Here is a 230,686-nt window from a genome sequence, read left to right as displayed (position 1 = left end):
CGATCACTGAACATAAAAACAAAGTACAACAAATTGAAACGATTCATTACGCAGTAAAAAATGTTCAAGAAACAGTACGGAAATGGAAAGCAGTCATGGAGCTAACTGCAAGTCCAGTCATGAAAAATGAAGAATGGAATGCCGAGTGTCAAAGTGTATCATTTGGTGACATTCAAGTCCAGTTTTGTGAACCGGTTGGAGAAGGTCTAGTGCAAGAATACATAAAGAATCATGGCGAATATCCATTTGCAGTGGAGTTTAAAGGAGAAGATAAACGAGAGCATGAAGTGTTAGGTAGTTTGTACATATATTGATAGAGGTGAACGTTGTGAAGGAAATGCTTAGAGAGATAGAGAAAAAGCTTGAATGGCCTCGTATTGTAAAGTGTACATCTATTTCAAAAGGTTTTTCACATGAAGAGAAATATAAAATAGAATTAGAAAGCAGAGAAACATATTTTATAAAAGTATGTGATGCTGTTCATTTTAAACGAAAACAAGAAGAATATACGTATATGAAACAATTAGAGTTATTACATATTCCAACCCCGAAATTAATTCATTTTATAAAACTTGAGGAATTAAATAAATGTATTCAGGTATTTGAATGGATCCAAGGTGTAAATGGTGAAGAAGGTTTAGGGAAGCTATCGGTGAAAGAACAGTATTATGCGGGAAGAAAAGCAGGGGAAGTATTAAAGAGGATTCATTCAATTAAAAAAGAAAGTGCAAGTAATAAATGGGAAACGGTTCGATGGAATAAATACGAAAGATACGTAGAAGCGTTAGCAAACTATAAAATAGACTTCCTTGATTTGAAGCCAGTTTTAAGATTTGTAGAGGAGCATAAACAATTATTGAAAAATCGTCCAATCACCTTTTTACACGATGATTTCCATCCAGCAAATAGTATGATTCATAATAAGGAATTTATCGTTATCGATTTTAGTGGATATGATTTTGGCGATTCAGTACATGATTTTTATAACGTAGCGATTTTTACTACAAGAATAAGCAAACCATTTGCAGTTGGACAAGTTCATGGTTATTGCGGGGGAGAACCGTCACTTCATTTTTGGCAACTGTACTCCTTATATGCAGCAATGACATTCCCAGCGGATATTGTATGGACAAACCGAAGCACGCCCCATTTAGTAGAGGATATGAAAGAAAGATTGAACGGAATTTTAGAAGATCATAATCATTTTTCATCTTATATTCCAAAATGGTATCAATCACAACATAAGGATATAATAAACTGTAAGTAATGGAGGGATTCATATGGATAAAATAGCAGTAATTTCGGATATTCACGGTAATATTCCGGCATTAGATTCTGTACTGAAAGACATTAAAGTAAGAGGAATTAAACGCATTATTTGTCTTGGAGATTTAGTTGGAAAAGGCCCTCATTCTAGCGAAGTAATTGAAATCATTCGTAAAGAATGTGAAGTAGTTGTAATGGGGAACTGGGATGATTTTATTACAAAACCGACTGAATTTGAGGCGTTAAAATGGCATCAAAAACAACTATCGGAAGAACAAAATGACTATTTAAGAAGCTTACCATTCTCAATCGAATTTTATATGAGTGGCAAACTGATTCGTATGTTCCACGCTTCACCAAGGAGTTTATATGAAAGAATTCAACCGCACGCTTCAAGAGAAGAGCGTGTTAGTATGTTCGAAAATAGTGATTTGACGGAAAATATAGAAGGGGAAAGAAAACCAGATGTCGTTTGCTACGGTGACGTTCACCAAGCATTCGTTCAAAACTTCAGAGGGAAAACGTTATGTAATGCTGGTAGCGTAGGCAATCCACTTGAAATTACACAAGCTTCCTATTTAATATTTGAAGGAACGTACAATGAAAAAGAAGCAGCGAGCTTTTCCATTCAACTCGTACGTGTACCGTATGATATTGAATTAGCTATCAGACTAGCAGAAGAACTCGATATGCCAGAAATTGAAGAATACAAACAAGAATTACGGACTGCTTTATATCGAGGGTTTAAGGGAAAGTAAGCCAATCATAACATATCAACGATTTTTCAAATATATCTATCGTAACTTAAAATATATCAACGATTTTTTCGATATATCGACGATTCGACAAGGGATATCGACTTACCGACAAATAGTGATATAAAATATTACTCATAATAATGTTATGTAAACTAATTGTGAGGAGGAATACCATGAACCGAAAACAACGAATCAAAGAAATTGCAGATCACATTTTAAAATTAAACTTAACTCATCCAAAAAGAGTTGGAGTAAGTGGTATTATAGCTTCGGGAAAAACAACATTTGCAAATGAACTAGCGGAAGAAATAAAAAAACGAGGATTACGAGTAACACGTGCCAGTATTGATGATTTTCATCATCCGAGAGCGATTCGCTATGCACAGGGCAAAGAATCAGCAAGAGGGTATTACGAAGATGCACACGATTATACAGCTTTCAAAGAAAGGTTATTAAAGCCTTTAGCACCTAACGGGAATTTACAATATGAAACGATTTCTCATAACTTAATAACGGATATGCCTGTACATAATGAGCTGTTATTGGCTCAACCTAATATGGTGCTAATAGTAGATGGAACGTTTCTATTGAAAAAAGACATTGAGTATTTATTTGATTACAAGATCTTTGTAGATACAGATTTTGAGATTGCGAGAAAACGTGGTGCAAAGCGCGAGACTGAGGCTTTTGGAAGTTATGAAGAAGCTGCGAAAATGTTTTTAAACAGATATCATGCGGCTTGTAAGATGTATATAGAAGAGCATAATCCGAAAGAGTGTGCGGATGTTGTATTTCGGAATAGTGATTTAGCAAATCCAGAAGTTATATTTCAAGAGCGAAAGTAATACATAATCAAAATTATATGTATAGCCTTTTATTTATAGTTATAATTCTCGTATAATTAAATTAACTTTAGAAAGTAAAAACGGGGGATAAGGCAATAAAAAAACGTAAAAAGGGGACAGGAATAGAATGAATGAAGTACTAGAGCTAAAAGAAGAACTACTACAAATTAAAAATAATAATTATGCTGTACCAGAAGACGTAGATGCATATCCATATGCGCAGTGGATGCTAGATTATATCGGATCACCTGATGCTGAATTACGTGATGATTTAATTTATAGTACGCTTTATAAATGGATTACAAATGATGTGTTTAGACAAAAAGAATTACGAGGATTAATGCTACAAGCAATTAGCCCTGATTATTTATTTTATAAAATTGGTGAAAAGGGAACAGATTCTGTATTTAAACGTGCGTTCTCTGTATTAATCCCGCCACTTATTTTATCTGTTCATGAAAGAGAGCCGTTGTTATCGGAAGAACAGCTGTACAGTGTGGCAGAACAAGTACTGGAATATGTATATTTAGAAGAAGATGTAAGGGGTTACGTAGAAGGGAAAGGCTGGGCACACTCTACTGCACATGCAGCAGATGCGCTCGATGCTTTAGCACGTACAATACAAAATCGTGAGTTTTCATATGCAATATTAGCTGCTGTTCGTCAGAAGGTTCGATTAAGTGATTACGTGTATGTGCACTTTGAAGATGAGAGATTAGTAAAGCCGATTATGTCTTTACGTAACCAAAATCTTTTAACTGAAGAAGAGTGGAGCAACTGGTTACATAGTATAGCAACTGTTGAAGACATCCGACATCCGCAGCATGCTATTTTAGTACAAAATATTAGAACTTTCTTAAGAAGTTTTTATTTCAGAGTTTTAGAGACAGAAGGTAGTACAGCCTTTACAGATGATATATTGGAGACTTTGAAGGGTTTGCGTAGGTATTAAAAAATCACTAGATGCCATTATGAATAAGTATGTAAGAAAAGAATAAGATTAAAAAACCGATTATACCTGTAGGCTCTCTACAAAAATAATCGGTTTTTTAGTTGTTTTGGGCAATTGATAAGAAATCTTTAGGGATTCTAGTAACATAAAATCTAGATTGCTGAAACTCTAAACAAATATCAGTTAAACGATTAATATTTATATTCACCTGAATCATTCTCCCTTTTATATTTCGTCTCGATATAATAAATTATAAAGTTTTCAGGGAAATATTAACACTTAAATTTAGCTTAAATTAAGAAGTAAAGTCTTGTTAAGTTAATAAAAAATTACATAAAACCTACATCTCCCAACCATACTAAAAAATGTGTTGGAGGTGAATGTTATGGACAATAAAGACTTTGAAAAAGTTTATAATGATTACTTACATCAAGGAGAAGAGCAAGCTCAATTTGAAGTAGACAATGAAGTCTATTCAGGAGCAGAACAAATTGTTGCTGTTCGTAAAAATGATGATGGTGATTTAATTGCGTTTAAAACAAGTAGCGGGAGAGAGTTAGATTATATGACTGCTCTTAGTGAAGCGAAATCTGGGAAGTTAGCTCATGTAGACGTATTTCATAAGTATGGTAGAGATATTATACGTAGTGAACCTGATGGAATAAAAGAAAATAACTTAGATAATTTACCTTCATTTTAAAAGGGTAAACCTCAAGAAGAGAATGTTCATTTGGATATTCTCTTCTTTGTGTTGTGAAGTTTTCCTTGCGAAAAAAAGGTTCATCTTTAATGAGCGATCATACTTTTAAAGAGCGCTCTAAATTTCTCTTTATCTTCTGCTGTAAATGGTTTCGGTCCCTTTGTACGTTTACCACTTTTTCGAACCATTGCACTTAAATATCGTGTTTGTAACAATTGTTCAATGTTATCATTCGTATACTTATAGCCTTTATGATGTAGAACGATACAGCCTTTTGCTAATGCAAGCGAAGCAAGACCGTAATCTTGCGTTACGATTAAATCTTCTTTTTTTGCTAACTGCATAATGCGGTAATCTGCGGCATCTGCTCCGGAATCAACATAAATTGTTTCCACACCTTTAGGCTGCTCTGCATTAGAATAATGAGAAAAGCTAGTAACGAGGGTTACAGGGATTTCTGCATTCGTAGCCTCAAAAATAATTACATCTTTTACAGGACAAGCATCTGCATCAACGTAAATTTTCATTTTTATCACTCCTATAAAGTGAAACTTTAATCAGTGGAGGGGTTCATCCTCCACTGATTATTAGTTGAACCAATCGGGCATTTACGGGCAGTTAATCTCCTACCTAACTTCTTTGTTACAGCTGAATTTTGAGGTGGGAGTTTTATTGCCCGTTAATGCGGGATAACTAGGTTCGTGTTGATAATAATGGTAGATTTTTCTTTTGTCAAACGATAGAGCTTTATGTAAAGTTATTTTTCACAAACTAAAATAGCCTCACGCAAACGAGAAATACCTTCCTCAATTTGATCAATATTTACTTTTCCATAAGATAAACGAATATAACCATCTTTGGCACCGAAAATACTACCCGGCATAAATGCGATTTCTTGTTTTAAACTTTGCATAATAAGTTGTTTTTCGTTTATCGGTTCTTTTAATTTTCCCCATATGTATATACCACCAGTAGGATTAGAAAAAGAGATTTTATCGTGAAGTTGCTCGTTTAGGGCGCGAACGATAACGTCTCTTTTTTCTGCTAGTTGTTTTCGTAACGGTACGATATGAGATTGAAATGGTACAGTTTCGAAAAATTGCTGCATAAGCCACTGCGGGAAAATGCTCATACCTAATTCCATTTGGTGCCTTGCGTCGGATAACCGTTCTACTACAGACTGCGGGGCGACAAGCCAGCCGACTCGTAAGCCTGGTGCAATCATTTTTGATAAGGAATGTACATAAATGACAGTTCCATTTTCATCAATTGATTTTAAAGTAGGACAAGGTTGTTTCTTTTCTAGCGTAAGTAAACTAGACGGATCATCTTCCACAATTGCAATTCGTAAGTCTGCGCAAAGTGATAACAGTTTTTTTCTCCGGTTTGGATGCAGCATTGTTCCCGTAGGATTTTGGAAGTTTGGATTTAAAAAGATCATTTTAATCCGATGCTTTCTATATAATTCTTGCACATCATCTGGATTAATACCATTTTCATCGACAGGTAACGGGAAAATACGAATACCTGCTGATTGGAATAGCGGTAAGGAATAACAGTGTGAAGGACTTTCGAAAGCGACTGCATCACCTGGATTTAATAAACATTGCACGATAAGGTGAAGTGCTTGCTGTGCGCCAGAAGTAATCATAATAGACTGCTCAGTCGCTTCCACTTTTAAATATTCCTTCATATATTTTACGACCGCTTGTCTTAGCGGGAGATAGCCTTGTGGATGATCGTAACTTAATGAGTGTGTTAACGGTTGTTCTCGTAAAATCGTTTGTAGTTGATCGTGAGGATAGAGGTTACAACCGAGTTCTCCATTTGCGAAATCAATAATATTTTCATTTTGTTGTACTTCCGCACGAATATGGCGAAGTAACGGTAAGTTTGGTAAGAAAGTTCCACCTTCTACGAAATTTCTCCAGTTCGGCGTTAATGTTGGAGAAACACCCCACATATGTGTACTTACACGTGTCCCTTTACCAGTCGTACTTTCTACAATTCCCATAGCACGTAACTCATTATAAGCAGTCGTTACTGTACTACGGTTTACATTTAACTGCGTAGCTAATTTCCGTTCGGAAGGTAGGAAGCTTCCTGGAGGTAGTTCTCCGTATGTAATACGTTTCTCAATAAAGTCAACAACTTGCTGATAAATGGGGATTTTACTGTCGTTATCTAGCTTCCATTCCATACAAACGCCTCCGCATCTCTTATATACATTCAGTATAACAAATTGGCTGGGTAAAAAAACAGCCAATTGGACGGTGTTATATCCAGCCAATTTTACTATGCTAAATATGGAAGGGGAGATTCGGATGAAAAGATGGCAAATGGAATGGCTCCTAGTATCAGTAGCATTAGTATGGGGAGCAAATTATACAATAGGAAAGTATGGTGTGGCATATATGTCATCCATTCAATTTAATAGTTTACGATTTTTAGTAGCATCTCCGGTATTATTACTTATTACATTTTTAATGGAACGCTCATTACGTATTGAAAGAAAAGATTGGTTACGATTAGTAGCAGTCGGTATCGTTGGTACGGCAATGTATCAAACGATGTTTATGCTATCTGTGAAATATACTTCAGCAACGAACGCCTCATTATTAATTGCGATGTCACCTATTTTTACAGGGATATTAGCAGTATTGCACAAACAAGAACGTTTTTCGATGAAAGTACAAATTGGTTCAATAGTAGCGTTTATTGGTGCAGCATTCGTTTTATTGACAGGGCATACAGGAGGAGCTACTTACGAATATGCTTGGCTCGGAAATGTAATTGGATTAGTCGCAGCAATTGCGTGGGGATGGTATCCAATATTAGCGCAACCTCTTATTACAAAATACTCCGCAATGAGAGTCACATCATGGTCTACTTTAATTGGAATTGTACCTCTCGTAATATACTGTTTATTCAACGTAAATTCTTTAACGTGGCCAGTAGATACGCCAAGCTGGGGATCATTAGCATATTCAATCATTTTTGCGACCATCTTCGGACTAGCAATGTGGTATGTCGGTATTAGTAGAATAGGCTCAACGAAAGTAATGGTTTATATGTATCTCGTACCATTATTCGCAGTTATCTTTGCGGCAGTAACAATTGGGGAGCAAATTAATATGATGCAGCTCGTTGGCGGGCTTATAATCTTTATCGGCTTATATGTTGTAAAAAAAGGTGGAATCAAAAAGCCAGCTCTCAATTTGAAAAAAGTAAGTTAAGGGTAAAAATGATCTCTTTCATATAGAAGGAGATCATTTTTGTTTTCGTAATAAAAGGGCTTGTTCAACAGCCCATTTTTGATGATCGTGAATGAAAAGTTCTATAGCAAGTAGGGGAGGCATCCATCGTAAAACATGATCCTCCTCACAGTTTGTAGTTTGTTTCTGCACCATGTTTGCAATATAAAAGAACCCATCGTTTAAATAATATGTATCTTCCTTCTCCGCATAAAAATATCGTGCCGCATTACCGATATACTGACCAATTTCAATTTCCCATCCTAATTCCTCTAGTAGTTCACGGTGCAAACATTCTTCTTTTGTTTCATTACCTTCCATACCGCCACCAGGTAAAAAATAACGGTCTCCTTTTTGGATAACAGCAATCTTTGAAGAAGAGGAATGAAAAATAATCGCATAACAACTAGGTCTTAATACATAATGAACGGTACGTTTTTTCGAGCCAAACGTGAGTTTTGAAATCATAAAACACGACCTTTCTCTATAAAATACATAAAAGGGGTATTAAGGTAAAAATAGAATTATATAAATATAATCTTAATAGATTGGAGTGGTAACAACATGATAAATCGAAAATGTTCAAGATGTAAAGAAATAACAGGTACGATGCACGGTGGTAAAAAAATTAAGGAAGAATTTCTATGTGAAGATTGTTTACAAAAAGGAATTGAGAACGGAGAAATCGAATTATCACAAGTGGAGCAAGAACAAACTTCGTATCTTTCTATAAAAATATTAAAAATAATGAGTGTGATTTATTTAATAGGATCAATTTTAATGGCTTTTTCAACCGGTCCATTTATACATAATATGGGGTTTGATGAAATATCAAATTCAGGATCAGAATTAGGTTTAATAAGTATAGTTATGCTAGGTTCTATATTCCAGTCTGTACTTGTATTTTGCGGGATATGGGTATTCATTCTATTAGTAGAAACCGTCATTAAAATTTATGAAAAAATGAAGTGAGTGAGAGGGAGAAACATATGCGAGTAAGAAACATCCAAGGGGAAGATTATGTAAAGATTCATTCAGTTTTAAATGATTGGTGGGGCGGGAGAGACATGGCTGACATGTTACCAAAACTGTTTTTCGTTCATTTTCAACAAACAAGTTTTATCATTGAAGAAGATGGAGAAACGTTAGGTTTCTTATGTGGATTTTTTCACAAACATATAAAGATGAAGCATACGTTCACTTTATCGGTGTAAATCCGAAGTATAGAAGAAGAGGAATCGCATCGACATTGTATTCTTACTTCTTTGATGTTGCGCGTGCAAATAATCGTAAGATTGTAAAAGCAATTACTTCACCAATTAACAAAAAGTCGATACAGTTTCATCAAGAAATTGGTTTTCGAATTGAGGCTGGGGATGATGAGGTAGAGGGTGTATCGGTACATACAAATTATGATGGGAACGGCGGTAGTAGAGTATTATTTTTGAAAAATGTGTAAAATTAGGCTAGCTTAACGTTAGCCTTTTTATTGTGAGGAGATAAAAATATGGAGAGTAAACAAAGTAGAAATGAATACTTACGCCGCATTTATAAAGTGCAAGATTATATAGAATTACACATAGATGATCCACTTTCAATTGAAAAGCTAGCGGATGTAGCAGGATTTTCAAAGTTTCATTTTCATCGTATTTTTAAAGGTATAGTAGACGAGCCATTATCACGGTATGTAAACCGATTAAAATTAGAAAGAGCAACAAATTTACTTACATACCGTTTGGATATGACAATTACAGATATTGCGTACCACTTCGGATTCACAGATTCAGCAGTTTTCTCCCGTACATTTAAAAATTATTACGGTGTAAGTCCGTCGCAATATCGAAACGATAATAGCAAGAATTGCAAAGACGTAGGTGAACCTTCTCAATACAATGAATGTAAGAAGGTTCGAGGAAATGTTGAAATTGTAACAGCGGATAATATAAACGTCGCATACATAAGACATATCGGTACATATGAAGAATTAACGATAGCTTTTCCAAAAATGATAGAGAAATTATTTCATTACGCAGCGGAGGAAAACTATTATGTATTTGAGGATACGAAAGTATTAACCATTTACCACGATCATCATGAATTTACTGAGGACAATCATTTAAGAACTAGTTTGTGCATAACAATTCCGAATGAGTCCGCAGTAGAAACGAACGACATTGGAATAATGGTAATACCTTCTGGAAAGTATGCGGTAGGTCATTTTGAATTATTCCAAGATGAATATAAAGGAGCATGGGATTTCTTATACGGTGAATGGCTTCCAAATAGCGGATATAAGCCGAGAGATTCATATCCTTTTGAAATGTATAAAAATGACCCAAAGCAGCACCCGGAAAATAAACATATAGTTGATATATATGTACCTATCGAACCTTTTTAATCATGGATTAAAGGGGAATGAATAATGAAAATCGCTGAAAAGTTAGATCAGATTATAAAAGAAGAATACAAAAATATTAATGGTATGTTAGTAGTGCAGAGAGGTAATGTTATTTTTGAAAAATATTATAACGGTCACGGTCCAGATGATGCATTTCATATAGCATCAGTCACAAAAACGATTATTTCTGCCTTAATTGGACTATGTGTAGATAAAGGGTATATAAAAAGTGTTGATCAAAAAGTAATAGAATTTTTCCCGGAATATAACGTTCATTCACCTGAAATAACAGTAGGGCATCTTCTTACGATGACAGCTCCACATCCTTTCGTAGACTGGCAGGAACCGTTAGAAGAATTATGTACGCAAGAGGACTGGGTACAGTATACACTTAATAGAATGGGGAATGGTGGAGAAATCGGATCTTTTAAATACTCATCTGCAGGAGCTCATGTACTACCAGCAATCATAACGAGCGCAACAGGAAAAAGCGTGCGTGAATTTGCGAATGAATACTTATTTCAGCCACTTAGCATGAGAGAAATTCCAAACTACAATATGAAAGCATTTGGATTTGATGACTTATTTGGAAAAGATGTAAAGGGATGGGTTCATGATCCAAATGGTATTTCGACGGGCGGCTGGGGACTAACGTTAACCGTTAAAGATATGGCTAAGTTTGGACAGCTGTATTTGAATGAAGGTATTTATAAGGGAAAACAAATATTAGCAAAATCATGGATAAAAGAATCGACAACAATGAACCAAAATCAATATGGTTACTTATGGTGGTTACGAGAAGAGGATGGAATCTTTTCATACTGTGCAATGGGCGATGGTGGGAATGTGATTTGCTGCATACCAGAGAAGGAACTGGTGGTGGCGATTGCTTCTGAAGTCATACCGAATGCAGGGGATAGATGGAAGTTAATTAAAGAATCCATATTTCCTTATTTAAACGATTAATATGGTTATTTTTATAAAAATAAGAATAAAAGGTTTAGTTAAACTTGTTTTATTCTCTATGATAGAAAAAAGTGTTGTATTAACCAAGTTGTGCAACTAAAATTATAAAACTTCAACCCCTATACGATTATCGAATAGGGGTTGAAGTACTTAATGAGCTAATTATTAAGATACATAAAAATGAAATGTTTTTTATTGTTAACTATTTTTTAACTTTTTGCTGTATAAGATACATCATGCCAAACACAATTACCAGCAAGATAAATTTAATTAATTCCATTAGGCTAATATCCCATCTTGTTTCTACTCCATCTGTTAAATAAAATACATTAAACATGCCATGTAAAATTGCAGGTGTTATCACAGAATGGCTATACTCTCTCGTATACGTCAAAATTATAGATAATATAAATAATAACGAGAGATAGCTTAATATACCTACAAACCATAATTCATAGTTTTTATAAAAGATTGATACTGGTAAATGCCATAAAGACCAAAGCGATGCAGTAATGATTGCTGTTTGTTTTAATGAATATTTTTTTCGTAAATGGTAATGAAAATTTCCACGCCATATGATTTCTTCTAAAAATGCAGACAAAGCAGCAATTGTAAGACCAATGAGTAGGAGAAATCCTAATTCATTACAATGATTAAATAAGAATTTTATATTATAAATATAAAAAAAGAAATGCAGACATAGCCCTAGAAGTATTGGGAATAAAATGGAGAAAATCAAAGTTCTTATTTTTGGACGTGAAATTCCAAATGTATGAACTATTTTTTGTTTCTTATATAATTTCTGATATAAAATAACAGCAAAAAGCGGAACAACCATCGTAAACCCTAAATAATTGCGACCATTTTCTATGTTCAGTAAGATGATATATACAAGCGATGTGAGGCAATACATACATAATGTTGAATGATAAACTATGTTTCTATTCATATTGTTCACCTACTTACATGTATAAGTGATTAATCAAATATCCGATATTTTAATTATATATGAAATGGAAATTACATATGTTGAACTTGTAGAAAAAGTTAGACTAACCCCGTAACTTTTCACAACAAAAAATCGTTTAACAAAAGAAAGGATTTTCAATCACGAATGGGGGAGAACCATGAAAATTTTAATTCTAGGTGGTACGCGATTTTTAGGAAGAGCTTTTGTAGAAGAGGCTTTAAAAAGAGGGAATGAAGTTACATTATTTAATCGTGGAACAAATAAAGAAATTTTTCCTGAAGTAGAGCAGTTAATCGGTGACAGAAATGATGATGTTTCAAGTTTAGTAAATCGCAAATGGGATGCGGTAGTCGACACGTGTGGATTTTCTCCGCATCACATTAGAAATGTTGGAGAAGTGTTACGGGATAATATAAAGCATTATATATTCATTTCAAGTCTTTCCGTATACAAAGATTGGATTCCGCATCATATAAAAGAAAATTATATATTACAACCCGAACCAACGGGTGATCAAATAAAGGATGTGGAGAATGGTGAAGTTTCTCCTTATGAGTATTATGGTGCGTTGAAAGTATTGTGTGAAAAAGAAGTAGAGAAGTATTGGCCGGGGCGTGCTCTACACGTAAGAGCAGGACTTCTTTCAGGTATGTATGATTATACAGACCGGCTTCCATACTGGATTGGGCGTGTAGCAAAGGGAGGAGAAGTGTTAGTTCCAGGAAGAAAAGACCGCCCAGTGCAGGTAGTGGATATAAAAGACGTCGCCAACTGGGGACTAAACATGGCAGAAAACAATAAAGCAGGTATATTCAATGTAACAGGTCCAAGTTATGAATTGACGATGGAAGAGCTATTAAATACGTGTAAAAAGGTTACAAATAGTGATGCCGCATTCGTTTGGGTAGATGAATCATTTATGAATGAACATAAAGTACAGCCTTGGACAGAGATGCCACTATGGCTTCCAGAAACTTTTTCATTAGAAGGTGAGACGAAGCCGTGGAAAGGTGGTTTTTCTATTAGTATAGATAGTGCTGTGAAAGAAGGGCTTACTTTTAGAAGGTTGGAACATACAGTTACAGATGTGTATGAGTGGGTAAAGAGTGTGGACGAATGGGAATTAAAAGCAGGTATTTCAGGCGAGAGAGAGAAAGATTTGTTAGAAAAGTGGTATCAATAAATTTATATGAGCCCTTTGAATATACTTGATTGCACATAAGATGGAATCATGAAAATGATAGTAGAACTTGGGTTGCTCCTTCGTTAGAAACTTTCATGAAGTGGTGGGAAAGTGGGAAGATAACAATTTAAACATAGTATCATGAAAAACGCCTTGTTACGAAAGAAACAAGGCGTTTTTGGCAATTAACAAATCTATCACACTATCGATTCTTCCCCATACATGTCCCATAACTTAGGAAACATCTTTTTTATCCTTCTTCGTCATCTTCATTCCAGTCTAACTTGATATCAACTTCCTCAGATTGTTCTTCTGTTTCAAACTCTTTTTCTTTCACATTACCAGCTGTGCCAATTTCTCCGTAAAACACAACGTAGTCTTTATAGCGTATTAGATAGCAGTAAGACCTCCACCTCAAAATCGAGCAAATACGAGGAAGCCCCGTATAAATAAGTTGTATGAATTACATTTATTATTAGATTATGTTTGTGACTATATTTTGGAAATTTTCTGTTGATTTACAATGTGCGATAGTATATATTGTATATAAAGTATATATACAATATTTTTAAAAAGAGGTATTTGCATGCAAATCGTTATTACGAACACTTCAAAGGAACCTATTTATGAACAAATTGGCGTCCAAATAAAAAAACTTATTTTACTAGGTGATTTAAAGCAAGGAGATGCTCTTCCTTCAATGCGTCAGTTAGCAAAAGATTTAAGAGTAAGTATTATTACAACGAAAAGAGCATATGAAGAACTGGAAAAAGACGGTTTTATTTATTCAATTGTCGGAAGGGGGTCCTTTGTAGCAGAACAAAATATTGAAACTATGAAAGAAAAAAAATTAAAGACAGTTGAAGAAAAGTTGTGTGAAGCGATTCAAAATGCTAAACAAATGGATGTTTCTTTAAATGATCTAAAAGAAATGCTTACAATTTTATACGAGGAGGAAAACTCTTGGAAAACGTAATAGAACTTCAAAATGTCAGTAAATCTTTTAAAGGATTTCAAATTAAAAATTTTTCGATGGAAGTAAAAAAAGGATTTGTTACGGGTTTTATTGGGGGAAATGGATCAGGTAAATCTACAACGATTAAAATGATTATGAATTTAATGAACCCGGATAGTGGAAATGTCTCCTTATTTGGCATGAACTATTCAACTGATGCGAAGCGAATTAAAGAAAGAATTGGTTTCGTTTATGACGATAATGTGTTTTATGATGAACTCACATTAAAGGAAATTACTAAAATTATTGCGCCTGCTTATAAAAAATGGGATTTTAACCAATTTACATATTATAAAGATCTGTTCGAATTACCATTAAATAAAAAAATGAAAACATTCTCCAAAGGAATGAAAATGAAAGCCTCTCTTGCAATTGCCCTTTCACATCATGCTGAACTAATTATTATGGATGAGCCTACTTCCGGACTCGATCCGGTATTTAGAAGAGAATTATTGGATGTTTTACAAAATATTATGCAGGATGGTGAGAAAACTATCTTTTTCTCATCTCATATTACAACGGATTTAGACCGCATTGCCGATTATATTACATTTATTCAAAATGGGAAGCATATTTTTACAAAAGATATTTATGCCATTGCAGAAGATTATATTTTGGTCAAAGGACCGCTAGATATGTTAGATTTTGAAACTGAGCGTGAATTTATATCTGTATGTAAGGCAAATACAGGTTTCGAGGGATTGATTGAAAATGTAAATTCTATCGAAACTTTATTTAATAAAGAAGTGGTGATTGAAAAACCAAGTTTAGAGGATATTATGTATTTCATGAAAAAGGGGGAGTCAAGATGCTTAATTTAATTAAAAAGGATTTGATTTTACAAAAAAACTTTTTACCTGCTTATCTCTTATTTTTAGTTACCTATTTGTGGGCCGGCATGGATGTAGCATATGTCATAATCATTTGTAGTGCCGTTTTTGTAATTAACACATATCAATCTGATGATAAAGATAATGCTAATATTTTAGTAAACTCATTACCATATACTAGGAAGGAAATTATTAGTTCAAAATACGTTGGAACCTTATTTTTTACAATAGTAATCATTCCATTTTGTTTGATTGGAAAATATTTCATTTTAGACAGCATGGAATTTCAGCTTTCCTTAGAAAGTTACATCCTAGGCTTCTTGGCAGTCATGTTGATTACTGCATTTTACATCCCATTTTTTGTTGCATTTAAAGTGAAAACACTTGTACCAGTTTTTATATTTTTATCTATTGGAGTTATATATTTAATGCGAAATACTCCATATTTGTTAAATAAATATGCTAATGGCGTACTGACCTTTTTAAAAGAGATTTCAGATTTGAAATTATTTCTTATATTTGCTGTCATTGCAGTAGGGTGCTATGGGGTTTCTTGGATATTATCTATTCGTATCTATCAGAACAAGGCTCTTTAATAGCAAGTTCTAAAAGGAGGATCATTTAAATGACATCAAAAAAATGGCGTCCTATTCGAATACGAAATTGGCTGAAAACTCTTGGAGCATTTTTCGTTATGCAACTAATTTTTATCATCCTTGATATGAATTCGTGGATACCGAATTTCAAGGAAGGAGGAGTTGGGGAGCGTCTCGTTAATTCAGAGTTCTTTACGGAATGGTTCGCTCCTTATAAAACAAAGCAATTTAACGTATTAACGGTAGTTATGGCTATTTTACTATTCCTAAATATATTAACAAGTGTAATAAAAGACGCTTTTTCTAGAAAAAAAATTAATTAGCACATAAGTTGACCTTGCATCTTTTTTAATAATGTCTTAACGATATTTAAAAACAACAGGGGAAAGAGAAAAACACCACTTATTGGAGTTTTACTCTATCTTTCACAACGATTTTCCAACACTTATTTGATTTCTCAGTTTGCTGGATTAATAACGTTTCCATTCGTACCCCCATAATGTTTTTCTAGTGTGCCCTGTGATTGTATCATATGTATATACCTGTAATGATAAAGGGTAAGTCTAATTATCGGAAAGTTCGAAACTTATTGAATAGAATAGGAAAATTTAGTAATCTTATTTGTACAGCACATACATAATAGTTTTATAGCGATTTTTAAATGAAATATAGGGGGAAATGGTGTGGATCTAACGTTTAAAGTAGAGAAAACATGTTTTAACTACCGCGTCGGAGCAATTTGTAAACATAATAATAACATACTCATTCTGCAAGGTGACGGTGAAGATTTTTGGTATGTACCAGGCGGAAGAGTAAAAATGTTAGAAAATAGTGAAGATGCGTTAAAACGAGAGCTTGCTGAAGAGTTAGCCGTTCCTATTGAGGTGAAGAGATTAATATGGTCGGTAGAAAATTTCTTTACACTTTCTGAACGAAAGTTTCATGAAATTAGTTTTTATTATGAAGTAGAACTAAAGGAATTACCCGCGAATGGAGCGGATCAATATATTTTGAATGAAGAGGATAGAACATACAAGTTTAAGTGGGTGTCTGTAGATGAGTTACATGCATATAACTTACAACCAGTATTTATAAAAGAGAAAGTAAAGGATGTATTCGTTCATACAGAGCATATCGTTTTACAAAAGTAAATGTACGCGGAGGGGAAAACGGTGAAGGGAACAAAAAAAGAGATTCATATAGACGGAAAAGTAATTCCATATACACATATTGAAAAAGGTTCCAGTATGGTTTGCTTTATGTTCTCAGGCTCAGGATACAATTACGATAAGCCGTTATTTTATTACGCGACGATGCTTATGCTCGAAAATAAAATAGATGTAGTACACATTCATTATTCTTATGACGAACAAGTAATGAATAAACCAATGAAGGAATTAACAAAAATAATGATGGATGATATTAATCCTATAATGAAAGAAGTATTAAAAGGTAAGCAATATAACGATACTATGTTTTTAGGGAAATCACTCGGAACCATTCCGATTGCAAATGATTTAATGAAGAGAGAAGATTTTTTACAGTCAAAAATGATACTACTTACACCTTTACTAACTTTTGATTCCATTTTTGAGTGGATTTTACATAGTCGTCATGAAGGGTTATTAGTAATTGGAGATAAAGATCACCATTATAATGCAGATCAAATCAATCAGTTATATAAAACGAATTTACAAATTGAAGTTGTCAAAAATGCAAATCATTCTGTAAATGTTGGAGAATTTGAAACAGAGAATTCAATTGGGGCGATAGCAAATATAATAGAAAAACTTAAAGAAGTTATTAGGACAAACTAACCTATCAATACATACAAAAAAGAGGTGCAATTTGCACCTCTTTTACTTTAATAAGCCCTAAGCACATGAAGTAAATAATCCTTACGATTCAGCGGATTATAATCGACACGTTTTCGAGTAGGGAAGGGAGCCTTTAGTTTTTTGTAACCAGAAGGCTTCGTTGTAAAAATGCCTTCTCCTTCAGTGAATGCATGGAGCATTCGCTTAAAGTTCTCCGTTTTCGCAACAGGTAGCGATCCTGTTAAATGGTAGGAGTCATTATTGAATATAGGCTCGCTAAAATTTGCTGGAATAGCAGCTAGTTTATACATTGCAGTACTAATTGCATGTTCCGGTACAGTCAATTCAAACTCGTTTACTGGTTCATATACACATGTTTCAGCCTGCTTTAAAGCATTCATTAAAACGAGTGGTGTTAAGTTTCTAAAGTCACTCGCTGTTGTAACAGGACTAGCATAACCAGTATGGGTTAACGTGACGATAATGTCCGTAACTTCCCATCCGTACAAACCTTGTTTTAATGTTTGAAATACTGTATCTTCAATTGCTTTATGAAATGCTAATGGAAGTGATCCAAGTTCAACACCTAGCTTATATGTTATTCCAGAATTAAGTTCACCACGTTCGGTTTTAAAGCCAATTGTTGCGTAAAATGGATTCGCTTTTTCGCCCATTACTTCAACGCTATTACCTATGCCAATTGGTTTCTCGATACATACAACCCGCGTATTTGAGAAAGTAACTTGCAAATTATATTTCTCAAAAAGTGTTACTTCAATTACTTCTTTTTGTACTTCACCGAAAAGGCGAATATATAGTTCATTATGAACATTATCTTTCCACACTGTAATGAGTGGATCTTCTTCGCATAGTTCCATAAGTGCAGCGTATAAATCATGAATTCGTTCTTTTGGTAATGCTTCAATAGCAGCTTCCATTTGTGGTTCGGCAAAGTGAATGTCTTTTATATAATCAGTCCGTTCACCGATAATATCACCAATTTTAACATCATTCAGTCCCCATATTTTGCAAAATTCTCCGCTAGGAACGATAGAAGATTGAACAACATTTCCGTTATCAAATAGGCATATTTTCTTAATCTTTTCTTTATGTGCTAGAGTTTCCCCACGCTGTATATCAACATATTTTCTAACGTGTAAACAGCCAGAAAAAACTCTCACATATGCAATCTTTTCCCCAGAAGATTCCCGTTCAATTTTAAACACAACACCGGATAATGTTTCATCTTGTGTTGATTTATGAGCAGGAATTAGGGCCGGAAGTTTTTCAAGTAGTTCAGTTACTCCTATACCTGTCATAGCTGAACCGAAAAAGATTGGGTACACACTTGCTTGCTGTATTTGTTTTTCAAGTTCTTCTCTTAATAATACGTTCGGTACGATTTCATCATTTACATATGACGCAAGTAACGATTCATTATATGGTGCTAACAGTTCCATACAATCGTCATATGATTTGTATGCAATAATATGGGCATCTTTCGTTCCTTCGTTTAGAGCAGAGTGGAAGGGGAACGTTTCATTTGAAAGAATCTTTTTTATTTGCTTTACAACTTTTTCAGTATTTGCACCACTACGATCAATTTTATTTACGAATATTATTGTTGGTATGTTTAATTTCTGTAATGTGCGCATTAAAATTTTTGTTTGTGCTTGCACACCTTCAACAGCAGAAATAACTAAAATTGCACCGTCTAAAACGCGGAATGAACGCTCCACTTCAGCGATAAAATCAGCGTGTCCAGGTGTGTCAATAACATTTACTTTTAAGTCATTGATACAAAAAGAAACGACAGATGCTTTAATCGTAATTCCGCGCTTCCTTTCTAATTCCATTGAGTCAGTTTGCGTACTTCCGCTATCAACTCGGCCAACTTCTTGAATCACATTCGTTTCATAAAGAATACGCTCAGTCAAACTCGTCTTGCCAGCGTCTACGTGCGCGACAATCCCTATATTTATTGTTGTCATTTATGAATATCCTCATTTCATTTTTCATTTTTATTTCCTCATTTCTATTTGTGTATTGCCGCATTACAATCACTCTCCAGTTCTTTAAATTAGTATTATTATAGTGCAATTAACATTATTTGTAACGCGACAAAGCGCCTTAATTTGGAAAAAATAAATTAAAAACAAAATGCTTGCATTCTAAATCGATATAGATTATATTAATTGACATATCAAATATTGATACATCAAACGTTTTTTGTTTTGTATGTAAAGGAGGGATAGTTTGACAAGTTCATGCTCAAAAGAAGCGATTATTTTATATAAATTACACTTTCTAAATAAAGAAGTAAGTTCGAAGTTTGAAGGGTGTACGGGTATGAGCCAGTCTCGATTAGAGCTTATACTTCAGTTATATGAAGTAGGTGAAATTAGTCAAAAAGCACTTCAACAAGAAGTGAATATTGATAATGCCGCAATTACAAGGCATTTAAAACAGCTAGAAGCAAATGAAATGATAGTAAGACGTAAAAATCCAGACGATAACAGAATTACGTTAGTTTCTCTTACTGAAGAGGGACGAAATAAAATTCAGGCGTTTCAAGAGGAAAAAGAACGTTTTGCAGCTTCAGCATTTAAAGGATTAAATGAAGAAGAACGCGATAATCTTTTAAATATGTTAAATCACATTCAAGAAAATATAAAAGAATTATAAAAAAGGGAGAATACAACTATGACTAACTCAGTAAAAACAAATGATTTTAACGAAATTTTAACAGGACGTCGTTCAATTCGTAAATACGACACATCAGTGAAAATTAGCAAAGAAGAAATGACAGAAATTCTTACAGAAGCAACACTTGCACCATCATCTGTAAACATGCAACCATGGAGATTTTTAGTGATTGAAAGTGACGAAGCGAAAGCAACACTAGCGCCACTTGCAAAATTCAATCAATCTCAAGTAGAAACATCTTCAGCAATGATCGCTTTATTCGGTGATTTAAACAACTTTGATAACGCAGAAGAAATTTACGGTACAGCAGTAGAGCGCGGTTTAATGCCAGCAGAAGTAAAAGAAGATCAAATGAAACAACTTTCAGCTTACTTCTCAATGGTTACACCAGAAGTCATGAAAGATACAGTATTAATTGACGGTGGCCTTGTAGCAATGCAATTTATGCTAGCAGCTCGTGCTCACGGTTATGACACTTGCCCAATTGGCGGATTTGAAAAAGACCAAATCGCAGAAGCTTTCGGATTAGATAAAGAACGTCACGTACCAGTTATGTTAATCTCAATCGGAAAAGCTGCTGACAGTGGTTACCAATCAGTTCGTCTTCCAATTGAAAAAGTTGCAGAGTGGAAGTAATTTCAAAGAAAAAAGTGGAATATGAGAGGGGAAACACCATGATTATTATTCACGCAATATTTCAAGTAGACCCAGCAAAACAACAATCATTTTTAGAAGAAATTCGTCCGCTCATTCATAGTTCAAGAGGAGAAAGTGGAAATATTTCGTATGACCTTTATAAAGATACAGAAAATGAAAATGTATATACGATGGTAGAAGTATGGAAAGATGAAGCAGCAGTTGCGAGTCATAATACGAGTGAACACTTCACATCTTTCGTTAGCAAAGCAAAACAATTTTTAACTGCTCCACTTGATATAAAAGTTTATAATGGAGAGTTAGTAAAATAATATGGTAAAAAGATATCCTTAGCTTGTTGCTAGGGGTATTTTTTTATTTTGATAGGAATATATTTACTTTTACTGTGATGTGTTATAATTTGGAAAAAATCTTAATTTTCTGAACAAACAAAAACAGGAGGTAAATATATGAGCACACTAAAGAAGATTACTAACAATATTTCGAAAGTTATTATAGGAAAAGATGAATCAATTGAACTGGCAGTTATAGCTCTTATAGCAAGAGGGCATATTTTATTAGAAGATGTACCTGGGACGGGGAAAACAACATTAGCGAAAAGTTTGGCTAAAAGTGTAGACGTTAAATTTCAAAGAATTCAATTCACAGCGGATACTTTGCCTGGAGATGTTATTGGTCTCGAATATTTTGATGTGAAGGAATCGGAATTTAAAACGAGGTTAGGTCCTATTTTTGCAAATATAGTATTAGTGGATGAAATTAATCGAGCTGTACCGAGAACACAATCCTCGCTACTGGAAGTGATGGAAGAACGTACGGTTACGATTGCGAAACAAACACATTCATTACCAGAACCTTTTTTAGTAATTGCAACGCAAAATCCACTCGAATCAGCGGGAACATTTCCGTTACCAGATGCTCAATTAGACCGATTTTTACTTACAATTCGTCAAGGTTATCCTACGAGAGAAGCAGAAAAGGAAATGATGAATCGTTTTCAAACGAATGATCCATTAGAAACGTTACATTCTATTATTTCAAGTGAAGAAATTATTATGATGCGAAAGCGCGCAAGAGAAGTGTTAGTAGGAAATGATGTACAAGATTATCTTCTTGAAATCATTGAAGCAACGCGAAAGCATGAGCTAATTGAAATTGGTGTAAGCCCGCGGGGGACGTTGGCGTTTATGAGAGCAATGCAAGCTCGGGCAATATTAAATGAAAGAGATTACTGTACGCCAGATGATATTAAGACGCTTGCTGCATCCGTTTGTGCTCATCGTTTAACGTTAACGATTGAAGGGGAGATGAAAACGACGAAAGAACAAATCATGAAAGAAATTCTTCATACGATTAATGTGCCGGTGGAGAATGTACGATGAATCAACAACTTGTGTATACACCTTTAGCGGAGCCTCTCGTAATGGGAGTTATGTCAGTTGTAGCCGTTATTTTATGTGTATTTTCAAGTAATTTACTTATATTATCACTCGTATTTTTGTATGTAATTTTAATAGGTGCGATGCATGTGTACATACGTAAAGTATCTCGTGTTGAATGGGAATACAGTCAAGGGAATTCAAACGTTTTTATAGGTGAAACGAATGAGTGCAAAATGAAAATTTCAAACAAGTCGATATTTCCTATTTTCAATATCGTATTTCGATTTAAATGTGAAAATAAGCTAACTTGGAATCATCGTGAAATAAACAAAAATACGAATACAGGTTCAAATTATTATATGAATTTACATTTAAAAGGAAGAGAGTCAGTTTCATTTGATTTGCAAGCTGTAGCTGTAAAAAGAGGAATTGCGAAATGGGAAGAAGTTGAAATTGTCATTACTGATTCCTTTGGATTCATAACGAACCATATAACATATTATAAACAAGTTGAAACGCCATCCTATTTAGTTTTACCAGCTGTTCCGGAAATGCAAGTTCCTGAATTACAAGAATGGTCACGAGGATTTCGAAAAGCGATGTCATCACCCTTATATGATGAAACGAAAGTAATGGGAGTGAAGTCGTATGAAAATGAAGATTTTCGTTCTATCCACTGGAGTGCAACAGCGAAAACAGGGACGATAACCGCGAAAAAGTACGAGCGAACACAATCAGATAAATATGCGATATATCTCAACTTGCAAAATAAAAGCGGTATTTCTTTGCGAAAAGATACAGAGGAACTCATTGAATTAACGGCAGGCATATGTAAACAATTGCTCATACAAAACTGTTCATTTGAAGTATGGATCAATAGCGTAAAAGACAATGGATTATTGCATATTAAGAACGGTCATAACCGGAAACATTTGCAAAATGTATTAAAAGTACTTGCCTCAATATCGGATCAAGATACCCCTGTATCTTCTACTTATTTTTACACAGCAGGCTTTCGTCGAAAAGAATTGGATGCAGTTCCTTTAATTCTTGGTACTTCCCCAAGGAAATACAGCAGAACAAATAAATGGGTTGTAATTAAAGAATAAGAAGGGGTTTATGTCATGGCTAATAAAGAGAGACATATGAAAGTGAAATTGTGGGGTGTAAGAGCTTTAATCCTACTTTTTTTTACAATTAGTGCAATAACTTTATCACAAGGTGTGGTGTATGTACAAGACATAGTAAAAGGGCTTTTTTCTAGTAAGACGGAGACAATATCGGAAAGAAATTATGATTTTACTACTGTAGACGCACAGTTTGATGAACCTGAAAGAATTATAGATGAAGAAACAGGAGTTGTAGATACAAGAACAAAAATAGATAGGGAAATTCCACTTTTTGTACGAAAAAATTCATGGACTGATGTGTTTTCTGTTCTTTCAAATTCATGGATTAGTGTCGTTTTTTATGTAGTTATTGCAGTGGTCATTTTATATGCTTTTTATAAATTAAGGAGGAAAAAGGCAAAGAAATCAGAAATAAAACAGGATAAACAATCGATAACAAAAGAAAATACGGATAGAACCGAAAAGAACAAGAAAGTGAAGCAGCAGTTTGAACAGCCGTTACCTAAAGACACGATAAGGAAAACGTTAGTTGAATGGGAAAGAACTTTACCATTTCACGAACAGCGAAGATCCTATGAAACGATGCAGCAATGGTTAAGCAGAATTTGTAGAACGCGAGATATTATTCCGATATATGAATCTGTCCGTTATGGAGAGAAGACGTATACGGAGTTAGACGTAGAGAAGGCTGTACGATGGATAGAGCAGGACGGGAAAGGATGACATTAATATAAGTAAACAAAATTAACTGTAAATTAATTTTGTTTACTTATATTTAATTATATGGTAATGTATACTTGCTTTTTTATATTGATACCAATGGAAAAAGGTTGCCTTAGTAGAATATTGCTCGTTGAATTTTTTGTGGGGTTATCTTCACTACATCAATATAGAATGAAAAAGAGATAAAACAATTACGAGTAGCATGTAAATAAAAAATTATTATTTATCCCGCTTTAATGGGCAGTAAGACCCCACCTCAAAATTCAGCGAAAGCAAAGAAGTTAGGTGGGGTCGGGCTGCCCATTAAAGTCCGATTGGTGAAGGCTAATAATCAGTGGGGGATGAAAAACCCCCACACTGATTAAAGTTTCACTTTATGTTTAAATTTTTGTAAGGGTGTGAAAATAGAATGAAACCGGTATTGAAAAACATACTCCTTTCCTTTATTTTTTCTGCAGCAGGGATGTGTTGGTTTCTGTTTATGATAGTTAGAGAAGGCGGAGACTGGTTATTGTCTTGGGTAGGTGTATTAATGGCATTTTTATCTTTATACGCGTTAATAGATTTATATTGTAAGTATGCATACGATAAAAAATTAAGTATATTGTTTATCAAAGCAACAGTTACTACCTTTAGTTTTGCAGTATTGGGAATCACCTTTGGTATTGTACACGAGCTATTACAGCCATGGAGTCTCAGTTTAATGGTTTGGTATTGGTTGTTAGTGTTACTTTTGTTTGTAACGACCATAATATTGTTAGTTTTTGTATTATTTGTTAATCGTAAAAATTATAATATTCCTGGGAGATATAGAATACTTATACTGCTAAATTTATTTCTTACGTTAGCACCAGTGCTGTGGCCATTACTACTTACTATTATTGGAAATGGAATGAACGCTAGTGCAGGATGGTAAAAGTGAATGAACTAAAAAGTTGATATAGGGTTTTAAATATGTAAAAGAACGAGTTTTCATAAATAGAGAACACGTTCTTTTTTTATTCTCATACATTTCTTTTTCCCATCTAGTCGTCTAATTTTGAAAGTAAGTATTTCGTAAGGAATGGATAAGAAAAAAGAGAGTTTTATCATTTAGGATGAAAGTATAGCTTGAATCAATACGATATGGATAGGGGAGAGAACCTTATGAAAAAATGTACTTCAATAAAGTTAGGAAGTTTGGCAGTTTTAATAGCGAGTACTACTTTATTCACACCAGGTTTTACTGTGAAAGCAGAATCTACTCAAAATATTTCTAATTCGTCACAAGCACATGATCAAAAGAATCGGAATGGGTGGAAACGAGTCATGCAGGAAACCATCCAAATTGGAGCACCCGGGGTACTAGCTAAGACGTATAATAACGGAAAAATTAGTAGTTATAATGCTGGCTTCGCGGATTTAAGTACAAAGAAATCGATGAAATCGGACTATCGCTTTCGGATTGCTAGTGTGACGAAGACTTTTACTGCTACGACTGTTCTTCAATTAGTAGGAGAAAATCGCCTGCAACTTGATGATCCAATTGAAAAATGGTTACCGGGTCTCGTACAAGGGAATGGGTATGATGGCAATCAAATTACGATACGTCAACTTTTGAACCATACAAGTGGTATAGCTGAATATTTAAAGTCAAAAGATGCGGACTTTACGAATACAAGAAAATCGTATACAGCTGAAGAATTAGTGAAAATTGGACTTTCTTATCCGCAAGATTTTTCACCAGGTAAGGGATGGTCATATTCAAACACAGGATACGTAATACTAGGAATGCTTATTGAAAAAATAACCGGAAATAGTTATGCGGAAGAAATAGAAAAGAGAATTATTGAACCTCTAGACTTGGCAAATACATTTTTACCAGGGAATTCAACCGTAATTCCAGGAAATAATCATGCTAGAGGGTATTTGAAAATTGACGGAACGAGTGAACTGAAAGACGTAACGTATTATAATCCGAGTATAGGTAGTTCAGCTGGGGATATGATTTCTAATGCGGACGATTTAAATAAGTTCTTTTCATCTTTACTCGGTGGTAAGTTACTGAAAGAACGTGAGCTAAAAGAAATGCTCACTACAGTTCCTACAGAAGGAGAAGGTGTTGGTGATGCATATGGGCTTGGAATATATGAGACGAAACTTCCAAACGGTGTTTCAGTTTGGGGTCACGGAGGAGCAATTCCTGGGTATATGACTTTTGCAGGCGGAGTAATGGGAGGCAAGCATACATTTGCTGTCAATGTAAACTCTTTAGGTCCGGTTGATATTCTTACACAGTTTAATAAAATGATGCAAATTGAATTTAAGAAATAGATGAATAGAATGCGAATAGGCTCCTGCTTTAAAGGACAGTATTAGCATTCTAGTATGACATCAAGTGTAATTCAATTGTATAGTTTAGTATAAAAAGGATGTCAGTTACACGACATCCTTTTTATTGTTAATCAAAGAGGTGTGTTTTAAATTCTGAAAATTGTTATTTTTATAATCATTCCATATAATGAAGGGGATAGGGGGTATACAGGGGAGTTATGAATGGATAATACTTTAGTTTGTTAATTATTTTTATTTTAATAAATAATAGTAACTAGATGTGGAGTGAAATTCAATGGGAGAAAATCAGTTTAGATGGGATGACAAGCAATTAAGAGAACATGTTGAAGTAATAGATGGCAAAAGAAGTCCCCACATTTTATTGAGGAATACAACATATTTAAATTCCTATATGCGCGAGTGGATGCAAGCAAATATTTGGATTTATGATGATCGTATTATATATGTAGGAGAAAAACTGCCAGCGCAACTACAAGAGTGTGAAGTTATTGATTGTGATGGGAAGTATGTAGTTCCTGGCTACATAGAACCGCATGCACATCCGTATCAATTATATAATCCAGAAACGTTAGCGGATTATGCGATGAAATTTGGGACGACGACGTTTATTAATGATAATTTAACTTTATTTTTCACATTACAACGTGAAGAAGCATTTCGTTTATTAGATGAATTTGAAAAGATTCCAGCAAGTATGTATTGGTGGTGTCGTTTTGATGGACAAACTGAATTGCAAAACGGGGAATCTTTATTTAATCGTGAAGAAATAATAGAATGGCTAAAGCATAAAGCAGTTCTTCAAGGTGGTGAGCTAACAGCGTGGCCAAAGTTATTACATGGTGATGATGAAATGTTACACTGGGTGCAGGAAACGAAACGATTACATAAAAAAGTAGAAGGACATTTTCCAGGTGCATCTGAAACGACTTTAGCAAAATTAAAACTGCTAGGTACAGATTGTGATCATGAGGCAATGACAGGGCAAGAAGCTTTCGCTCGTCTTATGCAAGGTTATACAGTTTCCCTAAGAAATTCTTCAATCCGCCCAGATTTAGAAGTTTTACTGAAAGAATTGCTGGAACTAGGAGTAAATCAGTTTGATAGATTTATTCTTACGACAGACGGCTCACATCCTTCGTTCTATGAAAATGGAATGACAAACGTAATGATAGCTACCGCGATAAAACAAGGAGTGCCAATAATAGATGCTTATCATATGGCAAGCTATAATATTGCTCGCTATTATAATATCGAACATGTACATGGTTCAATTGCGACAGGTAGAATTGCTAATATAAATATTTTGGAAAGTAAAGAAAATCCGGTTCCAATAAGCGTAATTGCAAAAGGGACATGGGTGAAGCGTGACGGAATAAATAAAAATGAATCAGTACAAATAGACTGGAATCAATTCAAAGTAACGCCATTACTATTAGACTGGTCGATAGAAAAAGAGGATATGATTTTTTCTCATAAAATGGGTATACAATTATTAAATAACGTTATAACAAAACCATACACAACTGAAATTGATTTAAACCGTGTTGAACTTTCTCAAAATCATGATGAGTGTTTCCTAATGATGATTGCTCGTGACGGTGCGTGGCGAGTGAATACAGTTGTGAAAGGCTTTGCAAATAAATTAGGAGGTCTTGCTAGCTCTTATTCTGGTACCGGTGACATCATTCTTATTGGGAAGAATAAAGAAGATATGCTTACAGCTTTTCATAGAGTAAAAGAGCTTGGCGGGGGAATAGTAATAGCTGAAAAGAATGAAATATTACACGAAATCGCATTACCATTACTCGGGATTATGTCTAATTTAAAAATGAGTGATTTAATACAGGAAGAGAAACAGGTGGTGAAACTACTCCAAGAGCGTGGTTACGCGTATGACGATCCGGCATTTACCATTTTATTCTTTTCTGCGACGCACTTGCCTTTTATAAGGGTAACGCCTATAGGACTATATGATGTGAAAAGTAGTAAGGTACTGGCTTCACCAGTGAATTTGATAAAGCAGTTTTAATATGAAAGGCTCTATAAAAGTCCAATCTATAGGGCCTTTTACATTGTTAGCATAAGAATATTGTGAGCCTCAAATAATATAGTATCTAAATTACTTGAGGTGAAACGTAAGTATGAAAAAAATATTGTATATTTTAAGTGTATTTATATTATGTGTATCTATTCAACAAGTGGTACATTCTCAAACAGATGCACCAGAGCTATCTTCTGATTGTCTTGAAAAAAGGAAAATTCGAGATGACAAGCATGTGAAGAATATAATAAGTGATATTAAATCCACATTTAATTTAAATATTGATGAACATAGTTTTTTGGAAGTTAGTAAAAGAAATTTGGAGGCTGCTCATTTGATGTATGGTGGAAGGGAAAATGATTCTTATTATAATTCGCTAACTAAAATTTATGATAGTGGTGGATTTAGTGAGCAGCCTAGCTTATTTGTGAGTGCGCAAGAAGCATTTTTACTTTATAAAGAAAAAGATAATATCAATGTAATGAAACGCCTAAAACTAGACAGTGAAAAAGGGGAATGGATCGTTATAGAAACAAAAAAGAAGAAAGGGAAAAAAGTGAAATTCAAGCCGTTGCAATGTGAAAAAGATTATTTGAAAAAGAGAAATGAGTACCATAATGTAAAATGAAATAAAGAAAATCTTACAGGAGAATCTATCTTTAATAATTTATAAACGAGACAATAGATTTTATTAGTAATTTTTCTATAAAAAACGTCATTTTAAACATTAAAATGACGTTTTTTATATGCTTAAATCTTTTGCAACGCACTCTCAATCTTTGCAGCTAAATCAGCAGACACTTTATGAAAATACCCTAAAACGACCTTTCTAATATCATCGGAGATAACTTTCATATCACTAGCTAAGTTTTTAGCAAGATGCTCTTTTTCTATCGGTTTTAACTTCGCATAAAATTCACTAGGCTGCGTAAAGTCATCCTGTTTCGTTATAGAGGTTCTTTCGAGTTTACCTTCAACATATCTTCCATCACCACTTGTTATTTGCTTAGCAGGTGTCCAATTTTGCTGTTGGTTAATCGTTAATTTGCGGAACTCAGGTCCAATTCTTCTTCTTTGAGAATCACTATAAATGTTAGCCCGCCCTTGCAACATTTTATCATCTGATAGTTCTGCGCCGTCTAGTAAATTAGAAGGGGAGAAGGCGACTTTTTCTACTTGCTCCATATAATTTTCAGGATTTTTGTTTAATACCATTTTGCCGACTGGTATAAGAGGATACACCTTTTCATCCCATACTTTTGTATCATCTAAAGGGTCATAAGAAAGATGTTCTTCATCTTTTGGGTCCATGAGCTGGACGTATAATCCGTATTCCACTGGTTTACCATTTGCGATTGCATCATATAAATCTTTCCCGCTATAATCAGGGTTTTCAGCACCCAGTTTAATTGCTTCCTCACTAGTAATGAATTGTACACCTTCAAATGGGTACCAATGATACTTTACATATTTTCGGTTACCTTCTGCATTTCTCCAAACATATGTATTAACACTATGTCCCGGAATGTGGCGAAGACTTTTGGCCGTACCAGTATCAGAATATAAATGAATAACGAAATGAATGGATTCAGGTGCTTTAGCGACAAAGCTCCAAAAACTATTAGGGTCTATTAAGTTATTTTTAGGTGAAGGTAATAACGCGTGAATCGTTTCTGGGAAGCGCATCGGATCACGAACGGAAAAGACAGGAATGTGGTTACATAAAAGGTCGAAAATGCCTTCCTTTGTATAAAACTTTGTAGAAAAACCGCGTACATTTCTAGAAGTATCAGGTGTGCCTTTCGTACTAACAGCTAATGAAAATCGTACCATAACGGGAACTTTCTCATTAGACTGTTGTAAAAAATTTAGTTTCGTATGTTCAGACATTGGATAAATCGTTTGAAAATAACCGAACGCACCAAATCCTTTTACATGAACAGGTCTTTCTAAAATTTTTTCGTGAATAAATTCTTGTAAAGTCTCGTGAAGTACACTATCTTGCTCTAGAACAGGTCCACGTGAACCAACTGTTTGTGAGTGAAGTGTAGCTTGTTCATTACGTTCTCTATCTTCATTAAAGTCATTCCCTAGTAAAGATTGCCCTTGTTTATCATAGTTTTCATTCATCGATATAGCCTCCAAATCTTTTTTATCCATTGTTACTAAATATGATTTTATAATCTTGATTATGTATGACATGCAAAGTAGTAACAGACCGCTAGATGAAAAAAATGCACATGTAGTGGACCTGTTGAAATAGAAGAAATTATGGAAAAATGAATATCGTGAAGAAAATTACTATTAAAATTTTAATCTGAAAAATGAATTTATAGAGAATAAACATAAATAAACAGGGAAAATAACTAGGAGGAATTTAACATGTCGGATTGGTTTCAATTAGATAAGGAATATATGATGTCTACGTATTGTCGTACGAAGGTTGCGATAGAAAGAGGAGAAGGGTGCAAGCTTTATGATGTGGATGGTAAAGAGTATGTAGACTTATTTTCTGGTGTCGGAGTGAACGTATTAGGGTATAATCATCCGAAAATTGTACAAACGACAATGGAACAAGTTACAAAATCGTTGCATCTGCCGTTTCATTTTTTAAATCCAGTTGCGATTGAATATGCAAAGAAATTAGTGGATTGCTCATTAAAAAATGGAAAGGTCTTTTTTACAAACTCTGGTACGGAAGCGACAGAAACAACGTTGAAATTAATTGATAAATATAGAGCTAATACGAATGAAGAACGTGAAGGAATCGTAGTGATGAAGAATAGTTTTCATGGGCGTACATTAGGAGCACTTCATTTTACGAGACAAGAAAGTGTATATCAAAATTTCCCTAAAACATCGATTCCTGTATATGAAGTAGAGCGCGAGAATATAGAGCAATTAGAAGAAACAATTGTTAAAGAAAATCCAATTGCGATTATGTTAGAACCTGTATTAGGCAGCGGGGGTATCTATCCTTTATCGCGTGAATATTTACATGGTGTTCAACACTTATGTGAGAAATACAATGTACTACTTATTGTTGATGAAGTACAAAGTGGTATGGGGAGAACGGGGAAACTATTTGCTTATCAAAATTTCAATATTACACCAGATATTATTCAAATTGGTAAAGGAGCAGGAGGCGGAATCCCGCTTGGAGGAATTATTGTAGGTGAAAAGTTATGTGATGTATTTGCACCAGGAGATCACGGCACAACGTTTGCTCATTCATCTATGGGAACAGCTTTAGGGTTAACGGTATTAAACACATTGATTGAAGATGGTTTAATGCAAGAAGCGTATGAAACGTCACTATATTTAAATGATAAGTTGCAAGAAATCCAGAAAGAAAATTCTTATTATATTCAGGAAATACGTCATGCTGGTATGATGTTTGGAATTAGTTTGAATGATACGAATGAAAATGTGAAGAAATTACAGGTAGAGCTAATGGAGAAAGGAATGTTAGTTGACGTTACACAAGGGAACATCATTCGTTTACTCCCTCCGTATATAATTACGAAAGAAGAAATTGATGCATTTATTATTCAATTTATTTCTTGTATGGATAAAGTTGCTGCTGTAGTAAGTGCTTAAAAGTTAAAAGCCATATTCTATATAAAGTGCACTCTAATTGTTAGAAATAGTTTTACAATTGGGGTGTATTTTTTATAATTGAATTTTGTAAAATACAGTCGTTGGTAAATGATAACGGAAAAAATAGAAGGAATTTTACTATATTTGATACATTATTGAATGATATTTGAGTGGTGAAGAGAAGGGAAAGTAAGTATAAAGATAGTAGATAAAGCGGGTGGTATAAGTAACTAATGATAGAACGTTTTGAAAATAATAGCATACGAATATATAAATAATAAGAATGAGGTGATATATTGGAAAATAATGATATTCAATTTACTTCTTTACAAATGAGAACGGATAAATATGGTTGGGCTGGAATTCAATATACAAATAAAAAGCAAGCCATCTTATATACTCGAAACGGAGGAGTAGAATGGGATGTTGTCAATCCTCTTAATTCAATTGTATTATTTGCATATCCAATAAACGGTCAAAGCTCTTGGGCATATGGTTTAACGAAAACGAATGACGATTTATTGCCAGCTATATTTTATACAGTTAATAGAGGCGAAAGATGGAGTGAGTTTATTTTACCTGTTGAAGAAGAGTGGGAGAAATCGACTGATGTTCAAGTGCAATTGCATGCTACGAATATGGATAGTATATGGATTGTATTATCTAGAAAGCTTGCATCAAATAAATTTGAACATAATTTATACTATTTGAAAACAAAAGGGAAAGCTTGGAAAGTAATAAAAAATATAAGTATTCGTGATAGTATTTCAGGGATAACATTTATAAACGATTTAGTCGGATTTATTTCATTACAAAAACATTATGAAACATCGACGGTATTTAAAACAATAAATGGTGGGGAAAGTTGGCAAGCTATAAAAGCTATTCCAAGTCTTGAAGGAATTAATAATGGGACTGCTATGGCTTATAAAGCAATCTATAAAAATAACCTATTAGTAATACCAACTAAAATGAATGATGATGTATTTTTAATGAATTACTCATTTGATAAAGGGAATTCATGGCATATTTCAAATAAAACAATAAATACGAGTAAAGTGGCTGTTTCGTTTTTTAGTTCCGATTATGGCTGGGTTATAAATAGTGAAAATGGAAGTGTATACCAAATAATAAAAAAAGGATCAAAATGGATTAAAGTATCAAGTAATCCATTATTAAAAAATGTATTTTGTTTACATTTTTTTAATCGGCGTAAAGGTTGGGCGTGTAATAAAAAAGAAATATTTACTACAAAAGATCGCGGTATAACATGGAAAAAGGTAGTATATAAAATTAATAATATTGATAAATTTATTTAAAAGAGTCCTAAAGAAATTAGGGCTTTTTTTGTTTTAAAATGGGGATTGTTGTAACACACAATGATAAGAGGAAGGAAGCGAGTGTAGAACTTATATTTTCAAAAATAGACGGTTGTTTTTACACAGTATAATTCACTTTTGAATATGTTAATAAAGTAGCAAATTCATAGGAAATGGTAATACTTAATATTTTATGTCACATGATGTGTAAAGGGGGCGTGTAATGAAATCGTTAACGGTTATTATTTTGTATAGTGAAAGAGAGCAAATATTAGAAGAGTCAATTCAATCTATATGGAAGTTAAATCCTCTTGAAATTATAATTTTCGTTCCTAACGATAGAAGTAATTTGTATGAAATAGCAAAGAAACATAAATGCCATATTGTTTTGATGGATAAATATAGTACGTATTATGATGGGTATGAAGCTTCTGTAAAGGCAGCAAAAGGAGATGTATTGTTATTTGTAGATAGTAATTTTTTATTATCTTTAAATGAAATGAAGAATTTTATTGAGCCAGTCGTTACAAATCAGACTGATGTAGTATTAAACAAAATAGATAAATTTATAGAAGTTGGTAAATGTCCAAATATGGATATTGTTTTGAGAAAAATGTTAAATGAAATTTTAAGTCGACCAGATTTAAAAAGCAATTCAATACTTTCATTACCATATGCACTTACGAAAGAAGTAGTGGTAAATATCGGCTTTGATTATATGAAAAATATCGTTCTAGCTCATATGAACATAGTGAATCAAGGCTGGCGTATTAACGATCAATATGCAATAAAAACATTATCTGAAGATGAAATGTTAGAAGAAGAAGGGTATTTATTTAAAAAAGAATTATCAGAAAATGAAAAAGAGAAAGTGAAAAAATATTTAATTGGTATATCCAAATGGATAGAGAAAAAGGGAAGAAGAGTAGGGTTTACTGATGCAGGAAAAAGAAGGGATATTATTCAAAGATTAGGTGAAAGCAAGCAGTATCCTTCGTATCATCGAGGCTGGGGAATGCATTCTTCAATTTATAACGGGAAACAACTTTCTGTCATTATACCAGTGCAAAATGAAGAAGAGACTATAGAACAAGTAATACTTGAGACAAGAAAAATAGAACCGCTAGAAATAATTGTCGTTGTAAATGGTTCGACAGATCAAACGGCCAGTATCGCTAAAAGACTTGGTGCTACTATTATTGAATATAACGAACGACTTGGTCATAATGTTGGACGTGCTATTGGAGCGCTTGAAGCTACAGGAGATATTCTTTTATTTATTGATGGTGATTTTAGCGTTTCAGGAAGTAATTTACATCACTTTACAAAAGCAGTTTCAGCTGGTGTAGACATAGCATTAAATGATTTGAATCCGATGTTACATCCTCCGTTTTATGTTGTAGACGTCGTAAAATATATGCTTAATTTAGCATATAATCGACCAGAATTAAGTAATGGCTCATTAGTAGCCATTCCACATGCTATGAGTAGATCATGCTTAGATGCAATAGGGTGGGAAAGTTTACTATGCCCTAGTCTTGCACAAGTAAAAGCTATATTACAAGGGTATAGAGTAGAATGTGTACATTACGTTGATGTTGTAAAACCGAATAGAATTCGTTTAATGGAGAATGTAAGTCATAATGGACATCCTCCAGCAGTATTAAGAATAATTGGAGATCACGTTGAAGCTCTCTCTTACTTAATAGAACATCTCAAAATAGATGGAAAGGGTGATTAAACTGTTAGACCAGTACAAAAAAATTAACATTTCATATGAAGAATTATGGCAAATGGATTTTCAAACTACAGAACCGTTTATACTCAAGGTTGATTGGGATAAAGTAACGTATGAATTTTTAATTCGTATTAAGCCTAATGCTTCTAACACTATTGTTTTTGGATCCGGAGCAGGTGGATTTCAAGAACAGCCAATTGGCCCACCTATTTTTCATCGACATTCATGGATGGATGAATTTGAAGATACTGTTATATATTATAATGATCCTACATTATATCTTGGAAAATTATCTTTAGGTTGGGGACAAGGGGAGTTAGATAGATTTTATCTACAAGATATAGCAAATATTTTAGAAATATTATTTACAAAGTTAAAAATTGATTCGAAAAATGTGTTGTTTTATGGTAGTTCCGGGGGAGGGTTTATGTCTTTAATTTTAGCTGGATTCGTTAAGGGCTCCACAGCTTTAATTAATAATCCTCAAACAAATTTATTAAAATGGATACCTGTACCAATAAATCTAGTTTTCGATTTGTCTTATCCAGGTTTATCAAGAGAAGAAGTTGAGGAGAAATTTGGGGAAAGAATTAATGTTGTGAAATTTTTTAATCACATTAAATATGTACCGAATATTTATTTCTTACAAAATTTTGCATGTGAATTTGATGTGCAAAATCATTTACTACCATTCATTTCTGAATTAGAACAACTGGATAAAGATACGGAAATAAATCAAATTGTAATAGACTTATATTTCGATAAAAAAGCAGGGCATGCAGCTGTAGGTAAGAGCGAAACAATTGAATATATAAAAAAAGTAAAACCTAACCAAATTATAAAAGAAGAACAAAAAGAAGTGGGGCTGTCAGTCGTTATAGTTTTAGGAAAAGAAAAATCGAAATTGAATCAAATTTTAAACAAAGTGCAGCATATAAAACCACTAGAAATTATTATTGTGACTGATGATAGAATGAGTGCAATACAAGCTATACCTACATTTGTTGAAAGTAACGTTATTGTTATAGAAGAGAAAAATAAACGGAAAGCACCTGTTCATGGAGCGAAAATCGCCAATGGAGATGTAGTCTTATTTTTAGATGGGGAAGATGTTATTTTTTCGGTAGAATTAGAGCGATTTATAGAACCGATACTGAAAAAGGAACAGGATGTAATCTTAAATAACATAGACTCCGTATGTTTTGAAAAGATGAGAGTAGAATGGCCAAGTATTGCTATGGTGTATAGAAAAATAGTAAACGATGTATTGGGGCGTATGGATTTAAAATATGAGTCGATGTTATCTATGCCATATGCTATTGCTAAAAAAACAATTGAAGACATTGGATATGACACTTTGCAAAATCCCGTTCTATCTCAAATAACTCTTATTGAGAAAGGGTGGCGACTACATTCCTCGTCAGCCATCACTAACACCTCTTTAAATAATATAGCCCCAAACAACACCTCTTTCTATAAAAATGAATTAACTAAATTAGAAGTATGTGAGATTAAAGAGAATGTAAAAGCTTTAGAAAGTTGGTTACAACGAAAAGATGCTAGAGGGAACTATACAGATGGAGGAAGAAAAAGAGACATTATAGAGCAACTAAAAAAACAAAAGAGTTATTCACGTTTCCATAAAGGATGGGGTATGAATTCATCAATTTATAATGGAAAACAGTTATCAATTGTTATACCAGCACAAAATGAAGAAGCGACAATTAAAGAAGTTATCCTTGAGGCAAGAAAAATTGAACCGAAAGAAATAATTGTTGTCATTAATGGGTCAACAGATCAGACAGAAGTAATCGCTAAGCAATCAGGGGCAACGGTAATTGTTTATGAAGAAAGATTAGGGCATGATGTAGGACGGGCAATTGGTGCACAAGAAGCCACCGGGGATATACTTCTCTTTATTGATGCTGATTTTGCTATTCCAGCAAAAGATCTTCATCCGTTAACGCAGGCTGTTGCGGATGGTGTTGATATGGTTTTAAATGATTTAAATTTAAATCTTAGATTTCCTCTATATATTGTAAGTTTATATAAATATATGTTGAATATTGCTTGTAACCGTAAAGATTTAGGGGTAGGATCTACAATTGCTGTTCCCCATGCTATTAGTAGAAAATGTTTAGAGGGGATCGGCTGGGACACTCTTCACACAGCGTGTGTTGCACAAGTAAAGGCAATATTAGAAGGGTATAAAGTCGAATGTGTCCATTTTGTAGATGTAATGAAACCAAATCGTATTCGTCCAAATGAACACTTTGCAAAAGTAGGACATCCACCAGCTGTATTGAGAATTACCGGTGATCATATAGAAGGGCTTTCTTATTTACTAAAGAATAGGGATTTTAAAGATTTATTTTAATTTGGAATTTCCTTTACTAATAAGCGTGAAATAGCAACGGATAAAGTGTAAGTTGAGCGTTGTTATGAAAACAAAATTTTAAAAAAGTTACTCTTTTGGTTCAGGTGTAAGTGAAAAGTAAAAACTTCTTCAAATATATGAAGAGGTTTTTTACTTTTTTATTTCAATTTATCGCATTTATTTCTATTTCAGTAAAAGATGATATGAGTTTTTTTGATTTAGATAGTTTAAGCAAACGTTAATTACCTATAAAACGAATAGTAAAATAGCATCTATTTTATAAAATTTAGTAGGAGAGTCGTGTCCGAATTCAATAAATTGCATATATTGTTAAAAGAAAGGAGGGAGAGTTATGGCATGTATTACGAATAATGTTTGTTTAGATGTGTGTCTTAAAATTACAATTACCCCTGGTAGTGGAATTTATGCAGTAGTAGATTGTGGGGGCGAATGTGGGACAAGTCCTACAATTGTAATTACTCCTAGTGGATCAATTGTAATTACTTTACCATTAGTTGCATGTTTCTCAATTGCACTAAAAGATGATTTAAGTGTTGACTCTTCATTAACAAGCCTCTCTTTTCAAACTTCTTAAGAAAGATACAGAAATGAAAAGCCTGCCTGCTACTTTTCTTTTGATCTAATGTAAAAATAAAAAAGATGGTTACAACCCATCTTTTTTATTCTGTCATATATTAAAAATGAGATAATATATTATTTAGTAGACAGGATGTATAATTAAAAGCACTCTTTACCTCTTTTTTGTTCGATGAGGTAAGAAATTGCTTCTATATGATCGCCAATGATTTGTTGTGTTGCTAATGAAAGGGAACCTTCCTCAGAGAAGTGTTTTTCAGGTCGAACACGATTCAATTTATCAACATCGACAGAATGGACATTTTGTACATGAAAGCCTGCTAAAATTGTTTTCACTTGACTTAAGGTTGGTGAAAGAAGTGAATCAAACCCAATTGTATGAATGCATTTTCGACTAAAAGCATGAGGGACAGCAATTGTGGATCCCATACCTAAATCTTTCCGATTACACGCTAAGTTGATAGCATATTTACATGCAGTGACGATAGAATACGGTAGACGATACATATAGTAGTGCTCTAGTTTATTTAAAGCTAAGTCCGTGCCGTTTTGGATAGATTGTACAAACGGTAATAAATCATAACTAGAAATTAAGAAATCACCATCTATAAATAATAGTATGTCACCTTTTGCAAAAAAGGCACCAACAGCACGTCCTGTATCATTTCCAAGCGCTTCTTCGTAACTTATAACTGTTGCACCGCACCCCTTCGCCAATTCTTCTGTTTTATCTGTTGATCCATTAACAATAACGATAATTTCAAAAGGTTTTAATTTCTGTACCTCAAAAATGACAGATTCTATCGTTTTTTCTTCATTTTGAACAGGGATGATAACTGATAATTGTTTATCTCCATAAGTATTCGAATAAAACTCTTTACCTGTACTTATTTTTGGGATGTATTTTTGTTCCCCGTTTTGAAGTCCTAAAATAATATCACGCTTTCGATTATTATCGGTATAGTTTCCTCTTAGATTTTGCATTTTACTTATCCAATTTGCAATGGCTTCAAGATGATAATAAATGAGTTGAGTTGAAGGAAAAGAGGGGAATTGAGGGATAGAAATGTTGAATTGATCGCAAATACGAAATTTATGTTCAATAATTTTCATTTGTGCCAATATTGGATTTGATAAACTATCTGGAGTAATTACCCCAAGCAATTCTTTTGTCATTGCATAGGGAGGAAATAATAAGGAGTTAACATGTAAATCTGGACGATGAAAAAAATGATTTGTAACTTGTTGCCAAATCATTGCTATATTTGGCTGTTGTTTTTGATAAAAAAATTCATCTAAATTATTTAATACGACGTCAGCCGATCCATTTCGTAATGGTTGAAGAAATAGTATAAGTGAGGAGGATTCAATAATGTAATTTTCATCTAAAAATAAGAGGTACTGCCCCTTTGCTTTTTTTGCGCCAATTACATAAAGATTAGTAGATTCTATCGGTTCTTCTAGTGTAATAATTTCACAATTGTAGGAATCTGCACTCTCAATTGAATCCTGAGTATATCCGTTAATAGTAAGGATAATTTCTAAAGGCTGTAGTTGTTTACATGCTTCCAAAATTCTAGGTAAATTTTTTATTTTATGTTGTATGGGGATAATAATAGAAATTGAATTTTTACACATAAGCAGTCTCCTTTTTAATCAGAGGTAGTTGTTAATAAGATTAGATAAAATAGGAGATATATTTTCTTTTTGGCATAAGCATAACAATCATTTGTTTTTATCAAACTCACAATTTTCATTACTTGAATTAGAGTTTTTATTTATTCCAGAAGCGAGTAAATTATTGAGAACACTAAGGTCTAATTGCAAAGGGATGGAGTTTTCGGGGGAAGTTTTCTCATTTTCTTTTTTTGTAGTTAATATAGTCTTTATATTTTTAATTTCTTTATATTGTTTTAAGATAATGAAAAATCCAGAAATAATTAAGAGAAAAGAAACAGTAGCAACTACAAGTATTATTTCCAACATAAAATAGCCTCCTTTAAAACTATAATAATATTATGGTTGAATGTAATAAAACAGAAGTCGAGCCAGTGAGTTCACTTTTTAAATATATGCAAATCTTAAGTAAAAGTTACTGATTTCTAAGTTAGAGGAAACAATTATAGGAACGTTATACATATAAATAAATGAAAGGTTCATTTGTAGTGTAAAGGTATATATTATATAGCCTAAACTTCATTTTATGAAAAGTTAAATAGGGTGTAAATTTATACAAAAAGAGCATTTAATTGGACAAATAATTAATTATGTGAAATAATAATAACAGAAAAGGAGACGTTGCTTTTCCTTAAGTGCTTCGAATTAATTTTATTCAATAAGAGAAGGTGTGCTTAAAGAAGTTAAATTAAAAAAGGAGCTGTTTTATTATATGCAACAAAATAATGATTTAAATTTTGAACCTCAAGACGTTAATATTGTCAATCCTAAACAAGCCAGGAAAGCAGTAGTTGCTACTGGTATAGGGAATGCAATGGAGTGGTTTGACTTCGGATTATACGCGTATTTAGCGGTTATCTTAAGTCAATTATTCTTCTCAGGTGTTGATAATAGTGGATTGCAACTTGTACTTACATTCGGTACATTTGCAGCAGCCTTTCTCGTTCGACCAATCGGAGGTGTATTCTTTGGTAGAATAGGAGATAAGTACGGCCGAAAAATCGTGTTAAGTACTACTATTATTTTAATGGCACTTTCTACATTATTCATCGCATTACTACCAACCTATGAACAAATTGGTGTATGGGCACCAATACTACTTTTAGTTGCCCGAATGATTCAAGGCTTCTCTACAGGCGGCGAATATTCAGGTGCAATGGTTTATATCGCAGAATCTTCTCCAGATAAAAAGCGTGGTATACTCGGTAGTGGTCTTGAAATTGGAACACTCTCAGGTTACATTGCTGCATCGGTAATTGTTACCATTTTGACGTTATTGTTAACAGATGAACAAATGCTCAGCTGGGGCTGGCGTATTCCTTTCTTAATAGCTGCACCAATTGGCTTGGTCGGTTTATATTTACGCCGTCATTTAGATGAATCTCCTATCTTTGAAGAGATGGAAAAAGCACAAGAGGAATCTGAAGACAATGAACAATTTTCATTTATGGATATTATGAAATATCACAAAAAAGACTTCTTATTAAGCACAGTAATTGTCGCCTTCTTTAATATTACAAATTATATGATTCTTTCGTATATTCCTTCTTATCTAACTCAAGTACTTAAAGTCAAAGAAACAACTGGCTTATTAATTATTTCTATTACGATGGCACTTATGATTCCACTAGCACTATATTTCGGTAAATTAAGTGATAAAATTGGTAATAAACGCGTCGTGCAAATCGGCTTACTCGGTTTAACTGTATTTGCAATTCCAGCATTTTTACTAATAGGTAACGGGCATATTGCAGCTATATTTGCAGGTATTTTCGTATTAGGTTTCTTCTTAAGTGTATATGAAGGAACATTACCTTCCTTATTACCATCACTCTTTTTCACCGATGTACGTTATCGAGCACTTTCGATCTCATTTAATATTTCTGTATCGATATTCGGTGGAACAACACCGCTCGTATGTTCATACTTAGTTCATGCAACCGGTAACCCGCTGGCACCAGCATTTTATTTAGCAGGTGTAAGTGTTATTGGATTAGTCGTATTTAGCGTTTTATTCGTTACAACTTCAGGACGTGCACTAAAAGGTTCATATCCTACAGTAGAAACGAAAAAAGAAGCACATCAAATTGCTAAAGAAGATCCTGAAGAAACACTTTGGTGGCATGAAGAGTCATTAGAAATTGAAGCAGGGAAAAACGCTTCAATTTAAAAAGTAACGTAGAAGTACAAAAAGACTCCTATGAAAATAGGAGTCTTTTTGTTGTGTTATTTCTTTTTTTTCTTCAAACTCTTTTGATACACATAAAGCTTATGAATCTCTTCCTTAAATTCCTGAAGTAGCATCATATTCTCATCATTTGAATAACGCACTATATTATAAGCATCTATAACAATATGACTCACAATATTTATATCTTCTTCACTATTGATTCGTCCTAACCATGCTTCAACAGTTTCTCCTCTTTTTCTATTTAAAGGGGGAGTTAACTTACTTTCAAGTTTGAAAATTTCTTTTCGAATTTCATTATGTGGTGGTTTGTTTTGTTTCAAACGTTTTTGGCTCATACCTTCTTTATCAGTAATGATAGTAGATTTAAAGGTGGATATATTTGGTAAACTGAATTGTTTTCGTTTTTTTATTATTTTCCAAACGACGTAAATAGCAATGGTTGTACAGACTATTATTGTAATGCTATTTATAAGTGTTGGATCAAAAGCACGCTGCCCAAATTCATCTTTAATTTGAGGATCCTTTAAATTCCCTTTATTCGACCAAAAGTCGTCAGTTTCTTTTAATTCAGCTGCTGAAAATAACGGATTAATGGCGTATCCAAATCCTAAAGCAACTACTTGTACGACATAAGAAAAAAGAAGCCGAATGTATGGGGAAATAGGAATAAGGAAAGCGCTAATTATTCCAATCGTAATAAGAGAAGCGAAACGTAATAACTGTTGATTACGATTTGCCCCGGTTAACCAAAAGGTAATCATAATGTGTAAAACTAATAGTAACAGTTTCCACAAAGGTGGAAAGGGCGCATAAAGTATAGCTGAAATACTAAACCAAACTATGCCGCCTAACGATTTTTGAACTGGATATCCAGGCCCGACTACATGTACGATAAAGAAGAAAAGCGGTAACATAATTGTGCCAAATAGCGAGAAAGGGAGAAAGATAGAACAACCGATTATTTGAGTCATTAACAGTATGACAAAACCTGTTGTTTTTTTCTTCATTAGTTTATAGATAAGCAATACTCCCATATAGCCTGTTGCTAAAAATATAGTAATAGCAACAAATTCATCCCTTTCTGTTACTAACGAAAGGAGGAGCAGCAGAATAAAGTCATTAACGTGATAGAGCCAAGTTTTCAACCTTTTCCACCATCCCTTCGTTAGTAATGAGAAACGTAGGCTGAGAGGGAAGAGGGAGTTCATTTCTCTGTAAACCAATGTATATCATTGTGGATGATCGTTCCCTTTTTCTCTCTACATAATGAAGGAACCCTGGTTTCGGAAGTAACGTACTATCATCTGAAATACGCGCTAATTCCTCTAAAGATATTCCGTAATGTGTTTGTCCTTCGTTTAATGGTAAGTGCAGAGGACCACCTTCAGCTAATACACTTATAAATAATTCAAAAGGTATTTGATGCTTCGTTGCATATTGGCAAATGTATGTTGCAAATGAAATAAGGTCTTCTATATTATCTTTCCAACCAAATCCACGATTAGCCGCTAAAGAAAGACAAATTGTCCAACTATAATTTTTTACAGGTTCATATTGCTTTGCCTGTAATTCCTGCATTTTAGCGGATGCTTTCCAATGAATAGAACGGAAAGATTCACGTTCATATCGTTTAACACCGATAATAGATGTTTCATCATTGTAAAAAGAAAAATTCGTTCGATAAGATCCTGTTAAAAGTTGCTGAAGTTCTTGCAGTCCTGCTACTTCTTTAGGAGAAGGGTACACAATAATTTCAGTCCGTAATTTATCAAGAATGGGCAAATGTACAGTTAAAAGATGAAAAGGATCCTTTAAGACACATTCGAACTGTTCAATTTGAAACACACCACGCTTTGTTGCGGTTAATGTTAAATCCCATTTTTGCGCTGAATGTGCAGGCTGGGAAAACGGGAAAGAAAATAGCGTTTTGGATATTTGTTCAATACCTTGATCTCTTTGTGGTAGTAGGGACGGATTTAAATGAAAATAACAAACACCGTTAACGAGTGGTATATTTGCTCCATTTTTTAAATGAATGAAAAACTGTCCAGATTCATTAGGGAATAACCGAGTTGTTTGTTTCTCGTTTATCACTTGAAATTTTTTCTCTATATAAGCGACATATTTATAAATGAAAATCGCAAATAAATAGTAGAAGAAAAAGAAAAACATAATAATTCGTTGTGGCATGAAAAATGTAAATAGTATAGCGCATGGAACAGAAAGTTGAATAATATGAAGTTGAAAAAATAAAGGTACAGTTACAACGCGCTGTCCATTCATGTTTGTTCAATCTCCACTGGTACGTCAACTTCTTTTAAAATCCTTTGCATCATTTCATTCTTTGTCGTACGTAATGCACCTTCCATTGATAAGACGATGCGGTGATTCCAAATAGAGGGAACTAACAATTGTATATCTTCTGGCGTGCAATATTCTCTCTCTCGTAAAAATGCTAATGCCTGTACTGCGCGCACTAAAGCAAGTGTGGCACGTGGACTTACACCGTTAGCAATGTAATCATGATTTCTTGTAGCATGAGCAAGTTTAATAATGTAATGTTCTAACGGTTCAGATACAAAAATTTCTTTTACACGCTTCTGTGCTTCTAAAATGTCTCCTAAAGAAATAACAGATTTAACGCTTTCTAATGGCGTATCGTTGCGGAAACGACGCATCATTTTTAACTCATCTTCGGGATCAGGATAACCAATTGAAATGGTCATTAAAAAACGATCAAGCTGTGCATCTGGAAGAGGAAACGTTCCTTGTGATTCAATTGGATTTTGCGTCGCAATAACAAAGAAAGGTTTCGGAAGAGGTGTAGATTGCTTTTCAAGTGTTACTTGTCGTTCTTCCATCGATTCTAATAAACTAGATTGTGTTCTAGGCATAGCGCGGTTAATTTCATCCGCAAGCAAAATATTCGTCATAACTGGTCCAAGTCTTAACTCAAATTCACTCGTTTTCGGATTGAAATATTCAATACCTGTTACATCACTCGGAAGTACATCCGGTGTAAATTGGACGCGAGAAAAATTACCACCAATACTTTTTGAAAGTGCTTTCGCTAGTAACGTTTTCCCCGTACCAGGCACATCCTCAAGCAGTACATGTCCATCTGCAAGTAAAGAAACAAGTAATAAATCAATTACATTTTCTTTACCGACAAAAACTGATCCTATATTTTCTTTCAATTTATTTATCATATGTACCATTCCTTTCAAAAAATAAACGGATATTTCTATATTTTAACAAATAATTCAGAAAATTTATATAATTTTCAGTTCAAAGAAGTGGCTATCAGATTATTAAATTATACTTGCATATCTTGGAATGTGAATATATAATATCGATATACGATATATCGCTAGTCGATATATCACCAAACGATGTATCGGAGGTAGTTATAATGAATGTGAAAGCGCAAAAATACATTCCGTTAACAGAAGCGACATATTACATACTGTTGTCATTAGTGAAACCAATGCACGGATATGGAATTATGCAAATGGTAGAAGAGATGACAAATGGGGAAGTAAAACTCGGTCCTGGTACTTTATACGGGAATACAACGAAGTTATTAAAAGAAAAATTAATTGTTGAAGTTACCTCTACAGATAGAAAGAAATGCTATGAGTTAACGTCACTTGGTAGAGAAGTATTAGAACTAGAGTATAACAGGTTACAGAGATCTGTAAGAAATGGAAATAGTATATTAGGGGAGTGAATAGAAGATGAAGACAAAGAAGGTATTGAAATTTTTCGCGGCATGGAGTTTAGAAAAAGAAGAAGTTTTTTTACGGAAAATGCATCAAAAAGGATGGGCACTACAAAATTATAATATGATGTATACGTTTAAGAAAACTGAGCCGAAAGATATAATCTATAAAGCTGATTTTAGAATGGATTATAGAGATTCAAAGGAAAAACAAAAAGAATATATTGAATTATATGAAATGTGTGGTTGGAAACATGTAACTAGTTTCACCAAATGGCACTACTTTTGCAAGGACGTAGCTGATGATGATGAGTTGCCAGATATATATTCAGAAAAAGAGACTAAAATTGAAAAGTTTAAAGACTTATTTAAATTTCTTGTATTTGTTTTTTCATTTGCAATGCTATGCATGACTCCTAGTTTCCTAAGTTCTTCGGAAGTTAGGATTCCAATTTTGATAAAAGGTGTAATTGGATTTTTAGGTTGTATGTATGTGTATATATTTGTAAGGTTATTTTGGAAGATAAAAAAGTTAAAAAAAGAAATCCTGTAAAAATATAGAAAGGGGAATTAACATGATTATTTTGACTATGTTATTTATATATTTGACGTTAGGTGAAGGGGTTCTTGGCAAATGGTTGTACAATAAGTTGAAAGAAGATATACAAACAAATAAAAATGCAAGAGTTTCTTTTTATATAAGAACAATGAGTTTACTGTGGGCGTTAACCATCATTATGTTAATAACATCATACTCAATCAATATCCCATTTGAGGAGTATGGACTTAAACTACCATCTGCTAATTATATGGTGAGTAAGTATTTTGAAGATATGAACATATCATGGTGGATAGGTGTATGTATTGGGTTAATAGTGCCGTTGATTATTTTAAAGAAAAATAAACTTTTTCAAAGGTATACAGAAAGACAAATGAGTGATGCTTCAGAAATGCTCCCTAATAATTATCGAGAAACAATACTATGGATTTTTATTTGCATTACAGCAGGTGTAACAGAAGAGCTATTATTTCGTTCTTTCATGATGAATTACTTATCACAGATTTTCCCAGTGCTATCAATAATATGGGTACTAGTTATCTCGTCAATCATTTTTGGTTTAGCGCATTTTTATCAAGGTTGGAAAGGTATAGTGGGGACAACGATTTTAGGTTTCATGTTAGGAAGAGTATATGTTGCAACTGGATCAATTTATCCGTCTATAATTATACATATGCTTATAGATTTACTTGTACTTGTCCGCTTATTTATATTGAAAGGAAAAGTAATATTACAGAGAGTCTAAAGTAAATGTAAAATGAGATTAAAAAAGTTGCTTGAAACACAAGCAACTTTTTTTATTAGAAAGATTGATTTTGCGCAGGTTTAATAAATTGCTCTGGGTTTTCAACGAGTCCGCATACAGCGCATTGGACTCTGTATGTTGGTCCTTGATAGGCCATATGAAAAGCATTCATATTTTCATTTGTGTATTCTTCTTCTACTTGACCAGTTTGTGGATTTAACTTGACTGGTTTTACTTGTTGTTCAAGAATATTAAAGCGAGTACGGTTTGTTTTACAGCTTGGACATAGCATTGGTTCCATATGTATACACCTCCATTTGTAGCATTTCTTAAATTCTTTAATTTTATGCAACAAAAAAAACTTTCTCAATATAAATAGGTGTTTAATGCATTTAAAATTCAGAAAAAATAAAATATAATAAAGGTACGAACTGGTTATGTCCAAACCAAATCTCCTGTTTTATGCCAATAAGCTGGGGGCCGAGAAATCGGCCCCATTTTTTTGTGCTCGTTACTATAAGGAACAAGGTTTTTAAGAGACTTTTGTCGAATTTTTAGGGATGGATATAAAGGGGGATGTAAAATGGATTTACAAATGAAGTACATTATTTTATATGTAGAAAAGTTTGAAGAATGTGTAAGGTTTTATAAAGATATTTTACAGTTACCTATAAAAGCAGAGCATGGTACATATATTGAATTTAATACTGGTTCTACTATTTTAGCGATGAACACGAGGCAAGATGTGAAAGAATTAACAGGACTACCACTTACAGAAGGCGAGTTACAATCTTCTCATTTTGAATTGGGATTCGTTGTTGAAAATGTACAAGAAACGATTGAGCAATTTAGAGAGCAAGGAATTAAGATTTTAGTTGAACCAATTGTAAAACCGTGGGGGCAAACAATTGCATACATTGCCGATCCAGATGGGAATTATATTGAAATTTGCAGTTCATTAGAATAGAAGGAGAAAAAGAGATGGGGTTTCCGAAACTAGAAACAGAACGTTTAGTATTAAGAGAACTAACACTGTTAGATGCAGAAACGATGTTCCGTTATTTTTCAAAAGAATCTGTTATACGTTATTTCGGAATGGATTCTTTCAAAAATATTGAGCAAGCGAAAACAGCGATTCAAACGTTTAAAAATCGTTATGAAGAGGGAAGTGTATTTCGCTGGGGAATTGAGAAAAAGGGCACGGGCCAATTAATTGGAACTTGTGGATTTCATTTAATAAACAAGCATCATAAGCGAGCTGAAATTGGTTATGAATTAGACGATACATATTGGGGACAAGGATACGCAACAGAAGCATTACAGGCGATTTTAGCTTACGGGTTTGAAACATTGCAACTTACGAGAATTGCCGCTGTTGTATACGTGGAGAATAAAGCTTCTCAAAAATTATTAAGTAAAGCAGGTTTTCAAGAAGAAGGATTACTTCGAAAACATATGATTCAAAATGGAGTTGCCCATGATACGATTTTATACTCGTTATTAAAAGAAGAGTGGAAGAAATAATGAGTACAAATGAGCTTATAAATATAATAAAGAAACATAAAGAAAATCGATTTATTTTAGGTATTGATGGCTTAAGTCGATCAGGAAAAACAACGTTTGTAACAAACTTAAAGGAAAATATGAAACAAGAAAGTATTCCGTTTCATATTTTTCATATTGATGATCATATAGTAGAGCGTAATAAACGATATGATACTGGATATGAAGAATGGTATGAGTATTATTATTTACAATGGGATATTGAGTGGCTTCAGCAGAAGTTTTTTCAGAAATTACAAAATGAAACAAAACTGAATTTACCGTTCTATCATGATGTGACAGATTCATGCGAAATGAAAAAAGTACAGATTCCCATAGTAGGTGTAATTGTAATTGAAGGTGTTTTTTTACAACGAAAAGAATGGAGAGATTTCTTTCATTATATGGTGTATTTAGATTGTCCAAGAGAGACACGGTTTCTGCGGGAAAGCGAAGAGACACAAAAGAAACTTTCGAAGTTTCAAAATAGGTATTGGAAAGCAGAGGATTATTACTTAGAAATGGAATTACCGAAGGAGCGGACGGATTTAATTATAGAATGATTTTAAGAAAACCTCAACTTTGTGTTTGAATAGTTGAGGTTTCTCTATGTAATAGCAAATTAATTATTTTAATTCTTAGGAAGGAGATTAGTATAACAATTTGAATTATATAGATATAGATAAATTTATAGATAAAAAGATTTCAATAAAGCGAGTGATCACATGAGTATTTTCATTTTAGAAGATGATGTCATACAGGCGCAGCAAATGAAGCGGTTAGTTGAAGAGATTTGTGAGAAATATATGTTGCCTTTTGACTTTATTGAGGTAACTAGTAAAAGTGAAAACATTATTACTAACATTCCAAAGGCGAAGTATGTCCCAATCTATTTTTTAGATATAGAGATAAAAAGAGAAGAGCGTAAAGGGTTACAAGTGGCGCAAGAAATACGAAAGTATGATACGCAAGGAATTATTGTGTTTGTAACGACGCATTCTGAATTTGCACCTATTTCATATCAATACATGGTATCAGCTTTAACTTTTATTGATAAAGGGTTGCCATATGAGGAGAGGTGTAACATTTTTGAACAATGTTTACTTCAATATGAAGCGCGTAATAAGCATTTCATTCCATCTGATGATTTTATCGTTGAAAATAGTAATGCGACTGTACGGGTTCCGTTTCATGAAGTTGAATACGTTATGACCGATGAACCACACCGTGTAGCATTAGTGACATTAGATCGAATCGTTTATTTTTATGGAACTTTAAAGGAAATTGAAATAATCGATGAACGTTTATTTCGATGTCATCAATCATATATCGTGAATACGAAGCAAATGTCTTCTTATGATGCGAAGCAGAAAATGATAGTTTTAAAAAGCGGGAAACGCATTCCAGTATCACGTCGTTTAGTGAGTAAAGTACGTAACATATTAAAGGGTGAGATGTAATGTATATTTATGATTTATTTGCAATACTGCTTACTAGTATGAGCCATACGTTTTTGTACATTCAATTAATCCGGTATAATAGATTGTCATATAGAATGTTAATAGCTTTAAGTGCGGTATTCATTATTTTACTTGCGATTGTCGTAACAGTAACGAGATATCCAGAATTGAATAGTACGATTGTGTTATTTTTAATAAGTTTAGGACTAATGCAAAATGAACTAAAACTTAAGCATAATGTATATTTTGCACTAGTGAGCATGGTGATTATAACGTTAGTAAAAATGTTACTTTTGGATTTAGGAATGAAAATCTTTATGTTAACGCCATTCAATTTATATTTATGGACAGGAAGCGTGATTCATCTTACCGTATCGACACTTACTTTTATCGGTATTTTTGTAGCTCGCAAAAGAGTCCGAAAAATTGCTCAATATATAGTCGGTAGTCCGCTATACTATGTAACTTATATATTATTAATTGCCGGATTTATTATTGAACTAATTTTAACTCAGCCATCAACTGAGTTTTTAGCACAATTAAATCAACAATACAGTGAAGTAAGTTATATTTCAGCGATTATTATATTTTTATTATTACTAATCATTGTGCTAATAAGCTCACACTTATCAAAAGAAAAGTTACGAGAAGAGCATGAAAAACGTTTAGATAAAGAGTTATTAGATTATGTAGAGAAATTAGAAGATATGCACGATGAGCTCGCTAGTTTCCGTCATGATTATATGAACGTATTACTATCGTTAGAAGAGGGCATACGTACAAAAAATGTGAAAAAAATTGAGCAAGTGTACTATGACGTTATAGCTCCTACATTAAAAACAATAAATGATCATGAACTTGATATTGCGAAATTATCTCGCATACATATTCCTGAAGTGAGAAGTGTATTAAGGGCGAAAGTAGGCACTGCCCAGCAGCAACAAATAAAAGTAATGCTCGATATACCAGAGAACATTGAAAGTGTTTCAATGAAAATCATTTCATTTATTCGCATCATTTCAGTTTTAGTAGATAATGCAATTGAAGAAGCGGTACATAGTGAGGAAAAGATATTGCAAATTGCATTTTTTGAAATGGATTCACGACAATATTTTATCGTGCGCAATAGTTCAAAGGGTGAAGCAATTGATTTGCAAAAAATTTATGAGAGAAACTATTCAAGTAAAAAAGCAGCTAGAGGATACGGGTTATTCTCGTTAAAACGGATCATGAATAAAACAAATAATGCGACGTTAGAAACAACTTATGTAAGTCCGTATTTCACGCAAACATTTATATTAAAAGAGATAAAATGACCATCTATGATGAAAATGTAACCGAATAGGAAAGAACTACATACTTTTTTCACTCGTTTTTATACACTTCAAGTAAGAGGTGAAGCGAGATGAATGGTCTTATTTTTACAACAATGATTAGCTTTGGTTTACCACTTGTAGCGCTTTTATATGCTGTCTGGAAGAAACGCTATATTCCATATATGTTAGGTGGATTGGCTTTTGTTGTATCACAAATATTGATTCGCATACCAATACTAAATTATATAAATGGAACTAGCACAGATTTTCAAATGTTTTCTGTTATGCAGCCTGTCCTATTTGCACTTTTGCTTAGTTTATCAGCTGGAATTTTTGAAGAGATAGCGCGTTTTATCGCAATGCGTTATTTTATGAAACAACGAGATTGGAAGTCTGGTTTTTTATTTGGGGCAGGGCATGGTGGTATTGAAGCAGTGTTGATAGTTGGCATTCCGGTAATATCTCTATTATTGTCACAAACAGCCATTCAAAATGGTGACAGTTACTATTTCGCCGGTATTGAGCGCATCTTCGCGATGGTATTGCATATTGGGCTTTCCTTCATTATATTGCAAGCTGTCGTCCAAAAGAAATTTCGTTATGTTGTATATGCAATTCTCATCCATGGGACTACAAATGCATTAGCTGTCATTATATCGCTATATGTACAAGGAAAAAGCGGGATCGTTATATCAGAAGTTTCAATAGCAATTTGTGCTTTACTTGTTTTTAGTTATAGTTTCATTTTAAAAAGAAGGGGTGTATGAAAATGAGAAGAATGTTACTTATTATTATAAGTGTCATTGCGGCGTTCGCGCTCGCAGCATGTACTGGTAATAAAGTAGATGAAAGTACGTCAAAAAAGTTTATTCCAAAGGCGGAAGAAATTGTATCATTATTAAATGAAGCGAAGTATAAAGAAGTGCATGAAAAATTTGATAGTAAAATGAAAGCTGGATTACCAGAAGAAAAAATGAAAGATCTTACACCTGTAATAGAGAAAGCCGGTACGTTCGAAAAAATTGAGAAAAAATCGATTGAAGAAAAAGATGGTTTATATACTGTTATTCTTGTAGCGAAATATAGTAAGGAACAACGGACGTATATTATAACTTATAATGACAAAGAAGAAATAGCAGGTTTATTTATTAAATAAAAACAGGTGCAGTGGTAATTTCCGCTGCATCTATTTTTGTATAACCAAATTATGGTTATTCGTGCTAATATGAACTCATAGCTATAGAGAAGGGGTGGGTTAGCATGAAAACTGAAATAGTTCTTAAAAAGAGGTACAGTATGATAAGTTATATATCTTTACTCATCGGCGTTTTATGTTTTCTATTCGTTTTTATTACACCGACAAGGATAGCGAATGCAGGTAATATAGTGGGAGATTATATTACAGTTGCCCTCACAGTTGCAGGAATCATACTTTCTATCATTACGATGATGAAAAAAAACGAGAAGAAGGGAATTGCAATTCTTTCATTCATACTGTCCTTATCATTTTTTGTATTTTGGATAATCGCAATTATCCTATTGTTTACTGGTCAAATTAGTTTTGCGCCGTAATATGCAATAAAAAGAGCCCTTCTCGTATGAAGGACTCTTTTCATTCTGTATCTTCCGGTTGATATTCTAGAATATCCCCAGGTTGGCATTCTAATGCTTTACAAATGGCTTCTAAAGTTGAAAAGCGAACTGCTTTTGCTTTTCCGTTTTTCAAAATAGAAAGGTTAGCCATTGTAATTCCAACCTTCTCCGAAAGCTCTGTTACGCTCATTTTTCTTTTCGCTAACATTACATCAATATTAATAATAATTGCCATATTATTCACCTCAGACCGTTAAATCATTTTCTGATTTTATATCTATCGCATCTTTTAATAGTCTTTGGAGAACGGCAGCAAAGACCGCGATTACCATTGAAGCAAAAATCATAATCATTCCAATAATAATAATGCCAGGGGCGTCATCTCTCTCTGCCACAAGATAGAAAAGTGGCATACCTAATACATATAATACACTAATTGCTAGTGCACTGTACTTAATATTTTTTAAAGCTTTAACAGATAACTCTGAGAATGCGTTGTTCTTATCAATATAGTTTAACAGCTTGAATGTTTGATACAACGCAAAATAATAAGGTATTGCTGTTGCGTATAAGTTGATAAATACAAGATATTTAATATATGCAATATCAGGATATAGTTCTGCAGCGAAATTCCCTATTTTAGGGACTAAAAAGATGCACATAGCAAGAACGGGGATACCCATTAGAATCACAGCTGTCTTTAAGAAGAGTGTTGACCCTTGTTTCATAAAAAGCACCTCATTTATTTAATATCTTATTAATTTACCATGAAATTTATTGTTTAACAATAAATTTTTATTTATTTCAATTGGGGATTTATTGTTAAACAAGTTAATAATGAAAAATCTTCTTTATTAAGATAGATAAACTATACCGACATGTAATGAATGAGAAAGTTACGATTGTTAGCTTTATAAGAATTGGGAACTAATAAAACATGTGTAGGTTGTGAAAAGTAAAGGGAAATCAGACCTTTGTATGTAAATGAGTGTGAAACAAATGGAGGCGTAATAATGTCAGAATTAGCTTTAAAGATGAAGAGATTGTTGTTATTAGGAACAATCACAATAAGTATGTTATGTACTGGAAGTTTGATGAATGATCACAGAGTGGAAGCTAAAGTGAAAAAGGTAGAACGTCAACCGAAAAATGTAATCATAATGGTTATGGACGGAACGAGTTCTTCAGCAACTACATTAGCTCGCTTGTATAAAGGGAAACCACTTGCATTAGACGAAATGGTCACAGGAGGTGTTCGTACATATTCGGCTGAATCAGCTATAACAGACTCAGCCCCAGCAGCTACATCTTTAGCAACGGGGAATAAATCGAATTCTGGATATGTAGGTATATTACCTTCTATTGTAAGTTCACCTGGCTTAAAACCAATAAAAGAAGAGGACAAGTTACGGCCAGTTGCCAATGTTTTAGAAGGCGCCAAACGTACTGGCCGCGCAACTGGAATTGTTGCTACAGCTGAAATTCAGCATGCTACTCCGGCTGGATTTTCCGCTCACCATGTAAATCGCAAGCATTTTGATGTAATTGCGGAGCAACAAGTATATCAACATATAGATGTCGTATTAGGCGGTGGGAAAGCGGCACTGCTACCTTTAAAAAGAAAAGATGGTGAAGATTTAGTAAAGGTGATTCAAGAAAAAGGATATGACTTTGTTGAAACGAAAGATGCATTATTGAACGCTAAATCTAAGAAAATTTGGGGCTCTTTTTCACATCATGCTTTAGCGTTTGATATGGATCGTGAAGCAACAAATCCAGAGCAACCGACACTTTCTCAAATGACGGAAAAAGCAATTCAAACACTATCAAAAGATAAAGATGGATTCTTTTTATTTGTGGAAGGAAGTAAACCAGACTGGGCAGCTCATGCGAATGATCCAATAGGGATGATTAGCGATGTATTAGCATTTGATGAAGCGGTAGCAAAAGCATTACAATTTGCAAAAAATGATAGGAACACACTGCTCATCGCTTTAACTGACCATGGTAACAGCGGTATTTCTATCGGGAATAGGAATACGACAAAAGGTTATAATACTACGCCGGTCTCTGCATACATTGATCCATTGAAAAAAGCGAAAATGACACTTGAAGGGGCTACAAATAAACTGAAATCGGATTTATCAAATGTAGAAGATATAGCTAAATTATACGGTTTGGACAATTTAACTTATGATGAAAAAGAAAGAGTAAAAGTAGCAAAAAAGAAATCGGATGTAGGTCTAATACTTACTACATTATTGGCGGACCGTGCGAACATAGGCTTCACAACAGGAGGGCATACAGGTGAGGATGTGTTTTTATATTCTTACGGTCCACAAAAGCCATACGGTTTGATTCAAAACACAGACATTGCGAAGACGATGGCGAAAGCAATGGGTTTTAACTTAGAAGAAGTAACAAACAAGTTATTTGTAGAGAGTGAATCAGCTTTTAAACAAAACGGAGCAACAGTCACTATAGATAATACTAATGCAGCAAACCCGGTGCTCATAGTAAAACGTAATAATGTAACAGCTCAATTATTTGTTAACAAAAATATAATGCGTGTTCAGAATAAAGATTATGAATTAGGAAGTGTTTTTGTAGAAAGCAATGGAAAGGTTTATGTATCAGAAGAAGCAATCCGTTTATTCATAAAGTATACTCGTTAAAAAACGCCAATTCCTTAGCTAGTACTTAGGAATTGGTTTTTTTGTGGATGAGAATTCACTCGAAAAAAAGAGGGAAGGGAGTCACAATTTCTAGAGTGGACTTCCTGTAAATGTATCTATTTTATATTTTTCACACTCCGAAAAATATTTCTCAACATTTTATTCTTTTAAAAATATTGAATATTCGTATTATAACGAATATTATGTTGCTATCGGCAAAAAACGATAATTTGCAGACACTGGGGAGGAAATACATTGAAAAAGAAATTAAAGCCTTTAACGGTATTAACAACAGCGGCAGTGCTAAGTAGTACGTTTGCTTTTGGAAGTCATGCAGCGTATGCTGATACGTCACCATCTCTACCAATTGATGAGCATTTAATACCTGAGGAGCGTTTGGCAGAAGCACTGAAACAACGGGGAATAATTGATCAATCTGCATCACAAGCTGAAACGTCAAAAGCTGTCGAAAAATATGTTGAGAAAAAGAAAGGGGAAAACCCTGGAAAAGAAATCTTGACAGGAGATAACCTTACGCAAGAAGCTTCAGATTTTATGAAAAAAGTAAAAGATGCAAAAATGAAGGAGATTGAAAAGGCACAGCAACCCGAAGTAGGACCAGTTGCTGGACAAGATGTAGGATGGAATGCTAGAAAATTAACTGGAAAAGTACCTACTACACCAGCGAAGCAAGCTGAGTACAATGGAGCTGTCCGAAAAGATAAAGTACTTGTTTTACTCGTAGAATTTAGCGATTTTAAGCATAATAATATTGATCAAGAGCCGGGTTACATGTATTCTAAGGACTTTAATCGTGAACATTATCAAAACATGTTATTTGGTGATGAGCCATTTACGTTATTTGATGGTTCGAAGATTAATACATTTAAACAGTATTATGAAGAACAATCTGGTGGAAGCTACACAGTTGATGGAACTGTGACAGAATGGCTTACTGTTCCAGGAAAAGCATCAGATTATGGTGCGGATGCGGGAACTGGTCATGATAATAAAGGTCCTTTAGGGCCAAAGGATTTTGTGAAAGAAGCATTGAAAGCAGCAGTAGCAAAAGGTATTAATTTAGCAGATTATGACCAATTTGATCAATATGATCAAGATGGTGATGGAAATAAAAATGAACCAGATGGAATTATTGACCACTTAATGGTAGTACATGCTGGCGTAGGGCAAGAAGCTGGCGGCGGTAAATTAAAAGATGATGCGATTTGGTCTCATCGTTCAAAATTAGGATCGAAGCCATATGCGATTGATGGTACAAAATCTAATGTATCAAACTGGGGCGGAAAGATGGCTGCATATGATTATACAATCGAGCCTGAAGACGGAGCAGTTGGTGTGTTTGCGCATGAGTATGGCCATGATTTAGGTTTACCAGATGAATATGACACAAAGTACTCTGGACAAGGTGAACCTGTTGAATCATGGTCTCTTATGAGTGGCGGTAGCTGGGCTGGAAAAATTGCAGGAACAGAGCCAACAAGTTTTTCACCGCAAAATAAAGAGTTTTTCCAAAAGAATATGAAGGGGAACTGGGCGAATATCCTTGAAGTAGATTATGAGAAACTTCGTACGGGAATTGGTGCTGCAACGTATTTAGATCAAAGTGTGACAAAATCAAATCGACCAGGAATCGTTCGTGTGAACTTGCCAGACAAAGATATAAAAAATATTGAATCAGCATTTGGTAAGAAGTTTTATTACAGCACAAAAGGAAATGACATGCATACAACACTTGAGACACCAGTATTTGACTTGACGAAAGCAACGGATGCTAAGTTTGATTATAAGGCTTTTTATGAACTGGAAGCGAAGTATGATTTCCTTGACGTAAATGCGATTACAGAAGATGGAACGAAGACACGTATTGATCGAATGGGCGAAAAAGATGTAAAAGGCGGCGTAGATACAACGGATAGTAAGTGGGTTGATAAATCATACGATTTAAGCCAATTTAAAGGAAAGAAAGTAAAACTGCAATTTGAGTATGTAACAGATATTGCAGTAGCATATAAAGGATTTGCGCTAGACAATGCAGCATTAACTGTAGATGGAAAAGTTGTTTTCTCTGATGATGCAGAAGGTCAGCCAGCAATGACGCTAAAAGGATTTACAGTGTCTAACGGATTTGAACAGAAAAAACATAACTACTATATCGAATGGCGAAATTACGCTGGTTCTGACACAGCGCTACAACATGCACGTGGTCCAGTATTTAATACAGGAATGGTTGTGTGGTATGCGGATCAAAGCCTTACAGATAACTGGGTAGGTGTCCATCCAGGTGAAGGATTCCTTGGAGTAGTAGATTCTCATCCAGAGGCAATCGTAGGGACATTAAACGGACAACCAACTGTGAAGAGCAGTACGCGTTATCAAATTGCCGATGCGGCATTTTCATTCGATCAAACGCCAGCATGGAAAGTAAATTCACCGACTCGCGGTATCTTTGACTACAAAGGATTACCAGGCGTTGCAAAATTTGATGATTCTAAGCAGTACATCAATAACGTAATTCCGGATGCCGGACGTAAGTTGCCGAAACTAGGATTGAAGTTTGAAGTAGTAGGTCAAGCAGAAGACAAATCTGCAGGTGCAGTTTGGATCCATCGATAAAATGAAATGAAGAGGAGCTGCCATAAGCTGGTGAAACTAACTTATGGCAGCTCTTTTCTGCTTGTAAAAAAGTTCTCTGTTTTAATTGTAAATACTGGGAATTCGTTCGATAAATAAAATGCTCAATCTGTCCAATTATAGCGCTATTTTGGGCGTAAGTAATTTGTAAGTATTGAGTAAGAAAAAAGAAATTTTTATAGTATATAATATTTATTACATCTACTTTTAACACCTGATACTAATAGTATGCTATAATGTGAATTAGCAACAAAAAGGAAAGGAATTAGAACAATGACATTAGAAAATACTAAAAATTTAAAAAAACAAGTTGCTCCATATGAAAAATCAACGATTAAAAAAAGTGTGTGGCAACTTATTAACACAGTCGTGCCATTTATTCTTTTATGGTACCTTGCTTATAAAAGTTTGTCTGTTTCTTATTTGTTAGCATTAGTTCCATCTCTGTTAGCTGCTGGTTTTATGACGCGAATTTTCATAATTTTTCATGATTGTACCCATTATTCATTCTTTAAAAGTCGACGTGCCAATAGAATAGTAGGGACATGTATGGGTGTGTTAACATTATTCCCATTTGATCAATGGGGACATGAGCATGCGATTCATCACGCTACAAGTGGTAATTTGGATAAGCGAGGTACAGGAGATATTTGGACGCTTACAGTGGATGAATATGTAGCTGCGCCATTTAGACTTCGTTTAGCATATCGTTTATATCGCAATCCATTCGTTATGTTTGGATTAGGTCCGATTTATGTTTTCTTGCTTAAAAATAGATTTAACCGAAAAGGTGCTAGACAGAAAGAACGTATGAATACTTATTTGACGAATATTATTATCGTTGCTGTAGTAGCTATACTTTGCTGGGCAATAGGATGGCAATCGTTCCTATTAGTACATGGTACGATATTCTTAATTGCAGGTTCAGTAGGGATTTGGCTGTTTTACGTACAGCACACATTCGAGGATTCTTATTTTGAAGAAGATAAAGATTGGGAATATGTGAAAGCGGCTGTGGAAGGAAGTTCATTTTATAAACTTCCAAAAATCTTGCAATTCTTAACTGGTAATATTGGATTTCATCATGTTCACCATTTAAGTCCAAGAGTACCTAACTATAAACTAGAAGAGGCACACAATAATACGCTTCCATTAAAAAATGTACCAACGATTACACTTGCTACAAGCTTGCGTTCACTTCGTTTCCGTCTTTGGGATGAGAAAAGTAACAATTTTGTTAGCTTTAAAGAAGTCAAAAATATAATTAAAAACAATGTTTCTGTCCGGGTGAAATCGGAACTATAATTTCATCGGCTATAAAACTCCCCTTAATCATTAACGATGTAAGGGGAGTTTTTGTTATACATAACGGATATCGAGGACGTGGAAAACTACATGTGTAGGTATAAACATAAAGAGACGGTAATTATATTATGTAAATAAGAATAATCATCATAATTTTTTATTACTGTGAAGGATATCGTGCATATATAATGGAAAGCAGAAGGTGGATGAGAATAATGATAAGAACAGAAACAACGTAATAAAATAATTCTTTCAAAAGGAAGGGGAAATGAAAGATGTTGAAATTACAAGGAAAATACAATGAAGCGAAAGTTTTTACAAATAACGTTGATGAGACTGCGACTGGGCAGATTATTGATCTTTGTAACCAAGAATTCGTAAAGGATAGTCAAATTCGTATTATGCCAGATACACATGCAGGAGCAGGTTGTACGATTGGAACAACAATGACAATACAAGATAAAATTGTTCCTAATCTTGTAGGAGTAGACATTGGGTGTGGGATGGAAGTTGTTGTAATTGATAAGAAAAAAGAAGAAATTAATTTCGATTGTTTAGACGAAACAATTCGTAAATTCGTTCCAAGTGGTTTTCGTATACGAGATAAAGAACATCGATTTTCAAAAATGATTGATTTTGATGGTGTGAGAGCTCCATTTACATTACAACGCGCTCAAAAAAGTATAGGTACTCTTGGGGGAGGAAATCATTTTGTCGAATTAAATGAAGATGAAAAAGGAAATGTATATATTGTTATTCATAGTGGTTCTCGTAATCTAGGTAAACAAATTGCAGAGTATTACCAAAACTTTGCATATGAACAACTCACTGATGTTACATCAACGAAAGCTGAAATTATTAAGAGATTAACTGAAGAGGGGAGAGCAAAAGAAATACAAGAAACTTTACGAGGAATTCAGCAGCCTAATATTCGTAAAGAACTAGCTTATTTAGAAGGACAAGGATTCAAAGATTATATGAATGACATGAATATTGCCCAAAAGTACGCTGCGTTAAATCGTAAAGCAATGATTGATGAAATTGTTACGAGAATGGACTGGAAAATTACGGATCAATTTACTACAATACATAACTATATTGACATGGGAAATATGATTCTACGAAAAGGGGCTATTTCAGCTCAGAAAGATGAACGAGTCATTATTCCAATTAACATGAGAGATGGTTCAATTATTGCATTTGGTAAAGGTAATCCAGACTGGAATTTTTCTGGTCCGCATGGGGCAGGACGTATCATGAGTCGTAAGAAGGCTAAAGAATCATTGAGTCTAGAGGAATTTCAAAATACGATGACAGAGGTTTGGACTACATCAGTAGTAGAAAGCACAATTGATGAGGCACCAATGGTATATAAGCCAATGGATGAAATTATCGAAAATACGAAAGAAACATTAGATATAAAGCACATTATTAAGCCATTATATAATTTTAAAGCGAATTAAAAGGGTTAAATAAGCAGCTAGTAAAAACTATTTTTCGCATCGTATGTTCGCAAACAATCTAATCAAGGGAAGTAGTTTCATTTTATGGCGATGGGATACGAAAAAAAGTCGATTTCCTGTGGAGTTAAGAAATCGACTTTTTATTTTGTGAAACGAAAGCAATCATTAGTTAAATAGCAAATGATTATAACCGTCTATTTTTCCCAAAGCTCAATTAGGCGACCATCAGGATCTTTAATCCAAATGAACTTTCCGAATTCACTAATTTCTTCTTTCTTTTCAAGCGGTACGCCAATATGTTTAAGATGCTGAATAGTCTCATTCATATTATGTACTTGGAAATTTAACATTACTTGCTGTTCTGTTGGAAAATAATGATCATCTTCGGTAAAGAAAGAAAAAATAGTTTCATTTCCTAATTGCGGTTTAATCACAGTCCCATTCCAATGATCTATTTCAATTTTCAACACTTCACTGTACCATTTCTTTAGAACATCAATATTTTTAGTTCTCCAAAATATTCCCCCAAAACCTTTTATCATCGTTGAAAACTCCCGTCTATTTTAAAGTTTTTTTGCATTATATACTCAATATATCAAAACAGTAATAGTAAGGAAAATCATTAATTTATAAACAGCAAGGAATAAAAATTACTAGTATTGTAGCATTGACTGTTAAAACGATACAGACATCATTCTTTGCATAACTTGAAATCAAAGAAATAGAGTATAGAAATACTGACTTGTCTTCCAAAAGTAAAGGGAAATGAAGGAACGAAAGAAAAAGTGAAAAGGATAAAAGACCGCACATGAAGTGAAAGTCATGTGCGGTCTTTTATATATAAGTATAGTATTACATAGTTTCGCTAATTTTACTTTCACTACGAGTGTTAGTAGCAATTCTTTTCTTAACTTTAAAGTGATAGTACGTGTAACAAAAGATAATAAATGGCACAGTGCAATAGATGCCAAGTCGTTGTTCAGGGATAAAGATAAGACTGATTAATATAATGCCATACAATCCAAAACCAAGAATTGGTACAAGTGGGTAAAGTGGAGTTTTAAATTTTAAGTCTTCTAATCTTCCACCGTCTGCTAAATAATGTTTACGGAAAAAGAATTGAGAGACACAAATTGACATCCAAACAATGATTGTAATAACTCCAGAAATAGAAATTAACCATAAGTAAACTGTTTCAGCAGCTACAACGCTTGTTAAAAGAGAAAAAGCAGAAATAGCAATCGTCATAATTAAAGCGTTTAAAGGTATTCCGCGTGATGACAATTTCTTCAAAAAGGCTGGAGCCATTTCATTTTTTGATAATGACCAAAGCATGCGAGTTGCGGCGTATAGTCCAGAGTTTGCGACAGAAAGAACAGCAGTAAGGATAACAAAGTTCATAATATCCGCTGCATATGGAATACCGATATTATCAAATACAGCAACGAACGGGCTTTTTGTTAATCCTGCTTCTTCCCAAGGAATTAAAGCAACGAGAACAAAGATTGCTAAGACGAAGAAAAACATTGTGCGCCATATAATATTTCTAATAGAACGAGGTAAAGTTTTTGCTGGATCTTCACTTTCACCTGCTGCGATTCCGACAAGTTCTGTACCTTGGAAGGAATAATTGACTGTAACCATTGTTAATAGAATAGCTGCAAGTCCATTTGGGAATAAACCGCCATGATTTACGAAATTTGATAATAATGGGGCTGGTTCATCGCCTTTTAAATCAATAAAACCGAACATAGCGGCGCCGCCAAGAATAATAAAAGCTATAATGGCAGATACTTTTATACTTGAAAACCAAAATTCTGTTTCTGCATAACTACGAGCAGATAATGCGTTAATCGTGAAGATTGTAACGCCAAATATTAAACACCAAACCCAAACAGGAATATCAGGAAACCAGCGCTGCATTGTAATGCCGGCAGTTGTAAATTCAAGACCAGTCGTATTCGCCCAGCTTAACCAATATAACCATCCGATTGTAAATCCAGTTGCAGGATTGATGAACTTAGTGGCATATTCCTGGAACGAACCGGAAACAGGCATGGCTACAGCAAGCTCACCAAGACATAGCATAACGAAATACATTAATAACCCACCAGCAATAAAGGCAAGTACGGATCCACCAGGCCCAGCTTGACTTATAATAAAGCCAGATCCGTTAAATAACCCCGTTCCAATCACACCACCGAGTGCAATCATGAATAAGTGTCTACTTTTCATCGTACGTTTTAATTCATTGTTTGTATTGTTTACTTGCGTCATTGTTTTCCTCACTTTCGTAGTTGATAGAATAAAGTTTGATGTTTTTCCGTATTGTGGAATGTATTCCGTGATGTGAAATCTTGTTATAATTTTCAGATAATTAAAAAGAAAAGTCAATATTTTTTTGTTTGCGCTTTCAAAATATTATCGCGGTATGTTTTTTATTTTTAGAAAATTAAATAAACTGATTGATTTCATTTTGAATATTTGTTAAATTGATAGGTAATTGAGCGTACTAACATATTAAAAGTCAAGTTGAGGTGAGTTATGGTACAGTCCATTGATCGAGCGATAAGTATTATAAAGTTATTAAATTCTACTAATGAAAAAGAGTATTGGGCTATTTCTGATATAGCGGACAGAACACATCTCCCAGTTAGTACAGTACATAGATTACTTAATTCTCTAATCGAGCATGGGTTAGTTACGCAAATTTCAGAAACGAAACAATACAAAATTGGGCCCATGTGGATGGAAATAGGATTACGTCAATTGGAGAAAGTAGACTACAGATCTGTGGCAAGAGAAGTGATGAAGCGATTAGCCTCTGAAGTGGAAGAGAGTGTGTATTTGAACATTCCAAATGGAACACATTCTATTATCATTGAAAGAATTGATAGCCCTTTGAAAATTCGAGTAATCGATAACTTAGGGGAGCAAATTCCACTTTCAATTGGTGCTGCAAATAAAACAATGCTAGCCAATATGAAAACGAATGAAATGGAACATATTGTAGAACATTTACTTTCTTCTTTACCAGAACAAAAGCACAATCTCTTAGAGCAAATAAAGCATATAAGAAATGAAGGATATGCTGTCAGTTATGGTGAAAAAACAGAAGGTACAGCCTCAGTAGCTGCACCAATTATCGGATTTAATCATAAAGTAGTAGGAGCATTAAGTGTTGGGTTAATTAGTCATCGCATTAATGAAGATCGACTATCTTTTCTTATTAGTAAGGTAAAACAAGCAGCTCATGAAATATCAATAAAAATCGGCAGTACATCAGAACTATAATTTTGATAACTGTCGTCATTTTTTATTCATATACTGGAACTCATTTTCATAATGCGGAAAAATAGGAGGATTTATATGTCAAAGTGGCAATCAAAAGAACAATTAATTCAATTATTAAGCAGTCTTGTTGAAATTCCTAGTATTACAGGTACAGAAGCTGAAGTAATATTGCCAGACTTTGTTGTGGAACAATTATCTAATTTACAGTACTTCAAAGACAACCCGCATCATTTGCAAAAAAATCCGACGGGGGACGGACGATATTTTGTTACAGCGCTCGTAAAGAAAAGCGATTGTACAAAAAATACCGTAATTTTAGTTAGTCACTTTGATGTTGTAGATGTACAAGATTACGGAGTATGGAAAGAAGATGCATTCAACCCTAAAAAGTTAACGTCTATGTTTTATTCTCATAAAGATAAACTACCAGGCCATGTACGTGAAGATATAGAACAAGGAGATTGGCTATTTGGTAGAGGAACAATGGACATGAAATGCGGCCTCACGTTACAAATGGCAATGATTGAGCAGGCCTGTGAAGGAAGATTTGATGGGAATGTTCTTTTATTAGCCGTTCCAGATGAAGAAGTAAATTCGGTGGGAATGAGGGCTGCTGTTCCAAGATTACTTGAGTTAGCAAGAGAACATGATTTAAATTATAAAACAGTCCTAAATGCAGAGCCTATGTTTGCAAGACATCCTGGTGACAAAAATAAGTATATTTACACTGGTTCTATTGGTAAAGTGTTACCTGGTTTTCTTTGCTATGGTAAAGAAACACATGTAGGTGAACCTTTTGCAGGCTTAAATGGGAGTTATATGGCGTCATTAATCACAGCAGAATTAGAGTTGAATACAGACCTTTGTGATATTGTAGAAGGGGAAGCGAGTCCTCCGCCAACTAACTTACTTCAACGGGACTTAAAGGAGGATTATTCTGTCCAAATTCCGCATCGTGCCGTTACATTATTTAATTTGTTTTTACTAGAAAAATCAATGACAGATGTCGTTTCATTGTTACGTCAAAAGGTAACGAAAGTAGCAGAGAAAATAGAAGAGAAATATGAAAAGCAAGCATATCGCTTTTCTAAATATAATCCGTTTATACCGCCTAATATGAAAGTAAATGTATTAACGTATGAAGAGCTTATCGCTTATGCAATTGAACAACATGGGCAAGAGAAAATAAATGATATTCAATCTAGTATAATAAAAAATAGAGAAGAGAAAGATGATCGTGCGGTAACAATTGATTTAGTAGATAAACTAGCTATTTTATGTAAAGAAAAGGCGCCGATGATTGTACTTTTCTTTGCTCCACCATATTATCCAGCTGTAAGTTCACGCAACAATCCATTAATTAAAGAAGTAGTTGCAGAAATGGAAAAGTATGCACATTACAATCATAACATTACATTTGAAAACCAAAACTATTTTGGAGGAATTTCAGATTTGAGCTATGTGGGCTTACAGAATCCACTAGATTCAATGAGTTCACTTGTAGACAATATGCCATTATGGGATAAAGGTTACTCGATCCCGCTTCAGGAACTAGAAGAGTTTGACGTTCCAGTATTAAATATGGGACCGGTAGGAAAAGATGCCCATCAATGGACAGAACGTTTAGATGTAAATTACGCATTTGAAACGTTATTAGATATGTTGCCGAAATGCATTGAAAAATTATTAGTTTCTAATAAAATTACACAAGCGCAGTAGGGAATAAAGAAGAGTTAAAACTAGAATTCCAAAAGAAGATATAAATAAAATTATCTCAGTATAACCAAAAGAACGGACAAACTCAAGTGTTTATGAGTTTGTCCGTTTATTATTTTGTGAAAGCGAGAGAGTATGTAATCCACTATTTTTCAATTAAATTCATAGCTAACGTGATTTTTTTTAGTTTTCTTTTTTCGTTTGACCAGACAGTTCAATAGACTTTTGTGTACAGCGCTGCATAGCTGAAATGATGGCTGTGCGTAAGCCTTTTTCCTCTAATGTTGTTACAGCCTCTATCGTTGTTCCACCAGGAGAACAAACCATATCTTTCAATTCACCTGGATGTATTCCTGTTTCTAGTACCATTTTGGCAGAGCCTAACACAGCTTGAGCAGCGAATTTATATGCTTGATTTCTTGGCATGCCATCTAGTACAGCAGCATCTGCCATCGCCTCTATAATCATATATACGTACGCTGGTGAAGAACCGCTTACAGATGTTACAACGTCCATTAATTTTTCACTTACTACCTCTGCTTGACCAAAGCTATTGAAAATGTTAAGCACATCTTCTAAATCTTTTTCTGTCACCATTTCATTAGGGCATAATGCAGACATTCCTTCTCCAACAAGAGCAGGAGTATTAGGCATTACTCGTACAACTTTTAATTTTTTATCAAAAGTTTCTTCAGTACTTTTAATGCTTTTGCCGGCAGCGATTGTTATGACGATAACATCGTTTTTGATGACCTCTTTTATTTCGTTAATAATCGCTGCGTATAGGTCTGGTTTAATTGATAAAATTAAAATATCAGCATTTTTAGCTACCTCATTGTTGTCGGTAGTTGTAGTTATTCCATATTTTTCATTTGCCTGTTTTAAATTCGTAGTGTTTAAATCTGAACAAATAATATGATTTGCAGACACTACCTTTTCGTTTAGCATTCCGCCAATGATAGCCATTCCCATATTTCCGCATCCGATGAATCCAATTTGTTTATCCATAATAACTCAATCTTACTCCTTTTATAATAAATTATATTATCTCGAAATTATTATTTTAAAATAATAATAACATCTCCATGCAATATAAAGAAACATTCTAAGAGAATATATCCCTTTTTGCAACAGTAAAAGATAAAAATGAATTATATTCGACATTTTGTAAATATATACACTATCATATAAGGTTTTATATTTATGTATATGCGTTAAGGTTATATCGATTTGAATTTTCATTCAGTAGGGTAATATTTTCATACAAGTGCCATGCCACTCTATTTATTTTTAAAAATACCTCTTGACACCAAATCAAACTATATCGCATAATATAAAAAATTAAACCGAAAATCGTTGAAGGGAAATAGTACATATGTCTTCTTGCGAAAGAGAGTGGAATTCACCGGCTGAAAGATTCCTCGTATAGAATATATCGAACCTATCCCTGAGTCTTAAATGAAAGTTTAGGCGTTCGCCTGCGTTATAGGCACCAAGTGGATATCTATGTATATCAATTAAGGTGGTACCGCGGAACAATGACCGTTTCGTCCTTTTTATTTTATTAAGGGCGAAGCGGTCATTTTTATTTTGCTCTTTAATAGGCTAGGTGAAGCGTTGGTGAGAATAGTAGTCGCTGCAAGCCGAATGAATAAAAGTGTAATGTATAAAAAACTTTGATTTTAGATTTGGGGGATACAAAAGTGAAAAAACAACGAATTGTTGTAAAGATTGGGAGCAGCTCTTTGGCAGATAGTCACGGAGGCATTTCTAAAGAACAACTGTCAGATCACGTTGCCGCATTGGCTCGATTGAAAGAGGAAGGGCATGAAGTGTTGTTAATTACATCTGGGGCCGTCGCTGCAGGTTTTTCAGCACTAGGGTATCCTAGTAGACCTGTGACAATTAAAGGAAAACAGGCTGCTGCGGCTGTCGGACAAAGCTTGTTAATGCAGGCGTACACGGAGGAATTCCGTAAATATGGTATTGTAACTGCGCAATTATTGCTGACGAGAAGTGACTTTTCTAGAAAAGAACAATATAGTAACGCTTACGCTACTTTAGGAGAGTTATTAAACCGTTCTGCTCTTCCAATCATTAATGAAAATGATTCCATCTCTTTAGAGGAGCTAACGTTCGGTGATAATGATATGCTGTCAGCTTTAGTAAGCGGACTTGTTTCAGCGGATATGCTTATGATTTTTACAGATGTGAACGGTCTATATGACAAAAATCCTCAGAAAAATGCGGATGCGAAAAAATATTATTTCCTTCCTGAAGTTACGGAAGAAATCGCTTCTCTTGCAGGAGATGCTGGTTCAAAACTTGGGACTGGCGGTATGAAATCAAAAATTGATGCTGCGAAGACAGCACTTTCTCTTGGCGTGAGTGTATTTATTGGAACAGGATGTGGACAAGAGAAGTTTGTAGATGTTTTGAAGGGCAAAGGTGATGGTACGTATGTCGGAAATGCCCCTCAAAAAGAAATGAAGATGAACAAGCAATGGATCGCGTTGCATTCGCTTGTTAGCGGAAAAATTGTAGTAGACGCCGGAGCAGCTACAGCTATTATTCAGCATGGTAAGAGTCTTCTTCCTGCTGGCGTTACAAATGTGTCAGGATTTTTCAAAGTTGGCGATGTCGTAGAAGTAATGACGCAACAAGGGCGCGTAATCGGAAAAGGACAATGCACATATAGCGCAGAGGAATTAAAAGAAATAAAAGGTATGCAAAGCCAACAGATTCAAGCAAGAGGCGAAAGACATAATTATGAAGTCATTCATAGAGATTATTGGGTTTCACTTTAAGAATAGTGATGTTAAAAAGGAGGAAATAAAAATGAATGAAGTGTTGGCAAAGGGGAAAAGAGCGAAAGAAGTTGCTATGGATCTTGTGCTTAAATCTACAGGTCAAAAAAACGAAGCACTTGCTGTAATTGCTGAAAGGCTAATAGTAGAAACAGCTTATATTTTAGAGGAAAACAAACGTGATATCGAAGAAGGTAAGGCAAAAGGATTTTCTGATTCACTCCTTGATCGACTTATGCTAACTGAACAACGCATTGTTGATATGACAGAGGGGATTAAGCAGTTAATCGAATTACGTGATCCTGCCCAAGAATGTGTAAGTGAATGGGAACGGCCAAATGGACTATCTATTCAGGAGATGCGTGTACCACTTGGTGTTGTTGGGATGATTTATGAGGCAAGGCCGAATGTAACGGTAGATGCTGCTACAATTTGTTTGAAAACAGGAAACGCAGTTATATTACGTGGTAGTTCTTCTGCTATCCATTCTAACAAAGCTATTGTTGACGTTATTCACCGAGCGCTTAAACAAACAAGCTTGCCAGAAGAAAGTGTACAGCTTATAGAAGATACAACGCGAGATAGTGCAAAGCAATTGTTTACAATGAATGAGTACTTAGACGTTCTTATTCCAAGAGGTGGAAAACAATTAATTGATACTGTAGTGAGAGAAGCGTCTGTTCCAGTACTTGAAACAGGTGCAGGAAATTGTCATATTTTCATTGATGAAACAGCGGATAAGCAAATGGCAATTGATATTATTATAAATGCAAAAACGCAGCGTCCATCTGTATGTAATGCAATTGAAACGATTGTACTTCATGAGAAGTGGGCGCAGCAATTTGGTAGCGAGCTGTTTTCAACTTTGAAGGAAAAAGGCGTGGAGCTACGCGGTGATCAGAGAGCATTGGCAATAGATTCTTCCATTGTACTTGCTTCAGAAGAAGACTGGGGTACAGAATTTTTATCACTCACGTTGGTAGTGAAAGTAGTTTCTTCTATAGAAGAAGCGATTCATCACATAAATAAGTATGGTTCTATGCATTCCGAAGCGATTATTTCAGAAAACGAGGAAAACGTCAGCAAATTCTTCACAGCTGTAGATGCGGCTGCACTGTACCACAATGCCTCCACTCGTTTTACTGATGGATCTGAATTCGGATTCGGCGCAGAAATCGGCATCAGTACACAAAAGCTACACGTAAGGGGGCCAATGGGACTACCTGCATTAACTTCTACAAAATATGTGATTCGTGGAAATGGACAGATTCGAAAATAAAAATAAAAGACACTCAATTCGATTGGGTGTCTTTTATTTTAAAGATTATTTACCATACAAATAGCCCAACAAGCATAGCGCTTAATAAGGAAACTGCCATTCCACTAACGAGAAGCTTCCACACATTTTTACCGATTATAGCTGATTTTTCTCCGCCAAATAATGAATTGTACGTTCCGTAAATCATACCTACTGTACTAAAGTTAGCAAATGACGCTAGAAATGTTGTTGCAACCGCAATCGTATGTGGTTGTAACGACTTTAAATTCGATTTTAAATCCATCATTGCAACAAATTCATTCGTTGTTATTTTAATCCCCATTAATTCAGCTACATACATCGCATCCCTGCCCGATAAACCGAGTAAAAAAGCAAAGGGGCTAAAGATTATGGAGAAGATTTTTTGAATTGTTAAACCTGTTACGAAAAAGCTTAAAATCCCGTTTAAACATGCAGTTAATGCTACATAACCAATTACCATAGCTAAAATAACAATAACCATATTCATACCGACTAACATACTGTTTGAAATAGTAGAAAAGAAATCCTTTTTCTCATGTTTTGAAGGTGTATATACGACATCTTCTTCTTTCGTAACTTCCACAGGATTTAATACATTGGCTAAAATTAAGGCGTTAATACAGTTTAAGGGGATTGCGCTAAAAATATATGTAGCTGGAACCATTGATAAATAAGCGCCAAGAATGGATCCGCTAACGCTACTCATACTCATAATTCCAAAAGTTAATAAACGATTTTCTTTTAAAACAGATAATTGATCACGAACAACCGCCAGCGCTTCGGTGTTCCCTAAAAACATCATTTGAATGGAAAAGAAACTTTCTAACTTTGGTAAACGAGAAATCTTTGAAATCACTGCACCTACTTTGTCAATAATCCAAGTTAAGATTCCAAAGTAAGAAAGAATATCAAAGAAGGTAATAACGAAAATGATTGGAAGTAATGCGCTAAAGAAGAAATCAATTGTTTGATTTTCCATAGCAGAAGGAAACGCAAACCGAATCCCTTCATTCGCACATGAAAGTAGCCAACTGAAAAATGACGCAATTTTATTAATGATAATACTACCGAGTTTCGTGCCTAACATAAACCACGTAATAAAGAGTTCTAATATGATTAGAATAACGATTGGTCTCCATTTTATTTGTTTTTTATTAGGCGAACAGAGGAAAACGATTAATATGACAACGAAAATTCCTAACATATTTAATATAAAATACATGTCAACAACTCCTTGAAAGTTATTATTTGTATATAAAAAAGCTCCTATTCTTCTTAATTTAGAATGAATGTATTTCAACTCATATTTTATAAATTCTAAAAATATAGAAGGATAAATTCGATAAAGATAGAATTCAATATATAGCAAACAAGGAGGGGATAAAAATGGAGGTCTATCACATAACGAGTAGAAAGAGGGAAACTTATCATGTTCAAGTGAAATATTCGATACTTTTCGAATGCGCACTTGGCATTGCGGCAATTACTCATAAAAGGTTAATCGATACTCTTGAAAAGAGTCGAAATGAATGGGAAGAAATGAAAGAATCATTAACAGAAGAAATGAGAGAGCACTTACAGTTTGTAGAAGAACATAATACGTGGAAAGCGTTACTTCAGTTGTTGTATAAAGAGGATTTTCAGGACTTACCACAGTTTCATGCTAAAATCGAAACACTTTCAGAAGTAGATTTGAAATATAAATGCTTACCATTTTTAGGAGAGAAATATGAAAAGAAAAGACATTTAGCAGCAAGTGGTGACGTAACTGCAATATATGAACTAGAGGAGCTGACACAGGATCATCAGTTTTTCTCCGCGTATATTCGTTTTATATGTAATATCGATGTGCAAAAACTAAAGGATCATTTAGTAGCCGTTATGACAGGTTGGTATGAGAGTGTTATTCAGAAAGAGGAAGAGAAAATACTTTCTATATTACAAAGAGACTATGAAGCGAAAAATGAGATGAATAAAAAGATGAAACCGGAAGAGTTCGTCGAGTGGGCGACTGGCGGTGTGAACTATATGCCAGAACCAAGTGTTCATAATGTACTTCTTATCCCGCAAATAACGTACAGACCGTGGAATATTGAGGCGGATATTGAAGATACGAAAGTATTTCATTACCCAGTGGCAAACGAAAGTATTCATCCTGAAGATTTATATGAACCGAATTATTTTTTAGTTCAAAAACATAAGGCACTTGGGGATGAAGCGAGGTTACGCATTGTAAAAATGTTGTTCGAACAAGAACGAACGTTGCAGGAAATTACAGAAAGACTGCAACTCGGTAAATCGACAGTACACCACCATTTGAAATTGTTACGTGCAGCGAAGTTAGTAGATATATGTGACGGGAAATATGTATTAAGAAAGAAAGCATTACAGTCGTTAGCAAAAGAATTAGATATGTTTTTGAATAGATAATTAACAACGAGAATGTACATAGAGGGAGGAATATAAAAGAAAAGTTGGTGTATGAAATTGAAAAATGTATTGAAAAATCGTTCGTTCTTTTTCATGTGGATAGGTAGCGCGATTTCAGAATTGGGCGGGAGCTTCGGAACGTTATGTAATTCTATTCTTGTTTATGAATTAACAGGGTCAAAAACAGCTTTAAGTAGTATGTGGCTATTATATTTCATTCCATCACTCATACTGCAACTAATAAGTGGCCCATTTATTGATAAATGGAGCAGGAAGTGGATTATGATTTTTTCACAATGGGTACGAGCTTCCGTTTTCTTATTGCCGTTCGTCATGATACTTACAAGTAATATAGAAGTTTGGCATGTGTATGTCGTACAAATAATAATCGGACTTATTACGCCGCTATATACACCTGCAAGTCAAGCAATTACACCGAGCATTGTAAGTAAAGAACAACTTCAAGATGCAAATGCGTATATTGATGGGATGGCTCGACTTATGATGTTTCTTGGGCCAATATTAGGCGGAGTAGTCATTCATTTGATTGGGGTAGAACTTACACTATCTTTCGTATGTATTTGTCTATTTGTTAGTGGTGCATTATTACTTTATATAAAAGAAAAGAGAACAACACAATCCATTCGGAAAACGTGGCTAGAACAGTTTCTTCATGGTTTTACATATTTTTTCACAAAACCAGTTATCGTGTGGCTCGGTGTCTTTCTTACTTTCGTACAATTTGGGGTCGGGGTAACGCTGGTTACAAATCTTCCTTATATAAAAGATGAACTGTCAGCAGGTTATGCGGAGTTTGGTTATTTTATGGCTGGTTTCCCGTTTGGCTATGTAATTGGATCTATACTAGTCGGAAAAGTAACATATAAAAGCCGGCGTATACTCATGCTTGGTGGATTGTTTATAGGAGGACTCACATACATTTCTCTAGCGTTCAATCATAGTATAGTAATTGCGGTGTTTATTGAAGTAGTTGCAGGCATTTGTATTTCATTTTTCAATGTTCATAACACAACAATTTGCCAACAAACAGTACCAAACAATATGATAGGACAAGTATTTTCAGTGCGTTTATTTTTCATACGATCCGCTATGCCGTTAGGTGTGTTATTAGGAGGCATACTAAGTGGAATATGGGGAGTAAGATCACTTTACTTTATCATCGGTGTGATTATATGTATTACTTCTTTAATAGGACTATTACTTCCGTATTTCAAATTTTTAGATGAGGCTATAGAAGAAAAATCAGCATAATTCAAAACTTTTTAATTGAAAATAATTATCATAATCAATTATAATGGAAGAATAGTAGTATTCGTATTATAAAGAGGGAGTGGGATATATGTTTATTGAAACGAAAACATTTACAGTAAAAGAAGGTACATCAAATATAGTTGTAGAACGTTTCACTGGCGAAGGTATTATTGAAAAATTTGAAGGCTTCATCGATTTAAATGTTCTTGTGAAAAAAGTAAGACGTGGCGACGAAGAAGTTGTCGTTATGATTCGCTGGGAATCTGAAGAAGCATGGAAAAACTGGGAAACAAGCGAAGAACATTTAGCTGGTCATAGAGCGAGTCGTGGTAAGCCAAAACCAGATCATATCATTAACGTGGATCACGCAGTTTATTATGTGAAATCATCGAAATCAGCTTATCAACAATCGTAATATATATGTAAGGTAGAGGATATTTGTTTAGTAATAAACGAGTATCCTCTTTTTTGGTTTATGGTAAAATGTGGATGATATATATTGTATTGTTTCGTTATAAATGGGGGAAATGAAGTGGAAAAAATGTTTGGAGGTACAAATGTTAGAAGTACAAACATCTATTAAACATGAGCAACATAAAAAATTAGTGCAAACAATAGTAGCTGAAATCTTATCAATAGATAAGGTAACTGGATGTATGCTTATCGGTTCCGTCGCAAGAGGTGATGCATATCCTGATTCGGATTTAGACTTATATATTTTGTTAGAGGACGGACAAAAGAAGAAATTTCATTCTGAAACGAGAGAAGATATTTTAGTTGAATATAAGTATGCAGACGTTAATCAAATACTAGTAAACTATAAAAATAATCCAATGGAACTATACTCATTTTTAGAAGGGGAAATTTTGTTTGATAAAAGCGATGAGTTAAAAAAATTAAAGGAAATAGCTGCATATGAATTTGAAAACTATCGTGTTTCTAGCGACAAAGTGAAAGGTATTTCTCATTGGTTACATAGTTCGCTCATTAAAATTCAGTCAGCATTGAAAGCAAATGATGAGTTAAAAGCTTCATACATCGTTCAAACTTCAACTTGGACATTGATAGAAGGCATATGGGCTATTCATAACAAGCCTACACCGCCAGCGGGATCTGTTTTGAAGTATATTGAAACATTATCTATAGTACCAACTCATTTTGAAGACTTTATAAATAAACTATTTTTAAGTGATACGACAGAGCGTATAACTTCAGCAATTTTCTTGATTGAGTGGGTTTTACACAATTTGAAAAGTAAATAATGTGTCTATTTTATATAGGTACATTAATATTTCATGTCGAATGGTTCATATAATTGCATTCATTAAAAAAAGCGTTCTAGGCTATAGAAAAAAGTATTAGACTATAGAGCATAGTCTTAGATGGAACGCTTGAATATCTAGCCCTACATATTTAGGTGTATCAATATGAGTCTATATAACTTCTATTTAATAGGAGATGAGTGAATGAAGTTAAATCATTTGAATCTATGTGTTGATGATTTATCAGAAGCGAGACATTTCTTTGAAACATTTTTTGATTTTCAATTTTTGGAGCAAAAGGGAAAGGCACTAGTAGTAATGAGTGATGAAAGTGGATTTATACTTGTGCTAAGCGATCCAAAAGCATTTAAGGGGAATATGGAAGTTATGTATCCTGAAGCTTTTCATATTGGTTTTTTAGTGGATACTTCAAGTGAAGTTGATCAAGCATATAATCGTTTAGTAGCTGGCGGCATTGAAATAGAAAAGGCACCGTATTCTATGAGAGGGAGTAGTTATGGTTTTTATTTTTCAATGTTTAATGGATTGTTAATCGAAGTGTCCTGCCTTGACTATAAAGATGGTAAGAAAAATCAATAGCAATCAACGAGAGAAATTGTTTGAAGATGTAAATATAGCTCCTTATCCAGTTTGGAAAGGGATTTGATTATTTTATTTGTATGATAAGCGAACAATAAATTGTTAATAAACTAGAGGATGTTCACTTTAAATGAAATATTATAGATTTAAAATGAAGTTTGATAACAAGGTCTATTTTGTAAAAGAATCGCTTATGTACAAAATAACATTAATATATATAATGATGAAAAAATTAGAGAATGAAGCAGGTTTCGCATATGGTAAAGTACGAAACTATTATAAGTAGTACAGTGAAATTAATAGGAGGTTACCGCTATGACAGCTGTTTTTAAAGATATGGCGTTCCAGTTAAAAACGGAACGACTCGATCTGAATATGTGGGAGGAATCTGATGCAGTCTGGCTGAGAAAATTAGTTGGTGAACGTGGTGTGGACATGCCAACCATTGAATCTGTTCGTAGCTCTCTTATCGAAATGCGCAAGAAAGCAACTGAAAATGGTATTTCTCTTCTTACTATACGTAGGCGAGAAGAAAGGGATTTTATCGGATACTGTGGCTTAATTATTGGTCGTGCCACGCTTGAAGAGCCAGAGATTGCATATGAGTTGTTTCAACATGCTCATCGCAAAGGTTATGCGACAGAGGCAGCATCAGCAGTGCTTGAGGCAGCGATTGCTACGGGGCGCCATAGACTTTGGTCTACTGTAGGTGCTTGGAATACGGCGTCTTTCCGTGTATTAGAAAAGATAGGATTTAAGCGACATCACAGTACGTTTGGTGAACGCGGTGAGATTGTTTGGAATGTGCGCGATCTATAGATTAAATTCAAAACAATGAAAAATGTAAAAGAAAGCCCATATGTTAGATTACTCAGTAATCTAACATATGGGCTTTTCCTTTAAATGCAATCGTTTGTTCGTTTGTTTTAATTTTTTACATCTTCATATAATTGGAGTGCCTCTTTTACATTCAATCCGTTTTTCACAATGCCATGTATTGCTTGAATCATGGCAGCAGGATGTTCAGATTGCCATATGTTTCGGCCCATATCTACTCCAATTGCACCTTCTTGCAGTGCATTGTACGTAATGTTTAATGCGTCTTCAATGGAGTCAAGTTTTGGTCCACCAGCGATTACGACTGGGGCAGGGCAAGTACTTGTAATTTTTTCGAATCCTTCGCAGTAATACGTTTTAATAATGTCAGCTCCCATTTCAACGCATACGCGGGAAGCGAGTGCTAGAAAGCGTGCTTCACGTTTTTGCAATTCTTTCGCAACAGCAGTAATACCGAGTACTGGCAAGCCGTAATCGTGAGCTTCTGAAACTACATTTGCGAGATTTGATACGGTTTGTGTTTCATAGTCTGATCCGACGAAAACAGAAACACCGACGCCAATTGCGTTTTGTTTTACTGCTTCTTTTACAGGTGTAACAATTGTTTCATTCGCTAAATCTTTACCGACAACAGTAGCTCCGCCTGATACACGCATAACCATCGGTGTGCTGCAGTTTTCAGGAATACAGGAGCTAAGTACGCCTCGAGTTAAAAAGAGGGAATCTGTGTAAGGAAGTAAGTTTTTAACTGTTTCAAGTGGTTGTTCTAGCCCGTGAATTGGTCCTAAAAAGTAGCCGTGATCTATCGCTAACATAACCGCTCTTCCATCAGGTAAAATTGTATTTAATCGATTTTTAAATCCCCAAGTCATTAGAAATCACTCCTTCGTTAATGTTGGATTTTCCGTTTGTACCGTATCTTTATTTGGTAAATGTGGTGACTTAATAAAAACTGCTTTAAAAGGTTTGTCAGAATGGTTAATAAGATAGTGAGATTCATGAGGGCGGACTTGCAATACATCGCCTTGTTTAATTGGAACCCTTTCGTTATTCACATAGAAATCAATTTCACCTTCTAATGCATAAAAGACTTCCTCACACGTCGTATGGTAGTGATTTTGAAACTCCTGCCCAGGCTGAATGACAACAAGGCCAAGATCAATATTCGGACCTTGTATTAAATATTTCGGCCCGTTATCACCGAAGCGATAGGAGAAATCATTTTCATTCGCTTTTAACATACATTTCACTCCTTTATGTAATGTGTTACAGTGCACCAGGCGCAATCCACATATGTGAGGTGAGCCCTTTATCAGCTAAAGAGAGTTGACTGTCATACACAGTTTTCCATGTTTCATAGAATTCTTTATATAGTTCATGATTTTCAGTAACTGGTTCGAATGTGTGCTCCCACTGTACAAACTGTTCAGCAGTTTCTTCCATGGATGAATATATGCCTGCGCCAACTCCAGCAGCAATCGCAGTTCCTAAAGCAGCTGCTTCTTTCACAATCGGTACTTTCACAGGAATACCAAGGACGTCCGCTAGAATTTGTGGCCATAGTTTTCCTTTAGCAGCACCGCCAGCAAAAATGACTTCAGAAGGGAATGTTCCTGTGAGATTTTCTATTAATTTTAAGTTACCAAGTGTAACGAAGGCAGCATTTTCTTCAATAGCACGGAACAGTTCTTTTTTTCCGCATTTGTCTGCATCTAAACTTAAATTTAAAAAAGAAGGTGCGGCATGACGCCAAGAAATGTAGTTCATTACGTTTGAAAAAGTAGGGATAATCCCATGTGAGCCGACAGGTACGTCTTTTGCTTGTTCTTCTAATAATGCGTAAGCATCTATACCGAGCTTGTCAGCAAGTTTCTTTTCCTCTTGGCAAAAAGCGTCTCGAAACCAGCGCATAACAAGCCCTGGAAAAAAGGCAATCGTTTCGTATTGCCAAAGGTTAGGTATAACGTGACAATTTACCCGAATGGAAGCATGTGGATCTGTTTGTGGTTCTGTAACATTTACTTCTTGCTGCCAAAAACTACCTCCGCATATTAATGTTTGATTAGGCCTAACTACTCCTGTTCCGAGTGAGGCCATTTGAGCATCTCCGCCCCCGGCGACGACAGGAATTCCTTCACATAATCCAGTTAATGCCGCACACTCTTTTGTGACGGTACCAATTACTGTACCAGCTTCATTTACTATTGGTGAAAATGGCAACGTTAAACCGCACTCGATAGCGACATCGTTATCCCATACTCTATTTTGTAGGTCAAAAATACCGGATGTACATCCGTTTGAAGGATCGATTTGTAGTACGCCACTTAGTTTATATAAAATCCAATCGTTTAACATCGTAAAAGAATGAATATTGCTATAGACGTCTGGTTCATGTTTTTTAATCCAGAGTAGGCGAGGTAAAGCACCTAATGAAAAAGTTTGACCAGATCTTGTATATAAATCTTCTTCAAGATGTGACCGAATTTCTTTTAGTTCACTAACTTCAGCGGATGCGCGCCCATCAACATTTGCGCAAGCCCATATTTCTTGCCCACTTTTATCATATAAAACAAAACCTTCTCGCATACTGGTAGCGCTAATTGCTTGAATAGAAGAGGGAGAGGCATTACTTCTTTGTAAAACTTCTTTCGTGCATTGTTGTACTAGCTTCCAGTTTTCTATTACATCAAAATTCATAGAACCTGGGTAACGAGGATCTGTGTTATGAACCCATTCTTTTTGACTGACTGCAATCTGATTACCTAGTAAATCAAAAAGAACAGCTCGAATGCTTCCTGTACCAGCATCAAAAGCTAATAAATGAGACATTAACAATCACCATCCTTTCGTAATAAGGAGAGGGCCGTTTCCTCATCGGTAATTAATGTATGAATGAACTTTCCTTTTAAGGCACCATAAATTGCATCTATCTTTTCTGTACCTCCAGCAACACCAACGACATGTTTCATTTTGCGCAGAATTGTGAGCGGCGTACCAATTAGTCGATTATGATGTGGGAGCTTTAATAAATCACCATTCGTATTGTAAAACTGTCCTAAAATATCACCAGCTCCGTTTTGACTACGAATATACGTCATCTCACGTAGCGTTAACTTTTCTTCCTTTACAATCGTAGCGTCTTGAGATAATCCTCCAATACCGACAACTGCCGTATGTGCAAGTGAAGCGACATGAAGCATATCTTTTACACTCGGTTCTGATAGAATACTTTGTGCCATTTCGGTTGTAGATGCTAGAAACGGCGTAGGGATGATGTGAAGATCCCCTTGCATACAGTGTAAATAGTTTTGTTTTCTTGGGAGATAGTGATTTACTCCTCCGGTTAGCGTTACGATTGAAAGATTAATAGAACTTTCAAAATGAATGTTTTCTAGCATTTTGCTAATCGTTTCACCCCATCCAATGCCGAGTAAATCGCCTTGCTGGAGCTGAGTTTCTAAATATTGTGCAGCAGCTTTTCCGAGAGAAGTGTGATAATTGTCTATTGGAGTAGGGATAATGAAAGCATTTTTTAAGTGGAATTTTTTCATCAGGTCACGCTCAATACTTAAACAGTGTAAACCAGTCCCTTTTACGTGAAATGTAACGATCCCTTCACTGCGCGCCTTTTCTAATAATCGGACGACTTTATTTCTTGAAATATGAAGGAGTGAAGCGATCTCCTGTTGTGTTAATTGATCTTTATAATAGTACCAAGCAACTTTCGTTAATAAATTCTGTTCAAAGTTCAGCTGTGTCATACTCGTCATCCCTTTCAACAATTGACCACTGCTTAAACATATGTGCTATATATTTTGTTTATTCCAGTTGAAACGATTAATTGTCTGGTGAAAAAAGTGTTCTAGATATGAAAAAAGGAATATACAATGCTACAAAACAAGTAGAACAAATAATCATTTTCTCAAAAAATGTTCTGAATAGAGGTAGGTGGCATCATGTGGAGAGCGTACCCTTATTACAAGTAAAGAAAATGAGTAAGGCGTTTTCAAATCAACTTGTGCTAAAAGAAGTGAACTTACAAGTAGAGCGTGGCGATATATACGCTTTAGTTGGAGGAAATGGTGCTGGAAAATCAACATTAATGAAAATATTAACGGGGTTATATTCGTATGATAATGGAGAAATGTATGTAAAAGGAATGAGGAAACAGTTTGTAAATCCGAAAGAAGCACACCGAGATGGGATTTACTTAATACCACAAGAACCACTCATTTTTCCGCATATGACCATTGAAGAAAATATATGTATCGGACTAAAAGGGAAGGAATTAAAAGTAAAGATTCAGCAATTGATGGAAAGTTTAGGGTGGGATATTGATCTTAAAGAACTAGGAGGATCACTATCCATTGCGCAGCAACAGTTAGTAGAAATCGTTAGAGGATTAATACGGGAAGCCGAGATTCTTATTTTAGATGAGCCAACATCGACATTAACAACTCATGAAATAAAGAGTCTTTTTGTGCTGATGAAAAGTTTACAAGAAAAAGGAATTGGAATGATATATATTACGCATCGCTTTCCAGAAATCTTTGAAATTGCGAACAAAGTAGCGATATTACGTGACGGAATGATTGTAAGCCAAGGTGATGTATGTGACTATACATATGACATGTTAATGGAGGGGTTATTACCGAAAGGGTATAAACAAGAAGAGAAAAGAGAAGTAGCGCAAGAGACAAAAGAAACGAAAAAAATATTAGAAGTAACGGATATAACGAGTCACGCATTCGAAAATATATCATTTACTGTACATGCTGGGGAGATTGTAGGTATTGCTGGCATTGTTGGATCAGGCAGAACGGAATTAGCAGAAACTATATTTGGATTGAAATCTATAAAATCAGGTTCTATTTTATTAGAAGGAAAATCAATTGATTCATGCTCTTTGCATAAAAGACTAAGCGAAGGACTAGTTTATGTGCCAGAGGATAGAGCAAGAAATGGTATTTTCTTAATTGCATCAGTTAAAGAAAATATGACTGCAGCAAGTTTACACCAGAAGAGTCGTTTTTTCATTAATCAAGAAAAAGAAAGCGCTTTAGTTAAGTCGTATATAGAACAGTTCCGAATTGTTGTACGGAGCATGGATGGAGTTCTAGCATCTTTATCGGGAGGTAATCAGCAAAAAATCGTGCTGGCAAAATATCTTGCGGGTAATCCGAAAATGATTATTCTTGATGAACCGACTCGAGGAATTGATGCGAAAGCAAGGATTGAAGTATATGAGACGATAGAAAAAATGAAAAGGGAAGGGCTCGCGATATTATTAATCTCTTCCGATGTGGAAGAAATCGTTCAATTAGTAAATCGTGTATATGTAATGCGAAATGGACAATTTGTTTCTCATTTAGAGAAACAAAATATGACTGTAAATGAAGTTACACGTCTTGCATACGGAGGTGTAACGGAATGAAACGTATGTATAAAATGCACGAAACATCTATCATACTATTATTACTCATTTACATTGCCATTGTCGGAATAATAAATCCAAGTTTCGTTCAGCTTAACTCGTTATCTTTAATGTTGAAATCAAGCGTGATTTTAGTCGTGCTAGCAATTGGCCAATCGTTTGTCTTATTTACGAAAAATATAGACGTATCAGTCGGTTCAATTATGGGATTAAGCGCAGCAGTTTGCGGGATGTTGTTAACGGATGGATATCATGCATTTTTGTCCATACTTGCTGCTATTTTACTTGGCGCTATTCTCGGTTTTATAAATGGGATTGGCGTTGCGAAGTTTCGGGTACCAGCTATTATTATGACATTAGGTATGTTAGGGATCATTAGAGGTGCGATGTTAATTTTCACAGGCGGAAAGTGGATTGAAGACATACCAAATAATTTTAAGCAACTGTCATCAATCGTCATATTTGGTTTGCCGATAATTGTATGGGTTGTTCTTATTATTTTACTACTACTATACTTCTTTTTAAGGAAAGTGCCATTCGGAAGATACTTTTATGCGGTAGGTGATAATGAAGATGGTGCGAGGCTTATTGGTATACCCGTTAATAAAGTGAAGATATATGCATTTATGATTTCAGGCATAAGCGCTGCGCTCGCTGGTTGCATATTTGTTATGAATATCGGATTCGTTCCAAATCAAACAGGAACTGGGATAGAACTACAGGTTATCGCAGCTGCTGTACTAGGAGGAGTTCATTTAAAAGGAGGAACGGGTTCTATAGTTGGAGCTGCATTAGGAGCGATATTTTTAGAGGCGATAAGCAGTTCACTCGTCTTTTTAAAAATACCAGCATTTTGGAATAATGCTATTTCAGGTTTCTTATTATTACTAATCGTTATATTAGATAGTGTTATGAAAAAGTGGAAGGCAGAAAGGAGGATGAATCTATGAAGTATGTATACAGATGGGAAGTTGTTCTAATCGTATTACTTCTATTAGAATTCATTCTCTTTAGTTTTATAAATAGTGATTTTTTAAATATTAGTAATCTCCTTTTTAGTACAAATGATTTTCTCTTTATCGCAATCGCAGCGATACCAATGACTTTCGTTATTGTAACAGGAGGAATTGATGTCTCGGTCGGCTCCATAATGGGGCTCACTTCGATCTTGATCGGTGTACTTTGGATGAATGGAATACCTATTTTGCTAGCGGTCATATTAACTCTTATAATTAGTTGTTTAACAGGAGCTTTAAACGGAATCATTATAAAAATGACAGATGTAGAGCCACTTGTCGTTACACTTGGAACGATGTTTTTATACGGAGGAATTGCACTCGTCATTTCAGGAGGGGCAGGTGCTTCTGGATATGAAGGGATAAGTGGTTTACCTGACGCATTTGTACAACTGGCAAACGGTAGTTTTATAGGGATACCGAATTTATTATGGTTATTGATTATATTAACGGTTTTATGCACTGTATTGTTTCATCATACTATTTATGGGCGCCACGTCAAATTAACAGGTGCGAACGAAAATGCCGCAAAATACACTGGGATCAAAACGAAAAAAGTAGTCATCATCGCTTACATACTTTCCGGGTTAGGAGGTGGATTAGGGGGTGCTTTCTTAACTGCATATTTCGGTTCCGCCCGTGCTGATATGGGAAGTGAAACGATTTTACCAATCATTACAGCAGTCGTATTAGGCGGGACACTTATTACAGGAGGAAAAGGAAGTATTATCGGTACGGTACTGGCGAGTATTTTTATTGGAGTCATGCAGTATGGCTTACAAATGACCGGTTTAACAAATGAACAATCTAACGTAGTTATTGGTATTATTCTTATTCTTTCAGTTATTATGAGACATTTCAAATTACATCAATTCACACCGTGGAAAAGAAAGAACTTGCATAAGGGGGAAATGTCATGAAGAGAAAACTGGGGATTGTATTCATCGTATGCATTTGTTTAATCGGTTTAATCGCTTGCTCTAGTCAAACGGCAGATAAGAAGAAGGCAGATGATGTGAAATTTGCCTTCATTCCGAAATTAACTGGAGTCGGCTTCTTTACATCGGGCGGTGAAGGAGCAAAAGAGATGGGTGATAAGTTAGGCGTACAAGTGAAATATGATGGACCGTCTGAAGCAAGCGTATCAGGGCAAGTGAAATATATAAACAACTTTATTAATCAAAACTATGATGCACTTATGGTCTCTTCTACGTCAGTAGATGGTCTATCACAATCATTGCAACGTGCTAAGAAAAAAGGGATGACTGTTTTAACATGGGACTCTGATGTCAATCCGAAAGACCGTTCATTTTATATAAGCCAAGGAACACCAGTTCAACTTGCTAATTTATTAATTGAAATGACTTCTAAACAAATTGGAGATAAAGGAAAAGTAGCTTTCTTTTATTCTAGCCCAACAGTAACGGATCAAAACCAATGGGTAACGAAAGCGAAAGAAATTATTAAAAAGAAATATCCGAACTGGGAAATTGTAACGACGCAGTACGGTGAAAATAATGCGCAAAAATCGTTATCAGTAGGGGAGAACATATTAAAAACGTATCCAGATATTAACGCAGTCATTTGCCCGGATGCAACGGCACTACCAGCGATGGCACAAGCAGCTGAAAACTTGAAAATGGATAAAAAAGTTGTTGTAACTGGCTTCTCTACACCAAACGTTATGCGTGATTACGTAAAACGAGGAACAGTACAACAATTTGGATTATGGGATGTAAAACAACAAGGTGCACTCGCAACGTATGTAGCAAATGAAATAGTAGTAAAAGGGAAGAAGTTAAAAGTAGGGGATAGTTTTGAAGTAAAAGGAATCGGAAAAGTGAAAGTAGAGTCAAACTCCATCCAAGGTTATGATTATGAGGCAGAAGGAAATGGAATTATCGTATTGCCAGAGCGGGTTGTATTTACGAAAGAGAATATTGATAAATATAATTTCTAGTAACGAAAAAACGTCCGAATATATCGGACGTTTTTTTATTTCTTCATTAGTTATGAACTGTTTCTTTTTCATTTAATCCAAGCGTACGACCTGTAGAAGTGTGTAGGTCTTGGAACAATCTTGGATTTTCTGTTAGTGAAATACCGTAAGAAGGAATCATTTCTTTTATTTTTCCTTCCCACTCTACCATGCGGCTTGGGAAACATTTTTCTAACACTTCAAGCATGACATGAATGGCAGTAGAAGCACCTGGTGATGCGCCAAGTAATGCAGCAATTGATCCATCAGCTGCACTAACAACTTCAGTACCGAATTGAAGTGTACCTTTACCGCCAGCATCGGTATCTTTAATTACTTGCACACGTTGCCCAGCAACTACAATATCCCAATCTTCACTTTTCGCGTTCGGAATGAATTCGCGTAATTCTTCCATACGTTTTTCATGTGATAACATAACTTGCTGAATTAAGTATTTTGTTAATCCCATTTCTTTTACACCAGCAGCTAACATCGTTAAGACGTTATTCGGTTTTACAGAACCGATTAAGTCAAGGTTTGAGCCAGTTTTTAAGAACTTAGGAGAGAACCCTGCGAACGGTCCAAATAGTAAAGCTTTTTTATTGTCAATATATCTCGTATCAAGGTGAGGTACAGACATTGGCGGAGCGCCAACTTTAGCTTTACCATATACTTTCGCATGATGTTGCTCGATAACTTTTTGGTTTTTACATACCATAAATAGTCCACTTACTGGGAATCCACCAATATGTTTTGATTCAGGGATACCAGTCTTTTGTAGTAGAGGTAGACTACCACCACCGCCGCCAATAAAGACGAATTTTGCAGTATGATGTTCAATTTTACCACTATTCATATCGTGTACTTTTACTTCCCACAAACCATTCTTCGTGCGTTTAATATTTTCGACACTATGTTTGTAGTTTAGCTCGACATTTTTCGTTTGTAAGTAATCAAACAACATACGAGTTAATGCACCGAAGTTAACATCTGTTCCAGAGTCAATCTTTGTTGCCGCCATCGGTTCGTTGGATGTACGTCCTTCCATAATGAGTGGAAGCCATTTTTTTAATGTTTCAGGAGCATCGGAAAATTCCATACCTTGAAACAGTGGATTTTTTGAAAGCGCTTCAAAACGGTTTTTTAGAAACTCAACATTTTTTTCACCTTGTACTAAACTCATATGAGGTAGAGGCATAATGAAATCTTGTGGATTACGAATTAATTTACTTTTTACAAGATATGCCCAAAATTGTCTTGAAAGCTGGAATTGCTCATTCACTTTTACAGCCTTACTAATATCTATAGATCCGTCAGATTTTTCGGAAGTATAGTTCAGTTCGCATAGCGCAGAATGCCCTGTACCTGCATTATTCCATTCATTAGAGCTTTCTTCCCCGGCACTTGCGAGTTTTTCAAAAACTTTAATTTCCCATTCAGGTGCTAATTCTTTTAGTAATGAGCCTAACGTTGCACTCATAATTCCTGCACCAATTAAGATAACGTCTGTTTTTTGCTGCATGTTGCTCATGATAATCTCTCCATCCCCTATATTGGCAAAAAAGAGTAGGTGTTTTTATATCTAAGCCGTAAAATGAAAACACCGCCTAGGCCCCACCTAGGTATTTACCTTTTTTGTCTCAATTATATAACCATCTCATACTCTATTATAATAATTAATAGACTAAAATATCTAGTGTTATCTGATAATTTTAAACTATTTAACGTTTTATTCGCCAAAAATCTTATTTAACAAGCTCTTTTAAGGTGATAAATAGAAAAAAATTACAGTTTGAAATTATCCCGAAAAAGCTTACGTATACGAAAGTGGGTAGAATGGATACCTTTTTATGGAACTTTTGTCCTTTTAATAATAAGATTATTCTGTAATATTAATGAGGAGGGATACCAATGCGTACACAAGAACAAATCGCAAACTTATTTCGAAATTTTTCAATAAAGGAATGTAAAGGGTCAAGTGACTTATATGAATACTTATCAATACAAATTGCTGAAGATGAGGAAGTACTTACACTATCTTCCTATGCTCAAGCAGGTCAACCAGTCCCAAACTTACTATTAGGAGCCGTACATTATTTATTACTAACAGGGAAAGAACATCATGTAAAAACGTATTATAGTAGCTTAGTTGAAAATGCTAATACCGATTTAGATCAAGTTTTTGATCATTTTAAGGATTTCTGTAAAACGTACCGAGAAGAAATCATTACTTTATTACAAACGAAACTCGTTCAAACGAATGAAGTAAGGCGATGTGCGTACTTATACCCAAGTTTTTGTTACATATTTAATAAAGTGAAAAAGCCGTTAGCGTTAATTGAAATTGGGACAAGTTCTGGATTACAACTGTTCTGGGATCAATATGGCTATTCGTACGGAACAGATGAAACCTACGGAAATATAAATTCGAACGTACATGTAACTTCTGAAATAAGAGGGGAGAATGTGCCACATTTTCTAAAAGAAAGCCCATCTGTCGTAGAAAGAATTGGACTGGACTTACATGTGAATGATTTACATAGTGATGAAGATTATTTATGGCTCCGTGCACTCATTTGGCCAGAACATAAAGAAAGACTTGAAATGTTTGACCAAGCCGCATCTGTAGTAAAAAATGAATCTGTTCAATTAATAGAAGGCGACGGTGTGGAGCTATTGCCATCTATTATTGAACAAATAAGGGAAGATGCTATAATCTGTATTTTCCATACACATGTCGCAAATCAAATACCTGAACAAGTAAAACATAAGCTAGAAAAACAAATACAAGAAATCGGCGCAAAACGTGATGTATTCCACCTATATAACAACATGTGGGACCGGGACCTTCATATTGATTATTATATTAACGGAAACGAATATCGTGAAACGGTTGGAGAAACAGAAGGGCATGGGAGATGGTTTAGTTGGAAGCTTGGGGATCGAACTTTATGCTAAAGAAAACCTAACAATTTTGAGTTTCGCCACCAATATCTGTAATTAAAACAGTTGACAGAAGGTAATCAGTCAACTGTTTTTGCTTTTTATTAAACTTGTTCTATGCATCCAATGTAAGTGTTAAACATGTCCCTACAGCATGTTGAAAATGGCCCATGAGATAAGCTTCTTCCAAAAGAAGCTATAGAAAGTGGATTATAAAACCCTTGCTAGTACAAAAAAAGAAGGCGCTGGTTAATGAGCTATATTACTAGTTTAAGAATTTATGACATCAAAAGAAAAAACCAAAGGAAAGTAAATATTTAAAATGAATATATAATACATGCGAGAATGAGCACAATTGGATAGGGGGCTTTCAAATAAATGCGTATGGACGAACGAATGAATTTGCAGGTAACTAGTCAGGCTCTTCAGGTAATGAATAACGGAATTGCTGTTATAAATCATGATGGAATCATCACATATAACAACAAACTATTCTGTAGCATGTTACATAAAAAAGAAAATGAAATAATAGGTGAGCATATATCAGTGATTATTCCTAAGCGTAAAAAGTTAGTAGTAAATCAAAATGATAGTTTGTACAGGTATGAATGTAGGAGTGGCAACCAAGTTTTAATTGTGAATGAATCCCGTGTATATCAAAATGAGACAGAACACGGATCAATTGTCATTTTGGAAAGGAAAGGGAAAAGTATACAGTCTTTGGAAAGCATCATAAGTCGATATGAAAGTGCCCTAAATTTACTATCTGAGTGCATTCTAGGGGTAAATGAACAAGGAATTGTCAATTTTTTAAGTGGTTCTTATGCACAATTTTTAGGAATTGATGATCCGAAAGAAGCGATTGGAAAGCATTGTACGGAGGTTGTTGAGAATACGAGGATGCATATTGTTGTAAATACGGGACAAATGGAAATCGGACATATCCAGCGTATAAGTAATCGGAATATAATTGCAACGCGCATACCTATCATAAAGGAAGGCAAGATTATTGGAGCAATTGGTAAAATTATGTTTCATGATATACAGCAGTTTAAAGCTTTGGGAGATCAAATTAGTGAAATGGAATCAAAGTTATCTTACTATCAAACTGAATTACAGCGTCTGCAAGAGGGGCGACTTTCCTTCCAAAGCATTATAGGAGAGAGTGCAAAAATGAAAGAAGTCAAAATGATGGCTTTAAAGGTCTCTAAAAGTCGGTCTACCGTTTTGATAAGAGGAGAAAGTGGTACAGGAAAAGAGCTCTTTGCACATGCGGTACATCGTGCAAGTCCACGTGCTAATGACACATTTATTCGTTTGAATTGTGCTGCGATTCCAAGGGAGCTTTTGGAGGCTGAATTGTTTGGATATGAAGAAGGGGCTTTTACAGGAGCGAAAAAAGGTGGTAAGCCTGGAAAGATTGAATTGGCCGATAAGGGAACGTTGTTTTTAGATGAAATTGGTGATATGTCTTTGGATATGCAGGTGAAATTGCTTCGTGTATTGCAAGAGAAAGAGATTGAAAGAATTGGAGGTACGAAAATTCAAAAAGTTGATGTCCGTTTCATTGCGGCGACACATCGAAATCTCCGTGAAATGGTACAAAGAGGGGAGTTTAGGGAGGATTTATATTATAGGTTGAATGTGTTTGAGATTGATATTCCTCCGTTGCGAGAGAGAAAAGAAGATATGATACATATAACGGAATTTTTAATTAAGAAATTGAATGGTGAACTAGGTAGTAACGTTCTTTCATTGGATAAGAGAGTAAGAGATATATTCATGGAGCATGATTGGCCAGGGAATATTAGAGAGCTAGAGAATGTGTTAGAACGAGCGATGAATGTTATAGAAGAAATGATTATTCAAGTGCATCATCTTCCTGCCTATTTACGGAAAAAAGATTTGGAAGAAGAGTTAAACCATGAAATGTTTACGATGGACCAAGATAAGCATGAGGTGAGTTATTTACTGCAGGCGGAAGTGGAAGCAGCTGAAAAACGTGCGATTACGAGAGCTTTGGAAAAAACAGCTGGAAATATAACAGGGGCAGCCGAGCTTTTAGGAATTCATCGGGCCAGCTTATATAGAAAAATAGAAAAATACGAAATGTCATAAAGGAAAGTAAAGGGCGAACAGGCCCTTTTTTGTTTGTAGTAATAAACATTGTCTCTCTTTTGCGACATTTTCTTATATATGCGACATGGATGCTAATATTTGTAGCGCAAATGCGACATGTGAAGTTAGACAAGCAAGGGAGAGTACGAAGAAATAAAGGAATAGGGAATGAGTCGATTTTTGGCATGTTTCTTGCTATATAAATAAAAAGGATTTTAGCAGGAAGGGATGGAATTCAATGCTCAAAAATCAAAGTTTACCGCATTTTATTATGCAAAGTATCGAAAAAACACCTAGTAAAGTTTATTTACAATTTGAAGAACAAAGGATTACATATGAGGAGCTTTATCATCGAATTGCAAGAGCCATAGCGGGATTTTGTGAGCTCGGTATTCAAAAAGGAGACAAGGTTTGTATTATGCTTCATAACACTCCTGAATATCTGGATGTATGGTTTGCTTTATCTTTTATGGGAGCAATTGCGGTGCCTCTGAATGTGCATTTAAGAGGAGAAGGTTTGCAGTATATTGTATCTCACTCTGATTGTAAGTTAATTATCGTTGATAAGGAATTTTTTCCTCAAATTTCCTCTTGTTTGTCATGTATACATAGGGACATTCAAATTGTTGCTTACCGAAAAAATGAAAGCGCGGTCATTTCAGGGAATGGTAAAGATCAATCAGTAATTGAATTGAAAGATGTACTGAATACAAATAATTATCACCTTCCAAATACATTTGTTTCCTCCACTTCTATTAACAGTATCCTGTATACCTCTGGAACGACTGGCTTACCTAAAGGAGTCATGTTAAGTCATTCTGCTTATGTAAATTCTGCGCAGTCATTTGCTAATTATATGGTTGGCGCAAGTTCAAAAGATGTCTTATTTACAGCGCTTCCGTTATTTCATATAAACGCTCAGGCCCATACAGTACTTGGGTCCATTTCTTCCAATGCGACGATTGCTCTTGGTAAGCGGTTTAGTGCTTCTAGATTTTGGGATGAAATTCGCAGTCATGGCGCAACCATTTTTAATTCTTTAGGATCTATGATTCCTATTCTCTGCAAGCAGCCAGAAAAGGAAGACGATAATGACAATTTAGTAAGGGTGACGGCCTGCGCTGCTACGCCTAAGGAGTTTTGGGAGCCATTTGAGAAACGGTTTGGCATCCGGATTGTGGAAGGTTACGGATTAACGGAAACGACGGGTTTTTGTGTAACGAATCCATTGCATGCCAATAAGCCACCTTCTATAGGAAAACCATATTCTTACGTAGAGACGAAAATTGTCAATGAAGATGGAAATGAAGCACGGACTGGTGAAATTGGAGAGATTTTTATTCGTTCCTTACAGGGACAAGCGTTCATGGAAGGCTATTATAAAATGCTTGATAAAACAGAGGAGACGATGATGGAGGGATGGTTCCATACAGGAGATCGAGGTTATCTAGATGAAGAAGGTTACTTATATTTTTGCGATCGAATCAAACAGTGTATCAGGAGGCGTGGTGAAAATATCTCCTCTTGGGAAATCGAAAAAGTTGTGAATAATCATCCAAAAGTAATGGAATCGGCGGCCATTGGTGTCCCATCAGAAGTGGGAGAAGAGGATGTTAAATTATATGTGATTATAAAGAAAGGAGAAACGCTGTCTCATGAAGAGATTATAGATTGGTGTCAAGAACGCATGGCTTACTTCATGGTACCTCGATATGTTCAGTTCAGTGAAACTTTTCCCAAAACCGCGACGGAACGAATTCAAAAGTTCAAGCTGAAGGAGGAAGGAATCGGCGGCGCTTGGGATCGTGAACAAATCGGTTATGTAATTAAAAGAACAATTTGATGTGCTGATTTTACCTTATTACATATTGGAAAGAAGGGATTGGATTGGAAAATAAGCGGGTTGTTACATGGTCCAAAGAAGATGGAATCGCAACAATTATCATTGATAATCCTCCTGTGAATGTACTGAGCGTTGCTGTGATAGAGCAACTGACGATAGCGATTGATGAAATTGAACGGGATGATGAAGTAATTGCTGTACTTCTAACAGGAGCTGGAGAAAAGGCCTTCGTTGCAGGGGGGGACATTAAGTCGTTTCCGGAATGGATTGGGAAAGGGAGTGAATATGCGGAGGGAAAATCATTGTGGCTTCAAAATCCGTTAAATAAAATAGAAAGATTGCCGAAACCTATAATTGCTGCTATTAACGGATTAGCGCTTGGGGGTGGGTGTGAATTAGCTTTATCATGTGACTTGCGAATTATAGAAGAACACGTTCAAATCGGGCTACCAGAAGTGAAGTTAGGTTTGTTTCCAGGTGCAGGCGGAACGCAACGTTTACCACGGTTAATTGGAGCTGCAAGTGCGAAAGAAATGATGTTTACTGGTGAACCACTCACTGCCGAAGTAGCTTGGCGAGTTGGTTTGGTGAATCATGTTGTTCCGCGTGGCGAATCGCTTAATAAGGCGAAGGAACTAGCTGTGAAAATAGTTCGGTTTTCTCTTCCTGCTTTATCCTTGATGAAGCAATCCATCAATAAGGGATTATCTGCTTCTCTTGAGGAGGGATTAAAAATAGAAGCTGAGAATTTTGGACATGTGTTTCAAACAAGTGATGTAAGAGAGGGAGTGGAAGCCTTTATAGAAAAGAGGACACCAATCTTTCATCATAAATAAAAAGCTATAACTATAATATACAAAAAAGTAATTCCTGCCTTTGGCAGGAATTACTAAAATATATACAAACAGAAAAGGATGCAAAGTTAAAAAATCCATATAATTGAGGGGGATTGGGGTTATGGATTTATTGATTGTATTGTTATCGCTTGGCTTGCTTATTTTTGTGGCTTACCGAGGATTCTCAGTCATTTTATTCGCTCCGTTATGTGCGTTGCTTGCTGTGTTTTTAACAGAACCGGCGAATGTTTTACCATTCTTTTCTAATGTTTTTATGGCGAAGATGGTCGGATTTATAAAATTATATTTCCCTGTATTTTTGCTCGGAGCGATATTCGGTAAAGTGGTAGAAATCACTGGAATAGCAGAAAAAATCGCGAAAATTATTATCCGTTTTATAGGTGTGAAAAGAGCAATTCTTTCCATCGTATTAATGGGAGCGATTCTTACATATAGCGGTGTTAGTTTATTTGTCGCAGTATTTGCGATTTATCCATTTGCGGCGCAATTATTTCGTGAGGCGGATATTCCAAAACGTCTCATTCCTGCAACAATCGCATTTAGCGCATTTACATTTTCGATGGATTCACTTCCTGGATCGCCTCAAATCCAGAACGTTATTCCAACTACGTTCTTTAAAACAGATATTTATGCCGCTCCTACATTAGGAATTATAGGAGCATTGTTTATCTTTATATGTGGTATGTTGTATTTGGAAAGATGTAGGAAGAAGGCTGCTGCTAAGGGAGAGGGGTACCTCGGAAAAGGCGGTGCTACTTCTGAGATGGCTGCTACAACTAGCACGCAATTGGTGCAAAATCCGATTGCTTCCAGCGATGTAATTCCAGTTAGTTACTGGATAGCATTTCTTCCGCTTGTACTGGTTGGAGTGATGAATAAGGTCTTTACAGAATTCATTCCTGTTTGGTATACAAAGGGATTTGATTTTGCATCCATAGGTTTGAAGGAGTACGGAACAATTGATATGGGACAAGTCGTGGGGATTTGGTCAGTGGAAATGGCACTTCTTATCGGAATATTGTCTGCTATATTATTAAACTTCCAAGCGGTAAAAGAGCATTTTCAATCTATTACAAGTGTGGGGGTAAGTGGTTCAATCTTAGCAGCTATGAACACTGCAGCCGAATATGGATTTGGTGCCGTTATAGCAGCTTTACCTGGATTTGTCATGATTCAAAACTATTTAACGGGAACTTTCTCAAATCCTTTAATTAGTGGAGCGGTCATGACAAATATATTATGCGGATTGACAGGATCAGGATCAGGTGGAATGAGTATTACTTTAGGTTTAATGGCAGAAAAATATATTGAAGCGGCAGCGAACTTTGATATTCCGCTAGATGTGCTACATCGTGTAATTGCAATGGCGGCAGGAGGTATGGATACTTTACCTCATAATGGAGCGGTTATAACTTTACTTGCAGTTACCGGATTAACGCACCGGGAAGCTTATAAAGAGATTTTTGGAATTACGATAATTAAGACATTAGCCGTATTCTTCGTAGTTGGAGTGTATATGATGTTTTCTATTGTATAATAGGAAGAAGGATTGTCTGCTATAAATAACGCAGACTTCAATTTGAAATTAGAATAGTGGTAAATAGAAAAAGCCACCATTCCATGAAATTATGGCTAAGAGGAAGAAGAGATACTACTAGTAGTATCTCTTTTTATTTAGTTAAATTTATGTACATAATATCTCCCCAGGCAATCCATCAAACTCACAAACTTTCTCCGTTATAAAACCTACATGTATTAAACTTTTGCGAGAAGGAATATTGTTCGGATCAATAATTACTTTTAGAACGTTTATGTCTGTCAGCTTCGCTATATTCATTAGTTCCTTTACAATCCTGCTACTATACCTTTTTCCCAGTGCTCTGGAAAAATCATATAACCAATTTCGGCCTCTTTAACATTATCCTCGTGTATCGTAACATGTCCAAGATCGATATACTCATTTGTAATAGAATTATATACTTTATAACAGTCGAAAATTTGATGATTTTCATGGCAACAGCCTAGTAAAGTCATTTTTCGCTTCATCTAACGGAATAGCGCGTTCGATAATTTGCGGCATTATTTTTTTATTAGATACGAGTCGGAAATATAAATTGAAATCTGTTTCTTCAAATTTAGCTTTTGTATAATATTCCTCCAAACAAATTTTCATTTGTTCTTCAGAAAAAAATAAATTAAATTGTAATTTCAATTTGATTACCTTCAGGATCGCTAATCACACTTTCGTAATAGCCATCTCCAGTGAAACGTGGTCCATTTAATAAAGGATAACCATCATTTTTTAATGTTGTAGTTAATTCATTTACACGTTCTTCACTACCGACAGAGAAAGCCATATGAGCATAGCCAGTTATGTTGGGGTTAGGCTCGTTTTCTATACCTTTTTTACGCATAATTTCAAGTCTTGCTCCAGATTCGAATGTAATAAAGTAAGATTCAAATTGTTTCACTTTATTATGATATAAAGAGTTCGATTTACCATTAAAGTACTTCGTATAGAAAGAACGCATTAATTCTAAATCATTTACCCAAATTGCAATATGTTCTATTTTCATAGTTTTCACCAATCCTAACTTAACTAATTAGGCTTTCACTTTATAAAAATTGTTTTTGCATTGCAAGAATTTTGATTAGGTGTTGAAGGTGGTATTAATTTTTGGTTATTTATGAGCATACAATGTGTAATTAAGTAAAGGAACAACATAGTAATTAAAGAAAAAGGTGAATGTAGCATATGAATCCATTTGAGCAAATGATGTACGTTGGTGTCATTATGTCTATTGTATTATCCGTAATGATTTTAGGATCTTTATATTATAATCCTCGTCTTTCATTAACTGAGTATCCGAAAGATATTCAAAAGGTAGTGTTTCCAAAATCGATTCATGAAAAAAAGCAATCGATTTACTTTAACATTGCATATAATGCGATTCTTTTCGGTACTCCTTTCGTTTCTACATATATATTACATAAACATGAAAAATTATTATATATTGATGCCTATTTACATACTTTTGGTATTTTAATAATTTTTAATGTAGTAGATTTGTTTATACTGGATTGGCTAATCTTTTGCTGGATTACCCCAAGGTTTGTTGTTATTCCTAGTACAGAAGGCATGAAGGGATATAAAGATTATAAGTTTCATTTAAGAGGGGCTATAGTCGGCACAAAAATTTTAGCAATCGTAAGTTTGTTTTTGGCAGGAATTGCAATAACTATGTAGCATAAAAAGTATTGTTTCATTTTGTTTTGATAGTAGAATTTTAGGTAACTTTAATCAAACTAGTATTAGTATATTTTTAATTTTTATAATACAAACTCATAAATATTAATATATGTTATATAGAGCGAAAATTCATTTTATCCCGCTTTAATGGGCAGTAAGACCCCCACCTCAAAATTCAGGAAAAGCAAAGAATTTAGGTGGGGGATCAACTGCCCATTAAAGTCCGATTGGTTCAACTAATAATCAGTGGGGGATGAAGAAAACCCCCACTGATTAAAGTTTCACTTTATAATATATAGAATTAAAAATGAGAATTTGATAGTATTGGAGTAAGGAGTTTTAATAGCAGTATATTAAGTCGTATTAATATACTGTTGCAAATGCTTTCCTAATTTTATGGGGGTATTTGGTAGAAACCGAAAAAATAATGGAGGCTAATATGAAAAAAATAATTGGCGCAGCAACAGCAACTGTTTTTGGATTGGGAGCATTTACTACAACTGCTACCGCAGAAACAATCGTAACAGCAGATGTACTCAACGTACGTGAAAAACCGACTACTGAATCAAAAGTTGTCAAAAAAGTAAAAGAAGGAGAAAAGTTAAAAGTTATACATACGGAAGATGGATGGTCAAAAATTGATTTAAAAGGTAAAGAAGTCTTTGTAAGTGCGGAGTTTACAAAAGATGTATATTATGTAACAGCGAATTTGTTAAATGTCCGTTCTGATGCAAGTACCGAATCAGAAATACTCGGCAGACTAAAAACAGATGATGTAATTGAATCAACGCATCAAGTAAAAGACGGTTGGTTACAATTTGAGTATAAAGGAAAAACAGCCTATGTTAACGTTTCTTTTCTATCAAGTACAGCACCAGTTGAAAACACAGCTAAAGAGAAAACGAAGCAAGTAGCGAAAGTACACAAACCAGCTAAAGCTAAGGATGAAGTTAAAGCACAAAAGATAGCAAAGCCTAAGGAAGAAGCGAAAGTACAAGAAGTAGTAAAGCCTAAAGAAGAAGCGAAAGTACAAGAAGTAGTAAAGCCTAAAGAAGAAGCGAAAGTACAAGAAGTAGTAAAGCCTAAAGAAGAAGCGAAAGTACAAGAAGTAGTAAAGCCTAAGGAAGAAGTGAAAGTACAAGAAGTAGTAAAGCCTAAGGAAGAAACGAAAGTACAAGAAGTAGTAAAGCCTAAGGAAGAAACGAAAGTACAAGAAGTAGTAAAGCCTAAGGAAGAAACGAAAGTACAAGAAGTAGTAAGGCCTAAGGAAGAAACGAAGGTACAAGAAGTAGTAAAGCCTAAGGAAGACGTGAAAGCCCAAGTAGAAGAGAAAGCAAGAGAAATAGCAAAAGCTAAGGAAGAAGAGAAAGCAAGAGAAATAGCAAAAGCTAAGGAAGAAGAGAAAGCAAGGGAAATAGCAAAGGCTAAGGAAGAAGAGAAAGCAAGAGAAATAGCAAAGGCTAAGGAAGAAGAGAAAGCAAGAGAAATAGCAAAGGCTAAAGAAGAAGAAGAGAAAGCAAGAGAAATAGCAAAGGCTAAAGAAGAAGAAAAAGCAAGGGAAATAGCAAAAGCTAAGGAAGAAGCAAAAGCAAAAGAAGAGTCTAAAAATAACATACAGTCTGCTAAACGTGAATTAACGGTAGTTGCGACAGCATATACTGCTGATCCAAGTGAAAATGGTACATATGGTGGACGCGTTTTAACTGCGATGGGGCATGATTTAACGGCTAATCCGAATATGAGAATTATCGCGGTTGATCCGAAAGTAATCCCATTAGGATCTAAAGTTTGGGTAGAAGGTTATGGAGAAGCTATCGCTGGTGATACGGGAAGTGCTATTAAAGGAAATCGTATTGATGTTTTAATGGGTTCAAAAAGTAAAGCTATGAATTGGGGAAGACAAACTGTTAAAGTGAAAATTTTATAAGAACTATAATGATCCAGATGGAAGTCAGTTCTCTTTATTGAGGCTGGCTTTTATTTTGTGAGTAAATATGATTGATACCAGAAAATAAAAAGTAAATATATTATATATCAAATCATTTACTATGTACTTTCACTCGTAATAGTTTAATTAAGTTTAAAGTATAGGTGTATTCTAGTGTTAGTTTTATTTATAATGAATTGGATTAGATCTATTTAAAGCGAGGATAAAATATGACAACAGAATTATATGGCGCACATTGCAATGAGTTAAAAGGATATAGAGTAATTGAGGGGAAAGATTCCTATAATCATTACTTTGGTGGTGAAGATTACAATTTGCCAGTATGTAAGTTATGTGGTGAGAATATGCATCAAATATTCTGTTTTGATTTAAAAGATGAGAGGATCGCTGAACTTAAAAGTAGTGAGCTAGACATTCTACCATTAATTTCATGCTTGAATTGCGCGATGGTGTGGGAACCGCAATATTTTCAGTTAAGTGATGGAGGTAAAACAATTCAAATCATACAGCAGCAAAATACAGAAGAATGGATAATGGAAGAGGAATATAAGTTACCAGTTTCATTACCAAAAACAACGGTAAAGCTTATAAATATGAAAAATGATGACATACCTATAGATGAAGATAGTTACTGGGAAGCTTTTGACTTGTTCGGTTCTGAATATGTATGTAGATTATTAGGGGCACCATTATATGATGACCTTCCAGAGAATTTGGCGTGTCCAAGTTGTTCTAAAGAGATGAAGTATGTTGCTACAATTACACAAGATATCGAAGAACGCGGACTGATTTCAGTAGTTGATTTCCAGTTTGGGGAAATGAATATATACTATTATGTATGTAAAGATTGTTCAATTATAAAAACTGAAATACAAAGTACATAACAAGACTAACATATTCTGTTAGTCTTGTTTTTTGATTGCAACATCAGTAAGAATCGTATTAAATATATCTTTTTGCGTAAAGTTATCTGTAAAAATAGTTTCTCTGGCAACCTTAATAGTATCGTGCGGATTATACCAGTTTTGTAGGGAATCTTCACCAAATTCGTGTCGTTTGTCTCTTGTGTTATGTCGTCTAATAGTTTCCTCTAATGATAAATCAAAGTAATATGTAAATGCATTTTTATCAAAATAATGAATTAGTTCTTTTAACATCTCACCATACCTACGATTGTTTAATATACCTTCTAAAATAACAAACTCACATTTTCCTTTTCCGTACTTCGTAATTTCAAATAGTAAATCATGCGATAAATTCCCCATTGTGTCGTGTACTCTAAGCATATCTCTACGTACAACATCTTGTGATACTAAAAGTGTACCTTGTCCGAAATGTTCTTGTAGTTGCTTTGCGATTGTTGTTTTACCACTTGCGGAGTTTCCTCTAAGAATGATTAATGTTGATGTAAGTATAGGATTAGACATATTGAATTCCTCCAGCATGAATGAATATATAGAAAATTTTAACAAAAAGACTGTGAAAAGTGTATAATTAATAGGATGGAAATAAAAAGGTGGGAGTTAAATGGAACATGAATTGAATAAGGCGCAGCCAATTTGGAAACGGACATGGTTTCGCTATCTAGGAGCATTTATAATTGTTCAATTACTATTTATTATTTGTGAGATTACAGAATGGGCACCAAATTTTAAGCCAAGTGGAGAGTTTTTAAATAGAATTTTACATTCTGAATTTTTCACGGAATGGTTCACTCCATATGAAATTCCTCATTTTAATGTATTTACAGCATTTTTTGCGATTACATTGTTACCATACGCATTAATAGGTGCAATGAAAGATTTCACAACAAGGAAAAATATAAATAATTAAAAAGAGGTATTATATGCTATTTCAAAAAGATCATGTATCGGTACGGTACGTAAAAGAAGAGGATGCACAGGTCATTTCAAAATGGTTAACGGACCCAGAAGTACTGCAGTATTACGAAGGGCGAGATAATCCGCAATCTGTAAAGATGGTACTGAATCATTTCATACATAATCCCAATAGTCATGAAAAAAGATGTGTAATAGAGTTTAATGATATGCCGATTGGTTATATTCAAATGTATCCAGTTGATTCTGAGTGGAAAGCATTATATGGCTATGAAGAATCTCAAAATGTATGGGGAATGGATCAATTTATCGGTGAACCAACTTATTGGGAAAAAGGAATTGGAACGAAACTCGTTCAGGCAGCAATTACATATATTATGGAGAACACGGGAGCAGAAGCAATCGCAATGGACCCGAAAGTAAATAATGAACGCGCGATAAACTGTTATGAAAAATGCGGATTTAAAAAGATGAAGATGTTAAAGGAACATGAGCTGCATGAGGGGAATTTAGAAGATTGTTGGATGATGGAGTACAAACAAAGGGAGCTGCGTGAAATGAAAAAAGCATTAATAGTAATTGATGTGCAGGCAGGTATGTATACAGCAGGAATGCCAGTACATAACGGGGAAAAGTTTTTAGAAATATTGCAAGAACTTATTGGGGAGTGTCGTTCTAATGATATTCCAGTTATTTACGTACAACATAACGGACCAAAAGATCATCCGTTAGAAAAAGGTACAGAGGGCTGGAAAGTGCATGAGGCGATTGCTCCGCAAAAAGGGGACAGTATTGTTGAAAAGACGACGCCAGATTCATTTCATAAGACGAACTTAAATGAAGTATTACAAGGAAAAGGAATTGAGCATGTTATCATTTCAGGAATGCAAACGGAGTACTGTGTGGATACGACAACGCGAAGAGCGTTTAGTGAAGGGTATAAAGTTACGTTAGTGAGTGATGCACATAGTACGTTTCATACAGACGTGTTACGTGCGGAAGACATTATAAAGCATCATAACGTAGTGTTTGGAGCATTTGCTAATGTTGTTCCGTTAAAAGATTTGAAAGTGACTGCCTCTAAATAAGAGGTAGTTTTTTATTAGAAAAATGTTGTCAGATATTGTCGGTAAGTCGATATCTTTTGTCGAAACGTCGATAACTTGAAATAATCGTTGATATATTTCAAGTTACGATAGATATATTTGAAATATCGTCGATATAATTTCACGTACCAAAATGATAGCCTAAAAAAGGAGCACCACATAATTAAAAAGGGCGCTCCTGCATCAAAATGTTACTTCTTCTTATCTTTATCCAATATATTCTGTTCTTCAGCAAATTCCGTACCATATGCAAAACGACGATTAATATGAATATTATCGTTGTGGTGTCTTGTGCGGGAGTTAGAGAAGCGATGGACGATTACTTCAGATAATGTGAAGACGATCGCAGAAAGGATGCTTCCCCATGCAATTTGCATATAGTTGTCTAATAAAATATTACCGAAAATCCATACACTTAAATATGTTAGTAAGAAATCCGACATAATGGCACCAGTATTGCCAATTCGATTCAAAATAATTTTATCAACGAACATATAAGATACGATTGTTACAAAAAGACTGAAAGAAATAATTTGGACGAATGTTGCAGGGAAAAATAAAGCGAGTCCAATACTGAATGCGATAATACACGAAATAAATTTGATAAGCACTACTGTGAAATCATTCAAAATTTACACCTCCGATTTATACATAGTTTTTCAATAAATTCTGGAGTTCATACATTGCAACGGGTATATTTACATAAAACTTTTTCATGTTCAAAATTTAGTCTAAATATTATAAAAATAACAAAAAAATGTTATAGTAAAATGAGAGTATATGACATTTTTAGGTAAGGGGGAATCCTTGGTGTGGATTACTTCAGAAGTAGAAATTCCAGATGAGTTAATTGATCATCTGGAACAAGGGAAGTTAGTATTATTTGTTGGAGCGGGAGTTTCTATGAAAGGGAAATCTAACTTACCAAATTTTGATGATCTAGTTGATGAAATTGCAAAAACGTTATATGTAGAAAAACGCGAAATAACTGAACCTCATGATTATTATCTTGGTAAAATTGCGAGAACAAAAGATGTGCATCAAGTTGCGAGAGATTTAGTTCATACTGAAAAGTCAAAGCCGAATCCGCTTCATTATGCGATTCCGAGGTTGTTTCCTTTAGATACAGAAGTCCGCATTGTAACGACAAATTTTGATCGACATTTTACAACTGCGATAAAAGAAATGAATAGAGAATTAAATGTATATTACGCACCTGCGTTACCTACAGGGAGAGCGTTTAAAGGGCTTGCTTACATACATGGCAATATAGAACAAGAGAAAGAAGCTTTAATTTTAACAGATGGTGATTTTGGAAGGGCTTACTTGACGGAAGGATGGGCAAGAAGGTTTTTAGTTGATTTATTCTCGAATTATACCGTTTTATTCGTTGGATATAGCCATAATGACCCAGTAATGAAATATTTAGCGACTGGATTACCACCAAGTACAAGGCGTTATGCTTTTGTTGCACAAGGGGAAAATACGTACCATTGGGAGCATTTAGGAATAAGGCCGATTGTATATCCGAATAAAGGTAATAATCATCAATCTCTCGTTAAAGCGGTGAAACGATGGGCAGAATTAATGGGGGATAATTATATTACAAAACGAATGCGCATTCGTGACATAGTAACAGTTCCACCTTCAGTAGAGCAGGAACAATTATCATACATAAAACAATCAATAAAAAAAATTGAAACAGTCCGCTACTTTGTTGAATTTGCTCATGATTATGAATGGGTGGAATGGCTGGAAGCAGAAGGGAAATTACAAAATTTATTTTTAGTTACATCAAACTATAATGAGGTAGATGAACTACTTGCAGGATGGTTAGTGGAACAATTTCTTTTTAGTCATCAAAAAGAATTATTTCAATTAATTTTTAAAAATCAATCTAAAATATCTCCGCTACTATGGAGAACAATTTGTAGTTACTTAAGTGAAACGAAAATTGAGATGGACCCGGTATTGTTCGCAAGATGGGCACTTCTTTTATTAGAAACAGCTGAAAAAGATAGTAAATCGATTGAAATAATTTCTTGTTTACTGCAAAAATGTTCTTTTCCTGATCATAAAGAAATTGCTTTATTGTTACTAACGTTTATTTTGGACGGAAAGCTTAAGTTGAAGCGAGAGAGGAAATGGGGAAATGATACGCAAGAATCAATAGAGCTCGAGGAATCGAGTCGATTACCAGTGTCTACATTTGCTTATGTGGAGCAAATTTGGAATGAGAAAATGAAGCCGCATATTTCCTATTACGCAGTTCCAATTATGACGATGGGAATAGAGAAGATGCGAATGTTATCACTAAGACAAACGGCACTGAAAAAAAAGGATAAGGAGAATGTAGAAAAAGAAGTTCAGCAAAATGATCTTGCGTTTTTAATTCAAATTGTAAAAGAGTGTTTAGTCTATTTATGTGAAAACAATGAGAAAAAAGCTAATTATTATATTACAGAAATGATAGAAGCAAACAGCATACTTCAAAATCGAATTGCAATTGATGCGATGAATAAAAATATATTTGTTAGCGCCGATGACAAAATGAAATGGTTGTTACAAGAAGGACTTCTTTTAGATGTCACGTATAAACAAGAAGTTTTTCAGCTTATAAAAAATCATTTCGCACTCTCTTTAGAAAAAACAAAGGAAGAAGTCATTCAAATTGTATTGAAGGACCTTGCAGAGGAGAGGGCATTTGATGTTTGTTTCGTGTTAGATTTATTATTCACTTGTGATTCGAATAGTCCATCTACTGCAAAAGGTTATGAGGTAATGAGGCAAAAACATCCTCACTTTCATTCAGAGCGATTCAGTGTACAAAAAAAAGAGACGACAGAACAAAGTATTACTTGTAATATAACTGCTGATGGATTATTGCAGCTAAAAGAAGAAGAAATTATGAAACAAGTTCGTCAATTTTCTCAAGATGGTATTTTTGAACAACGTCATTTTTTAGAGATGTTATCGAAAGCATGTAAATTGAATACAGAATGGAGTATTTCTTTTGCTTATCAATTAGTTGGTATGCACGAAATAAGTAATGAAGTGTGGTTTGTTTGTATTAGAGAGTGGAGAAATAACAGAGGACTGACAAATGAACAAATCCAAAAAGTTGTTCCATTATTGCAGAAATTTGTTAGAAATACTGCTTTTCATTGGTTAATTAGTAGTTTTCTATATGAAATTAGTAATCGGTTAGAAGAGTTAGAGGAGAATAGTATACGTAACGTGAAACGATTTGCTTTTGCGGTATTTCCTCAAGTAATGAAAAGTGGTACAGATTTTAAGCTTGGAAAACAAGACTTTTATAATGAATCAATCCAGCATCCCGTTGGAAAAATGACAGCTGTATTATTAAAACTGTTATCATATGATCATTTATACGATCGTAACGTGTATGAATATTTATTTTTATTTGAGGAACAAGTAAGAGTTAGTTCTGAACGGACAAATTACATGTTAGCTCGTTTAGTAGCAGATATTACATTTCTTTATCATATTGAGAAACAATGGTGCCGAAAATATTTGTTACCGTACTTAGATTTAAAGAAGGAGAATGAGATTACGAAATATGCATGGGCAGGCTTATGTTACACGCAAATCAATTTACCTTTATTTACAGAAATGAAGCGATTTATTCAGTATGCGGTAGAACATTTGGAAATATTACATCCACATACGAGGGAAGCATTCTTGAAATGGCTCAGTTTTGTATTTATTAAATGTGTACTGTATTGGGAGCAAAAAACAGATTGGTTATATCCGTTGCTTATACGAGAAAATGAAGAAAATAAAATTAAATTTATGCAGTTTTTATGCTATTACATCAAAACGTTAAGTGCAAAAGAACAACAAAAATTTTGGACAGCTTGGCTTAGTATATTTTTACGAGAACGCCCGAAAATGGGTGAAATTACAGCTAGAGAATATGTAATGCTTTTACGTATTATTTTATTTATGGATGAAATAGTAGAAAGAGGATTATCGAAAATATGTAAATCGTTTTCGTACGTGAGTGGAAAAGGGAATCAAACGGATTTAAAACAGTTATTTAATGAAATACTTGAAAAGATAGAGAGTATAAAAATGTATAAAGAATTGTATGCAAACGTATTTTTCACGTTACTGCAAACGCTTCAGGAAGCTGATTTACTTGAAACGGAAATCCTTCAAATAAAAGAAGTATTAATCCAGTTTGGAGCAGAAAAATGTGTATTAAACGCAATAGATAATGAGATAATTCGCATCGGAATTGTTATGGAGAATTTACAAGAAGAAATGTAGGGCGAAAGTGAAATTTTAAAAAATATATAAAAAGTTGTTGACAGTGTTTTGAAAAGCGTTCTATAATACGAATCATACTTATTCAATTTCAAAAAACATTTGAATAAACAAAGTGCAATGAAGAGATCACAGTAGTGGTTAGTCTTACTGTAACAGAGAGCTGGTGGTTGGTGTGAACCAGTACAGGGATAATCATGAATTACAGTCTTGGAGCATCTTTTTCGTAGTAAAGATAGTATTTTCTTTATGAAGAAAAAGCGGTCAATTGATCGTTAACAGTGAAGAGAGGTAGACGGAAATTTAGTCTACAACTAGGGTGGTACCGCGATAAATATCGTCCCTACTGATTTATTCAGTAGGGACTTTTTGTATTTTAGTGGTCCAACTTGAAAATTTAATATTCATGCGTTGAAAGGAAAAGCAGTAGTTGTTGTTTCCCTGTAACAGAGAGCTGGTGGTTGGTGCGAACCAGTACAAAAACAAGAGCGAATTACAGTCCTAGAGCATCTTTTTCGTAGTAAAGATAGTATTGTCTTTATGAAGGGAAAGACGGTCAGATGATCGTTAACAATGAAGAGAGGTAGACGAAAGAAGTCTACAACTAGGGTGGTACCGCGATAAATATCGTCCCTACTGATTGAATCAGTAGGGATTTTTTGTACAAAAAAGTGGGTTTTTATCTAGTAGATAGTGTCCTTATAGGAAATATTCGTTTAAAATAAGAAGAGGTATCGATTCCGCTTAAAATTTGTATAATTTATCAGTTCAGAAAATAGAGAATTTTTCATTCTCTTACTATATTTTTAAAACATTAGAGGAGGATTTCCAAATGGCAAATCATGAATTAGATCAATTACGTAAACAAGTAGATGAAATTAACTTACAACTATTACACCTTTTAAATAAACGTGGTGAAATCGTTCAAAAAATTGGGGAGCAAAAGCAAGTACAAGGTACGAAACGTTTTGATCCAGTACGTGAGCGTGAAGTACTTGATATGATCGCAGAGAATAACGAAGGACCATTCGAAACATCAACAGTTCAACATATTTTCAAAACAATCTTCAAAGCTAGCTTAGAATTACAAGAAGATGATAACCGTAAAGCATTACTAGTATCACGTAAAAAGAAAAAAGAAAACACAATCGTTGATGTAAAAGGTGAATTGATTGGTAACGGAACACAAACGTTCATCATGGGACCTTGTGCGGTAGAAAGCTTAGAGCAAGTTCGCCAAGTAGGGCAAGCGATGAAAGACCAAGGCTTAAAATTAATGCGCGGTGGTGCTTTCAAACCGAGAACATCTCCATACGATTTCCAAGGTTTAGGAGTAGAAGGATTACAAATTTTACGCCAAGTAGCAGATGAATTCGACTTAGCAATCATCAGTGAGATTTTAAATCCAAACGATGTTGAAATGGCATTAGACTATGTTGATGTAATTCAAGTTGGTGCACGTAACATGCAAAACTTTGATTTATTACGAGCTGTAGGTAAAGTTAACAAGCCAGTATTATTAAAACGTGGATTAGCAGCAACAATTGATGAATTCATTAACGCAGCTGAATACATCATTGCACAAGGTAACGACCAAATTATTCTATGTGAGCGCGGTATCCGCACATACGAAAGAGCAACACGTAACACATTAGACATTTCTGCTGTACCGATTTTAAAGAAAGAAACACATTTACCAGTTATCGTTGACGTAACGCATTCAACTGGACGTAGAGATTTATTATTACCAACAGCGAAAGCGGCACTTGCAATTGGCGCAGATGCAGTAATGGCTGAAGTACATCCAGATCCAGCAGTTGCATTATCAGATTCTGCACAACAAATGGATATTCCAGAATTCCATAAATTTATGGAAGAGTTAAAAGGATTCAAAAATAAATTATCTTAATTCCATATCATATATGCGCTGAAGAGGAAACAGTAGTGCTTACCTCACTGTTAAAGAGAGCTGATGGTCGGTGTGAATCAGTACAAAGGTAAGCATGAATTACAGCCTTGGAGCATCTTTTCCGCAAAGTATTGTAGGGAAAGACGGTCTAACGATCGTTAAAGAAGAAGAGAGGTAGACGAAAGAAGTCTACAACTAGGGTGGTACCGCGATAAACATCGTCCCTACTGAGCGCTCAGTAGGGACTTTTTTGTACAAAAAAATAGTAAAGGGGCAAGAGAAATGAGATACATTACAGCTGGAGAATCACATGGACCGCAGTTAACAGTTATTTTAGAAGGTGTACCAGCGGGTTTAACATTAACAGCAGAACATATTAATAAAGAATTATTAAGAAGACAAAAAGGGCACGGACGCGGGAGACGTATGCAAATTGAAACGGATACAGTTGAAATTGTAAGTGGTGTTCGTCATGGGATGACACTTGGCTCACCGATAACACTAATCGTAAAGAATGATGATTTCAAACATTGGACGAAAGTAATGGGTGCAGAGCCAATTTCGGAAAAAGAAAGTAAAGAAATGAAACGTACAATTACAAAACCACGTCCAGGACATGCAGATTTAAATGGAGCAATTAAATACGGACATCGTGATATAAGAAACGTATTAGAGCGCTCATCCGCAAGAGAAACGACAGTTCGTGTAGCCGCTGGTGCAGTCGCGAAACAAATTTTAAAAGAATTAGGCGTAGAAATTGCAGGGCATGTACTTGAAATTGGCGGAGTAAAAGCAAAACATGTTTCAAACTTATCAATGGAAGAAATTCAAACAATTACTGAAAACTCACCAGTTCGATGTTTAGATAAAGAAGTAGAACAAGAAATGATGGATGCGATTGATAACGCAAAAAGTAGCGGAGATTCAATCGGGGGTATTGTTGAAGTCATTGCAGAAGGAATGCCGATTGGCGTTGGTAGTTACGTTCATTACGACCGTAAATTAGATGCCAAACTTGCTGGTGCGATTATGAGTATTAATGCATTTAAAGGTGCTGAAATTGGCGTTGGTTTTGAAGCAGCAAGGCAGCCAGGAAGTAAAGTGCATGATGAAATTTTATGGGATGAAGAACAAGGATACACGAGAAAAACGAATAATGCAGGTGGTTTAGAAGGTGGTATGACAACAGGTATGCCAATTGTCGTTAGAGGTGTTATGAAACCAATACCTACATTATACAAACCGTTAGCAAGTGTTGATATTGATACGAAAGAAGCTTTCCAGGCGAGTATTGAAAGATCTGATAGTTGTGCAGTACCAGCAGCTGGAGTAGTAGCTGAATCTGTTGTAGCATGGGAACTTGCACATGCACTAGTCGAACAATTCGGAAAAGATCGTATGGAGTTAATTCAGCAAAACATTACGCAACATAATAAATACGCAAAAGAATTTTAATAAAAAGGTGGTTTTAACATGCAAGTAAAAGATCAACTCTCGTCATTACAACCGTATAAACCAGGTAAATCACCTGAACAAATGAAAGAAGTGTACGGAGATCATTCATTTGTGAAATTAGCATCGAATGAAAATCCATTCGGCTGTTCACCACGTGTTTTAGATGAGTTGCAAACATCGTGGTTAGAACATGCTTTATATCCTGACGGAGGTGCTACAACGCTCCGTCAAGCAATTGCAAATAAGTTACATGTACAAATGGAACAAGTACTTTGCGGTAGTGGTTTAGATGAAGTCATTCAAATCATAAGTCGTGCAGTACTCAAGGCAGGAGATAACATCGTGACAGCTGGTGCGACATTCCCGCAGTACCGTCATCATGCAATTATTGAAGGTTGTGAAGTGAAAGAAATTCCTTTAAATAACGGTGTATACGATTTAGACGAAATTTCATCAGCAGTAAATAATAATACGAAAATCGTATGGATTTGTAATCCGAACAATCCGACAGGCACATATGTGAATGATCGAAAATTGAATCAATTTATTGAAGGTATTAGTGAGAATACGTTAATTGTCATTGATGAAGCGTACTATGAATACGTAACAGCAAAAGATTTCCCAGAGACATTATCGCTTTTAGAAAAACATAAAAACATTCTTGTACTTAGAACGTTTTCTAAAGCATACGGATTAGCTTCTTTCCGCGTTGGATATGCGATTGGACAGGAAGAGTTAATTGAGAAATTAAATGTCGTACGTTTGCCATTTAACGTATCTTCATTAGCGCAAAAAGCAGCGACGATCGCTTTTGGTGATGATGAGTTTATTGAGGAAATAGTTCGTGTAAATGCAGAGGGATTACAACAATATGAAAGCTTTTGTAAGGAAAATGAAATTCCATTTTATCCATCACAAACAAATTTCATCTTCTTGCCAGTTGAGAATGCTGGAGAGATTTATGAAGCTTGTGCACATGCAGGATTTATTATTCGTCCGTTCCCGAATGGTGTCCGTATTACAGTCGGAACAAGGGAGCAAAATGAAGGAGTGATTTCAGTGTTACAACAACACTTTGAAAATAAAAAAAGAAAGTTTCGAGATGAGGGAAATGCGTAAAAAGGTAGTTTTAATTGGAACTGGTTTAATCGGAGGCTCGCTCGCATTAGCGATTAAGAAAGAGCACGATGTAACGATAACAGGTTATGATATATTTCAAGAACAAGTAGAACGTGCAAAAGAATTACAAGTAGTAGATGAAGTAGCATTAGATTTACAGCGTGCATGTGAAGAGGCGCATTTCATTGTTTTTGCCTCTCCGGTTGAAGAAACGAAGAAGTTATTACACAAATTAGCGTCATTTCGTTTACGAGAAGATGTTATTGTAACTGATGTTGGTAGTACAAAAGGAACGATTATGAATGAAGCAGAAGCTTTATTTTCAAAGGAAGTTTCTTTCATTGGTGGACATCCGATGGCAGGTTCTCATAAAACGGGAGTTGAAAGTGCAAAAGCGCATTTATTTGAAAATGCATTTTACATTTTAACGCCGATGAATCATGTGCCAAATGAACATGTGGAAGAACTAAAGCGCTGGTTACAAGGAACAGGATCTCATTTTCTCGTTTTAAATACGGAAGAACATGATTATGTAACAGGGATTGTTAGTCATTTTCCGCATCTTATCGCCGCTGGATTAGTAAAGCAAGTGGAGAAACATGCAGGAGATAATCCACTTATTCATCAACTAGCTGCCGGAGGGTTTAAAGATATTACACGTATCGCATCTAGTAGCCCAAAAATGTGGAGTGATATTGTTAAACAAAATCGTGAGCATTTAATGGTATTATTAAAAGAGTGGATCTCTGAAATGGAAGATTTATATGATACAGTTTCGACCGGAGATGCAGGCGAGATTCAAAACTATTTTGCAGATGCGAAAGAATACCGTGACTCTTTACCAGTACGAAAAAGAGGAGCAATCCCTGCCTATCACGACTTATACGTCGATGTTTTAGATAAAGTAGGGGCATTGGCTCATATTACGAGTATTTTGGCGCGCGAGGAAATTAGTATTACGAACTTGCAAATATTAGAAGCGCGTGAAGGGTTGCTTGGGGTATTACGTATTAGCTTCCAAAGAGAGGAAGATCGTATGCAAGCGAAACTAGTGCTTGAAGAAGAAAAATACCAAACTTATGAAACAATTTAAATGAGAAGGTGAAAACGTGAAGGAAAGAACAATTCAACCTGTTAACAATGGATTAAATGGCAACATTACAATTCCAGGAGATAAATCGATTTCTCACCGCGCTGTCATGTTCGGCGCGATTGCAGAAGGAAAAACAACAATTAAAGGTTTCTTACCCGGTGCAGATTGTTTAAGTACGATTTCTTGTTTTAAAGAAATGGGAGTAGACATCGTGCAAAACGGTGATGAAGTCACTGTAGTTGGTAAAGGATTAGAAGGATTACAAGAACCGAAAGCTGTATTAGATGTTGGTAATTCTGGCACAACTATACGTTTAATGTCAGGGATTTTGGCAAATACACCATTTTTCTCTTGCGTACAAGGTGATGCATCTATCGCAAAAAGGCCGATGAAACGTGTTACAAATCCATTAAAACAAATGGGTGCAAACATTGATGGCCGCGAAGAAGGAACGTTTACACCGCTAACAATACGTGGTGGAGATTTAAAAGCAATTGAATACACTTCGCCTGTAGCAAGCGCACAAGTAAAGTCAGCTATTTTACTTGCTGGACTTCGTGCAGAAGGGGTAACAGCTGTTACAGAACCACATATCTCCCGTGATCATACGGAAAGAATGCTAGAAGCATTTGGTGTTACTGTAACACGCGAAGGAAAAACAGTAAAACTTGCAGGTGGACAAAAGCTAGCAGCAACAGATGTTCAAGTGCCAGGTGACGTATCATCAGCTGCATTTTTCCTAGTAGCGGGTGCAATCATTCCAAATAGTAAACTAGTATTACAAAATGTAGGGATGAACCCAACTCGTACAGGTATTATCGATGTTTTAGAGAAAATGGGTGCTACGTTCACTGTAGAGTCAATTAACGAAGGAGCATCAGAACCAGCTGCAAACATTACGATTGAAACATCTTCATTAAAAGGAATTGAGATTGGCGGAGATATTATCCCAAGATTAATCGATGAAATTCCTGTTATTGCCTTAGCAGCAACGCAAGCAGAAGGAGTTACAGTAATTAAAGATGCGCATGAATTAAAAGTGAAAGAAACGAACCGTATTGATACAGTCGTAGCAGAATTAACAAAGCTAGGAGCTCGCATAGAAGCAACTGATGACGGAATGATTATTTACGGGAAATCAGCTTTAAAAGGCAATACAGTAAATAGTTACGGTGATCACCGCATCGGAATGATGCTCGCAATCGCTGGATGTATCGCAGAAGGAAAAACAACAATTGAAGATGCAGAAGCAGTAGGCGTATCATACCCTACCTTCTTCGAAGAACTTCAAAAGTTAGCTAAATAAAGTGATGAGAAGCAGATACGAGATGTATCTGCTTTTTTATATTGGTCCTATCGTTAAGTCGATATAATTTCATTCACCGAACTGTAATGTTTGGAATTATGGTACAATTCAAATAAGGAATGGAGGAGAAATAGATGAACGTTATACGATTAAAAGAAGATAAATTTAGAGAAGCATTACGCTTATCAGAATACGCTTTTCAATATAAAGTTGAAGAAGAGCGATTGCAGCAACAACTTATAAAGATGAAAGAAAGTCATGAAATATACGGTATTATGGAAGGGGAAGATTTAGCTGCAAAACTTCATCTTATTCCGTTTCATATATACATAGGTAAAGAAAGATATAAAATGGGAGGCGTTGCAGGGGTAGCGACGTATCCAGAGTATAGAAGAAGCGGGTATGTAAAAGAATTACTTCAACACTCACTTCAAACGATGAAAAAAGACGGATATACAGTATCGATGCTACATCCATTTGCTGTTTCATTTTACCGTAAATACGGCTGGGAACTTTGTGCGAATCTCCTTGTATGTCATATGACAAAGAGTGATTTAGTGATGAAAAAACAAGTAAATGGAACTGTGAAACGTTTCAATAAAGAAAATCACCCAGAAGAGGTCGAGAAGCTTTATGAAACATTTGCAGCACGTTTTTCCGGTATGCTAGTTCGCGATAAAAAATGGTGGTTACAGGCTGTTTATGATGACTTGACATTAGCAATTTATTACGATGAAAATAAAACGGCAGCTGGCTATATGTTATATAAAATTGAAAACAACAAAATGACAGTAGAAGAATTTGTTCCACTGCATAACGAAGCGCGAAATGGTCTATGGAACTTTATTTGCCAGCATGATTCTATGATGAAAGATCTTGAAATGACAGTAAGTGAAAACGAACCGTTATTATATACACTACAAGAGCCACGTGTGAAGGCAGAAATAAAACCGTATTTTATGGGCAGAATTGTAGATGTGGAGCAGTTTTTTAAACAATATGAATTCAACTGGAACAATGTACAACAAGAACTAAATTTACATATTACAGATTCATTTGCACCGTGGAACAACATATCAGTGAGGCTTGCAAATCATGAAATAACAATTATAAAAGAGAAAACAATAGATAAAGGAATTGAGCTGGATATAAACGCACTATCTACAATAATGTTTGGTTACAAGCGTCCGTTAGAACTTAATGAACTAGAATTAATTAACGGAAGCGAAGAGGAAATACAAGCGTTTGAGAATATAGTACCGGTACGTAAAGCATTTATTTATGATTTCTTTTAAGTTTTAAAATAGAAAATAGGGCTGTCCCAAAAAACATTGGGACGGCTTCCTATTATATTGTCAGCTTTTGTCGGTAAGTCGATATATTTTGAAAATCACTGATATAAGTTCTTACACTAAAACGCAAAGATACTTTTTTATGCACTTGACATTTAAACGATGTAATTTATAATAAAAAACGGAATGAATTTTCATTCCTAAAAATAGAGGTGGAAAAAATGGCTAAAAACAAACAAGAGGATATTTTTGATGCTGCGATGAAACTTTTTGCAGAACGTGGTTACGATGGTACGACAATTCCAATGATTGCTGAAAAGGCAAAAGTCGGTGCGGGTACTATTTACCGCTATTTTGAAAATAAAGAGGCGCTTGTTAACTCATTATTTTCAAAAAGTATGTTAGAGCTTTCTGAAATGATAAAAACAGATTTTCCTGTTGAAGCAAATATTCGTGAACAGTTTAGTCATACGTACAACCGTTTATTTGAATTTGCGAGAAACAATGTGGACGCTTTTTTATTTACAAATTCTCACTGTGATAGTTATTTTCTTGATGAACAAAGTAAGAAAATATTTGACGATTTTATAGGCTTCTTTATGAATATTATTGAAGATGGAATCGCAAAAGGTTTTCTTCGTCCATTGCCTCCAGTTGCTTTAATTATTATTGTATATCAACCGTTAGAAAAATTAACGAAAGTAATTGCAACAGGGCAATTAGAATACTCGAAAGAGTTAGTAAAAGAATTGGAAGAAAGCTCTTGGAATGCTATTAGAATCATTTGATTCTATAGCTTTATAAGGACAGGAATGAATATTCATTCCGAAAATGATATAAAAAGAAAAACAGGAGATGATTAATCTGCGCAACTAAAGGAATGAACGTTCATTCCGAAAAGGGTAGATTAATAGAATTTATACAAAAATAATAGAATGATAGGAATGAACGTTCATTCCGTGATTAACGTGAAACTTTTAAAACGGGAGATGATTAAATTGAGTAAGCTAAAAAATTGGAGAAGTTTATCTTTGCTCTTATGGATAGTTATTACGATTACAATGATTGTAACGATGCCTAATATGGATAAATTAGTGAAAGAAAAAGGGCACATTACGATTCCTAATACAGAACAAAGTAGTATTGCTGACAAAATGATAAGAGAGATGGATAAAGACGGGACAGAGAAGTATGAAATTATAGCTGTGTTTAATAGTGGAAGTAAAGCAGCTTTAACAACTGAACAAAAAAAGGAAATAATAAAAACAATCAACGCTTTACAAAATGAAAAAGAGAAATTAGGAATTAAGGAAGTTGTTTCACATTTAGATAATAAAGACTTGGAAAAACAGTTGATATCTAAAGACAATACGACCATTTTAACGCAAATCTCAGTAGACAAAAAACATAGTGAAATATCAAAAGTTGCAAATGCACTTCATAAAAAAGTTAAAGTGAAGGGTGTTAAAACATACTTAACTGGAAGTGATTTAATAGCGGGTGATTTTCTTACATCCTCTCAAGAGGGCGTGAAAAAGACAGAAGTTATTTCTATCATTTTCATTCTAGTTGTATTAATCATTGTATTTCGTTCACCAATTGTTCCAATCATTTCTCTTCTTACAGTTGGTGTATCCTATTTAGTTTCAATGGGGATTATTGCCCATCTAGTAGATCAATTTAATTTTCCGTTTTCTAACTTTACACAAGTGTTTGTAGTTGTTGTCCTGTTCGGGGTTGGAACAGATTATAACATTTTATTATATACAAGGTTCAAGGAAGAATTAAGTAAACAAGAAAATGCATTTTTGGCTACGAAAGAAACGTTTAAATCAGCAGGGAGAACCGTTTTATATAGCGGCATAGCAGTATTAATTGGTTTTGCATCTCTTGCTTTAGCGAGTTTTAAACTATATCAATCTACTTCAGCGGTAGCAATTGGTGTCGCAGTATTATTACTCGTTTTAACTACATTAAATCCATTTTTTATGGTGCTTTTAGGAAAAGGAATGTTTTATCCAGTTAAAACATTTAAAGGGCATGAGGATAGTCGTTTATGGGGATTTCTTGCAAAAAACTCAGTAGTAAGGCCAGTTGCAGCTTTAATCATTGTATTTGTAATATCGATTCCTTTTGTAATGAAATACTCTAACACATTAAATTACAACGATTTATTTGAAGTAGATAATAAATATGAGTCGAAAATGGGGATTAACGTAATAGAAGATCATTTTCCACCTGGTTTTTCTTCACCAAGTACGTTCGTCATTCAATCAGATAGCAAGTTAGATGAGGGGAGTTCACTTCAGACTTTAGATGAACTAACTGATAAGGTTTTGAAAGTGAAAGGTGTATCAGAAGTATATTCACCGACGCGTCCAACTGGTGAAAGGATAAAAGAACTATATATAAATAAACAAGCGGGAGAACTAAATACAGGCTTAGGAGATGCCAATGGTGGTATAAAAGAAATTAATGATGGATTAACTACTGCGAAAGATAAAATGGGTAGTAAAGACTCAAATAGCCTTGCAAACGTTCAAAAGTTAATTGATGGAACAACTGAAGCGAAAAATGGTGTATCAGCATTAGGAACAGCTTTACATCAACTTTCAAATGGCATAAATGATGGAGCACAAGGTGCGCAGCAAATTGAGAGTGGATTAACTTCAATAAATGAAAATATAAATGTTTTATCTAATGCAACTTCACAACTTCATGCTGGTTATGCGCAGTTAGAAAAAGGTTTAAGTTCTTACGATCAATACTTCAAAAGTATTTCTCAAGCAATTGATGGTGCGAAAAAAGGTTACGAACAAATTGAAATGTTAATGACCAATTTCATTCAAACGAAACCAGAATTAGCAAATGATCCGAACATACTGCAGACGATAGGAATTGCTAAAGAGGCTCAAAAGCAATTAGGTGTGCTTTCAAATGAATTAAATCAATTAGCAACGCAGCATAAAGCGGCGATGGGCTCATTTAGAGAAGCAAATCAATCGTTATTGAAAGTGGATAACGGCTTAAAAGAAATGAACAATGGAGTTACTAAGTTACAAAAAGGAGCAGCTGATCTTAAAAATGGATTAAATGAAGGTGCTTCAGGTTCAAAACAAATTGCAAACAAGTCAACTGAGTTACAAACTGGATTAACGAAAATAAATGATGGGCAAGGTCAGCTATTAACCGGACTGAAAGACTTGCAAGAACAGATGGGGCAATTACAATTAGGGTTATCTAAAAGTACAGAAGGGCTTGAAAAGGTAAGTAACGGCCTAGGAGATGCTCAGAAATATTTAGGAGAACTGAATGAATCAAAAAGCTCTGAGAAATTTTATATTCCAAAAGAAGTTTTAGAGGGTGAAGATTTCCAAAAAGCATTGAATACGTACATGTCACAAGATAGAAAGACTGCTAAAATGACAATCGTTTTAGACGTAAATCCGTATTCAAAAGAAGCGATGCCAATCATTGAAGAAATTAATAAAACGATAGACGGTACGTTAAATGGTACAGAATTAAAATCAGCAAAAAAAGCAATCGGAGGTACGACAGCTAGAAATGTTGATTTAAAAGAAGTTACAGGTCAAGACTTCTTACGTACAGCTACGATTATGTTAATTGGTATTGGGATTGTATTAATTGTGATTACACGTTCAGTATTAAATACAATCTTTATTATTGGATCGTTACTATTAGCGTACTTTGCATCACTAAGTATAAGTGAACAAATTAGTACGCATGTATTACATGTAGATTCATTAAGCTGGAATGTTCCATTCTTTAGTTTTATAATGATTGTCGCTTTAGGGGTGGATTATAGTATTTTCGTAATGATGAGATACAATGAGTTAGAAGGGGACCCAGCGAAGAAAATTGTAACTGCTTCTCGTCATATTGGAGGGGTCGTATTATCAGCGGCACTTATTTTAGGTGGTACATTTGCTGCATTAATCCCTTCAGGTGTATTAACGCTTATACAAGTAGCATCCGTTGTTGGTGTTGCACTGTTACTATTAGCCATTATTGTGATGCCAATATTGTTACCTGCTTTAATAGGATTAACGAGTAAAATGAAGAATTATGCAAAGAAATTAAGTGAAAAGAAATAAAAGAATCCCCTTTTAAAAAGTAACTGGTTCAGTTATAGGAGATAAAATATAAAATAACATACAAATTAGGGATGCTAAATCACATATGATTTAGCATCTATTTTATATAGTTCACTCAAATAATGGTGGACCATCTTTTTTAAAAGGTAAATGGAAAATTTATGTTAAAATAATGATAGAGTTTGTGAAAAAATGTTCTTAAACTAACGGTCAGGTTACTTTAAGAAGGATTTTTCAAAGGAAATGGTGAATATCATATTTTAAAGGAGTGATTGCAGTGGAGTAAGTAATTTTTTTAATCTTGGTGAAATACTTTGAAGGAAGGGATTTATAACTATGAATACAAAACTAATAATAGTAGAGGGTTTACCTGGATTTGGAAAATCGACCACTGCAAAGCTAATAAATGAAATTCTAAGCGAAAATAAAATTGAAGTCGAACTATTTTTAGAGGGGAATTTGAATCACCCAGCCGACTATGATGGCGTATCTTGTTTTAATAAATTTGAATTCGATAGATTATTATCTAACAGTGGAGATTTTAAAGAAGTGCTTCTTAAAAGAATTCTAAAAAAAGGAAGCAATTATTTATTACCATACAGAAAGATAAAAAATGAGTTTGGTGACCAGTTTTCAGACGAATTATTTAATGGTATTTTAAAAAACGATATATACGAATTACCATTCGATAAAAATGTTGAATTAATTGCTGACAAATGGAAAGACTTTGCTGAAATTGCTCGAGAAGACAATAAGGTTTATATCTTTGAATGTTGTTTCATACAAAATCCATTAACGATTGGGATGATTAAATACGGTGAACAAAAAGAAAAAATAATAAATTATGTAATGAAAGTTGCAAAAATCATAGAGAATTTAAATCCAATGTTATTCTATGTAGAACAAGATGATCTTGAATTTTCATTTAGGAAGGCATTAAAAGAAAGAAATCCAGAATGGTCAACAGGAATTGTCGACTATTACACTAACCAAGGCTATGGGAAAAAACATAACCATACAGGTGTAGAAGGAGCGATAAAGGTTCTTGAAGCTAGAAGGAATTTAGAGTTAGAAATATTCGATATGTTAAAAATGAAAAAAGAAAAAATCAATAATACAAAATATGAAATTGACTCATATAGATCAATGTTAAAAGATAAGTTAACAATACAAATGGTGAAATAGCTTTTTTCACTAACCGGTGCTTTAGTTGAAGAAGGAAATAAAAACGCTCAGAATATTTTCTGAGCGTTTTAGTTTGTTATTTATAATACGAAACGGGGTGCGAAATGCATACAAATTATTGTGTTATTTCTAATGGTTATTACCATTTTTCTCTCCTTAAACTGAACCCGTTCTTTTAAAAGGTGATTTTCTTTATTTTATAAATTCATCCATCACATCTTTATATTTTGCAAATTCTTCATCTTTCATATCACCATTCATTTGTAAAAGAAAATTGCCTTTTGCATGTGTATGAGAGAATAACATAGGAGCAGAGTTGCCTAATTCATCGTAATATTTCTTAACTTTTTCTAGGTCTTCTTTCTTTGTAATTTCGAATAAACGACCGCCTTTATCTTCACCAAGAGCAGGTACGACAATGCGTTTTCCTTCTTTTCGAAGGTTGCCAAATTCTTTTTGCGGAAGATCGGTTGGATTTTCTGCTTGGAGACCAGCATTTTTAAATTCAGTGATAATTGAATCGACAGTTATTTTTGTTTCTTTTTTCTCTTGTTTTGATTCAGTTGGTGTTTTCGTATTGTTATTACTACATGCAGTTAAGGAAGTAAGAGATAAACATAATGCTCCAATGATAAATATTTTCCTCAAAATAAATCCTCCTTAAAGTGTTTATGTAACTTTAATATAATTAAAAACAAAGATTTTATTCGAGTTTGGAAAGAAAGGAATAGCAATCAACCGTTGCTATTCATCCATCTTCTACTATATAATAGCTATAGTCTACAATAATTGAGTCGTAATATGCGATTTTTTAAGACAATCGGTGAGAAAACGCTGAAATAAGCGGTATTAGTAGGAGGACACAAATGATTACAGTAAGTAACGTTAGTTTGCGTTTCGCGGATCGCAAATTATTTGAAGATGTTAACATAAAATTTACGCCAGGTAACTGCTACGGTTTAATCGGAGCGAACGGTGCTGGTAAATCGACATTTCTAAAGATTTTATCTGGAGAAATTGAACCATCAACAGGTGACATACATATTACGCCAGGTGAGCGTCTAGCAGTATTAAAACAGAACCACTTCGAATATGAAGAGTTCCCAGTATTAGAAACAGTTATTATGGGCCACACGCAACTTTATAAAGTAATGCAAGAGAAAAATGCCATTTATATGAAAGAAGACTTTAGTGATGAAGATGGTATGCGTGCTGCTGAACTTGAAGGGGAGTTCGCTGAGCTTAACGGTTGGGAAGCTGAGTCAGAAGCTGCAATCTTACTAAAAGGTTTAGGTATTGGTGAAGATCTTCATGATAAGAAATTGTCTGAATTAACTGGGGCAGAGAAAGTAAAAGTATTACTTGCTCAAGCTTTATTCGGTAAGCCTGACATTCTATTACTAGATGAGCCTACCAACCACTTGGACTTAAAAGCGATCCAATGGTTAGAAAACTTCTTAATGAACTTTGAAAATACAGTAATCGTTGTATCCCATGACCGTCACTTCTTAAATAAAGTTTGTACGCACATGGCTGATCTTGATTTCGGTAAAATTCAACTTTATGTTGGTAACTATGACTTCTGGTATGAGTCAAGCCAATTAGCTTTAAAATTAACACAAGATGCAAATAAGAAAAAAGAAGAGAAAGTAAAAGAGTTACAAAACTTCATTGCACGTTTTAGCTCAAACGCATCTAAAGCGAAGCAAGCGACTTCTCGTAAAAAATTATTAGATAAAATTACATTAGATGATATTAAGCCATCATCTCGTCGTTACCCATTCGTTGGCTTCACACCAGAACGTGAAGTAGGAAATGACTTATTAACTGTTGAAGGTCTTTCTAAAACAATTGATGGCGAAAAAGTGTTAGATAATGTGTACTTCACTTTAAATAAAGGTGATAAAGTTGCATTTATCGGTCGTAACGATATTGCAATGACAACATTATTTAAAATCCTTATGGGCGAAATGGAGCCAGATAGTGGTTCATTCAAATGGGGCGTTACAACATCTCAATCGTATTTCCCAAGAGATAACTCTAAATACTTTGAGAACAGTGACTACAACCTAGTTGATTGGTTACGTCAATTCTCTCCACAAGATGAGTCAGAAAGCTTCTTACGTGGTTTCTTAGGCCGTATGTTATTCTCAGGTGAAGAAGTTAAGAAGAACGTTTCTGTATTATCAGGAGGCGAAAAAGTTCGTTGTATGTTATCTAAAATGATGTTAAGTGGTGCAAACGTAATTACACTTGACGATCCAACGAACCACTTAGACCTTGAGTCTATCACTGCATTAAACAACGGTTTAATTGCATTTAAAGGTACAATTTTATTCACATCTCATGACCATCAGTTCGTACAAACAATTGCAAACCGCATTATCGAAGTAACGCCAAACGGTGTAATCGATAAAGAGGCTACTTACGATGAGTTCTTAGAAAATGAAGAACTTCAAAAACAAGTAGATGCAATGTACAAAGGTCAATAATAAATGATGAAAAACCTCGCTCTCGTTATGAGAGCGAGGTTTTTTTATAATCATTGATTTTATGAAATGTGAATAATTATTCAAAAATAACTTTGGAGAAGAAAATAAATTTAGAAGATGCATGTAGAGGAATGGCTGTGGTTTGAATGAAGTTGAAATACATGAAGAGGTTTAATATACATCCAAAAAACTAAATGCAAACTATAGTGAATTTCATTATATTACATTAATGTTCCAGAACTGGAGATATAATTATTTGCGAAGTAGTGAATAAAGGTTTATAGTATGTGATGTCATAATTAGTGGATGAATCTTGGGAGAAAACAGGAAATGTTACAAAATTATTTTGTTAAATAGAAACCAAGGTCAAAATGTCTTGAAAGAAATGGTTGAATAAATAGTAGCTTCAAATTATAATTACTAATATTCTTCATATAGTTAAATAAAAATAATCTATTTGAAGAAGAAAAATTGAATAGAGAGACAGACTTATATCAAAATAAGCCTTGGATAATCAAAAGAGGTGGAGAGATGAAACAGTTCTTATTAAAGAGCAAAAGTATGTTAAGTAATCATTTTGGATTCTTTCTGTTTGCCGTTATTTTATTCTGGCTCAAAACATATGCAGCGTATGTAACGGAATTTAATTTAGGTATTTCAAACACAATCCAAAAATTCTTGCTATTTTTTAACCCACTTAGCTCGGCAGTTCTATTTCTAGGACTGGCATTATTTGCAAAAGGGAAACGATCTTATATTTGGTTAATTATCATTAATTTGTTATTGTCGATTCTTTTATACGCAAACGTAGTATACTATCGTTTTTTCAGTGACTTTATTACGTTCCCGACATTAACACAAACGAATAACTTTGGAGATTTAGGTGGTAGTATTCTTGCGTTGCTACATCTTTATGATCCGCTATATTTCTTAGATACAATCATTTTAATTGTTTTAGTTGCAACGAAGTTTACAAATCCAAAACCAATTCGTGTTGCGAAACATAAAGTATCACTAGTATTTGTAGCAGGTATTTTATTATTCAGTGTTAACTTAGGTCTTGCAGAATCTGACCGTCCTGAATTATTAACAAGAACATTCGATCGTAATTATATTGTGAAATATTTAGGAGCATATAACTATACAATTTATGATGGGATTCAAAGTGCGAAAGCATCAACGGAAAGAGCATTAGCTGATGGAGATAACATGACTGAAGTGAGAAACTATTTAACATCAACTTATGCAAGTCCAAATCCTGAGTATTTCGGTAAAGGAAAGGGAATGAACGTAATTTATATTCATTTAGAGTCATTCCAAAACTTCTTAATCGATTATAAATTAAATGGTCAAGAAGTTACGCCGTTCTTAAACTCATTCACAAAAGATGCGAATACGCTTTACTTTGATAACTTCTTCCATCAAACAGGACAAGGGAAAACATCTGATGCGGAGTTTATGTTAGAGAATTCAATGTTTGGTTTACCACAAGGATCTGTCTTTACAACGAAATCTCATAATACGTATCAATCAGCACCAGCTATTTTAGGGCAGCAAGGATACACATCAGCTGTGTTCCACGGTAACTATAAAACATTCTGGAATCGTGACGACATTTATAAATCATTTGGTTTTAATAAATTCTTTGATGCGTCATACTATGATATGAACGAAAAAGATGTAGTAAACTATGGATTAAAAGATAAGCCGTTCTTTAATGAATCCATTCCGTTATTACAAACATTGAAACAACCGTTCTATACGAAGTTCATTACGTTATCTAACCACTTCCCTTATCCAATTGATAAAGCGGAAGCGACAATTGAACCAGCAAACACAGGTGACTCATCTGTAGATACGTATTTCCAAACGGCACGTTATTTAGATGAATCTGTAAAAGGTTTCATCGATTACTTGAAACAATCTGGTTTATACGATAATTCAATTATTGTTATGTACGGAGACCATTACGGTATTTCAGATAATCATAACGCAGCAATGTCAAAAGTAATGGGTAAAGAAATGAACTCATTTGAAAATGCGCAATTACAGCGTGTACCTTTAATCGTTCGTGTACCAGGTGTGAAAGGTGGCGTGCAACATCAATACGGCGGTGAAATTGATGTTCTTCCAACATTATTACACTTACTAGGTACAGATACGAAAAATTATATTCAATTTGGCTCAGATTTACTATCACCAGATCATAAACAAGTCGTTGCGTTCCGTAACGGTAACTACGTAAGCCCAACAGTTACTGCACTAAACGGCAAATACTATGATACAAAGACTGGAAAACCAGTTGAATTTACAGATGAAATAAAACAAAATGAACAAATGGTTCAAAGTTCATTAAAATATTCCGACCAAGTCGTAAATGGTGACTTATTACGATTCTACACACCAGAAGGCTTCACTCCAGTAGATCGTTCAAAGTATAACTATAACAATCGTGATAAAAATAAAACGAAGGTAAAGACGACTCCGGAAGGGGAAGCCAAATAAATAACAAAAGGCGCTATTCAAATGAATAGCGCCTTTTGTTTGTAAATATAACATCATTATTACATGGAACCATTTGTCGTTTTTTGTTTTGCCTTTCCGAAGAAAACTACACCGGCGATGATAATAATGATAAATGTCCATTTTATGAAAGGGTTACTTTCGAAAAATCCTGCGAACCATTTCTCATCTACAATCATTTTCGCAGCAGTATAAGCTAAAACAGCTGCTCCAATCGTAATGATGATAGGGAACCGGTCCACCCATTTTAAAATTAATGTACTGCCCCAAACTACTACTGGAATAGATACTAATAGTCCGATGATGACTAAAGAAAAATTGCCATGCGCAGCTCCTGCAACAGCGAGAACATTATCAATACCCATTAATGCATCAGCGATAATAATGGTTTTAATAGCAGACCAAAATCCTTCTTCTGCCTTAATATCATGATCTTTGCCTTCAGCTATTAATTTGTAAGCGATCCATATAAGGAGTACACCACCAATTAGAAGTAGCCCTGGTATTTTTAATAACCAAACGACAACTAAGGTAGCGAGAGCTCTAATTGCGATCGCTCCGATAGTTCCCCATATAATAACTTTCTTTTGTTGATCTTTCGGTAATCGCCTTGCTGCTAATCCAATTACAATGGCATTATCACCAGCTAACACTAAATCAATTACAATGATGGCAAGTAAGGCGGATAAATATTCGGCTGAAAGAAAATCCATATACACATCACTCCTTAAGAGTAATATGTGCTAAAGTGTTGATAATATAAAAAATAGGATTGAATTTGCATATTCAATCCATAATTTCTTACTGTATTTTGATATACATCTTTTAATTTTGTAAAAGGCGCTTTTGCAATCTTTTTTGCTTTTCGTTTCTTTTTCTTAATTTTCGATTCATCTTTTTAATACGGTTTTCTTTTCTATTATCCCAGTTATCACTACTGATTTCATTAATAGATTTATCTTCCTTAGCACGAAAACGTCTTAAGTTTTTACGAAGGAAGCAGGGGGAATTGAATTTCTGAGAAGTACTGCCCAAAACGATAAAAAAGACTCAATAACCTACTAGAGGAAATAGAGTCTTTTTTATTACATACGATTATCGTGCCAGAAGTTTAATGGGAAGTGTTCGTTCTCACTATAACTTTCTAATTCATATCCTTTTTCTTTCAGCCCTTTAATAATTCCAGGTACTGCTTTAACGGATTGTGGATGAATGTCGTGCATAAGAATAACTTCTGTCGGTTTGTTAGCACCGTTTAGAACATTTTCTACAATTTTAGCTGATGCAGCGTCAACAGGCATTTTGTTATATCTCCAGTCTAAAGAATCAATTGTCCAATCCCAAACTTTTAAGCCATTTTCGACAACTTTGTTGCGAAGAGCTTCGTTTAATCCTGGCATTGAGCCGTAAGATGGACGAGTTAATACTGGTGATTTACCTAGAACGCCAGCAATTAAGCCTTGGTCTTCCTTCATTTCATCTACGTAATGACCTTCTGTGTAAAGTTTCTTGTAGTTATGAGTCATACTGTGCATCCCAACGTAGTGGCCTTCAGCATCTTCACGTTTTACAAGATCCGGGAATGCTTTTACGTTTGAACCAATTAGGAAGAATGTTGCTTTTGCATTTTCTTTCTTTAACATATCTAAAAGCTCAGCTGTGTATTTTCCAGGACCATCATCAAATGTTAAGTAAGCTACTTTTCTAACTTGCCCATTATATTGTTTTGGAGCTTCTTTCGGTGCAAGAGATGATTGAATTTCACTTACAAGTTGAACAGATTTTGCTTCATCCTCTGTACTTGCGAGAGCAGTATGTGCTGATCCTAAAGCCGCTTCGTATGTAAATAATACCCCCGCGCAAACCAGCATAGCCCTTTTCACTAAAGTTGTCATTCGAATTCCATTGTGCATAATTTTCCTTCTCTCTATAAAAGTTCTACACTACTATATTAGCAATTATAGGGAGGTAATTGCAAAAAAACTTTTTTACAAGCGTAAAAAAGTTTTTCCAAAAGTATGCAAGATTTCATTGTTTTGTAGGTTTACTAAAATGGAAGAAGAATTGAATGAAAATGCATGTAATATGTTCGTATATATAGTAAACCAAATGGGCATGTTAGTGGGGATTATTTATAGAATATGCTAGTGAAGATAGTATCTGTTTCTTTAAAGTGCATCTATAAAAATTTCACATACCGTATTTTAAAAATAAATATAGGAAAACCAAAAAGTAATGTAGAATATATCGTACATACATATATGAAGTCAACAGAAAAGATAAAGAGGTGGGCATATGTTACTTGACGAAGTAATGCAGCAACTAGAGGAATATGGAACAGAACAAAATCGTAAAACGTATAAAAATCACGGAGCGAAAGAGCCACTATTCGGAGTTAGTTTTGCCAATTTAAAATTGTTAAAAAAGAAGATAAAAAAAGATCATGATCTAGCAATTTTATTATGGGAAACAAAAAATATGGATGCAATGACTTTAGCAACAATGATATTAGATCCGAAAAAAGTTACGACAGAACAGTTAAATAAATGGGTACAGGAAGTTAATTATTATTGTTTAATGGACGTTTTAATGACGGCTATTTGTACGTCGCCAATCGCGAGAGAAAGAATGGAAGAATGGACAAAGTCTGATGATGAATGGGTTGGAAGGGCAGGCTGGTCTTTATTAGCAAATATAGCGATTAAAAATAAAACGTTACAGGATGATTTCTTCTCTCCTTATCTAGAAGAGATTAAAGAAAATATACATAATGAAAAAAATAGAAAAAGAGAAGCAATGAATAGTGCTTTAATTGCGATAGGAATTCGAAATGAAGACTTAGAGCGAAAAGCGATTGAAATTGCACGTGAAATTGGAAAAGTACAGGTTGATCACGGGACAACGTCATGCAAAACACCAGACGCAGAATCGTATATAAAAAAAGCGAGAGAAAGAGCTGAAAAAAGAAAGTGAAATAAGAAAAGGGGAACAGTTATGAAATCAATGGAAGCAGCACAAAGCATAATTACATCACAATTTCCGAATTGTGATGTAGCTTTACTAGGAGGAAGCGTTGCACGAGGAGAGGCGACAAAAACATCTGACCTAGATATTGTAATAATAGATCGTAGTTTGTCCTTTTGTTATAGAGAATCTTTCTATAGTAATGGATGGCCTGTTGAGGTGTTTGTACATAATTATGAAACGATAAAAACCTTTTTTAAAATGGATTGTGATCGCGGAAGACCTTCGTTGCCACAATTAGTTGCAGAGGGAATTGTATTAAAAGGGGAAAATGAAATTGTTGAGAAATTAAAAAGAGAAGCGAATGATTTACTAAATACAGGACCAGCTAAATGGACTGAAGAAATGATGAAGCAGAAGCGGTATTTTATTACAGATACTTTGGATGATTTTATTGGTGCATCCAAAAGAGAAGAAGAGTTGTTTATCGCGAATTTATTAGCTGATTTATTGCATGAATATGTATTAAGAGTAAATGGAAAATGGCTTGGAAGTTCAAAATGGTTTATAAGGGTACTTAGAAGATATGATGAACAATATGCAGATCAATTTGTAGCAGCGTTCGATTATTTTTATACAACGGGAGAGAAAGGAAACTTAATTACTTTTGTAGAAAAAACGCTAGAACAGTATGGAGGAAGAATATTTGAAGGGTTTTCTATAGGAAAATAAGAAGGGGATAGCACAATGAATATACCATTTGTTCAATTAAGAGAACTGACAATAAATGATGTAGAAGATCGATATCAATGGTCATTAGACAGAAAAGTAACAAAACATTTAGTTGTACCAGATCAATATCCACCGTTCACTCGTGAAGATACGAAAAAATGGATTGAAGCATGTATAAATCGAAAAAATGGTTATGAACAAAGAGCTATCACTGAAGAGAACGGCATACATATTGGATGGGTAGATCTTAAAAACTTTGATAAAACAAATAAAAATGCAGAACTGGGAATCGCGATTGGTAATAGAGATTACTGGGGTAAAGGGTATGGAATAGCAGCCCTATATAGTATGTTACATGAAGCATTCTTTGAATTTGAATTAGAAAAAGTTTGGCTACGTGTAGATGAAGATAATTTTCAAGCTAGAAAGAGTTATGAAAAGGCTGGTTTTGTTTGTGAAGGATTAATGAGAAATGATCGATTACGTCAAGGGAAGTTCATTCATCGTTATCGTTATAGTATGTTAAGAGAAGAATACAAATTTATAAATAGTAGTTTATAAAAATATTATGTTAATTTAAAGGAGCTGGAATAGTATGATTCGATTACTTACGAAAGAGGATGCGAAACAATATTGGGAGCTACGTTTACAAGCATTACAAGTAAATCCAGAGGCATTTGTAACAACTTATGAAGAGGCGATTCGTCAAGAAAATCCTATTAAGCGAGTGGAAAATAATTTAACAGCTACTACTAGCTGTACATTCGGTGCTTTTAATGAAAAGAATCAATTAGTTGGAGTGGTTACTTTACTAACAGAAGAGAAAGAGGCGTATAAACATAAAGGTCATATCGTTGCGATGTATGTAGATGCAAGCAATCGAAGAAGTGGCCTTGCACGTGAGTTAATACGTAAGGCAATTGAAAGAGCAAGAGAAATGAACTTGGAACAATTGACATTAGGTGTTGTGTCCACAAACGAGCCAGCAAAAAAGTTGTATGAATCAATGGGTTTTCAAACGTATGGAATTGAAAAAAGAGCTTTAAAAATGAACGGTGTATATAGTGATGATGAATATATGGTGTTGTTCTTTTAAGAGAGGGAGTTTAGTATGAAAGATCTCCATTTAGAAAAAAATATGAACCCGCAAGTGGCAATTTTGTATGCGACGGTTACGGATACATATAAACGATTGCAAAAGTTAGTAGAAGGTATTGATGAGAAGGAATTGTCTTTCAAAGGATCAGAAAATAATGAAAATAACATCGGGCAACTACTTCAACATTTAGCAGTTGTTGATTTACATTGGGTGTATCGCTTAAAAGGAGAAGCAGTTCCACTCGTGCTTGAAAATAAATACGGACCTATGTTAAATGAAGTAGGAGAACTGCCAAGTTTAAAAAAACAGACGTTACAACAATTAATGCAAGATTATGAAGCGGTGCATCATATGTTTTATGAGGAATGCATGAAACTAACAGAATATGATTTAACACGAGAAATTTTTTACGAAAAGGGAGAAAATGCGACTATAAGATGGGGGATATGGCATATAGCTGACCATAATCGGTACCATCAAGCTCATATTAGTCGATTGAGAAAACTATATAGAGCTAGTTTATGTCTAAATTAAAGATTGAGAATTTTAATTATATTCATTTTATTGTATAGTATTTAAGAAGAAACTAAACAAGGGGTTTTATAATGAAAGCTATTGCAGTAGGAATATTGGCATCATTTTTCTTTGCCTTTACCTTCGTTTTAAACCGTGCGATGGATTTAGAAGGTGGGAGCTGGATTTGGAGTGCATCATTGCGGTACTACTTTATGGTGCCAATGCTTTTGCTTATTGTCATGTATAGAGGTAACTTAAAGCAACTCTTTCAACATATGAAAAATCACCCGAAAGAATGGTTAGTGTGGAGTATCGTTGGATTTGGTCTCTTCTATGCACCACTTAGTTTTGCCGGAGCTTTTGGACCTGGTTGGCTCGTTGCATCAACATGGCAAATTACAATCATCGCAGGAATTTTGTTAACACCATTTTTTGCAGTAGATCCATTACATAAAAAACTTCCAATGAAGGAATTAGTTATGTCGGGCATTATTTTAAGTGGTGTTATACTCATGCAAGTAGAACATGCTTCTTCATTAGGAATTCGTGAAACCGTTTTATGTGTAGTTCCTGTACTTATTGCAGCTTTTGCGTATCCTCTTGGAAATCGGAAAATGATGCAAGTTTGTAAAGGGGAATTAGATGTATTCCAACGAGTTCTCGGTATGACGTTAGCAAGTTTACCATTTTGGTTTTTACTATCTGGTTATGAAGTATCAACAGGCGGGCTACCGTCAAGTAGCCAAGTTTTCCAATGTTTTATTGTAGCAGTTAGTTCTGGTTTAATCGCGACAGTATTATTCTTCTTTGCGACAGATCTTGTAAAAGATGATCCACAAAAACTAGCAACAGTGGAAGCGACTCAGTCTGGTGAAGTTTTATTTGCGCTAGCAGGAGAGCTTATCTTGCTATCCGCGCCAATTCCGTCATCTTTATCTTGGATTGGTATGAGCCTTGTTATTGGCGGAATGATACTACACAGTTATGTAGCGGTCGTTATGAAAAAAGAAGAAAAAATAACGGCGTAATGAGATTAGCTCTTTTTATAAAGAGCTAGTCTTTTTTCATAGAAAGGGATGGAAGTATGAATTTACAGCGTGTTGAACAAATTGAAAATGATTTAATTTTACATGTACTACAGTATGCAGTTGGGCCAAGTGAAACTAGCTTAGAGAAAGCAGTTTTATTTTATGAAAGGAATAAAGGCACTTTGCATAGATTTGAAGAAAAGGCTTGCATAGGTATTGAAATAATTGGAACAAATAAAGCGAGAATATGCCACATAGCAGTCGTCCCGCAATATCGTTATAAAGGAATTGCGTTGCAAATGATAAAGGAAGTAGTAAGAATGCATCAATTGACGTATCTCGAGGCTGAGACAGACGATGAGGCAGTAGAATTTTATAAAAAAATTGGTTTTCAAGTTAAAAGTTTAGGAGAAAAATATCCAGGAATTGAAAGGTTTCATTGTTACATGGAGAAATAGTATAAAAATATGCAAATGTGCATTTAAGGTATAGTTTGAAAAAAGTAAGATTTACATTATATAATAAAGGTATCTGGAAAAATATAGATAAAAGAAATTAGGTGTATAACACATGAGAATGGATAAAAGTAAATTTATAAAAATTGCTACTTCAATAGGGGTATCATCTTTTTTATTAACTGGATGTGGCGATTATGAAGAAGATACTGCTCAACAAGAAAGTACTGCTGTTAAAACTGATGGTGGAAAACAAGAAACTTTAAATTGTAATGATAAAACGCCTACAAATGAAAATGTAGAAAATGATGAGTTATGTAAAGAAATGAATCCGTCATTTTCATCGTATCATGAAAATTCACATTTACCGATACTTCCATTCGTAGCAGGATATTTATTAGCAAGCAGAACTTCAAATATGAATTATACAGCAAAACCAAATATAATGAAGAAACCGTATGCAAATAATATTATTCCATATCGTGAAAAAGACCAAGGTAGAACTGGTGGCAGCGGTGGAGGAGGATACTACGGCGGAACTAACAGTAACAACAATAATTCTTCTAATAAAGTGGATTTAAATAAACAACAGCCAAATTCCTCAAATAAAGTGACGCCAGATACAAATACGCCGAAATCATCTACGACTCAAACGCCGAAAGTGAATTCTGGTTCCAGTGGAATTGGGAATGCAAAAGCGCCAGCCGGATCATAATACGAAAGGATAATAGGATCATGTATACAGAACAAGAGCAGAAAGAATATATGAAAGTATGGTTTTCACTTGCGGAAGAGGCTGGTCGGAATGGATTTACGTGGCCGAGTCTATTAGAAAAAGAAGAGTGGAATCAATATATGGCAACAGGTATGTATCGTATGCCGGTAAAGACTTATACTGCTATTTCAAAAGCGACAGAAGAAATTATGTATGTGTTATATAGAACGTATCAATATATTGTCAATACGACAGAAGATTTTCAAACACTAGGATTTCCAGCTGAAACGTGGGAAATTGCGAGAATGAAACATACTGGTTTGTTTTCATATTTTACGAGGTTTGATTTTATCGTAAATGATGAAGATATAAAATTAATAGAAGTAAATTGTGATACACCAACAGGTTATTTAGAGCCATCTGTCGCAAATGAAGTGTTGTGCCGTTATCATGAAGTGAACCATCCGAACCATATAGAAGAGCATATTGTGCAGGCGTGGGAACAAATTAAACATGATTATAATATAAGTCCTATCGAGACGATATATTTTACTAGTTATGATTGGCATGATGAAGACCATCAAACAGTTCAATTTTTAAGAAGCTATTGTTTAGACCAATCAACGGATTATATAGGTATACAAGATATTGTCGTTGCAGATGATGGTATATATACGCCAAATGGTGAACGAATCCATTATTTATATAGACTATATCCAATTGAATATTTAGTTTCAGATACCGATAAAAATGGGAAAAGAATTGGACTCCAGTTTTTAGATCATATAGCGCAAGGAAGAGTGAAAATCATAAATCCGCCAGCTGCTTTTCTTATGCAAAATAAAAGTGTACTCGCATTCATTTGGCAACTTTACGAAGAGGGAGTATTCTTTGAGGAAGAAGAGCGAGGAATTATACAGAAATACTTCCTACCAACTTATTTTACAAATAAACCGTTTATAGAAAAAAATGAATCATATGTTTCTAAACCTTTATACGGTCGTGAAGGCGGAGGGGTATCTATATACGAAAATGATGAGCTTTTAGCAGAAGATAAAACAACGTATTACTTTGAACAGCGGAAAATATATCAGCAATACATAGAAATGCCTGACTATACAATTGATACATGGGATGGTCCGTATACTGGTAAATTATTAATTGGTTCACACTGCATTAGCGGGAGAGCCGCAGGGTTATTTTTACGAGTAGGTGAGAAAATAACGGGAAACTTATCGATGTTTACAGGGGTTACAATTGAAGGATAAAGGATACAAAGAGCTCATCATTTTTGATGGGTTCTTTCGTTTACAGCTTGTTTTTATTGTTTTGGTGTAACGCCTAAAGTGTTCTTTTCGTTATATAAAACCAATATATTACTATTTTAATGTGTTGATAAAAACGATTAAGTTAAAAATTAAGAAAAATATGATAATATATGTATGTAGTAGTTTAAAACAAAATGGGGGAACAATCGTGAAAATGAATGACATAGTGGCAAGTACGCCATTGCCAAATACAATTAAAACAATTACAAATGATTTAAGAAAATTAGGGTTAGAAAAAGGAATGACGGTTATTGTACATTCTTCGCTAAGTTCTATTGGGTGGGTAGCAGGCGGAGCAGTTGCGGTAGTAGAGGCATTAATGAAAGTGGTTACAGAAGAGGGAACCATTATTATGCCAACGCAATCTTCAGATTTATCTGATCCAAAACATTGGTCAAGACCACCTGTACCTGAAGAATGGTGGCAAATTATTCGGGAAAACGTACCAGCATTTGAGCCGCATATAACACCAACAAGGGCAATGGGGAAGGTAGTTGAATGTTTTCGTACATATCCGAATGTAGTCCGTAGCAATCATCCATTAGGAAGTTTTGCTGCATGGGGAAAACATGCAGAAGAAATAACGATGAATCAGTCACTATCAATGAGTTTAGGAGAAGAGTCTCCATTAAGAAAAATATATGATTTAGATGGATACATATTATTAATTGGTGTTGGATATGACTCAAATACGTCTGTACATTTATCTGAAGTACGTTCTGGTGCATGTGAGTTAATAAAAGTAGGAGCGCCTATTATAGAAAATGGTGAAAGAGTTTGGAAAGAGTTTGTTGATATGGATTACGATTCTGATAAGTTTGTAGAAATTGGTGTAGCGTTTGAACAAAAGGCAACTGTAACAAATGGGAAAATAGGAAACGCAAAGTGTCGTCTTATGAAACAACGTGATATAGTTGACTTTGGAACAGAATGGTTTCGTAAGAAAAATAAGTAAGGGATGGTTACTATGAAGGGGAAAAAGGTATTAATTACAAGTGGTGGTTGTTTAGAAAAATGGGATCAAGTGCGTGGTCATACGAATATGGCAAAAGGAACAATAGGAAGAATAATCGCCGAAGAGCTTATAAATAAAGGGGCACATGTTATATATTTACACGGTTATTTTGCGGAGAAACCGAACGATATAAATAATCAATTGGAATTACATCCATTTGAAGGCATTGTTGATTTACAAGATAAAATGAAGAGTATAATTACGCACGAAAAGGTCGATGCAGTTATTATGGCAGCGGCTGGATCAGATTGGGTTGTAGACAAAATTTGTGATCAAGGTGGTAATGTTCTTAATATGAATGGAAAAATTTCTAGTGATATAGCACCAATTATTCATTTTCAAAAGGCTCCGAAAGTATTAAAACAAATAAAAGAGTGGGATCCAGAAACGGTACTCGTTGGATTTAAACTTGAAAGTGATGTGAATGAAGAAGAACTGTTTGAAAGAGCGAAAAATAGAATGAAAGAAGCTAAGGCGAGTGTAATGATCGCAAATTCACCACATTCTTTATATTCGCGAGGAGCAATGCACTACGTAATTGGACAAGACGGTAAAGAGAAGTCGTGTAATGGGAAAGATGAAACAGCGAAAGAAATTGTCAAAAGGTTAGAAGTACTATGTAATCGTGTTCCCACTTTATAATTTTAAGTATTTGGATAAGAGTAAATCCGCATAGTATATAGAAAGAAGCGAAACTTTAATTTATGAGAATTTTACTTTTGCACAAACGTTAACCATTTAAGATGGATACATAACATAATTAGTGAGGAGTGGATTCTATGGAACATTTATTAAAGCAAGCTATTAAACTAAGAAATGAAAAGAAATATGCGCAGTCCAAAGAGATACTTATCGGATTAACAAACTTTACGCGAGATGCAGAAGTGCTTTTTCAATGCGCTTGGATACATGATGTAATGGGACTTGAAACGGAGGCTGTGCCGTATTATGAACAGGCAATTGCAAACGGTCTTGATGGTGACTCACTTTGCGGAGCGTATATTGGTCTTGGCAGTACATATCGTTGTATAGGTGAGTATGACAAAGCGATTACTGTTTTAGAAACAGGTTTGCAGCAGTTCCCGGATAATGACGTGATAAAAATATTTTTATCATTAGCAAAATATAATGTAAACGATCATGAATCCGCAATGAAATTATTACTTGAAACAGTCATAAAAGTAGAGGAAGTAAAAGAGTTTGAGCGTGCCATTTCATTTTATAAAGACCATTTAGATGAGGTTTTTAAATAAGAGGGTGAACGTATGAATGTCGCATTATCAAGAAGGCGAAAGAGTATACGGTTTGGATTAATATCTTTCATCTTATTATCAAACTATGTATTGTATGCCTTTCCAATTGTACCATCTGCTCCGAAAGAAGTAATACTTGGTTCTTTGTTAGATTGTATGTTTGTAATTCCAGTCATTACGTATTTCTTTATTATTCGAAAAAGATACTCGTTAACGTATATATTTCCTGTCGTAATAGCTGGTTATATATTTGCAAGATTTATTATTCCAAGTGATTATTTTCAAGATTTTTCATACGTTTCTTATGTTATAGTAGCGGGAGAAATTGCATTTGTATGCGTAGAATTATTCCTTCTATATAAAATTGTTAAAATGCTACCTAATATAATACAAAAATATAAAGAATATAAAAGAGAGTATTCTTCATTTTCTTATGCAATTGATGCAGCGTTTGATGCTACTATGAAAAGAAATAAATTAGTAGATGTCATTGTAACAGAGTGTAAGTTAATCTACTATGCATTTTTATCGTGGCGCGTAAAAGCACCAGAAGGTGAATGTGTATACTCATACCACAAAAAGACTGGTGCAATAGGTGTATATACCATGATCATCCATGCAACCGTAATAGAAAGTATCGGTTTTCATTATTTACTTCATCAATGGAATCCAGTAGTAGCATGGATTTTACTTATTTTAAACGCATACGCAATGTTTTACTTTTTAGCTGAAATACAAGCAATGCGAAAAAATCCAATTATTGTTGCGGAAGAAAAAATAATCATTCAAATTGGATTAGGAAAGAAAATTGTTATACCATTTACACAAATTGATAAAATTGAGTTTTATAAAGGCGAACTTTTAAAGAAAGAGAAGGGAGTTCTTGACGCAACCGTTATAGAATTTATAAAGGAACCTCCGACATTTGAAATAACACTAAAAGGGTCAGTGAAGGCGCAATTGTTATATGGATTTTCTAAAACAGTAAGTCGTGTTCACTTAAATGTTGATGAGGAACGGAAGTTTTCTTATGCAGTTATGGAGAAGTTGAAGCGTGAATAATTTTACTAATTTTCATCGTGCGTTTGGGGTGTACGGCATTTGTATCGAAGACAATAATTTATTAGTAATTGATAAAATTAAAGGTCCATATAGAAATCGGTATGATTTACCTGGTGGTAGTTTAGAAGAAGGAGAATCATTACTAGCTGGACTTCATAGAGAGATGAAAGAAGAGACTGGGCTGAAAGTGAAGGTAGTAAACCAAATAGGTACAGTTGATTTTCAATTTTCATCACAATTCAAGGAGCACACACATGTTCATCATATCGCAGTTTTTTACTTTGTTGAAAGGTGCGAAGGTGAATTCAAAGTACCGGAACAATTTGAAGGGCAAGATTCAATAGGAGCTAGATGGATTCCGGTAGAAAGTATTACTGAAGATAATTCATCTCCTCTTGTATGTAGTGCTGTAGAGTGGTTAAAAGAATCTAAGTTTCGTTTGGAAGTAAAGGCATATAAATCATGGGTTATAAAATAATGATACAACTGGGAGTTCCTTCTAACTTAGAAGGAGCTTTTTTGTGGGAAAGAAAATGAGATTATATTAATAAAACAAGAAACGAATTCATTGAACGGCTTCTTAGTGGAAAAAGGGTTATAATGAAAGAACTACAACTAAAGGGGAATTTAAAAATGAGTTGCTTACATACGTCAGGGATTGAAATTATTGAAAGGAAAATTCGCTATGATGCTTCAACTGTAGATCATGCTTGTTTACTAATAGAAACGCAGACAGATAAAATTGTTTTGTATCATGAAGTACAGTACTCTTTTACTATGACAGCAAACGATACGAAGTTAACGATCCCGAAAGGAAGTTATACAGTTGCATATTACTGGGGAAATCGTCCATATAATTTATACGTTTGGAGAGATCAGGATGGGAGTTATCTAGGTTCTTATTTTAATATTGTAAAGAATACATGTATAACGGATGAAGTGGTATCCTTTGAAGATTTAATTGTTGATATTATGGTACTTCCAAGCGGAGAATTTTTCATATTGGATGAGGATGAATTACTTGAGCCGTTAGAACAATTTGAAGATGGATATGTAGAAAAAGCTCTGCATACAGTATTGAATACAATACAAGAGTTGCTTCCAAACATCATTATAGAAACTGCTACTATTTGTAAAAATAAATAAAGTTTAATAAAACCCAGTTGACTTATCGGAAATATTTGTATAATATGTAGTTAATTCTATAACGTATAGCTGATTGGAAAAACCAAAGGCATTTCATTACAAAATGAAATGCCTTTGGTTTTTTTATTATATAAATAATGAATCTGTTCATTTAGATGAATCATTTCAAGGAGGGAAAGTAGTGACTGTTTCAATTGAAGGGGTTTCAAAATATTTTTCGAAACAAACTGGTACGGTTCAAGTATTAGAAGATATTAATTTTCAATTAGAGAAAGGGGATTTTGTCACTGTAATTGGACCGAGTGGTTGTGGGAAAAGTACGCTTTTGAAAATTGTTGCAGGATTAGACAACGAATTTGAAGGTAAAGTTATCATCGATGGAGAGAAAATCGTAAAACCGAGTAAGAAACAAGGTTTTATTTTTCAAGAGCATCGCTTATTTCCGTGGTTAACAGTTGAAAAAAATATTGCTGCAGATTTGTCGTTAAAAGATAAGTACGTAAAAGATAAGGTAAAGGAATGGGTTGAAACCGTTCGATTAGATGGTTTTGAAACATCTTATCCGAAGGAAATTTCAGGCGGGATGTCACAACGTGTTGCGATTGCGAGAGCTTTATTAAGAGATCCGAATGTATTATTACTTGATGAACCATTCGGGGCACTTGATGCTTTTACTAGAAGTCATTTGCAAGAAGTACTGTTGAACATTTGGGAGCAGAAGAAAACGACAATGTTATTTGTCACTCATGATATTGACGAAGCGATATATCTTTCAAACCGAATTATCCTCATGAGTGCAAAGCCTGGAAAAATACATAAAGTGATTGAAAATAATTTACCTTATCCACGTAGTAAAACTTCGGAATTATTCCAAGAAATTCGTACGAAAGTATTACAACAGTTTGAACACGGGGGACTGATTCAAACGAGTATATAGGAAAAGGGTGGATTATATATGAATAAAAAAGGAAAAGTTCTTTCTTTTGCGTTAGTTATATCTTTATTTTTATTAGGATGCGAAAAAAGTACAGCAAGTAGTAAGAAGGAAGATGTAACAGTACAAATTGGTATTCAGCAAGGGTTAAGTCCACTATTACTAGCACAGAAAAAAGGATGGTTTGAAGAAGAGTTTAAAAAAGAAGGCGTTAAAGTGAAATGGACAGAGTTTCAAAGCGGACCTCCTTATTTTGAAGCAATCGCATCAAATCGATTAGATTTTGGTGAAGTTGGCAACTCCCCGGTTATTTCCGCGCAAGCAGCAGGTATTGAATTTACCGAAATTGCTAATACCAGTTATGCGAGGAAAGGAACTGGAATTCTAGTACAAAAAGATAGCAAGATTACAAGTGTAAAAGATTTAAAAGGTAAAAAAATTGCCGTAGCAAAAGGGAGTAGCGCGTTTAATTTATTATATCGAGCATTAGAAAAAGAAGATATCAATGCGAAAGATGTAAATGTTATTCAACTGCAACCAGATGAAGCGCAGCCAGCATTTGAATCAGGATCAGTAGATGCATGGGCCATTTGGGATCCATTCATTTCACTACATACGTTAAATAAAGGAGCAAAGGTTATTACAGATGGTGAACGATTAAGTGTTTCTTCACCAGAGTTTTTAATTGCAAGAACAAAGTTTGCAAAAGAACATCCAGAATTAGTTGAGAAGTTTCTCAAAGTTTATGAAAAAGCACGTGTATGGCAAGATTCCAACATTGATGAAGCAATAAAAATATATACTTCTGCAAAGAAAATAGATGCTGACATTGTAAAAGAAGTGTTTAATCATGACAAACCAATTTTAGTTCCAGTAACGAAAGAAATAATAGCGGAACAGCAAAAGACAGCGGATTTTCAATATAAACTCGGTTCTATAAAGAAAGAAATCAAGACAGATAAAGTTGTAGATAATTCTTTCGTAGAAAAAGCAGTAAAGGCGAAATGAAAAGAGGTTTTGTAAATTGGAGAATACGAAAGCTGTTATGAAAAGAGCGAGTATAATAATTGGTAAAAACAATGTAAAGAAAGTGAGAAAGACGAATGTAAAAGTGGTAGTAAGAGCGATTACGATACCAATTATCGTATTAAGTATTTGGCAGTTAGCCGGAGTGTTCAATCTAGTTTCTAAAACAGTTTTACCAACGCCGTTACATATATTACTAGCTTTTCAAGAACTTATAAAAACAGGAGAGTTATTCGGTCATTTAAACATTAGTGTGTTTAGGGCTGCGGCTGGATTCTTTATCGGCGGGAGTTTAGGCATTATTTTAGGGACGATTGTTGGATTTTCAACGAGAAGTGAGCAATATTTAGATCCGTCTGTACAAATGTTACGAACTGTACCTCATTTAGCTGTTGCACCGCTTTTCGTATTATGGTTCGGTTTTGGAGAAACATCGAAAGTATTATTAATTGCAGACGGTGCATTTTTTCCTTTATACGTAAACGCGTTTTTAGGAATACGGGGTGTAGATTCAAAATTATTTGATGTTGCGAGAGTGTTAGAGTTTAGTAAACGAAAATTAATTACGAAACTAATTTTACCAGCAGCATTGCCTAACCTTTTACTTGGAGCGAGATTATCATTGGGAGTTGCATGGGTGAGTTTAGTAGTAGCAGAACTTATGGGATCTACAGAGGGTATTGGCTATATGATTATGGATGCAAGGCAATTTTCAAATACAGATATTGTATTTGTCGGTATTATTATCTTTGCGTTCGTTGGGAAGTTTTCTGATTCACTCGTACGTTTACTAGAAGTGAAGTTTTTAAGATGGCGAGATAATTTTAAAGGAGAGACAGGGAATTAATATATAAATTATTAGGGGTAATTTATATAGAGTGTTTTAGTGGATTTTTCAAAACAATTAAGGGGTGTGTAAAGATATGGAATTGTTATGGTTTATTCCTGCTTATGGAGATGGTCGATATTTAGGAACGACAAAAAGAGGAAGAGCAGCTGAATATGGTTATTATAAACAAGTTGCACAGGCAGCTGATTATTTAGGATATACGGGTGTGTTACTGCCAACTGGTCAAGGTTGTGAAGATCCTTGGGTATTAGCATCGGCACTTGCCGCTGAGACTGAGAAATTAAAATTTTTAGTAGCAGTTAGACCAGGACTAATGTCACCGACAGTAGCAGCGAGGATGGCTTCAACATTTGATAGAATTTCAGATGGGAGATTACTTATTAATGTAGTAGCTGGAGGAGATCCTGTTGAATTGCAAGGTGATGGATTGTATCTTGAACATGATGAAAGGTATGAAGCAGCGGATGAATTTTTAAAAGTTTGGAAATCGACTTTACAAGGTGAAATGATCTCTTTAGAAGGAAAACATATTAAAGTTACAGATAGTAAAGTCGTGTTCCCGCCAGTTCAAACACCGTATCCACCAATTTATTTTGGCGGATCGTCTGCGGCAGGTAAAGAAGTTGCAGCGGAACACAGTGATGTATATTTAACGTGGGGAGAGCCACCAGAGCAAGTGAAAGAGAAAATAGAGGAAGTTAAAAAACTTACGGAAGAGAAGGGGCGTAACGTACGGTTTGGCATTAGGTTACACGTAATTGTAAGAGAAACAGAGGAAGAGGCATGGGAAGAGGCTGAAAAGTTAATTCAATATGTAGATAATGAAACGATTGAGCTTGCTCAAAAAACATTTGCAAGATATGATTCAGTCGGTCAAAAACGGATGACACATTTAAATAAAGGTACGAGAGAGTCGCTAGAGATAAGTCCTAACTTATGGGCTGGCATTGGGCTTGTAAGAGGGGGTGCTGGTACTGCCCTTGTAGGAGATCCGCACACAGTAGCAGAAAGAATAAAAGAATATGAAGCGTTAGGAATTGATACGTTTGTTTTATCCGGATATCCGCATTTAGAAGAAGCGTATGAGGTGGCAGAACTGTTATTTCCTTTATTGAAAGAGGAAAAGAAACAAGAAACTAAAATTGTTGGTGAAATGATAGCAGATGCTTATGCATTAAAAAAATAGTGAGGATTAAAGTTTCACCTATGTTTTGCTCCATTTTGTTTACTGCCTGTTAATAGGTGATAAAGAAAACCCGCAAATATTACACTTGCGGGTTTTCATCGTAAACTATTAGAAAATATGGTAAAATTAAATAGTAACTTAAGGTACGGTTGGTTGTTCAATTATCACTTCTCCAAAGTAGGAGGGGGGTGATAATACATGAGTGAAATAGCGTTGCTACTGCAGGGTGGACTGTTTCTCGTTGCATTGTTAACGTTCGTCGTCGTTTTAATAGACAAGCTCAAAAAATAACAACCCACCTATGCCAATAGAATGTGGGTTGTTTTGTTTGTAAGAAACAAATAGGATAAATGAACAATCCAATCTGCTAAGTTACGTGGACTAGTGTGTAGCCGCACACTAGTCTTTTTTATTTATATACAATTAATAATTAGTTTATGTGATTGTATTGTTCTTTTCATACTTATTATAACACAGTGTCTTTTCATCAAGAAAGGAGACCGTATGTTCTGATTTCGATTAAATAGAAGGAGTTTTTTCTTTAAATAGCCCATCCATATACTGTTTTAAAGTTTGGATATAAAATTCCTGCTTACTTACATTATTTACACCGACAATGGGTGATGGAAGTTCATATCTCTTTTCTGATAAATGAACGACAACATCAAAGATATCAAATAGACGAATGAAACAAAATAGGCCATCTTTATCACTTAATAAAATAAAGTAATGGTTTTCACTATTTGTATTTAATGTATTCCATAAAGAACTTTTACTTAAATCGCGCACAATGCTCTTTTCTTTTAATTCCATGAAATCGGAATTTGATAGAATATTAGAAATATCAATCGCATCTGGATCTTCAAAATAGCCATCAACGGCTTGTACAGCGAATGTATAAGCCATTTTTAATACACTCATTTTATACTTACGGTTATCTAAAAGTAATTCACGTTGAATAGAGCTAGCTACTTTCGTTACACGTTCTTCTTTCCAAATTTCGTTATGTAGTGAAATATCGTGCTTTTTACATAGTTTCATAATTAATGCATTGGAATAAAGTATTTCATCACTTACTTCAACAACATCAGTCTCAGCTGCCGCAAGTTCTTCACCATGCTCATTCGTATACAGGGGAGAGTCAATTTGTTTTTTCATTTGCTCAATCTTATATTGACTTAATTTATGCCGAATTAAGGGGCGATCAATATTTGTTGTCATTTGTTCATGACAAGTATCACAAATTGAGTTTGTAAAATAATATCCACATAATATTTCTGGGATGACATATTGTTCACTAAGTTCTTTCGTATCTTTTCTGCAAATGATGCATTGTGTCATTTTTATCACCTTTACCTGCAAATTTGTATGTAATTTCATTGTAGTGTATTTATTGGTATTTTGGAATATTGTAAAGGAAAATATTATGTGAAATTCTTGCTTATTTTGGTACAATGAAGTGAAGTGCTAGTTTAAAGGAGGACGTTTTTTTGAAATCGAAAGTGCACTTTTGGACATTAGAAGTGCTAATGGTTGTAGCGATCATATTTATTTGCACAAAAATATCGTTTCTATTTCAACCAATTGGTATCTTCATATCAACGCTGTTTTTCCCAATCTTAATCGCGTTATTTTTATACTTCATATTTAATCCGGTGTTAGTCTTTTTAGAGGAGAAAAAAGTACCTAGAAATTTAGCGATTTTACTGTTATATCTTTTTATCATAACATTAACTGCGGTTGGCGTTGGGGTAGTTGTTCCAACGATCTCACAACAGCTAATGGATTTGGTGAAAAATATGCCAGGCTATATAAAAGAGGGAAAACTATACATACAAGATTTATCCCATCATAGATTGTTTGAATGGTTATCTACACAAAACTATGTTTCCATTGAAACAATTGAAAAAAATGCAATTGAATACTTAAAGGATATACCAAACACGATTACGTCGAGTGCAACGGCTTTATTTGGTATTATAACGAACGTCGCATTAGTGATTTTCACAGTACCGTTCATTTTATTTTATATGTTTAAAGATGGACATGCGTTTCCAGGAAAAGCAGTAAGTTTATTACCAGAGTCATACCGTGAAGAAGGGCTTCGTATCATTAAAGAAACGAACGAAACATTATCTGCATATATTCAAGGGCAAGCGCTCGTTTGTATATTTGTAGGTGCTTTTACTTTTATCGGCTATTTAATTATCGATTTACCGTATGCTTTCGTTTTAGGAATTATAGCAGCATTTACAAATATCATTCCTAACTTAGGTCCGTTTATCGGTGCAGCACCAGCTGTTATCGTAGGTCTGTTCGTATCTCCGATGCAAGCATTGTACGTAATTATTATCGTAACAATTGTACAACAATTTGAAAGTAACATCATTTCACCGCGTATTATGAGTTCAAAGTTAAATATCCACCCGTTAACAATTATTATTTTAATTTTAGGGGTAGGTAACTTTGCGGGAATTATCGGAATGATTTTGGCAGTGCCAGTTTATGCAGTAACGAAAACAGTTGTATCGAACTTAGTGAGACTGTTTAAGACGAAACGAAGTAATCGAAAATAATATATGTTGAGAAAGATACACCGCTTTTTTAGTGGTGTATCTTTTTGTTTGTTAATCAATGTTAAAAAGTGTATTGATGCAATTTTATTATATATTTATTACATATCAAATGTAGCGGGAAATTTGTACGATATAGCCTCGTAAAACTATGTGGAATCCCTCTGAACTATCCAAATCATTTCCTTACAACGTGCTATCAACATCATAATCGACTCCTTTCAAGTTTTATATTTTTAAAGGATTATAGGTGAGAGTAGTATTTGCTTCTACGATCTCGAATTTCGTCTAAAACCTGTTTGTATTGTTGTTCTTGTTTTAATTCAGCTTCAGAATAGTTTTTTTTCTGAATTGTAATTGTTAAAAAGAAAAGGTGAAACTTCATAATACATTCCTCCTTTCGAAAGGAATTATAGATGGCTACAGTAGTGACTTTGGCGTTCTTTTACATCTTCCATAGCTTTATTAATTTGATGATCATGCAATATTTCACTGTCGGAGAACTTAGTTTTTTGAATCGTAATGGTTAAAAAGAATACTTTAAATTTCATAAGTGTATTACCCCTTTAAAAGTTATTTAAAACAGACGGCTGTAATAAGAGGCTTGACGCTCTTTTACTTCGTCCATAATAGATTGAATGTGTTGCTCACGTGAAATTTCTTTCTGTGAGAGTTTACGTTTTTGAATGGTAATCGTTAAAAAGAATGCTTTAAATTTCATTAGGAAAGTGCTCCTTTAAAAGTTATTTAGAAAAGACGGCTGTAGTAAGAAGCTTGGTGTTCTTTCACTTCGTCCATAATAGATTGAATGTGTTGCTCACGTGAAATTTCTTTCTGTGAAAGTTTACGTTTTTGAATGGTAATCGTTAAAAAGAATGCTTTAAATTTCATTAGGAAAGTGCTCCTTAAAAATATATTTTTAATACATATGTGTATAATATGAACTTTTAATGTCAGTCATTTTATCAGTCAGTTGTTTTATTTGTTGTTTACGATTGATTTCAGCTTCAGTTAAAGTATTCTTCTGAAGTACAGTCGTAAAAAAGAAAATATGAAAAGTCATAAATGAATTCCTCCTTTCGAAAAGGAATTACATGTGATCACAATAAAGTGCTTGGCGCTCCTTAACATCATTCATAGCTTTTTCTATTTGCTCATTATGAAACATTTCATCTTTAGAAATTTTATTTCTTTGAATTGTAATACTTAAAAACAATACGCTAATAGTCATCGAATGTTGCTCCTTTCTTAAAAAAATGATGTAAGAGGCTAAAAAATCGCACAAAAAAGCCACAGGAAGATATAGTTCTCCTATGGCAGGGCGTGAAAAAGCCACAGGAAAGTATACGACCTCCTGTGGCGAATTTATGAATTAATCGAAATAATGTACGATTTTCAATTCTCCATTAGGTTGGTCGAATTCATATTTAATTGTCCAGAAAACACAGGTGCAGTTAACGCTAAAGTTAAAGCATGCAATTGTAATTTCATCATTTCCTTCGACCTCCTTTTAGAATATTTTTCTTACGTTAGTAAGTATATACAATTAATGGATAATTGTAAACAGAAAAAGTGAAAATTTTTAATTTTGATTAAAATGCGTATATTTTAAAGGGTTTTGAGAAGGTGTATTGTAATTAACGAAATATCGATAAAAATGGGGGATGCTAAATGAAATATATGCATCGTATTGTAGTTGTTATGCTAACAATTTTTTTATTTATTACTGCTTGTTCTAGCGGAGAAAGAATAAAAGAAATATCTGATGTGAAACCTGGTGACTTTAAGAAATATGCTGGAACATATGTTGGTAATAACTCAGATGTGGTTGCAATTGTTAATCATTTACCCGGTAGTGATACATTTCAAAGTATTAGTTTAGAGAATGAAAGTATAAAGGTGTACTATGGTGCAAAAGGAAATGGAACTCTGACAGAAGACATGGTTGAGACGTATTGGTTTGATGGTAAGGATACGATGGAGAAGAATTTTTTCTTTAACGTTATTTATCTAGCGATTTTAGTACCAAATGCGAAAAGCTACGAGTTTCAAGTAGAAAATAAAAATTTCACGATAAAAAGAGAAGAAATACTATCAATCCTGTATGAAAAATTTGATGATTTCCCAAAAGAAAATGATATATGGGATAAAAAGAAAGTAGTAAAGTTTCTTAAAGATAAAAATGAAAAAATTACAATGCTTGTGGAAGATAAAGATTTTCGGAAATCTTTATTTGCTAAATATCCAGTGCAGCCTTTTTAATTACTTTTATTACACTTGTCGTTTTAAGATACGGTTCAAGACAATATATTGTTGACTTAGATCAGCAAACAATAGGTTTATTATTTTATGTTGTTGCAGTATCGTATATTATTCCTTGGAGAATTGCTTGTTATATAAAGTTTAGGAAAGTTTGGCGGGAAAATAATAATCATGCTTTATAAGAAAAAACTTTTCTTTTGAGAAGTTTTTTCTTTTTATATGTAATTGAAATCATTTGTTGAAGTGCAAGCTACCATACAATATGATGAATATAAAATGAGAAAGTAGGCGATATAAAAATGCGCACAATTTTACTTTTTCTAAACGACATGTCTATTAATGAAATTGAGGACATTAGGAAAAAACATGATCCTTTATTTGGTTTAATCCCACCGCATATTACAGTTATATTCCCATTTGAAAGCTCGATTTCAAATGATGAGCTGAAGTTACATATTTTAGAATTATCAAAAGGGATACAAGAGATAGAAATTAAATTTGCGAATCAAATTACAGGTGAAGGGGAATATTTGTTTTTACGAGTTGAAAAGGGGAAAAAACAAATAGAAGAACTACATGATTTGCTTTATACAGGACCTTTAATACAATTTTTAAAAGAAGATATTCCATACATACCACATGTAACAGTCGGGAGAAAAGAAAGTGCTGAGTTAGCTACTGAAGCAGCTAAGGATATTCATAGTTTCCATGAAAAGTTACAATGTGTAATTGATAAAATTAGTGTAGAGCGAATGGGAGAGAACGGGGAGTCAATTATTGAATTTGAAGTACCGTTGCAAAGAAGCTGACAAAAGTCAGCTTTTTTGATTCGTAACATAAAGTAAAGCACCAATCGCACCGCTATTACCACCATCTTGTAAAAAAATAGGTGTTTTATTTTGATATTTTGTGTAGCTCCGAATAATATTTTGAAGGTGTACGTTATTACATAAAGTGGAACCGATATAAATAATATGGTCAATGTTTTTTGTTTCGGCGACTTGTAGGCTTAATGCAGTAACGACTTCACCGACGAGTCCTTGTACAGTAGCAAGTATGTCTGAGCTATTATATTTTGATTCTGAAATAGCGGCTTTACCAAAATTGCTAGCAGTTAAGCTATTATCAATAGGAGAGAGAATACCACCATAAATATCTCCAACCGTAATATCTAAATCTGTTCTAGAACCTACTTTTGTTAAAGGAATCACATCTTCAAAATGATCTATATTTGTTAATAATTTTGAAAGCCCCATAATAGTACCACCACCAACACCGGTTCCACCAGCACGAACATATTTGTCATTATACACGTAATGAATGGAAGTGCCTGTACCAATATTTGTTAAAATGAAGTTATTTATATCATATTTCTCTTCTTTTAATATGTATCGTACACCTACAAGAGTAGCTTCAAATTCGTTTAGTTCTACTATTTTATATGAGGGGGAAAGTAGTTTCTGTAATTGTTTTGCTTTACCACCTGTAATACATATTTGTTTTATACCAGCATTTTTCTTAAGCCAATCTATTATTTTATTTTGTTTATTGGATTGAAATTTTTGAAAAGTTAATTGTTTTCGTTCGTTCAAATAAGCAATTTTCGTTAATGTTCCTCCAGCATCGATACCGATAGTACTTTCCATTTTCCTGCCCCTAACCAAGTTATTTATTTACCCTTTTCATGTTAGTAAAAAGAATTTGCAGGAGATAGATCCCCTGTAGGATTACATCGTCTCTATTCTGCTTGATATATTAATAGCTTTTCTATCGTTACAATCGGCTGATTGTTTACAGTTGCAGTACCTTTACCGAGAATAAAACCTCGGCGATTACGAGTTAGCTCATAATGTAAATCCAGTTTATCACCGGGGTATGCTTTTCCGTGGAATTCAACCCCATCTAATGAGGAGAGGAAGCCTAGTCCTTCAGAGCCACTCGCATGTACAAATGCACTAAGCTGAGCAAGTGCTTCTACAATTAACATATGAGGCATATGTTTTTGACTATCATTTATAAACCACTCGTTATTTGTAATGAGTTTATATCCCGTAACGGACTCACCATGTTTTATATTTGTTACGTTATCAATCATTAAAAATGGATAACGATGTGGAAGTGTGTCTGTAATATGCATATGAAAGTACCTCCAATGAATAATACCCCTGCTACAGTTAAGCAGGGGAGTTATCATTAATTTTTAACTAATTCATTTACTTTTTCAAGAGAAAAAATACCGCTATTTCTAATGTTTTCAACAACTTGTTGCAGCACTTCTTTATCCTGAACAAGTGCAATACGTACAAAGCCTTCTCCGTGAGGTCCAAATGCATGACCTGGTGTAACAACGACATTCGCACTATCCATTAATGCATAAGCGAAATCTATAGAAGTCCAGCCTTTTGGAATTTCGGCCCAGACGAACATACTACCAGCGGGCTTATCGACATTCCAGCCAAATGTTCGGAATCCATCAACTAAAGTATCTCTACGTTCTTGATAAATACGGCGGTTTTTCTCACAAAAAGCAGCACCGTTTCTTAGTGCAGCTGATGCTGCTTTTTGAATTGGTAAAAACACTCCGTAATCTGTATTTGATTTAAATTGCGTAAGTGCACGAACAATTTCTTCGTTTCCAATCATATATCCAATACGGCTACCTGCTAAACTATAACTTTTTGACAAAGAGTTGATTTCTACGCCAACTTCTTTAGCACCAGGTACAGAGAGGAAGCTAATTGGTTTTTTACCATCAAAATAAAATTCAGCATAAGCAAAATCATGGACAACGATAATATTATGCTTTTTCGCGAATGCGATTACCTCTTTAAAGAAATCTTCATGAGCCATTGCTGGAACTGGATTTCCTGGGAAGTTTAAAATCATCATCTTTGCTTGATCGGCAATTTCTTTAGGAATTAGCTCTAAGTTAGGTAAGAAATCATTATCTTTCTTTAATGGCATGTAATAGGATGTTGCACCAGCCATTTGAATTCCTGTTTCATAAGCTGTATATCCAGGGTCAGGAACTAATATAATATCTCCCGGATTCGCATAAACCATAGGTAAATGAACGAGCCCATCTTGTGAACCCATCAATAATAGAACTTCTTTATCGGCATTTAATATAACATTATGAGTGTTGTTGTAATATTCAGTTACAGATTCGTGAAATTCTTGAATACCACTTAATGTGTATCCATAGCTTTCTTTTTGATTTGCTGTATGTACCATTTCTTCTCTTACGAAGTCAGCAGGTGGCATATCAGGATTCCCGATACTTAAATCAATCATTTTGTGACCTGCTGCAATTTGTTCTTTTTTATAAGCCCCTAATTCACTAAATATAGAAGATTGGAATGCTTTCATTCTAGTTGCTAACGTGTAAGTCATCAAAACCCCTCCTAAAAACAGTGTTTTCTATCTGCATTTTTAATTATTCTGAAAACACATAGTTACATTTTATCATTTTTTTATGAAAATTAAAATGATTGACAAATTTAGAGGAGGGATTAGTCTTTTTTGAAAGGGGGGCTGTAAATAAGGGTCGTTTAACTGGACTGTCTATTTTATCTTTCTAGATGGTTTAGGATGTTTTATAGTTTTTATTAAGTATATCCCGCATATTTTGGATAAAAAAGAACACGAAAACGAGGCCTAATATACCAATGAGCCAATAGTATGAATTTCCCGTCGTGAATTTTTCGTAAAATAAAAATGCACTCCATAGGATTAGGATAATGGAACAAATTGTTGATACAATTAATGAACTTAAACTTCTCAAAAAAGGGCACCTCACATTAAAATATTGTTATTATATAATGATACATTTAAATTTAAAGATTTAAAAGGGGAAATATTTTGAGTTAGCTTTGTAAAATAAAGTGAAACTTTAATCAGTGGGGGTTTTCTTCATCCCCCACCTAACTTCTTTGCTTTCGCTGCATTTTGAGGTGGGGGTCTTACTGCCCATTAAAGCGGGATAAAAATAACGCAGAAAATATTTTCTGCGTTTTAAATGAAGAGTAATCATTTCTTTTTATATGTACATAATTTTTCGACTGCATAAAAGTATACGTTTAATTTGTCATCGACAATTTGTAAAGTTTGATCTGATGTAAATGAATTACCATAATCAATATGATATACATTAGAATCCTTTACAAAGGAACCTTTGTATAAATCTTCTTTTTTCTTCGTTGTTTGCATTTCTACTAAGTTTTGAACAATTTTTTCTTTCTTTTCTTCTTTTACAACTGTTTCAAATTTATAAGATGCAGGGCAAAGCCCATTTTTGTTATCAACGACTTCCCAAGAACCGTATATATCATTATTGCTACAGCCACTCAGTAGAACGATAAATATTGGAATAATTAATAAAACCTTTTTCATTTTGTACTCCTTTCTTTTCATTTTCAATAAACGTGCGAATACGATACGAATATTGTAATAAATAAAGTTTAAATTTTTATAAAGAATTATTTAATTTCATATAAAAATTTAGCGGGAATTGAAGAAACATGAATCTAGTATAAAGACAGATTCATGCCGAGTACTGTGGCCTATGTTATGTCCCTTTTGAGGAAAAATAAAGAGGAAAGTAAGATCACTATTCCATTTAAGACATATATAATTGCAACAATGAAGGCTATCCCGCCTACGCCAAATCCAGCTTTATCAAATATAGAAGCGAATGCTGTGGTAGTCAAAAAGATAATAGGAGTCAGTAATAAAAATATGAAACCCGCGACAATTCTTCTTTTAAAGTTACGTTGAGAAAGGGAAATAGCTAAAAAATTTAAGGTACTAAACATAGCAATTACAAAAAGAAGGATAATTAATACTTGTACGCCATCAGACATTTTCGCACCTCCAGTATATATCTTGTTAATATACTATATTCGAATGCAAAAGAGGGTACTCCTTTAAATAATTTCAATAAGCGTAAGAAAGAAGGTTTTATATAATAAAGAAGCATGAATTAATCTAATAATCCATGCTTCTTTAATTATGTTATAAATTCGCAGATTGCGAAGGTTGTTTTTCATATTGTTTCTGTTTAGATAGTGATATGAAGATAATTAATAATGAAATAACACCGAAAATGAGAACCATATATTGCAATCCGATTGTATCTAAGAAGAAGCCTGTGCCAAGTAAGACAATTTGGAACATAACTCTCTCAAACATATTACGGAATGAGAAGAGACGGCCGTGATAGCTTTTTTCCACTTTTGTTTGGAAGATTGTTGACATAATAGGGAAGAAGCAACCGACACTAAAACCAAACAAACCAAATGATGTAAGTGACATCCATTTTATATCGCTAAAGAACAACGAAAGGTGTGCAAAAGCAGTACAAACTGCGAAGAAATATAGTAACTTTTCAGGTTTGAAATGGTCAGATAAACGTTTAATAACGAAAGCACCTAACATAAATGCGATACCTTCAATGGTATATATAAAGCCTTTAATCGTTGGATCATGTTGCATTTCACTAATGTTGATTACCATTAAATTAAATCCAGCTATAAATAATAGAGGGATAATACTTAATATAAGTGCCGTAAAAGCAATAGGAATTCCTTTTAATATACGAAATACTTCCATAAAGCTATTATCTTTTGCAGCTTGTTTACTTGGTGTTGTTGATTTCTTATCTTCGAATTGTAGGAAGAAAGTTGAGAGGAATAATAAAGCGTACGCTGCCATTGAGAAGGCGTACATATACTGTAAACTCATTACAACTAAAAGAATTCCACCTAGTGAAGTACCAGCAATACGAGCGATTGTACCTACATTCATATGTACACCGTTCATCTGTAATAACTCGTGCTCACGTACGATGAGTGGGATTACAGATTGTAATGCAGGGAAGTAAAATGCTGCTGAAATTTGAAGGGCAATCATAAATGCAATCATAAAGGCGATGCTTTCAAATTGGATAGCGAAAAACATGAAAATAACACTAATAACGCGACCGAACCCAGCATAAAGAAGAACTTTTTTCTTTTCATACTGATCAATGATGCGACCTGCCATAGGACCGACTAGAACACCAGCTAATAGTCCGATAAATAATATAACTGATTTCATGAAATCAGAAGGGACATATTTTTGCATAAATTCAAGGTTGCCAAGAATACCAAGCCATAAACCTAAACCAGCAATAAACTCCCCAATTAATACAATCCAAACATTTTTATTACGCCACATAATATAAAACCTCTCTGTCTTTTAAAATGAAAAACTCGTATATAAAACCTCCTTATTTTATGTATGATTAGTAACGAACTTTTTTAGAGTCAGAGTCTATATTACGTGTTTCATCAGCGGATTTCAATCTTTTTGATTTGTCAAAAAAACGATGTGTTAATTGATGAAATAAGTAATGAAAATGTAAAAAATTATGATGAAGTATCAATTGAAAGTAAGGACAAATAAAAGGAAAATAGAAAAGCAAGAACGTACATACTACGTTCTTGCTTTTCTCAAGTACAAAATGAAATATTAGATTCACTTAGCAGCATTTACGCTCTTGTCCAATAGCTAAAGCGCTAAAAGATAGAGGACCAACAACTTCTGCGCTTGCACCGCTAGTAAGGTTTTCTACAGTTAATGAATATTCGTGTGATCCACTGCTAACGTTTTGATCTATAGCTTGAAATGTTTGTACGTAGAATTGTTCAGAATCTGTAGATTCAATACCTACTTGTGCATTAAAAATTTCAATGTTATCACGGAAAATTCGGAATAAAACTTGTGAAGTTCCAGTTATACCTTCTACACCAATTGTAGCGATTAATTCTACTCGATTATTACGTGAATCTCTACTTGAAATTCTTACTTTCAAATTTGCTAGAATTGCTTTATTTGGAGAAGCTGGGATTGCAAAAGTGGTTTCACCCGTTTTACTTATAGGTTGAGTAGCTTGGTAATCAATGATATGAGTCATATTCGTCACCTCCTCATATACTAAAATATGAAAATGGAAATGAAATAGCTTGGACAAATAATAGAATATTTTAATAGAGTCGACAATAATTATTGAAAAGGAGTAATTCATAAAAAAGCATCAAGAAAATATCACAATAAAGTGAGGTTTTTCTTGATGCTTTTTGTAATTAAGCAGAATATTCTTCTTTACGTACTTCAAAAAATTCATTACGACGTAAGTAGTTATAAACTTTCTCGGATACCTCTTCTTCTTCAGACATTAAGAAACGATGATCAAAAGCGTAGAAGGATTGACCTTTAATTAATTTTACGTAGTATATTTTACACGCCTCCTCTAGCAAAATTAGTATTTACTTAATATTATGATGGCCTATATGCATGTGAATCATACTTGAAGTTTCAAAGGATAGAAGCTAAACAAAATAAAAAAGCTTACAAAACTGTAATGTTGTTGTCACGTTTTCCGATAGTTAAAAATAACCAATCTCTTCTATACTACAAATAAGCTATAAAAAATAAGGGGGTAAAAAAGATGGATGAAGTGATTGGAGAAGTTGTAGCAGGTATTTGTGAATTTGTAGTTGAAGTAACAGCTGATGCCATTGGGAATTTAGTTTCCGGGAATGATGAGGAAAAAGAAACATTATAATTGTTTGTAAAAGTATAAAGATGATCAAAATAAAAAGGCTGATTTCTAAAAGGGAGTCAGCTTTTTTATTTTTTACATTATATTTACATTATTTGAATATTCATTTGTTATTATATTCGTGAAACTCATAAAGGAGGTGAATAAATAAAGATGTCGAATTTAAGAACTGATTTATCTGATTTTCGTTTAATTGTGATGAATGTGGAGGAAAAGAAATATCACTTTATTGTTCGTGAACACCCGATTGTAGGGAAAATTATATCGCTATTGGAAAATGGAAAAGAATATGGTTTAATAGATAAACAAATCGCTAATAAAGATAAATTTATTAAATCAGAGCTTACTAATTTAGATTATTTTAACATAGATGTTCTATATCATACACCTGGATGGATATGGATTGGCATGGATCAATTTGGTTTATATGCTCGTGAGGCTACTTATAGGGAAGTAGACGTTATTATGAAGTTAAAAGAGGATTTATATTATATAGATGTATATGAAAAAGTAAAAATGTAATTGATATTTAGTTAGGTTAGGGGACAAGTTCCCGTAGCCTTTTTTGTTTCATAATAAAACGTAAAATCTATATTAGGTCGATGATACGATAGCATAGTAAGAAATGAGTCGAAAAGAGGATTTGAAAATACATAAAGAGAACTTTAATTATTACATGAATCCTATATGTAAATAACAATAGAAAGAAGATGATAAAATGAGTAAAGAAGAACTTGTGAAACAACAGTTTGGTAATAATGCGGAAAAGTATGTGAAAAGTAAAATTCATGCTAAAGGACCTGATTTACAATATGTAGTTCAACAAGTTGAGTCTCGTCACAATAATCGTCTTCTTGATATTGCTACTGGTGGAGGACATGTTGCGAATGTATTAGCTCCATTGTTTCAAGAAGTAGTTGCCTTAGACTTAACAGAAAAAATGTTAGAGAATGCGAAACAGTTTATTATAAGCAATGGAAATGAAAATGTATCTTTTGTTGCTGGAAACGCAGAAAGTTTACCGTTTGCTGATCGTTCATTTGATACGATAACATGCCGAATTGCAGCACATCATTTTACGAACCCAGCTCAGTTTATTTATGAAGTAAATCGTACGTTAGAAGATAATGGATTATTTATTTTAATAGATAATGTTTCACCGGAAAATAATGAATTTGATACATTTTATAATTTTATAGAAAAAAAGCGGGATCCGAGTCATGAACGTGCATTGAAAAAAACAGAATGGATTACCTTGTTAGAAAGAAACGGTTTGCAAATGCAGTCATGTCTTACTTTTGACAAGAAATTTGAATTTGACGGGTGGTGCGATATGATGGATGTACCGTTGCAGAAACGTATGAAGTTAACAGAATGTATGATGAAAACACCAGTTGAAATGCAAGAATTCTTTCATATTCAAATTGAAAATAATAAAATAAACTCGTTTTATACTGAAATGGCCCTGTTTGTATGTAAAAAAAGTGCGACATTAAGAAGATAAATTTCTTGCAGTCTTTTCAAAGTACGTTATACTTAGTACAGAGAAAATGAGAATTGAGGAAAAGTAATAATGATTCGCGTACGTATTGAAGGAACTGAGGAAGAAATGCTTGAATTTATGGAGAAAATGCCGGACATTCCTGGATTTGAAAAAACATATATGAGAGAACCGAGAAAAGGGAATAATCCAAAATATGATTCAAGTAAGAATGTATTAGCATATTTATCATATAAAAAGATCAAAGTCGCCAATAAATAGGCGGCTTTTTTAGTTTGCACTGTTTCACAGCCTTGTCTTTTTTACATAATAATAATAGTAGTAGATTATGCTGAAGAGGGGTGAGGATAGTTAATAAGAAAATCATCTTTTTTGGAGACTTTGGTATTGACGATGCGGTGGCTTTAATATATGCAAATAAAACATGTAAATTAGATATTATAGGTATTGTTGCTGAATATGGAAATGTATCGCGAGAAATCGTAACGGAAAATGTGTATTTTTTAGAAAGATACTATGCTACAGAAGTAAAAATCATTGAGGGTGCAGCGAGGCCGATGACTGCTGAAGAACCTTTGTTCTTTCCTGAAATCCATGGGGAGCACGGCCTAGGCCCAATTATTCCACCTCATATGAGGATTTGTAAACGGGAAAATTTTTGTGAATTAATTAAATTAATTGAACCTTGTCCAGAAGATATTATTATCGTAGCGACAGGACGTTTAACAACTTTGGCGACGTTATTTTTATTATATCCAAATGTAATGGATAAGATATGTTCTTATTATATTATGGGTGGTGCATTTTTATTTCCTGGTAACGTTACTCCTGTATCAGAAGCAAATTTTTATGGAGATCCAATTGCTGCAAATATTGTAATGAAATATGCAAAGAATGCGACTATTTTTCCGTTAAATGTAACGCAAGAAGCCCTCATTACTCCTGAAATGGTGGATATTATTAATAAAGAAGGAACAGGACAGGCGAAACTTATTAAACCGATGATCGATTTTTATTATGAGAACTTTTATAAAAAAGAATACCCGGGTATTGCTGGAAGTCCGATTCATGATTTACTTCCGTTCATTTCCTTTATTAATGATGATATTTTTGAATATAAAAAGTCAGCAGTTTGGATCAGTACGACAAATGACGTAACTAGAGGACAAAGTGTGGCAGACTTTAGAAAAATAGCCGAGCCAACAACATTTGATAATAGACCAATTCAAAAAATTGCAGTTGGTTTTAACTATCCTGCATTTAAAGAAGAGTTTATGCGGACAATATTAAAGCCTGACTGTCCTTAATATGTGTATTACGAATAACATCAACCTCGAGTCGAAAAACTCGCCGTTCATTATTTTGAAATAATCTAATAGTTGATCTGTATGAATAACTATTGAAAAATGTAACATAACTAATGGTAAGCAATTGTTTCTAATTATATTTTGATTGGTAATATATAAAGGAGGTTATTATATGATTTGGTCTTTAATCGTCGGTGGTATATTAGGATGGCTTGCGAGCTTAATTACTGGAAAGGACGTACCTGGTGGTGTAATTGGTAATATTATTGCTGGTATTATCGGTTCTTGGGTTGGTTCGAAATTACTTGGTAGTTTTGGTCCAGTCATTGGCGGATATGCAATTATTCCAGCCTTAATCGGTGCGATCATTTTAATTTTCATCGTAAGCTTCTTATTACGAGCAATGCGAAAATGAATGTAAGGACTGTTTACATTTGTAAGCAGTCCTTTTTATATGTTATGCTAGTATTATACAATCAGGAGGTGTCAGCATTGAAAACATTTACAGTAAATTTCCATCAAGAAGATAATGCTAAAGCGACAACAGTACATAAATTAAGTGAAGAGGACTTCAACAAAGCAACAGAAAAAGGCACTCGTCATCTATTTGATTTAGATACAAACGTTGGATTCTTCGTATTCTTTGACGCAGAAGATGCAGAAGGAAATGATCAATACTTAATGCTACAATATGAAGGAGATCATGAAGAGCCAACTGCATGCTACGGATTTGATTTAAAACTATACTATCAATTTTTAGCACTGTACTTAAATGATCTTGAGTTCCAAGGTGAAACAGATGAAGAAGAGGAAGAGTATGGCCCAATTCATCATTTAGCTCACTTACTTTATCATATTGTTGAAGATGGTAAGTCAATCGAAGTGTAAAAATACATATGTAAAGCTGTCCTATTTGGACAGCTTTTTTCATTTTCTCAAGCAAAATATACAAAAAGCTATGCTATAATTTTTATATATTTTGATAAATATATGATATGAATAGGAAGTGAAGTATTTGTTTACGATTGAGAACTATAAAAATTCTTTAATAAAAGGATTAGAAGCAAAATCCTCTGATTTGATCGAAAGGTTAAAAGTAACAACACAGCTTAATTATTATAAAGAAATAGATTTATTAGATTTTACTGTTTTTGTTCAGTCATTTGAATTGTCTATCGTTATGTTTTCAATGGATGGAGAAGCGAATGAAGTTTTTTATGAAGGGACTGATAAAGGAATTTTTTCTGGTAGCTATAATGTAATGGATGACATTACATATTATACGTTCAGTGATGAAGAATCTGATGAATTTTGGGATTTTTACGAAAAAAATGATGAGAAGTTATCTGAAATTGGAACGAAGACTATAGTAGAATGGTTTGCGGCATGCTGGAATAAAGCTGGTGGTATGAATGTTACATTACCCTCTTACGTTAGTTTTCATGACGATGAGGAATGTTATGATTTACAAAATGGTAAATGGATTTCTGATGGTGATAGATGGTTTGATTAAACAGAAAAAGCAACAAAGAAAGCCCATCTTTCTTTGTTGCTTTTTCTATATTTAAGGCAGGATTGTAGTGTAATTGGCGAGAAGGGGTATATAAGGAGATGGGAAAATGATAAATAATACAATTCCAAGTTTTTTAAAATTATGGGAAAGTGAAGATGTAGAATTAGAAATTCTTAATCAATACTTTATTTTACATCCTGAGGTATTTGAAGAATACTTTAAGTATCATTGTCCTAAAACGAGAGAACGTATTTCTACTGCCATTAAACAATATCCCGCAAAAATAGAAGATATTCATATTATTGCAGAAACATTACCGATTATTATTCAAGAGATAACGAATGAATATCATAATAAATATAACTTTGATGTAAATATGAAGTTTCATTTATTTGTTGGAACTTTTGGCTCTAAGGCATTTGTAGAAAGGGAAATCATTGGTGACATATTTTTTGCAGCAGAAAAATTATCTCCAGATGTAAATCATCTTCGTGTTATTGTCGCTCACGAAATAGGCCATATATATCATAATGTTATGTTACAAAATGATGGGATGGATTGGGAAAAAGCTGAGTGGACTGACGCGGCAGTTACTTTGTATCGTGAAGGTGTTGCAACATATTTATCAAAACAAATTATAAAAGGCGTAAATGAATCAGTGTACTACTCATATAACAATGAAGGTGAACGTTGGTTACAATGCTATATAGAAAATAAAGAACATATAAAGAAACGTTTTTTGGCAGATTATATAGAAGGATGGACGTTCAAAAAAGAGAAAGAGTGGTTTCGGTTATCTGGCGGGCAATACTTTGGATACAACCGACTTGGTTATTTTTTAGGAACAGCTTTTGTAGAGGGTGTTGTACAAGCACTAGGAGAAAGTGAAGCATTTACTTTTTGGAACAAATATAATTTGAAAAGTAGCGTAATGGATTGGTTATCAAAATGAATAGGATTACAATAGGAGGCTGAAATGTATGAAAGTGTATGTAAAGATAGCTATGTTATTTCTCGCTTTTACATGCCTATTTGCATTAGCAGCATGTAAAGGGACCGATGAACAAAAAGAAACAAGCCGAACATCAGAAAATAGTAAAAATGAACATAATAATTCTGCTGAAGAAAGGAAAGAATCTGATGCAAAATCAAATAATGAAGGATCAACAAAATCAGGTACAGATTCACGCTCGAAAGATACAGTAATTAACCAAAAATCAATTAACCACGTTAAAGAGTTGTTTGAATTAGCGAAAGAAGGAAAAGTACCTAACGTTCCGTTCGCAGCACATACAGGAGATATTGAAGAAATAGAAAAAGCGTGGGGGAAAGCAGATAAAACGGAACAAGCAGGAAATGGAATGTACGCTACCTTTACAAATAAAAATGTTAGCTTCGGTTTTAATAAAGGATCACAAGTTTTTGATGTACGCTCCTATCATGCTGAACTAAAATCAATTACATTACAAGATATAGAGAAAGCATTAGGAAAACCAACTTCAGTAAAGGTAAATGGGGAAGATAAAATATATGTATATAAAGTAAACAATCGGTTTGAGTTAAAATTCATTATTCCAAAATCGACTGGTAAGGTAAATCATATTTCAGTATTTTCGCCAGAAGATAGTATTAATAAAATGGCAGGGTAATAAAAAAGGATGTCACGAAAGTCTGAAGACTTTTGTGACATCCTTCTTTTTATAAAGAAAGGATTCTATAAAATATGAGTAGTATGCTCCGAAACGTGTTTATTTATTTTATTACGTTCTACATTTTGGATAAACAATGCTTGCATAATGCCTCCGACTATTAAGAAACAAGCACAAATATAAAATAGCATACTACCATCTAGTTGACTTAATAAAACCGCACCAAGTACAGGACCACACGTTCGAGATATATCCCAATGTAACCCGTAAATTGAAAAATACAATCCTCGTTTATCCGTAGGAGCGATTTCTGAAACGAATCGAAGTAAATGGTTGAAAGCAATACTTTCTCCAATGACTAAAAAGAGTAATGTGAAAAATAGTGACAAGATTGTTGCTGAAAACCCATAGCCAATTGCAGCTATCGTAAAGCAGATATAAGAAATAAGTATAATTTTCGTCATGGAAAATCGTTCAGACCATTTCACGAGGAAAATTTGTAGAACGATTTCCATAATAGCTTTGCATGTTGAAATAAAAGCGAGTATGAATACGAAATCTGGAAATATATCTTTAGCGAAAATGCGATAATTTGTCTCAGTTTGTGCATAAAAAAAGCTAATAGGAAGTGTAGTAATCATAAGTCCCAAAACAGCGTAATGTTTGTGTACAAATTGTTTTGGAGATGATACTTCAAGTTTTTGCTTAGGTTTTGTAAGTACTGGAGCGGTTTCTGGAAGCTGTGTCCATACAACTACTGCATATACCATAAGTGTAATGCTTTGCATAATAAATAAATATTCAGGATGAGTTTGATAAAAGATAGCACCAATTATGGGACCAATTACGGAACCAATTGCAGCCATCGTATGCAAAAGAGCAAAAATTTCTGCTTGCTGTTTTTGTGTTGTTAAATCAGCAATTTGTGCACGTTGAGCGGGAATATATAAGGAACGGCCAACCCCATTTATGACGTATAACAATGCAAATATAAAAACAGATTGAGCAAAGACGAAGCTGCCGATTGCAACGCCTTGCAGCAATAAGCCGAGTAACATAATTTTCTTTCGCCCATATTTATCAGTAACTCCCCCAGCAATAAGTGTAAATACGATGTCTGAAAGAGGTTGTAGACCGAAAATGAGCATGGTGATTATTATATTACCGTTTAACATTTTATTAACGTAAATAATCATTATGAGGGCTAACATAGATTCAGTCGTTCGGGTTAATAATTCGCCGCACAGTCTTATAATGATGGGTTTGTTATAACGTAGTAAGAGATTGTTCAATATTAATTCCTCCTTTCTATATTGAAATGATAAGATGAAAGGAGAAATGGAAAAAGGGTAGAAACAAAAGGGGTTATTTTTCACCTTTTAGGGGGATTATGATGTTTATTTTAGATCAATATATTGAACTATGGTATGCCTATGGTAAAGGGAGACGAGAAGGAGAACGATTAGAAGTAACCGTACAGATGATAACAGAAACATTATTTTGTACGGAGCGTAATAGTAAATTAATTATAAAAAAATTAGAAGAGTTACATTGGATTACTTGGTTTCCTGGTCGCGGGAGAGGGAATCGTTCTAAGTTAATATTTCAAAAGCAACCGATGACATTAATTTTAGAGAGAGGAAAAGAACTAACGAAAAAAGGAGATGTGAAAAGTGGAATTTCATTTGTGGAACGCTACAGCTCACAATTTCCAGCGGTAAAGAAAGAGTATGAAGCTTGGGTAGATTCCATATTTGGTCATAAAATAGAAAGGACACCTGAAGGAAGAAAGGATGTCCTTCGTTTACAAGTACAAATGAACTTGGACATCGCTTTAGATCCGGTTTACGCTACGATGCGCTCAGAATGTCATATGGTTAAACATATTTTTGATACACTCGTATATGTAAATGAGGAAACAAATTCTATAGAACCAAGGCTTGCTTTTCATTGGGAATATAATAATGCTGACAAGGTTTGGACATTTTATTTAAGAAAAGGCATTTATCTTCATAATGGAAAACGACTTACTGCACATGATGTTATCCGTTCATTGAATCGATTTATGAAAACTGAAAACAACCCACACGCATGGATGTTACAACATGTTGAAAGTGTCCGTGCAGTGGATGAATGTGTTGTTGAAATTCGATTACATGCTGAAAATAGGATGTTTTTACATATGCTTAGTGCAGAACAGTGTTCTATGGTACATGAAGATGAAGCAGGAAACTTCATTGGTACAGGGCCTTTTACATTACGAGAGAAGAATGCATATTTATTTGTACTAGAAGCACATGATTTATATTATCGCGAAAGACCTTTCCTTGACCGAATTGAACTGTTGAATGTGGAGCAAAGTGTAAATACATATGACGTGTTAATAAAGGCGCAGTATAAAGATAAAGAAAAACATAATAAAGAAATTTCTCGCCTCGAATCGAATGTGACATATGTAACGTGTAATCTTGTAAAAGAAGGGCCAATGCAAGATGAGCTATTGCGAAAGGCGCTACATCAAATTATTCATGGCGATAAAATTGTTCGAGAACTTAGCAGAGAACGTGGAGAAGTAGCGAAGAAACTAATATTAGCAAATGAAAGCATAGTAGAAATTGAGGAAGATATAGAAAGTTTAATTAAGAGAAGTATGTATCATAATGAAGTGCTACAACTCTATACATTTACAGGACGAGATCACGTTGAAGATGCACAATGGATACAAAAGGAGTGTGCGAAGTACGGGATTCGTGTAGAAACTAATTTTCTTGAGCTAGAAGAGTTATTGGAAATAAGTACGATACAGAAGGCTGATATGATGCATGATAGTGCAACTATTAGCGAACGAATTGAAGATAGTCTGCTATATATGTTTCTTACAAGAAATAGTTTTATTCATGGGCAAAGCAGCATGGACTTTCATAAAACGTTGTCCTCTTATTTTAAACAAGAACAATTAGAGAATAGAGTTACATTGTTACGTGAAATTGAAGACACTTTGTTACGTCACATTCATATTATTCCTTTATACCGTAACAAACAACAAGTGAATTCTCATGAAAAAGTACAAAATATAATGATTAATTCACAAGGCTGGATTGATTTTTATGACATATGGTTTACATGTTGATATATAAGGGTTTTTACGCATTTTATAAGATGCGTGAGAACCCTGTTTTTTTGTGTGAAACAGGATTGTTTTACGCATTGTTACGCTACTTATGATAAAAGTCTATTTACAGCGTAACAGTGTTATGTTACATTGTTATCAGGAAGGAGTGTTATACAGTTGAGTACAGATTTAATTTCAAAAAAAGATTTATTAGAACTAACTGGTATTTCATACGGACAGTTATATAGGTGGAAAAGAAAAAATTTAATACCGGAAGATTGGTTTGTACGAAAGTCAACATTCACGGGTCAAGAGACATTTTTTCCGAAAGAAAAGATATTAGAGCGTATTGATAAAATCCAAACGATGAAAGAGGATTTATCACTTGATGAACTAGCAAATATGTTTTCACCGAGTGTAAGAGAAATCCTTTTAACAAAGGAAGACATATTACGTAAAGGGATTGCATCAGAGCCAGTTTTACAATTCTTTATAGAACAAACAAATAAAACAACAGAGTTTCAGTTTGCAGATATTCTGTATGTGTATATGTTAGAAGAATTATTACAATCGGGAGAGATTAGTTTAGAAGAAGGAAAAATGGTCTTGCAAGTTTTATGTGAAAATTATGAAGCGATTAAGCATAAAACTTGTGATTTAATTATCGTCCGAAAGTTAGGGATTTCTACTTGTTTCTTAGTTTCAAACGTAGACGATTTAATTTTTGAAAAAGGCACCAAAATTGTTTTACGTGAAGCGATTATGAAATATACCGAAGCATTAAAAACGAAACTATTGTAGTGGGGGAGAAAGTATGCGTACAGAAAATTTAATTATAAATGGTTACGGTTCATCGAATGGCGGCGAGTTTCATAAAGTACAATTAAATGGAAAAGGGACTGTGAATGGAAATGTTGAATGTGAAAAATTTGAATGTAACGGTTACGGTGCAGTTACTGGTGATTTGAAAAGTAGCAGTGCACGAATTAGTGGATCTGGTAAAGTCGATGGCACAGTTCATGCTGAAACGATGCGAATAGATGGAAAAGCAACTATTACGAAAGATGTGAAGGCAAACAGTTTGAAAATTGCAGGAAAAGGTACGATAGGTGGGAATATCACTGGTGAAGAATTTAAAATCAATGGTCAAGCGACGATTGATGGCAACTGTGAAGTGGATACTTTTTCTTCTGATGGACAGTTTACAATTGGTGGATTATTAAGCGCGGATGAAATAAATATAAATATTCACGGTACATGTCGAGCGAAAGAAATTGGTGGTCAAACGATTAAAGTAAAACATAGGATAGGTACTTTTAGTAGACTGTTTAAATCAGTATTTGGTTTACAATTAGAAGCTGAACTGTTAGAAGGTGATAATATCGATATTGATTATGCTCACATAAGAACGGTAAGAGGAAATAATGTTACAGTAGGACCGAACTGTGAGATTGAACTCATTGAATATACCGGTATTCTTACTGTTGATAAAAGCGCAAATGTAAAAGAAATAAAGCAGGTTTAATAGGAGGGAGAAAGTAATATGGAACATTCACATAGTCTTACTGTCAATGGTTCTGGTAGTTCAGCAGGCGGGGATTATAACAAAGTGAAGATACGCGGTGAAGGAACAATTTCTAATGATATGAGCTGTAATGAATTTAAAACGTACGGCACGAGTGAAGTACGCGGTAATATGAAAGTGAAAAACTATGTCGTGTATGGTGATAGTGAAGTACAAGGAAATGTAACTGCGAAATATGTAAAAGTATATGGAAACACACAAATGCATAGTGATGCACATATTGAAAAAACAAAAGTAAGAGGTATGATAGAAGTTAAGGGAAAGTTTACTGGTGATTTCGTAGATGTGAAAGGCGCTTTAAATGTGAAAGGAGATATTGAAGTAGAGGAATTATCACTAACGGGTGGTCTGGAAAGTGATGGATTACTTAATGCTGAAAATATTGAAATTTCACTTCGTTATGAAGGGAGCAAAGTGAGAGAAATCGGTGGTAAAAAGATTTCTGTTCGTAAAAAAGCGAGATTTATTCCATTTACAAGTCATGCTGGAAGCCTCCAAACGTCTATCATTGAAGGAGATGAAATTTATTTAGAGCATACTATCGCTGAAGTAGTAAGAGGAAACAACGTTACTATTGGTCCAGGGTGTGAAATTAGTGTTGTAGAATATCATACTAGCTTTAACCAAAAAGGTAATGCAGTTGTAAAAGAACATAAACAAATATAAGTAGTACGAGGGAGAGCAAGGTTATGGTTGAGAAGAATAATAAGCTCGGTTTTGTTGTGGCGGGCTTATTGCTAGGCATTTTAATGGCATCAATGGATAATACCATTGTCGTAACAGCAATGGGAACGATCGTTGGTGACTTAGGAGGCCTTGAAAACTTTGTATGGGTCGTTTCTGCCTATATGGTCGCAGAAATGGCAGGTATGCCGATATTCGGTAAACTATCAGATATGTATGGCAGAAAGAGATTCTTTATTTTCGGTTTAATTGTCTTTATGATTGGTTCGGCACTTTGTGGTACTGCTGAAAATATTACACAGTTAGGTATTTATCGTGCCATTCAAGGTATTGGCGGCGGGGCATTAGTGCCGATCGCGTTTACTATCGTTTTTGATATTTTCCCTCCTGAAAAGCGCGGGAAAATGGGTGGATTATTCGGAGCGGTATTTGGTTTATCCAGTATTTTTGGTCCATTACTTGGTGCGTATATTACAGATTATATTAGCTGGCACTGGGTATTTTATATTAACTTGCCACTAGGCGTTTTAGCACTTATTTTTATTACATTCTTTTATAAAGAGTCACGAGTTCATAGAAAGCAAAAAATTGACTGGTTTGGTGCAATTACTTTAGTTGGTGCAGTAGTTTGTTTAATGTTTGCTTTAGAGCTTGGTGGACAAAAGTATGATTGGGATTCTAGTTTTATTTTAAGTTTATTCGGTGGATTCGCTATTTTAATCATTGCATTCATTTTTATTGAACGTAAAGTAGAAGAACCGATCATTTCATTTGAAATGTTTAAACAACGATTATTCGGCATGAGTACTATTATTGCATTATGTTACGGTGCTGCGTTTATGTCAGCAACTGTGTATATACCGTTATTCATTCAAGGTGTATACGGCGGGAGTGCAACAAACTCGGGATTATTACTTTTACCGATGATGTTAGGCTCAGTCGTAACGGCGCAATTAGGTGGATTTTTAACGACGAAGCTTAGCTACCGAAACATTATGATTATTTCTGCGGTTATTATGCTAATTGGACTATTTTTATTAAGCACCTTAACACCAGAAACAAGTCGTGCATTATTAACAGTGTATATGATTATTATCGGGTTTGGAGTTGGATTCTCATTCTCTGTACTAAGTATGGCAGCTATTCACAACTTCGGTATGGAACAGAGAGGATCTGCGACTTCAACGAGTAACTTCATTCGTTCGTTAGGAATGACATTAGGTATTACAATCTTCGGAATGATCCAAAGAACAGGTTTCCAAGATCAATTAGAAGAAGCGTTTAAAGGGATGAGCGGGGGAATGAATACAAACGCTTTAGGAGATTCAAGAGCTATTCTATCAGAATCGGCAAGATCTCAAATCCCGCCGCAAATATTAGATAAAATTATTGACGCTCTTTCTAGCTCAATTGTTCAAACATTTATGTGGGCATTGGTACCAGCTGGTTTAGCATTCATATTTATTTTCTTTATGGGAAATGAGCGCATGGTAATTAGGAAACAACAAACGAATAAAAAGAATAAAACATCAAAAGCGTAATGAAAAAGCTCCTTTCCAATTGGAAGGGAGCTTTTTCGTATGTACGGATTTAGATTAGCCTTCAATGATTTCGTATTCTTCGTCTGCTAATAATAAAATTTGTGTTTTCTTACCTTTGTTTTGTACTTCGATTACATCATAAGCACCTAAGTCTCTTACTTTGCTTTGAGAAGCGTTAACCATAACTTCAATAGAATCAATTAAGATATCTTCTTCAATGTATGATTCAGGCAATGCCATATCTTCAGTATCTAATACACATGCGTATAGATTTTGTAAGTTTTCAGCAGTTGGGTTTTGTTCCTCAACATCAATGATGTTTTTTACTGCTTCCATATTTTCTTCTTTTGCTTGGTATACTTTAATTTTAGCCATTGTTTTAATCTCCTTTATAACGTAATCGTAGAGGCTACACTTCATTATAACGTTTTTTTCATGAAAGATGAAATTGTTATATGTATTTATAGCGAAAAATATGTATGATTCCTTAGTGTTAGTGTAAATTCCTTTCGTTAAAGTTATATTGTCCAAGCTTTTTTCATATTCCGCTCATATTATATGAAAGTGAAAGTGGGTTGTGAGCCGAAACGAAACTATCGATGTTGCCAAAATAGTATTTGTGAATTTTTGCGAAGTCTAGAGCCTTTTACAAAAGTTGAGAGTATTGTAATCGCCGGAAGCGGGATTGTTGTATCTTAAACTTATTATTAGATGTTATAATAATTTTATATTTATGAATATTTTAACAATATGTGGAGTATAGAAGACGTTTACTTATATGTAGCATAAAAGGAATTTTGAAAAAAGTAGAAGTACATTGATGCTAAGGAAAGTGGGAATGTAAATGATATATGAAGCGAATATACATACAAGAAAAAAATTAGTTACTATGTTCCAAGATTTCAATAACGTTGTTTTACTTTCTTATTTACAAGGACATATGGGTACCGCTTGGGTAAATGATCTTGAAAATCCAACAGTAGCGCAAGTTACGGTAGGGATTTTTACATTTTACGCTGGGGATTCGAATGTGAAAGAAACAGAAGAATTATTAGGTAATATTCCTGAGAGAATGTTAGTAATCGTAAATAGTGAAGAGTGGAAAAAGCGTTTAGAAACATACTACGAAAGAAAAACAGATAAGTTTTTACGCTATAAATTCAAACGGAAGGCGGAAGTTTTTGATTGTTCAAAATTGCAATCTTTTATATCAGTGCTTCCAAAAGGATATGAGTTACGAAGAATAGATGAACATATTGTAAATAACCCTACATTACATAAGGTTTCAGAAGATTTTACAAGTCAATTTCAATCAGTCGAAGATTATTTAAACCGAGGTATAGGGTTTAGTATTTTGTATAAAGGAGAAGTTGTATGTGGTGCATCATCATATAGCATTTATGATAATGGAATTGAAATCGAAGTGGCGACTGATCACAATCATAGAAGAAAAGGGTTGGCAACTATAGTTAGTGCGGCGTTAATCTTGGATTGTTTAGAAAAAGGGATATATCCAAACTGGGATGCAGCAAATACTACATCTGCGAAACTAGCAGAAAAGTTAGGATATATTTTTGATAAAGCGTATGATACGTATTTTGTGGATAATAGATGAATTCATTTTTAAATAAAAGAGCAGCTAGCAAAAGCTAACTGCTCCTCTCCAAAGGAGAATGGAGAAATACAATCATGTAATTTACATTATTGACGAAACAGTAATTTTTAATCAAATAACTATAAAAGTTTAGATAAAATATCTTTGATTAAACCTGAGGCTCCGATAAAGAGTACTGATAGAAAAACGATTGAGAATATACTTTTTTTAGGTTTTTTACATTCTAAGTAAATGTTAAAAATGGCACCAATTGCAACTACAATAAAAATAACGAGTCTTACTACATCTATCATGAATAACGCTCCTTTTTATCACTTAATTGTATTATATAGGAATTCGCCGTCTGATTAGTTTGTTGGAATACGATTTAAGGTAATTTTAAACAAAATAATCTTTTATACGAAAGTAATGAGAGGAGAAAAAGGAAACGTATGTAGTAATTGTATAACTTGTAGAAGCCGATGGCGATCAAATTAAGTACGGTTATTATTTGAGTGGTATAGTAATTTGTATTTTTATAGACGCTCTCTTTAGGCGTACTTACAGTTTAAATAATAAAACATGCTTATCATAATGATCTAAACACCAATTATATTTTTTTAGAATAATTGGATGAACTACTTCTTTGGCGGTATCGACCTCAGTATAGCCATATTTCTTATAAAAGTTTTCTAATTCCTCAAAAGGAAGACAATATACATGTTGTACTTGTAATTTCTTCGCAGTTTCTACTAAAAATGAAACAAGTTCCCCAGCTAATTGTAGACCTCTAAATTTAGGGAGAATAAGTATCCCTCCCATTTCAATAGTGTCTTCATCTATTTTGACTAAACGACCAACACCTGCATATTCATTGTTGTATGTAATGATTGCGACTTTATCCCTTTTTAAATCACTTCGTACAAATCCTATTGAGTCATATTGATTATTAATCCATTCCAGATCATTAGATGTGGCCAGTTGAATATTCATATACATCCTCCCTCCGAATACTAGCTCTATCTCCATTATATAGCGCATAAGATGCTATATCAAAAGAACCTAGGAACATAGCTATAGCACAATTGTTTAAGTTATTAGTTGAAGGTGTTGGTTTGTTGGGATTGAAATGATGTCTTCACCAAACGGAGGATAATAACCTTGTGAATATAGTTTTACATAGTCAAAAAGAAAAGTAGTTCGTGTGTTCGGTAACGAATTATTGTTTAAACGTATAGAGTTTATAGTGTTAGTAGCTACTGTATTAATTGAAACTACTAAGGGAATGTGGTAATCACCAGCCTGAGTGAGAAAAATCCTCCTGAAAAAAGGAAAAGGGACATAAAGATAAGAGCACTTCAAAAAGTGCCCTTCAGTAACGACTACTCATTCTAAAAAGAAAGGATGCAATATATAATATGAAGTTAAGTGTATTTAATTATGGGCCTTTTATATAAAAGTTTTATTTTGTTCCGAATAAAAAGGCGGTTGTTTCCGCAACAACCTTTCATTAAAACAAAACACTTCTTCTGAAATAAATTATGGATGATCCCTGAAAAAGGTTATAGGATATACTCACATTTTTATAACTAAAGTGAAGAGCTCAAGTTATAAGAAAGGAACAATTATATTGTATGAAATCTAGTCTAGATTAGTCACAAAGAAAGCTGCCTTCTCACAAGAAGGCAGCTTTCTTTTATTAAAAAAAGAAGTAGAAATAAAATAGAAGATTAAGTTACTTGTCCAAACAAAATTTTAGAAAATACATAAGATGCTAGTAGTTAGTCAATATTTTAATATTGCTAATTTTTAAGACTAAAAGGGGTGATTTTATGTGTGAATGTGAAGTTTGTAGAAGAAAGAAAAACCGGGATCCATTAAATCGGGATTGTGAGCCGAAAAAACGAGCTCCTAAGCCAAAGAAAGAGGATTGCGAACCAAAGAAAGAGGATTGCGAACCAAAGAAAGAGGATTGCGAACCAAAGAAAGAGGATTGCGAACCAAAGAAAGAGGATTGTGAACCAAAGAAAGAGGATTGTGAACCAAAAAAAGAAGATTGCGAATCATTAAATTCTTATTCATTTAGTAAAAATGCAAATTTTTTAGAGGAAGCTATACAAACAGATGAAATCGATCAAATTTCTGAGGAATATATTGAAATAGTTGATTCAGCAGATGTACAAGTTACTACTACAGATACAAAAGCTGCGCTATCTATCCAAGCGGCATTACAAGCAGCTATTGTGGTTGTAGTAAGTATTTCTATAGCAGATAGTGAAAAAGCAGATAAAATAACACAAGAATTATTTCAAAAATCATCTATTAAACAAATTAATAGACAAAAAACATTTATTAAAAATTCCAGAAACGTAATTGTAACAACTACTGATACAGATATTGCAGTGAATATTCAAATTCTCCTTCAAATTTTATTAGCGTTACTAGTTAAACTAAACATTTTATAAAGTGTCTATCCCATTTATATTTAGCTACAAGGGTTCACTCTAAGTAAATGTTTTTTTGTTGTAATATGTGGTACAAGCATGGACTTCTTATTATGACTGAATTAAAATTCAAAATTAATGAGACAGTAAGGGTGGAAACCACAAAATAGTAAAGGAGAAATACATTCTTTAAAACTAAATGTGACCTATGTCTATGTGAAGAAAAGCTGTCTTCTTATTAGAAGCCAGCTTTTTGATTTTATTAGTAAAAAGAAGTGAAAATAGAAGATTAAGTTACTTGTCCAAGCAATTTTTATTAAATTACATATAATACTCGTAGTTAATTAAAAATTTATAGAAAATTGATTGGAGTGAATATTGTAAATGGATGATTTAAACAAATTTTCTTCCTTTAAGTTTGATAAGGATCAAAAGAATATAATCATAGACCTTTTACTCTCAGATATTTTTAATAGGCATGGGATAAATGAAGAAAAACTAAAAAATTTATCGCCAGAAAAAAAACAGCAAATTAAAAGTATTGTTTCTGAAATACAATCACAAGTTAATAATTATTTAGATTGAAAGGGGGTGAACGCATGGACAAAACATGTCATTCAGATGAAAATAAAAAATGGAGTGCATTAGATTCCTCAAATCCTCATCCATCTTTTAAAAATGCTGGCGTTTCAGAAGCAGCTGCGCAAGAAAGTAAAACTTACCAAATTTCTGAAGAATCTATTATAATTGTTGATTCAGCAGATGTAGAAGTTACTACTACAGATACAAAAGCTGCATTATCTATTCAAGCAGCATTACAAGCAGCTATCGTGGTTATAATAAGTATTTCTATAGCAGATAGTGAAAAAGCTGACCGTGTTGCACAAGAATTGTTTCAAAAATCATCTATTAAACAAATTAATAAACAAGAAACTGTTATTAGAAATTCTAGAAATGTTTTAGTTACGACTACGGATACAGACATTGCAGTAAATGTTCAAATTCTTCTTCAAATTTTATTAGCTTTACTAGTAAAATTAAACATTTTATAAAATATTTAACCTCTTTTATTGATACAGTGTTTCTTAGGAGTGAATATAGTAAAATCTATAAATATTTACCATAACTGGGCTGATATTCAACATCACTTAATTATTAGGGTAAACAATGTGATGGAAAATAAAGTTCAGTTATTTTTTTGAAATTTACAAGCTGCTTCCCTATTGGATTTGTTTTTTAAACTTTAAACAGTATAAATTTAAAATGATTAAATAAAATTAAAGAATTAAATACAAAAACTCAAAAAATTATTCGTGTTATAGAAAAAAATAAAAATAAAAAGTGCTTAAAATGGCATTACTTTTATTAACAGTTCAAGTTTTGAAGAATAGTGCATACAATATAAAGTCTTTTCCTTTCTTCATTTAAGTTTTACGTATATAATTTAAAAGTACTATTTTTATTTTATATTTTTTATATTTATAACAGAATAGAGGTTTAAAAATGGGTGTTAAAATCATTACGGATAGTGCGGCGGATTTACCGGTAGAATTGCTGCAAGCATATGATATTGATTTAATTCCACTCCGTGTTTATGATGAAGCAGAAACAGAGTATTTAGATGGAGTTACATTAGAGTCAGTTACATTATTGCAAAACATGAGAGAAGGCGCTGTTTATAGAACGTCATTGCCTTCACTTGAAACTTTCCAAGAAAAATTTGTTTCTTATGCAAAAGAAGGTAATCCTTGTATATATTTAGCTTTTTCATCTGAACTGTCCGGTACATATCAATCGTCAGTTGTTATTAAAGAAGAAGTGAAAGAAACATATGCTAATTTAGATTTAGAAATTATTGATACGAAATGTGCTTCGCTTGGTCAAGGACTTGTCGTATTAGAAGCTGCTAAAATGGCGAAAGACGGCGCATCAAAAGAAGATATTTTAAAACGTGTTGATTTTCTAATGAACCATATGGAACATATCTTCACTGTAGCTGACTTACAGTATTTAGTGAGGGGGGGGCGTTTAAGTAAAGTAGCAGGCTTTATCGGTGGTTTACTAAACATTAAGCCAATCTTAAACGTGGAAGAAGGAAAACTTGTACCACTTGAAAAAGTACGAGGAAAAAAGAAAGTATTAAGCCGTATTGTAGATATTATGGAAGAGCGCGGAAAAGACCTTCAAGGTCAAACAATCGCTATGACTCACGGTGATGACTTAGAAACAGCTGATGCATTAAAAGCATTAATTACAGAAAGATTTGGCTGTGAAGTATTTATCGTAAATACAATTGGTGCAGCAATCGGAGCACATACAGGACCTGGCGTTATAACGTTATTTTTCTTAAATGAAGTAGAGTAAAGGATTGATCTTTTGATCAATCCTTTTTTCTTATTAATCTGTAATAATCGGTCGATATGGTATTGGTGAAGATAAAATCATCGAAGTTTTGACTGTTCCAAATGGTATCACGATATCAATTAACTCCTCTAATTCCTTCATAGAGTGAACTGCTACCTTTAAATAATAGCTACTTTCACCTGTTACTCGATGACATTCGAGTATTCTATATTCTTCGTAGATTTTCTCCTCAAATTTTTTACAAGGAATCTTTAAGTTTTCAATTCTTAAAAATGCTTGAATTGATTTTCCAACTGCATCTAATGATATCCGAGCGGTATATTTTTCAATTATTCCAGTATCTTGTAATCTCTTTAGTCTTTCTGTAACACTAGGGCGGCTGAGGTGTAAGTGCTCAGTCATTTCTGTAATTGTCATTCTGGCATCTTCTTGTAGTAATAGCGTTATTTTCTTGTCAATTTCATCCATGAATTATGCTCCTTTGCAAAATTGAAAGTAAATTTCTGAAATGAATACATAATATAAAATCCAATGTTAAATTACATACACTTTTGTATATTGAATAGAATGATAACTTTCTATAATTAAAATATAAATGGAGGTGCATATAATGTCTAATCATTTTGATGAAACAATTTCTATTAAAAAGGGAACAGCCTTATACGTCGGAGCGGTTCTAGGATCAGGAATTCTTATATTACCTGGTATGACAGCGAGTGTAGCAGAGGGGAATGCAATTGTTTCTTGGCTTATTATGATATCACTTAGTATTCCACTTGCATTCACATTCGCATTTTTATCGATTGAGCATCCAAGTGCTGGTGGAATAGCTACTTTTGCAGAAAAAGCTTTCGGTAAAAATATAGGTGCTATTATAGGATGGTGTTTTTTTATTGCAGGTAGTGTTGGGCAAATTGTTGTCTCAATGACTGGTGGAATGTATATAGTGAGAGTGTTTGATTTATCATCATATTTTTCTTATGTTATAGCACTTATTATTTTAAGTATTTCAATTGGTTTCAATTTATATGGGTTAAAAATGACTGGGTGGTTTCAAGTATGTATTGGTGTATTAACTTTCTTTATTTTAATTGTAACAATTATTAGTTCACTACCTTATATTGAAATGAAAAATACAAACGTACATATTTCTATGCAAGAAATAGACCCAATCATAAAAGCATCATTATTAATTTTTTGGTCTTTTTTCGGCTGGGAAGCTATTGCAAGTTTAGCTCCTGAATTTAAATCACCTAGAAAAAGAAATATTATTTTATCTACGGGATTTGCGATTGTTATTATTGGAGTTTTATATATAGGTATTGCATTATCAGTAATTGGAACGAAATCCTATCATATCAACGCTGATAATACTACAGCTCTTGTGCTTGTGATGAAGCAAGCATTAGGCGACCAATTTACATGGATAATTGGATTTGTAGCTTTTATCATTTGTTTAGGGACGACAAATGCATTTATCGCAAGTATGGGGCGCTTAGGTTATTCACTAGGAAAAGAAGAAGTTGCACCGTGTTATTTAGCGCATATTAATAAAAAAAGAGAAACACCAACAAATGCAGTAAAAGTTGTAAGTTTTATTGCAATAATAGGTTTGTTAATAAGTTTCGTTTTCCATATTAGCATAGATAAAATTGTTTTAATACCGAATTCGTTAGGAATTGTTACATATATAGTCGGTACTGCGGCTGGGATGAAATTAATAAAGAATAAGTTAGGTAAAATTCTTTCTATAGTGGCTTTTACATGTTGTGTAGTAGTTTATCCTTTTATTGGAGGAGTAATATTGATTCCAGTAGCCGTAGCATTCATATGTTTATGGTATGTGCGTTTCAGTAGTAGAAGAAAAGAGTATAAATAAGAATACGCTTATAGAAATCCAAACGTTTAAATATGTTAAAATTTTCTCATTTCATATATAATTGTGTAGGGAGAAATATCTGTAACTATTTGTAAAAATAGGAGGCGGCTATAAAAATGCATGAAATTGCTAGGTGGAATTTAGATCGATTGTATCCGGTTGAGGATATTCTAACTCCAATAGTGGAATTGAAAGAACAATATTATGAGACAAAAGATGTAGAGGTCCTTTCAAAACTTATACAAGCTATTGAAAAAGCAGAATACTATTTGTACTGTCGATCGGCTGAAGAAAGTGTTGCATCGGATAATACTAGATTGACTGCGAAAGTAAAGGAATTAAAAAGTGAAGTGCAGCAAGTAATACAGCAAAGTGAAATTTCCAATAATATTAATAATAGTTTAATAAAAGATGAACTTAAAGCATGGGAAAATATGTACATACAATTAAGAAATAAATTAGAAATAGAGCACAATAATAAGCAATTATCATTCGGCCAAGCAAATAATATTGCAATGAATAGTAATAATGAAAAGGAAAGAGTAGAAGTATTCGAGTCATTAACATGTGCTTTACATAAGGAAAAAGAAATTTTTGCTACTGTATTGAATCAAATAGGGAGATTACGTAATACAAAGAGTAATGAATTAGAAGACATAGATATTTTAACTCAATCTTTACATGCGAATGGCATTTCTGAAAATGGATTATTACAAATGTGGAATGTGGCAGAAGAAAACCTTAATAAATTAGCAAGTATTGTAAACGTGTATAAGAAGGAAGAAGCTACGATTACATGGCATGAACTTATGACCGTAAAGGAAAATAATGAGGTTCATATCCCTTTTTCAGAAGCGGTTCAAAACATATACGATGCGTTTGAAAATATAGATAAAGAATTAGCAGAATTTGCACGGAATGCAATAGAGAATGGATGGGTAGATGCGGAGCTGAGAGATAATAAAGCACCAGGTGGGTTTTGCGCTCCTTTCTTCAGTGAGAAAGAATCGCGAATTTCAATGCGTTATGATGGAAGTATTGATAGTGTAAGAGTACTTGCACATGAACTAGGACATGCTTGGCATTTTTATAATATGAGCTTTGAACAATCTACTTCTTTTTTAGATGATTATTTGCCAATGAGTACAGCTGAATCAGCGTCTATTTTCTTTGAAACGGTACTCTTAAACTATCTAATTCAAACAACAGATTGTATAGATATGAAAAAGTCAGTGCTTAGTTGGAAAATAAGGAACTGTTTTAATTATGTAATGGCAATACGATCATCATTTGAATTTGAGAAGAACTTTTATGAAAAATGTAAAGAGAGCCCTTTAAGTGCTGATGAAATCGAGAAATTATGTATTGCATCGCAAGAACAAGCATACGGGAATGCATTATTAGAATATCAGCCATTTGTTTGGATGAAATATGTTCAGTTTTACATAGCAGATGTTCCTTTTTATAATTATCCATACACATTTGGGTATTTAGCTAGTTTTAGTTTATTAGAAATAGCTCAAGAAAGTAAAAGTACTTTTCATTCGAAATATAAAGAGTTTTTACGAGAAACAGGAAAAGCTCCAGTGGAAGAGCTTATGAAAAAACATTTTGAAATAGATATAACAAGCTATGCATTTTGGGATAAAGCTTTTAGACAAATTTCTAAAGATATTGATGAATACTTGAGGCTTATGTAAGGAGAGAGTATAGTGGATCACCAACTTATAAAGGGAATACCTTTTTCAACTTTAGAATATGAAAAAGCTATAAGTTTGCTAAAAGGTTGGTTACATGAACAACAAGAGAAACCAAGATTTGTAGTAACTGCAAATCCTGAGATTGTGATGTCTGCAAAGGAAAGCACGGCTAAATCTAAACAATTTAAAAAGATGTTACTATCTGCGGATCTAATAACAGCGGATGGGATTGGCGTCATAATAGGATCGAAAATATTAAAAGGAAGTTTGAAAGAACGTGTTACAGGGGCAGATATTACTCATGAGTTAATAAAGTATTGTAATGACAATGAATATCGTGTTTTTCTTTTTGGAGCTGCGCCAGAAAGTAATAAAAAGGCGCTAAAAAAATTAAATGAGCAGTTCCCAGGGGCACAGTTTAAAGGACAACATGGTTTTATAAATGGTGAAGAAATAGAAGAAGTGAAAATAAAAATTAAGCAATTTAAGCCGCACTTACTACTAGTAGGACTAGGTTCACCCAAACAAGAAGAATTCATCTATGAAAACATGCAAACATTAAACGTTCCGCTATCTATTGGTATCGGAGGCATGATTGATATAATATCTGGTACTGTAAAAAGAGCACCAAAAATCATGAGGGATACTGGAACTGAATGGCTGTATAGGTTACTCTCACAGCCGAAAAGATTAAAGAGACAACTTGTACTTCCGAAATTTTTAATTTCAGTTATGGTAGAGAGGATGAAAGGAACACCAAGTTAAGAAAGGATAAACAAGATGATAGTGCCGTTATCTAATGAAAAAGCTAAAAAAATTTTTCAAGAGCTGAAAGTGGAGTGCGAATCTTTATTTGAGTTTGAAATTCGAAATGCAATACCTATTCATCGTGGTTGGCTAAATTTGAAGTGGAAACTCGAAACAGATGCAGGATCTTTTGTATTAAAGCAATATAATAAAGAACGATACAAAATGTATAACCCAGAACTTTTAATACAAGCGTTACATCAACAACAAAGATTACATGATAATGGTGTAAGTTGTCCGAAGCTCCTAACTTATAAAAATAATGTAATGCATTTATCAAAAAATAATGAAAGATTTATAGTTTTAGAACATAAAGAAGGTAATCTAATTTCACCTGGAAAATTGAATGAAAAGGAAATCTACTCTCTTGGTAAAACAATAGGTCAAATGCATAATTTGTTAAATGATGGCTCTTTAATAAAAGGAGAAAAACCTAAATTTGTTCTGCCAACTAAAGAGGAAAGGTTAAAACATTGGGAAAATAAAAGGAGAGAAGCAGAACAGTTAGGAAAAGAACATATTCTCTCCCATATAAAATTACAGCAAGAAGCAACACAATTAGTAAATATAGATCAATTTTATAGTAGTAAAAAAGGATGGGTGCACCGTGATCTATGGGTAGATAATTTCTTATTCCATAATGATGAAGTCTCAGCAATTCTAGATTTTGATCGTATGGATTATGATTATGTAGAATTGGACATTGGGCGTGCGGTTATATCTTGTGCCTTACATGATGGAGTATTAAATAAGAGTCTTGTTGCATCATTTTTAGCGGGATACCGTAATAAATTAGACTTTCCAGTAGGGGGTATTGTTCGGGCAATTCAAATGCTTTGGTATATGGAGAGTACATGGTGGATTCATACCAATATGGATCAGAATAGTGTACCACCTTCACGTTTTGCAGATGAAATGAATTGGATAGCTGAAAATTACAGTGCATTACATAATATATTAGTAGATTTATAAGAAAAAAGGGGACAACATACATGAACAGAATCGGCATTATCGGAGCAATGCAAATTGAAATAGACTTACTTTTAGAAAAACTAGCTATACAAGAGGAACAGACGATTGCGGGAATGCCATTTTACGTTGGAGAATTCATGGGAACTGAAGTAATTGTTACAAAATGTGGTGTAGGGAAAGTAAATGCAGCCGCATGTACGCAAACTTTAATTCATAAATTTGATGTAGACGCTATCATCAATACGGGTGTTGCTGGAGGGTTACACCGAGATGTAAAAGTTGGTGATATTGTCATTTCAACGAATGTTACCCACCATGATGTAAGTCAAACACAAATGAAAAACTTATTCCCGTTCCAAGAAGAATTTGTCGCAAGTAAGAAATTAGTAGAGTTAGCACGTACAGCATGCAACAGTAGTAATTTACATATAGGAGTTCATGAAGGAAGAATTGTAAGCGGTGAATGTTTTGTTGAAGACTCAAAACTAAAAGCGAAATTAATAGCTGAATATGCACCGCATTGTACAGAGATGGAAGGTGCAGCAATAGGACATGTTGCTCATATAAATGACGTACCATTTCTAGTTATAAGATGTATTTCTGACAGTGCAGACGATGACGCTCAAATTTCCTATGATGATTTCGCAAAAACAGCCGCAAATTATTGTTCAGAAATTATCGTTGAGATGCTGAAAAATATACCGAGTAAAACATATAGAGCAAAAGGAGAAAATGACATGTTAGAAGCACTAATTTTTGATATGGACGGAACGTTATTTCAAACAGATAAAATTTTAGAATTATCATTAGATGATACATTTGATCATTTAAGATCACTAAAGTTATGGGATACGGTAACACCTATTGATAAGTACCGTGAAATTATGGGTGTGCCGTTACCGAAAGTTTGGGAAGCTTTATTACCGAACCATTCTCTTGAAGTAAGAGAACAAACAGATGCATATTTTTTAGAAAGATTAATTGAAAACATTAAAAGTGGAAAAGGCGCTTTATACCCGAACGTAAAAGAAGTGTTTGCATATATAAAAGAAAATAATTGTTCAATTTATATTGCTAGTAATGGTTTAATTGAATATTTACGAGCAATCGTATCTTATTATGATTTAGACCGATGGGTTACTGAAACGTTTAGTATTGAACAAATAAATTCACTTAATAAAAGCGATTTAGTGGAAAGTATTTTGAACAAATATGATATAAAAAAGGTAGCGGTAGTTGGGGACCGGTTATCTGATATAAACGCAGCGAAAGATAATGGTTTGATTGCGATTGGATGTAATTTTGATTTTGCACAAGAAGATGAGCTTGCTCAGGCGGATATAGTAATAGATGATTTATTGGAGTTGAAGGGGATGTTGTCAGCTGTGCAGAGATAGTAAAGGTGTTTAATTTATAATAGAGCTATTTAAAAAATAATATAATTGTTAAAAATTATTCTTCCACTAACGAAGTAGATTAGCTGAATAAGGAATTAAAATAAGAGTTTATAGCTCCTGAAGAAGTGGAAAAAGTAAAGTTTTCTAATTCAAAATAGATGCTGTTATGCAGAGGTAGAATAAGATTTTAATTGATTTACGATGAATTTGTAATAGTTTAATTTCTTAAAAATCGAGTGGTGCATTTTACAGTTTCTGTAGTTTTTGCTAATTCTTATATGTCTTGTTTTACGGAGGAAATATGATTAAAGATTACTTTAAAATTGGTAATATTCCAGTGGTTTTATGGGGAGGTAAGAGTGAAAAAATTTTTATTGCGGTACATGGAAATATGTCAAATAAGGAAGATGCAGTTATTCAAATATTAGCTGAAGAAGCTAATCAAAAAGGCTATCAAGTATTAAGCTTTGATTTACCTGAGCATGGAGAAAGAACAAATGATAATACACTTTGCAAAGTACAGGTTTGTGTTAGTGAATTATCTATAATTATGAATTACGCAAAAGAACATTGGAAAGAAGTAAGCGTGTTTGCATGTAGTATCGGAGCTTATTTTAGCCTTGTAACCTATCAAAATGATGTGATAGAAAAGGCATTATTTTTATCACCAGTAGTTAATATGGAACGAATTATCGAAAATATGATGAAATGGTTTAATGTAACACCAGAACTTTTGCAAAAAGAAATGACTATAGAGATACCGATTGGTCAAAAGTTATATTGGGATTATTTATGTTATGTAAAAGAACATCCTATTAATACATGGGATACGGATACATATATTATGTACGGGGCCAAGGATGAACTGTGCGAATTTGAAACTATTAACGATTTTAGAAAAAAACATCGTTGTGAATTAGAAATCATGGAGACGGGTGAACATTATTTTCATACTGCAGAACAGTTAAAGATATTTGAACAGTGGTTACACAAACATATCAATTAACAAAGTATAATTTATCTTGGGTCTGTTTGAGAAGAATGGCGAATATATAAACTAATATAATATTTGAAAGATGTTATAAATGTATTTACTTAAATGGCTTTATCTCATCATATTTGAGTACAAATAGTTTTAAACGTATAGCAATTAGACAATTATATTATCGATTTACATCTGGGGTGAAGAGTAGCTATTCTAAGAATTGAATAAAGTAACAATCATAAAAATGCTCAGAATAAATAATTCTAGGGCATTTTTACGTATTTTCATATTAAGGGGGAATTTATTTGAAAGATATACATATTCAACAAATTGAAGAGTTAATAAAATACGAGCACGATTATCTTGTTCAAGAAAGCAAAAAAGAAGGATTTAATTTTCTAATTAGACTTATAAGTGAATACGAAAATAAAATAAACACCTTTAATAAAACTGGTGAATGTTTATATGGCATTTTTCAAGGAGAAAAGTTAATTGGAATAGGAGGGCTAAATGAGGATCCGTATACAGAAAATTATAAGATTGGTAGGGTGAGGAGATTTTATATTTCAAAGGATTACCGTCGTATAGGGCTAGGGAACTTGTTATTAAACCGGCTATTATCTCATGCGGAAAAGTATTTTAAAGTGGTTGTTTTATATACAGATACGAAACAAGGTGATGCGTTTTATATTGCAAATGGATTTGTGAAAGGAGAATTTTATAAAGGATCGAGTCACTTTAAAGTATTATATGAGTAAAACAAGAGACTTTATAAGCTTATAAAGTCTCTTGTTTCTATTTAATTATGTTTCACATTCATTTCTTTCAATAATCCCTTCGGATCACCTTTCACATAATAAAAATGCGGATTATTTTCATCATCGTAAAGCATAATATAAGGCTTTTGATTAAGCGGGAGAAGAATAAGTACTTCATCAATTGTTGTATGTAACCATTGATTTGTAATAGAAACTGGTTTAGATAAAGGGATTTTTATCATGTGACCATCTTTTGGAACGACGTTTAAGTTTTTGAACGGGCCAGTAATGGATTTAGCGTATTGAATAGCTTCTTTTTGAATAACTGGATCTAAAGATTGCTTTTGAACGACCATTTCTTTTTGACAATCAAATACTTCAATTTGTTGATTACTATTTGCGAACACATTTGTCGATAATAAAAAACAAAGTAGAGTAATGACCCCGATTTTTTTCATCATAGTACAACACCTCGTCTTTACTATACCCTTAAAAGGTTCAAATATTTTTCTGTCACATGGATGTAACAAAGAAGTTGTATAATACATTTGGTTTTTGTTTAAAAGTAATGGAGGATCATGTATGAGAGTATTAATCGCAGATGATGAACAAGATATGTTAAGGATTTTAAAGGCTTATTTTGAGAAAGAAGGCTTCGAAGTTTTATTAGCGAAAGATGGAGCGGAAGCACTTCAAATATTTTATGAAGAGAAAATTGATTTAGCTATTTTAGATTGGATGATGCCGAAACATAGTGGTATTACTGTTTGTCAGGAAATAAAAAAGAACTCAAGCGTTAAAGTATTAATGCTTACGGCGAAAAGTGAGAGCGAAGATGAATTAGCAGCGCTTCAAAGCGGGGCAGATGAATACGTAAAAAAACCATTTCATCCAGGCGTATTAATAACTAGAGCGAAAAAGCTAATACAGCATGATGATGTCATTCAAGTTCAAGATTTGAAAATAGATTTCGCTAAAAATAAAGTTTATAAAAATGACAAAGAGTTAGATATTACAAAAACAGAGCTAGAATTAATAAAGTGTTTTTTAAATCATAAAGGCATGATTTTAACTCGTAAAAAATTGTTAGATATCGTATGGGGATTTGATTATTTTGGTGAAGAGAGAACTGTTGATACACATGTAAGAAGATTACGTAAAAAAGTTGGAGAAAATATTATAAAAACGCACCGCGGGCTAGGATATAGTTTGGAGGAACAGAGTGAATAAGCTTGGAAAAAAGCTATTTTTCAGCATTTCCTTAACTGTTATTCTTATTTTTACGATATCTTTATTATTAATTAACTATCTTTTACCGAAATATAATATTTACAAAACGCGAGAAAGTTTAGAAGGTATTACAGCGCAAATACAGTCCACATCGAGCAAACAACTGGATGAATCAATTACCAGCATTGAAAATGAGGGGAATGTTACGATTACGTATACATCAATTAGCCATTCGGAAGATCATATTAATGATGAGTTACGTATGCAACTTACAAAAAAGAGAGTTGCCCTTAATAAACTCTGGATTACAAAAGAAGAAATAATGAAAGTAAAGAACGTCGGACAATCGAATAAAATATATGATCAAGAGAAGATGAAATCTAGCTTTTTTGTGAAATACATTGCGAAAGATGATAAGTTGATTTTAGTAGGAGTTTCGATTGCACATTCTAATGAAGTAATAAAAACGTTAAATTCATTTTATTTGTACATGTTAGGCATTACGATTTTTCTTATTATCGTACTTGTATGGATACTTTCAACAACAATCACCAAACCATTAAAGGAATTAAGTGATGTTGCAGAAGATATTTCAAATTTGAAATTTGAACGAGCGAAAGTGAAAACAAATGATGAAATCGGAGACTTAGCTATTAGTATTAATATCATGAGTGATAAACTAAATGAGGCACATGAAGATTTAACAGATCGAAATGAACATTTAAAACGATTTATGGGTGATGTGACACATGAATTAAAAACGCCAATCGCATTAGTGAAAGCATATTCTATGGGAATAAAAGATGGTTTAGATGATGGTACATACATAGATACTATTATTAAACAAACTGATCACATTTCGAACTTAATTGAAGAATTATTACGATTTTCTAAACTAGAAAGAGATGTTTTACAAAAAGAAGAATTCTCTATTAAATCACTAGTTCAAAGTATATTACATAAGCATAAGATTGAGTTAGAGTCGAAAGAAATTGATTTGCATGTGAACTATAATGCTGGCGATGCAGTTGTTTATGCAGATGTAAATAAAATGAGAATGGTGTTTCAAAATTTAATTTCAAATGCGATAAAATATACAGCAAATCAACATATAAAAATTACTTTAGAAGAACGAAATGAAAGTGTATATTTTCAAATTCAAAATGGTATGAATGCGGAACAAATGAAAGATATTGATAAAATTTGGGAACCCTTTTACGTCTTAGAATCTTCTCGCAGTAAAGACTATTCAGGCACAGGACTAGGTTTAGCAATTGTGAAAAGCATCTTAGAAAGACATGGTTTTGACTATGGAGTTTCTACTTTAGAGGGAGAGATACGATTTTATATAAATATGAAGAACGATTAATTTAATACTAGTAGAAGCATCGTCTATTAATAGGCGATGTTTTTTATTGATTATATGTAAGTAGTAATTCAAAATATATAAACTTGAAAGCCTGTTGAAAGAGTGATCTACAAATTTCTCAAGTGGTTGTATAAAATATAAACTGAATTTTCAGTAATTTTATTGTATAGTAAAAGGAGAAATATATAGGGAGGAAAGAGTATGGGGAAAAAGAAAATAGCAATTACATTATCAACAATCTTATCTTTATCAGTTACATCGGGAGTTTCTAGTATGACTGCGTATGCAGACAATAAAGAAACAAACTACATAAATGAGAATGATGTGAAGTTAAATGGAAAAGTTTCAGAAGGGGTACAATCAAATACGAAGGTCGAATTAGAAAATGGGATGACAAAACCGATTTATTCGCTTGACGAAGCAATCATTGAAAATCTATTTGTAGAGACGGAAGTTGATAGTGATCGAGATGGAAAAAAAGACAGAGTGTCAGTAAAAGTTATGCGCCCCAAAACAGATCCTAATGTGAAAGTGCCCGTTATATATGAAATGAGCCCATATCGAGCGGGTTTAAAAGATGTTCCTGTATATAATGTAGATGAAGAATTGTATGCGTATGAAGGCAAACCGTATGGAGCTGTTAATCTTGGTTCGTACGGCAATTATTATGTGCCAAGAGGCTATGCAGTCATTTTAGGTGAAAGTATTGGAACTGGAAAATCAGATGGATGTCCGACTACTGGAGACGAGCAAGAAATATTAGGGACGAAATCTGTCATTGATTGGGTGAATGGACGTGCGAAAGCATATACAGAAAATGGTGAGGAAGTTAAGGCTGATTGGTCTACAGGAAATGTAGGTATGACAGGTGTTTCTTATAATGGTACCTTACCGAATGCTGTTGCGACGACTGGTGTGGAAGGATTAAAAACAATTATTCCAATCGCGGCGATTAGTAGTTGGTATGATTATTATCGTGCAAATGGTGCAGTCATTGCGCCAGGTGGATACCAAGGAGAAGATACAGATAATATGGCAGAAGCAGTATTAACAAGAGAAAATCCAGAAGTTTGCGGACAAGTAATAAAAGAGTTAACAGCTGGACAGGACCGGAAAACTGGTAATTATAATGATTTTTGGGATAAACGTAATTATGTAAAAGATGCTAAAAATGTAAAAGCAAGCGTATTTGTTGTTCATGGTTTAAATGATTGGAATGTAAAGACGAAGCAGTTCGCGCAATGGTGGGATGCACTTGGAGAAAATAATGTTCCTCGTAAAATGTGGTTACATCAAGGTGGACATGGTGGAACATCAACGAATGACTGGCAAAGAACACAAAATAAATGGCTCGATTATTGGTTGTATGGAATTGAAAATGGAATCATGAATGAACCGATGGTTGATGTACAACGTGAAAATAAAACGTGGGAAAAATTAAAAAATTGGCCAGATCCATCAGCGGTGCCGTCCAAAGTTCGTATGTATTTAAGTAACAAAGCAGTTAATTTGCCATTAAGTATGGGCTCTGCAAATAAAGTTTTCTCATTCGCAGATGATGCAAAAATGAAATCAAATCAATTAATAGCAAACCCAGAACTCGAAGTAGCCAATCGTTTAGTGTATACAATGCCTGTATTGCAAAAAGATACACGTATAAGCGGTACACCAAAGATTTCAATTACAGGAAATATTGATCGATCTGTATCAAATTTAACTGCTTTACTTGTTGATTACGGAGGAACGAAGCCGGAAATCGTAACGAGAGGCTGGATGGATCCACAAAACTTAAAGAGTATAGAAAATTCAACAGCGATTCAACCAGGTAAAGATTATACATTTACATGGGACATGCAGCCAGATGATTATATATTTAAAGCGGGGCATCAAATTGGGGTCGTTTTAATTGCTAGTGATTATGATTATACAATTAGGCCGAAAGCGGGCACGAAGCTTACAGTGAAATTAAGTGAAGTGACATTGCCAATTGTGAAATAAATAGTTATGGATAAAGAGCTTACCGCCTAGTAAGCTCTTTACATTTTGAAAAGGGGGAGTTTAATGTGAATGTTTATTGGTAGATACAAAAAAGCTTACAATAAATAAAAAAATGACATTTATGATCAATAGGCCACTAAAGATAAGCCCAGCAAAACCTCCAGCGAATCCATCTCCTCTACTTTTTCACCAATAACGTGCAAAGTGGCAAAGAAAACAACGGGAGAAGAAAGTATGAAAATGCCACTAGCTATTTTCCATATTCGTTTATACTTCTTTGCTATAAAGAAAGTTAGTGCATTTAAAGCAAAAAGAAGTAAAAGAAATATAATTAATGAATTCATCACATCCTCCTTTTCGGAAAAGTATGAATTTTCATTTTGATGAGAATATAATATGATTATATTATATGGAAAGCGAGTGATATATTATGACAGTCAGCTCTTTCGAATTTTTATTAAAAATAAAGGTACAGGAAGATTAATTGAAAGAAAATCTTCCGTACGTAAAAACGGAGGAGAAAATAAATGTTTAGTTTTTATAGTACACTTTGCACGGAACTTTATGATTTCACTAAGCCTGTCGGTTATTCTTTAAATGGTGATATTGAGTATTACAAAGAACGTTTAAAAAATTGCACCGGAAGAATTCTCGAAGCAGCGGTTGGGTCAGGGCGTGTCATTATCCCACTTCTAGAGGCTGGATTTAAAGTAGATGGGATAGACTATTCACCTGAAATGCTAGAATCGTGCCGCGTGCGATGTAAAGAGAGAAACTTACATCCTAATTTATATGAAGGAAGCTTACAACAATTTTCACTGCCACATAAATACGAGGCAATTATCATTCCTACTGGATCTTTTTGTTTAATTGAAAATCGTACGGATTCGATAAACGCATTGAAATGTTTTTATGAATATCTTAATCCAGGCGGGCGATTAATCGTAGATATTATGCTTCCGCATGACTGGAAAACTGGGGAAATTCATACATCGACTTTTTCTTTGCCGAGTGGAGACGGAATTACATTAGAAAATAAATCAATTGAAATAGATTGGCTGAACCAAGTTACTCTATCATATTTAAAATATGAAAAATGGAGTAAAGGGCAGTTAGTACAAACGGAATTGCAACGCTTTGCGGTGCGCTGGTATGGAATAGAAGAGTTTAAACTTCTGTTAGAAAGTATAGGTTTTTCTAACATTACGTGCTCCGCTGACTATGTTTATGAAAAAGAACCGTCAAATGCAAATCAAATGTTTACTTTTGAAGCGGTGCGAAACGAAAAATAAAGAATTATTTATGAAAATAAGGCAATCGATACAGTATCGATTGCCTTATTTCAATTGTATATCACTTACATGGTATTACGTTCCAGTTGTCCAAGCATCCTTCTACTAAATACATATACTACTTATATTAAAGGGAGTTACTATTTTAAAAAGAACCGTTATTTTTTGTAAATGATATTTTAGAGAAGTAGGGGGGATAAATTTTGGAAAACGAAGCACAAGATAGAGTTGAAAATCAAGTGTATTCCAATCGTGTAGTAAGATCAGAATTTGATGCAAATTGGGAAACATGTATATCAAAAAGTGGCTATGTAATTTATGTAGCAACAAGTAACAATGCCGAAGTAATAGTACTTCTTGCAGATGGTTCAAGTAAATTATTAATTTTTGAAAAAGGCGGTAAAGTAGTAGTAGGCGGTGGTGGAACAAGTCATTATAGTAAGCCGCATATTGCAAGAAATATTTAAGGTAGAACATATTAATTGAGAAGAAACCAATAAGTAACTTAAAAAAGCATTTCCTATTTCGGGGAATGCTTTTTCTATGTTATAGTATAATAGTGTTTTGGAACGATGTTATTTTAATATACCTCAAGTTTTGTTGTGTATTATTTTTATATTAAATTAGTTGCGTAAGTATTTTTTTATATAAGGAGTAATAATTAGAGAAATGAAAAATATAGACTTTATACTAGAAAGTGACGAAGCATTAAAACCGTCTGAACGATTAGTACTATTATTATTAGAGAAGCATAGAATGCTATATACGAACGATCTATTAGCATTATCTAATTTATCATATAAAACATTAACGGATTCATTAACGTCGCTCGTATTAAAATCGTATGTGTTAAAGGAAACAGGTAAGGGAAGAAGACAGAATTGTTATAGATTGGTATGATAAGACTGCTGATTTTAGAGGGTTTACATTCATGTTTTTCAAATGTAAGGGTAAGTGAAAAAATAGCTTTCAAATGAAAAAACGTACTGCAATTCGCATTTAAATATTCGCATTTCATTTTTATTAATGGGAATGAAATCATTATTGGAAATAGAAAAATAAAATAAACCGCACAAAAAAGAAATAAAAAAACAATCCATTTTTAAAATGGATTGTTTTTTATTGGAATAATATTATTTGATATATTGAAATTAAATCATAGTTCTCACTATTTTAAAACGAAAAATAGATAATATTATTATGTAAACTAATGTGTTGACAGGAAAATATAATAATCAATAGAACATATAGAAGAGTATACTTAAATATTTTGAGAGATGGGAGATTATTATGGCGATTTTACAATCAATAGTACAAGCTATTATAAGTGGTAATAAGGAAGAAGTGGTGGAGTTTATAAAGACGAATCCAAGTGCTATTAACGAATTTAGTGACGATGGTTGGACTCTAGTTCATTTATCGGCTTATTTTGGACAAAAAGAGATAGCAAGTTTTCTTTTAGAAAGTGGTGCAGATATACATATTAGAGCAAAAAACGAAAATGAAAATACACCTTTGCAAGCGGCAATCGCGAATAAACAAAGTGAGCTTGTTGCTTTCTTAATTGAAAAAGGATCAGATGTAAAAGCTATACAAAGTGGTGGTTGGACAGGGTTACATGAAGCAGCATTATTAGGAAGTGAAGAAATAGTTATGTTACTTCTTGAAAATGGAGCTAATAAAGCGATTAAGAAAAATGATGGAAAAACAGCTTATGATATTGCGTTAGAAAAAGGGTATGATCACCTTTTACATCATTTAAAACAGGAAGTGAACGTATGATAAATAAATGGAGCGTAGGCATATTTTTATTTAATGATGTAGAAGTGTTAGATTTTGCAGGACCATTTGAAGTTTTTTCTGTAACCGAAGTGGAGGAAGAAAAACCATTTACTGTTTATACAGTTAGCCAAAATGGAGAAATGATTACAGCAAGAAACGGATTAAAGGTAAAGCCGGATTATAGTATTGAGGATTTACCACCAGTTGATATTCTAATCATTCCAGGTGGTAAAGGTATTTGGGAAAACGAAGTGAAAAATGATATTATAATAAATTGGGTTCGTCAGCAAATGAAAGAAGTAAAACTAATGACTTCAGTTTGTACGGGTGCATTATTACTTGCGAAAGCCGGTCTACTGGAAGGCTTAAAAGCAACAACGCATTGGGCTAGTATTCAAACTTTCAAAAAAGATTTTCCGAATGTAGAAATAATGGAGAATGTGAAATTTGTAGATGAAGGTCACATTATTACATCTGCAGGTATTTCAGCTGGTATTAACATGTCATTTCATATTGTGAAAAATTTGTTAGGTGTGGAGATTGCTGAGGATACGGCAAAAAGCATGGAATATGATATTGATTTGTAAAATAAAAAAGCCCAACTTGGGCTTTTTATATGTAGCAAAGTTTCGTAACAGATAATCTATGCTTAAAACTTTAGTTCAGAAACAATAATTTCAGTTTTAGCGAATATACGACAATTTATCTTTTTTCTCCTTGCAAGCATGTTATTACAAGGAGAAATTTCGTATGTAAAAAAACTCTTCTACAATAGTAGAAAAAGAATAACAGAAACTACTATTTTATGTCAGCATACATAAAAAAATTCAATGTAAATATGGAAATGTCGTCGAATGCTATCTTTAATTGGTTAATTTGTGAGATATTTTTATGAAGGAGTTTATTTTATAAGAATAGAATTAAAGTTAGTAAGAGATCATGCCGATGGTAGTGAAAATATATGTGTTAGGGGGATTTCATAATGAGGAAACTCAAGCGGATAAATGTTCCTAATATACAAGAACAACTATCACAGTCCAATGAGAATCGAGCAATTAATAAGAAAAAACTAAGGCGATTTATATTCATGTTTATCTTTATTGCGGCGGCTACTTTGTACGTTCAATTTATTTTAACGAAACAACAAGAAATAATCGTAGAAAAAAAAGATACAATAACGAATCAAAAAAAACAATTGGTTTCTTTAAAGAAAAATGAGGCGTCTTTAAAGTCTAACATAGAAAATTTAACAGACGATGAGGAAGAAATTTTGAAGTTTGCCAGAAAAGAATATCAATTTTCTAAGTCAAATGAAACTATATTTGTGTTGCCGAAGTAGTGTAATTGAGCAGTTAGCGATAGCTAACTGTTTTTTATGTACGAATAGCATGGTACAAGAAACAATTACATATTGTAAAAATGAAGAGTTTGAGCTGTTTTTATACTTATGGAATATATACGAAAATAAATGTTGTTAAAATTCTGTCAATTGTATTATAATACAAGGTGAGCGGATACATTTTTTAATCAACGTTGAGTTTATCACTCATACGACTATTAAGAAAACCGTTATCCCGTATTAGAAAGGAAGATAGCTGTGTACGCTTCAAATACAATTTATGTCGTAGGGGATGCGAAAGCACCTCAAAATAATCCTATTACTGAAAAGTTTAAGAGCTATTTTGTAGCGTTTGTACTTGTAAAGGAGACTGGGGAAATTGTAGATGCAGATTGCTCAGCGACAATTGCATTAACATCTCAATTCGTTAAATATTTGTTTCTACATAAAAATATTAATGATCCAACATTAGTAATGGAAATAAAAGATCGTTATTTCGGTTCGTCTCAAAAGGCACTACTTGTAGCGTTAAAAGATGCACAGAAAAAATATAATCAAATTGCTGCTTTGTCTACACATTCCTAGACAAAATCCAGCCGTAAGAATCTTCTTATGGCTGGATTTTTTTATTTGATATTAATCTCTTGCATTGAAAGTAAGTGAAAGAGGAAATGAATTGTACGTAAAAACATAATTTGTTTTTAAAGATTAAAGCTCCGCTTTGTTAGAGAACGAAAGGATGAACAATATGAAAATTACTGATGTAAAAGTAAATCGTAGACGTGTTAATCTTCACACACCGTTTAAAACGGCGCTTCGTACCGTAACCGAAATAGAAAGTATAGATGTATATATTCATACAGATGAAGGGATTGTTGGTAAGGGTGCTGCAGCCGCAACACCAGTTATTACAGGTGATTTCGCAAGTGGGATTGAAGAAGCCATTTTAGGGCCAATACGTTCCTGTTTAATTGATCAAGATATTATTCAATTTCAGCAGTTACTACAGCACATTCAAATGAGTTGTATTGGAAATCCAAGTGCAAAAGCGGCGGTAGATATCGCTTTATATGATGTGTATTGTCAATATCAAAACGTCCCACTTTATGCATTATTAGGCGGGAAGAAAGAAATTTATACAGATATTACCGTTAGTGTAGATGAACCTTTCATTATGGCAAAAGAGGCAAAGCAGCATGTAGAAAAAGGATTTCAAACTTTAAAAATTAAAGTGGGGAAATCTGCTCCTTTAGACTTAGAACGTATCGAAGCGATTCGAAATAGCGTACCAAAAAATACGACGTTACGATTAGATGCAAATCAAGGGTGGAATCCAAAAGAGGCAGTTTCTATCATTAAAGAGATGGAAAATCGCAATTTAAATATTGAATTTATTGAACAACCTGTTCATGCGAAAGATTGGGATGGATTAAAGTACGTCAAAGATCATGTGCAAACGCCTATTATGGCAGATGAAAGCATATTTTCAGCAAGTGATGCATTGAAAATCGTTCAAGGAGGATATGCAGACTTAATTAATATTAAATTAATGAAATGCGGCGGTATACGTGAAGCGTGGCGTATTGCCGATATCGCTGAAACAGCTGGTGTAAAATGTATGGTTGGAAGTATGATGGAATCCTCACTTTCTGTTAGTGCTGTAGCCCATTTAGCAGCTGCCCATCCTAATATTCATTACTTCGATCTCGATGCACCGCTTTGGTTAATGGAAGAACCAGAAGGAATGACTTATTCTGGGTCAAAGGTAAACCTTCAATCGACAGTGAATAGTAAATCTTAGGAGAAAAGACTAGTAAACTATCTTTTAAGGAGGATATGTATGAAAAAAGTAGGAACTGCATTTTTAACAACTTTATTTATATTTTCATCGTTTACATCAGCACATGCTGAAGAGAAGAAAGATAGTAAGGCATTTATCGATGTATCTGCCGCAACACTTTGGACCACGCCTGATTCATTACGACCAATTGATAAACCGAGTGCTACAAATCCAGTTGATTTGTGGAAATGGACGAAATCAATGACGCTTGATGAGAAACTTTGGTTAACAAATGCAAATAAATTAGAAACGCAAGCGCTATTAGGTCAAGAAGTAACGGTTGTTGATAAAAAAGGAGACTGGGTGAAAGTGCTAGTCCATGGTCAACCAACACCGCGAAATGAAGAAGGCTACCCAGGATGGATGCCTGAAAAACAATTAACATATAATCAAGAATTTGCAAATAAAACAAATGAACCTTTCGTATTAGTGACGAAACCGACAGCAATTTTATATATAAATCCTTCTGAAAAACATAAATCACTTGAAGTGAGCTATAATACGCGATTGCCACTACTTAGTGAAGATACGATTTCATACCGCGTGTTGTTACCAAACGGACAGAAAGCTTGGCTACGAAAAAATGATGGCACAATTTACCGTTCGCAAAATGATATTCCAACTCCAGCGGCTGATGATTTAATAAACACTGGAAAAATGTTTTTAGGATTACCTTATATATGGGCTGGTACAAGTGGCTTTGGATTTGATTGCTCTGGATTTACACATACGATTTATAAATCACACGGTATTACAATTCCGCGGGATTCAGGTCCGCAATCGAGAAATGGAGTTGCAGTTGATAAAGAGAATTTACAAAAAGGAGATTTAATCTTCTTTGCACATGATCAAGGAAAAGGAAGTGTTCATCATGTGGGGATGTATATTGGTGACGGAAATATGATTCACTCGCCGAGAGCTGAAAGATCAGTAGAGATTATACCGCTCAATACACCAGGATATATAGAAGAATACGCTGGTGCTCGTCGTTATTTACCTTAAAAAGTAGAGGGGGTTTTCAAATGAAAAAAGTTGTTCGTTACTCATTAGTTAGTACTTTATTAGCTTCTTCATTTTTAGTTGGCTGCGCAAAAGAAAAAACAACGACAAAGCCGAAAGATGAGAAAAAAGTATTACAGTTACTAGAAACGGGTGAAATCCCGTCTTTACATTCAGGGAAAGTAACAGATGCGGTATCGTTTAACGTTTTAAATAACGTAATGGAAGGATTATTCCGTTTATCAAAAAATGATGAAGTGATTGAAGCTGGAGCACAAAAATATGAAGTGAGTCAAGATGGGAAAACATATACATTCCACTTGCGTGATGCGACATGGTCTAACGGAGACTCAGTAACAGCACAAGATTACGTATACGCTTGGAAGCAACTTATTAATCCGGATACAGCTTCTCAATATGCATACATTGCGTACGATGTGAAAAATGCGGAGAAAATAAATAAGAAACAATTAGGGGTAGAGGAATTAGGAGTAAAAGCAAAGGATGATAAAACGTTCGTTGTAGAGTTAGAACATCCTGTACCATATTTTACAAAACTACTTATTTTACCGTCCTTCTATCCAATTAACGAAAAATATGCGAAAGAACAAGGTGATAAATACGGATTAGAAGCAAATAAAGCGGTATATAACGGACCATTTACATTATCGGAGTGGAAGCATGAAGCGAGTTTTACAATGAAGAAAAACGATAAGTATTGGGATAAAAAAGAAGTGAAGCTAGATGAAATAAACTATCAAATTGTAAAAGAAATTTCAACTGCGGTAAATTTATATGAAACAGATAAAGTTGATAGAGCTGTCATTTCAACAGAATTCGTAGATAAATATAAAAATAATAAAGAGCTTAAACAATATACAGATCCGGTTATGTACTTCTTCCGATTCAATGAAAATGTACCGATTCTTAAAAATAAAAATGCACGTCTTGCGCTAAGTACAGTGTTTGATAAGAAAGGACTTGCGACTTCGTTTTTAAATGATGGTTCGGTAGCAGCGAACTATTACGTACCTAAAGGGTTCTTAAAAGGCCCTGATAAAAAAGACTTTAGAAGTACGGCAGGTGAGTTTAATAAGACGGATGTAAAACAGGCGAAAGAATATTGGGAAAAGGCGAAGCAAGAAACAGGTACAAATGAAGTGACGCTTGAGTTATTAAACTATGACTTAGAAAACTTCAAAAAAGTAGGAGAATACATTAAAGAAGAGCTAGAGAAAAACTTACCAGGCTTAAAGGTAAATGTAAAATTACAACCGCATACGCAAAAACTAGCGTTAGAGAAGAAGAAAGAATATGAAATGTCACTATCACGCTGGTTACCGGATTATCCAGATCCAATGACTTACTTAGAAGTATTCCTTTCTGGAAGCAGTGTGAACAATACAGAATATGCAAATCCGGAATATGACGCTTTAATTAAGAAGATTAAAACAGAATTAGGTAATGATGAAAAAACTCGTTGGAAAGCAATGCAAGATGCGGAAAAAATGCTGCTAGATGATGCAGTAATAGCACCGGTATTCCAGCGCGGGTTATCATACTTACAAAAGCCATATGTGAAAGATTTATATGTACATCAATTCGGCCCGGCAACTAGTTTAAAATGGGCAGATGTACAAAAATAAAAGTATGGAGAAACAGACTTCACCTGTGTGATAGTCTGTTTTTCTTATTTAAAGTTAGAGAAATAGTCCGTGGTATAATTTACTGGTCTGTATAAAACGTTTGGATGGGAATGATGTTTATGTTTGAAGAAAAGGAAGTAATATGTACAAAAAGATTGTTCATGAGGAAACCAAGTATAGAATATGTTGATCAATTTTATAACATATTAAAGCAAGAAGCTGTTGGCAAATGGCTTGCTAAATCACGAGGAATGTCAAAAGAAGAAGCAAATGATTATATCAGGAATCTTATATTACATTGGGAACAGTATAATTTTGGTGTATGGTTGTTATTTAATAGTGAAACAGGAAAGCTTTTAGGACATTGTGGTTTAAGAAAAGTGGATGAAACTGATGAAATAGAGATTATGTATCTACTTGATCCAGACTATTGGGGAAATGGATATGCATCAGAAGCGGCAGGGGCTTCTATTCAATATGCAAAAGAGACGATGGGGGTAAAAAGAGTAATTGCTAGGGTGAAAATAGCAAATGACAATTCGAAAAATCTTTTACGAAAGTTAGGTTTTACATATACTCATAATGTTGATTATAGTGGACGTACCTTATCTTATTTTGAATTTAATATAGCTTCTGATGAATTATAGACATTTTATATGTTTTTTCATGTCTTAATAATAAAATTATTACTAAATTTCCAGTGTGAAATTTATGTAGAATCTTGTATAATTAACGTGTTTCTATGGAAACATTTTCTTGCGCTATTTGTATAGGACTTAATAGAACAAGGAAAGAAATACATACATGTATATAATAGATAAATAGAATGGAACATGTATAGAGAAAAAGGAGAGAAATGATGGCGTGTCAAAAACAAGGGTTACAATTTAATAGCAATAGGAAGAGGAAGAGACGATGAAAATGAAGCATGCTTTTGGTCCGATAATTTTAGCATGTTTGCTTTTTTTCATTATCATATTAATCCCATCGAAAAGTTTCGTATCATTTATTAGTGATAAGAAGGTAGAAGATGCTGCAACCTCCTTACAAAAAGAAAAACTACAAAGTGTTTTCTTACAGCAAAAAATGTTAGAGAATTCACAGTATTTACCGATGTATGGTTCATCTGAATTTTTACGAATGGATGCATATCACCCATCTAATTACTTTAAAGTAAATCCGGCAGGTTTTACGCCATATTTAATGGGGGTTGGCGGTACGCAAAGTTTAGCTCATATATTAAATATGACGTCTACTATGGATGGATTAGAAGGTAAAAAGGTAGTCTTTGTTTTATCACCACAATGGTTTACAAAGACTGGGGTATCACAGGGGGATTTTACGAACAACTTCTCTAAGCAACAAGCATATCATTTTATTTTTAATGATAAAATAAATGTTGAAATGAAGAAGCAAATTGCGAAACGACTATTAGATTATAAAGTTGTTCAAGAAGATGATATATTAAAAAATTCATTAGAAGGTATTGTATATAATGATACGAAACATAACATAAAAGCAGGATTAGTTAAACCACTTGCTTATATGCATCGTAATATTTTAGATCATAGAGATTTATTTAACTCCTTATTTAAGATTGAACCGATGAAAGAAAAAACAAATATGGGATTACGTTCAATTTCTTGGGTAGATGCACGTAAACATGCAGAAGAAGAAGGAAAAGCGGAATCTACTACAAACACATTCGGAATTGAAAATCCGTATTACTATAAACATAATTTAAAGAAAAAATTAAAAGGGTTAAAAAACTTTAGAGCAAATGAATCATATGAAGAATCACCAGAATATGATGACTTACAAATTGTTTTAAATATATTTAAAGAGAAAAATGTTAAGCCACTATTCATTTCTGTACCTGTAAATGGACCGTGGTATGATTACGCTGGTTTCCCTAAAGAACGCCGTGAAGTGTATTATAAAAAAGTTCGGGAACAAGTTGAGAAAGCAGGATACCCAGTAGTTGACTTTTCTGGCCATGAATATGATAAGTATTTCTTAAAAGATACAATTCATTTAGGTTGGAAAGGCTGGATTTACTTTGATGAAGCAGTGCAAAACTTTTATACTGAAAAATAAGTGTGGAGAAAAAGGAACGGCTATAAGCTGTTCCTTTTTTAGTATAGAGGATTTTGAAGTGGGCAATTCGGAAAGGCATGTATATCTTGAATTTGTCTAAAATCATAATGCTTCATTGCGAACTGAGCTTGATAAAGGTATTCATACACATATAATTGACCATCATGTGCTGAACATAATACACCAGAAGTTCCCTGCCCATTTATGAAGGAAATACCGATAGGGCGTCCGATTAAGTATTGTATTTTTTGTTGCCAATGCATAGGGAAATCACTCCTTTTAGAGTTAATATACGAAATGGATGAGTGAATTGTTGCTTATCCACATAATTATGGAGGCTTTTTATATAATTCCTAGAAGATATTCATATGAATGAATTACAAGTGCGAGAAAGGAATGCATAATGAGGAAAGAAAATATTTTAGAAGAAAAGTTAAATATAATAGAATGGTGTCAAACATTGAAGGAAGTACCTGATGATATATGGTTTCAATCATTTAAAAATGGTTCGTGGGGAATTGCAGATGTGATTTCACACTTTATTATTTGGGATGATTTTGTAATGAAGTATCGAATTCCTTATTTTATTAGTACTCAATCAGTGCCCCATTTTCCAACAGATGTAGAGGAAATGAATAAGAGTGCAATTATATATGCAAGATCAGGTATTTCAAGAGAAGAGCTTATCAATCAGTTTAGCTATACTCGTAAACAATTAGTAGAAGAAATTGAGCGAATTCCTGCCGATAATTTTTATAATGATTTTCAAATTGGTACTAAAAGAGTAGGGTTGAATCATTATTTTTCATCACTCATTCAGCATGACTTAAGGCATAAGGAAGAAATAACCCAATTTTTAATACATAATCAAGTCTAATATAAAAACCGCTAACATTCGTAATGAATTATTAGCGGTTTTTATATTGTCTTAAGCAAGATTTTTACGTTTTTTTGTCCATTTTTTAAGGATGAAGTATAGTAGGATAAGTATGACGCCGCCAATTGCGAAAGACTTCACATACGGTCCCGCAATATCATTTATATTCTCCCAATTTTGACCTAGTTTTTCACCTAAATAAATAAAAATAATAGACCAAGGGATGATTGCAAGTGCTGTTAATGTAGTGAAACGTAATAACGGCATTTTTGTAATACCAGCAGGAATTGAAATTGCATGACGCACTACTGGGATAAAGCGAGCAGTGAAAATTACACCAGTCCCGTAACGGTTAAACCAATCTTCAGCTGCATCAATATGTTTTTTATGAATGAAAATATATTTTCCGTATCGTTCTAATATAGGTCGTCCACCGTACCGTCCAAGCCAATAAATAAAGATTTGAGCAATAACGCCGCCAATTGTACCGAATACAACTGCACCCACAAATGAGATACTACCATTGAATACTAGGAATCCCGCATAAGCAAGGACAATCTCACTTGGGATAATCTCAATCATAAGTCCAAGCATAATGCCCCAATAACCTAATCCCTCAAAAAACGTTAATACTGAATGAATAAAACTACTTACCATTGTTGCACCTTCTAGTTTATGTATTTTTGAATAGGTGAACCTTATACTTAATAACATAAAAGATTCACTATGTGTAGATTATACCTTATTTGTATAGGGGATTGCTATTTCAATTCTTTTATGTCTCTGATAAGTATTATAGTAAAGCATATAAGTTCTGTTTTCATGAAGAGATAATGAAAAGATTATTAATAATTTCTCATAAAAAAATAGAAGCATTTCTGCTCCTATTTTTTACGGCTTCACATCTAAGTTCTGTAAAAATAACGTTGCTGTTACGTAACGTTTCGCTAACATTTGTACATATGCGGTATGTACAGAAAGTGTGGCGATAATAATGGCGTTACGAATTGCTTCGCGTTGTTCGTTGTTAACTTGATCGAACTTGCTTGCAATTTTATCAGCTCTTTCTTTTACGATGTTTTCAATTGTATGGATTGTATCTGTTGCATTTAGTTGTAAGCAATTCCCTTGATTGAGTTCTTCAAATAGGGAAGAGTATGCTCCATATAAATGAACAGGATTGATTAAGTCATCACTTCGATCGGCTGGGTCATTTACGATAAGGCGTAATAGCTTACGAATGGATTCAAAATCAAGTGCTGTTTTTAAATCTTCGACAATGAATAGTAAGGCTGCTTGTTCAATTGAATATTTTTTTCCTTTTTGAGGGGAGCCAATCATTTCTTTTATATCTCGTTTCACCCAGTTTTGCATGGCCGTTACTGAGAAACTTGTGTTTTCAATTTGATTTCCAAGCGCAACTATTTCATTTAATGAAAAACCAACGTCCGTATCTTCAATCTTAATTAGTTTTTCAAAAATAGGTGAAAGTGCGGTAGTAATAAAAGCAGTTACGCTTTGTCCGCTTTCAATATCTTTTTTATGTGACTTCGCCCATGCTTCTTGTAAAATACCGAGAGGCTTTTTCGTATTCCATCCTCTTAATGATAGAAGAAGGGTAGCCATTTCGTTTCGTGTGAGATGAAATGTTTCCATCTTTTCACCTCCAAAAATAATAAAAAGTTCTTATGAACCTATAATATGTTTTGTTTCATTTAAAGTCAATTCTGTTTTGCTTAATTTTTCCTTTGTCACCAAACTGTCGGAAGTAAATAATACTTGCATATTTCGACAAAAGTTCATATAATAAGTTCATAAGAACCTTTAAAATGTTTTTAAAAACAAATCTATCATTCTGAATTTACTAGAAAGGTAGATTTCACATATATCTATATAAAAGGAGAATGGATATAATATGTTGAAAAAACTTGTAGCAGTCATGACAGCATTCATGGTTATCTTTGGAGCTAGTAGCTTTATGTTTGTAGACCACGCAGCAGCGAAGGGTTACAAATCTGGTAAAAAATCATACACACCAACTTCTGGCCAAAAGTCAAAAGTTGATTTGAACAAAAAAGATAATAATGTGAATTCACAAAAAACGACAACAGATTCAAAAACAAAAGCAACAAACACAGCACCAAAAAGTAATAAAGGAAGCTTTATGAAAGGTTTATTACTAGGTGGTCTTGGTGGTTTACTAATGGGTAGCTTATTTGCAAATATGGGAGCTCTTGGTTCTGTATTAGCATTTATGGTAAATATGTTAGTAATGGCTGGTATCGTAATGTTAGCAGTTCGTGCATTTAAATACTTCAAAGATCAACGTAAGAAAAAGGAAGATGAAGTAGCATGGAAACAATAAAAATTTCTGAACAAGAATTAATTAATGCGCTTTGCATATATATTGCTGAAAAAAGACAAGTTGGCCCAGAAGAAGTTTTAGTTGAACTCATGTACGACGATGACTACGGTTTCTCTGCTGAAGTAGAGGTAAATGGTCGCCAGCAAATTTTAATTCAAGCGAACTTAATCGAAGCACTACGCTTATTACTTGACAGAGAATATAATGTCAATTCATTTGCAGCAAGATTACAACTTGAATTAGATGATGAAGAAGGCATTTACGCATTAGCGAAATTTAATAACTCAGACGAGTAGGAAAAAGAGCTGTTGGGAGAAATCTCAGCAGCTCTTTTTAGTATGTGCATACGCAAGGGAATAATCACGCCAAATTTCATTCATTTTGCGTCTACCAACATCAATCATTGGATTAAATTGTATGGCAGCTTGATGACGTACGGTATGTACATGTTGAATCGCTTGTTGTAAGTGTTGTTCAACCGAATGAGATTTTTTATTTGTATGTTTTACGATAGAATATCCAGCGACAGTCCCTTGTGCCATTGCAATTTTCCCGCTTTCAATGCCAATTATATTGCCAGCTACAAATAAACCGGGAAGAGGGGTTTCCATTGTTTCGGAATGGAGAGGAACATGACCGCCTAATTCCGGAATGTAACGGAACGGACAACCAGCTACAGCGGCTAGCTCAGCAAGAGGGTATAAGCCACCGGCAATACAAACGAAGTCTGCCTCATATACTTGTTCCGATCCAGTTATGACGTTTCCTTTCGTATCAATATTAGCAACCCGTACACCTTCAACTTGATCTGTTCCGATAATTTCAAGAGCTGCTTTTCGAAGGTGAAGAGGTGTGCCGTTTATGTTCATACCTTTATTTGGATAGAAGTTTAATCCAGCTTGTTTCGCCCAATTATATTTCATCAATCGACTACCTATACGTAATAAAGGTGACGGGGCAAGATGGGCAGCATGTAAGAGAGAATTTAATACTTCTTCTGGTTCACCAGCCTTTTGACTTAATTCATTTTTTTCAGGAAGCACGATATGTTCCACTTTAATTCCCGCTAATTGTAATTCATTTAAAATAGCGAATGACAAAATGTTAGCACCAATAATTACTCCTTTTTTCCCAACTTGAACGCGGTGTACATTTGTCATTACTTGGGCTGCCCCGATTGACATAACTCCTGGAAGTGTCCAACCAGGAAGGGGAATGGAGTACTCAGCAGCGCCAGTAGCAAGTAGAACGAACGGTGCTTCTAACGTACCGATATTCGTATGTACGAACCAAGTGCTTTCATCTTTATCTAAATTATAGACGGAAATACCACATCGAATATCAACTGAAAGTGATTTTGCTTCTTCGTGAAGGCGTTTTGATTCTTCTATGCCGTTCCACCATTCTCCAGTAGGTTCTTGATGTAATTGACCGAGCAACCTTCCGCCAGGCTTCATAAATTCATCAATAACAAGTACATTGAAACCAAATCGAGCGCAAGAGATGGAGGCTGATAAACCTGCTGGTCCAGCACCGATAATAATGACATCGTTCATCGTTTTTTCACCATCTCTCTCACGATATTTGGATGCTGTTTGCCGCTATCAACAATCATATCTTTTTCTACAACAGTTAAGCATGCTCGTACGTTCGTTTGATTATTTACTGTGACGCGGCACTCAGAACAATGTCCAATATTACAGTAAATACCTCGCGGCGTCCCGCTGTCTTCATGCACTCTTAAAGTTCTTATTCCGTTTGCAAGTAAAGCGGCCGCAATCGTTTCATGTTCATATCCCTCATATTGTTGACCGTTAAATTGGAAAGTGATACGTTTACTACTATTTAAACTCCCTAAAACAGGGTGATGGGTAATTCTATTCATTTATTTTCACCTACCGCTCCAAAGGTAACTGCACGCACTGGTGGTTGATATTTTAATGGAATTTCATTAGTAGTTACGTCAGGATTTGCACTTTCAATCATTCGATCTATCATCATTCTACATGTGCGGCCACCGCAAAATCCCATACCAGCACGTGTTCTTAGTTTTAATTCTCTTGCCGAGCAATTATATTCAGCAATTGTCGATTGAAGTTGACCGTATGTAACTTCTTCACATCGACAAACAATTACATGATCTTTATTCGTCATATGTATTCCTCCTCTAGTTCGGTTTGCACAAATTATTATGCAAAAACTATGCCAATATAGAGGAGGGAAACGGTTATTGTAACCCAAGTTTTTTTAAACGGTTATATAAGGTAGCCCTCGTAACACCGAGCTGTTTTGCGCATTCTAATTTATTCCCATTCAAAATGCGTAAAGCCCTCTCAATGACTTTCTTCTCATGTTCATCCATCTCTTCTTGCAAAGAGAGAATCGTATTATTGTTGCTGAGTAATAGGGAATGAGCCGTATGATTCTCTAACGTTTCAGTTGTATGAAATGGTAAATACTCTTGTTTTATAATGCCGTCAGTCGCAAATACGACAAGTCTTTCAACAACGTTACGAAGCTCGCGAATATTACCTGGCCAATTGTAATGAAGCAGTTCATGCATAATGCTGGAAGGTAAGTCACGAATTGGTCTGTTATAGTTGATTGAAAAATGGTTTAAGAAAGAATAAGTTAATTCAATAATATCCTCACGTCTTTCGCGTAGCGGTGGAATATGCAAACTAACTACATTTAGGCGATAGTATAAATCTTCTCGGAACGTGCCTTTTCTCATTTCTTCTTGTAAATCACGATTTGTAGCAGCGATAATACGGAAATCAATCTTTATTTCTTTTTCTCCACCAACTCGGTAATATTTTCTTTCTTGTAGTACACGCAAAAGCTTTACTTGCATATCGAGCGGCATTTCTCCTATTTCATCAAGAAATAATGTGCCACCTTGTGCGAGCTCTATTTTACCTTTCTTACCTTTACTATTTGCACCAGAAAATGCCCCGCGCTCATAGCCGAATAATTCACTTTCAAATAATGCTTCTGGAATGGCGCCGCAGTTAATTGAAATGAACGGAGCTTTAGCTGCTTCACTTGCATCATGAATCGCTTTCGCAAATACTTCTTTTCCAACACCACTTTCGCCGAGTATTAAAACAGTTGATTTCACCGAACACACCTTTCTAGCTAATTGTATCGTTCTTTGTATAACAGGGCTCTTTCCATTCATCGCAAGGAAAGGGTCTGATTCATCTTTATACTTTGCGACCTCTTGTTCTAAACGGTGCATTTCATGTGACATATTAAATAGTTTTTCATTTAAAGCAACTTGATTCGTAACATCAGTTTCTGAAACGACGGCTCCAATAATTTCATCGTTACAATACACTGGGTTTGAATTAATTAATACGAACAGATCTGGACGGGGCTGATGGAACTGAGCAATTATGCTTTTTCCGTCATGTAATGATTGTAAAATTTCCAAATCTTTATAGTCAAAAAAGCGAGTGATAGGTTGTCCAATAATTTCATTATGACTGACTGAAAAAATTTTTTCGGCGCCATCTGTCCAAGTACGAACACATTCTTTATCATCGATGACTGTAACGGAAGAATCAGTTGTTTGTATTACGGTGTTATAGAAAGATTGTAGTTCATAGTAAGACTTAACAAGAAACGGAATGATTTGCTGTGCCGTTATACAGCATATAGGCTCTTTATTTCGGTTCATTATGATACCGGCTAGTTCATTGGAAAACCCGTCAATTAAAGCGGTGAATGAGTCATCTTCATATATAACTGCACAAGTATATTCTTCTGTAGTAGAAGGTCGGTAATAAAATTTTTCGTCAACTTGTTCAATGTGTTGAATGCTATATGTATGATCAATAGATAATGTTCTTAGAAATTCTTTTATTGTGGGAAATGAGAATGTCATAATGACCTCCTATTATGTATAAAAATTTTGACAGTGATAAAAAAATAATACACCTATTTATGATAAATTCAAAATATTTTTACAAATAAAAATATTATTTGTAAAAAGTGTATATATGCAGAGTTGGCACGTCAATTGCATAAAAGAAAGTGAGGGATTAAAAAGAAGGGAGGCGTGCTACGTGAGGCACTGCGACGTTTTAATAATAGGTGGTGGAATTATAGGATGTTCAATCGCTTATTACACTTCAAAATATGGAAGAGACGTAACAATCATTGAAAAAGGAGAATTTGTCAGTGGGACGTCTTCACGGTGTGACGGAAATATTTTGGCTATTGATAAAGACCCAGGGTTTGATAGTCAAATGTCGTTAGTAAGTCAAAAATTAGTAACTGATTTAAGTGAAGAGTTAGAGCACTCATTTGAATATAGGGCGCCAGGAAGTATTCTCGTATGTGAGTCGGACGAAGAGATGGAAGCAGCGCAGCAATGGGTGAATCGTCAAAAAGAAGCGGGTTTACCGTTTCGAATGCTTGATAGGCAAGATATAAGAGCGGAATCGCCATTCTTTGCAGATGATTTATTAGGCGGGTTAGAATGCGCAACGGATTCGACTGTAAATCCATATCTTCTCGCTTTTTCACTTCTTGCAGAATCGAAGAAATTTGGTACGAAAGCATTTAATCATACGGAAGTAAAAGAAATGAAAAGAGATATAGACGGTTCCTTTATTATAGAAACGACAAATGGGACGTTTACTGCGAAGCAAGTAGTAAACGCAGCCGGTGTGTGGGCTCCGAAAATCGGACAAATGCTTGATGTAAATATCCCAATTGAACCGAGAAAGGGGCATATTATTGTAGCATCAAGGCAACAACACGTTGGTTGCCGTAAAGTAATGGAATTTGGTTATTTAATTTCTAAATTTGGCGGAAAACGAAAAGTGGATGCTTTAACTGAAAAATATGGGGTAGCTCTTGTATTTGAGCCGACAGAAAGCCAAAATTTTTTAATTGGTAGTAGTAGAGAGTTTGTAGGATTTCATACGAGGATAAATAATGAGGTAATTAAATGTATTGCGAACAGAGCAATTCGTTTTTATCCGAAAATGGCAGATATGATGGTGATTCGTTCATACGCTGGATTACGTCCGTGGACAGAAGACCATTTGCCAATCATTTCACGTGTGGAACATATCCCGAATTACTTTATAGCAGCAGGGCATGAAGGGGATGGCATTAGTCTTGCCGCAGTTACAGGGAAAGTGATTGAAGAGATATTAAATGAAAAAGAAACAATCATTCCTATTGAACCACTTCGTTTGAGTCGTTTTACAGAAAGGGTGTTAAATGGATGAGGTCACAAAGAGTCTTTACGACGATTGATACACATACGGGCGGGAATCCAACAAGAACATTGATTAGCGGACTGCCTAAGTTAATTGGAGAGACGATGGCAGAGAAGATGTTACATATGAAAAAGGAGTATGACTGGATTCGCAAATTGTTAATGAATGAACCGCGTGGTCATGATGTAATGTCAGGAGCATTATTAACAGATCCATGTCATCCTGAAGCTGATATTGGTGTTATTTACATAGAAACAGGTGGATATTTACCGATGTGTGGTCACGATACAATTGGTGTGTGTACAGCTTTAATTGAATCAGGTTTAATTCCAGTAGTTGAACCGATTACTTCGTTAAAGTTAGATACGCCAGCCGGTTTAGTTGAAGTGGATATCTTTGTTCAAGATGGAAAGGCGAAAGAAGTCTCCTTTTGTAACATACCAGCTTTTTTATTAAAACATATTACTGTAGACGTCGAAAACATTGGAACTGTAGAGGCTGATATTGCGTATGGAGGGAACTTTTATGCCATTATCGATGCAAAATCGGTAGGTTTAGAGTTAGTACCAGAAAACGCATCTACAATCATAGATAAGGCTATTCATATAAGAAATATCATTAATGAGAAATTTGAAATCATTCATCCAGAGCATTCATTTATTAGAGGATTAACCCATATTGAATTTTATACAGGTCCTACTCATGAAAGTGCTCATGTAAAAAATACAGTTGTCGTTCCACCAGGGGGAATTGATCGTTCTCCATGTGGTACAGGAACATCAGCGAAGTTAGCTGTATTATACGCAAATCAAAAAATTGAGATGAATAAAGAGTTTATTCACGAAAGTATCGTTGGCTCTTTATTTAAAGGAAGCGTCATAAATACGACAAATGTTGAAAATATGGAAGCTGTCGTAACGAAAATTACAGGTTCAGCTTGGCTTATGGGTATGCATAGATTTTTTTACAATGAAAAGGATCCGCTGAAAGAAGGCTTTTTGCTAATTCCGCCGATGGAACATGAAACGGAGGATGTAAAATGAACATTCAAAAAATGTATACAGCAGTAGATGTACACGTAAATGGCGAGGCATTTCGTGTAATAAAAGATGTACCATGCAAGTACTACTACAGTTTAGAGCAATTAAACGAACAATTTTCAGGTGAGTTAGCAGAAGAAATACAGCTTTTATTAAATGAACCGCGTGGTTTTATCGGTTTAAATGGATGTATCGTCGTTCCTTCTATTCATACGGAAGTCGATGCAGCTGTATTATTTTTTAATCATGAAGGGTCAATTCCGCTTCATTATGGAGGTATTGTCGCAGTCATAACGATGTTACTAGAAAGTGGGTATGTAAAAAAGAGAGAGACGAATCAATACAAAATCGAAACGTTATCTGGCATATATTCAGTCTATGCGTATGTAGAGAATGATGAAGTTGTATCTGTTTCGTTCGAAAGTAAGCTATGTTATATGATTGAGAAAAATTTACAAGTTGGTAATATAAATTACTCTCTCATACAGGCAGATAAAGTATATGCAGTTGTAGAAAAAGGTGCGTATTCGCCAGAAATTCGTATTGAAAATATTTCTGAATTGAAAAAATGGGGGGAAGCTACACTCCAAGCTATACAAAAACAGTCGCTAATAAAAAGGCTTATTTTAGTAGATTCCACGCAGAAAGAGAAGAACCATATAAAGTCGATTACATTTCATGAAGATAACTTTATCATACGTTCGCCGGGGTTTGTTTCGACTATAGTGTCTTATGTTCACGCGTTATTTAAAAATGATCATATAGCGGATAAACCTTTTATAAATGAAAGTATATTTAATAGTTTTATAACTGTTGAAAAAGTGAAGAAGAAAGAAACAGGTTATATTTTTCGTTTTGAAAGTAGAGGGTTTATTACAGGGATGCAGACGTTTCTATTAGACCCTACAGATCCGTTTCCGACAGGATTTTTATTAAAATAAAATGGTAAAGGGAGAGATAAATATGAAAAAAATTAAAGGGGCATTTCCAGTATTAATCACACCGATGGATGAGTTGCAAGAAATTAATTGGGACGGTGTAAAACAAAACGTAAACTATTTTATTGAGCAAAAAGTAGCTGGCATTATTATTAATGGAAGTACAGGAGAGTTTGTTAGTTTATCAAAAGAAGAACGATTTAAAATGGTAGAAACAGTATTAAAAGAAGTTGATGGACGTATTCCAGTTATTGTTGGAACTGCAGCAGAAACGACGAAAGAGACGATTGAATATACGAAACATGCCGAAGCACATGGAGCGGATTGTGCATTAATTATTAACTCGTACTATTGTAAACCGAAAGAAGAGGAAATTTATTTTCATTTTAAAGAAATCTCAAACGCTGTAAATATACCAATTATGTTATACAATAATCCATTTACATCTGGAGTTGATATGAGTACTGAGCTCATGTTACGCATTGGAAAAGAATGTGAAAATGTTACACATATTAAAGAATCTAGTGGAGATATTCGAAAAGCTAGAGATTTAGTAAGACAAGGCGAAGGGGCTTTTCAAGTATTTTGCGGATCTGAAGATTTAGTTATGGAATCTTATTTAGTTGGTGCGACGGGATGGGTTTCAGTAGCAGGAAATATCGTACCGGGACTTGTTACGAAAATGTATGAGCATTTCCAAAATGGCGAATTAGAAAAAGCTTGGGAAATTAACGATGCGATTTTACCACTTTGCGAGTTTCTTGAAGGATCAGGAAAGTATGTACAAATCGTGAAACGCTCAATGGAATTACATGGGCAAGCTGGAGGGCCTTCTCGTTATCCGAGACTCGGTTTAACTGAAGAAGAAGATCAAAAACTTCAAATGCTTATTTCAAAAATCGCAACTCATGCAGCTGTTTAAATAAGGAGGAAATCATATATGTTAACGACAAACATTGAGCTGAAACCAAAAGTGAAAGCGTTTTTAAATGAAGAGATTAAAATGTTTATTAATGGTGAATTTGTTCCTTCCATTAGCGGAAAGACGTTTGAAACATATAATCCAGCGACAGAAGATGTTCTTGCAGTTGTTTATGAAGCACAAGAAGAGGATATTGATGTGGCAGTAAAAGCGGCGAGATCTGCATTTGAATCAGGAACTTGGGCAGAAATGACTACTGCTGAAAGAGCGCACCTTATTTATAAATTAGCAGACTTAATTGAAGAACACCGGGAAGAATTGGCGCAGTTAGAAGCTTTAGATAACGGGAAACCATATCAAGTAGCACTGGATGATGATATTGCAGCGACTGTAGAAAATTATCGTTATTATGCGGGATGGGCTACGAAAATTATTGGGCAAACAATTCCGATTTCAAAAGATTACTTAAATTATACACGCCATGAACCTGTTGGGGTTGTAGGGCAAATTATTCCTTGGAATTTTCCTCTTGTTATGTCTTCTTGGAAAATGGGAGCTGCACTAGCAACAGGTTGTACAATCGTATTAAAACCAGCAGAACAAACGCCTTTATCATTATTATATACAGCGAAGCTCTTTAAAGAAGCAGGTTTTCCAAGCGGTGTCGTAAATTTTGTGCCAGGTTTCGGCCCTGAAGCTGGAGCGGCAATTGTAAACCATCATGATATTGATAAGGTAGCCTTCACAGGTTCAACAGTTACAGGAAAATATATTATGCGTCAATCTGCAGAAACTATTAAACATGTAACGTTAGAACTTGGTGGTAAATCACCAAATATCATTTTAGAAGACGCTGATTTAGAAGAAGCGATTAACGGCGCATTCCAGGGCATTATGTATAATCACGGCCAAAATTGTAGTGCCGGTTCTCGCGTGTTCGTTCACCGGAAACATTACGAAACAGTCGTAAATGAACTAGTGAAAATGGCGAATAACGTGAAACTTGGAGCAGGTATGGAGAAGGAAACGGAAATGGGGCCACTCGTATCTAAAAAGCAACAAGAGCGTGTACTACATTACATTGAACAAGGAAAAGCTGAAGGCGCGACTGTTGCTGCTGGCGGTGAACAGGCATTTGAAAAAGGGTATTTTGTACAGCCAACAGTATTCACTGATGTTACGGACGATATGACGATAGTTAAGGAAGAAATCTTCGGTCCTGTTGTCGTTGTACTTCCATTTGATTCGACGGAAGAAGTAATCGAAAGAGCAAATCGTTCGTCATATGGGCTTGCAGCGGGCGTATGGACACAAAATATTAAAACAGGACATCAAGTCGCCAATAAGTTAAAGGCAGGAACAGTATGGGTTAATGATTATAACTTAGAAAATGCAGCGGCACCATTTGGTGGGTTTAAACAATCTGGTATCGGTCGTGAGTTAGGTTCATATGCGCTTGATAACTATACAGAAGTGAAAAGCGTTTGGGTGAATATAAAGTAAAAGAGAATCTAACTATTAATAAATAGAGGGATGAAATAATAAGAGATGCGGACAACTGGAAGATTTTATAATAGTTGTCCGTTTTCTTATATATAAAATAGCTTTCAAAAGAATGATAAGGGGGATTTGGATGGAGCAATTAGTAGAGTGGTTAGTAGGGCAAGTATGGAGTATTGGGTTAGTTGTTTTTGCATTAGGGGCAGGTGTGTATTTTACAATTGCAACTCGTTTTCTACAAATTCGTTATTTTAAAGAGATGATTAAACTATTATTTGAAGGGAAGAGCTCAGAGACCGGAATTTCATCCTTTCAAGCATTTTGTTTAGCTTTATCAGGTAGGGTTGGAATAGGTAATATTGCAGGGGTCGCGACGGCTATCGCTTTTGGCGGACCTGGAGCTGTATTTTGGATGTGGATAATGGCTCTTTTAGGAGCAGCTAGTGCTTTTGTTGAATCAACATTATCTCAAGTGTATAAAAGTAAAGTTGGAAATGAATACCGTGGTGGTACACCTTATTTCATTGAAAAAGGCTTGAAAATGAAATGGTTTGCAGTCATTGTCGCGGTCGTTGTAACACTTTCATATGGTGTTTTATTACCAGGTATTCAATCTAGTAGTATAGCAGTTGGATTCGAAAACTCTAATGGGATTAGCAAATATATAACTGGTATCTTGTTAGTCGTATTATTAGCAGCAATCATTTTTGGTGGCGTAAAGAGAATTGCTGGCGTTTCGCAAATGCTTGTTCCATTTATGGCAATTGGATATGTAATTGTTACATGTATCGTATTAATTGCGAATGTAACAGAAATTCCAAGTATGTTTGCTTTAATTTTCTCTAGTGCTTTTGGTGTAAATGAAATGTTTGGCGGAATCGTCGGTGCGGCAATCGCATGGGGCGTAAAACGCGCTGTATTTTCAAATGTTGCTGGTGTTGGAGAAGCGACGTATAGCTCCGCTGCTGCTGAAGTATCCCATCCTGCAAAACAAGGGTTAGTTCAAGCGTTTTCTGTATATATCGATACAATTGTTGTTTGTACAGCGACAGCTCTTATGATTTTAATAACAGGTATGTATAATGTTATACCTGAAGGAAAAAGCGCTATTGTAAAGAATATAGGGAATGTTGATGCAGGTCCAATTTATACACAACAAGCAGTTGAAACCGTTATGACAGGGTTTGGTCCATTATTCATTTCAATCGCAATTTTCTTCTTCGCATTTACAACATTACTCGCATACTACTATATCGCTGAAACGACACTTACTTATTTAGATCGTGAGCTTAAACATAGCTGGTTAAAACCAGTTTTAAAAATTGGATTTTTAATTATGGTTTACATCGGTAGCGTAGAATCAGCTTCACTTTTATGGAATCTTGGAGATTTAGGAATTGGTAGCATGGCATGGTTAAACTTAATCGCGATTCTATTATTAAGTAAAATCGCATTAAAAGTGTTAAAAGATTATGAAGCACAGAAAAAAGAAGGGAAAGATCCAGTGTTTGATCCTAAAAAAGTTGGGATTGAAGGATTAGTTTTTTGGGAGGAGAGAAGTAAAGAGATTGAAAGGAAAAACTATAAAGAACAATCAGTAGTGGATGATAGTCTGAAGTTGTAGTTGTAATAAACTGAATATTCATTCTTTTCTGGCGGCGTATATTGCCTTCTTTTCATCACATACTACAATAGGTACATATAATTGGAATGGAGGTAATAATAAGATGGAACACGAACAACATAGTTCAGTAAATGACGTTCTACATCATTATAAAGAAGGAATCGGTAGTTTTACAAACCAAATTCCTGAAATTGCTGAAACATATAATGCATTCACGCAAGCTTGTTTTCAAGAGGGTTCTTTAACAAAAAGAGAAAAACAACTTATTGCATTAGGAATTAGTCTAGCAACGCAAGATGAATATTGTACCGTTTATCATACAAAAGGTTGTCTTGATCAAGGGTGTTCAGATAAAGAAATTCTGGAAGCGTGTGGTGTATCAGCAGCATTTGCTGGCGGAGCTGCAATGAGTCAAGCGGTAACTTTAGTACAGGAATGTTTAACAGAACTGAAAAATCAAAAGCATTGAATGTAAAAAAACGTTTTAAACATAAAGTTTAAAACGTTTTTTTATGTGAAATTAAATTTTTATTCACTTTAATATTCTATATCTTCATAAATCGAATTCTCTACATCAGGAAGAATTGTGTATATGCTTTTACCGATTAAAGCTTCTAATTCTTTCTTAATTGCATAAAACCCTTTCCAATGTAATGATGTATGAGACGTTGTACCATGACGTAAACCAACGGAAATCAATCTTCTTTCCAGCGTAGTAAAACCATCCGCGTCAGCAAGAGCATCACAAAGAGTAATTATCTTATTGTATAAATCGTAGTTACAATGTTCATTCAATATTTCAACTAACTGGATTCTCATATGGTCAGGAACGAGACTCCACTCTGCTGCGATATCTATATGTTCATTTTTGCATGGGAATGAGTGTGTAACACAAATAACAGCGTTTCCTGTATACCCTAAATCATTCATATACATATAACCATCATAAGAATGAATGACCGATTTGGTAAAACCTTTGTATCTTCCGATATCATGCAAAAGGGCAGCATTATATGCTATATCAGCATCTAGGTTATACCCATTTTTAATAAGTTCTATAATTATGTTTTCAGTTGCCTGAGCAACATTTATTGAATGTTCAAACCAAGGACCGGGGTTTTGTTCATATGCCCATTCGAGTAATTCTTTTGCATATGTTCTATCTAATATATATTTCATATCGTTATCCTTTCCCTAAAAAATCATGTTTTAAAGAATTTCATCTTAGTATATCATTATTCCTGCTTTAAAAATTGGTACAATGAAACAAAAGGGGGATTAGTAATGCGAAATTTAGTAATTGAAGAGATTAAGCAAATAAATGATGATATGGAAGAGCTGTCTGAACTTTTGAAAACGGTTGTAAATGATGGGGCGTCAATTGGTTTTTTACCTCCACTGGATCAAAAAGAATCAGCGAAGTATTGGGAAACTGTTTTAGCACCAGAAGTGATCTTATATGTTGCTAAAATAAATAATGAAGTGGCAGGGAGTATTCAATTACATTTAGTTACAAAGCCTAATGGGATTCATAGAGCTGAAATTTGTAAGTTAATGACTCATCCAAACTTTAGACGTAATGGCATTGGACGTTCACTTATGCACAAAGCAGAGGAACGAGCGAAGCAAGAAAATAGGTCTCTTTTAGTGTTAGATACGAGAGAAGGAGACCCTTCAAATAGATTATATAAATCATTAGACTATCAAGAAGCTGGAAAAATACCAGAATACGCAATTTCTCCAAATGGTAGTTTGGATGCTACAGTTATTTATTATAAAGTTTTATAAGTTATGATTAAAAAGCTATCATGTTCAAAATAATATACTTCAATTTTTAACAACGTCTATATTTCTCTAGCGGTGTTATTTGAATTTGTATAATGGATCAAATGAATTTGAGAAAGTTTTTAGAGGGTTCTTTTCGTTATGCTCCTCGACTTATAATGGATGTAGAGAAGATGACTAGCCAACTATAGTTATTTTCGCTTTATTATGAGAAAGGGGATGACGTGATGAAAACGAAAGGTTTACAGAAGGTGAAGAAAGTTATATTAAGTGGTGGCATATTACTTACGGGATTGTTAACTTTCGGTTTTTCAGAAAAAGCTTCAGCTCATGGATATGTTGAATCACCAGCAAGCCGTTCTTATTTATGTAAGCAAGGGGTAAATGTAAACTGCGGACCAATTCAATATGAGCCGCAAAGTGTAGAAGGAATAGGTGGATTCCCGCAATTAGGACCTTCTGATGGACAAATTGCAGGAGCTGGTCATTTCCCTGCTTTAGACGTTCAAACAGTTGATAGGTGGAAGAAAGTTACGTTAAACGGCGGCGCGAATACATTTAAGTGGAAATTAACCGCACCTCATAGTACGAAAGAATGGAAATACTATATTACGAAAAAAGATTGGAATCCAAATAAACCTTTAACAAGATCTGATTTAGATTTAGTACCATTCTATGTAAAAAATGATGGTGGAGCTAGACCAGGAACTTTGGTAACACATGAAGCAAACGTACCAACTGATAGAAATGGATATCACCTTATTTTAGCTGTGTGGGAAATTGCAGATACTGGGAATGCATTTTATCAAGTTATAGATGTTAACCTTGTAAATAACGGTTTGGCATCGAATTTCGCGCTAAATCATGTAGTGCAAGCTCCTAGCTTATTTTAAATAAAGTGAAACTTTAATCAGTGGGGGGGTCTTCATCCCCCCACTGATTATCAGCCCTCACCAATCGGACTTTTATGGGCAGCCCGACCCCCACCGAACTTCTTTGTTTTCGCTGAATTTTGAGGTGGGGGTCTTACTGCCCGTTAAAGCGGGATAAAATATACATTTTGATCATCTAATTCATTTTAGATGATCTTTTTTTATGAAAAACGATGAAAAATATAGAAGAAAGTGCAATTATTTATAAAAAATTATGCTTTAAATATTGTCATATTTGCTTCTTTAAGATATCCTTTTCATGAAGAGGTGGAAAACATGGAAAAAGTACTAGTTTTCGGGCATAAAAACCCAGATACAGATGCAATTTGTTCTGCAATTGCTTATGCAGAATTGAAAAAAGAATTAGGAATGAATGCTGAGCCTGTACGTTTAGGCGAAATCAGCGGTGAAACTCAATTTGCGTTAGACTATTTTAAAGTAGAAGGACCGCGTTTTGTTGAGACAGTTGCAAACGAAGTGGACAACGTTATTTTAGTTGATCATAACGAGCGTCAACAAAGTGCTAACGATATCGAATCTGTTCGTGTGTTAGAAGTTATTGACCATCACCGTATTGCTAACTTTGAAACAAGCGATCCTATTTACTACCGTTGTGAGCCAGTTGGTTGTACAGCTACAATCTTAAACAAAATGTACAAAGAAAACGGCGTTACAATTCGTAAAGAAGTTGCCGGTTTAATGTTATCTGCAATCATTTCAGATTCTTTACTATTCAAATCTCCAACTTGCACAGAGCAAGACGTAGCGGCAGCTCGTGAATTAGCGGAAATCGCTGGTGTAGATGCTGATAACTACGGCTTAGAAATGTTAAAAGCTGGTGCTGATTTAAGCGGAAAAACAATGGAGCAATTAATCTCTCTTGACGCTAAAGAATTCCAAATGGGTAATGCGAAAGTTGAAATTGCACAAGTAAACGCTGTTGATACAAACGACGTTCTTGTACACCAAGCGGAACTTGAAAAAGTTATCTCTGCAGTAGTAGAAGAAAAAGGTTTAGACCTATTCTTATTCGTTGTAACTGATATCTTAACTAACGATTCTGTTGGTCTTGCGATCGGTAAAGCAGCAAACGTTGTTGAGAAAGCATACAACGTATCTCTAGAAAACAACACTGCTACTTTAAAAGGTGTTGTATCTCGTAAAAAACAAATCGTACCAGTATTAACAGAAGCATTCCAAGCTTAATAGTATTGAGTATGGTTTAACAAAAAAGGACAAGTAGTCGGATTGGCTACTTGTCCTTTTTTATCTATAAAAAACAGAAAGTTCAAACTAGTTAATGGGAGGATTGTGTATGTTTAATGATTTAGAAAATAACTTACAGTCACTTTTAGAGCGAAATATTGCTTCTGTTTCAGAATTAGAGAGTTGGCTTTTGGATGAACGGCGTGTAACTGCTGAAATAGAAGAGGAGATAACAAGTAGTTTGATCGCCACGTATAGAGATACAAATGACAGAAATATACGTGGTTTACATATGTATAATCAAAATACAATCCAACCAATTTTAAAAAGATACAATGCAAAATTTGACCAGAAATTTAGAGAGTGCGCGTTTTCCGACTTATTAGATGAGCAGAAATATGGATTTATGAAAAAAGCAAGATTAGTAAAAAGTAAAATGTTTAATGAAAAGAAGGTTACTCTTTCCGTTAAAGAGCAAGAGCTTATTACGAAATATAGAGAAATAATGTCTAACATATCTATTAATTGGGAAGGCGAGCAAAAGACATATGCATTTGTAAAAGCAAAATTAGATAACCCAAATAGAGTTATTCGTAAAAAAGCCTGGTACGCTTTATGTGAAGCGAGAAGTGTAGTGAAAATAGATATAAATTTTATTTTGAATGAACTTGTACAATTGCGGAATGAAATGGCTTTAAATGCGGGATTTAATAATTATAGTGAATATGCTTTCAAACAAAAAAATAGAGATTATAGTATTGAAGAATGTTATAAGCTTCATGAATCTATAGAAAAGTATATTGTCCCCATTTGGAAACAGTTGGGAAGTCTTTCTAAAAAAAATCTCGGTGTAAAAAGATATCGCCCTTGGGATCTTACGCTATGTAATGTACCAAAAGCTCCATTTCAAAATGCCATTGATTTATTGGATGGGGTGGAAGAAATGTTTCGGAAGACAGATTTATATTTTTATGAGAAATTTATTCATATAAGGAAAGCTGGATTTATTGACGTAGAAGAACGTGAAAATAAAGCACCAGGAGCTGTTTGTTTTACCTTGCCTCATAGTAAAGAGGTTTTTGTGTATTCTAATTTTAGTCCATCATTTTATGCAATTAATGCACTGATACACGAATTGGGGCATGCATTTCATTTTTATAAACAATTTAATAATGAAAGTAGCATGCAGGAAAGGTATCTTCGTGAAGAGGTGGCTGAGCTGTATTCTCTCAGCCTTGAGTTACTAGTAATGGAAAAGCTTAATATCTTTTACAAGCAAGAAGAAGAATATAAAGAAGTGCAGCGAGTGCAATTATATCGTACTTTGTCTTTATTAATATCGTCAGTTGCAGGAGATGTATTCCAGCACTGGCTTTATACAAATCCAAACCATACATCAGAAGAGCGTGATAAGAAATACTCCGAACTATGCAAAAGGTATCAATATTCATCAGTCGACATTACAGGATTAGAGAATGAAATCAGTTCGAGTTGGTTAGAGACATTTCACTTTGTTCAGTTTCCTTTTTATAAAATTGAATACGCAATTGCACAAATAGGAGCAATGCAATTGTTTCAAATGTATCGAGAGGATCCAGAAAAAGCGATTACTTTCTTTAAAGAGGGAGCGAGTGTAGATTGGAACCTACCAATACAAGAAATATATGAAAAAACAGGTGTCACGTTTGATTTTTCGAAAGAAAGAATAGAAAGTACTGCAATCGTTATTTTGGATCTAATTAACGATTTAAAATAAGGATAGCATTTGCTATCCTTATAATTGTTTATTTGTAGATTTTTTCTTGTTTATATAAAATGTAATAATTGTTGAAATGAGGAAAATAGGTATAGCATACACTTGCCCAACAAACAACTTCCAGCCAACATGATTATAGCCTTCAGACGCTGGAGCAAGCATAGCGATTATGCAAGCAATAATATAGAGTACTAGTGCAGGGAGTATATTTTTCATATATTCACCTCCTTCTAAAGATATTATATTTGATTATCTATATACTTTAATTTTTATTAAGGGATTTGAAAAGTAAATATACCGTTGTTTGTAGTATTATAATATTTACAAGGAGTGTACTATGTTTAAATAGGGGAATGGGTGTTCAAATCTAAAAAAAGTGAATTATTAGTAAAAAAGATGGTTATATGGTAAAAGATGTAATTTATTTATGTTTAATATCATTATATAGCATGGTGGGGGCAAAATGTATAAAATAATTAATTTACTTATGCAGGAGAAGAGGTAAGAAATATATGAAAAGGTTATGCATAATTCCATGCGGAAAGAAGAAAATTTGGGATAAGTATCCAGATTGCGGACCGATGGAGGCAAAAGATGTGTATATTAGCCCGTTCGGAAAAGCATGTCAAGCATATGCAACTATGTTTTTCGAGAATTGGGTTATATTATCAGCGAAGCATGGATTTTTAAGGCCAAATGATATTGTACTAGAAAACTATGATCTTGCGTTTGATTCAAAGAGCGATGAGATTATTAGTATGGAACAATTAAAACAACAGATGATAGAAAAAGATTTGTTTCAGTTTGATGAAATCGTTTTACTTGCAGGTAAGAAGCATAAGAAAGTAGTAACACAATTATATTTAGAAGAAATCATTACGTATCCGTTAGCAGGTTGTAAAGGGATTGGGTATATGTTGCAGAGGTTAAAAGGTGCAGTGAAGGAAGAGGAGGAAATATAAGGATAGTTTCGGTCACCAGGATCTTAAATTTTATTTAGGGAGCTAAAACGTAAAATAGAGTTTTTAAGCATCGCCAAAAAGGTGATGCTTTTTGTTCGTGTCACCATTCAAGTTAATGCAATTTAGAGAACGAAGAATCAGATTTGTGAAGTGACATCACTTTTTATCCCGCTATTTGCGGGCAGTAAGACCCCCATTTCAAAATTCAGCGGAAGCAAAGAAGTTCGGTGGGGGTTGGGCTGCCCGTAAAAGCCCGATTGGTGAGGGCTGATTAAAGTTTCACTTTATATCGAAAACGATTTGCCTTCACCTTTAGAAAATGTAGGATGTATGGGGACAGTTAAGATTGTAAGAGGGAATAGCAATAAGACAAGTTTTGAATATGATATTAAGAAAGGAGATGGTAATAAATAATGGCCAGATATAGTTTGCACGGAGGACACAATAGTATTGTTCAAGGGGCTAATTTTGGGAATCGGAAAGAACACGTTCTGGATAGGCAAGTTAAAGATGCTGTGGCGACTAAGTTAAGATCCCTGGGACACACGGTTTATGACGATACGGACGAGGTAGGGACAACTCAATCACAAAATTTAAATAATATCATTCGGAATAGCAATTCCCATGCTGTGGATTTAGTTATTTCTTTTCATCTTAATGCAAGTGATGGAAATGGACAGGGTGTTGAGGTTTTGTATTATGATCAGAAAGATTTGGCGGCTAAAATCTCAGCTCAACTAGCAAAAGATATTGGATGGCGTGATCGAGGTGCGAAACAACGTACAGATTTAGCAGTATTAAATGGAACGAAGGCACCAGCTATTCTTATTGAATTAGGATTTATTGATAATGAATCCGACATGGCAAAATGGAATGTTGATAAAATCGCTAATTCTATTGTATTTGCTCTTACAGGACAAACTGGAGGAGGTGCAGCGGATTTGCTCAAAGTAAAAACCGGTGGTGTGGCATTTAGCAATTTACAAGTTTTGGCTCAGGCGATGGTTGATGCGGGTATTGATGGACAAATTGTCGTTCAGAAAGATGGAATTGGTTATGTTATAACGAATGGCTATCCGTCCGGAAATATCGATAAATTTACAGCTTGGTTAGATGCACGTAAATGGTACTATGAGTATTTGAGATAAAACGAAAATTAGTTTTTAATTATATTAAGTAACTAATATTTATGTAACTGTAAATATGGATAATATATATGTAAAGTAGTACACAAAACCACCTGTCAGAAAGGTGGTTTTATTTATCCCGCTTTAACGGGTAGTAAGACCCCCACCTCAAAATTCGGATGAAACTAAGAAATTAGCTGGGAATTGCACTGCTTGTAGCCTCCTACTGATTATAGTTTAGAGCTTTGTAAATCTTTACTTATTAAACCCATAATAATATTTTATTTTCTTAATACATAAGCCGAATTTTAAATTATTACTAAATAATACAATACCTCTCATACTATTTATTAGATGATAATAGCAAAAAAGCAAGCTTTGAATATAATAACGAAAAAGGAGATGTTAAATAATGGGTTATATTGTAGATATTTCGAAATGGAATGGCGACATTAATTGGGATATTGCAGCACCACAATTAGATTTTGTAATTGCACGTGTGCAAGATGGTTCAAATTATATAGATCCTTCATATAAAAATTATGTACAAGCAATGAAAGCAAGAAATATTCCGTTTGGTAATTATGCGTTCTGTCGTTTCGTTTCAGTAGAGGATGCACGGATAGAGGCGAGAGACTTTTGGAACCGTGGTGATAAAAATGCAACAGTTTGGGTAGCTGACGTAGAAGTAAAAACAATGAACGATATGAGAGCGGGTGCACAAGCCTTTATTGATGAATTACGCAGATTAGGAGCTAAGAAGGTTGGTTTATATATTGCTCATCATATGTATGAACCATTTGGAATGGAAAATGTCAATTCTGATTTTGTATGGATTCCTCGTTATGGTGGTAACGAACCGGCGTATCCATGTGATATTTGGCAATACACAGAAACAGGGAATGTGGCTGGTATCGGCAAGTGTGATTTAAATAAGCTGATTGGAAATAAGCCTTTAGCTTGGTTTACAAATCAAATTGTTGAGCCGATAAAAAAACAAGAAGGGGTTGGAATTATAGTGAATAAATATAATAAAGTAGTTACTTATGAATTTGGTGTAAATTTAATTCCTGACATAATTCAAATGATGGATAAGCTTGGATATACTTCTAAAATAATATCTCGTGGAGATAACCGAGGGCTTGTGTATTTCGAAACAGATTATCGTCAAGGGAACGAACTGGACAAAGCAACTGCTTGGTTAGATACGAAAGGAATTAAATATTTTTATACAAAAGAGTAGTTTGCTAAATAAAAAGCCGTCATGTGACGGTTTTTTATTTTTATCCCGCTTTAATGGGCAGTAAGACCCCCACTGATTAAAGTTTCACTTTATGTAATCTTTTAACACTACTTATAATATGGAGAAAATAGACTAATAAACAAGCCTTTGTATACTTTCAAACATAGAATATGATGAATTCTATTAAGGGGGAAGCATATTCATGGGGAATACTTGTCATTGTGGGCATTCCCGAAATTGTAATACATTTTGGGATAATTTAATGTTTGGGAGATGTAGATGTAAACGCAATGATTTTCACGAATGTTGTTGCAAAGAGAAACCGAAGTGTGAGTGTGAAAAATGTCATTGTAAAACAAAGCCGAAATGCCATTATGGTAAGCATGAAGAGGAAAGGTATTAATAATAAAAAAGAGTACGATACGTACTCCTTTTTTGGGGGGAGATTATATTCCATCTTGAACAGATTTCTTTACAATTATCCATGTGTCTTTCTTTTTAACTGTTATAGCTACATTAGTTCCATTAGATTCCTTATAAAAGATATATCCATTGTTTGAGTTTACATATGTGACTGGTTCGCCTATGCAATCTTGCGAGCAGGATTTGTTGACTAGTTCAATTAGGGATAGTTCGCTTGGATCTGTTTTACTGGCTTCTATAACAGCATCAAGGCTTGTTTTTCGATAACCTTGCAAGTTTATATGAAAAAGCTGCTCTATTTCTCCTGTAATGCTAGTATTCATTACTTCTACTGAATTCTTTTTTTCTTGAAGAAATCCGTTTTCATAAAGTAATTTTGTATATCCAATCCATGCTATTAATACTAGCATGAAAAACATACCCGTCATTTTAAGCATTCGCAGTCGTTTACTTACAATAGTTTCTGAGTATTTCATTCAGTCTAATCCTCCAATGTTTTTAATTTAAAATATGCTTGGATACATACTTTTAGAAGAGGATGAAATTTGATGAGTTTTCAATAAAAAAGAAAACATCCAGAGTTAGATGCTTTCTTTTTTGTATTTTTTGCTATCTGTTAGTTACTTGTTTCATAAGTGGTCTTATTTCTTTAACTGGTGGTTTCTTATCATAGGCATCAACATAAGAAAAGTAGTAGTTTAAGTTTCTTAGAAGACCTTTTCCTATTTTTGCACTTAAGAAAGGAAATACTTGTCCGGTATAATCATCGAGAGATTTACAGTAATATTTTTCATCTAAATATATACTGTATTTACATGTTAGTTCCACTAAAGGATTTCCTTCATTATCAAATACTTCTTTAGAATCAATAATATCTATTAGTGCAAATTTTTCATTGAGGTAAACTTTCTTTTTTTTCTCGTGTTTATTTGTAAGTATAAAAACGAGGCCAATCGCGTTAATCAAACTATTTCCTCCTATAAAAAACGGATATTAATAAAATATATCGATATAAGCTAAATGTAAAGAGGTGAGGTGAAATGTCATGGGGAGAAAACTAAATAAGCCGATTTATGTTTGGAAATCGATTTATTTTTATCAAGTATTACTGAGTAGTAATACCTACTCTGATTAAAATTTCACTTTATTGAAATACTTGCGGGAATTGTTTTACGATTGCATTTGTTATCATGTCGGCCATTTCTAATGCTTCTTTTTCAATTTTATCGTATAGTTTTACACTTGCTTCAAAATCTTTATTTAGAAAGGCAAGAGCTTCTGCCTTTGTTAATGCTAAATGTTCATAAAACATTTTTCGGAATGCTTCTTTTTCTATATACGGGTTGATAGCGTTAAGAAAATCGACAATTTGATCAGCATTAGCATACCATTTCTTCTCTATAGCGGCAGCGGCATTTTGATCACCAGCTTTTGCGGCTTTAACAAGATCCGCTGCAATGACTAAGTGGTCTTTAATTAATGCACTATATTTTTTTACAGCATCCTCACCATAGAATGGTTCAAGTGATAGTCCCATATGTGTTGCATTTTGAAGAAGACGCCCCACTGTAACGTTAACGTCTGGTAAATGAAAGACAATACTTATAATAGCTAATCTCGTCCAAGCGACATGTTGTTCCCAAAAGGAACGCATATAACCTTTTAAAAAGTTCTCATTTTTACTAATTCTGTAATTACGTACAGATGTATCAAAGTGGACATAAGGGTTATGATAGGGGGAGTAATGCGATTGCCAATAAGAATACATAAACGGTAACACTCCTTTGAACATGTATAACTCAAAGTATGATGGGAATTTATAATTAGTTACGTGTCCTCGTTTATTTTCAGAAATTGATATGGAAAAAAATGAGGGATTTTATTGCGTTATATATAAATAAATTGAATATAAAGTAAAAGAGGCTCTGCAAGGGAAGTTGCAGAGCCTCAAAAGGGTATTGCCGAGATGTCGGACTCGACTACGTAATATTATCATAAAATTCACTTAAAAAAACCTGGTAAATGTGTCCAAATAAAAATGGCTCTTTAATAAAGTCAAAGGGACCTGCTTCCCGCGGCAGATCCCTTTAACTAGATAATGTAGATGAGCAAAAACTCATCTGGAGTACTTTTATAGTAACAATTGAAAATCGTTTTGTGTATTGAGAAAAAAAGAATTGAATAATTAAATATTGAGCATTTATAGTTTACTTTTGTAATTATCACCATTTGTTGTGAGTGGAGTATGGTTATAAAATGGAGAAAAGATTTACAATTACAACTAAAAGTGTACTGAAATATAAAATAATCAAAAAAGACCTGCTTACATAAGCAGGTCAACTTAAGGGGTTTATCCAACAGAATATTTCATATGATATCAACGGTATTGTATGAAGTCTATAAGGTTTATATTGAGAAATTTTTTGTGAATGGAGACATTTCGCCCACGTATTAACGTTTAAAAAGTTGAGAAAGAAAATGAAAAAGTTTTCTATAAGAAAATAAAGGCTGGTATTTATAATATGATTCATATTTCCATGTATCATGATTTGAGAATTGGAGTTGATTCGGTACTGTTTCCTGTTTGATGGAACTAATATTATGGTGCTTCATATAGTAACCTCCTGAATTCATATGTATAAGATTAGTAGTATTCAAGTAAGGTTAATAAAATGTATATTTATTTTGAAATTCGTTTTAGTCGTTAATGAGCCTCTAAAACGAAAAGAAGCATAAAATAATGAAAAAACAAGCTGTTAGTTATGTATTCATCACTTTCATGACGCATAAGTGATGATATAATAGTAGTAGATGAAAGATATAGAAAAGCAGGTGACTCTTTTTTGTTTACAAAAGCTCAAGAACTTTTAGCGTCTTATTTCGGTTATTCGTCATTCCGAAGAGGACAAGATGAAACAATTAAAAATGTATTAGATGGGAAAGATACTGTTTGTATTATGCCTACGGGCGGTGGTAAGTCAATTTGTTATCAAATTCCCGCATTAGTATTCGAAGGAACGACGTTAGTTATATCGCCATTAATATCACTTATGAAAGACCAAGTAGATACATTAGTACAAAACGGTATTTCAGCTACTTATATTAATAGTTCTATTTCTATTACAGAAGCAAATCAACGTATTCAATTAGCGAAACAAGGTCATTATAAGTTGCTTTATGTGGCGCCTGAGCGTCTTGATTCAATGGAGTTTGTTGACCAACTTATCGATATGAAAATCCCGATGATTGCAATTGATGAGGCGCACTGTATTTCGCAGTGGGGACATGATTTCCGTCCAAGTTATTTACATATACATCGCATATTAGATTATCTTCCAGAGAAGCCGCTCGTATTAGCATTAACTGCTACGGCAACACCACAAGTGCGTGATGATATTTGCAATACGCTTGGAATTAATCAAGAAAACACGATTATGACAACGTTTGAGCGTGAGAACTTATCATTTTCTGTTATTAAAGGACAAGACCGTCATGCATATTTAGCGGATTATATTCGTCAAAATCAAAAAGAATCTGGGATTATATATGCGGCTACTAGAAAAGTAGTTGATCAATTATATGAGGATTTAATGAAAGCGGGAGTTTCTGTTTCAAAATATCATGCTGGTATGAGTGATAACGATCGAAATGAGCAGCAAGAACTCTTTTTACGTGATGAAGTGAGTGTAATGGTAGCGACATCAGCATTTGGGATGGGGATTGATAAATCGAATATTCGTTACGTTATCCATTATCAACTGCCAAAAAACATGGAAAGTTATTACCAAGAAGCAGGACGTGCAGGACGTGACGGTTTAGATAGTGCATGTATATTGTTATATTCTTCTCAAGATGTGCAAGTACAGCGCTTTTTAATTGATCAATCGACAGGAGAATCTCGTTTTTCAAATGAACTTGAAAAACTGCAAAATATGACTGACTATTGTCATACAGAACAATGTTTACAATCATTTATTTTGCAATACTTTGGAGAAGAGCCGAAAGAAGATTGTGGCCGCTGTGGTAATTGTACGGACGACCGCGAAAGTATCGATGTGACGAGAGAATCGCAAATGGTTCTATCTTGTATGATTAGAACGAACCAACGATTTGGAAAACAAATGATTGCCCAAGTTTTAACGGGTTCGAAAAATAAGAAAGTGATTGAATTTAATTTTCATACTTTACCAACATACGGCTTACTATCAAATCGCAGCGTAAAAGAAGTCAGTGAATTTATTGAGTTTTTAATTTCAGATGAGTTAATCGCAGTTGAACACGGTACGTATCCGACATTAAAAGTAACGGAAAAAGGGAAAGAAGTGTTACTTGGTAAAGAGAATGTTTTACGTAAAGAACGAGTAGAGACAAGACAAATTGTTCAGGATCATCCTTTATTTGAAATACTTCGTGAAGTACGTAAAGAAATTGCGCAAGGAGAGGGTGTACCCCCATTCGTTATTTTCTCTGACCAAACGTTGAAAGATATGTGTGCAAAAATGCCGCAAAGTGACTCTGAACTTTTAACTGTAAAAGGGATTGGTGAACATAAACTTGTGAAGTATGGTTCTCATTTCTTACAAGCAATTCAGCACTTTATTGAGGAAAACCCAAACTATGCTGAAACAATTAAGACAGAAGTGGTGACCGAGCGGAAAAAGTCAGGGAAAGCGTCAGCAAATTCTCATTTAGAAACGTATGAAATGTATAAACAAGGCATTGATTTAAATGAAATTGCGAAAGAACGTAGCTTATCAAGACAAACAATTGAAAATCATTTAATACGTTGTTTTGAAGATGGAATGGAAGTAGACTGGAACAGTTTTGTTCCTGCAGAATATGAATCACTGATTGAAACTGCCGTTCAAAATGCAGAGGGTGGTCTGAAATCGATTAAGGAACAACTTCCAAATGAAGTGAGTTACTTTATGATTCGTGCTTATTTACAAATTAGAAAGTAGAGACATATAAAGGGGATAGGGATATATGTATCACGTTTTTGTGTATGGCACGTTAAGAAAAGAGCAAACGAATGCTCATTTTATGCAAGGTGCAAAATGCATCGCAGACAGGGCATGGACCTATGGTAAATTATTTGATACAAACGAAGGGTATCCAGCAATGATTTGTTCAAATAAAGATAAAGTATATGGAGAAGTTTATGAAGTGAATGATGATGTGCTGCAAAAATTAGATGAACTGGAAGAATACACAGGTAATGCAGAGAGTGATTTATATGACAGAATCACCGAAACGATTTATTTAGACGATAGAGAAATATGTGCATTTGTGTATATCGCTCAAGATAAAGAGATGTTAAGGAAAGTTATCATTTCTGGTGATTGGATAGAGTATCAACGAGAAAAAGAATAGCAGCCATAGAGCAGATAGTGGGAACATCCATTATCTGCTTTTTAAATTGACACTGTCAAAAATCTGGTTATTTTGATAAAGTGAAAATATAGAAAAATCAAAAGGAGGATTTTTCATGGGTATCAGAAATTTAGTTTCTCACCTGTAGTAGAAAAATATACAGGAGGAGAATAATAATGAACGAATTAGATGTGAGGGAATTTTACGAAAAACAATTCGAACTATCCAATTACGATATTAATACAGAAAGCTGGTTAGAACAGGTTGCGAAAGAAGTTCAAGAACAAATTGGACATCCATTTCAGTCGATGTTAGAACTAGGAGCAGGAAATGGAGGGTTTGCAAGATCGATGTCTAAGTTACGTGTAAAGATGACTACTGTTGAGCTTGTACCAGAGTTAGTTATGTTTGCAAAAGAGCATTCTACTAATGATATTGCTATTCATTGCGCTGATTTTTATAAAATCAAATTTGAAGAAAAGTTTGATGTTGTTAGTTATTTAGATGGATTTGGTGTAGGATCAGATGATGAACAATTGATTCTATTAAAACGAATTAAAAATTGGATGAAGGATGATGGATGTGCACTTATTGATATTTATCAACCGTTGTATTGGAAAAAGGTAAGTGGACAAGAAATGTCCTTAAGTTCAGCTATGCGAAAATATGAATATGATAGCATAAATGAAAGAATGCTAGATCATTGGTGGCATCCTAATAATCCAAATGATATAGTTACACAGTCTTTACGTTGTTATACGGTAGATGAGATTAGCAATCTATGTGCTGAAGCTGGTTTAAGTATTGTAGGAATCTTTCCAGGAGGAGCATATCATTTTGAAAAACGGAAATATAAAGAATTAGCAACTTTAAATGAATGTTTGGCGTATCGAATTAAATTAAAGAAGAGTAGGGATTAATCTCTACTCTTCTTTAATTTAGAAAATTCTTACTAAAACTATTGACTTTATAAATGGATTTTTAATACAATTGTATTTCGACTGGAAAATTAGAACGGACAGGAGGGAATCATCAAATGAACAACATTTTTGAAGAAGAGTTACAAAGGATGAAAGATACATTACGTACGATGGATGATCAATTAGAACAGCTCGAAAACATTCCGGTTTATTATGGAGATGATTTTAAAGAACAAATTCTAGAAAGTATGAGAGAATCTAATAGGCAAAATTTACGTATCGGTGTACAAGAACCGTACTTTGGAAGATTAGATTTTCAAGAGGACGGCAAGGAAGATGTTATGCCGATCTACATCGGTAAAGTAGGTGTTTCACATAAAGACACTATGAAACCAATTGTAATAGATTGGCGGGCACCTGTTGCAAGTATGTTTTATTCATTTACCGGCGGTGATGAATTAGCGTTTTATCAATCACCAGACGGATTAGTAGAAGGTGATGTGTATTTAAAGCGAAACATCTCTATTCGAAAAAGAGAACTAGAACGTGTTGTTGATACATATGTAAAAGGAAATGAAGATGTCTCACATGCCGATGATTTTCTTCTATATAGATTAGGTGAGAATAAAGATAATAAACTAAAGGATATTGTTTCGACAATACAATCGGAGCAAAATGATATTATTCGTGCGGAAAGAAACTTACCACTACTTATTCAAGGGGTTGCAGGGAGCGGAAAAACAACAATCGCTTTACATCGCCTTGCTTTTTTAATTTATGAATATCGTGAGCAGCTAGAAGCTGAGAGAATGATTGTATTCGCTCCCAATAGTCTGTTTTTAGACTATATTTCGAGTGTGCTTCCTGAATTAGGTGTAGGGAATATTAGTCAAACAACATTTCCAGATTGGGCATTACGTACGTTAGATGATTCGGTGCAACTGAAGCAAACAGAAGAAAAGTTGAAAGAAGCATTTTCTATTAATCGTGATGAAGAAAAAATTATGCTCGGTAAATTGAAAGGTACACTGGAATTTAAGTCCTTTATTGAAGAGAGAATGGTTCAATTTGAAAAAGAATTAGTACCAACAAGTGATTTTGAGGCATGGGACAAAGCTATTATTCCAGTAGAAGACATAAAAAAATGGATGCAAGTGGAATATAAACATTATCCATTAAAGAAAAGAAGAGAAAGATTAGTCGGCCGAATGAAACGCTGGATTGAAATTGAGCTAAAAAAATATGGAGAAACAAACGAGAAGAAATTACTAAAAAAAGAAGCGACTAAGAGATTGAACACTTATATGAAGTTTTGGCCGAAAATGAGCTCACTTTCAATTTATAGTTCAATATTGAAAAGTAAAGAAATACTCGAAGTATTACCTGAAGAACTTGTGAAAGAAACTGAAAAGAGTTGTCGTAAAAAAGAAGTGTATGTAGAAGATTTACCAGCTTTAATATACATACATCACCGCATAACAGGTATTGAAATCGGACAGAAATTCCATCACGTTGTTATTGATGAAGCGCAAGATTTCTCGCCATTCCAAGTTTATGTATTAAAAGAAATTACACTCGGTAATTCTTTTACTATATTAGGTGATTTATCTCAAGCAATTTACGATTATCAAGGGATTGAAGATTGGGGTGCTTTTAAGGAAGTATTCCAAGAAACAGGTTATTATGAACTGACGAGAAGTTATCGCTCTACAAAAGAAATTATTGAATTTGCGAACGAAATAATTAAAAATGCAGAGATTCCAGTAGGGCTTGCGACACCAGTTTTTCGTAGTGGTGAAGATGTTAAAGTAATCCAAGCAGAACATCAATTTAATGAGATTATGAAGACGATAAAATATTTACAAAATGAAGATGTGAAAACAATTGCGGTAATAGGAAGAACAGACGATGAATGCCGTGATATATATGAAAAGTTAACAAAGGCAGGATTGGCTGTAAACGTCATTGAAGCAGATCAAAGTAAATATGAAGGTGGTATTTCAGTAGTACCTGTATACTTGGCGAAAGGGTTAGAATTTGACGCTGTTCTACTAATTGATGTTGATGAAGAACATTACAAAAATACAAAACACGATGCGAAGTTATTGTATGTCGGATGTACAAGGTCGCTTCATGATTTATGGATTTTCCATAGTGGAGAAGTATCGCCTTTAATTAACGGATTAAAATAAAAATGAAAACGCAAGAGGCTTTTCTAGTAACAAAAAGAAGAACCTCTTGTTTTTCTATATAAAGGTATGGGGAGAGAATAACTATGATTACAAAGGTATTAACGAAAAGAAATTGGGAAATTGCAAAGATAAATGGAGAAATTAATGAAGCCTCATTAAAAGAAGAGGGATTTATTCATTGTTCATTTTTAGAACAAGCTTTAAAAGTCGCTGAAAAACATTTTAGTCATGAAGAAGATGTTTTATTACTTACAATTGATCCAATTCTGTTAAAAGCAGACATAAAATATGAACTTGCTTCTAACGGTCAAGAATATCCGCATGTATATGGAGTAATCAATATTGAGTCGATTGTAGAAGTTATCCCATTTACTAAAGAAAAAGAAGAGTTTATATTACGAGAGGTACAACGGTAAGGTGGGGATAGATATTTAAATTAGCTAAAAAAGCGCAAATTCAATGTTTGTGCTCTTTATTATCTATTTTTTGTGAAAATTCATTGTTTTTATCACGATAATACTGTACGATACATAGTATAAAACACATACTGTATGACATATAGTAATGAAAATGAGGTGAGTGAATGGATGCTTTATTAAATTCGTTAATTACTGAACTAAGAAGAGGTACATTAACATTAGCGGTTTTAAGCCAGCTAAGAACACCGCAATATGGGTATTCACTTGTCCAATTATTGGAACAATCAGGGATTACAATCGATCAAAGTACTTTATATCCACTACTTCGCCGATTAGAAAAGCAGGAGCTAGTGACGAGTAGTTGGGATAAAACGGAGAGTAGACCGCGTAAGTATTATGTTTTAAGTGAATATGGATTAGAGATGTTTCTGCAGCTGAAGAAAGAATGGATAAAGGATTCGAAAGAGCTTTATAACCTATTAAAGGAGGAGGACAAAAATGAGTTTGATTGATATTTATGTAGAAGAAGTAGCGAAGAGATTACCTGAAAAAAATCGTGACGATATTATTCTTGAATTACGGTCAACAATCGAGGATATGTTACCTGATGATTATAATGAAGATGATGAAAAAAAAGTTCTTGAAAAATTGGGGAGTCCAGTTTCATTGGCAAATGGGTACTTAGATAGGCCGATGCATTTAATTGGACCACGTTATTTTGATGTATATACGACGTTATTAAAAATGATCATACCGATTGCAGCTGTTATCGCACTCATTGCAATGGTTGCAGAAAATTTTGTAGCATATAATGGTGAGCAAGCGGTATTAAATATTATTTTAAATATGATAGGTAAAGGAATTGGGGAAATTATCGAAGTAGGCCTCCATGTATTTTTCTGGTTGACACTTGTATTTGCAATTTTAGAAAGAACAGATAAAGACAAAGGTACTCAACCGTTGACGACAAGTTTAAAAAAGTGGACACCTGATGATTTGAAAAATACTTCGTATGTTCCAAAGAAAAAGTCGA

234 protein-coding genes, 9 pseudogenes and 4 other annotated features (2 of these 247 running past the window's edge) are annotated in these 230,686 nt (G+C 34.1%); of the genes and pseudogenes, 177 read left to right on the top strand and 66 right to left on the bottom strand.

Annotated features, from left to right (window positions below):
* The 6 genes from ACZ76X_RS02770 to ACZ76X_RS02745 form a co-directional block, all read left to right on the top strand.
* Positions 1–314 carry the 3' end of a VOC family protein gene (locus ACZ76X_RS02770; RefSeq protein ID WP_479849451.1) on the top strand. The gene continues 484 nt to the left of window position 1, outside the view, so the window shows 314 of its 798 coding nt (coding positions 485–798); its start codon lies off the left edge, out of view; it ends in the stop codon at positions 312–314.
* 14 nt (positions 315–328) lie between these two features.
* Positions 329–1,267 carry an aminoglycoside phosphotransferase family protein gene (locus tag ACZ76X_RS02765; protein WP_479849450.1) on the top strand — a complete coding sequence of 313 codons (939 nt, stop codon included), beginning with the start codon at positions 329–331 and terminating at the stop codon, positions 1,265–1,267.
* Positions 1,268–1,280: 13 nt separating this feature from the next.
* A complete protein-coding gene (locus ACZ76X_RS02760) occupies positions 1,281–2,024 on the top strand; it encodes a metallophosphoesterase family protein (protein WP_479849449.1) in 744 nt (247 codons plus the stop codon).
* Between the two features lie 173 nt (positions 2,025–2,197).
* Positions 2,198–2,869: a hypothetical protein gene (locus tag ACZ76X_RS02755; protein WP_479849448.1), complete on the top strand. Its 672-nt coding sequence runs from the start codon at positions 2,198–2,200 to the stop codon at positions 2,867–2,869.
* Positions 2,870–2,996: 127 nt separating this feature from the next.
* On the top strand, positions 2,997–3,821 hold the full coding sequence (locus tag ACZ76X_RS02750; RefSeq protein WP_479849447.1) for a DUF2785 domain-containing protein: 825 nt from the start codon (positions 2,997–2,999) through the stop codon (positions 3,819–3,821).
* Between the two features lie 385 nt (positions 3,822–4,206).
* A complete protein-coding gene (locus ACZ76X_RS02745; RefSeq protein ID WP_479849446.1) occupies positions 4,207–4,521 on the top strand; it encodes a DUF3892 domain-containing protein in 315 nt (104 codons plus the stop codon).
* Positions 4,522–4,607: 86 nt separating this feature from the next.
* Here the strand turns inward: ACZ76X_RS02745 and ACZ76X_RS02740 are convergent, their stop codons facing one another.
* Together ACZ76X_RS02740 and pdxR are read right to left on the bottom strand one after the other, a co-directional pair.
* Positions 4,608–5,048 carry a YaiI/YqxD family protein gene (locus tag ACZ76X_RS02740; protein WP_479849445.1) on the bottom strand — a complete coding sequence of 147 codons (441 nt, stop codon included), beginning with the start codon at positions 5,046–5,048 and terminating at the stop codon, positions 4,608–4,610.
* Positions 5,049–5,278: 230 nt separating this feature from the next.
* Complete coding sequence (gene pdxR, locus ACZ76X_RS02735) at positions 5,279–6,721, bottom strand: MocR-like pyridoxine biosynthesis transcription factor PdxR (protein ID WP_098022267.1); 1,443 nt, start codon at positions 6,719–6,721, stop codon at positions 5,279–5,281.
* 124 nt (positions 6,722–6,845) lie between these two features.
* Between pdxR and ACZ76X_RS02730 the strand changes: the two genes are divergently transcribed.
* On the top strand, positions 6,846–7,757 hold the full coding sequence (locus ACZ76X_RS02730; RefSeq protein WP_479849444.1) for a DMT family transporter: 912 nt from the start codon (positions 6,846–6,848) through the stop codon (positions 7,755–7,757).
* A gap of 33 nt (positions 7,758–7,790) precedes the next feature.
* Here the strand turns inward: ACZ76X_RS02730 and ACZ76X_RS02725 are convergent, their stop codons facing one another.
* Positions 7,791–8,243, bottom strand: coding sequence for an NUDIX hydrolase (locus tag ACZ76X_RS02725; RefSeq protein WP_479849443.1), 453 nt, complete (start codon positions 8,241–8,243; stop codon positions 7,791–7,793).
* A 96-nt stretch (positions 8,244–8,339) separates the two neighbouring features.
* Between ACZ76X_RS02725 and ACZ76X_RS02720 the strand changes: the two genes are divergently transcribed.
* From ACZ76X_RS02720 to ACZ76X_RS02705, 4 genes and pseudogenes are all read left to right on the top strand, one after another.
* Positions 8,340–8,747, top strand: coding sequence for a DUF3980 domain-containing protein (locus tag ACZ76X_RS02720; RefSeq protein WP_479849442.1), 408 nt, complete (start codon positions 8,340–8,342; stop codon positions 8,745–8,747).
* Between the two features lie 17 nt (positions 8,748–8,764).
* Positions 8,765–9,234: pseudogene (locus tag ACZ76X_RS02715) on the top strand (GNAT family N-acetyltransferase).
* Between the two features lie 48 nt (positions 9,235–9,282).
* Positions 9,283–10,173: an AraC family transcriptional regulator gene (locus ACZ76X_RS02710; protein ID WP_479849441.1), complete on the top strand. Its 891-nt coding sequence runs from the start codon at positions 9,283–9,285 to the stop codon at positions 10,171–10,173.
* A gap of 24 nt (positions 10,174–10,197) precedes the next feature.
* Complete coding sequence (locus ACZ76X_RS02705; RefSeq protein WP_479849440.1) at positions 10,198–11,139, top strand: serine hydrolase domain-containing protein; 942 nt, start codon at positions 10,198–10,200, stop codon at positions 11,137–11,139.
* Between the two features lie 202 nt (positions 11,140–11,341).
* On the opposite strand, the gene ACZ76X_RS02700 is transcribed toward ACZ76X_RS02705, so the two are convergent.
* Positions 11,342–12,097, bottom strand: a complete 756-nt coding sequence (locus ACZ76X_RS02700) for a CPBP family intramembrane glutamic endopeptidase (protein WP_479849439.1) — start codon at positions 12,095–12,097, stop codon at positions 11,342–11,344.
* Positions 12,098–12,266: 169 nt separating this feature from the next.
* On the opposite strand from ACZ76X_RS02700, the gene ACZ76X_RS02695 reads away from it, so the two are divergent.
* The 6 genes and pseudogenes from ACZ76X_RS02695 (at position 12,267) to ACZ76X_RS02670 (ending at position 16,056) form a co-directional block, all read left to right on the top strand.
* Positions 12,267–13,292 (top strand): SDR family oxidoreductase, encoded by a 1,026-nt coding sequence (locus ACZ76X_RS02695; protein WP_479849438.1) that lies wholly within the window; start codon positions 12,267–12,269, stop codon positions 13,290–13,292.
* A 41-nt stretch (positions 13,293–13,333) separates the two neighbouring features.
* Positions 13,334–13,423 (top strand): annotated as a pseudogene (locus ACZ76X_RS02690) (SMI1/KNR4 family protein); the annotation flags it as partial.
* Between the two features lie 455 nt (positions 13,424–13,878).
* Positions 13,879–14,268, top strand: coding sequence for a GntR family transcriptional regulator (locus ACZ76X_RS02685; RefSeq protein ID WP_001167593.1), 390 nt, complete (start codon positions 13,879–13,881; stop codon positions 14,266–14,268).
* Positions 14,256–15,128 carry an ABC transporter ATP-binding protein gene (locus tag ACZ76X_RS02680; protein ID WP_088029876.1) on the top strand — a complete coding sequence of 291 codons (873 nt, stop codon included), beginning with the start codon at positions 14,256–14,258 and terminating at the stop codon, positions 15,126–15,128. Before ACZ76X_RS02685 ends, ACZ76X_RS02680 begins: the two co-directional genes overlap by 13 nt.
* Positions 15,116–15,733 (top strand): ABC-2 transporter permease, encoded by a 618-nt coding sequence (locus ACZ76X_RS02675; RefSeq protein WP_097915387.1) that lies wholly within the window; start codon positions 15,116–15,118, stop codon positions 15,731–15,733. The genes ACZ76X_RS02680 and ACZ76X_RS02675 overlap by 13 nt, the downstream gene beginning before the upstream one ends.
* 29 nt (positions 15,734–15,762) lie before the next feature.
* On the top strand, positions 15,763–16,056 hold the full coding sequence (locus ACZ76X_RS02670; protein ID WP_263704825.1) for a YfzA family protein: 294 nt from the start codon (positions 15,763–15,765) through the stop codon (positions 16,054–16,056).
* Between the two features lie 94 nt (positions 16,057–16,150).
* Here the strand turns inward: ACZ76X_RS02670 and ACZ76X_RS02665 are convergent.
* Positions 16,151–16,219: pseudogene (locus ACZ76X_RS02665) on the bottom strand (WGR domain-containing protein); the annotation flags it as partial.
* 197 nt (positions 16,220–16,416) lie between these two features.
* Between ACZ76X_RS02665 and ACZ76X_RS02660 the strand changes: the two are divergent.
* Both ACZ76X_RS02660 and ACZ76X_RS02655 read left to right on the top strand, forming a co-directional pair.
* Entirely contained in the window at positions 16,417–16,884 is a 468-nt protein-coding gene (locus ACZ76X_RS02660) for an NUDIX hydrolase (protein ID WP_479849437.1), read from the top strand.
* Positions 16,885–17,550, top strand: a complete 666-nt coding sequence (locus tag ACZ76X_RS02655; RefSeq protein WP_479849436.1) for an alpha/beta hydrolase — start codon at positions 16,885–16,887, stop codon at positions 17,548–17,550.
* A gap of 47 nt (positions 17,551–17,597) precedes the next feature.
* Here ACZ76X_RS02655 and ACZ76X_RS02650 read toward each other — a convergent pair whose 3' ends face one another.
* On the bottom strand, positions 17,598–19,541 hold the full coding sequence (locus tag ACZ76X_RS02650) for a GTP-binding protein (protein WP_479849435.1): 1,944 nt from the start codon (positions 19,539–19,541) through the stop codon (positions 17,598–17,600).
* Between the two features lie 265 nt (positions 19,542–19,806).
* Between ACZ76X_RS02650 and ACZ76X_RS02645 the strand changes: the two genes are divergently transcribed.
* From ACZ76X_RS02645 to ACZ76X_RS02600, 10 genes are all read left to right on the top strand, one after another.
* On the top strand, positions 19,807–20,235 hold the full coding sequence (locus ACZ76X_RS02645) for a MarR family winged helix-turn-helix transcriptional regulator (protein ID WP_098670708.1): 429 nt from the start codon (positions 19,807–19,809) through the stop codon (positions 20,233–20,235).
* Between the two features lie 18 nt (positions 20,236–20,253).
* The gene (locus ACZ76X_RS02640; protein WP_479849434.1) at positions 20,254–20,892 is read left to right on the top strand and encodes a nitroreductase family protein; all 639 of its coding nucleotides are present in this window, start codon (positions 20,254–20,256) and stop codon (positions 20,890–20,892) included.
* A gap of 38 nt (positions 20,893–20,930) precedes the next feature.
* Positions 20,931–21,224: a putative quinol monooxygenase gene (locus ACZ76X_RS02635; RefSeq protein WP_479849433.1), complete on the top strand. Its 294-nt coding sequence runs from the start codon at positions 20,931–20,933 to the stop codon at positions 21,222–21,224.
* 138 nt (positions 21,225–21,362) lie between these two features.
* Complete coding sequence (locus ACZ76X_RS02630; protein WP_479849432.1) at positions 21,363–22,295, top strand: AAA family ATPase; 933 nt, start codon at positions 21,363–21,365, stop codon at positions 22,293–22,295.
* Positions 22,292–23,404: a DUF58 domain-containing protein gene (locus tag ACZ76X_RS02625; RefSeq protein ID WP_479849431.1), complete on the top strand. Its 1,113-nt coding sequence runs from the start codon at positions 22,292–22,294 to the stop codon at positions 23,402–23,404. The genes ACZ76X_RS02630 and ACZ76X_RS02625 overlap by 4 nt, the downstream gene beginning before the upstream one ends.
* Before the next feature lie 15 nt (positions 23,405–23,419).
* Positions 23,420–24,148, top strand: coding sequence for a signal peptidase II (locus ACZ76X_RS02620; protein ID WP_479849430.1), 729 nt, complete (start codon positions 23,420–23,422; stop codon positions 24,146–24,148).
* Between the two features lie 409 nt (positions 24,149–24,557).
* Entirely contained in the window at positions 24,558–25,064 is a 507-nt protein-coding gene (locus tag ACZ76X_RS02615; RefSeq protein WP_479849429.1) for a DUF3902 family protein, read from the top strand.
* Positions 25,065–25,294: 230 nt separating this feature from the next.
* Entirely contained in the window at positions 25,295–26,461 is a 1,167-nt protein-coding gene (locus ACZ76X_RS02610) for a serine hydrolase domain-containing protein (RefSeq protein WP_479849428.1), read from the top strand.
* Positions 26,462–26,756: 295 nt separating this feature from the next.
* Positions 26,757–28,511, top strand: coding sequence for an adenine deaminase C-terminal domain-containing protein (locus ACZ76X_RS02605; RefSeq protein WP_479849427.1), 1,755 nt, complete (start codon positions 26,757–26,759; stop codon positions 28,509–28,511).
* Between the two features lie 112 nt (positions 28,512–28,623).
* Entirely contained in the window at positions 28,624–29,151 is a 528-nt protein-coding gene (locus tag ACZ76X_RS02600; RefSeq protein WP_479849426.1) for a hypothetical protein, read from the top strand.
* A gap of 122 nt (positions 29,152–29,273) precedes the next feature.
* Here ACZ76X_RS02600 and ACZ76X_RS02595 read toward each other — a convergent pair whose 3' ends face one another.
* The gene (locus tag ACZ76X_RS02595) at positions 29,274–30,653 is read right to left on the bottom strand and encodes a catalase (RefSeq protein WP_479849425.1); all 1,380 of its coding nucleotides are present in this window, start codon (positions 30,651–30,653) and stop codon (positions 29,274–29,276) included.
* 252 nt (positions 30,654–30,905) lie between these two features.
* Here ACZ76X_RS02595 and ACZ76X_RS02590 point away from each other — a divergent pair, with 252 nt between their 5' ends.
* The 5 genes from ACZ76X_RS02590 (at position 30,906) to ACZ76X_RS02570 (ending at position 38,152) form a co-directional block, all read left to right on the top strand.
* Positions 30,906–32,123 (top strand): aspartate aminotransferase family protein, encoded by a 1,218-nt coding sequence (locus ACZ76X_RS02590; RefSeq protein WP_479849424.1) that lies wholly within the window; start codon positions 30,906–30,908, stop codon positions 32,121–32,123.
* A 296-nt stretch (positions 32,124–32,419) separates the two neighbouring features.
* On the top strand, positions 32,420–33,442 hold the full coding sequence (locus ACZ76X_RS02585; protein ID WP_479849423.1) for a WD40/YVTN/BNR-like repeat-containing protein: 1,023 nt from the start codon (positions 32,420–32,422) through the stop codon (positions 33,440–33,442).
* 223 nt (positions 33,443–33,665) lie between these two features.
* A complete protein-coding gene (locus ACZ76X_RS02580; RefSeq protein ID WP_479849422.1) occupies positions 33,666–35,183 on the top strand; it encodes a glycosyltransferase family 2 protein in 1,518 nt (505 codons plus the stop codon).
* Positions 35,184–35,235: 52 nt separating this feature from the next.
* The gene (locus ACZ76X_RS02575; protein ID WP_479849856.1) at positions 35,236–37,557 is read left to right on the top strand and encodes a glycosyltransferase family 2 protein; all 2,322 of its coding nucleotides are present in this window, start codon (positions 35,236–35,238) and stop codon (positions 37,555–37,557) included.
* Between the two features lie 352 nt (positions 37,558–37,909).
* Positions 37,910–38,152, top strand: a complete 243-nt coding sequence (locus ACZ76X_RS02570) for a hypothetical protein (RefSeq protein ID WP_479849421.1) — start codon at positions 37,910–37,912, stop codon at positions 38,150–38,152.
* Between the two features lie 143 nt (positions 38,153–38,295).
* Here the strand turns inward: ACZ76X_RS02570 and ACZ76X_RS02565 are convergent, their stop codons facing one another.
* Both ACZ76X_RS02565 and ACZ76X_RS02560 read right to left on the bottom strand, forming a co-directional pair.
* A complete protein-coding gene (locus tag ACZ76X_RS02565) occupies positions 38,296–39,792 on the bottom strand; it encodes a glycosyltransferase (protein WP_479849420.1) in 1,497 nt (498 codons plus the stop codon).
* An 87-nt stretch (positions 39,793–39,879) separates the two neighbouring features.
* On the bottom strand, positions 39,880–40,140 hold the full coding sequence (locus tag ACZ76X_RS02560; protein ID WP_479849419.1) for a hypothetical protein: 261 nt from the start codon (positions 40,138–40,140) through the stop codon (positions 39,880–39,882).
* A 403-nt stretch (positions 40,141–40,543) separates the two neighbouring features.
* Here ACZ76X_RS02560 and ACZ76X_RS02555 point away from each other — a divergent pair, with 403 nt between their 5' ends.
* A complete protein-coding gene (locus ACZ76X_RS02555; RefSeq protein ID WP_048526247.1) occupies positions 40,544–42,001 on the top strand; it encodes an MFS transporter in 1,458 nt (485 codons plus the stop codon).
* A gap of 56 nt (positions 42,002–42,057) precedes the next feature.
* Here ACZ76X_RS02555 and ACZ76X_RS02550 read toward each other — a convergent pair whose 3' ends face one another.
* From ACZ76X_RS02550 to ACZ76X_RS02540, 3 genes are read right to left on the bottom strand one after another with little or no spacing between them, the layout of a single operon-like run.
* The gene (locus ACZ76X_RS02550; RefSeq protein WP_479849418.1) at positions 42,058–43,167 is read right to left on the bottom strand and encodes a DUF4018 domain-containing protein; all 1,110 of its coding nucleotides are present in this window, start codon (positions 43,165–43,167) and stop codon (positions 42,058–42,060) included.
* Complete coding sequence (locus ACZ76X_RS02545; RefSeq protein WP_479849417.1) at positions 43,142–44,305, bottom strand: DUF58 domain-containing protein; 1,164 nt, start codon at positions 44,303–44,305, stop codon at positions 43,142–43,144. Before ACZ76X_RS02545 ends, ACZ76X_RS02550 begins: the two co-directional genes overlap by 26 nt.
* Positions 44,302–45,231: an AAA family ATPase gene (locus ACZ76X_RS02540; protein ID WP_479849416.1), complete on the bottom strand. Its 930-nt coding sequence runs from the start codon at positions 45,229–45,231 to the stop codon at positions 44,302–44,304. Before ACZ76X_RS02540 ends, ACZ76X_RS02545 begins: the two co-directional genes overlap by 4 nt.
* A gap of 203 nt (positions 45,232–45,434) precedes the next feature.
* On the opposite strand from ACZ76X_RS02540, the gene ACZ76X_RS02535 reads away from it, so the two are divergent.
* The 3 genes from ACZ76X_RS02535 to ACZ76X_RS02525 are packed head-to-tail and all read left to right on the top strand — an operon-like array spanning position 45,435 to position 47,047.
* Entirely contained in the window at positions 45,435–45,752 is a 318-nt protein-coding gene (locus ACZ76X_RS02535) for a PadR family transcriptional regulator (protein WP_479849415.1), read from the top strand.
* Positions 45,753–45,759: 7 nt separating this feature from the next.
* Entirely contained in the window at positions 45,760–46,296 is a 537-nt protein-coding gene (locus ACZ76X_RS02530; RefSeq protein ID WP_479849414.1) for a DUF2812 domain-containing protein, read from the top strand.
* Between the two features lie 22 nt (positions 46,297–46,318).
* On the top strand, positions 46,319–47,047 hold the full coding sequence (locus ACZ76X_RS02525; protein ID WP_479849413.1) for a CPBP family intramembrane glutamic endopeptidase: 729 nt from the start codon (positions 46,319–46,321) through the stop codon (positions 47,045–47,047).
* A 55-nt stretch (positions 47,048–47,102) separates the two neighbouring features.
* Here ACZ76X_RS02525 and ACZ76X_RS02520 read toward each other — a convergent pair whose 3' ends face one another.
* Positions 47,103–47,348 carry a hypothetical protein gene (locus ACZ76X_RS02520; RefSeq protein WP_000433606.1) on the bottom strand — a complete coding sequence of 82 codons (246 nt, stop codon included), beginning with the start codon at positions 47,346–47,348 and terminating at the stop codon, positions 47,103–47,105.
* 282 nt (positions 47,349–47,630) lie between these two features.
* Here ACZ76X_RS02520 and ACZ76X_RS02515 point away from each other — a divergent pair, with 282 nt between their 5' ends.
* The 8 genes from ACZ76X_RS02515 (at position 47,631) to ACZ76X_RS02480 (ending at position 52,937) form a co-directional block, all read left to right on the top strand.
* Positions 47,631–48,014, top strand: a complete 384-nt coding sequence (locus ACZ76X_RS02515) for a VOC family protein (RefSeq protein ID WP_479849412.1) — start codon at positions 47,631–47,633, stop codon at positions 48,012–48,014.
* A 14-nt stretch (positions 48,015–48,028) separates the two neighbouring features.
* Entirely contained in the window at positions 48,029–48,571 is a 543-nt protein-coding gene (locus tag ACZ76X_RS02510; RefSeq protein WP_479849411.1) for a GNAT family N-acetyltransferase, read from the top strand.
* The gene (locus ACZ76X_RS02505) at positions 48,571–49,152 is read left to right on the top strand and encodes a kinase (protein WP_479849410.1); all 582 of its coding nucleotides are present in this window, start codon (positions 48,571–48,573) and stop codon (positions 49,150–49,152) included. Before ACZ76X_RS02510 ends, ACZ76X_RS02505 begins: the two co-directional genes overlap by 1 nt.
* Before the next feature lie 162 nt (positions 49,153–49,314).
* Complete coding sequence (locus ACZ76X_RS02500) at positions 49,315–50,049, top strand: LytR/AlgR family response regulator transcription factor (protein ID WP_479849409.1); 735 nt, start codon at positions 49,315–49,317, stop codon at positions 50,047–50,049.
* On the top strand, positions 50,049–51,365 hold the full coding sequence (locus ACZ76X_RS02495; protein WP_479849408.1) for a GHKL domain-containing protein: 1,317 nt from the start codon (positions 50,049–50,051) through the stop codon (positions 51,363–51,365). Before ACZ76X_RS02500 ends, ACZ76X_RS02495 begins: the two co-directional genes overlap by 1 nt.
* An 89-nt stretch (positions 51,366–51,454) precedes the next feature.
* Positions 51,455–52,132 carry a YhfC family glutamic-type intramembrane protease gene (locus ACZ76X_RS02490; RefSeq protein WP_479849407.1) on the top strand — a complete coding sequence of 226 codons (678 nt, stop codon included), beginning with the start codon at positions 51,455–51,457 and terminating at the stop codon, positions 52,130–52,132.
* Between the two features lie 2 nt (positions 52,133–52,134).
* Entirely contained in the window at positions 52,135–52,521 is a 387-nt protein-coding gene (locus tag ACZ76X_RS02485; protein ID WP_479849406.1) for a DUF3887 domain-containing protein, read from the top strand.
* Positions 52,522–52,625: 104 nt separating this feature from the next.
* On the top strand, positions 52,626–52,937 hold the full coding sequence (locus ACZ76X_RS02480) for a hypothetical protein (protein ID WP_479849405.1): 312 nt from the start codon (positions 52,626–52,628) through the stop codon (positions 52,935–52,937).
* Positions 52,938–52,977: 40 nt separating this feature from the next.
* On the opposite strand, the gene ACZ76X_RS02475 is transcribed toward ACZ76X_RS02480, so the two are convergent.
* Both ACZ76X_RS02475 and ACZ76X_RS02470 read right to left on the bottom strand, forming a co-directional pair.
* The gene (locus tag ACZ76X_RS02475; protein WP_000974619.1) at positions 52,978–53,193 is read right to left on the bottom strand and encodes a helix-turn-helix domain-containing protein; all 216 of its coding nucleotides are present in this window, start codon (positions 53,191–53,193) and stop codon (positions 52,978–52,980) included.
* 10 nt (positions 53,194–53,203) lie between these two features.
* The gene (locus tag ACZ76X_RS02470) at positions 53,204–53,686 is read right to left on the bottom strand and encodes a DUF2975 domain-containing protein (RefSeq protein WP_000809097.1); all 483 of its coding nucleotides are present in this window, start codon (positions 53,684–53,686) and stop codon (positions 53,204–53,206) included.
* A gap of 285 nt (positions 53,687–53,971) precedes the next feature.
* On the opposite strand from ACZ76X_RS02470, the gene ACZ76X_RS02465 reads away from it, so the two are divergent.
* The 4 genes from ACZ76X_RS02465 to ACZ76X_RS02450 all read left to right on the top strand — a co-directional run bounded on the left by ACZ76X_RS02465 (position 53,972) and on the right by ACZ76X_RS02450 (position 61,053).
* A complete protein-coding gene (locus ACZ76X_RS02465; protein ID WP_479849404.1) occupies positions 53,972–55,633 on the top strand; it encodes an alkaline phosphatase in 1,662 nt (553 codons plus the stop codon).
* Between the two features lie 255 nt (positions 55,634–55,888).
* Positions 55,889–58,267, top strand: a complete 2,379-nt coding sequence (locus ACZ76X_RS02460) for an immune inhibitor A domain-containing protein (RefSeq protein ID WP_479849403.1) — start codon at positions 55,889–55,891, stop codon at positions 58,265–58,267.
* A gap of 291 nt (positions 58,268–58,558) precedes the next feature.
* Entirely contained in the window at positions 58,559–59,590 is a 1,032-nt protein-coding gene (gene desA, locus ACZ76X_RS02455; RefSeq protein WP_142337433.1) for a Delta(5) desaturase DesA, read from the top strand.
* A gap of 275 nt (positions 59,591–59,865) precedes the next feature.
* Positions 59,866–61,053: an RtcB family protein gene (locus ACZ76X_RS02450; protein ID WP_479849402.1), complete on the top strand. Its 1,188-nt coding sequence runs from the start codon at positions 59,866–59,868 to the stop codon at positions 61,051–61,053.
* Between the two features lie 194 nt (positions 61,054–61,247).
* On the opposite strand, the gene ACZ76X_RS02445 is transcribed toward ACZ76X_RS02450, so the two are convergent.
* On the bottom strand, positions 61,248–61,595 hold the full coding sequence (locus tag ACZ76X_RS02445) for a VOC family protein (RefSeq protein ID WP_479849401.1): 348 nt from the start codon (positions 61,593–61,595) through the stop codon (positions 61,248–61,250).
* Between the two features lie 310 nt (positions 61,596–61,905).
* Positions 61,906–63,330, bottom strand: a complete 1,425-nt coding sequence (locus ACZ76X_RS02440; protein ID WP_479849400.1) for an amino acid permease — start codon at positions 63,328–63,330, stop codon at positions 61,906–61,908.
* Positions 63,331–63,597: 267 nt separating this feature from the next.
* Here ACZ76X_RS02440 and ACZ76X_RS02435 point away from each other — a divergent pair, with 267 nt between their 5' ends.
* Positions 63,598–64,347 (top strand): IclR family transcriptional regulator, encoded by a 750-nt coding sequence (locus ACZ76X_RS02435; RefSeq protein WP_479849399.1) that lies wholly within the window; start codon positions 63,598–63,600, stop codon positions 64,345–64,347.
* A gap of 75 nt (positions 64,348–64,422) precedes the next feature.
* The gene (locus tag ACZ76X_RS02430) at positions 64,423–66,066 is read left to right on the top strand and encodes a M20/M25/M40 family metallo-hydrolase (RefSeq protein ID WP_479849398.1); all 1,644 of its coding nucleotides are present in this window, start codon (positions 64,423–64,425) and stop codon (positions 66,064–66,066) included.
* 180 nt (positions 66,067–66,246) lie between these two features.
* On the opposite strand, the gene proC is transcribed toward ACZ76X_RS02430, so the two are convergent.
* The gene (proC, locus tag ACZ76X_RS02425) at positions 66,247–67,071 is read right to left on the bottom strand and encodes a pyrroline-5-carboxylate reductase (protein WP_479849397.1); all 825 of its coding nucleotides are present in this window, start codon (positions 67,069–67,071) and stop codon (positions 66,247–66,249) included.
* Positions 67,072–67,410: 339 nt separating this feature from the next.
* Positions 67,411–67,621: a binding site (T-box leader), on the top strand.
* 145 nt (positions 67,622–67,766) lie between these two features.
* On the opposite strand from proC, the gene proB reads away from it, so the two are divergent.
* Positions 67,767–68,870 (top strand): glutamate 5-kinase, encoded by a 1,104-nt coding sequence (gene proB, locus ACZ76X_RS02420; RefSeq protein WP_479849396.1) that lies wholly within the window; start codon positions 67,767–67,769, stop codon positions 68,868–68,870.
* A gap of 31 nt (positions 68,871–68,901) precedes the next feature.
* A complete protein-coding gene (locus ACZ76X_RS02415; protein ID WP_479849395.1) occupies positions 68,902–70,149 on the top strand; it encodes a glutamate-5-semialdehyde dehydrogenase in 1,248 nt (415 codons plus the stop codon).
* A 49-nt stretch (positions 70,150–70,198) separates the two neighbouring features.
* Here ACZ76X_RS02415 and ACZ76X_RS02410 read toward each other — a convergent pair whose 3' ends face one another.
* Positions 70,199–71,392: a NupC/NupG family nucleoside CNT transporter gene (locus ACZ76X_RS02410; protein WP_479849394.1), complete on the bottom strand. Its 1,194-nt coding sequence runs from the start codon at positions 71,390–71,392 to the stop codon at positions 70,199–70,201.
* A gap of 164 nt (positions 71,393–71,556) precedes the next feature.
* On the opposite strand from ACZ76X_RS02410, the gene ACZ76X_RS02405 reads away from it, so the two are divergent.
* From ACZ76X_RS02405 to ACZ76X_RS02380, 6 genes are all read left to right on the top strand, one after another.
* Entirely contained in the window at positions 71,557–72,600 is a 1,044-nt protein-coding gene (locus ACZ76X_RS02405) for an ArsR/SmtB family transcription factor (RefSeq protein WP_479849393.1), read from the top strand.
* Positions 72,601–72,651: 51 nt separating this feature from the next.
* Complete coding sequence (locus ACZ76X_RS02400) at positions 72,652–73,872, top strand: MFS transporter (RefSeq protein WP_479849392.1); 1,221 nt, start codon at positions 72,652–72,654, stop codon at positions 73,870–73,872.
* Between the two features lie 88 nt (positions 73,873–73,960).
* Positions 73,961–74,287 carry a heme-degrading monooxygenase HmoA gene (gene hmoA, locus ACZ76X_RS02395; RefSeq protein ID WP_479849391.1) on the top strand — a complete coding sequence of 109 codons (327 nt, stop codon included), beginning with the start codon at positions 73,961–73,963 and terminating at the stop codon, positions 74,285–74,287.
* A gap of 142 nt (positions 74,288–74,429) precedes the next feature.
* Entirely contained in the window at positions 74,430–75,134 is a 705-nt protein-coding gene (locus ACZ76X_RS02390) for a nucleotidyltransferase domain-containing protein (RefSeq protein ID WP_479849390.1), read from the top strand.
* A 204-nt stretch (positions 75,135–75,338) separates the two neighbouring features.
* A complete protein-coding gene (locus ACZ76X_RS02385) occupies positions 75,339–75,734 on the top strand; it encodes a VOC family protein (RefSeq protein WP_479849389.1) in 396 nt (131 codons plus the stop codon).
* A gap of 315 nt (positions 75,735–76,049) precedes the next feature.
* Positions 76,050–76,553: a GNAT family N-acetyltransferase gene (locus ACZ76X_RS02380; RefSeq protein ID WP_479849388.1), complete on the top strand. Its 504-nt coding sequence runs from the start codon at positions 76,050–76,052 to the stop codon at positions 76,551–76,553.
* 107 nt (positions 76,554–76,660) lie between these two features.
* Here ACZ76X_RS02380 and lsrF read toward each other — a convergent pair whose 3' ends face one another.
* Genes lsrF through ACZ76X_RS02360 form a run of 4 tightly spaced genes read right to left on the bottom strand, consistent with a single transcriptional unit; the run spans position 76,661 to position 80,332 of the window.
* Positions 76,661–77,443, bottom strand: a complete 783-nt coding sequence (gene lsrF / locus ACZ76X_RS02375; RefSeq protein WP_000219778.1) for a 3-hydroxy-5-phosphonooxypentane-2,4-dione thiolase — start codon at positions 77,441–77,443, stop codon at positions 76,661–76,663.
* 6 nt (positions 77,444–77,449) lie between these two features.
* Positions 77,450–77,812 (bottom strand): cupin domain-containing protein, encoded by a 363-nt coding sequence (locus ACZ76X_RS02370; protein ID WP_000909986.1) that lies wholly within the window; start codon positions 77,810–77,812, stop codon positions 77,450–77,452.
* A 25-nt stretch (positions 77,813–77,837) separates the two neighbouring features.
* A complete protein-coding gene (gene lsrK / locus ACZ76X_RS02365) occupies positions 77,838–79,400 on the bottom strand; it encodes an autoinducer-2 kinase (RefSeq protein ID WP_479849387.1) in 1,563 nt (520 codons plus the stop codon).
* Positions 79,400–80,332 (bottom strand): sugar-binding transcriptional regulator, encoded by a 933-nt coding sequence (locus ACZ76X_RS02360; RefSeq protein ID WP_479849386.1) that lies wholly within the window; start codon positions 80,330–80,332, stop codon positions 79,400–79,402. The genes lsrK and ACZ76X_RS02360 overlap by 1 nt, the downstream gene beginning before the upstream one ends.
* Before the next feature lie 197 nt (positions 80,333–80,529).
* Between ACZ76X_RS02360 and ACZ76X_RS02355 the strand changes: the two genes are divergently transcribed.
* Genes ACZ76X_RS02355 through lsrB form a run of 4 tightly spaced genes read left to right on the top strand, consistent with a single transcriptional unit; the run spans position 80,530 to position 84,981 of the window.
* Entirely contained in the window at positions 80,530–82,005 is a 1,476-nt protein-coding gene (locus ACZ76X_RS02355; protein ID WP_479849385.1) for a sugar ABC transporter ATP-binding protein, read from the top strand.
* A complete protein-coding gene (locus tag ACZ76X_RS02350; RefSeq protein WP_479849384.1) occupies positions 82,002–82,955 on the top strand; it encodes an ABC transporter permease subunit in 954 nt (317 codons plus the stop codon). The genes ACZ76X_RS02355 and ACZ76X_RS02350 overlap by 4 nt, the downstream gene beginning before the upstream one ends.
* On the top strand, positions 82,952–83,941 hold the full coding sequence (locus ACZ76X_RS02345) for an ABC transporter permease (protein WP_479849383.1): 990 nt from the start codon (positions 82,952–82,954) through the stop codon (positions 83,939–83,941). Before ACZ76X_RS02350 ends, ACZ76X_RS02345 begins: the two co-directional genes overlap by 4 nt.
* Positions 83,938–84,981, top strand: a complete 1,044-nt coding sequence (lsrB, locus tag ACZ76X_RS02340; RefSeq protein ID WP_479849382.1) for an autoinducer 2 ABC transporter substrate-binding protein LsrB — start codon at positions 83,938–83,940, stop codon at positions 84,979–84,981. The genes ACZ76X_RS02345 and lsrB overlap by 4 nt, the downstream gene beginning before the upstream one ends.
* A 46-nt stretch (positions 84,982–85,027) precedes the next feature.
* Here the strand turns inward: lsrB and ACZ76X_RS02335 are convergent, their stop codons facing one another.
* Positions 85,028–86,530 carry a malate:quinone oxidoreductase gene (locus ACZ76X_RS02335; RefSeq protein WP_479849381.1) on the bottom strand — a complete coding sequence of 501 codons (1,503 nt, stop codon included), beginning with the start codon at positions 86,528–86,530 and terminating at the stop codon, positions 85,028–85,030.
* A 380-nt stretch (positions 86,531–86,910) separates the two neighbouring features.
* Here ACZ76X_RS02335 and ACZ76X_RS02330 point away from each other — a divergent pair, with 380 nt between their 5' ends.
* The 5 genes from ACZ76X_RS02330 to ACZ76X_RS02310 all read left to right on the top strand — a co-directional run bounded on the left by ACZ76X_RS02330 (position 86,911) and on the right by ACZ76X_RS02310 (position 94,297).
* On the top strand, positions 86,911–87,957 hold the full coding sequence (locus ACZ76X_RS02330; RefSeq protein ID WP_479849380.1) for a DUF2332 domain-containing protein: 1,047 nt from the start codon (positions 86,911–86,913) through the stop codon (positions 87,955–87,957).
* A 363-nt stretch (positions 87,958–88,320) separates the two neighbouring features.
* The gene (locus ACZ76X_RS02325) at positions 88,321–90,060 is read left to right on the top strand and encodes a sigma 54-interacting transcriptional regulator (protein WP_479849379.1); all 1,740 of its coding nucleotides are present in this window, start codon (positions 88,321–88,323) and stop codon (positions 90,058–90,060) included.
* Between the two features lie 238 nt (positions 90,061–90,298).
* Positions 90,299–91,903 (top strand): ATP-dependent acyl-CoA ligase, encoded by a 1,605-nt coding sequence (locus ACZ76X_RS02320; protein ID WP_479849378.1) that lies wholly within the window; start codon positions 90,299–90,301, stop codon positions 91,901–91,903.
* Between the two features lie 44 nt (positions 91,904–91,947).
* A complete protein-coding gene (locus ACZ76X_RS02315) occupies positions 91,948–92,739 on the top strand; it encodes an enoyl-CoA hydratase (RefSeq protein ID WP_479849377.1) in 792 nt (263 codons plus the stop codon).
* A gap of 121 nt (positions 92,740–92,860) precedes the next feature.
* Positions 92,861–94,297 (top strand): GntP family permease, encoded by a 1,437-nt coding sequence (locus ACZ76X_RS02310; RefSeq protein WP_479849376.1) that lies wholly within the window; start codon positions 92,861–92,863, stop codon positions 94,295–94,297.
* Positions 94,298–94,444: 147 nt separating this feature from the next.
* On the opposite strand, the pseudogene ACZ76X_RS02305 reads toward ACZ76X_RS02310, so the two are convergent.
* Together ACZ76X_RS02305 and ACZ76X_RS02300 are read right to left on the bottom strand one after the other, a co-directional pair.
* Positions 94,445–94,933: pseudogene (locus tag ACZ76X_RS02305) on the bottom strand (GNAT family N-acetyltransferase).
* Between the two features lie 22 nt (positions 94,934–94,955).
* A complete protein-coding gene (locus tag ACZ76X_RS02300; protein WP_479849375.1) occupies positions 94,956–95,336 on the bottom strand; it encodes a VOC family protein in 381 nt (126 codons plus the stop codon).
* A gap of 179 nt (positions 95,337–95,515) precedes the next feature.
* Between ACZ76X_RS02300 and ACZ76X_RS02295 the strand changes: the two genes are divergently transcribed.
* From ACZ76X_RS02295 to ACZ76X_RS02285, 3 genes are all read left to right on the top strand, one after another.
* Positions 95,516–96,007 carry a nitroreductase gene (locus ACZ76X_RS02295; RefSeq protein WP_479849374.1) on the top strand — a complete coding sequence of 164 codons (492 nt, stop codon included), beginning with the start codon at positions 95,516–95,518 and terminating at the stop codon, positions 96,005–96,007.
* Between the two features lie 442 nt (positions 96,008–96,449).
* Positions 96,450–97,937 (top strand): cell wall-binding protein EntB, encoded by a 1,488-nt coding sequence (gene entB, locus ACZ76X_RS02290; RefSeq protein ID WP_479849373.1) that lies wholly within the window; start codon positions 96,450–96,452, stop codon positions 97,935–97,937.
* 230 nt (positions 97,938–98,167) lie between these two features.
* Positions 98,168–98,842 carry a hypothetical protein gene (locus ACZ76X_RS02285; RefSeq protein ID WP_479849372.1) on the top strand — a complete coding sequence of 225 codons (675 nt, stop codon included), beginning with the start codon at positions 98,168–98,170 and terminating at the stop codon, positions 98,840–98,842.
* An 18-nt stretch (positions 98,843–98,860) separates the two neighbouring features.
* Here ACZ76X_RS02285 and ACZ76X_RS02280 read toward each other — a convergent pair whose 3' ends face one another.
* Positions 98,861–99,385 (bottom strand): kinase, encoded by a 525-nt coding sequence (locus ACZ76X_RS02280; RefSeq protein WP_479849371.1) that lies wholly within the window; start codon positions 99,383–99,385, stop codon positions 98,861–98,863.
* Positions 99,386–99,485: 100 nt separating this feature from the next.
* On the opposite strand from ACZ76X_RS02280, the gene ACZ76X_RS02275 reads away from it, so the two are divergent.
* From ACZ76X_RS02275 to ACZ76X_RS02265, 3 genes and pseudogenes are all read left to right on the top strand, one after another.
* Entirely contained in the window at positions 99,486–99,791 is a 306-nt protein-coding gene (locus ACZ76X_RS02275; RefSeq protein ID WP_479849370.1) for a YfzA family protein, read from the top strand.
* 13 nt (positions 99,792–99,804) lie between these two features.
* Positions 99,805–100,338 (top strand): annotated as a pseudogene (locus ACZ76X_RS02270) (GNAT family N-acetyltransferase); the annotation flags it as partial.
* Positions 100,339–100,353: 15 nt separating this feature from the next.
* Positions 100,354–100,884, top strand: coding sequence for a cysteine hydrolase family protein (locus ACZ76X_RS02265; RefSeq protein WP_479849855.1), 531 nt, complete (start codon positions 100,354–100,356; stop codon positions 100,882–100,884).
* Between the two features lie 209 nt (positions 100,885–101,093).
* Here ACZ76X_RS02265 and ACZ76X_RS02260 read toward each other — a convergent pair whose 3' ends face one another.
* The gene (locus ACZ76X_RS02260; protein ID WP_000997706.1) at positions 101,094–101,531 is read right to left on the bottom strand and encodes a YndM family protein; all 438 of its coding nucleotides are present in this window, start codon (positions 101,529–101,531) and stop codon (positions 101,094–101,096) included.
* Between the two features lie 151 nt (positions 101,532–101,682).
* Between ACZ76X_RS02260 and ACZ76X_RS02255 the strand changes: the two genes are divergently transcribed.
* The 10 genes from ACZ76X_RS02255 to ACZ76X_RS02210 all read left to right on the top strand — a co-directional run bounded on the left by ACZ76X_RS02255 (position 101,683) and on the right by ACZ76X_RS02210 (position 118,666).
* Entirely contained in the window at positions 101,683–105,195 is a 3,513-nt protein-coding gene (locus tag ACZ76X_RS02255; RefSeq protein WP_479849369.1) for a DUF4020 domain-containing protein, read from the top strand.
* Between the two features lie 108 nt (positions 105,196–105,303).
* Positions 105,304–105,540 (top strand) — a binding site (T-box leader).
* A 54-nt stretch (positions 105,541–105,594) separates the two neighbouring features.
* Positions 105,595–105,830, top strand: a binding site (T-box leader).
* Positions 105,831–106,024: 194 nt separating this feature from the next.
* Complete coding sequence (locus ACZ76X_RS02250; RefSeq protein ID WP_427230156.1) at positions 106,025–107,101, top strand: bifunctional 3-deoxy-7-phosphoheptulonate synthase/chorismate mutase; 1,077 nt, start codon at positions 106,025–106,027, stop codon at positions 107,099–107,101.
* A gap of 9 nt (positions 107,102–107,110) precedes the next feature.
* Positions 107,111–107,330, top strand: a binding site (T-box leader).
* 53 nt (positions 107,331–107,383) lie between these two features.
* On the top strand, positions 107,384–108,556 hold the full coding sequence (aroC, locus tag ACZ76X_RS02245; RefSeq protein WP_016110183.1) for a chorismate synthase: 1,173 nt from the start codon (positions 107,384–107,386) through the stop codon (positions 108,554–108,556).
* An 18-nt stretch (positions 108,557–108,574) separates the two neighbouring features.
* Positions 108,575–109,675 carry a histidinol-phosphate transaminase gene (gene hisC, locus ACZ76X_RS02240; RefSeq protein ID WP_479849368.1) on the top strand — a complete coding sequence of 367 codons (1,101 nt, stop codon included), beginning with the start codon at positions 108,575–108,577 and terminating at the stop codon, positions 109,673–109,675.
* Complete coding sequence (gene tyrA, locus ACZ76X_RS02235; RefSeq protein ID WP_479849367.1) at positions 109,668–110,768, top strand: prephenate dehydrogenase; 1,101 nt, start codon at positions 109,668–109,670, stop codon at positions 110,766–110,768. Before hisC ends, tyrA begins: the two co-directional genes overlap by 8 nt.
* 16 nt (positions 110,769–110,784) lie before the next feature.
* Positions 110,785–112,074, top strand: a complete 1,290-nt coding sequence (gene aroA, locus ACZ76X_RS02230) for a 3-phosphoshikimate 1-carboxyvinyltransferase (protein WP_479849366.1) — start codon at positions 110,785–110,787, stop codon at positions 112,072–112,074.
* 134 nt (positions 112,075–112,208) lie between these two features.
* The gene (locus tag ACZ76X_RS02225; RefSeq protein ID WP_479849365.1) at positions 112,209–113,369 is read left to right on the top strand and encodes a GNAT family N-acetyltransferase; all 1,161 of its coding nucleotides are present in this window, start codon (positions 112,209–112,211) and stop codon (positions 113,367–113,369) included.
* Positions 113,370–113,587: 218 nt separating this feature from the next.
* Complete coding sequence (locus ACZ76X_RS02220; protein WP_375810712.1) at positions 113,588–114,154, top strand: TetR/AcrR family transcriptional regulator; 567 nt, start codon at positions 113,588–113,590, stop codon at positions 114,152–114,154.
* 210 nt (positions 114,155–114,364) lie between these two features.
* Positions 114,365–117,481, top strand: coding sequence for an MMPL family transporter (locus ACZ76X_RS02215; RefSeq protein ID WP_479849364.1), 3,117 nt, complete (start codon positions 114,365–114,367; stop codon positions 117,479–117,481).
* A 336-nt stretch (positions 117,482–117,817) separates the two neighbouring features.
* Entirely contained in the window at positions 117,818–118,666 is an 849-nt protein-coding gene (locus tag ACZ76X_RS02210; RefSeq protein ID WP_479849363.1) for a hypothetical protein, read from the top strand.
* Positions 118,667–118,858: 192 nt separating this feature from the next.
* Here the strand turns inward: ACZ76X_RS02210 and ACZ76X_RS02205 are convergent, their stop codons facing one another.
* On the bottom strand, positions 118,859–119,305 hold the full coding sequence (locus ACZ76X_RS02205) for a stress protein (RefSeq protein WP_479849854.1): 447 nt from the start codon (positions 119,303–119,305) through the stop codon (positions 118,859–118,861).
* Positions 119,306–119,532: 227 nt separating this feature from the next.
* On the opposite strand from ACZ76X_RS02205, the gene ACZ76X_RS02200 reads away from it, so the two are divergent.
* Positions 119,533–121,158, top strand: coding sequence for an ABC-F family ATP-binding cassette domain-containing protein (locus ACZ76X_RS02200; RefSeq protein ID WP_078418035.1), 1,626 nt, complete (start codon positions 119,533–119,535; stop codon positions 121,156–121,158).
* Positions 121,159–121,689: 531 nt separating this feature from the next.
* A complete protein-coding gene (gene ltaS, locus ACZ76X_RS02195) occupies positions 121,690–123,663 on the top strand; it encodes a lipoteichoic acid synthase (protein WP_479849362.1) in 1,974 nt (657 codons plus the stop codon).
* A gap of 59 nt (positions 123,664–123,722) precedes the next feature.
* Here ltaS and ACZ76X_RS02190 read toward each other — a convergent pair whose 3' ends face one another.
* The 3 genes and pseudogenes from ACZ76X_RS02190 to ACZ76X_RS02180 form a co-directional block, all read right to left on the bottom strand.
* On the bottom strand, positions 123,723–124,394 hold the full coding sequence (locus tag ACZ76X_RS02190) for a TerC family protein (RefSeq protein ID WP_479849361.1): 672 nt from the start codon (positions 124,392–124,394) through the stop codon (positions 123,723–123,725).
* A gap of 112 nt (positions 124,395–124,506) precedes the next feature.
* Positions 124,507–124,671: pseudogene (locus tag ACZ76X_RS02185) on the bottom strand (DUF3841 domain-containing protein); the annotation flags it as partial.
* A gap of 95 nt (positions 124,672–124,766) precedes the next feature.
* Positions 124,767–125,594, bottom strand: a complete 828-nt coding sequence (locus ACZ76X_RS02180; RefSeq protein ID WP_349303262.1) for a peptidoglycan-N-acetylglucosamine deacetylase — start codon at positions 125,592–125,594, stop codon at positions 124,767–124,769.
* A 382-nt stretch (positions 125,595–125,976) separates the two neighbouring features.
* Between ACZ76X_RS02180 and ACZ76X_RS02175 the strand changes: the two genes are divergently transcribed.
* The 20 genes from ACZ76X_RS02175 to ACZ76X_RS02080 all read left to right on the top strand — a co-directional run bounded on the left by ACZ76X_RS02175 (position 125,977) and on the right by ACZ76X_RS02080 (position 141,281).
* Positions 125,977–126,654, top strand: coding sequence for a DNA alkylation repair protein (locus ACZ76X_RS02175; RefSeq protein WP_479849360.1), 678 nt, complete (start codon positions 125,977–125,979; stop codon positions 126,652–126,654).
* Positions 126,655–126,675: 21 nt separating this feature from the next.
* Positions 126,676–127,377: a nucleotidyltransferase domain-containing protein gene (locus tag ACZ76X_RS02170; RefSeq protein ID WP_479849359.1), complete on the top strand. Its 702-nt coding sequence runs from the start codon at positions 126,676–126,678 to the stop codon at positions 127,375–127,377.
* A 15-nt stretch (positions 127,378–127,392) separates the two neighbouring features.
* Entirely contained in the window at positions 127,393–127,938 is a 546-nt protein-coding gene (locus ACZ76X_RS02165; RefSeq protein WP_479849358.1) for a GNAT family N-acetyltransferase, read from the top strand.
* A 34-nt stretch (positions 127,939–127,972) separates the two neighbouring features.
* Entirely contained in the window at positions 127,973–128,473 is a 501-nt protein-coding gene (locus ACZ76X_RS02160) for an N-acetyltransferase family protein (RefSeq protein ID WP_479849357.1), read from the top strand.
* A 15-nt stretch (positions 128,474–128,488) separates the two neighbouring features.
* Complete coding sequence (locus ACZ76X_RS02155; RefSeq protein WP_479849356.1) at positions 128,489–129,010, top strand: DinB family protein; 522 nt, start codon at positions 128,489–128,491, stop codon at positions 129,008–129,010.
* Between the two features lie 71 nt (positions 129,011–129,081).
* On the top strand, positions 129,082–130,020 hold the full coding sequence (locus ACZ76X_RS02150; RefSeq protein WP_479849355.1) for a DMT family transporter: 939 nt from the start codon (positions 129,082–129,084) through the stop codon (positions 130,018–130,020).
* Positions 130,021–130,076: 56 nt separating this feature from the next.
* Positions 130,077–130,478 carry a GNAT family N-acetyltransferase gene (locus ACZ76X_RS02145; protein WP_479849354.1) on the top strand — a complete coding sequence of 134 codons (402 nt, stop codon included), beginning with the start codon at positions 130,077–130,079 and terminating at the stop codon, positions 130,476–130,478.
* Positions 130,479–130,590: 112 nt separating this feature from the next.
* Positions 130,591–131,190: a hypothetical protein gene (locus ACZ76X_RS02140; RefSeq protein ID WP_479849353.1), complete on the top strand. Its 600-nt coding sequence runs from the start codon at positions 130,591–130,593 to the stop codon at positions 131,188–131,190.
* A gap of 20 nt (positions 131,191–131,210) precedes the next feature.
* Positions 131,211–132,458, top strand: a complete 1,248-nt coding sequence (locus ACZ76X_RS02135; RefSeq protein ID WP_479849352.1) for a glutathionylspermidine synthase family protein — start codon at positions 131,211–131,213, stop codon at positions 132,456–132,458.
* Between the two features lie 214 nt (positions 132,459–132,672).
* A complete protein-coding gene (aacC, locus tag ACZ76X_RS02130; protein WP_479849853.1) occupies positions 132,673–133,473 on the top strand; it encodes a BA2930 family N-acetyltransferase in 801 nt (266 codons plus the stop codon).
* 12 nt (positions 133,474–133,485) lie between these two features.
* Complete coding sequence (locus ACZ76X_RS02125) at positions 133,486–134,175, top strand: phosphopantothenoylcysteine decarboxylase domain-containing protein (protein ID WP_479849351.1); 690 nt, start codon at positions 133,486–133,488, stop codon at positions 134,173–134,175.
* Positions 134,176–134,312: 137 nt separating this feature from the next.
* Positions 134,313–134,786, top strand: a complete 474-nt coding sequence (locus tag ACZ76X_RS02120; protein WP_479849350.1) for a tetratricopeptide repeat protein — start codon at positions 134,313–134,315, stop codon at positions 134,784–134,786.
* Between the two features lie 12 nt (positions 134,787–134,798).
* On the top strand, positions 134,799–135,848 hold the full coding sequence (locus tag ACZ76X_RS02115) for a hypothetical protein (protein ID WP_479849349.1): 1,050 nt from the start codon (positions 134,799–134,801) through the stop codon (positions 135,846–135,848).
* Positions 135,841–136,326 (top strand): NUDIX hydrolase, encoded by a 486-nt coding sequence (locus ACZ76X_RS02110; protein ID WP_479849348.1) that lies wholly within the window; start codon positions 135,841–135,843, stop codon positions 136,324–136,326. Before ACZ76X_RS02115 ends, ACZ76X_RS02110 begins: the two co-directional genes overlap by 8 nt.
* Positions 136,327–136,481: 155 nt before the next feature.
* Positions 136,482–136,994, top strand: a complete 513-nt coding sequence (locus ACZ76X_RS02105) for a DUF402 domain-containing protein (protein ID WP_479849347.1) — start codon at positions 136,482–136,484, stop codon at positions 136,992–136,994.
* A 181-nt stretch (positions 136,995–137,175) separates the two neighbouring features.
* The gene (locus tag ACZ76X_RS02100) at positions 137,176–137,931 is read left to right on the top strand and encodes an ABC transporter ATP-binding protein (protein WP_479849346.1); all 756 of its coding nucleotides are present in this window, start codon (positions 137,176–137,178) and stop codon (positions 137,929–137,931) included.
* A gap of 18 nt (positions 137,932–137,949) precedes the next feature.
* Complete coding sequence (locus ACZ76X_RS02095) at positions 137,950–138,936, top strand: aliphatic sulfonate ABC transporter substrate-binding protein (protein WP_479849345.1); 987 nt, start codon at positions 137,950–137,952, stop codon at positions 138,934–138,936.
* Positions 138,937–138,952: 16 nt separating this feature from the next.
* Complete coding sequence (locus ACZ76X_RS02090) at positions 138,953–139,801, top strand: ABC transporter permease (protein ID WP_479849344.1); 849 nt, start codon at positions 138,953–138,955, stop codon at positions 139,799–139,801.
* A 76-nt stretch (positions 139,802–139,877) separates the two neighbouring features.
* Positions 139,878–140,990 (top strand): FMNH2-dependent alkanesulfonate monooxygenase, encoded by a 1,113-nt coding sequence (gene ssuD / locus ACZ76X_RS02085; RefSeq protein WP_479849343.1) that lies wholly within the window; start codon positions 139,878–139,880, stop codon positions 140,988–140,990.
* Positions 140,991–141,188: 198 nt separating this feature from the next.
* Positions 141,189–141,281 (top strand): putative holin-like toxin, encoded by a 93-nt coding sequence (locus ACZ76X_RS02080; RefSeq protein WP_001289320.1) that lies wholly within the window; start codon positions 141,189–141,191, stop codon positions 141,279–141,281.
* 228 nt (positions 141,282–141,509) lie between these two features.
* Here ACZ76X_RS02080 and ACZ76X_RS02075 read toward each other — a convergent pair whose 3' ends face one another.
* Positions 141,510–142,331 carry an HNH endonuclease gene (locus ACZ76X_RS02075; protein ID WP_479849342.1) on the bottom strand — a complete coding sequence of 274 codons (822 nt, stop codon included), beginning with the start codon at positions 142,329–142,331 and terminating at the stop codon, positions 141,510–141,512.
* 149 nt (positions 142,332–142,480) lie between these two features.
* Between ACZ76X_RS02075 and ACZ76X_RS02070 the strand changes: the two genes are divergently transcribed.
* Complete coding sequence (locus ACZ76X_RS02070) at positions 142,481–143,566, top strand: AI-2E family transporter (RefSeq protein ID WP_000837888.1); 1,086 nt, start codon at positions 142,481–142,483, stop codon at positions 143,564–143,566.
* 241 nt (positions 143,567–143,807) lie between these two features.
* On the opposite strand, the gene ACZ76X_RS02065 is transcribed toward ACZ76X_RS02070, so the two are convergent.
* From ACZ76X_RS02065 to ACZ76X_RS02040, 6 genes are read right to left on the bottom strand one after another with little or no spacing between them, the layout of a single operon-like run.
* On the bottom strand, positions 143,808–143,948 hold the full coding sequence (locus tag ACZ76X_RS02065; protein WP_479849341.1) for a YrzI family small protein: 141 nt from the start codon (positions 143,946–143,948) through the stop codon (positions 143,808–143,810).
* Positions 143,949–143,973: 25 nt separating this feature from the next.
* Entirely contained in the window at positions 143,974–144,114 is a 141-nt protein-coding gene (locus ACZ76X_RS02060) for a YrzI family small protein (RefSeq protein ID WP_000669812.1), read from the bottom strand.
* Positions 144,115–144,140: 26 nt separating this feature from the next.
* The gene (locus ACZ76X_RS02055) at positions 144,141–144,284 is read right to left on the bottom strand and encodes a YrzI family small protein (protein ID WP_000668969.1); all 144 of its coding nucleotides are present in this window, start codon (positions 144,282–144,284) and stop codon (positions 144,141–144,143) included.
* Between the two features lie 26 nt (positions 144,285–144,310).
* A complete protein-coding gene (locus ACZ76X_RS02050; RefSeq protein WP_073515397.1) occupies positions 144,311–144,454 on the bottom strand; it encodes a YrzI family small protein in 144 nt (47 codons plus the stop codon).
* A gap of 28 nt (positions 144,455–144,482) precedes the next feature.
* Positions 144,483–144,626 (bottom strand): YrzI family small protein, encoded by a 144-nt coding sequence (locus ACZ76X_RS02045; protein ID WP_048525995.1) that lies wholly within the window; start codon positions 144,624–144,626, stop codon positions 144,483–144,485.
* 27 nt (positions 144,627–144,653) lie between these two features.
* On the bottom strand, positions 144,654–144,794 hold the full coding sequence (locus ACZ76X_RS02040) for a YrzI family small protein (RefSeq protein ID WP_000156179.1): 141 nt from the start codon (positions 144,792–144,794) through the stop codon (positions 144,654–144,656).
* Between the two features lie 440 nt (positions 144,795–145,234).
* Between ACZ76X_RS02040 and ACZ76X_RS02035 the strand changes: the two genes are divergently transcribed.
* The 3 genes and pseudogenes from ACZ76X_RS02035 (at position 145,235) to ACZ76X_RS02025 (ending at position 146,634) form a co-directional block, all read left to right on the top strand.
* Positions 145,235–145,825, top strand: a complete 591-nt coding sequence (locus ACZ76X_RS02035) for a DUF4825 domain-containing protein (protein WP_479849340.1) — start codon at positions 145,235–145,237, stop codon at positions 145,823–145,825.
* Positions 145,810–146,007 (top strand): annotated as a pseudogene (locus ACZ76X_RS02030) (CcdC protein domain-containing protein); the annotation flags it as partial. The gene ACZ76X_RS02035 and the pseudogene ACZ76X_RS02030, both read left to right, overlap by 16 nt.
* Before the next feature lie 117 nt (positions 146,008–146,124).
* Positions 146,125–146,634, top strand: a complete 510-nt coding sequence (locus tag ACZ76X_RS02025; protein ID WP_479849339.1) for a 2'-5' RNA ligase family protein — start codon at positions 146,125–146,127, stop codon at positions 146,632–146,634.
* Between the two features lie 6 nt (positions 146,635–146,640).
* Here the strand turns inward: ACZ76X_RS02025 and coaW are convergent, their stop codons facing one another.
* The 8 genes from coaW to ACZ76X_RS01985 all read right to left on the bottom strand — a co-directional run bounded on the left by coaW (position 146,641) and on the right by ACZ76X_RS01985 (position 153,102).
* A complete protein-coding gene (coaW, locus tag ACZ76X_RS02020; protein ID WP_479849338.1) occupies positions 146,641–147,471 on the bottom strand; it encodes a type II pantothenate kinase in 831 nt (276 codons plus the stop codon).
* A gap of 92 nt (positions 147,472–147,563) precedes the next feature.
* Positions 147,564–147,962 (bottom strand): 3-hydroxyacyl-ACP dehydratase FabZ family protein, encoded by a 399-nt coding sequence (locus ACZ76X_RS02015; protein WP_479849337.1) that lies wholly within the window; start codon positions 147,960–147,962, stop codon positions 147,564–147,566.
* A gap of 56 nt (positions 147,963–148,018) precedes the next feature.
* A complete protein-coding gene (locus tag ACZ76X_RS02010; protein WP_479849336.1) occupies positions 148,019–149,218 on the bottom strand; it encodes an LL-diaminopimelate aminotransferase in 1,200 nt (399 codons plus the stop codon).
* A gap of 636 nt (positions 149,219–149,854) precedes the next feature.
* The gene (locus tag ACZ76X_RS02005; RefSeq protein ID WP_479849335.1) at positions 149,855–150,217 is read right to left on the bottom strand and encodes a hypothetical protein; all 363 of its coding nucleotides are present in this window, start codon (positions 150,215–150,217) and stop codon (positions 149,855–149,857) included.
* Between the two features lie 170 nt (positions 150,218–150,387).
* On the bottom strand, positions 150,388–150,687 hold the full coding sequence (locus ACZ76X_RS02000) for a hypothetical protein (protein WP_479849334.1): 300 nt from the start codon (positions 150,685–150,687) through the stop codon (positions 150,388–150,390).
* A gap of 151 nt (positions 150,688–150,838) precedes the next feature.
* On the bottom strand, positions 150,839–152,041 hold the full coding sequence (locus ACZ76X_RS01995) for an MFS transporter (protein ID WP_479849333.1): 1,203 nt from the start codon (positions 152,039–152,041) through the stop codon (positions 150,839–150,841).
* Positions 152,042–152,345: 304 nt separating this feature from the next.
* The gene (gene exsC, locus ACZ76X_RS01990; RefSeq protein WP_087964440.1) at positions 152,346–152,780 is read right to left on the bottom strand and encodes an exosporium protein ExsC; all 435 of its coding nucleotides are present in this window, start codon (positions 152,778–152,780) and stop codon (positions 152,346–152,348) included.
* 169 nt (positions 152,781–152,949) lie between these two features.
* Entirely contained in the window at positions 152,950–153,102 is a 153-nt protein-coding gene (locus tag ACZ76X_RS01985) for a YqbF domain-containing protein (RefSeq protein WP_071680000.1), read from the bottom strand.
* Between the two features lie 479 nt (positions 153,103–153,581).
* Here ACZ76X_RS01985 and ACZ76X_RS01980 point away from each other — a divergent pair, with 479 nt between their 5' ends.
* From ACZ76X_RS01980 to ACZ76X_RS01940, 9 genes are all read left to right on the top strand, one after another.
* Positions 153,582–153,950 (top strand): hypothetical protein, encoded by a 369-nt coding sequence (locus tag ACZ76X_RS01980; RefSeq protein ID WP_479849332.1) that lies wholly within the window; start codon positions 153,582–153,584, stop codon positions 153,948–153,950.
* Positions 153,951–154,146: 196 nt separating this feature from the next.
* A complete protein-coding gene (locus ACZ76X_RS01975; protein WP_479849331.1) occupies positions 154,147–154,932 on the top strand; it encodes a class I SAM-dependent methyltransferase in 786 nt (261 codons plus the stop codon).
* 69 nt (positions 154,933–155,001) lie between these two features.
* Positions 155,002–155,190, top strand: a complete 189-nt coding sequence (locus ACZ76X_RS01970; RefSeq protein ID WP_479849330.1) for a DUF3970 family protein — start codon at positions 155,002–155,004, stop codon at positions 155,188–155,190.
* Positions 155,191–155,270: 80 nt separating this feature from the next.
* Positions 155,271–156,236: a nucleoside hydrolase gene (locus ACZ76X_RS01965; RefSeq protein ID WP_098670486.1), complete on the top strand. Its 966-nt coding sequence runs from the start codon at positions 155,271–155,273 to the stop codon at positions 156,234–156,236.
* Positions 156,237–156,408: 172 nt separating this feature from the next.
* Positions 156,409–156,651 carry a GlsB/YeaQ/YmgE family stress response membrane protein gene (locus ACZ76X_RS01960; protein ID WP_000638306.1) on the top strand — a complete coding sequence of 81 codons (243 nt, stop codon included), beginning with the start codon at positions 156,409–156,411 and terminating at the stop codon, positions 156,649–156,651.
* A gap of 77 nt (positions 156,652–156,728) precedes the next feature.
* Positions 156,729–157,124: a hypothetical protein gene (locus ACZ76X_RS01955; protein WP_000847587.1), complete on the top strand. Its 396-nt coding sequence runs from the start codon at positions 156,729–156,731 to the stop codon at positions 157,122–157,124.
* Between the two features lie 127 nt (positions 157,125–157,251).
* Positions 157,252–157,749 carry a hypothetical protein gene (locus ACZ76X_RS01950; RefSeq protein WP_479849329.1) on the top strand — a complete coding sequence of 166 codons (498 nt, stop codon included), beginning with the start codon at positions 157,252–157,254 and terminating at the stop codon, positions 157,747–157,749.
* Between the two features lie 106 nt (positions 157,750–157,855).
* Positions 157,856–158,701, top strand: a complete 846-nt coding sequence (locus ACZ76X_RS01945; RefSeq protein ID WP_479849328.1) for an aminopeptidase — start codon at positions 157,856–157,858, stop codon at positions 158,699–158,701.
* 28 nt (positions 158,702–158,729) lie between these two features.
* Positions 158,730–159,398 carry a YjgB family protein gene (locus ACZ76X_RS01940; protein WP_479849327.1) on the top strand — a complete coding sequence of 223 codons (669 nt, stop codon included), beginning with the start codon at positions 158,730–158,732 and terminating at the stop codon, positions 159,396–159,398.
* A 65-nt stretch (positions 159,399–159,463) separates the two neighbouring features.
* Here the strand turns inward: ACZ76X_RS01940 and ACZ76X_RS01935 are convergent, their stop codons facing one another.
* Positions 159,464–160,690, bottom strand: coding sequence for an MDR family MFS transporter (locus ACZ76X_RS01935; protein ID WP_479849326.1), 1,227 nt, complete (start codon positions 160,688–160,690; stop codon positions 159,464–159,466).
* Between the two features lie 101 nt (positions 160,691–160,791).
* Here ACZ76X_RS01935 and ACZ76X_RS01930 point away from each other — a divergent pair, with 101 nt between their 5' ends.
* From ACZ76X_RS01930 to ACZ76X_RS01910, 5 genes are all read left to right on the top strand, one after another.
* On the top strand, positions 160,792–162,528 hold the full coding sequence (locus tag ACZ76X_RS01930) for an ABC transporter substrate-binding protein (RefSeq protein ID WP_479849325.1): 1,737 nt from the start codon (positions 160,792–160,794) through the stop codon (positions 162,526–162,528).
* 159 nt (positions 162,529–162,687) lie between these two features.
* Positions 162,688–163,311, top strand: a complete 624-nt coding sequence (locus ACZ76X_RS01925; protein WP_479849324.1) for a YhbD family protein — start codon at positions 162,688–162,690, stop codon at positions 163,309–163,311.
* Between the two features lie 13 nt (positions 163,312–163,324).
* Positions 163,325–164,035 (top strand): bactofilin family protein, encoded by a 711-nt coding sequence (locus tag ACZ76X_RS01920; RefSeq protein ID WP_479849323.1) that lies wholly within the window; start codon positions 163,325–163,327, stop codon positions 164,033–164,035.
* Between the two features lie 18 nt (positions 164,036–164,053).
* Complete coding sequence (locus tag ACZ76X_RS01915) at positions 164,054–164,761, top strand: cytoplasmic protein (protein WP_479849322.1); 708 nt, start codon at positions 164,054–164,056, stop codon at positions 164,759–164,761.
* A 23-nt stretch (positions 164,762–164,784) separates the two neighbouring features.
* Complete coding sequence (locus tag ACZ76X_RS01910) at positions 164,785–166,320, top strand: MDR family MFS transporter (protein ID WP_479849321.1); 1,536 nt, start codon at positions 164,785–164,787, stop codon at positions 166,318–166,320.
* A 54-nt stretch (positions 166,321–166,374) separates the two neighbouring features.
* Here the strand turns inward: ACZ76X_RS01910 and ACZ76X_RS01905 are convergent, their stop codons facing one another.
* Complete coding sequence (locus tag ACZ76X_RS01905; protein ID WP_001062733.1) at positions 166,375–166,695, bottom strand: hypothetical protein; 321 nt, start codon at positions 166,693–166,695, stop codon at positions 166,375–166,377.
* Positions 166,696–166,890: 195 nt separating this feature from the next.
* On the opposite strand from ACZ76X_RS01905, the pseudogene ACZ76X_RS01900 reads away from it, so the two are divergent.
* A pseudogene (locus ACZ76X_RS01900) lies at positions 166,891–167,016 on the top strand (BC_2878 family exosporium-associated protein); the annotation flags it as partial.
* Positions 167,017–167,164: 148 nt separating this feature from the next.
* Positions 167,165–167,935, top strand: coding sequence for a GNAT family N-acetyltransferase (locus ACZ76X_RS01895; RefSeq protein ID WP_479849320.1), 771 nt, complete (start codon positions 167,165–167,167; stop codon positions 167,933–167,935).
* A 119-nt stretch (positions 167,936–168,054) separates the two neighbouring features.
* Here the strand turns inward: ACZ76X_RS01895 and ACZ76X_RS01890 are convergent, their stop codons facing one another.
* Positions 168,055–168,228: a hypothetical protein gene (locus tag ACZ76X_RS01890; RefSeq protein ID WP_098669714.1), complete on the bottom strand. Its 174-nt coding sequence runs from the start codon at positions 168,226–168,228 to the stop codon at positions 168,055–168,057.
* Positions 168,229–168,475: 247 nt separating this feature from the next.
* Entirely contained in the window at positions 168,476–168,907 is a 432-nt protein-coding gene (locus tag ACZ76X_RS01885) for a GNAT family N-acetyltransferase (protein ID WP_479849319.1), read from the bottom strand.
* Between the two features lie 839 nt (positions 168,908–169,746).
* Here ACZ76X_RS01885 and ACZ76X_RS01880 point away from each other — a divergent pair.
* The 4 genes from ACZ76X_RS01880 (at position 169,747) to ACZ76X_RS01865 (ending at position 172,722) form a co-directional block, all read left to right on the top strand.
* Positions 169,747–170,379 carry a spore coat protein gene (locus tag ACZ76X_RS01880; protein WP_479849318.1) on the top strand — a complete coding sequence of 211 codons (633 nt, stop codon included), beginning with the start codon at positions 169,747–169,749 and terminating at the stop codon, positions 170,377–170,379.
* A gap of 363 nt (positions 170,380–170,742) precedes the next feature.
* Positions 170,743–170,943: a spore coat protein W gene (locus ACZ76X_RS01875; protein WP_000342253.1), complete on the top strand. Its 201-nt coding sequence runs from the start codon at positions 170,743–170,745 to the stop codon at positions 170,941–170,943.
* Positions 170,944–170,957: 14 nt separating this feature from the next.
* On the top strand, positions 170,958–171,410 hold the full coding sequence (locus ACZ76X_RS01870; RefSeq protein ID WP_479849317.1) for a spore coat protein: 453 nt from the start codon (positions 170,958–170,960) through the stop codon (positions 171,408–171,410).
* 451 nt (positions 171,411–171,861) lie between these two features.
* Positions 171,862–172,722, top strand: a complete 861-nt coding sequence (locus ACZ76X_RS01865) for a DegV family protein (protein WP_479849316.1) — start codon at positions 171,862–171,864, stop codon at positions 172,720–172,722.
* 33 nt (positions 172,723–172,755) lie between these two features.
* Here the strand turns inward: ACZ76X_RS01865 and ACZ76X_RS01860 are convergent, their stop codons facing one another.
* Complete coding sequence (locus ACZ76X_RS01860; protein ID WP_000343327.1) at positions 172,756–173,190, bottom strand: Lrp/AsnC family transcriptional regulator; 435 nt, start codon at positions 173,188–173,190, stop codon at positions 172,756–172,758.
* Between the two features lie 142 nt (positions 173,191–173,332).
* Between ACZ76X_RS01860 and ACZ76X_RS01855 the strand changes: the two genes are divergently transcribed.
* The 7 genes from ACZ76X_RS01855 to ACZ76X_RS01825 all read left to right on the top strand — a co-directional run bounded on the left by ACZ76X_RS01855 (position 173,333) and on the right by ACZ76X_RS01825 (position 181,220).
* The gene (locus ACZ76X_RS01855; protein WP_070806267.1) at positions 173,333–174,601 is read left to right on the top strand and encodes an APC family permease; all 1,269 of its coding nucleotides are present in this window, start codon (positions 173,333–173,335) and stop codon (positions 174,599–174,601) included.
* Between the two features lie 116 nt (positions 174,602–174,717).
* Positions 174,718–176,301, top strand: a complete 1,584-nt coding sequence (locus ACZ76X_RS01850; RefSeq protein WP_479849315.1) for a M3 family metallopeptidase — start codon at positions 174,718–174,720, stop codon at positions 176,299–176,301.
* A gap of 12 nt (positions 176,302–176,313) precedes the next feature.
* Complete coding sequence (locus tag ACZ76X_RS01845) at positions 176,314–177,066, top strand: WecB/TagA/CpsF family glycosyltransferase (protein WP_479849314.1); 753 nt, start codon at positions 176,314–176,316, stop codon at positions 177,064–177,066.
* Positions 177,067–177,081: 15 nt separating this feature from the next.
* A complete protein-coding gene (locus ACZ76X_RS01840) occupies positions 177,082–178,080 on the top strand; it encodes a phosphotransferase (RefSeq protein WP_479849313.1) in 999 nt (332 codons plus the stop codon).
* A gap of 20 nt (positions 178,081–178,100) precedes the next feature.
* The gene (locus ACZ76X_RS01835) at positions 178,101–179,477 is read left to right on the top strand and encodes a 5'-methylthioadenosine/adenosylhomocysteine nucleosidase (protein WP_479849312.1); all 1,377 of its coding nucleotides are present in this window, start codon (positions 178,101–178,103) and stop codon (positions 179,475–179,477) included.
* A gap of 301 nt (positions 179,478–179,778) precedes the next feature.
* Positions 179,779–180,483 (top strand): alpha/beta hydrolase, encoded by a 705-nt coding sequence (locus ACZ76X_RS01830; RefSeq protein ID WP_479849311.1) that lies wholly within the window; start codon positions 179,779–179,781, stop codon positions 180,481–180,483.
* A gap of 284 nt (positions 180,484–180,767) precedes the next feature.
* Positions 180,768–181,220: a GNAT family N-acetyltransferase gene (locus ACZ76X_RS01825; RefSeq protein WP_479849310.1), complete on the top strand. Its 453-nt coding sequence runs from the start codon at positions 180,768–180,770 to the stop codon at positions 181,218–181,220.
* A 41-nt stretch (positions 181,221–181,261) separates the two neighbouring features.
* On the opposite strand, the gene ACZ76X_RS01820 is transcribed toward ACZ76X_RS01825, so the two are convergent.
* Positions 181,262–181,681 carry a hypothetical protein gene (locus ACZ76X_RS01820; protein ID WP_070806260.1) on the bottom strand — a complete coding sequence of 140 codons (420 nt, stop codon included), beginning with the start codon at positions 181,679–181,681 and terminating at the stop codon, positions 181,262–181,264.
* A 121-nt stretch (positions 181,682–181,802) separates the two neighbouring features.
* On the opposite strand from ACZ76X_RS01820, the gene ACZ76X_RS01815 reads away from it, so the two are divergent.
* From ACZ76X_RS01815 to ACZ76X_RS01805, 3 genes are all read left to right on the top strand, one after another.
* The gene (locus ACZ76X_RS01815; protein WP_070806259.1) at positions 181,803–182,450 is read left to right on the top strand and encodes a response regulator transcription factor; all 648 of its coding nucleotides are present in this window, start codon (positions 181,803–181,805) and stop codon (positions 182,448–182,450) included.
* Positions 182,443–183,819 (top strand): sensor histidine kinase, encoded by a 1,377-nt coding sequence (locus tag ACZ76X_RS01810; protein ID WP_479849309.1) that lies wholly within the window; start codon positions 182,443–182,445, stop codon positions 183,817–183,819. Before ACZ76X_RS01815 ends, ACZ76X_RS01810 begins: the two co-directional genes overlap by 8 nt.
* A gap of 201 nt (positions 183,820–184,020) precedes the next feature.
* Positions 184,021–185,817: a Xaa-Pro dipeptidyl-peptidase gene (locus tag ACZ76X_RS01805; protein WP_479849308.1), complete on the top strand. Its 1,797-nt coding sequence runs from the start codon at positions 184,021–184,023 to the stop codon at positions 185,815–185,817.
* Positions 185,818–185,877: 60 nt separating this feature from the next.
* Here the strand turns inward: ACZ76X_RS01805 and ACZ76X_RS01800 are convergent.
* Positions 185,878–186,161 (bottom strand): annotated as a pseudogene (locus ACZ76X_RS01800) (hypothetical protein).
* A gap of 183 nt (positions 186,162–186,344) precedes the next feature.
* On the opposite strand from ACZ76X_RS01800, the gene ACZ76X_RS01795 reads away from it, so the two are divergent.
* The 12 genes from ACZ76X_RS01795 to dltD all read left to right on the top strand — a co-directional run bounded on the left by ACZ76X_RS01795 (position 186,345) and on the right by dltD (position 196,812).
* Positions 186,345–187,109 (top strand): class I SAM-dependent methyltransferase, encoded by a 765-nt coding sequence (locus ACZ76X_RS01795; RefSeq protein WP_479849307.1) that lies wholly within the window; start codon positions 186,345–186,347, stop codon positions 187,107–187,109.
* 203 nt (positions 187,110–187,312) lie between these two features.
* Positions 187,313–187,576, top strand: a complete 264-nt coding sequence (locus tag ACZ76X_RS01790; RefSeq protein WP_000426643.1) for a hypothetical protein — start codon at positions 187,313–187,315, stop codon at positions 187,574–187,576.
* Between the two features lie 202 nt (positions 187,577–187,778).
* The gene (locus ACZ76X_RS01785; RefSeq protein ID WP_000789033.1) at positions 187,779–188,009 is read left to right on the top strand and encodes a hypothetical protein; all 231 of its coding nucleotides are present in this window, start codon (positions 187,779–187,781) and stop codon (positions 188,007–188,009) included.
* A 390-nt stretch (positions 188,010–188,399) separates the two neighbouring features.
* On the top strand, positions 188,400–188,891 hold the full coding sequence (locus tag ACZ76X_RS01780; protein ID WP_479849306.1) for an ankyrin repeat domain-containing protein: 492 nt from the start codon (positions 188,400–188,402) through the stop codon (positions 188,889–188,891).
* A complete protein-coding gene (locus ACZ76X_RS01775) occupies positions 188,888–189,478 on the top strand; it encodes a DJ-1/PfpI family protein (RefSeq protein ID WP_479849305.1) in 591 nt (196 codons plus the stop codon). The genes ACZ76X_RS01780 and ACZ76X_RS01775 overlap by 4 nt, the downstream gene beginning before the upstream one ends.
* Before the next feature lie 395 nt (positions 189,479–189,873).
* Positions 189,874–190,230, top strand: a complete 357-nt coding sequence (locus ACZ76X_RS01770) for an FtsB family cell division protein (RefSeq protein WP_479849304.1) — start codon at positions 189,874–189,876, stop codon at positions 190,228–190,230.
* 258 nt (positions 190,231–190,488) lie between these two features.
* Positions 190,489–190,815, top strand: coding sequence for a DUF3870 domain-containing protein (locus tag ACZ76X_RS01765; RefSeq protein ID WP_000271329.1), 327 nt, complete (start codon positions 190,489–190,491; stop codon positions 190,813–190,815).
* A gap of 154 nt (positions 190,816–190,969) precedes the next feature.
* Positions 190,970–192,031, top strand: coding sequence for a dipeptide epimerase (locus tag ACZ76X_RS01760; RefSeq protein ID WP_479849303.1), 1,062 nt, complete (start codon positions 190,970–190,972; stop codon positions 192,029–192,031).
* A 39-nt stretch (positions 192,032–192,070) separates the two neighbouring features.
* Positions 192,071–193,072 (top strand): C40 family peptidase, encoded by a 1,002-nt coding sequence (locus tag ACZ76X_RS01755; RefSeq protein WP_479849302.1) that lies wholly within the window; start codon positions 192,071–192,073, stop codon positions 193,070–193,072.
* Positions 193,073–193,092: 20 nt separating this feature from the next.
* The gene (locus ACZ76X_RS01750; RefSeq protein WP_479849301.1) at positions 193,093–194,715 is read left to right on the top strand and encodes a peptide ABC transporter substrate-binding protein; all 1,623 of its coding nucleotides are present in this window, start codon (positions 193,093–193,095) and stop codon (positions 194,713–194,715) included.
* Positions 194,716–194,834: 119 nt separating this feature from the next.
* Positions 194,835–195,362 carry a GNAT family N-acetyltransferase gene (locus ACZ76X_RS01745; RefSeq protein ID WP_070807308.1) on the top strand — a complete coding sequence of 176 codons (528 nt, stop codon included), beginning with the start codon at positions 194,835–194,837 and terminating at the stop codon, positions 195,360–195,362.
* 268 nt (positions 195,363–195,630) lie between these two features.
* The gene (gene dltD / locus ACZ76X_RS01740; RefSeq protein WP_479849300.1) at positions 195,631–196,812 is read left to right on the top strand and encodes a D-alanyl-lipoteichoic acid biosynthesis protein DltD; all 1,182 of its coding nucleotides are present in this window, start codon (positions 195,631–195,633) and stop codon (positions 196,810–196,812) included.
* A 38-nt stretch (positions 196,813–196,850) separates the two neighbouring features.
* On the opposite strand, the gene ACZ76X_RS01735 is transcribed toward dltD, so the two are convergent.
* A complete protein-coding gene (locus ACZ76X_RS01735; RefSeq protein WP_479849299.1) occupies positions 196,851–197,075 on the bottom strand; it encodes a hypothetical protein in 225 nt (74 codons plus the stop codon).
* Positions 197,076–197,215: 140 nt separating this feature from the next.
* On the opposite strand from ACZ76X_RS01735, the gene ACZ76X_RS01730 reads away from it, so the two are divergent.
* Complete coding sequence (locus ACZ76X_RS01730; protein ID WP_479849298.1) at positions 197,216–197,689, top strand: DinB family protein; 474 nt, start codon at positions 197,216–197,218, stop codon at positions 197,687–197,689.
* Between the two features lie 51 nt (positions 197,690–197,740).
* Here the strand turns inward: ACZ76X_RS01730 and uptA are convergent, their stop codons facing one another.
* The gene (gene uptA / locus ACZ76X_RS01725; RefSeq protein WP_061664652.1) at positions 197,741–198,346 is read right to left on the bottom strand and encodes an undecaprenyl phosphate transporter UptA; all 606 of its coding nucleotides are present in this window, start codon (positions 198,344–198,346) and stop codon (positions 197,741–197,743) included.
* Positions 198,347–198,580: 234 nt separating this feature from the next.
* Entirely contained in the window at positions 198,581–199,345 is a 765-nt protein-coding gene (locus ACZ76X_RS01720) for a DUF1836 domain-containing protein (RefSeq protein WP_000447235.1), read from the bottom strand.
* A gap of 259 nt (positions 199,346–199,604) precedes the next feature.
* On the opposite strand from ACZ76X_RS01720, the gene ACZ76X_RS01715 reads away from it, so the two are divergent.
* Both ACZ76X_RS01715 and ACZ76X_RS01710 read left to right on the top strand, forming a co-directional pair.
* Entirely contained in the window at positions 199,605–200,054 is a 450-nt protein-coding gene (locus tag ACZ76X_RS01715) for a hypothetical protein (RefSeq protein WP_048525932.1), read from the top strand.
* The gene (locus ACZ76X_RS01710; protein ID WP_000447750.1) at positions 200,042–200,350 is read left to right on the top strand and encodes a YxcD family protein; all 309 of its coding nucleotides are present in this window, start codon (positions 200,042–200,044) and stop codon (positions 200,348–200,350) included. The genes ACZ76X_RS01715 and ACZ76X_RS01710 overlap by 13 nt, the downstream gene beginning before the upstream one ends.
* Positions 200,351–200,374: 24 nt before the next feature.
* Here ACZ76X_RS01710 and ACZ76X_RS01705 read toward each other — a convergent pair whose 3' ends face one another.
* The 4 genes from ACZ76X_RS01705 to ACZ76X_RS01690 all read right to left on the bottom strand — a co-directional run bounded on the left by ACZ76X_RS01705 (position 200,375) and on the right by ACZ76X_RS01690 (position 203,943).
* Positions 200,375–201,610, bottom strand: a complete 1,236-nt coding sequence (locus ACZ76X_RS01705) for an NAD(P)/FAD-dependent oxidoreductase (protein WP_479849297.1) — start codon at positions 201,608–201,610, stop codon at positions 200,375–200,377.
* Positions 201,607–201,939 (bottom strand): (2Fe-2S)-binding protein, encoded by a 333-nt coding sequence (locus tag ACZ76X_RS01700; RefSeq protein WP_479849296.1) that lies wholly within the window; start codon positions 201,937–201,939, stop codon positions 201,607–201,609. The genes ACZ76X_RS01705 and ACZ76X_RS01700 overlap by 4 nt, the downstream gene beginning before the upstream one ends.
* Complete coding sequence (locus ACZ76X_RS01695) at positions 201,936–202,208, bottom strand: (2Fe-2S)-binding protein (protein WP_098669746.1); 273 nt, start codon at positions 202,206–202,208, stop codon at positions 201,936–201,938. Before ACZ76X_RS01695 ends, ACZ76X_RS01700 begins: the two co-directional genes overlap by 4 nt.
* A 73-nt stretch (positions 202,209–202,281) precedes the next feature.
* Positions 202,282–203,943, bottom strand: coding sequence for a sigma-54 interaction domain-containing protein (locus tag ACZ76X_RS01690; protein WP_479849295.1), 1,662 nt, complete (start codon positions 203,941–203,943; stop codon positions 202,282–202,284).
* A gap of 181 nt (positions 203,944–204,124) precedes the next feature.
* Between ACZ76X_RS01690 and ACZ76X_RS01685 the strand changes: the two genes are divergently transcribed.
* From ACZ76X_RS01685 to ACZ76X_RS01655, 7 genes are all read left to right on the top strand, one after another.
* On the top strand, positions 204,125–205,300 hold the full coding sequence (locus tag ACZ76X_RS01685; protein ID WP_479849294.1) for an NAD(P)/FAD-dependent oxidoreductase: 1,176 nt from the start codon (positions 204,125–204,127) through the stop codon (positions 205,298–205,300).
* A complete protein-coding gene (locus ACZ76X_RS01680) occupies positions 205,297–206,334 on the top strand; it encodes a proline racemase family protein (protein ID WP_479849293.1) in 1,038 nt (345 codons plus the stop codon). The genes ACZ76X_RS01685 and ACZ76X_RS01680 overlap by 4 nt, the downstream gene beginning before the upstream one ends.
* A complete protein-coding gene (locus ACZ76X_RS01675) occupies positions 206,331–207,272 on the top strand; it encodes a proline racemase family protein (protein WP_479849292.1) in 942 nt (313 codons plus the stop codon). The genes ACZ76X_RS01680 and ACZ76X_RS01675 overlap by 4 nt, the downstream gene beginning before the upstream one ends.
* 1 nt (position 207,273) lies before the next feature.
* The gene (gene dapA / locus ACZ76X_RS01670) at positions 207,274–208,191 is read left to right on the top strand and encodes a 4-hydroxy-tetrahydrodipicolinate synthase (RefSeq protein ID WP_479849291.1); all 918 of its coding nucleotides are present in this window, start codon (positions 207,274–207,276) and stop codon (positions 208,189–208,191) included.
* Positions 208,192–208,209: 18 nt separating this feature from the next.
* Complete coding sequence (locus tag ACZ76X_RS01665) at positions 208,210–209,694, top strand: aldehyde dehydrogenase family protein (RefSeq protein ID WP_479849290.1); 1,485 nt, start codon at positions 208,210–208,212, stop codon at positions 209,692–209,694.
* A gap of 130 nt (positions 209,695–209,824) precedes the next feature.
* A complete protein-coding gene (locus ACZ76X_RS01660) occupies positions 209,825–211,315 on the top strand; it encodes an alanine/glycine:cation symporter family protein (protein WP_098669753.1) in 1,491 nt (496 codons plus the stop codon).
* Between the two features lie 103 nt (positions 211,316–211,418).
* On the top strand, positions 211,419–211,784 hold the full coding sequence (locus tag ACZ76X_RS01655) for a carboxymuconolactone decarboxylase family protein (RefSeq protein WP_479849289.1): 366 nt from the start codon (positions 211,419–211,421) through the stop codon (positions 211,782–211,784).
* Positions 211,785–211,852: 68 nt separating this feature from the next.
* On the opposite strand, the gene ACZ76X_RS01650 is transcribed toward ACZ76X_RS01655, so the two are convergent.
* Positions 211,853–212,494 (bottom strand): HD domain-containing protein, encoded by a 642-nt coding sequence (locus tag ACZ76X_RS01650; protein WP_479849288.1) that lies wholly within the window; start codon positions 212,492–212,494, stop codon positions 211,853–211,855.
* Positions 212,495–212,599: 105 nt separating this feature from the next.
* Between ACZ76X_RS01650 and ACZ76X_RS01645 the strand changes: the two genes are divergently transcribed.
* The 4 genes from ACZ76X_RS01645 to ACZ76X_RS01630 all read left to right on the top strand — a co-directional run bounded on the left by ACZ76X_RS01645 (position 212,600) and on the right by ACZ76X_RS01630 (position 216,994).
* Complete coding sequence (locus ACZ76X_RS01645; protein ID WP_479849287.1) at positions 212,600–213,103, top strand: N-acetyltransferase family protein; 504 nt, start codon at positions 212,600–212,602, stop codon at positions 213,101–213,103.
* 224 nt (positions 213,104–213,327) lie between these two features.
* Positions 213,328–213,993, top strand: coding sequence for a lytic polysaccharide monooxygenase (locus ACZ76X_RS01640; protein ID WP_098669756.1), 666 nt, complete (start codon positions 213,328–213,330; stop codon positions 213,991–213,993).
* A 315-nt stretch (positions 213,994–214,308) separates the two neighbouring features.
* On the top strand, positions 214,309–215,238 hold the full coding sequence (ppaC, locus tag ACZ76X_RS01635) for a manganese-dependent inorganic pyrophosphatase (protein WP_306182832.1): 930 nt from the start codon (positions 214,309–214,311) through the stop codon (positions 215,236–215,238).
* A gap of 109 nt (positions 215,239–215,347) precedes the next feature.
* Entirely contained in the window at positions 215,348–216,994 is a 1,647-nt protein-coding gene (locus ACZ76X_RS01630; protein WP_479849286.1) for a M3 family oligoendopeptidase, read from the top strand.
* Between the two features lie 18 nt (positions 216,995–217,012).
* Here ACZ76X_RS01630 and ACZ76X_RS01625 read toward each other — a convergent pair whose 3' ends face one another.
* Positions 217,013–217,210 (bottom strand): DUF4017 family protein, encoded by a 198-nt coding sequence (locus ACZ76X_RS01625; RefSeq protein WP_479849285.1) that lies wholly within the window; start codon positions 217,208–217,210, stop codon positions 217,013–217,015.
* Positions 217,211–217,506: 296 nt separating this feature from the next.
* Here ACZ76X_RS01625 and ACZ76X_RS01620 point away from each other — a divergent pair, with 296 nt between their 5' ends.
* The 3 genes from ACZ76X_RS01620 (at position 217,507) to ACZ76X_RS01610 (ending at position 220,326) form a co-directional block, all read left to right on the top strand.
* Positions 217,507–217,956, top strand: a complete 450-nt coding sequence (locus ACZ76X_RS01620) for a DUF6884 domain-containing protein (protein ID WP_479849284.1) — start codon at positions 217,507–217,509, stop codon at positions 217,954–217,956.
* 413 nt (positions 217,957–218,369) lie between these two features.
* Positions 218,370–219,104 (top strand): N-acetylmuramoyl-L-alanine amidase, encoded by a 735-nt coding sequence (locus tag ACZ76X_RS01615; RefSeq protein ID WP_479849283.1) that lies wholly within the window; start codon positions 218,370–218,372, stop codon positions 219,102–219,104.
* 391 nt (positions 219,105–219,495) lie between these two features.
* The gene (locus ACZ76X_RS01610) at positions 219,496–220,326 is read left to right on the top strand and encodes a GH25 family lysozyme (protein WP_479849282.1); all 831 of its coding nucleotides are present in this window, start codon (positions 219,496–219,498) and stop codon (positions 220,324–220,326) included.
* A 446-nt stretch (positions 220,327–220,772) separates the two neighbouring features.
* On the opposite strand, the gene ACZ76X_RS01605 is transcribed toward ACZ76X_RS01610, so the two are convergent.
* The 3 genes from ACZ76X_RS01605 to ACZ76X_RS01595 all read right to left on the bottom strand — a co-directional run bounded on the left by ACZ76X_RS01605 (position 220,773) and on the right by ACZ76X_RS01595 (position 222,517).
* Positions 220,773–221,225, bottom strand: a complete 453-nt coding sequence (locus ACZ76X_RS01605) for a hypothetical protein (protein ID WP_479849281.1) — start codon at positions 221,223–221,225, stop codon at positions 220,773–220,775.
* A gap of 133 nt (positions 221,226–221,358) precedes the next feature.
* Positions 221,359–221,715 carry a hypothetical protein gene (locus ACZ76X_RS01600; RefSeq protein ID WP_000606234.1) on the bottom strand — a complete coding sequence of 119 codons (357 nt, stop codon included), beginning with the start codon at positions 221,713–221,715 and terminating at the stop codon, positions 221,359–221,361.
* A 178-nt stretch (positions 221,716–221,893) separates the two neighbouring features.
* Entirely contained in the window at positions 221,894–222,517 is a 624-nt protein-coding gene (locus ACZ76X_RS01595; protein WP_479849280.1) for an acetylglutamate kinase, read from the bottom strand.
* A gap of 1,075 nt (positions 222,518–223,592) precedes the next feature.
* Here ACZ76X_RS01595 and recQ point away from each other — a divergent pair.
* The 7 genes from recQ to ACZ76X_RS01560 form a co-directional block, all read left to right on the top strand.
* The gene (recQ, locus tag ACZ76X_RS01590) at positions 223,593–225,710 is read left to right on the top strand and encodes a DNA helicase RecQ (protein WP_479849279.1); all 2,118 of its coding nucleotides are present in this window, start codon (positions 223,593–223,595) and stop codon (positions 225,708–225,710) included.
* Positions 225,711–225,735: 25 nt separating this feature from the next.
* Positions 225,736–226,122: a gamma-glutamylcyclotransferase family protein gene (locus tag ACZ76X_RS01585; RefSeq protein ID WP_479849278.1), complete on the top strand. Its 387-nt coding sequence runs from the start codon at positions 225,736–225,738 to the stop codon at positions 226,120–226,122.
* A gap of 176 nt (positions 226,123–226,298) precedes the next feature.
* On the top strand, positions 226,299–227,042 hold the full coding sequence (locus tag ACZ76X_RS01580) for a class I SAM-dependent methyltransferase (RefSeq protein ID WP_479849277.1): 744 nt from the start codon (positions 226,299–226,301) through the stop codon (positions 227,040–227,042).
* A gap of 116 nt (positions 227,043–227,158) precedes the next feature.
* Entirely contained in the window at positions 227,159–229,234 is a 2,076-nt protein-coding gene (locus ACZ76X_RS01575) for a HelD family protein (protein ID WP_479849276.1), read from the top strand.
* A gap of 83 nt (positions 229,235–229,317) precedes the next feature.
* Positions 229,318–229,650: a DUF952 domain-containing protein gene (locus ACZ76X_RS01570; protein ID WP_479849275.1), complete on the top strand. Its 333-nt coding sequence runs from the start codon at positions 229,318–229,320 to the stop codon at positions 229,648–229,650.
* 167 nt (positions 229,651–229,817) lie between these two features.
* On the top strand, positions 229,818–230,165 hold the full coding sequence (locus ACZ76X_RS01565) for a PadR family transcriptional regulator (RefSeq protein WP_479849274.1): 348 nt from the start codon (positions 229,818–229,820) through the stop codon (positions 230,163–230,165).
* Positions 230,152–230,686, top strand: the 5' portion of a protein-coding gene (locus tag ACZ76X_RS01560; protein WP_479849273.1) for an HAAS signaling domain-containing protein. Its footprint extends 467 nt past the window's final position; the window shows 535 of its 1,002 coding nt (coding positions 1–535); its start codon is at positions 230,152–230,154; its stop codon lies off the right edge, out of view. Before ACZ76X_RS01565 ends, ACZ76X_RS01560 begins: the two co-directional genes overlap by 14 nt.

The sequence above is a fragment of the Bacillus sp. BC05(2025) genome, from assembly GCF_056725905.1.
This window is presented reverse-complemented; position numbering and strand designations above follow the sequence as displayed.

Excerpts from the sequence above, each read along its gene's own strand:
- ACZ76X_RS02760 (WP_479849449.1), top strand. The coding sequence starts at position 1,281 with ATGGATAAAATAGCAGTAATTTCGGATATTCACGGTAATATTCCGGCA.
- ACZ76X_RS02755 (WP_479849448.1), top strand. The coding sequence starts at position 2,198 with ATGAACCGAAAACAACGAATCAAAGAAATTGCAGATCACATTTTAAAA.
- ACZ76X_RS02750 (WP_479849447.1), top strand. The coding sequence starts at position 2,997 with ATGAATGAAGTACTAGAGCTAAAAGAAGAACTACTACAAATTAAAAAT.
- ACZ76X_RS02745 (WP_479849446.1), top strand. The coding sequence starts at position 4,207 with ATGGACAATAAAGACTTTGAAAAAGTTTATAATGATTACTTACATCAA.
- ACZ76X_RS02740 (WP_479849445.1), bottom strand. The coding sequence starts at position 5,048 with ATGAAAATTTACGTTGATGCAGATGCTTGTCCTGTAAAAGATGTAATT.
- pdxR (WP_098022267.1), bottom strand. The coding sequence starts at position 6,721 with ATGGAATGGAAGCTAGATAACGACAGTAAAATCCCCATTTATCAGCAA.
- ACZ76X_RS02730 (WP_479849444.1), top strand. The coding sequence starts at position 6,846 with ATGAAAAGATGGCAAATGGAATGGCTCCTAGTATCAGTAGCATTAGTA.
- ACZ76X_RS02725 (WP_479849443.1), bottom strand. The coding sequence starts at position 8,243 with ATGATTTCAAAACTCACGTTTGGCTCGAAAAAACGTACCGTTCATTAT.
- ACZ76X_RS02720 (WP_479849442.1), top strand. The coding sequence starts at position 8,340 with ATGATAAATCGAAAATGTTCAAGATGTAAAGAAATAACAGGTACGATG.
- ACZ76X_RS02710 (WP_479849441.1), top strand. The coding sequence starts at position 9,283 with ATGGAGAGTAAACAAAGTAGAAATGAATACTTACGCCGCATTTATAAA.
- ACZ76X_RS02705 (WP_479849440.1), top strand. The coding sequence starts at position 10,198 with ATGAAAATCGCTGAAAAGTTAGATCAGATTATAAAAGAAGAATACAAA.
- ACZ76X_RS02695 (WP_479849438.1), top strand. The coding sequence starts at position 12,267 with ATGAAAATTTTAATTCTAGGTGGTACGCGATTTTTAGGAAGAGCTTTT.
- ACZ76X_RS02685 (WP_001167593.1), top strand. The coding sequence starts at position 13,879 with ATGCAAATCGTTATTACGAACACTTCAAAGGAACCTATTTATGAACAA.
- ACZ76X_RS02675 (WP_097915387.1), top strand. The coding sequence starts at position 15,116 with ATGCTTAATTTAATTAAAAAGGATTTGATTTTACAAAAAAACTTTTTA.
- ACZ76X_RS02670 (WP_263704825.1), top strand. The coding sequence starts at position 15,763 with ATGACATCAAAAAAATGGCGTCCTATTCGAATACGAAATTGGCTGAAA.
- ACZ76X_RS02655 (WP_479849436.1), top strand. The coding sequence starts at position 16,885 with ATGTACGCGGAGGGGAAAACGGTGAAGGGAACAAAAAAAGAGATTCAT.
- ACZ76X_RS02650 (WP_479849435.1), bottom strand. The coding sequence starts at position 19,541 with ATGACAACAATAAATATAGGGATTGTCGCGCACGTAGACGCTGGCAAG.
- ACZ76X_RS02640 (WP_479849434.1), top strand. The coding sequence starts at position 20,254 with ATGACTAACTCAGTAAAAACAAATGATTTTAACGAAATTTTAACAGGA.
- ACZ76X_RS02635 (WP_479849433.1), top strand. The coding sequence starts at position 20,931 with ATGATTATTATTCACGCAATATTTCAAGTAGACCCAGCAAAACAACAA.
- ACZ76X_RS02630 (WP_479849432.1), top strand. The coding sequence starts at position 21,363 with ATGAGCACACTAAAGAAGATTACTAACAATATTTCGAAAGTTATTATA.
- ACZ76X_RS02625 (WP_479849431.1), top strand. The coding sequence starts at position 22,292 with ATGAATCAACAACTTGTGTATACACCTTTAGCGGAGCCTCTCGTAATG.
- ACZ76X_RS02620 (WP_479849430.1), top strand. The coding sequence starts at position 23,420 with ATGGCTAATAAAGAGAGACATATGAAAGTGAAATTGTGGGGTGTAAGA.
- ACZ76X_RS02615 (WP_479849429.1), top strand. The coding sequence starts at position 24,558 with ATGAAACCGGTATTGAAAAACATACTCCTTTCCTTTATTTTTTCTGCA.
- ACZ76X_RS02610 (WP_479849428.1), top strand. The coding sequence starts at position 25,295 with ATGAAAAAATGTACTTCAATAAAGTTAGGAAGTTTGGCAGTTTTAATA.
- ACZ76X_RS02605 (WP_479849427.1), top strand. The coding sequence starts at position 26,757 with ATGGGAGAAAATCAGTTTAGATGGGATGACAAGCAATTAAGAGAACAT.
- ACZ76X_RS02600 (WP_479849426.1), top strand. The coding sequence starts at position 28,624 with ATGAAAAAAATATTGTATATTTTAAGTGTATTTATATTATGTGTATCT.
- ACZ76X_RS02595 (WP_479849425.1), bottom strand. The coding sequence starts at position 30,653 with ATGAATGAAAACTATGATAAACAAGGGCAATCTTTACTAGGGAATGAC.
- ACZ76X_RS02590 (WP_479849424.1), top strand. The coding sequence starts at position 30,906 with ATGTCGGATTGGTTTCAATTAGATAAGGAATATATGATGTCTACGTAT.
- ACZ76X_RS02580 (WP_479849422.1), top strand. The coding sequence starts at position 33,666 with ATGAAATCGTTAACGGTTATTATTTTGTATAGTGAAAGAGAGCAAATA.
- ACZ76X_RS02575 (WP_479849856.1), top strand. The coding sequence starts at position 35,236 with ATGGATTTTCAAACTACAGAACCGTTTATACTCAAGGTTGATTGGGAT.
- ACZ76X_RS02570 (WP_479849421.1), top strand. The coding sequence starts at position 37,910 with ATGGCATGTATTACGAATAATGTTTGTTTAGATGTGTGTCTTAAAATT.
- ACZ76X_RS02565 (WP_479849420.1), bottom strand. The coding sequence starts at position 39,792 with ATGTGTAAAAATTCAATTTCTATTATTATCCCCATACAACATAAAATA.
- ACZ76X_RS02560 (WP_479849419.1), bottom strand. The coding sequence starts at position 40,140 with ATGTTGGAAATAATACTTGTAGTTGCTACTGTTTCTTTTCTCTTAATT.
- ACZ76X_RS02555 (WP_048526247.1), top strand. The coding sequence starts at position 40,544 with ATGCAACAAAATAATGATTTAAATTTTGAACCTCAAGACGTTAATATT.
- ACZ76X_RS02545 (WP_479849417.1), bottom strand. The coding sequence starts at position 44,305 with ATGAATGGACAGCGCGTTGTAACTGTACCTTTATTTTTTCAACTTCAT.
- ACZ76X_RS02540 (WP_479849416.1), bottom strand. The coding sequence starts at position 45,231 with ATGATAAATAAATTGAAAGAAAATATAGGATCAGTTTTTGTCGGTAAA.
- ACZ76X_RS02535 (WP_479849415.1), top strand. The coding sequence starts at position 45,435 with ATGAATGTGAAAGCGCAAAAATACATTCCGTTAACAGAAGCGACATAT.
- ACZ76X_RS02530 (WP_479849414.1), top strand. The coding sequence starts at position 45,760 with ATGAAGACAAAGAAGGTATTGAAATTTTTCGCGGCATGGAGTTTAGAA.
- ACZ76X_RS02525 (WP_479849413.1), top strand. The coding sequence starts at position 46,319 with ATGATTATTTTGACTATGTTATTTATATATTTGACGTTAGGTGAAGGG.
- ACZ76X_RS02520 (WP_000433606.1), bottom strand. The coding sequence starts at position 47,348 with ATGGAACCAATGCTATGTCCAAGCTGTAAAACAAACCGTACTCGCTTT.
- ACZ76X_RS02515 (WP_479849412.1), top strand. The coding sequence starts at position 47,631 with ATGGATTTACAAATGAAGTACATTATTTTATATGTAGAAAAGTTTGAA.
- ACZ76X_RS02510 (WP_479849411.1), top strand. The coding sequence starts at position 48,029 with ATGGGGTTTCCGAAACTAGAAACAGAACGTTTAGTATTAAGAGAACTA.
- ACZ76X_RS02505 (WP_479849410.1), top strand. The coding sequence starts at position 48,571 with ATGAGTACAAATGAGCTTATAAATATAATAAAGAAACATAAAGAAAAT.
- ACZ76X_RS02500 (WP_479849409.1), top strand. The coding sequence starts at position 49,315 with ATGAGTATTTTCATTTTAGAAGATGATGTCATACAGGCGCAGCAAATG.
- ACZ76X_RS02495 (WP_479849408.1), top strand. The coding sequence starts at position 50,049 with ATGTATATTTATGATTTATTTGCAATACTGCTTACTAGTATGAGCCAT.
- ACZ76X_RS02490 (WP_479849407.1), top strand. The coding sequence starts at position 51,455 with ATGAATGGTCTTATTTTTACAACAATGATTAGCTTTGGTTTACCACTT.
- ACZ76X_RS02485 (WP_479849406.1), top strand. The coding sequence starts at position 52,135 with ATGAGAAGAATGTTACTTATTATTATAAGTGTCATTGCGGCGTTCGCG.
- ACZ76X_RS02480 (WP_479849405.1), top strand. The coding sequence starts at position 52,626 with ATGAAAACTGAAATAGTTCTTAAAAAGAGGTACAGTATGATAAGTTAT.
- ACZ76X_RS02475 (WP_000974619.1), bottom strand. The coding sequence starts at position 53,193 with ATGGCAATTATTATTAATATTGATGTAATGTTAGCGAAAAGAAAAATG.
- ACZ76X_RS02470 (WP_000809097.1), bottom strand. The coding sequence starts at position 53,686 with ATGAAACAAGGGTCAACACTCTTCTTAAAGACAGCTGTGATTCTAATG.
- ACZ76X_RS02465 (WP_479849404.1), top strand. The coding sequence starts at position 53,972 with ATGTCAGAATTAGCTTTAAAGATGAAGAGATTGTTGTTATTAGGAACA.
- desA (WP_142337433.1), top strand. The coding sequence starts at position 58,559 with ATGACATTAGAAAATACTAAAAATTTAAAAAAACAAGTTGCTCCATAT.
- ACZ76X_RS02450 (WP_479849402.1), top strand. The coding sequence starts at position 59,866 with ATGTTGAAATTACAAGGAAAATACAATGAAGCGAAAGTTTTTACAAAT.
- ACZ76X_RS02445 (WP_479849401.1), bottom strand. The coding sequence starts at position 61,595 with ATGATAAAAGGTTTTGGGGGAATATTTTGGAGAACTAAAAATATTGAT.
- ACZ76X_RS02440 (WP_479849400.1), bottom strand. The coding sequence starts at position 63,330 with ATGACGCAAGTAAACAATACAAACAATGAATTAAAACGTACGATGAAA.
- ACZ76X_RS02435 (WP_479849399.1), top strand. The coding sequence starts at position 63,598 with ATGGTACAGTCCATTGATCGAGCGATAAGTATTATAAAGTTATTAAAT.
- ACZ76X_RS02430 (WP_479849398.1), top strand. The coding sequence starts at position 64,423 with ATGTCAAAGTGGCAATCAAAAGAACAATTAATTCAATTATTAAGCAGT.
- proC (WP_479849397.1), bottom strand. The coding sequence starts at position 67,071 with ATGGATAAACAAATTGGATTCATCGGATGCGGAAATATGGGAATGGCT.
- ACZ76X_RS02415 (WP_479849395.1), top strand. The coding sequence starts at position 68,902 with ATGAATGAAGTGTTGGCAAAGGGGAAAAGAGCGAAAGAAGTTGCTATG.
- ACZ76X_RS02410 (WP_479849394.1), bottom strand. The coding sequence starts at position 71,392 with ATGTATTTTATATTAAATATGTTAGGAATTTTCGTTGTCATATTAATC.
- ACZ76X_RS02405 (WP_479849393.1), top strand. The coding sequence starts at position 71,557 with ATGGAGGTCTATCACATAACGAGTAGAAAGAGGGAAACTTATCATGTT.
- ACZ76X_RS02400 (WP_479849392.1), top strand. The coding sequence starts at position 72,652 with ATGAAATTGAAAAATGTATTGAAAAATCGTTCGTTCTTTTTCATGTGG.
- hmoA (WP_479849391.1), top strand. The coding sequence starts at position 73,961 with ATGTTTATTGAAACGAAAACATTTACAGTAAAAGAAGGTACATCAAAT.
- ACZ76X_RS02390 (WP_479849390.1), top strand. The coding sequence starts at position 74,430 with ATGTTAGAAGTACAAACATCTATTAAACATGAGCAACATAAAAAATTA.
- ACZ76X_RS02385 (WP_479849389.1), top strand. The coding sequence starts at position 75,339 with ATGAAGTTAAATCATTTGAATCTATGTGTTGATGATTTATCAGAAGCG.
- ACZ76X_RS02380 (WP_479849388.1), top strand. The coding sequence starts at position 76,050 with ATGACAGCTGTTTTTAAAGATATGGCGTTCCAGTTAAAAACGGAACGA.
- lsrF (WP_000219778.1), bottom strand. The coding sequence starts at position 77,443 with ATGACTTGGGGATTTAAAAATCGATTAAATACAATTTTACCTGATGGA.
- ACZ76X_RS02370 (WP_000909986.1), bottom strand. The coding sequence starts at position 77,812 with ATGTTAAAAGCGAATGAAAATGATTTCTCCTATCGCTTCGGTGATAAC.
- lsrK (WP_479849387.1), bottom strand. The coding sequence starts at position 79,400 with ATGTCTCATTTATTAGCTTTTGATGCTGGTACAGGAAGCATTCGAGCT.
- ACZ76X_RS02360 (WP_479849386.1), bottom strand. The coding sequence starts at position 80,332 with ATGACACAGCTGAACTTTGAACAGAATTTATTAACGAAAGTTGCTTGG.
- ACZ76X_RS02350 (WP_479849384.1), top strand. The coding sequence starts at position 82,002 with ATGAAACGTATGTATAAAATGCACGAAACATCTATCATACTATTATTA.
- ACZ76X_RS02345 (WP_479849383.1), top strand. The coding sequence starts at position 82,952 with ATGAAGTATGTATACAGATGGGAAGTTGTTCTAATCGTATTACTTCTA.
- lsrB (WP_479849382.1), top strand. The coding sequence starts at position 83,938 with ATGAAGAGAAAACTGGGGATTGTATTCATCGTATGCATTTGTTTAATC.
- ACZ76X_RS02335 (WP_479849381.1), bottom strand. The coding sequence starts at position 86,530 with ATGAGCAACATGCAGCAAAAAACAGACGTTATCTTAATTGGTGCAGGA.
- ACZ76X_RS02330 (WP_479849380.1), top strand. The coding sequence starts at position 86,911 with ATGCGTACACAAGAACAAATCGCAAACTTATTTCGAAATTTTTCAATA.
- ACZ76X_RS02325 (WP_479849379.1), top strand. The coding sequence starts at position 88,321 with ATGCGTATGGACGAACGAATGAATTTGCAGGTAACTAGTCAGGCTCTT.
- ACZ76X_RS02320 (WP_479849378.1), top strand. The coding sequence starts at position 90,299 with ATGCTCAAAAATCAAAGTTTACCGCATTTTATTATGCAAAGTATCGAA.
- ACZ76X_RS02310 (WP_479849376.1), top strand. The coding sequence starts at position 92,861 with ATGGATTTATTGATTGTATTGTTATCGCTTGGCTTGCTTATTTTTGTG.
- ACZ76X_RS02300 (WP_479849375.1), bottom strand. The coding sequence starts at position 95,336 with ATGAAAATAGAACATATTGCAATTTGGGTAAATGATTTAGAATTAATG.
- ACZ76X_RS02295 (WP_479849374.1), top strand. The coding sequence starts at position 95,516 with ATGAATCCATTTGAGCAAATGATGTACGTTGGTGTCATTATGTCTATT.
- entB (WP_479849373.1), top strand. The coding sequence starts at position 96,450 with ATGAAAAAAATAATTGGCGCAGCAACAGCAACTGTTTTTGGATTGGGA.
- ACZ76X_RS02285 (WP_479849372.1), top strand. The coding sequence starts at position 98,168 with ATGACAACAGAATTATATGGCGCACATTGCAATGAGTTAAAAGGATAT.
- ACZ76X_RS02280 (WP_479849371.1), bottom strand. The coding sequence starts at position 99,385 with ATGTCTAATCCTATACTTACATCAACATTAATCATTCTTAGAGGAAAC.
- ACZ76X_RS02275 (WP_479849370.1), top strand. The coding sequence starts at position 99,486 with ATGGAACATGAATTGAATAAGGCGCAGCCAATTTGGAAACGGACATGG.
- ACZ76X_RS02265 (WP_479849855.1), top strand. The coding sequence starts at position 100,354 with ATGAAAAAAGCATTAATAGTAATTGATGTGCAGGCAGGTATGTATACA.
- ACZ76X_RS02255 (WP_479849369.1), top strand. The coding sequence starts at position 101,683 with ATGACATTTTTAGGTAAGGGGGAATCCTTGGTGTGGATTACTTCAGAA.
- ACZ76X_RS02250 (WP_427230156.1), top strand. The coding sequence starts at position 106,025 with ATGGCAAATCATGAATTAGATCAATTACGTAAACAAGTAGATGAAATT.
- aroC (WP_016110183.1), top strand. The coding sequence starts at position 107,384 with ATGAGATACATTACAGCTGGAGAATCACATGGACCGCAGTTAACAGTT.
- hisC (WP_479849368.1), top strand. The coding sequence starts at position 108,575 with ATGCAAGTAAAAGATCAACTCTCGTCATTACAACCGTATAAACCAGGT.
- tyrA (WP_479849367.1), top strand. The coding sequence starts at position 109,668 with ATGCGTAAAAAGGTAGTTTTAATTGGAACTGGTTTAATCGGAGGCTCG.
- ACZ76X_RS02225 (WP_479849365.1), top strand. The coding sequence starts at position 112,209 with ATGAACGTTATACGATTAAAAGAAGATAAATTTAGAGAAGCATTACGC.
- ACZ76X_RS02220 (WP_375810712.1), top strand. The coding sequence starts at position 113,588 with ATGGCTAAAAACAAACAAGAGGATATTTTTGATGCTGCGATGAAACTT.
- ACZ76X_RS02210 (WP_479849363.1), top strand. The coding sequence starts at position 117,818 with ATGAATACAAAACTAATAATAGTAGAGGGTTTACCTGGATTTGGAAAA.
- ACZ76X_RS02200 (WP_078418035.1), top strand. The coding sequence starts at position 119,533 with ATGATTACAGTAAGTAACGTTAGTTTGCGTTTCGCGGATCGCAAATTA.
- ltaS (WP_479849362.1), top strand. The coding sequence starts at position 121,690 with ATGAAACAGTTCTTATTAAAGAGCAAAAGTATGTTAAGTAATCATTTT.
- ACZ76X_RS02190 (WP_479849361.1), bottom strand. The coding sequence starts at position 124,394 with ATGGATTTTCTTTCAGCCGAATATTTATCCGCCTTACTTGCCATCATT.
- ACZ76X_RS02180 (WP_349303262.1), bottom strand. The coding sequence starts at position 125,594 with ATGCACAATGGAATTCGAATGACAACTTTAGTGAAAAGGGCTATGCTG.
- ACZ76X_RS02175 (WP_479849360.1), top strand. The coding sequence starts at position 125,977 with ATGTTACTTGACGAAGTAATGCAGCAACTAGAGGAATATGGAACAGAA.
- ACZ76X_RS02170 (WP_479849359.1), top strand. The coding sequence starts at position 126,676 with ATGAAATCAATGGAAGCAGCACAAAGCATAATTACATCACAATTTCCG.
- ACZ76X_RS02165 (WP_479849358.1), top strand. The coding sequence starts at position 127,393 with ATGAATATACCATTTGTTCAATTAAGAGAACTGACAATAAATGATGTA.
- ACZ76X_RS02160 (WP_479849357.1), top strand. The coding sequence starts at position 127,973 with ATGATTCGATTACTTACGAAAGAGGATGCGAAACAATATTGGGAGCTA.
- ACZ76X_RS02155 (WP_479849356.1), top strand. The coding sequence starts at position 128,489 with ATGAAAGATCTCCATTTAGAAAAAAATATGAACCCGCAAGTGGCAATT.
- ACZ76X_RS02150 (WP_479849355.1), top strand. The coding sequence starts at position 129,082 with ATGAAAGCTATTGCAGTAGGAATATTGGCATCATTTTTCTTTGCCTTT.
- ACZ76X_RS02145 (WP_479849354.1), top strand. The coding sequence starts at position 130,077 with ATGAATTTACAGCGTGTTGAACAAATTGAAAATGATTTAATTTTACAT.
- ACZ76X_RS02140 (WP_479849353.1), top strand. The coding sequence starts at position 130,591 with ATGAGAATGGATAAAAGTAAATTTATAAAAATTGCTACTTCAATAGGG.
- ACZ76X_RS02135 (WP_479849352.1), top strand. The coding sequence starts at position 131,211 with ATGTATACAGAACAAGAGCAGAAAGAATATATGAAAGTATGGTTTTCA.
- aacC (WP_479849853.1), top strand. The coding sequence starts at position 132,673 with ATGAATGACATAGTGGCAAGTACGCCATTGCCAAATACAATTAAAACA.
- ACZ76X_RS02125 (WP_479849351.1), top strand. The coding sequence starts at position 133,486 with ATGAAGGGGAAAAAGGTATTAATTACAAGTGGTGGTTGTTTAGAAAAA.
- ACZ76X_RS02120 (WP_479849350.1), top strand. The coding sequence starts at position 134,313 with ATGGAACATTTATTAAAGCAAGCTATTAAACTAAGAAATGAAAAGAAA.
- ACZ76X_RS02115 (WP_479849349.1), top strand. The coding sequence starts at position 134,799 with ATGAATGTCGCATTATCAAGAAGGCGAAAGAGTATACGGTTTGGATTA.
- ACZ76X_RS02105 (WP_479849347.1), top strand. The coding sequence starts at position 136,482 with ATGAGTTGCTTACATACGTCAGGGATTGAAATTATTGAAAGGAAAATT.
- ACZ76X_RS02095 (WP_479849345.1), top strand. The coding sequence starts at position 137,950 with ATGAATAAAAAAGGAAAAGTTCTTTCTTTTGCGTTAGTTATATCTTTA.
- ssuD (WP_479849343.1), top strand. The coding sequence starts at position 139,878 with ATGGAATTGTTATGGTTTATTCCTGCTTATGGAGATGGTCGATATTTA.
- ACZ76X_RS02080 (WP_001289320.1), top strand. The coding sequence starts at position 141,189 with ATGAGTGAAATAGCGTTGCTACTGCAGGGTGGACTGTTTCTCGTTGCA.
- ACZ76X_RS02075 (WP_479849342.1), bottom strand. The coding sequence starts at position 142,331 with ATGACACAATGCATCATTTGCAGAAAAGATACGAAAGAACTTAGTGAA.
- ACZ76X_RS02065 (WP_479849341.1), bottom strand. The coding sequence starts at position 143,948 with ATGAAGTTTCACCTTTTCTTTTTAACAATTACAATTCAGAAAAAAAAC.
- ACZ76X_RS02060 (WP_000669812.1), bottom strand. The coding sequence starts at position 144,114 with ATGAAATTTAAAGTATTCTTTTTAACCATTACGATTCAAAAAACTAAG.
- ACZ76X_RS02055 (WP_000668969.1), bottom strand. The coding sequence starts at position 144,284 with ATGAAATTTAAAGCATTCTTTTTAACGATTACCATTCAAAAACGTAAA.
- ACZ76X_RS02050 (WP_073515397.1), bottom strand. The coding sequence starts at position 144,454 with ATGAAATTTAAAGCATTCTTTTTAACGATTACCATTCAAAAACGTAAA.
- ACZ76X_RS02045 (WP_048525995.1), bottom strand. The coding sequence starts at position 144,626 with ATGACTTTTCATATTTTCTTTTTTACGACTGTACTTCAGAAGAATACT.
- ACZ76X_RS02040 (WP_000156179.1), bottom strand. The coding sequence starts at position 144,794 with ATGACTATTAGCGTATTGTTTTTAAGTATTACAATTCAAAGAAATAAA.
- ACZ76X_RS02035 (WP_479849340.1), top strand. The coding sequence starts at position 145,235 with ATGAAATATATGCATCGTATTGTAGTTGTTATGCTAACAATTTTTTTA.
- ACZ76X_RS02025 (WP_479849339.1), top strand. The coding sequence starts at position 146,125 with ATGCGCACAATTTTACTTTTTCTAAACGACATGTCTATTAATGAAATT.
- coaW (WP_479849338.1), bottom strand. The coding sequence starts at position 147,471 with ATGGAAAGTACTATCGGTATCGATGCTGGAGGAACATTAACGAAAATT.
- ACZ76X_RS02015 (WP_479849337.1), bottom strand. The coding sequence starts at position 147,962 with ATGCATATTACAGACACACTTCCACATCGTTATCCATTTTTAATGATT.
- ACZ76X_RS02010 (WP_479849336.1), bottom strand. The coding sequence starts at position 149,218 with ATGACTTACACGTTAGCAACTAGAATGAAAGCATTCCAATCTTCTATA.
- ACZ76X_RS02005 (WP_479849335.1), bottom strand. The coding sequence starts at position 150,217 with ATGAAAAAGGTTTTATTAATTATTCCAATATTTATCGTTCTACTGAGT.
- ACZ76X_RS02000 (WP_479849334.1), bottom strand. The coding sequence starts at position 150,687 with ATGTCTGATGGCGTACAAGTATTAATTATCCTTCTTTTTGTAATTGCT.
- ACZ76X_RS01995 (WP_479849333.1), bottom strand. The coding sequence starts at position 152,041 with ATGTGGCGTAATAAAAATGTTTGGATTGTATTAATTGGGGAGTTTATT.
- exsC (WP_087964440.1), bottom strand. The coding sequence starts at position 152,780 with ATGACTCATATCATTGATTACCAAGCTACTCAACCTATAAGTAAAACG.
- ACZ76X_RS01980 (WP_479849332.1), top strand. The coding sequence starts at position 153,582 with ATGTCGAATTTAAGAACTGATTTATCTGATTTTCGTTTAATTGTGATG.
- ACZ76X_RS01975 (WP_479849331.1), top strand. The coding sequence starts at position 154,147 with ATGAGTAAAGAAGAACTTGTGAAACAACAGTTTGGTAATAATGCGGAA.
- ACZ76X_RS01970 (WP_479849330.1), top strand. The coding sequence starts at position 155,002 with ATGATTCGCGTACGTATTGAAGGAACTGAGGAAGAAATGCTTGAATTT.
- ACZ76X_RS01960 (WP_000638306.1), top strand. The coding sequence starts at position 156,409 with ATGATTTGGTCTTTAATCGTCGGTGGTATATTAGGATGGCTTGCGAGC.
- ACZ76X_RS01945 (WP_479849328.1), top strand. The coding sequence starts at position 157,856 with ATGATAAATAATACAATTCCAAGTTTTTTAAAATTATGGGAAAGTGAA.
- ACZ76X_RS01940 (WP_479849327.1), top strand. The coding sequence starts at position 158,730 with ATGAAAGTGTATGTAAAGATAGCTATGTTATTTCTCGCTTTTACATGC.
- ACZ76X_RS01930 (WP_479849325.1), top strand. The coding sequence starts at position 160,792 with ATGTTTATTTTAGATCAATATATTGAACTATGGTATGCCTATGGTAAA.
- ACZ76X_RS01920 (WP_479849323.1), top strand. The coding sequence starts at position 163,325 with ATGCGTACAGAAAATTTAATTATAAATGGTTACGGTTCATCGAATGGC.
- ACZ76X_RS01915 (WP_479849322.1), top strand. The coding sequence starts at position 164,054 with ATGGAACATTCACATAGTCTTACTGTCAATGGTTCTGGTAGTTCAGCA.
- ACZ76X_RS01910 (WP_479849321.1), top strand. The coding sequence starts at position 164,785 with ATGGTTGAGAAGAATAATAAGCTCGGTTTTGTTGTGGCGGGCTTATTG.
- ACZ76X_RS01905 (WP_001062733.1), bottom strand. The coding sequence starts at position 166,695 with ATGGCTAAAATTAAAGTATACCAAGCAAAAGAAGAAAATATGGAAGCA.
- ACZ76X_RS01895 (WP_479849320.1), top strand. The coding sequence starts at position 167,165 with ATGATATATGAAGCGAATATACATACAAGAAAAAAATTAGTTACTATG.
- ACZ76X_RS01890 (WP_098669714.1), bottom strand. The coding sequence starts at position 168,228 with ATGATAGATGTAGTAAGACTCGTTATTTTTATTGTAGTTGCAATTGGT.
- ACZ76X_RS01885 (WP_479849319.1), bottom strand. The coding sequence starts at position 168,907 with ATGAATATTCAACTGGCCACATCTAATGATCTGGAATGGATTAATAAT.
- ACZ76X_RS01880 (WP_479849318.1), top strand. The coding sequence starts at position 169,747 with ATGTGTGAATGTGAAGTTTGTAGAAGAAAGAAAAACCGGGATCCATTA.
- ACZ76X_RS01875 (WP_000342253.1), top strand. The coding sequence starts at position 170,743 with ATGGATGATTTAAACAAATTTTCTTCCTTTAAGTTTGATAAGGATCAA.
- ACZ76X_RS01870 (WP_479849317.1), top strand. The coding sequence starts at position 170,958 with ATGGACAAAACATGTCATTCAGATGAAAATAAAAAATGGAGTGCATTA.
- ACZ76X_RS01865 (WP_479849316.1), top strand. The coding sequence starts at position 171,862 with ATGGGTGTTAAAATCATTACGGATAGTGCGGCGGATTTACCGGTAGAA.
- ACZ76X_RS01860 (WP_000343327.1), bottom strand. The coding sequence starts at position 173,190 with ATGGATGAAATTGACAAGAAAATAACGCTATTACTACAAGAAGATGCC.
- ACZ76X_RS01855 (WP_070806267.1), top strand. The coding sequence starts at position 173,333 with ATGTCTAATCATTTTGATGAAACAATTTCTATTAAAAAGGGAACAGCC.
- ACZ76X_RS01850 (WP_479849315.1), top strand. The coding sequence starts at position 174,718 with ATGCATGAAATTGCTAGGTGGAATTTAGATCGATTGTATCCGGTTGAG.
- ACZ76X_RS01840 (WP_479849313.1), top strand. The coding sequence starts at position 177,082 with ATGATAGTGCCGTTATCTAATGAAAAAGCTAAAAAAATTTTTCAAGAG.
- ACZ76X_RS01835 (WP_479849312.1), top strand. The coding sequence starts at position 178,101 with ATGAACAGAATCGGCATTATCGGAGCAATGCAAATTGAAATAGACTTA.
- ACZ76X_RS01830 (WP_479849311.1), top strand. The coding sequence starts at position 179,779 with ATGATTAAAGATTACTTTAAAATTGGTAATATTCCAGTGGTTTTATGG.
- ACZ76X_RS01820 (WP_070806260.1), bottom strand. The coding sequence starts at position 181,681 with ATGATGAAAAAAATCGGGGTCATTACTCTACTTTGTTTTTTATTATCG.
- ACZ76X_RS01815 (WP_070806259.1), top strand. The coding sequence starts at position 181,803 with ATGAGAGTATTAATCGCAGATGATGAACAAGATATGTTAAGGATTTTA.
- ACZ76X_RS01805 (WP_479849308.1), top strand. The coding sequence starts at position 184,021 with ATGGGGAAAAAGAAAATAGCAATTACATTATCAACAATCTTATCTTTA.
- ACZ76X_RS01795 (WP_479849307.1), top strand. The coding sequence starts at position 186,345 with ATGTTTAGTTTTTATAGTACACTTTGCACGGAACTTTATGATTTCACT.
- ACZ76X_RS01785 (WP_000789033.1), top strand. The coding sequence starts at position 187,779 with ATGAAAAATATAGACTTTATACTAGAAAGTGACGAAGCATTAAAACCG.
- ACZ76X_RS01780 (WP_479849306.1), top strand. The coding sequence starts at position 188,400 with ATGGCGATTTTACAATCAATAGTACAAGCTATTATAAGTGGTAATAAG.
- ACZ76X_RS01775 (WP_479849305.1), top strand. The coding sequence starts at position 188,888 with ATGATAAATAAATGGAGCGTAGGCATATTTTTATTTAATGATGTAGAA.
- ACZ76X_RS01770 (WP_479849304.1), top strand. The coding sequence starts at position 189,874 with ATGAGGAAACTCAAGCGGATAAATGTTCCTAATATACAAGAACAACTA.
- ACZ76X_RS01760 (WP_479849303.1), top strand. The coding sequence starts at position 190,970 with ATGAACAATATGAAAATTACTGATGTAAAAGTAAATCGTAGACGTGTT.
- ACZ76X_RS01755 (WP_479849302.1), top strand. The coding sequence starts at position 192,071 with ATGAAAAAAGTAGGAACTGCATTTTTAACAACTTTATTTATATTTTCA.
- ACZ76X_RS01750 (WP_479849301.1), top strand. The coding sequence starts at position 193,093 with ATGAAAAAAGTTGTTCGTTACTCATTAGTTAGTACTTTATTAGCTTCT.
- ACZ76X_RS01745 (WP_070807308.1), top strand. The coding sequence starts at position 194,835 with ATGTTTGAAGAAAAGGAAGTAATATGTACAAAAAGATTGTTCATGAGG.
- dltD (WP_479849300.1), top strand. The coding sequence starts at position 195,631 with ATGAAAATGAAGCATGCTTTTGGTCCGATAATTTTAGCATGTTTGCTT.
- ACZ76X_RS01735 (WP_479849299.1), bottom strand. The coding sequence starts at position 197,075 with ATGCATTGGCAACAAAAAATACAATACTTAATCGGACGCCCTATCGGT.
- ACZ76X_RS01730 (WP_479849298.1), top strand. The coding sequence starts at position 197,216 with ATGAGGAAAGAAAATATTTTAGAAGAAAAGTTAAATATAATAGAATGG.
- uptA (WP_061664652.1), bottom strand. The coding sequence starts at position 198,346 with ATGGTAAGTAGTTTTATTCATTCAGTATTAACGTTTTTTGAGGGATTA.
- ACZ76X_RS01720 (WP_000447235.1), bottom strand. The coding sequence starts at position 199,345 with ATGGAAACATTTCATCTCACACGAAACGAAATGGCTACCCTTCTTCTA.
- ACZ76X_RS01715 (WP_048525932.1), top strand. The coding sequence starts at position 199,605 with ATGTTGAAAAAACTTGTAGCAGTCATGACAGCATTCATGGTTATCTTT.
- ACZ76X_RS01710 (WP_000447750.1), top strand. The coding sequence starts at position 200,042 with ATGGAAACAATAAAAATTTCTGAACAAGAATTAATTAATGCGCTTTGC.
- ACZ76X_RS01705 (WP_479849297.1), bottom strand. The coding sequence starts at position 201,610 with ATGAACGATGTCATTATTATCGGTGCTGGACCAGCAGGTTTATCAGCC.
- ACZ76X_RS01700 (WP_479849296.1), bottom strand. The coding sequence starts at position 201,939 with ATGAATAGAATTACCCATCACCCTGTTTTAGGGAGTTTAAATAGTAGT.
- ACZ76X_RS01695 (WP_098669746.1), bottom strand. The coding sequence starts at position 202,208 with ATGACGAATAAAGATCATGTAATTGTTTGTCGATGTGAAGAAGTTACA.
- ACZ76X_RS01690 (WP_479849295.1), bottom strand. The coding sequence starts at position 203,943 with ATGACATTCTCATTTCCCACAATAAAAGAATTTCTAAGAACATTATCT.
- ACZ76X_RS01680 (WP_479849293.1), top strand. The coding sequence starts at position 205,297 with ATGAGGTCACAAAGAGTCTTTACGACGATTGATACACATACGGGCGGG.
- ACZ76X_RS01675 (WP_479849292.1), top strand. The coding sequence starts at position 206,331 with ATGAACATTCAAAAAATGTATACAGCAGTAGATGTACACGTAAATGGC.
- dapA (WP_479849291.1), top strand. The coding sequence starts at position 207,274 with ATGGTAAAGGGAGAGATAAATATGAAAAAAATTAAAGGGGCATTTCCA.
- ACZ76X_RS01665 (WP_479849290.1), top strand. The coding sequence starts at position 208,210 with ATGTTAACGACAAACATTGAGCTGAAACCAAAAGTGAAAGCGTTTTTA.
- ACZ76X_RS01660 (WP_098669753.1), top strand. The coding sequence starts at position 209,825 with ATGGAGCAATTAGTAGAGTGGTTAGTAGGGCAAGTATGGAGTATTGGG.
- ACZ76X_RS01655 (WP_479849289.1), top strand. The coding sequence starts at position 211,419 with ATGGAACACGAACAACATAGTTCAGTAAATGACGTTCTACATCATTAT.
- ACZ76X_RS01650 (WP_479849288.1), bottom strand. The coding sequence starts at position 212,494 with ATGAAATATATATTAGATAGAACATATGCAAAAGAATTACTCGAATGG.
- ACZ76X_RS01645 (WP_479849287.1), top strand. The coding sequence starts at position 212,600 with ATGCGAAATTTAGTAATTGAAGAGATTAAGCAAATAAATGATGATATG.
- ACZ76X_RS01640 (WP_098669756.1), top strand. The coding sequence starts at position 213,328 with ATGAAAACGAAAGGTTTACAGAAGGTGAAGAAAGTTATATTAAGTGGT.
- ppaC (WP_306182832.1), top strand. The coding sequence starts at position 214,309 with ATGGAAAAAGTACTAGTTTTCGGGCATAAAAACCCAGATACAGATGCA.
- ACZ76X_RS01630 (WP_479849286.1), top strand. The coding sequence starts at position 215,348 with ATGTTTAATGATTTAGAAAATAACTTACAGTCACTTTTAGAGCGAAAT.
- ACZ76X_RS01625 (WP_479849285.1), bottom strand. The coding sequence starts at position 217,210 with ATGAAAAATATACTCCCTGCACTAGTACTCTATATTATTGCTTGCATA.
- ACZ76X_RS01620 (WP_479849284.1), top strand. The coding sequence starts at position 217,507 with ATGAAAAGGTTATGCATAATTCCATGCGGAAAGAAGAAAATTTGGGAT.
- ACZ76X_RS01615 (WP_479849283.1), top strand. The coding sequence starts at position 218,370 with ATGGCCAGATATAGTTTGCACGGAGGACACAATAGTATTGTTCAAGGG.
- ACZ76X_RS01610 (WP_479849282.1), top strand. The coding sequence starts at position 219,496 with ATGGGTTATATTGTAGATATTTCGAAATGGAATGGCGACATTAATTGG.
- ACZ76X_RS01605 (WP_479849281.1), bottom strand. The coding sequence starts at position 221,225 with ATGAAATACTCAGAAACTATTGTAAGTAAACGACTGCGAATGCTTAAA.
- ACZ76X_RS01595 (WP_479849280.1), bottom strand. The coding sequence starts at position 222,517 with ATGTATTCTTATTGGCAATCGCATTACTCCCCCTATCATAACCCTTAT.
- ACZ76X_RS01585 (WP_479849278.1), top strand. The coding sequence starts at position 225,736 with ATGTATCACGTTTTTGTGTATGGCACGTTAAGAAAAGAGCAAACGAAT.
- ACZ76X_RS01580 (WP_479849277.1), top strand. The coding sequence starts at position 226,299 with ATGAACGAATTAGATGTGAGGGAATTTTACGAAAAACAATTCGAACTA.
- ACZ76X_RS01575 (WP_479849276.1), top strand. The coding sequence starts at position 227,159 with ATGAACAACATTTTTGAAGAAGAGTTACAAAGGATGAAAGATACATTA.
- ACZ76X_RS01570 (WP_479849275.1), top strand. The coding sequence starts at position 229,318 with ATGATTACAAAGGTATTAACGAAAAGAAATTGGGAAATTGCAAAGATA.
- ACZ76X_RS01565 (WP_479849274.1), top strand. The coding sequence starts at position 229,818 with ATGGATGCTTTATTAAATTCGTTAATTACTGAACTAAGAAGAGGTACA.